The sequence below is a fragment of the Winogradskyella immobilis genome (genome assembly GCF_021887715.1).
GTDB lineage: Bacteria > Bacteroidota > Bacteroidia > Flavobacteriales > Flavobacteriaceae > Winogradskyella > Winogradskyella immobilis.
This window is the reverse complement of the sequence record NZ_JAIQXX010000003.1, coordinates 1-229,161: the sequence shown is the minus strand read 5'-3', so window position 1 is coordinate 229,161 and position 229,161 is coordinate 1. Positions and strand designations below refer to the sequence as shown.

General features: G+C 31.6%; 229 protein-coding genes, 2 other RNA genes, 3 pseudogenes and 1 riboswitch. Of the genes and pseudogenes, 97 read left to right on the top strand and 137 right to left on the bottom strand.

Going from position 1 to position 229,161, the window contains the following annotated elements; all coding sequences use genetic code 11:
* Positions 1–248, top strand: a 248-nt coding sequence (locus tag K8Z87_RS04045; RefSeq protein WP_227476199.1) for an OmpA family protein, incomplete at its 5' end; no start/stop codon positions are given.
* Between the two features lie 535 nt (positions 249–783).
* On the opposite strand, the gene K8Z87_RS04040 is transcribed toward K8Z87_RS04045, so the two are convergent.
* A complete protein-coding gene (locus K8Z87_RS04040) occupies positions 784–1,278 on the bottom strand; it encodes a CAP domain-containing protein (protein ID WP_227476198.1) in 495 nt (164 codons plus the stop codon).
* 207 nt (positions 1,279–1,485) lie between these two features.
* Positions 1,486–2,133, bottom strand: a complete 648-nt coding sequence (pdxH, locus tag K8Z87_RS04035) for a pyridoxamine 5'-phosphate oxidase (RefSeq protein ID WP_227476197.1) — start codon at positions 2,131–2,133, stop codon at positions 1,486–1,488.
* A 67-nt stretch (positions 2,134–2,200) separates the two neighbouring features.
* Here pdxH and K8Z87_RS04030 point away from each other — a divergent pair, with 67 nt between their 5' ends.
* Complete coding sequence (locus tag K8Z87_RS04030; RefSeq protein WP_227476196.1) at positions 2,201–2,617, top strand: hypothetical protein; 417 nt, start codon at positions 2,201–2,203, stop codon at positions 2,615–2,617.
* Here the strand turns inward: K8Z87_RS04030 and K8Z87_RS04025 are convergent.
* The 5 genes from K8Z87_RS04025 to rpsA form a co-directional block, all read right to left on the bottom strand.
* Positions 2,614–3,519, bottom strand: coding sequence for a ribonuclease Z (locus tag K8Z87_RS04025; RefSeq protein ID WP_227476195.1), 906 nt, complete (start codon positions 3,517–3,519; stop codon positions 2,614–2,616). The genes K8Z87_RS04030 and K8Z87_RS04025 overlap by 4 nt on opposite strands.
* Before the next feature lie 3 nt (positions 3,520–3,522).
* A complete protein-coding gene (locus tag K8Z87_RS04020; protein ID WP_227476194.1) occupies positions 3,523–3,855 on the bottom strand; it encodes a ribonuclease Z in 333 nt (110 codons plus the stop codon).
* 4 nt (positions 3,856–3,859) lie between these two features.
* On the bottom strand, positions 3,860–4,789 hold the full coding sequence (locus tag K8Z87_RS04015) for an aspartate carbamoyltransferase catalytic subunit (protein ID WP_227476193.1): 930 nt from the start codon (positions 4,787–4,789) through the stop codon (positions 3,860–3,862).
* Positions 4,790–4,793: 4 nt separating this feature from the next.
* Positions 4,794–5,333, bottom strand: a complete 540-nt coding sequence (gene pyrR / locus K8Z87_RS04010) for a bifunctional pyr operon transcriptional regulator/uracil phosphoribosyltransferase PyrR (protein ID WP_227476192.1) — start codon at positions 5,331–5,333, stop codon at positions 4,794–4,796.
* 144 nt (positions 5,334–5,477) lie between these two features.
* Positions 5,478–7,313 (bottom strand): 30S ribosomal protein S1, encoded by a 1,836-nt coding sequence (gene rpsA, locus K8Z87_RS04005; RefSeq protein ID WP_227476191.1) that lies wholly within the window; start codon positions 7,311–7,313, stop codon positions 5,478–5,480.
* 238 nt (positions 7,314–7,551) lie between these two features.
* Here rpsA and K8Z87_RS04000 point away from each other — a divergent pair, with 238 nt between their 5' ends.
* On the top strand, positions 7,552–7,926 hold the full coding sequence (locus K8Z87_RS04000) for a LysM peptidoglycan-binding domain-containing protein (protein WP_227476190.1): 375 nt from the start codon (positions 7,552–7,554) through the stop codon (positions 7,924–7,926).
* Between the two features lie 75 nt (positions 7,927–8,001).
* Here the strand turns inward: K8Z87_RS04000 and cmk are convergent, their stop codons facing one another.
* The 3 genes from cmk to lon all read right to left on the bottom strand — a co-directional run bounded on the left by cmk (position 8,002) and on the right by lon (position 12,499).
* A complete protein-coding gene (gene cmk, locus K8Z87_RS03995) occupies positions 8,002–8,691 on the bottom strand; it encodes a (d)CMP kinase (protein ID WP_227476189.1) in 690 nt (229 codons plus the stop codon).
* Positions 8,692–8,693: 2 nt separating this feature from the next.
* Entirely contained in the window at positions 8,694–9,713 is a 1,020-nt protein-coding gene (gene porQ, locus K8Z87_RS03990) for a type IX secretion system protein PorQ (RefSeq protein WP_227476207.1), read from the bottom strand.
* A gap of 329 nt (positions 9,714–10,042) precedes the next feature.
* The gene (lon, locus tag K8Z87_RS03985; RefSeq protein ID WP_227476188.1) at positions 10,043–12,499 is read right to left on the bottom strand and encodes an endopeptidase La; all 2,457 of its coding nucleotides are present in this window, start codon (positions 12,497–12,499) and stop codon (positions 10,043–10,045) included.
* Positions 12,500–12,727: 228 nt separating this feature from the next.
* Between lon and K8Z87_RS03980 the strand changes: the two genes are divergently transcribed.
* From K8Z87_RS03980 to K8Z87_RS03965, 4 genes are read left to right on the top strand one after another with little or no spacing between them, the layout of a single operon-like run.
* On the top strand, positions 12,728–13,279 hold the full coding sequence (locus tag K8Z87_RS03980; RefSeq protein WP_227476187.1) for an RNA polymerase sigma factor: 552 nt from the start codon (positions 12,728–12,730) through the stop codon (positions 13,277–13,279).
* 10 nt (positions 13,280–13,289) lie between these two features.
* Positions 13,290–13,853 (top strand): hypothetical protein, encoded by a 564-nt coding sequence (locus tag K8Z87_RS03975; RefSeq protein ID WP_227476186.1) that lies wholly within the window; start codon positions 13,290–13,292, stop codon positions 13,851–13,853.
* Positions 13,831–14,919 (top strand): hypothetical protein, encoded by a 1,089-nt coding sequence (locus K8Z87_RS03970; RefSeq protein ID WP_227476185.1) that lies wholly within the window; start codon positions 13,831–13,833, stop codon positions 14,917–14,919. The genes K8Z87_RS03975 and K8Z87_RS03970 overlap by 23 nt, the downstream gene beginning before the upstream one ends.
* Positions 14,920–14,963: 44 nt before the next feature.
* Positions 14,964–15,698: a head GIN domain-containing protein gene (locus tag K8Z87_RS03965; RefSeq protein ID WP_227476184.1), complete on the top strand. Its 735-nt coding sequence runs from the start codon at positions 14,964–14,966 to the stop codon at positions 15,696–15,698.
* A gap of 239 nt (positions 15,699–15,937) precedes the next feature.
* Here K8Z87_RS03965 and K8Z87_RS03960 read toward each other — a convergent pair whose 3' ends face one another.
* Together K8Z87_RS03960 and K8Z87_RS03955 are read right to left on the bottom strand one after the other, a co-directional pair.
* The gene (locus K8Z87_RS03960; RefSeq protein ID WP_227476183.1) at positions 15,938–17,284 is read right to left on the bottom strand and encodes an MFS transporter; all 1,347 of its coding nucleotides are present in this window, start codon (positions 17,282–17,284) and stop codon (positions 15,938–15,940) included.
* 71 nt (positions 17,285–17,355) lie between these two features.
* The gene (locus K8Z87_RS03955) at positions 17,356–18,183 is read right to left on the bottom strand and encodes a M48 family metallopeptidase (RefSeq protein ID WP_227476182.1); all 828 of its coding nucleotides are present in this window, start codon (positions 18,181–18,183) and stop codon (positions 17,356–17,358) included.
* 193 nt (positions 18,184–18,376) lie between these two features.
* Between K8Z87_RS03955 and msrB the strand changes: the two genes are divergently transcribed.
* Both msrB and K8Z87_RS03945 read left to right on the top strand, forming a co-directional pair.
* Positions 18,377–18,865 carry a peptide-methionine (R)-S-oxide reductase MsrB gene (gene msrB, locus K8Z87_RS03950; RefSeq protein WP_227476181.1) on the top strand — a complete coding sequence of 163 codons (489 nt, stop codon included), beginning with the start codon at positions 18,377–18,379 and terminating at the stop codon, positions 18,863–18,865.
* Between the two features lie 5 nt (positions 18,866–18,870).
* Positions 18,871–19,422: a DUF1572 family protein gene (locus K8Z87_RS03945; protein WP_227476180.1), complete on the top strand. Its 552-nt coding sequence runs from the start codon at positions 18,871–18,873 to the stop codon at positions 19,420–19,422.
* Here the strand turns inward: K8Z87_RS03945 and K8Z87_RS03940 are convergent.
* On the bottom strand, positions 19,417–20,715 hold the full coding sequence (locus tag K8Z87_RS03940) for a TlpA family protein disulfide reductase (protein WP_227476179.1): 1,299 nt from the start codon (positions 20,713–20,715) through the stop codon (positions 19,417–19,419). The two genes, K8Z87_RS03945 and K8Z87_RS03940, sit on opposite strands and share 6 nt — an antisense overlap.
* Before the next feature lie 137 nt (positions 20,716–20,852).
* Here K8Z87_RS03940 and lpdA (K8Z87_RS03935) point away from each other — a divergent pair, with 137 nt between their 5' ends.
* Positions 20,853–22,229, top strand: coding sequence for a dihydrolipoyl dehydrogenase (gene lpdA, locus K8Z87_RS03935; RefSeq protein WP_227476178.1), 1,377 nt, complete (start codon positions 20,853–20,855; stop codon positions 22,227–22,229).
* A 339-nt stretch (positions 22,230–22,568) separates the two neighbouring features.
* Here lpdA (K8Z87_RS03935) and aroQ read toward each other — a convergent pair whose 3' ends face one another.
* On the bottom strand, positions 22,569–22,985 hold the full coding sequence (gene aroQ / locus K8Z87_RS03930) for a type II 3-dehydroquinate dehydratase (RefSeq protein WP_227476177.1): 417 nt from the start codon (positions 22,983–22,985) through the stop codon (positions 22,569–22,571).
* A gap of 37 nt (positions 22,986–23,022) precedes the next feature.
* Here aroQ and xerA point away from each other — a divergent pair, with 37 nt between their 5' ends.
* Positions 23,023–23,946, top strand: a complete 924-nt coding sequence (gene xerA, locus K8Z87_RS03925; protein ID WP_227476176.1) for a site-specific tyrosine recombinase/integron integrase — start codon at positions 23,023–23,025, stop codon at positions 23,944–23,946.
* Between the two features lie 18 nt (positions 23,947–23,964).
* Here xerA and K8Z87_RS03920 read toward each other — a convergent pair whose 3' ends face one another.
* The 5 genes from K8Z87_RS03920 to K8Z87_RS03900 all read right to left on the bottom strand — a co-directional run bounded on the left by K8Z87_RS03920 (position 23,965) and on the right by K8Z87_RS03900 (position 27,177).
* Complete coding sequence (locus K8Z87_RS03920) at positions 23,965–24,627, bottom strand: hypothetical protein (RefSeq protein WP_227476175.1); 663 nt, start codon at positions 24,625–24,627, stop codon at positions 23,965–23,967.
* A gap of 134 nt (positions 24,628–24,761) precedes the next feature.
* Positions 24,762–26,339, bottom strand: a complete 1,578-nt coding sequence (rny, locus tag K8Z87_RS03915) for a ribonuclease Y (RefSeq protein WP_227476174.1) — start codon at positions 26,337–26,339, stop codon at positions 24,762–24,764.
* A gap of 56 nt (positions 26,340–26,395) precedes the next feature.
* Positions 26,396–26,524, bottom strand: a non-coding RNA gene (gene ssrS / locus K8Z87_RS03910) — 6S RNA.
* 59 nt (positions 26,525–26,583) lie between these two features.
* Positions 26,584–26,871 (bottom strand): cell division protein ZapA, encoded by a 288-nt coding sequence (locus K8Z87_RS03905; protein WP_227476173.1) that lies wholly within the window; start codon positions 26,869–26,871, stop codon positions 26,584–26,586.
* Between the two features lie 15 nt (positions 26,872–26,886).
* Complete coding sequence (locus tag K8Z87_RS03900) at positions 26,887–27,177, bottom strand: hypothetical protein (RefSeq protein WP_227476172.1); 291 nt, start codon at positions 27,175–27,177, stop codon at positions 26,887–26,889.
* Positions 27,178–27,355: 178 nt separating this feature from the next.
* On the opposite strand from K8Z87_RS03900, the gene K8Z87_RS03895 reads away from it, so the two are divergent.
* Complete coding sequence (locus K8Z87_RS03895; protein WP_227476171.1) at positions 27,356–29,044, top strand: M23 family metallopeptidase; 1,689 nt, start codon at positions 27,356–27,358, stop codon at positions 29,042–29,044.
* Between the two features lie 62 nt (positions 29,045–29,106).
* Positions 29,107–31,527, top strand: coding sequence for a TonB-dependent receptor (locus K8Z87_RS03890; protein ID WP_227476206.1), 2,421 nt, complete (start codon positions 29,107–29,109; stop codon positions 31,525–31,527).
* A gap of 134 nt (positions 31,528–31,661) precedes the next feature.
* Here K8Z87_RS03890 and K8Z87_RS03885 read toward each other — a convergent pair whose 3' ends face one another.
* The gene (locus tag K8Z87_RS03885) at positions 31,662–32,807 is read right to left on the bottom strand and encodes a cysteine desulfurase family protein (protein WP_227476170.1); all 1,146 of its coding nucleotides are present in this window, start codon (positions 32,805–32,807) and stop codon (positions 31,662–31,664) included.
* 90 nt (positions 32,808–32,897) lie between these two features.
* Between K8Z87_RS03885 and K8Z87_RS03880 the strand changes: the two genes are divergently transcribed.
* Complete coding sequence (locus K8Z87_RS03880; RefSeq protein WP_227476169.1) at positions 32,898–33,824, top strand: hypothetical protein; 927 nt, start codon at positions 32,898–32,900, stop codon at positions 33,822–33,824.
* On the opposite strand, the gene K8Z87_RS03875 is transcribed toward K8Z87_RS03880, so the two are convergent.
* A complete protein-coding gene (locus K8Z87_RS03875; protein WP_227476168.1) occupies positions 33,821–34,381 on the bottom strand; it encodes a Smr/MutS family protein in 561 nt (186 codons plus the stop codon). The two genes, K8Z87_RS03880 and K8Z87_RS03875, sit on opposite strands and share 4 nt — an antisense overlap.
* Positions 34,371–34,592 (bottom strand): hypothetical protein, encoded by a 222-nt coding sequence (locus K8Z87_RS03870; RefSeq protein ID WP_227476167.1) that lies wholly within the window; start codon positions 34,590–34,592, stop codon positions 34,371–34,373. The genes K8Z87_RS03875 and K8Z87_RS03870 overlap by 11 nt, the downstream gene beginning before the upstream one ends.
* A gap of 46 nt (positions 34,593–34,638) precedes the next feature.
* Here K8Z87_RS03870 and K8Z87_RS03865 point away from each other — a divergent pair, with 46 nt between their 5' ends.
* Genes K8Z87_RS03865 through K8Z87_RS14005 form a run of 4 tightly spaced genes read left to right on the top strand, consistent with a single transcriptional unit; the run spans position 34,639 to position 36,022 of the window.
* Positions 34,639–34,932 carry a DUF2752 domain-containing protein gene (locus K8Z87_RS03865; protein WP_227476166.1) on the top strand — a complete coding sequence of 98 codons (294 nt, stop codon included), beginning with the start codon at positions 34,639–34,641 and terminating at the stop codon, positions 34,930–34,932.
* Between the two features lie 18 nt (positions 34,933–34,950).
* The gene (locus tag K8Z87_RS03860) at positions 34,951–35,283 is read left to right on the top strand and encodes a CCC motif membrane protein (protein WP_227476165.1); all 333 of its coding nucleotides are present in this window, start codon (positions 34,951–34,953) and stop codon (positions 35,281–35,283) included.
* A gap of 9 nt (positions 35,284–35,292) precedes the next feature.
* Positions 35,293–35,598, top strand: coding sequence for a CD225/dispanin family protein (locus K8Z87_RS03855; protein ID WP_227476164.1), 306 nt, complete (start codon positions 35,293–35,295; stop codon positions 35,596–35,598).
* Positions 35,564–36,022, top strand: coding sequence for a DUF2752 domain-containing protein (locus K8Z87_RS14005; RefSeq protein ID WP_407704195.1), 459 nt, complete (start codon positions 35,564–35,566; stop codon positions 36,020–36,022). Before K8Z87_RS03855 ends, K8Z87_RS14005 begins: the two co-directional genes overlap by 35 nt.
* On the opposite strand, the gene rocD is transcribed toward K8Z87_RS14005, so the two are convergent.
* From rocD to K8Z87_RS03840, 3 genes are all read right to left on the bottom strand, one after another.
* The gene (gene rocD / locus K8Z87_RS03850; RefSeq protein WP_227476163.1) at positions 36,019–37,263 is read right to left on the bottom strand and encodes an ornithine--oxo-acid transaminase; all 1,245 of its coding nucleotides are present in this window, start codon (positions 37,261–37,263) and stop codon (positions 36,019–36,021) included. The two genes, K8Z87_RS14005 and rocD, sit on opposite strands and share 4 nt — an antisense overlap.
* Before the next feature lie 214 nt (positions 37,264–37,477).
* Positions 37,478–37,861, bottom strand: a complete 384-nt coding sequence (locus tag K8Z87_RS03845) for a DUF6768 family protein (protein ID WP_227476162.1) — start codon at positions 37,859–37,861, stop codon at positions 37,478–37,480.
* Between the two features lie 64 nt (positions 37,862–37,925).
* Complete coding sequence (locus tag K8Z87_RS03840; RefSeq protein ID WP_227476161.1) at positions 37,926–38,477, bottom strand: RNA polymerase sigma factor; 552 nt, start codon at positions 38,475–38,477, stop codon at positions 37,926–37,928.
* A gap of 250 nt (positions 38,478–38,727) precedes the next feature.
* Here K8Z87_RS03840 and rlmD point away from each other — a divergent pair, with 250 nt between their 5' ends.
* Genes rlmD through K8Z87_RS03825 form a run of 3 tightly spaced genes read left to right on the top strand, consistent with a single transcriptional unit; the run spans position 38,728 to position 41,424 of the window.
* Positions 38,728–40,140, top strand: a complete 1,413-nt coding sequence (rlmD, locus tag K8Z87_RS03835; protein ID WP_227476160.1) for a 23S rRNA (uracil(1939)-C(5))-methyltransferase RlmD — start codon at positions 38,728–38,730, stop codon at positions 40,138–40,140.
* A 20-nt stretch (positions 40,141–40,160) separates the two neighbouring features.
* On the top strand, positions 40,161–40,706 hold the full coding sequence (locus K8Z87_RS03830) for a DUF6452 family protein (protein WP_227476159.1): 546 nt from the start codon (positions 40,161–40,163) through the stop codon (positions 40,704–40,706).
* The gene (locus tag K8Z87_RS03825; protein WP_227476158.1) at positions 40,672–41,424 is read left to right on the top strand and encodes a DUF6048 family protein; all 753 of its coding nucleotides are present in this window, start codon (positions 40,672–40,674) and stop codon (positions 41,422–41,424) included. The genes K8Z87_RS03830 and K8Z87_RS03825 overlap by 35 nt, the downstream gene beginning before the upstream one ends.
* Here the strand turns inward: K8Z87_RS03825 and holA are convergent.
* Positions 41,421–42,425 (bottom strand): DNA polymerase III subunit delta, encoded by a 1,005-nt coding sequence (gene holA / locus K8Z87_RS03820; RefSeq protein ID WP_227476157.1) that lies wholly within the window; start codon positions 42,423–42,425, stop codon positions 41,421–41,423. The two genes, K8Z87_RS03825 and holA, sit on opposite strands and share 4 nt — an antisense overlap.
* Before the next feature lie 81 nt (positions 42,426–42,506).
* Here holA and K8Z87_RS03815 point away from each other — a divergent pair, with 81 nt between their 5' ends.
* The 3 genes from K8Z87_RS03815 (at position 42,507) to K8Z87_RS03805 (ending at position 44,911) form a co-directional block, all read left to right on the top strand.
* The gene (locus K8Z87_RS03815) at positions 42,507–42,956 is read left to right on the top strand and encodes a type I restriction enzyme HsdR N-terminal domain-containing protein (protein WP_227476156.1); all 450 of its coding nucleotides are present in this window, start codon (positions 42,507–42,509) and stop codon (positions 42,954–42,956) included.
* Positions 42,957–43,949: a glycosyltransferase family 2 protein gene (locus K8Z87_RS03810; RefSeq protein ID WP_227476155.1), complete on the top strand. Its 993-nt coding sequence runs from the start codon at positions 42,957–42,959 to the stop codon at positions 43,947–43,949. It begins immediately after the preceding gene.
* A 107-nt stretch (positions 43,950–44,056) separates the two neighbouring features.
* Complete coding sequence (locus K8Z87_RS03805) at positions 44,057–44,911, top strand: OmpA/MotB family protein (RefSeq protein ID WP_227476154.1); 855 nt, start codon at positions 44,057–44,059, stop codon at positions 44,909–44,911.
* A gap of 64 nt (positions 44,912–44,975) precedes the next feature.
* Here K8Z87_RS03805 and K8Z87_RS03800 read toward each other — a convergent pair whose 3' ends face one another.
* The 13 genes from K8Z87_RS03800 to K8Z87_RS03740 all read right to left on the bottom strand — a co-directional run bounded on the left by K8Z87_RS03800 (position 44,976) and on the right by K8Z87_RS03740 (position 57,507).
* Positions 44,976–45,572 carry a vWA domain-containing protein gene (locus K8Z87_RS03800; protein ID WP_227476153.1) on the bottom strand — a complete coding sequence of 199 codons (597 nt, stop codon included), beginning with the start codon at positions 45,570–45,572 and terminating at the stop codon, positions 44,976–44,978.
* A gap of 91 nt (positions 45,573–45,663) precedes the next feature.
* Positions 45,664–46,746 (bottom strand): AMP-binding protein, encoded by a 1,083-nt coding sequence (locus K8Z87_RS03795; RefSeq protein ID WP_227476152.1) that lies wholly within the window; start codon positions 46,744–46,746, stop codon positions 45,664–45,666.
* Positions 46,746–47,708, bottom strand: coding sequence for a CPBP family intramembrane glutamic endopeptidase (locus K8Z87_RS03790; protein WP_227476151.1), 963 nt, complete (start codon positions 47,706–47,708; stop codon positions 46,746–46,748). The genes K8Z87_RS03795 and K8Z87_RS03790 overlap by 1 nt, the downstream gene beginning before the upstream one ends.
* Positions 47,705–48,739, bottom strand: a complete 1,035-nt coding sequence (locus K8Z87_RS03785; protein WP_227476150.1) for an o-succinylbenzoate synthase — start codon at positions 48,737–48,739, stop codon at positions 47,705–47,707. The genes K8Z87_RS03790 and K8Z87_RS03785 overlap by 4 nt, the downstream gene beginning before the upstream one ends.
* Positions 48,740–48,758: 19 nt before the next feature.
* The gene (locus K8Z87_RS03780; protein ID WP_227476149.1) at positions 48,759–49,496 is read right to left on the bottom strand and encodes a class I SAM-dependent methyltransferase; all 738 of its coding nucleotides are present in this window, start codon (positions 49,494–49,496) and stop codon (positions 48,759–48,761) included.
* An 18-nt stretch (positions 49,497–49,514) separates the two neighbouring features.
* Positions 49,515–50,996, bottom strand: coding sequence for an NHL repeat-containing protein (locus K8Z87_RS03775; RefSeq protein ID WP_227476148.1), 1,482 nt, complete (start codon positions 50,994–50,996; stop codon positions 49,515–49,517).
* A gap of 14 nt (positions 50,997–51,010) precedes the next feature.
* Positions 51,011–51,916, bottom strand: coding sequence for a 1,4-dihydroxy-2-naphthoate octaprenyltransferase (menA, locus tag K8Z87_RS03770; protein WP_227476147.1), 906 nt, complete (start codon positions 51,914–51,916; stop codon positions 51,011–51,013).
* A 16-nt stretch (positions 51,917–51,932) separates the two neighbouring features.
* Positions 51,933–52,772, bottom strand: a complete 840-nt coding sequence (locus K8Z87_RS03765; protein WP_227476146.1) for a 1,4-dihydroxy-2-naphthoyl-CoA synthase — start codon at positions 52,770–52,772, stop codon at positions 51,933–51,935.
* Between the two features lie 80 nt (positions 52,773–52,852).
* Positions 52,853–53,683 carry a CvfB family protein gene (locus K8Z87_RS03760; RefSeq protein ID WP_227476145.1) on the bottom strand — a complete coding sequence of 277 codons (831 nt, stop codon included), beginning with the start codon at positions 53,681–53,683 and terminating at the stop codon, positions 52,853–52,855.
* Positions 53,684–53,795: 112 nt separating this feature from the next.
* A complete protein-coding gene (locus tag K8Z87_RS03755) occupies positions 53,796–54,137 on the bottom strand; it encodes a DUF2853 family protein (RefSeq protein WP_227476144.1) in 342 nt (113 codons plus the stop codon).
* 87 nt (positions 54,138–54,224) lie between these two features.
* Positions 54,225–55,934, bottom strand: coding sequence for a 2-succinyl-5-enolpyruvyl-6-hydroxy-3-cyclohexene-1-carboxylic-acid synthase (menD, locus tag K8Z87_RS03750; RefSeq protein WP_227476143.1), 1,710 nt, complete (start codon positions 55,932–55,934; stop codon positions 54,225–54,227).
* Between the two features lie 36 nt (positions 55,935–55,970).
* Complete coding sequence (locus K8Z87_RS03745) at positions 55,971–57,080, bottom strand: chorismate-binding protein (protein WP_227476142.1); 1,110 nt, start codon at positions 57,078–57,080, stop codon at positions 55,971–55,973.
* Between the two features lies 1 nt (position 57,081).
* A complete protein-coding gene (locus K8Z87_RS03740) occupies positions 57,082–57,507 on the bottom strand; it encodes a PaaI family thioesterase (RefSeq protein ID WP_227476141.1) in 426 nt (141 codons plus the stop codon).
* 54 nt (positions 57,508–57,561) lie between these two features.
* Between K8Z87_RS03740 and K8Z87_RS03735 the strand changes: the two genes are divergently transcribed.
* The gene (locus K8Z87_RS03735) at positions 57,562–58,200 is read left to right on the top strand and encodes an alpha/beta hydrolase (RefSeq protein ID WP_227476140.1); all 639 of its coding nucleotides are present in this window, start codon (positions 57,562–57,564) and stop codon (positions 58,198–58,200) included.
* 35 nt (positions 58,201–58,235) lie between these two features.
* On the opposite strand, the gene K8Z87_RS03730 is transcribed toward K8Z87_RS03735, so the two are convergent.
* The 9 genes from K8Z87_RS03730 to dnaK form a co-directional block, all read right to left on the bottom strand.
* Positions 58,236–58,613, bottom strand: coding sequence for a hypothetical protein (locus K8Z87_RS03730; RefSeq protein ID WP_227476139.1), 378 nt, complete (start codon positions 58,611–58,613; stop codon positions 58,236–58,238).
* 189 nt (positions 58,614–58,802) lie between these two features.
* Positions 58,803–59,672, bottom strand: coding sequence for a DUF6503 family protein (locus K8Z87_RS03725; RefSeq protein WP_227476138.1), 870 nt, complete (start codon positions 59,670–59,672; stop codon positions 58,803–58,805).
* Positions 59,673–59,724: 52 nt separating this feature from the next.
* Positions 59,725–60,975, bottom strand: a complete 1,251-nt coding sequence (locus K8Z87_RS03720) for an RNA polymerase sigma factor (protein WP_227476137.1) — start codon at positions 60,973–60,975, stop codon at positions 59,725–59,727.
* On the bottom strand, positions 60,975–61,322 hold the full coding sequence (locus K8Z87_RS03715) for a YciI family protein (protein ID WP_227476136.1): 348 nt from the start codon (positions 61,320–61,322) through the stop codon (positions 60,975–60,977). The genes K8Z87_RS03720 and K8Z87_RS03715 overlap by 1 nt, the downstream gene beginning before the upstream one ends.
* A gap of 79 nt (positions 61,323–61,401) precedes the next feature.
* The gene (locus tag K8Z87_RS03710) at positions 61,402–61,821 is read right to left on the bottom strand and encodes a hypothetical protein (protein ID WP_227476135.1); all 420 of its coding nucleotides are present in this window, start codon (positions 61,819–61,821) and stop codon (positions 61,402–61,404) included.
* Positions 61,822–61,823: 2 nt separating this feature from the next.
* Complete coding sequence (locus tag K8Z87_RS03705; protein ID WP_227476134.1) at positions 61,824–62,789, bottom strand: alpha/beta hydrolase; 966 nt, start codon at positions 62,787–62,789, stop codon at positions 61,824–61,826.
* 62 nt (positions 62,790–62,851) lie between these two features.
* Positions 62,852–63,799, bottom strand: coding sequence for an NAD(P)H-dependent flavin oxidoreductase (locus K8Z87_RS03700; RefSeq protein WP_227476133.1), 948 nt, complete (start codon positions 63,797–63,799; stop codon positions 62,852–62,854).
* A gap of 66 nt (positions 63,800–63,865) precedes the next feature.
* Positions 63,866–65,095, bottom strand: coding sequence for a class I SAM-dependent rRNA methyltransferase (locus tag K8Z87_RS03695; protein ID WP_227476132.1), 1,230 nt, complete (start codon positions 65,093–65,095; stop codon positions 63,866–63,868).
* Between the two features lie 253 nt (positions 65,096–65,348).
* A complete protein-coding gene (gene dnaK / locus K8Z87_RS03690; RefSeq protein WP_227476131.1) occupies positions 65,349–67,253 on the bottom strand; it encodes a molecular chaperone DnaK in 1,905 nt (634 codons plus the stop codon).
* Between the two features lie 202 nt (positions 67,254–67,455).
* On the opposite strand from dnaK, the gene K8Z87_RS03685 reads away from it, so the two are divergent.
* Positions 67,456–67,956 (top strand): dihydrolipoamide dehydrogenase, encoded by a 501-nt coding sequence (locus K8Z87_RS03685; protein ID WP_227476130.1) that lies wholly within the window; start codon positions 67,456–67,458, stop codon positions 67,954–67,956.
* A 141-nt stretch (positions 67,957–68,097) separates the two neighbouring features.
* Complete coding sequence (locus K8Z87_RS03680) at positions 68,098–69,522, top strand: L-serine ammonia-lyase (RefSeq protein ID WP_227476129.1); 1,425 nt, start codon at positions 68,098–68,100, stop codon at positions 69,520–69,522.
* A 74-nt stretch (positions 69,523–69,596) separates the two neighbouring features.
* On the opposite strand, the gene K8Z87_RS03675 is transcribed toward K8Z87_RS03680, so the two are convergent.
* Entirely contained in the window at positions 69,597–71,000 is a 1,404-nt protein-coding gene (locus K8Z87_RS03675) for a lactonase family protein (protein WP_227476128.1), read from the bottom strand.
* A 496-nt stretch (positions 71,001–71,496) separates the two neighbouring features.
* Positions 71,497–71,964, bottom strand: a complete 468-nt coding sequence (locus K8Z87_RS03670; protein WP_227476127.1) for a nuclear transport factor 2 family protein — start codon at positions 71,962–71,964, stop codon at positions 71,497–71,499.
* Positions 71,965–72,071: 107 nt separating this feature from the next.
* On the opposite strand from K8Z87_RS03670, the gene panB reads away from it, so the two are divergent.
* The 3 genes from panB (at position 72,072) to K8Z87_RS03655 (ending at position 74,042) form a co-directional block, all read left to right on the top strand.
* Entirely contained in the window at positions 72,072–72,890 is an 819-nt protein-coding gene (panB, locus tag K8Z87_RS03665; protein ID WP_227476126.1) for a 3-methyl-2-oxobutanoate hydroxymethyltransferase, read from the top strand.
* Positions 72,891–72,978: 88 nt separating this feature from the next.
* Positions 72,979–73,329: a four helix bundle protein gene (locus K8Z87_RS03660; protein ID WP_227476125.1), complete on the top strand. Its 351-nt coding sequence runs from the start codon at positions 72,979–72,981 to the stop codon at positions 73,327–73,329.
* Positions 73,330–73,334: 5 nt separating this feature from the next.
* The gene (locus tag K8Z87_RS03655; protein WP_407704194.1) at positions 73,335–74,042 is read left to right on the top strand and encodes an RluA family pseudouridine synthase; all 708 of its coding nucleotides are present in this window, start codon (positions 73,335–73,337) and stop codon (positions 74,040–74,042) included.
* Here K8Z87_RS03655 and K8Z87_RS03650 read toward each other — a convergent pair.
* The 10 genes from K8Z87_RS03650 to K8Z87_RS03605 form a co-directional block, all read right to left on the bottom strand.
* Complete coding sequence (locus K8Z87_RS03650) at positions 74,039–74,857, bottom strand: sensor histidine kinase (RefSeq protein WP_227476124.1); 819 nt, start codon at positions 74,855–74,857, stop codon at positions 74,039–74,041. The genes K8Z87_RS03655 and K8Z87_RS03650 overlap by 4 nt on opposite strands.
* Positions 74,850–75,563 carry a hypothetical protein gene (locus K8Z87_RS03645; protein WP_227476123.1) on the bottom strand — a complete coding sequence of 238 codons (714 nt, stop codon included), beginning with the start codon at positions 75,561–75,563 and terminating at the stop codon, positions 74,850–74,852. Before K8Z87_RS03645 ends, K8Z87_RS03650 begins: the two co-directional genes overlap by 8 nt.
* A gap of 20 nt (positions 75,564–75,583) precedes the next feature.
* Entirely contained in the window at positions 75,584–76,297 is a 714-nt protein-coding gene (locus tag K8Z87_RS03640; protein WP_227476122.1) for a hypothetical protein, read from the bottom strand.
* A 20-nt stretch (positions 76,298–76,317) separates the two neighbouring features.
* Positions 76,318–77,040: a hypothetical protein gene (locus K8Z87_RS03635; RefSeq protein ID WP_227476121.1), complete on the bottom strand. Its 723-nt coding sequence runs from the start codon at positions 77,038–77,040 to the stop codon at positions 76,318–76,320.
* Positions 77,041–77,070: 30 nt separating this feature from the next.
* Positions 77,071–77,796, bottom strand: a complete 726-nt coding sequence (locus K8Z87_RS03630; RefSeq protein WP_227476120.1) for a hypothetical protein — start codon at positions 77,794–77,796, stop codon at positions 77,071–77,073.
* Between the two features lie 7 nt (positions 77,797–77,803).
* Positions 77,804–78,208: a hypothetical protein gene (locus K8Z87_RS03625; protein WP_227476119.1), complete on the bottom strand. Its 405-nt coding sequence runs from the start codon at positions 78,206–78,208 to the stop codon at positions 77,804–77,806.
* An 89-nt stretch (positions 78,209–78,297) separates the two neighbouring features.
* Positions 78,298–79,146, bottom strand: coding sequence for a 5-oxoprolinase subunit C family protein (locus K8Z87_RS03620; RefSeq protein ID WP_227476118.1), 849 nt, complete (start codon positions 79,144–79,146; stop codon positions 78,298–78,300).
* Entirely contained in the window at positions 79,139–79,873 is a 735-nt protein-coding gene (gene pxpB, locus K8Z87_RS03615) for a 5-oxoprolinase subunit PxpB (RefSeq protein WP_227476117.1), read from the bottom strand. The genes K8Z87_RS03620 and pxpB overlap by 8 nt, the downstream gene beginning before the upstream one ends.
* Positions 79,874–79,878: 5 nt before the next feature.
* Positions 79,879–80,613 carry a 5-oxoprolinase subunit PxpA gene (pxpA, locus tag K8Z87_RS03610; protein ID WP_227476116.1) on the bottom strand — a complete coding sequence of 245 codons (735 nt, stop codon included), beginning with the start codon at positions 80,611–80,613 and terminating at the stop codon, positions 79,879–79,881.
* Positions 80,613–81,845: an Nramp family divalent metal transporter gene (locus K8Z87_RS03605; RefSeq protein ID WP_227476115.1), complete on the bottom strand. Its 1,233-nt coding sequence runs from the start codon at positions 81,843–81,845 to the stop codon at positions 80,613–80,615. Before K8Z87_RS03605 ends, pxpA begins: the two co-directional genes overlap by 1 nt.
* Positions 81,846–82,024: 179 nt before the next feature.
* Between K8Z87_RS03605 and K8Z87_RS03600 the strand changes: the two genes are divergently transcribed.
* On the top strand, positions 82,025–84,178 hold the full coding sequence (locus tag K8Z87_RS03600) for a hypothetical protein (protein ID WP_227476114.1): 2,154 nt from the start codon (positions 82,025–82,027) through the stop codon (positions 84,176–84,178).
* 88 nt (positions 84,179–84,266) lie between these two features.
* On the opposite strand, the gene K8Z87_RS03595 is transcribed toward K8Z87_RS03600, so the two are convergent.
* The 6 genes from K8Z87_RS03595 to K8Z87_RS03570 form a co-directional block, all read right to left on the bottom strand.
* Entirely contained in the window at positions 84,267–85,805 is a 1,539-nt protein-coding gene (locus K8Z87_RS03595; protein ID WP_227476113.1) for a YifB family Mg chelatase-like AAA ATPase, read from the bottom strand.
* A gap of 28 nt (positions 85,806–85,833) precedes the next feature.
* Positions 85,834–86,793, bottom strand: coding sequence for a YheT family hydrolase (locus tag K8Z87_RS03590; protein WP_227476112.1), 960 nt, complete (start codon positions 86,791–86,793; stop codon positions 85,834–85,836).
* Entirely contained in the window at positions 86,794–88,455 is a 1,662-nt protein-coding gene (ade, locus tag K8Z87_RS03585; protein ID WP_227476111.1) for an adenine deaminase, read from the bottom strand.
* Positions 88,456–88,483: 28 nt separating this feature from the next.
* On the bottom strand, positions 88,484–89,800 hold the full coding sequence (gene tilS, locus K8Z87_RS03580) for a tRNA lysidine(34) synthetase TilS (RefSeq protein ID WP_227476110.1): 1,317 nt from the start codon (positions 89,798–89,800) through the stop codon (positions 88,484–88,486).
* A gap of 43 nt (positions 89,801–89,843) precedes the next feature.
* Positions 89,844–90,197 (bottom strand): four helix bundle protein, encoded by a 354-nt coding sequence (locus tag K8Z87_RS03575; protein ID WP_227476109.1) that lies wholly within the window; start codon positions 90,195–90,197, stop codon positions 89,844–89,846.
* Between the two features lie 65 nt (positions 90,198–90,262).
* Positions 90,263–91,561, bottom strand: coding sequence for an anthranilate synthase component I family protein (locus K8Z87_RS03570; protein ID WP_227476108.1), 1,299 nt, complete (start codon positions 91,559–91,561; stop codon positions 90,263–90,265).
* Positions 91,562–91,701: 140 nt separating this feature from the next.
* Between K8Z87_RS03570 and K8Z87_RS03565 the strand changes: the two genes are divergently transcribed.
* Positions 91,702–93,051, top strand: a complete 1,350-nt coding sequence (locus tag K8Z87_RS03565; RefSeq protein ID WP_227476203.1) for a DEAD/DEAH box helicase — start codon at positions 91,702–91,704, stop codon at positions 93,049–93,051.
* Positions 93,052–93,103: 52 nt separating this feature from the next.
* Here K8Z87_RS03565 and K8Z87_RS03560 read toward each other — a convergent pair whose 3' ends face one another.
* The 6 genes from K8Z87_RS03560 to K8Z87_RS03535 all read right to left on the bottom strand — a co-directional run bounded on the left by K8Z87_RS03560 (position 93,104) and on the right by K8Z87_RS03535 (position 96,457).
* Entirely contained in the window at positions 93,104–93,610 is a 507-nt protein-coding gene (locus K8Z87_RS03560; RefSeq protein WP_227476107.1) for a nuclear transport factor 2 family protein, read from the bottom strand.
* A gap of 31 nt (positions 93,611–93,641) precedes the next feature.
* The gene (locus K8Z87_RS03555) at positions 93,642–94,466 is read right to left on the bottom strand and encodes a mechanosensitive ion channel family protein (RefSeq protein ID WP_227476106.1); all 825 of its coding nucleotides are present in this window, start codon (positions 94,464–94,466) and stop codon (positions 93,642–93,644) included.
* A 31-nt stretch (positions 94,467–94,497) separates the two neighbouring features.
* Positions 94,498–94,698 (bottom strand): hypothetical protein, encoded by a 201-nt coding sequence (locus tag K8Z87_RS03550; RefSeq protein ID WP_227476105.1) that lies wholly within the window; start codon positions 94,696–94,698, stop codon positions 94,498–94,500.
* Positions 94,667–95,245 carry an RNA polymerase sigma factor gene (locus K8Z87_RS03545; RefSeq protein ID WP_227476104.1) on the bottom strand — a complete coding sequence of 193 codons (579 nt, stop codon included), beginning with the start codon at positions 95,243–95,245 and terminating at the stop codon, positions 94,667–94,669. Before K8Z87_RS03545 ends, K8Z87_RS03550 begins: the two co-directional genes overlap by 32 nt.
* A 163-nt stretch (positions 95,246–95,408) precedes the next feature.
* Positions 95,409–96,074, bottom strand: coding sequence for a hypothetical protein (locus K8Z87_RS03540; protein WP_227476103.1), 666 nt, complete (start codon positions 96,072–96,074; stop codon positions 95,409–95,411).
* Between the two features lie 11 nt (positions 96,075–96,085).
* A complete protein-coding gene (locus K8Z87_RS03535; protein ID WP_227476102.1) occupies positions 96,086–96,457 on the bottom strand; it encodes a hypothetical protein in 372 nt (123 codons plus the stop codon).
* A gap of 192 nt (positions 96,458–96,649) precedes the next feature.
* On the opposite strand from K8Z87_RS03535, the gene K8Z87_RS03530 reads away from it, so the two are divergent.
* Positions 96,650–97,699, top strand: a complete 1,050-nt coding sequence (locus tag K8Z87_RS03530; RefSeq protein ID WP_227476101.1) for a sensor histidine kinase — start codon at positions 96,650–96,652, stop codon at positions 97,697–97,699.
* Positions 97,692–98,450: a LytR/AlgR family response regulator transcription factor gene (locus tag K8Z87_RS03525; protein ID WP_227476100.1), complete on the top strand. Its 759-nt coding sequence runs from the start codon at positions 97,692–97,694 to the stop codon at positions 98,448–98,450. The genes K8Z87_RS03530 and K8Z87_RS03525 overlap by 8 nt, the downstream gene beginning before the upstream one ends.
* Before the next feature lie 3 nt (positions 98,451–98,453).
* Here K8Z87_RS03525 and K8Z87_RS03520 read toward each other — a convergent pair whose 3' ends face one another.
* From K8Z87_RS03520 to K8Z87_RS03505, 4 genes are all read right to left on the bottom strand, one after another.
* A complete protein-coding gene (locus K8Z87_RS03520; protein WP_227476099.1) occupies positions 98,454–99,083 on the bottom strand; it encodes a DUF2306 domain-containing protein in 630 nt (209 codons plus the stop codon).
* Between the two features lie 110 nt (positions 99,084–99,193).
* Positions 99,194–100,027, bottom strand: a complete 834-nt coding sequence (locus tag K8Z87_RS03515; RefSeq protein WP_227476098.1) for a DUF922 domain-containing protein — start codon at positions 100,025–100,027, stop codon at positions 99,194–99,196.
* Positions 100,028–100,031: 4 nt separating this feature from the next.
* Entirely contained in the window at positions 100,032–100,382 is a 351-nt protein-coding gene (locus tag K8Z87_RS03510; protein ID WP_227476097.1) for a bleomycin resistance protein, read from the bottom strand.
* A gap of 12 nt (positions 100,383–100,394) precedes the next feature.
* Entirely contained in the window at positions 100,395–100,883 is a 489-nt protein-coding gene (locus tag K8Z87_RS03505) for a DUF7000 family protein (protein ID WP_227476096.1), read from the bottom strand.
* A 189-nt stretch (positions 100,884–101,072) separates the two neighbouring features.
* On the opposite strand from K8Z87_RS03505, the gene K8Z87_RS03500 reads away from it, so the two are divergent.
* Both K8Z87_RS03500 and K8Z87_RS03495 read left to right on the top strand, forming a co-directional pair.
* Positions 101,073–101,399 (top strand): hypothetical protein, encoded by a 327-nt coding sequence (locus tag K8Z87_RS03500; RefSeq protein WP_227476095.1) that lies wholly within the window; start codon positions 101,073–101,075, stop codon positions 101,397–101,399.
* A 596-nt stretch (positions 101,400–101,995) separates the two neighbouring features.
* A complete protein-coding gene (locus K8Z87_RS03495; RefSeq protein ID WP_227476094.1) occupies positions 101,996–102,916 on the top strand; it encodes a hypothetical protein in 921 nt (306 codons plus the stop codon).
* A 250-nt stretch (positions 102,917–103,166) separates the two neighbouring features.
* Here K8Z87_RS03495 and lpdA (K8Z87_RS03490) read toward each other — a convergent pair whose 3' ends face one another.
* The 6 genes from lpdA (K8Z87_RS03490) to K8Z87_RS03465 form a co-directional block, all read right to left on the bottom strand.
* Positions 103,167–104,567, bottom strand: coding sequence for a dihydrolipoyl dehydrogenase (lpdA, locus tag K8Z87_RS03490; RefSeq protein WP_227476093.1), 1,401 nt, complete (start codon positions 104,565–104,567; stop codon positions 103,167–103,169).
* A gap of 89 nt (positions 104,568–104,656) precedes the next feature.
* Entirely contained in the window at positions 104,657–106,258 is a 1,602-nt protein-coding gene (locus tag K8Z87_RS03485) for a S41 family peptidase (RefSeq protein WP_227476092.1), read from the bottom strand.
* A 151-nt stretch (positions 106,259–106,409) separates the two neighbouring features.
* Complete coding sequence (locus tag K8Z87_RS03480) at positions 106,410–108,368, bottom strand: thiol-activated cytolysin family protein (RefSeq protein ID WP_227476091.1); 1,959 nt, start codon at positions 108,366–108,368, stop codon at positions 106,410–106,412.
* A 260-nt stretch (positions 108,369–108,628) separates the two neighbouring features.
* Positions 108,629–110,527 (bottom strand): tetratricopeptide repeat protein, encoded by a 1,899-nt coding sequence (locus K8Z87_RS03475; RefSeq protein WP_227476090.1) that lies wholly within the window; start codon positions 110,525–110,527, stop codon positions 108,629–108,631.
* 80 nt (positions 110,528–110,607) lie between these two features.
* Positions 110,608–111,237, bottom strand: a complete 630-nt coding sequence (locus K8Z87_RS03470; RefSeq protein WP_227476089.1) for a CPBP family intramembrane glutamic endopeptidase — start codon at positions 111,235–111,237, stop codon at positions 110,608–110,610.
* A gap of 1 nt (position 111,238) precedes the next feature.
* Complete coding sequence (locus tag K8Z87_RS03465) at positions 111,239–111,697, bottom strand: Lrp/AsnC family transcriptional regulator (RefSeq protein WP_227476088.1); 459 nt, start codon at positions 111,695–111,697, stop codon at positions 111,239–111,241.
* Positions 111,698–111,857: 160 nt separating this feature from the next.
* On the opposite strand from K8Z87_RS03465, the gene K8Z87_RS03460 reads away from it, so the two are divergent.
* The gene (locus K8Z87_RS03460; protein ID WP_227476087.1) at positions 111,858–113,084 is read left to right on the top strand and encodes an aminotransferase class I/II-fold pyridoxal phosphate-dependent enzyme; all 1,227 of its coding nucleotides are present in this window, start codon (positions 111,858–111,860) and stop codon (positions 113,082–113,084) included.
* A gap of 10 nt (positions 113,085–113,094) precedes the next feature.
* Here the strand turns inward: K8Z87_RS03460 and K8Z87_RS03455 are convergent, their stop codons facing one another.
* The gene (locus K8Z87_RS03455) at positions 113,095–114,132 is read right to left on the bottom strand and encodes a metal-dependent hydrolase (protein WP_227476086.1); all 1,038 of its coding nucleotides are present in this window, start codon (positions 114,130–114,132) and stop codon (positions 113,095–113,097) included.
* Positions 114,133–114,218: 86 nt separating this feature from the next.
* Here K8Z87_RS03455 and nhaC point away from each other — a divergent pair, with 86 nt between their 5' ends.
* Together nhaC and K8Z87_RS03445 are read left to right on the top strand one after the other, a co-directional pair.
* A complete protein-coding gene (gene nhaC / locus K8Z87_RS03450; protein WP_227476085.1) occupies positions 114,219–115,688 on the top strand; it encodes a Na+/H+ antiporter NhaC in 1,470 nt (489 codons plus the stop codon).
* 340 nt (positions 115,689–116,028) lie between these two features.
* Positions 116,029–116,304 carry a hypothetical protein gene (locus tag K8Z87_RS03445; protein ID WP_227476084.1) on the top strand — a complete coding sequence of 92 codons (276 nt, stop codon included), beginning with the start codon at positions 116,029–116,031 and terminating at the stop codon, positions 116,302–116,304.
* Between the two features lie 5 nt (positions 116,305–116,309).
* Here K8Z87_RS03445 and K8Z87_RS03440 read toward each other — a convergent pair whose 3' ends face one another.
* Positions 116,310–116,780, bottom strand: coding sequence for an ankyrin repeat domain-containing protein (locus K8Z87_RS03440; RefSeq protein WP_227476083.1), 471 nt, complete (start codon positions 116,778–116,780; stop codon positions 116,310–116,312).
* A gap of 73 nt (positions 116,781–116,853) precedes the next feature.
* A complete protein-coding gene (gene katG, locus K8Z87_RS03435) occupies positions 116,854–119,049 on the bottom strand; it encodes a catalase/peroxidase HPI (protein ID WP_227476082.1) in 2,196 nt (731 codons plus the stop codon).
* A 220-nt stretch (positions 119,050–119,269) separates the two neighbouring features.
* On the opposite strand from katG, the gene K8Z87_RS03430 reads away from it, so the two are divergent.
* On the top strand, positions 119,270–119,512 hold the full coding sequence (locus tag K8Z87_RS03430) for a putative signal transducing protein (protein WP_227476081.1): 243 nt from the start codon (positions 119,270–119,272) through the stop codon (positions 119,510–119,512).
* 25 nt (positions 119,513–119,537) lie between these two features.
* Here the strand turns inward: K8Z87_RS03430 and K8Z87_RS03425 are convergent, their stop codons facing one another.
* Positions 119,538–121,163 (bottom strand): ABC-F family ATP-binding cassette domain-containing protein, encoded by a 1,626-nt coding sequence (locus K8Z87_RS03425; protein ID WP_227476080.1) that lies wholly within the window; start codon positions 121,161–121,163, stop codon positions 119,538–119,540.
* A gap of 188 nt (positions 121,164–121,351) precedes the next feature.
* Between K8Z87_RS03425 and K8Z87_RS03420 the strand changes: the two genes are divergently transcribed.
* Entirely contained in the window at positions 121,352–122,794 is a 1,443-nt protein-coding gene (locus K8Z87_RS03420; RefSeq protein WP_227476079.1) for a TlpA family protein disulfide reductase, read from the top strand.
* A gap of 36 nt (positions 122,795–122,830) precedes the next feature.
* Here K8Z87_RS03420 and fsa read toward each other — a convergent pair whose 3' ends face one another.
* From fsa to ffs, 4 genes are all read right to left on the bottom strand, one after another.
* On the bottom strand, positions 122,831–123,484 hold the full coding sequence (gene fsa / locus K8Z87_RS03415) for a fructose-6-phosphate aldolase (RefSeq protein ID WP_227476078.1): 654 nt from the start codon (positions 123,482–123,484) through the stop codon (positions 122,831–122,833).
* A 159-nt stretch (positions 123,485–123,643) separates the two neighbouring features.
* Positions 123,644–124,054, bottom strand: a complete 411-nt coding sequence (locus K8Z87_RS03410; RefSeq protein WP_227476077.1) for a hypothetical protein — start codon at positions 124,052–124,054, stop codon at positions 123,644–123,646.
* A 48-nt stretch (positions 124,055–124,102) separates the two neighbouring features.
* A complete protein-coding gene (locus K8Z87_RS03405) occupies positions 124,103–124,909 on the bottom strand; it encodes an SDR family oxidoreductase (RefSeq protein WP_227476076.1) in 807 nt (268 codons plus the stop codon).
* A 56-nt stretch (positions 124,910–124,965) separates the two neighbouring features.
* An RNA gene (gene ffs, locus K8Z87_RS03400) (signal recognition particle sRNA small type) lies at positions 124,966–125,064 on the bottom strand.
* 88 nt (positions 125,065–125,152) lie between these two features.
* Between ffs and K8Z87_RS03395 the strand changes: the two genes are divergently transcribed.
* The 6 genes and pseudogenes from K8Z87_RS03395 to K8Z87_RS13990 form a co-directional block, all read left to right on the top strand.
* Positions 125,153–126,184 carry a glutaminyl-peptide cyclotransferase gene (locus K8Z87_RS03395; RefSeq protein ID WP_227476075.1) on the top strand — a complete coding sequence of 344 codons (1,032 nt, stop codon included), beginning with the start codon at positions 125,153–125,155 and terminating at the stop codon, positions 126,182–126,184.
* 89 nt (positions 126,185–126,273) lie between these two features.
* Positions 126,274–127,143, top strand: coding sequence for a carboxypeptidase-like regulatory domain-containing protein (locus K8Z87_RS03390; RefSeq protein ID WP_227476074.1), 870 nt, complete (start codon positions 126,274–126,276; stop codon positions 127,141–127,143).
* A 28-nt stretch (positions 127,144–127,171) separates the two neighbouring features.
* Positions 127,172–127,564 (top strand): acyl-CoA thioesterase, encoded by a 393-nt coding sequence (locus K8Z87_RS03385; protein ID WP_317207418.1) that lies wholly within the window; start codon positions 127,172–127,174, stop codon positions 127,562–127,564.
* Positions 127,565–127,652: 88 nt separating this feature from the next.
* Entirely contained in the window at positions 127,653–128,396 is a 744-nt protein-coding gene (locus tag K8Z87_RS03380) for a hypothetical protein (protein ID WP_227476073.1), read from the top strand.
* A gap of 84 nt (positions 128,397–128,480) precedes the next feature.
* Entirely contained in the window at positions 128,481–130,061 is a 1,581-nt protein-coding gene (locus tag K8Z87_RS03375; protein ID WP_227476072.1) for a hypothetical protein, read from the top strand.
* 619 nt (positions 130,062–130,680) lie between these two features.
* Positions 130,681–130,827 (top strand): annotated as a pseudogene (locus K8Z87_RS13990) (LytTR family transcriptional regulator DNA-binding domain-containing protein); the annotation flags it as partial.
* 2 nt (positions 130,828–130,829) lie between these two features.
* On the opposite strand, the gene K8Z87_RS03370 reads toward K8Z87_RS13990, so the two are convergent.
* Positions 130,830–132,101 carry a serine hydroxymethyltransferase gene (locus K8Z87_RS03370; protein ID WP_227476071.1) on the bottom strand — a complete coding sequence of 424 codons (1,272 nt, stop codon included), beginning with the start codon at positions 132,099–132,101 and terminating at the stop codon, positions 130,830–130,832.
* A gap of 115 nt (positions 132,102–132,216) precedes the next feature.
* On the opposite strand from K8Z87_RS03370, the gene fahA reads away from it, so the two are divergent.
* The 8 genes from fahA (at position 132,217) to K8Z87_RS03330 (ending at position 139,813) form a co-directional block, all read left to right on the top strand.
* Positions 132,217–133,509: a fumarylacetoacetase gene (gene fahA / locus K8Z87_RS03365; RefSeq protein ID WP_227476070.1), complete on the top strand. Its 1,293-nt coding sequence runs from the start codon at positions 132,217–132,219 to the stop codon at positions 133,507–133,509.
* Between the two features lie 251 nt (positions 133,510–133,760).
* The gene (locus tag K8Z87_RS03360; protein ID WP_227476200.1) at positions 133,761–134,039 is read left to right on the top strand and encodes a GIY-YIG nuclease family protein; all 279 of its coding nucleotides are present in this window, start codon (positions 133,761–133,763) and stop codon (positions 134,037–134,039) included.
* Positions 134,040–134,169: 130 nt separating this feature from the next.
* Positions 134,170–135,345, top strand: coding sequence for a hypothetical protein (locus K8Z87_RS03355; RefSeq protein WP_227476069.1), 1,176 nt, complete (start codon positions 134,170–134,172; stop codon positions 135,343–135,345).
* A gap of 180 nt (positions 135,346–135,525) precedes the next feature.
* On the top strand, positions 135,526–136,101 hold the full coding sequence (locus tag K8Z87_RS03350; protein WP_227476068.1) for a non-canonical purine NTP diphosphatase: 576 nt from the start codon (positions 135,526–135,528) through the stop codon (positions 136,099–136,101).
* Between the two features lie 157 nt (positions 136,102–136,258).
* On the top strand, positions 136,259–137,878 hold the full coding sequence (locus K8Z87_RS03345) for an arylsulfatase (RefSeq protein WP_227476067.1): 1,620 nt from the start codon (positions 136,259–136,261) through the stop codon (positions 137,876–137,878).
* Between the two features lie 101 nt (positions 137,879–137,979).
* Positions 137,980–138,543 carry a TetR/AcrR family transcriptional regulator gene (locus K8Z87_RS03340; protein WP_227476066.1) on the top strand — a complete coding sequence of 188 codons (564 nt, stop codon included), beginning with the start codon at positions 137,980–137,982 and terminating at the stop codon, positions 138,541–138,543.
* Positions 138,544–138,593: 50 nt separating this feature from the next.
* The gene (locus K8Z87_RS03335; RefSeq protein ID WP_227476065.1) at positions 138,594–139,040 is read left to right on the top strand and encodes a cupin domain-containing protein; all 447 of its coding nucleotides are present in this window, start codon (positions 138,594–138,596) and stop codon (positions 139,038–139,040) included.
* A gap of 26 nt (positions 139,041–139,066) precedes the next feature.
* The gene (locus K8Z87_RS03330) at positions 139,067–139,813 is read left to right on the top strand and encodes an SDR family NAD(P)-dependent oxidoreductase (protein WP_227476064.1); all 747 of its coding nucleotides are present in this window, start codon (positions 139,067–139,069) and stop codon (positions 139,811–139,813) included.
* A gap of 446 nt (positions 139,814–140,259) precedes the next feature.
* Here the strand turns inward: K8Z87_RS03330 and K8Z87_RS03325 are convergent, their stop codons facing one another.
* The 6 genes from K8Z87_RS03325 to K8Z87_RS03300 all read right to left on the bottom strand — a co-directional run bounded on the left by K8Z87_RS03325 (position 140,260) and on the right by K8Z87_RS03300 (position 144,642).
* Entirely contained in the window at positions 140,260–140,964 is a 705-nt protein-coding gene (locus K8Z87_RS03325; RefSeq protein ID WP_227476063.1) for a M15 family metallopeptidase, read from the bottom strand.
* Positions 140,933–142,027, bottom strand: coding sequence for an alanine/ornithine racemase family PLP-dependent enzyme (locus tag K8Z87_RS03320; RefSeq protein ID WP_227476062.1), 1,095 nt, complete (start codon positions 142,025–142,027; stop codon positions 140,933–140,935). The genes K8Z87_RS03325 and K8Z87_RS03320 overlap by 32 nt, the downstream gene beginning before the upstream one ends.
* Entirely contained in the window at positions 142,024–143,103 is a 1,080-nt protein-coding gene (locus K8Z87_RS03315; protein WP_227476061.1) for a DUF1611 domain-containing protein, read from the bottom strand. Before K8Z87_RS03315 ends, K8Z87_RS03320 begins: the two co-directional genes overlap by 4 nt.
* Positions 143,093–143,308, bottom strand: coding sequence for a hypothetical protein (locus K8Z87_RS03310; RefSeq protein WP_227476060.1), 216 nt, complete (start codon positions 143,306–143,308; stop codon positions 143,093–143,095). Before K8Z87_RS03310 ends, K8Z87_RS03315 begins: the two co-directional genes overlap by 11 nt.
* A gap of 42 nt (positions 143,309–143,350) precedes the next feature.
* Positions 143,351–143,683 (bottom strand): cupin domain-containing protein, encoded by a 333-nt coding sequence (locus K8Z87_RS03305; RefSeq protein WP_227476059.1) that lies wholly within the window; start codon positions 143,681–143,683, stop codon positions 143,351–143,353.
* Positions 143,684–144,081: 398 nt separating this feature from the next.
* Positions 144,082–144,642, bottom strand: coding sequence for a helix-turn-helix domain-containing protein (locus tag K8Z87_RS03300; RefSeq protein WP_227476058.1), 561 nt, complete (start codon positions 144,640–144,642; stop codon positions 144,082–144,084).
* 483 nt (positions 144,643–145,125) lie between these two features.
* Between K8Z87_RS03300 and K8Z87_RS03295 the strand changes: the two genes are divergently transcribed.
* Both K8Z87_RS03295 and K8Z87_RS03290 read left to right on the top strand, forming a co-directional pair.
* Entirely contained in the window at positions 145,126–147,051 is a 1,926-nt protein-coding gene (locus K8Z87_RS03295) for a DEAD/DEAH box helicase (protein ID WP_227476057.1), read from the top strand.
* A 122-nt stretch (positions 147,052–147,173) separates the two neighbouring features.
* Positions 147,174–147,980, top strand: a complete 807-nt coding sequence (locus tag K8Z87_RS03290) for a carboxypeptidase-like regulatory domain-containing protein (protein ID WP_227476056.1) — start codon at positions 147,174–147,176, stop codon at positions 147,978–147,980.
* Between the two features lie 3 nt (positions 147,981–147,983).
* Here K8Z87_RS03290 and K8Z87_RS03285 read toward each other — a convergent pair whose 3' ends face one another.
* Together K8Z87_RS03285 and K8Z87_RS03280 are read right to left on the bottom strand one after the other, a co-directional pair.
* On the bottom strand, positions 147,984–148,346 hold the full coding sequence (locus tag K8Z87_RS03285; RefSeq protein ID WP_227476055.1) for a VOC family protein: 363 nt from the start codon (positions 148,344–148,346) through the stop codon (positions 147,984–147,986).
* Positions 148,347–148,383: 37 nt separating this feature from the next.
* Positions 148,384–149,040: a TrmH family RNA methyltransferase gene (locus K8Z87_RS03280; protein ID WP_227476054.1), complete on the bottom strand. Its 657-nt coding sequence runs from the start codon at positions 149,038–149,040 to the stop codon at positions 148,384–148,386.
* 150 nt (positions 149,041–149,190) lie between these two features.
* On the opposite strand from K8Z87_RS03280, the gene K8Z87_RS03275 reads away from it, so the two are divergent.
* Entirely contained in the window at positions 149,191–149,877 is a 687-nt protein-coding gene (locus K8Z87_RS03275; protein WP_227476053.1) for an SIR2 family NAD-dependent protein deacylase, read from the top strand.
* 5 nt (positions 149,878–149,882) lie between these two features.
* The gene (locus tag K8Z87_RS03270; RefSeq protein ID WP_227476052.1) at positions 149,883–151,229 is read left to right on the top strand and encodes a TlpA family protein disulfide reductase; all 1,347 of its coding nucleotides are present in this window, start codon (positions 149,883–149,885) and stop codon (positions 151,227–151,229) included.
* A 70-nt stretch (positions 151,230–151,299) separates the two neighbouring features.
* Here the strand turns inward: K8Z87_RS03270 and K8Z87_RS03265 are convergent, their stop codons facing one another.
* Positions 151,300–151,500: a helix-turn-helix transcriptional regulator gene (locus K8Z87_RS03265; RefSeq protein WP_227476051.1), complete on the bottom strand. Its 201-nt coding sequence runs from the start codon at positions 151,498–151,500 to the stop codon at positions 151,300–151,302.
* Positions 151,500–151,949: a hypothetical protein gene (locus K8Z87_RS03260; RefSeq protein WP_227476050.1), complete on the bottom strand. Its 450-nt coding sequence runs from the start codon at positions 151,947–151,949 to the stop codon at positions 151,500–151,502. Before K8Z87_RS03260 ends, K8Z87_RS03265 begins: the two co-directional genes overlap by 1 nt.
* A 220-nt stretch (positions 151,950–152,169) precedes the next feature.
* On the opposite strand from K8Z87_RS03260, the gene K8Z87_RS03255 reads away from it, so the two are divergent.
* Complete coding sequence (locus K8Z87_RS03255; RefSeq protein WP_227476049.1) at positions 152,170–152,892, top strand: alpha/beta hydrolase; 723 nt, start codon at positions 152,170–152,172, stop codon at positions 152,890–152,892.
* 7 nt (positions 152,893–152,899) lie between these two features.
* Here the strand turns inward: K8Z87_RS03255 and K8Z87_RS03250 are convergent, their stop codons facing one another.
* Both K8Z87_RS03250 and K8Z87_RS03245 read right to left on the bottom strand, forming a co-directional pair.
* A complete protein-coding gene (locus tag K8Z87_RS03250; RefSeq protein ID WP_227476048.1) occupies positions 152,900–154,144 on the bottom strand; it encodes a glycosyltransferase in 1,245 nt (414 codons plus the stop codon).
* A 17-nt stretch (positions 154,145–154,161) separates the two neighbouring features.
* Entirely contained in the window at positions 154,162–154,638 is a 477-nt protein-coding gene (locus K8Z87_RS03245; RefSeq protein WP_227476047.1) for a heme-binding domain-containing protein, read from the bottom strand.
* A 40-nt stretch (positions 154,639–154,678) separates the two neighbouring features.
* On the opposite strand from K8Z87_RS03245, the gene K8Z87_RS03240 reads away from it, so the two are divergent.
* The gene (locus K8Z87_RS03240) at positions 154,679–155,254 is read left to right on the top strand and encodes an adenylosuccinate lyase (protein ID WP_227476046.1); all 576 of its coding nucleotides are present in this window, start codon (positions 154,679–154,681) and stop codon (positions 155,252–155,254) included.
* 45 nt (positions 155,255–155,299) lie between these two features.
* Here the strand turns inward: K8Z87_RS03240 and K8Z87_RS03235 are convergent, their stop codons facing one another.
* Complete coding sequence (locus tag K8Z87_RS03235; RefSeq protein WP_227476045.1) at positions 155,300–156,283, bottom strand: DUF1028 domain-containing protein; 984 nt, start codon at positions 156,281–156,283, stop codon at positions 155,300–155,302.
* Between the two features lie 154 nt (positions 156,284–156,437).
* On the opposite strand from K8Z87_RS03235, the gene purB reads away from it, so the two are divergent.
* Both purB and K8Z87_RS03225 read left to right on the top strand, forming a co-directional pair.
* Positions 156,438–157,781, top strand: coding sequence for an adenylosuccinate lyase (gene purB, locus K8Z87_RS03230; RefSeq protein WP_227476044.1), 1,344 nt, complete (start codon positions 156,438–156,440; stop codon positions 157,779–157,781).
* A gap of 3 nt (positions 157,782–157,784) precedes the next feature.
* On the top strand, positions 157,785–157,979 hold the full coding sequence (locus tag K8Z87_RS03225; protein ID WP_227476043.1) for a hypothetical protein: 195 nt from the start codon (positions 157,785–157,787) through the stop codon (positions 157,977–157,979).
* A gap of 74 nt (positions 157,980–158,053) precedes the next feature.
* Here K8Z87_RS03225 and K8Z87_RS03220 read toward each other — a convergent pair whose 3' ends face one another.
* Genes K8Z87_RS03220 through K8Z87_RS03205 form a run of 4 tightly spaced genes read right to left on the bottom strand, consistent with a single transcriptional unit; the run spans position 158,054 to position 160,261 of the window.
* Positions 158,054–158,584 carry a DUF4252 domain-containing protein gene (locus tag K8Z87_RS03220; RefSeq protein ID WP_227476042.1) on the bottom strand — a complete coding sequence of 177 codons (531 nt, stop codon included), beginning with the start codon at positions 158,582–158,584 and terminating at the stop codon, positions 158,054–158,056.
* Positions 158,585–158,627: 43 nt separating this feature from the next.
* On the bottom strand, positions 158,628–159,248 hold the full coding sequence (locus tag K8Z87_RS03215; protein ID WP_227476041.1) for a DUF4252 domain-containing protein: 621 nt from the start codon (positions 159,246–159,248) through the stop codon (positions 158,628–158,630).
* A gap of 25 nt (positions 159,249–159,273) precedes the next feature.
* Complete coding sequence (locus K8Z87_RS03210) at positions 159,274–159,765, bottom strand: hypothetical protein (RefSeq protein WP_227476040.1); 492 nt, start codon at positions 159,763–159,765, stop codon at positions 159,274–159,276.
* Positions 159,752–160,261, bottom strand: coding sequence for an RNA polymerase sigma factor (locus K8Z87_RS03205; RefSeq protein WP_227476039.1), 510 nt, complete (start codon positions 160,259–160,261; stop codon positions 159,752–159,754). The genes K8Z87_RS03210 and K8Z87_RS03205 overlap by 14 nt, the downstream gene beginning before the upstream one ends.
* A 270-nt stretch (positions 160,262–160,531) precedes the next feature.
* Between K8Z87_RS03205 and K8Z87_RS03200 the strand changes: the two genes are divergently transcribed.
* On the top strand, positions 160,532–161,989 hold the full coding sequence (locus tag K8Z87_RS03200) for a S41 family peptidase (RefSeq protein WP_227476038.1): 1,458 nt from the start codon (positions 160,532–160,534) through the stop codon (positions 161,987–161,989).
* Between the two features lie 14 nt (positions 161,990–162,003).
* Here K8Z87_RS03200 and K8Z87_RS03195 read toward each other — a convergent pair.
* Positions 162,004–162,882: pseudogene (locus K8Z87_RS03195) on the bottom strand (IS982 family transposase).
* Between the two features lie 277 nt (positions 162,883–163,159).
* Here K8Z87_RS03195 and K8Z87_RS03190 point away from each other — a divergent pair.
* The 3 genes and pseudogenes from K8Z87_RS03190 to K8Z87_RS13985 form a co-directional block, all read left to right on the top strand.
* Positions 163,160–164,683: a thrombospondin type 3 repeat-containing protein gene (locus K8Z87_RS03190; RefSeq protein WP_227476037.1), complete on the top strand. Its 1,524-nt coding sequence runs from the start codon at positions 163,160–163,162 to the stop codon at positions 164,681–164,683.
* 175 nt (positions 164,684–164,858) lie between these two features.
* On the top strand, positions 164,859–165,317 hold the full coding sequence (locus tag K8Z87_RS13975; RefSeq protein ID WP_317207417.1) for a Dph6-related ATP pyrophosphatase: 459 nt from the start codon (positions 164,859–164,861) through the stop codon (positions 165,315–165,317).
* A gap of 41 nt (positions 165,318–165,358) precedes the next feature.
* Positions 165,359–165,496: pseudogene (locus K8Z87_RS13985) on the top strand (ATP-binding protein); the annotation flags it as partial.
* 65 nt (positions 165,497–165,561) lie between these two features.
* Here the strand turns inward: K8Z87_RS13985 and K8Z87_RS03180 are convergent.
* Positions 165,562–167,436 (bottom strand): TonB-dependent receptor plug domain-containing protein, encoded by a 1,875-nt coding sequence (locus K8Z87_RS03180; protein WP_227476036.1) that lies wholly within the window; start codon positions 167,434–167,436, stop codon positions 165,562–165,564.
* Positions 167,437–167,501: 65 nt separating this feature from the next.
* Positions 167,502–167,758, bottom strand: a riboswitch (cobalamin riboswitch).
* A 133-nt stretch (positions 167,759–167,891) separates the two neighbouring features.
* Between K8Z87_RS03180 and K8Z87_RS03175 the strand changes: the two genes are divergently transcribed.
* The 5 genes from K8Z87_RS03175 (at position 167,892) to K8Z87_RS03155 (ending at position 172,885) form a co-directional block, all read left to right on the top strand.
* Positions 167,892–169,028, top strand: coding sequence for an ABC transporter substrate-binding protein (locus tag K8Z87_RS03175; RefSeq protein WP_227476035.1), 1,137 nt, complete (start codon positions 167,892–167,894; stop codon positions 169,026–169,028).
* Position 169,029: 1 nt separating this feature from the next.
* Positions 169,030–170,061: a FecCD family ABC transporter permease gene (locus tag K8Z87_RS03170; RefSeq protein WP_227476034.1), complete on the top strand. Its 1,032-nt coding sequence runs from the start codon at positions 169,030–169,032 to the stop codon at positions 170,059–170,061.
* Positions 170,061–170,855, top strand: coding sequence for an ABC transporter ATP-binding protein (locus K8Z87_RS03165; protein WP_227476033.1), 795 nt, complete (start codon positions 170,061–170,063; stop codon positions 170,853–170,855). The genes K8Z87_RS03170 and K8Z87_RS03165 overlap by 1 nt, the downstream gene beginning before the upstream one ends.
* A 74-nt stretch (positions 170,856–170,929) precedes the next feature.
* A complete protein-coding gene (locus tag K8Z87_RS03160; protein WP_227476032.1) occupies positions 170,930–172,252 on the top strand; it encodes a DNA recombination protein RmuC in 1,323 nt (440 codons plus the stop codon).
* Between the two features lie 93 nt (positions 172,253–172,345).
* Positions 172,346–172,885 (top strand): acyl-CoA thioesterase, encoded by a 540-nt coding sequence (locus K8Z87_RS03155; RefSeq protein ID WP_227476031.1) that lies wholly within the window; start codon positions 172,346–172,348, stop codon positions 172,883–172,885.
* A 64-nt stretch (positions 172,886–172,949) separates the two neighbouring features.
* On the opposite strand, the gene K8Z87_RS03150 is transcribed toward K8Z87_RS03155, so the two are convergent.
* From K8Z87_RS03150 to rpmH, 9 genes are all read right to left on the bottom strand, one after another.
* Positions 172,950–173,294: a T9SS type A sorting domain-containing protein gene (locus K8Z87_RS03150; RefSeq protein WP_227476030.1), complete on the bottom strand. Its 345-nt coding sequence runs from the start codon at positions 173,292–173,294 to the stop codon at positions 172,950–172,952.
* A gap of 116 nt (positions 173,295–173,410) precedes the next feature.
* Positions 173,411–174,271, bottom strand: coding sequence for a DUF5777 family beta-barrel protein (locus K8Z87_RS03145; RefSeq protein WP_227476029.1), 861 nt, complete (start codon positions 174,269–174,271; stop codon positions 173,411–173,413).
* Between the two features lie 13 nt (positions 174,272–174,284).
* Positions 174,285–174,683, bottom strand: a complete 399-nt coding sequence (locus K8Z87_RS03140) for an OB-fold putative lipoprotein (RefSeq protein WP_227476028.1) — start codon at positions 174,681–174,683, stop codon at positions 174,285–174,287.
* A 3-nt stretch (positions 174,684–174,686) separates the two neighbouring features.
* Positions 174,687–175,229 carry a YceI family protein gene (locus K8Z87_RS03135; protein WP_227476027.1) on the bottom strand — a complete coding sequence of 181 codons (543 nt, stop codon included), beginning with the start codon at positions 175,227–175,229 and terminating at the stop codon, positions 174,687–174,689.
* Positions 175,230–175,256: 27 nt separating this feature from the next.
* Positions 175,257–175,655: a c-type cytochrome domain-containing protein gene (locus K8Z87_RS03130; protein WP_227476026.1), complete on the bottom strand. Its 399-nt coding sequence runs from the start codon at positions 175,653–175,655 to the stop codon at positions 175,257–175,259.
* 254 nt (positions 175,656–175,909) lie between these two features.
* The gene (locus tag K8Z87_RS03125) at positions 175,910–176,665 is read right to left on the bottom strand and encodes a T9SS type A sorting domain-containing protein (protein ID WP_227476025.1); all 756 of its coding nucleotides are present in this window, start codon (positions 176,663–176,665) and stop codon (positions 175,910–175,912) included.
* A complete protein-coding gene (locus tag K8Z87_RS03120) occupies positions 176,662–177,201 on the bottom strand; it encodes an ankyrin repeat domain-containing protein (RefSeq protein WP_227476024.1) in 540 nt (179 codons plus the stop codon). Before K8Z87_RS03120 ends, K8Z87_RS03125 begins: the two co-directional genes overlap by 4 nt.
* A 134-nt stretch (positions 177,202–177,335) precedes the next feature.
* Positions 177,336–180,191, bottom strand: a complete 2,856-nt coding sequence (gene carB, locus K8Z87_RS03115) for a carbamoyl-phosphate synthase large subunit (RefSeq protein ID WP_227476023.1) — start codon at positions 180,189–180,191, stop codon at positions 177,336–177,338.
* A gap of 100 nt (positions 180,192–180,291) precedes the next feature.
* Positions 180,292–180,453, bottom strand: a complete 162-nt coding sequence (gene rpmH, locus K8Z87_RS03110; protein WP_227476022.1) for a 50S ribosomal protein L34 — start codon at positions 180,451–180,453, stop codon at positions 180,292–180,294.
* A gap of 160 nt (positions 180,454–180,613) precedes the next feature.
* Between rpmH and K8Z87_RS03105 the strand changes: the two genes are divergently transcribed.
* Positions 180,614–181,192 (top strand): tetratricopeptide repeat protein, encoded by a 579-nt coding sequence (locus K8Z87_RS03105; protein WP_227476021.1) that lies wholly within the window; start codon positions 180,614–180,616, stop codon positions 181,190–181,192.
* A gap of 85 nt (positions 181,193–181,277) precedes the next feature.
* Here the strand turns inward: K8Z87_RS03105 and K8Z87_RS03100 are convergent, their stop codons facing one another.
* Together K8Z87_RS03100 and K8Z87_RS03095 are read right to left on the bottom strand one after the other, a co-directional pair.
* On the bottom strand, positions 181,278–182,204 hold the full coding sequence (locus K8Z87_RS03100) for a lytic transglycosylase domain-containing protein (RefSeq protein WP_227476020.1): 927 nt from the start codon (positions 182,202–182,204) through the stop codon (positions 181,278–181,280).
* A 49-nt stretch (positions 182,205–182,253) separates the two neighbouring features.
* Positions 182,254–182,916 (bottom strand): alpha/beta hydrolase, encoded by a 663-nt coding sequence (locus K8Z87_RS03095; RefSeq protein ID WP_227476019.1) that lies wholly within the window; start codon positions 182,914–182,916, stop codon positions 182,254–182,256.
* Positions 182,917–183,116: 200 nt separating this feature from the next.
* Between K8Z87_RS03095 and K8Z87_RS03090 the strand changes: the two genes are divergently transcribed.
* Positions 183,117–183,413 carry an N-acetyltransferase gene (locus K8Z87_RS03090; RefSeq protein ID WP_227476018.1) on the top strand — a complete coding sequence of 99 codons (297 nt, stop codon included), beginning with the start codon at positions 183,117–183,119 and terminating at the stop codon, positions 183,411–183,413.
* A gap of 76 nt (positions 183,414–183,489) precedes the next feature.
* On the opposite strand, the gene K8Z87_RS03085 is transcribed toward K8Z87_RS03090, so the two are convergent.
* Both K8Z87_RS03085 and mtaB read right to left on the bottom strand, forming a co-directional pair.
* Positions 183,490–183,996 (bottom strand): hypothetical protein, encoded by a 507-nt coding sequence (locus K8Z87_RS03085; RefSeq protein WP_227476017.1) that lies wholly within the window; start codon positions 183,994–183,996, stop codon positions 183,490–183,492.
* A 114-nt stretch (positions 183,997–184,110) separates the two neighbouring features.
* Complete coding sequence (mtaB, locus tag K8Z87_RS03080; protein ID WP_227476016.1) at positions 184,111–185,439, bottom strand: tRNA (N(6)-L-threonylcarbamoyladenosine(37)-C(2))-methylthiotransferase MtaB; 1,329 nt, start codon at positions 185,437–185,439, stop codon at positions 184,111–184,113.
* Positions 185,440–185,537: 98 nt separating this feature from the next.
* On the opposite strand from mtaB, the gene K8Z87_RS03075 reads away from it, so the two are divergent.
* Positions 185,538–187,190, top strand: coding sequence for an ABC transporter substrate-binding protein (locus tag K8Z87_RS03075; RefSeq protein ID WP_227476015.1), 1,653 nt, complete (start codon positions 185,538–185,540; stop codon positions 187,188–187,190).
* A 1-nt stretch (position 187,191) separates the two neighbouring features.
* On the opposite strand, the gene K8Z87_RS03070 is transcribed toward K8Z87_RS03075, so the two are convergent.
* The 3 genes from K8Z87_RS03070 to K8Z87_RS03060 form a co-directional block, all read right to left on the bottom strand.
* Positions 187,192–188,112 (bottom strand): TolB family protein, encoded by a 921-nt coding sequence (locus K8Z87_RS03070; protein WP_227476014.1) that lies wholly within the window; start codon positions 188,110–188,112, stop codon positions 187,192–187,194.
* Between the two features lies 1 nt (position 188,113).
* The gene (locus tag K8Z87_RS03065) at positions 188,114–189,289 is read right to left on the bottom strand and encodes a GlmU family protein (protein ID WP_227476013.1); all 1,176 of its coding nucleotides are present in this window, start codon (positions 189,287–189,289) and stop codon (positions 188,114–188,116) included.
* 136 nt (positions 189,290–189,425) lie between these two features.
* On the bottom strand, positions 189,426–189,677 hold the full coding sequence (locus K8Z87_RS03060; protein WP_227476012.1) for a type B 50S ribosomal protein L31: 252 nt from the start codon (positions 189,675–189,677) through the stop codon (positions 189,426–189,428).
* A 159-nt stretch (positions 189,678–189,836) separates the two neighbouring features.
* On the opposite strand from K8Z87_RS03060, the gene K8Z87_RS03055 reads away from it, so the two are divergent.
* The 7 genes from K8Z87_RS03055 (at position 189,837) to K8Z87_RS03025 (ending at position 196,972) form a co-directional block, all read left to right on the top strand.
* Positions 189,837–190,370, top strand: coding sequence for a DUF4199 domain-containing protein (locus K8Z87_RS03055; RefSeq protein ID WP_227476011.1), 534 nt, complete (start codon positions 189,837–189,839; stop codon positions 190,368–190,370).
* Between the two features lie 43 nt (positions 190,371–190,413).
* Complete coding sequence (locus tag K8Z87_RS03050) at positions 190,414–191,364, top strand: glycosyltransferase family 2 protein (protein WP_227476010.1); 951 nt, start codon at positions 190,414–190,416, stop codon at positions 191,362–191,364.
* Positions 191,365–191,442: 78 nt separating this feature from the next.
* Entirely contained in the window at positions 191,443–193,170 is a 1,728-nt protein-coding gene (locus K8Z87_RS03045) for a phospho-sugar mutase (protein WP_227476009.1), read from the top strand.
* Between the two features lie 95 nt (positions 193,171–193,265).
* Positions 193,266–195,092 carry an ABC transporter ATP-binding protein gene (locus K8Z87_RS03040; RefSeq protein WP_227476008.1) on the top strand — a complete coding sequence of 609 codons (1,827 nt, stop codon included), beginning with the start codon at positions 193,266–193,268 and terminating at the stop codon, positions 195,090–195,092.
* A gap of 295 nt (positions 195,093–195,387) precedes the next feature.
* Positions 195,388–195,930, top strand: coding sequence for an RNA polymerase sigma factor (locus K8Z87_RS03035; RefSeq protein ID WP_227476007.1), 543 nt, complete (start codon positions 195,388–195,390; stop codon positions 195,928–195,930).
* A 72-nt stretch (positions 195,931–196,002) separates the two neighbouring features.
* Positions 196,003–196,509 (top strand): hypothetical protein, encoded by a 507-nt coding sequence (locus K8Z87_RS03030; protein ID WP_227476006.1) that lies wholly within the window; start codon positions 196,003–196,005, stop codon positions 196,507–196,509.
* 7 nt (positions 196,510–196,516) lie between these two features.
* Entirely contained in the window at positions 196,517–196,972 is a 456-nt protein-coding gene (locus tag K8Z87_RS03025) for a sensor of ECF-type sigma factor (RefSeq protein ID WP_227476005.1), read from the top strand.
* Positions 196,973–197,007: 35 nt separating this feature from the next.
* On the opposite strand, the gene K8Z87_RS03020 is transcribed toward K8Z87_RS03025, so the two are convergent.
* Together K8Z87_RS03020 and K8Z87_RS03015 are read right to left on the bottom strand one after the other, a co-directional pair.
* Positions 197,008–198,093, bottom strand: coding sequence for a WD40/YVTN/BNR-like repeat-containing protein (locus K8Z87_RS03020; RefSeq protein ID WP_227476004.1), 1,086 nt, complete (start codon positions 198,091–198,093; stop codon positions 197,008–197,010).
* Between the two features lie 15 nt (positions 198,094–198,108).
* A complete protein-coding gene (locus tag K8Z87_RS03015; protein WP_227476003.1) occupies positions 198,109–198,765 on the bottom strand; it encodes an acyloxyacyl hydrolase in 657 nt (218 codons plus the stop codon).
* 96 nt (positions 198,766–198,861) lie between these two features.
* Between K8Z87_RS03015 and K8Z87_RS03010 the strand changes: the two genes are divergently transcribed.
* The 3 genes from K8Z87_RS03010 (at position 198,862) to purL (ending at position 205,036) form a co-directional block, all read left to right on the top strand.
* Entirely contained in the window at positions 198,862–200,076 is a 1,215-nt protein-coding gene (locus K8Z87_RS03010) for an RsmB/NOP family class I SAM-dependent RNA methyltransferase (RefSeq protein WP_227476002.1), read from the top strand.
* Between the two features lie 8 nt (positions 200,077–200,084).
* Positions 200,085–201,158, top strand: coding sequence for an endonuclease (locus K8Z87_RS03005; RefSeq protein ID WP_227476001.1), 1,074 nt, complete (start codon positions 200,085–200,087; stop codon positions 201,156–201,158).
* A 161-nt stretch (positions 201,159–201,319) separates the two neighbouring features.
* The gene (gene purL / locus K8Z87_RS03000) at positions 201,320–205,036 is read left to right on the top strand and encodes a phosphoribosylformylglycinamidine synthase (protein ID WP_227476000.1); all 3,717 of its coding nucleotides are present in this window, start codon (positions 201,320–201,322) and stop codon (positions 205,034–205,036) included.
* Here purL and K8Z87_RS02995 read toward each other — a convergent pair.
* Positions 205,033–205,587 (bottom strand): hypothetical protein, encoded by a 555-nt coding sequence (locus K8Z87_RS02995; RefSeq protein WP_227475999.1) that lies wholly within the window; start codon positions 205,585–205,587, stop codon positions 205,033–205,035. The genes purL and K8Z87_RS02995 overlap by 4 nt on opposite strands.
* A gap of 211 nt (positions 205,588–205,798) precedes the next feature.
* Here K8Z87_RS02995 and K8Z87_RS02990 point away from each other — a divergent pair, with 211 nt between their 5' ends.
* From K8Z87_RS02990 to K8Z87_RS02970, 5 genes are all read left to right on the top strand, one after another.
* On the top strand, positions 205,799–207,571 hold the full coding sequence (locus K8Z87_RS02990) for an AMP-dependent synthetase/ligase (RefSeq protein WP_227475998.1): 1,773 nt from the start codon (positions 205,799–205,801) through the stop codon (positions 207,569–207,571).
* Positions 207,572–207,743: 172 nt separating this feature from the next.
* Complete coding sequence (locus K8Z87_RS02985) at positions 207,744–208,199, top strand: MarR family winged helix-turn-helix transcriptional regulator (protein WP_227475997.1); 456 nt, start codon at positions 207,744–207,746, stop codon at positions 208,197–208,199.
* Between the two features lies 1 nt (position 208,200).
* Entirely contained in the window at positions 208,201–210,609 is a 2,409-nt protein-coding gene (locus K8Z87_RS02980; RefSeq protein ID WP_227475996.1) for a 3-hydroxyacyl-CoA dehydrogenase/enoyl-CoA hydratase family protein, read from the top strand.
* An 84-nt stretch (positions 210,610–210,693) separates the two neighbouring features.
* Positions 210,694–211,887: an acetyl-CoA C-acyltransferase gene (locus tag K8Z87_RS02975; protein WP_227475995.1), complete on the top strand. Its 1,194-nt coding sequence runs from the start codon at positions 210,694–210,696 to the stop codon at positions 211,885–211,887.
* A gap of 117 nt (positions 211,888–212,004) precedes the next feature.
* A complete protein-coding gene (locus K8Z87_RS02970; RefSeq protein WP_227475994.1) occupies positions 212,005–213,813 on the top strand; it encodes an acyl-CoA dehydrogenase family protein in 1,809 nt (602 codons plus the stop codon).
* An 82-nt stretch (positions 213,814–213,895) separates the two neighbouring features.
* Here the strand turns inward: K8Z87_RS02970 and K8Z87_RS02965 are convergent, their stop codons facing one another.
* Together K8Z87_RS02965 and K8Z87_RS02960 are read right to left on the bottom strand one after the other, a co-directional pair.
* Positions 213,896–214,750 carry an alpha/beta hydrolase gene (locus tag K8Z87_RS02965; RefSeq protein WP_227475993.1) on the bottom strand — a complete coding sequence of 285 codons (855 nt, stop codon included), beginning with the start codon at positions 214,748–214,750 and terminating at the stop codon, positions 213,896–213,898.
* Positions 214,740–216,317 (bottom strand): serine hydrolase domain-containing protein, encoded by a 1,578-nt coding sequence (locus tag K8Z87_RS02960; RefSeq protein ID WP_227475992.1) that lies wholly within the window; start codon positions 216,315–216,317, stop codon positions 214,740–214,742. Before K8Z87_RS02960 ends, K8Z87_RS02965 begins: the two co-directional genes overlap by 11 nt.
* 206 nt (positions 216,318–216,523) lie before the next feature.
* Between K8Z87_RS02960 and K8Z87_RS02955 the strand changes: the two genes are divergently transcribed.
* The 3 genes from K8Z87_RS02955 (at position 216,524) to K8Z87_RS02945 (ending at position 218,784) form a co-directional block, all read left to right on the top strand.
* Entirely contained in the window at positions 216,524–217,285 is a 762-nt protein-coding gene (locus K8Z87_RS02955) for a sensor histidine kinase (RefSeq protein WP_227475991.1), read from the top strand.
* 3 nt (positions 217,286–217,288) lie between these two features.
* Positions 217,289–217,984: a LytR/AlgR family response regulator transcription factor gene (locus K8Z87_RS02950; RefSeq protein ID WP_227475990.1), complete on the top strand. Its 696-nt coding sequence runs from the start codon at positions 217,289–217,291 to the stop codon at positions 217,982–217,984.
* Between the two features lie 125 nt (positions 217,985–218,109).
* On the top strand, positions 218,110–218,784 hold the full coding sequence (locus K8Z87_RS02945; RefSeq protein WP_227475989.1) for a DUF4386 domain-containing protein: 675 nt from the start codon (positions 218,110–218,112) through the stop codon (positions 218,782–218,784).
* Positions 218,785–218,788: 4 nt separating this feature from the next.
* Here the strand turns inward: K8Z87_RS02945 and K8Z87_RS02940 are convergent, their stop codons facing one another.
* The 6 genes from K8Z87_RS02940 to K8Z87_RS02915 are packed head-to-tail and all read right to left on the bottom strand — an operon-like array spanning position 218,789 to position 223,714.
* Entirely contained in the window at positions 218,789–219,367 is a 579-nt protein-coding gene (locus tag K8Z87_RS02940) for a Crp/Fnr family transcriptional regulator (protein WP_227475988.1), read from the bottom strand.
* Between the two features lie 22 nt (positions 219,368–219,389).
* On the bottom strand, positions 219,390–220,046 hold the full coding sequence (locus tag K8Z87_RS02935; RefSeq protein WP_227475987.1) for a DUF4386 domain-containing protein: 657 nt from the start codon (positions 220,044–220,046) through the stop codon (positions 219,390–219,392).
* 53 nt (positions 220,047–220,099) lie between these two features.
* Positions 220,100–220,498, bottom strand: coding sequence for a hypothetical protein (locus K8Z87_RS02930; protein ID WP_227475986.1), 399 nt, complete (start codon positions 220,496–220,498; stop codon positions 220,100–220,102).
* Positions 220,495–221,406, bottom strand: a complete 912-nt coding sequence (locus tag K8Z87_RS02925; protein WP_227475985.1) for a M28 family metallopeptidase — start codon at positions 221,404–221,406, stop codon at positions 220,495–220,497. Before K8Z87_RS02925 ends, K8Z87_RS02930 begins: the two co-directional genes overlap by 4 nt.
* 1 nt (position 221,407) lies before the next feature.
* Positions 221,408–222,532 carry a serine hydrolase domain-containing protein gene (locus K8Z87_RS02920; RefSeq protein ID WP_227475984.1) on the bottom strand — a complete coding sequence of 375 codons (1,125 nt, stop codon included), beginning with the start codon at positions 222,530–222,532 and terminating at the stop codon, positions 221,408–221,410.
* Positions 222,533–222,568: 36 nt separating this feature from the next.
* Positions 222,569–223,714, bottom strand: a complete 1,146-nt coding sequence (locus K8Z87_RS02915; protein WP_227475983.1) for an alpha/beta hydrolase-fold protein — start codon at positions 223,712–223,714, stop codon at positions 222,569–222,571.
* A 502-nt stretch (positions 223,715–224,216) separates the two neighbouring features.
* On the opposite strand from K8Z87_RS02915, the gene K8Z87_RS02910 reads away from it, so the two are divergent.
* The 4 genes from K8Z87_RS02910 to K8Z87_RS02895 all read left to right on the top strand — a co-directional run bounded on the left by K8Z87_RS02910 (position 224,217) and on the right by K8Z87_RS02895 (position 228,772).
* Entirely contained in the window at positions 224,217–224,954 is a 738-nt protein-coding gene (locus K8Z87_RS02910; protein ID WP_227475982.1) for a sensor histidine kinase, read from the top strand.
* Complete coding sequence (locus K8Z87_RS02905) at positions 224,951–225,640, top strand: LytR/AlgR family response regulator transcription factor (protein ID WP_227475981.1); 690 nt, start codon at positions 224,951–224,953, stop codon at positions 225,638–225,640. The genes K8Z87_RS02910 and K8Z87_RS02905 overlap by 4 nt, the downstream gene beginning before the upstream one ends.
* Positions 225,641–225,713: 73 nt before the next feature.
* Positions 225,714–227,126, top strand: a complete 1,413-nt coding sequence (locus K8Z87_RS02900) for a pyridoxal phosphate-dependent decarboxylase family protein (RefSeq protein ID WP_227475980.1) — start codon at positions 225,714–225,716, stop codon at positions 227,124–227,126.
* A 134-nt stretch (positions 227,127–227,260) separates the two neighbouring features.
* Positions 227,261–228,772, top strand: a complete 1,512-nt coding sequence (locus K8Z87_RS02895) for a nuclear transport factor 2 family protein (protein WP_227475979.1) — start codon at positions 227,261–227,263, stop codon at positions 228,770–228,772.
* The last annotated feature ends 389 nt before the right edge of the window (positions 228,773–229,161 follow it).

Below are 229,161 nucleotides of genomic sequence, written 5' to 3'. Positions count from 1 at the left end.
TGGTTATTAAAATTGAATCGCATACCGATAGCCGTGGTCGTGATAAATACAATATGAAATTATCTGATAGACGTGCTAAATCTACTAGAGATTATTTACTCTCTAGAGGTATTGCTGAAAATAGAATTGAGTCTGCCATTGGATATGGCGAATCACAATTGCTTAACAAATGTTCTAATGGGGTAAAATGTACCAAAGATGAACACCAAAAGAATAGAAGATCTTACTTCTATATTGTGAAACAGTAAAAAAACACATACTCGTTATATAAAAAAGCCTTCTAATTTGAAGGCTTTTTTTAATGGGTATCATAAAGTAAGTTGGCTTTTTAGTTATAACACCTTTAAAATGTTGTCTTAGCTATATTAATCCCTTTTTCTCTTTTCAATAAAACTTATCTTTACTTATAAAAAGGAAACAGGCTATGTTGCGAGATTATATAAATACTGCTGAGTTTTAAGTAATCTTATTTCATTAGCATAAGTGTACTTATTATTAGTTATAATAGTACATTGACATTGAATTCTTCATTATATCATAGAGTGTGTATAGAAAGCAATACATGTTAAATTATACTAATACGTTCGTATATTTCTAGTCATGTAAATTTATATATCTTATTTTATGATTTAGATGTTGGAGTCGATAAATAAATTCAAAAAGGTTTTAAATAGAGTGTTGAACTGTATTCTGAAGATTAGTAACCCATTTAAGTTTTAGACAAAGAAAAAGCCATATTAAAAATATAATATGGCTTTTCAACTAACTAAAAAAACTTTAAAACTATCTTTTTATAAATATATTGGTAAAATACCATCTTCCATTTTCGTCTTGTTCAGCCGATACATCAAAATCGGTAAAATCTCCTTCTAAATTTGCTTTATGTGCCGGGCTATTTAACCAAGCATTAACTACAGAATGTGCTGTAGAAAATCCGTAGCCTACATTTTCTGATACTACTCGTGCACCAGCATTTGCTTCTAAGCTCACTTTTCTCTGGTAAAAATTATCATGAGATACATCACTAACTTCAATCATATAATCTGTATGCGTAAAAGCTACTGCTTTGACTGTATCATGATTACCTAATGCACTAAGACCATTTGTTAATCTATGGTTATTAATCAATTCTAGAATCTCTATTTCTATTTCTTTTGCTTGAGGAGCAGTAGTTAATTCTATGGCCTCTATATCGTCTTCAAAATTTTCTGTTGAGCAAGATGTAAAGCTCAAGAGGGTTACAATTGCCAAAAAAGGCATTAGTGTAGAAACTTTCATAAGTAGGTATTTTAATGTTTGGGACTACTAAAGTAAGTTTCATTTACACTTAAAATGTTAACAAAATGTTAAAATCGATTAAAAGCATGTGTTTTATCGAAAATATATGCAAATAATCGATGAAATGCATGCTTAAGGAATAAAAACGTGCGTTTAATCGTCATTAAAACACATTTAATCGTCTAAATAAAGATTTGAAATTACAAATTAAGGCGATAATCTATCAATCTTCCAATTGCTATCTTCTTGTAGTTGATAACGAAGTCTATCATGAAGTCTATTAGGTCTACCTTGCCAAAACTCTATTTCAACAGGTTTAACAATATATCCACCCCAAGTCTTAGGGCGAGCTATTGATTTATCTTTATATTGTTCTTCAAGTCTTTTTAAATTACTATCTAAATGGTCTCTACTATCTATGACTTCACTTTGCTTAGATGCTATAGCTCCAAGTTGACTGCCTCTAGGGCGAGACTCAAAATAACTGTCACTTAAATTATCAGCTACTTTTTCTACCATTCCTTTAATAATAATTTGACGCTCAGCTCCATGCCAAAAAAAAGATAAACATACATTAGGGTTTGCAGATATAGCCTTGCCTTTTTCACTAGCATAGTTGGTATAAAAAATAAAACCTTTGTGTGTGTATTTTTTTAATAGCACTACTCTACTCTTAGGGTAGCCATCTAAACCAATAGTAGATATGGTCATAGCATTTGTCTCATCTTGTGGAAAATGCTTGTCTACTTCTAAAAACCAATCTCTAAACAGTTCTATGGGATTTTCTGGCACATTCTCAATTAAAAGTTGTCCTTTATCGTATGATCTTCGGTAGTTACTTAAGTCTTTTTCCATGATAGAACGAAATTACTTGAAAATTTTGTTTCCTTCAAAAAATATGTAGATTTATAAAAAAAATGAAATGAAATTTGAAGATTCTGAAATTTCTAAATCTACTAATTACCAAAAAGTTATTTTAAATTTTTGTACTTATTACGCTTGTGATAAATACTTTATACTTGAAGTTAACGAAGGAGAACATTTTGATCAACAGAAATTAGAAACTTTAATTCGCTCATTATTAGATATGTATTCTGGATTTAATAATTTAGCTTATGTTGCGAATAGAGTAAATAGTTATTCTATAGACCCTATATTATGGTCTTATTTTAATAGTGAAGACGCTATTATTATTGCTAGTGCCATAGTCATTTATAGAGAATCTACATTTTTTAATGCAAATTTAGAAAAGCAACTCTCTAATATTAGTATAAAAAGAGCTTCATCACTTAAAGAAGCTATTGAATGGATTCATCAACTTGATGAATTACAGTATTAAAATTCAAATACTTTTCCGTCTTCCGCCAACTCTACATTTTCAAAAATGGTTTGCGCTTCGTCTTTAAATTGATTAATATCATCATAACGTGTTGAATAATGTCCTAATATCAATTGTCCTACATTTGCTTTGCTTGCTATAGTTGCTGCTTGCTTAGCAGAACTATGTTTTGTAGGCTGACAAAGGTTTTTATTTTTTTCTAAAAATGTAGATTCATGGTATAGTACATCTACATCTTTAATAATAGGAATGATCGTTTCATTATAGGCTGTATCACTACAAAATGCATAGCTTTTAGGCTTAGCTGGGTCTTTTGTAACGGATTCATTTTTAATTACCACTCCAGATTCATTAATAACATCTGCGCCTTGTTTTAATTTACGGTAGTAAGCTTGGCTTATATCTGCGTTGAGAACTGCATTAATGTCCAACTTTCTATCTCCTGCCTTTTCTTTAAACAAAAATCCATTGGTATATATACGATGATCCAAAGGTATTGTATAAACCTCTACTTTATCGTCTTCAAAAATGAGCTGAGATTCTTTAGAGGTTAACTCATGAAAAATCAATTTGTAATTGGTCCAAGAATCTGATAATTTCAGTTGAAGTGTTATCACTTCTTTTAGTCCTTTTGGTCCATAAATGTGAAGATCTGTTTCTCTAGTTAATAGCCTAAATGTTGATATTAAACCTACCAATCCAAAATAATGATCTCCATGTAAGTGCGAAATAAAAACATGCTTTATCCTTGAAAATTTTATTTTATTCCGACGTAATTCTACTTGCGTGCCTTCTCCGCAATCAATTAAAAATAAGTGATTATTTATATCTAAAACCTGAGATGTAGGATTGGTATTGGTTCGTGGTGTAGCACTATAACAGCCAAGGATATTTAATTTCATCGATTAAAATCCTAAATCGCGTTCTATATCTTCCATTTCAATAATATCATAAGCTTCTTGCAAAGTTGGCACAAGGCATATTTCATCTGGTACACTATCTAAATCTATCTTATTTGAAACTATAACAAATGATTTTTTATCACCTCGATGTGTATTACTAATTCTAAGGAATTTTACAATATCATCTAAGGTTAGTTCATCTAAACTCGATATATTAACTATAATATGATCTGCTTTATATTTATCATATCCTTGTTCTATATTATGAGCTAATGTTTTTATTGAAGCACTTTCTTGAGTAATAATAGTAATGTTACCATCTTTATCAAAAATCATAATTCTAATGTTTTATTTTTGATGCTAATAAATAAATGACAGCCATACGAACAGCTACACCATTTTCTACTTGATTTAAAATAATAGATTGTTTAGAATCTGCAACATCACTAGTAATCTCCACTCCTCTATTTATTGGCCCTGGATGCATAATTGTTATTTCTTTATCTAAATCATCTAAAAGATCTTTAGTTACCCCAAATTGCTGAGCATATTCTCTAGTTGATGGAAAATAACTAATATCCATACGTTCGTTTTGCACGCGTAACATATTAGCTACATCACACCAATTTAATGCTTTACGCAAATTAGTTTCTACTTTAACTCCTAAATCTTTAATATACTTTGGCAATAAGGTTTTAGGGCCGCATACCATTACATTAGCTCCTTGTAATTGTAGAGCATATATATTAGACAAAGCAACTCTACTATGCAATATATCTCCTACTATAACAACGTTTTTCCCTTTAACTGAGCCTAATGCTTCTCTAATAGAATATGTATCTAGTAAAGCTTGTGTTGGGTGCTCATGGGCGCCATCACCTGCATTAATAATACTTGCATTAATATGCTTAGATAGAAATACACCTGCGCCTGGATTTGGATGTCTCATAACCACCATATCTACTTTCATAGATAAAATGTTATTTACCGTATCTATTAATGTTTCTCCTTTTTTAACTGAAGATTGCGATGCTGAAAAATTAATAACATCTGCAGACAAACGTTTTTCTGCTAATTCAAAAGATAATTTTGTACGTGTTGAGTTTTCAAAAAATAAATTAGCAATTGTAATATCTCTTAATGATGGTACTTTTTTAATAGGTCTATTAATAACTTCTTTAAACTGATCTGCAGTTTCAAAAATAAGATCAATATCTGCAGAAGTCAGATATTTAATTCCTAATAAGTGATTGACACTTAACTCGCTCATGCTTTTAATTATTTATCAGATATACTGAATCTTCTCCTTCGTTCTCTTTCCAATTAACTTTAACGCGTTCTTCATTAATAGCATCTACTTGTCTTCCTCTATAATTAGGTTGAATCGGCAGATGTCTACTAAAACGTCTGTCTATTAAAGTTAATAGTTCTATATGCTTTGGTCTGCCAAATGATTGTATTGCTGTTAAAGCAGCTCTTATGCTACGTCCAGTATATAAAACATCATCTATAAATACTACATTTTTATCTTCTACAATAAACTCTATATCTGTTGTATTGGCTTCTAGTGGTTTATTACTTCTTCTAAAATCATCTCTAAAAAAAGTAATATCTAACTGACCTAATTTAACATTTTTAATCTTATAATCATCCGTTAGCATTTTAGCTAATCGTTCTGCTAAAAATTTGCCTCTAGGTTGTAAGCCTATTAAAACGGTATCGGTAAAGTCGTTGTGGTTTTCAATAAGTTGACAAGCCAATCTGTGAAGGATAATGTTTACTTCTTTAGAATTCAGTAATACTTTTTGACTCATATAACTTCCAAACGTATTTGGAGGACAAAGTTAAACTAATTTATTTGAGTTACAAACTCATTGTTGTATAACAAAAAAGCCTTCTATTTCTAGAAGGCTTTTGATTATAAATTTAGGATAAGATTCCTGTTTTGCAGGAATTCATTATTTTTTTCCGTCCATTTTATCTTTAAGCGCTTGTAATGCATCATTAGCGTCACCTAAAGTAGGTTTTGCTTCTGCTGCTTGAGCTTCTGCTTTACGTACAGCTTGCTTTACAATTTTTGCTTCCTCTGCTCTAAATACTGCAGTATGAGATGCTACAACTCTCTTGAACTCTTTATTGAACTCAATAATTTTAAATTGTGTTTCTTCACCTTTCTTTAATTTAGATCCGTCTTCTTTCTCTAAATGACGAGAAGGAATAAATGCAACGATATCTTCATTAAATTCTACTGTAGCTCCTTTATCTACGATTTCAGTTATAGATGCTGTATGTACAGTTTCTAAAGCGAAATCAGTTTCATATTTGTCCCAAGGGTTTTCTGTAGTTTGTTTATGACCTAAAGATAACTTACGTCCTTCAACATCTAATTCTAATACAACTACATCTAACTTATCTCCTACGTTACAGAACTCAGATGGGTGCTTAATTTTCTTAGTCCAAGATAAATCTGAGATATAAATTAATCCGTCAATACCTTCTTCTAATTCAACAAAAACACCAAAATTAGTAAAGTTACGTACAATACCTGAATGCTTAGAACCTACAGGATATTTACTTGTAATATCAGTCCATGGATCTGGAGCTAATTGCTTAATACCAAGAGACATTTTACGATCTTCTCTATCTAGAGTTAAGATTTGAGCTTCAACTTCATCACCTACAGAAACAAAATCTTGAGCAGAACGTAAATGTGTAGACCAAGACATTTCACTAACGTGAACTAATCCTTCAACACCATCAGCAACTTCGATAAATGCACCATAATCAGCGATTACAACAACTTTACCTTTTACTTTGTCTCCAACTTTAACTTCTTCACCTAAAGCTTCCCAAGGATGCTTAGATAATTGTTTAAGTCCTAATTGAATTCTTGATTTATTCTCATCAAAATCAAGGATTACAACATTTAATTTTTGATCTAATTCAACAATCTCATTTGGATGGTTGATACGTGACCAAGATAAATCTGTAATATGAACTAAACCATCTACACCACCTAAATCGATAAACACACCATAAGAAGTAATATTTTTAACAATACCTTCTAATACTTGTCCTTTTTCTAATTGGCCAATGATTTCTTTCTTTTGTTCTTCGATATCAGCTTCAATAAGTGCTTTATGCGAAACAACAATATTTTTGAATTCGTGATTAATTTTAACCACCTTGAATTCCATAGTTTTATTAACGTACTGATCGTAATCTCTAATTGGCTTAACATCGATTTGAGATCCTGGTAAGAATGCTTCTATACCAAATACATCTACGATCATACCTCCTTTTGTTCTGCATTTTACAAAACCGTTTACAATCTCACCTGTATCGTGTGCATTATTTACACGATCCCAAGCTTTAATTACACGTGCTTTTCTGTGTGATAATACTAATTGACCTGTAGCATCTTCGCGTACATCAATTAATACTTCTACTTTATCACCTACTGCTAAGTTAGGGTTGTAACGAAACTCATTAAGAGAGATTACACCTTCAGACTTTGCATTAATATCAATAATTGCATCACGATCTGTAAGTGTAATTACAGTTCCTTCTACAACTTGATCATCTAAAGTATCAACAAAATTCTCAGAAACTAATTTTTCAAACTCTTCTAATTGTTTGTCTTCAACTTGCTCAATACCTTCTTCGTAATTGTGCCAATCGAACTCTTTTAAAAATTTTTCTGGATTTGCTTGCGCTTCAGATACTACTGGCGCTTCTGTTTTTACAACTTCAGTTGCTTCAACTTCAGCTTGTTTTGTTTTGTTTTCAGCCATTGCTGATTAAAAATTTGTATTCTATATATTGAGGAAAATTTATACGATCAACACATAGAAGTGTTAAAATAAATGTTTATCTTGTTCCTTCTGATTTTCCTGAATCGTCAAAAGGAGTGCAAAAATACATATATTAGACCTAATTACCTAAAAATGAATCGTTAAATTAATAGGTGACTTTTTTTAGTAATTTGTGTCTAAAAATTATAGAATTATTAATCTTAAAAACAAACGAATTATGAAAGCAAAATATCAAAGTGTACTAGACTTAGGAGAATCTCTAAACATCCAAAATGGAAATATAACTGAAGAAAACGGTGTTTTAAGAGTAGAAGGTACTGCAAATACACAATACGAAAAGAATCTTATTTGGGATAAAATTAAAGCTGTTGGCGGTGAAAATCCATCGGACATTGTAGCAAATATTAATGTTGCTGACACTTCTGTTTATGCTAGACATACAGTTGCATCAGGAGAAACTTTAGGAAAAATTGCTAAGCATTACTATGGAGATGCTATGAAATATAAAGACATTTTTGCTGCAAATACAGATGTCTTAAAAAATCCTGATTTAATTCATCCTAATCAAGAATTAGTGATTCCAAATTTATAATTGTATTTTTGGTAAGACTTCTTACATATTAAAGACTTCTTAACTGAGCGATTAACCTTATGGTTAATCGCTTTTTTATTTAGATAATCTTTGTTGTACTAAATTTCTAATAGCAACTAATTGCTCTTCTATAGTTAACGAAGAGTTATCAAATTCTACAGCGTCTTTAGCTTTTACTAACGGGGAGTCTTCTCTTGTAGAATCTATATAATCTCTAGACATTACATTTTCTAAAACATCATTGTAGTTTAAATTATGTCCTCTTTCTATGAGTTCTTTATAGCGCCTTTGCGCTCTAGTATCTGCTGAAGCTGTCATAAATATCTTAAGCTCTGCTTCTGGAAATACTACAGTGCCAATATCTCTTCCATCCATAACAATACCTTTATTCTTACCCATTAACTGTTGTTGCTCTACGAGTTTTCGTCTTACTTCAGAGATTTCAGCTATTCTACTTACAAAACGAGACACTTCTAACGTTCTAATATCTTCTTCAATATTATTACCATTAAGGCATACTTCTGCGAAGCCTAATGCTGTATTGTATTTAAAATTAATAGCTAAAGTTTTTAAATCTTTAATTAAATCCGCTTTATTTAAATTAGTTTCTGTGATATAATTTTGTTGCAAGGCATAATAAGTAATTGCTCTATACATTGCGCCTGTATCTACATAGATATAGCCTAGCTCTTTTGCTAATAACTTAGCAATGGTACTTTTACCTGTTGAAGAAAATCCGTCTATAGCAATAACAATCTTATTCATCTTTATTGCAAATCTATTTGAAGCCCAACAAAACTTGTGTTGGCGGCACCTGTGTACCTAGCATGTGTGTAACTAAACCTCAACTTGTTTATTTTCATTCCTAAACCAAAAGATAAGCCAGAAAAGTTACGTTGATCTACAATACGTAATTCTTCAGCACGTCTAAAATTATATCCAAATCTAAGATTAAAACCTTTATCTGGCCATAATTCTGCGCCTAAAATTAGATGTCGAAGCGCATTATTAAAAAAACCAACGTTCTCTTTTGTTTGATTACCACTTAAATCTGTAGTTACTCTGGCCGGATTTGGTCTGCCAATTGGCCATTTTTGTAGGTTATCTAAGGTTAAATGCCAACGCAATGGTATGTATTCTAATGTTTGAGATAATCCAAAATTAACCTCAAAAGGTATAGGTTCATTTTCGCCTGCATAGGTTGTAAATTGTGTTCCTAAATTACGAACTGTTATTGCTGCATTAAAGTCTATATCTTCATTAACATACATAAACCCAAAATCTAAAGCTCCACCTACTGAATTAAATTGTTCTAGTTGAGATGTTATAATCTTTAATCTCCCACCAATATAAAAATCTGTAAAAGGAATATTATAATTATATGCTGCAGATATAGCGACTTCATTTCCACTAAATGACCCTGTAGAAACCCCATTAAGGTCAAAACCGTCAAAATCTCCATAATTAATATAGGTTATCCCAAAGTGAAACGTTTGCACATGTCTATCCCATGTATATGCGTAAGACGCCGTTCCGTAACCAATACCACCTAAGTAACTTGAGTAATTTAGAGCCAATTGATTATGTTGATCACTATTAATAGAAGCCGGATTGTAAAGAGATTCTGAAACATCATAATCAAAATTAGTAATGATCTTGCCACCTAAAGCCGCTTGACGTGGCGATGAAACTAGATTAAGAAATTGATATGTGGATTCTCCACCTAATTGTGCAAAACTAGGAAATGCTATTAATAGAAAGAAAAGAGTCGTAGTCCTCTTAATCATAGATGATGCAATATTATACAATTTTTCCTTTAAAATGATCATTATAAAACGCCCTTTTTTCTCTTATACTTCAATAAAAAAATAAAACGTAACTATGGTTATGCTTAATTTTTGTATTTCGTATAAAACAAAAAATCATCATTTTCATTTTAATAACAATTTCAAAAGAAAAATTGTATGCCTAAATCTATCTTAGAACGGAGATAAGATTTTTTTATTTTTTCAAATTTAAGACTATAGTGTTAAAAGTCTGTTTTAAACCAATTAACGCATAATAAAAGACAAAACCATTCTTTTATTATGCGTTAATTTTTTTATTTAGTATAATCTTAAGCTAAGACTTTAGCTTTAGTCACTTTTTGCTTTGTTAAAGCAATATCTAGAACTTCATTCATGTCTTTTACATAATGGAATTTTAAGCCTTTAAGGTACTCTTGCTTTATCTCTTCTATATCTCTTCTATTGTCTTCACACAATAAAATCTCTTTGATTTTTGCGCGTTTAGCCGCCAAGATTTTTTCTTTAATTCCACCTACTGGTAATACTTTGCCTCTCAATGTAATCTCGCCTGTCATTGCTATACTCTTTTTAACCTTACGCTGAGTAAATAAAGACACTAAAGATGTTAACATTGTTACACCTGCACTTGGCCCATCTTTAGGCGTCGCGCCTTCCGGAACATGGATATGTACGTTATAATTATTAAATATCTCTGTTTTTATACCAAATTCATCTGCATTTGCTTTAATATACTCCATAGCTATAGTTGCAGATTCTTTCATTACTTTCCCTAAATTACCTGTGATAGAAAGACTTCCTTTTCCTTTTGATAAAATAGATTCAATAAACAATATATCTCCGCCTACTCTAGTCCAAGCTAAGCCTGTAACGACGCCAGCGACATTATTGTTTTCATATTTATCGCGTTCTAATCTTGGGCTTCCTAAAACTTCAATTACATCTTCTGTTGAGATTTTTACGTTATAGTCTTCTTCCATTGCAATATTTTTAGCCGCATAGCGTACCATTTTTGCAATTTGTTTTTCTAAGCCTCTTACACCAGATTCTCTAGTATAACCTTCTACTATTTTCTCTAACTGTGGCTTAGCTATTTTTAAAGCCTTATCATCTAAACCATGTTCTTTTAATTGTTTTGGTAATAAATGACGTTTAGCTATTTCTACTTTTTCTTCAATAGTATAACCGCTAACATTAATAATCTCCATACGATCTCTTAATGCAGGTTGAATAGTGTTTAAACTATTAGAAGTTGCTATAAACATAACTTTAGAAAGGTCGTAACCCATTTCTAGGAAATTATCGTAAAACTCACTGTTTTGCTCTGGATCTAAAACTTCTAACATTGCAGAAGAAGGATCTCCTTGATGTCCGGATGATAATTTATCTATTTCATCTAAAACAAAAACAGGATTAGACGTGCCTGCTTTCTTTAAACTTTGAATGATACGTCCTGGCATAGCACCTATATATGTTTTACGGTGTCCTCGTATCTCTGCTTCATCTCTTAAACCTCCTAAAGAAATACGCACATATTCTCTACCTAAGGCTTCTGCTATAGATTTTCCTAATGAAGTTTTTCCAACACCAGGAGGTCCATATAAGCAAAGGATTGGCGATTTCATATCGTTACGGAGTTTTAAAACCGCTAGATATTCTATAATCCGTTTTTTAACATCATCTAAGCCAAAATGATCACGGTCTAAAACTTTTTTAGCATGCTTTAAATTAAATTTATCATTACTAAACTCATTCCATGGTAAATCTAAAAACAAGTCTAAATAATTGCGCTGAATAGAATATTCTGCAACTTGAGGATTCATACGTTGCATTTTAGCCAATTCTTTTTCAAAATGCTCTTTTACTTTGCCTTCCCATTTTTTAGACTTAGCACGCTCTCGCATTTCTTCAATTTCTTCACCATAAGAAACACCGCCACCCAACTCTTCTTGAATGGTTTTCATTTGCTGATGCAAGAAATACTCTCGTTGTTGCTGGTTCATATCACTTTGAACCTTGTTTTGAATATCGTTTTTAAGTTCTAATTTCTGATATTCAAGATTCATGAATTTTAACGTAGCTAACGCGCGTTCTTTAAGATCATTTATAGTTAATAATTCTTGTTTTTCTTCAACTTTAAGATTCATGTTTGAAGACACAAAATTGACAAGAAATGAATTACTTTCAATGTTTTTAATCGCAAAACTAGCTTCACTAGGAATGTTAGGGCTTTCTTTTATAATCTCAAGCGATAAATCTTTTATAGACTCAATAATAGCCTTAAACTCTTTATTATCGTTAGCTGGTTTTGCTTCTGGTATATCAGATATTGTTGCTGTTATATAAGGTGTTTCAGAAATAACACTATTAATTTCAAAACGTTTTTTTCCTTGTATCACAACAGTAGTGTTACCATCGGGCATTTTTAAAACCTTCAAGATTCTAGCTACTGTTCCTGTTTTATAAATATCTTCTTCTTTAGGATTCTCTATTGATTCATCAATCTGAGAAACGACTCCAATGACTTTTCCTCCTTTATTGGCATCATTAATTAACTTAATAGATGCATCACGACCAGCTGTAATCGGAATTACAACTCCAGGAAATAAAACAGTATTTCGTAATGGTAAAATTGGAAGCGAATTTGGCAAGGTCTCATTATTAATCTGCTCTTCATCTTCTGGTGTCATCAAAGGAATTAATTCTGAATTTTCATCAAAATCCTGAAATGACAAACTGTCAAGCCCTAAAAATTTTTGTTTTCCCATAGTATATTTAAGCCATTCTGTCATTTAAAATTTCAGAACTGCATTTCTTTAAAAGTATTAATAATTAACTTTATATTGAATATCAGATAGTTATAAGATATTCAAAGTTATTCACACTAGTATATTTTCAATTGTTATGCCATTACCTTTATAAAAATTAAAACTTTTTTCGCTCAAACTGTAACAGTTTATGAAAGTGTCCATCTATATACTAAAGCAATTGTTTTTTTGACATCAACCAATCAAGATATCGAACAGTTACTATTGCATTGTCAATCTGGAGACCAACGTGCACAACTAGAGGTTTATAACAGATATAACAAAGCAATGTATAACACAGCAATTAGAATTGTAAAAGATTCTTTTAAAGCTGAAGACATTATGCAAGAGTCATTTTTAACGGCTTTTACAAAGCTAAATACACTACAAGACACTAAAGTATTTGGTGCTTGGTTAAAACGCATTGTAGTTAATAATAGTATTGCATACTATAACAAAACGTCTAAGCAAAATGAAGTGCCTTTAGACACAGTATTATATAAAGTTGAAGATGACAATGGCATTGAAGAAAGTAATCATAACTCTGATAAAGTGAAGCAAATTATGAGCGCAATGAAAACATTAAAACCAAACTACAATTTGGGTTTGTCATTACATCTTATTGAAGGTTATGATTATGAAGAAATCTCTGATATTATGGATATCTCTTATGCTAATTGCAGAACACTGATTTCTAGAGCTAAAGAGAGTTTAAGAAATAAATTAATGCAAACTGTTTAATTAAGGAACTATGGAAAAAGATACTATAGACGATTTGTTTGATAATTTAAAAGGTGAGTTTGATATAAACGAGCCCAATAAAGATCATGAGCTTCGGTTTTTAGATAAACTAAAAAGCAATGATGTAGCATCAAATAATTATAATAAAACATCTCGTTTTAATTGGAAGCCTTTTATAGCCATCGCTGCTTCTTTAGTGATTTGCTTTAGTGTGCTTATAACCATGCAAAACCAACCAGAGGTATTAGACTTAGCGAGTGTTTCACCAGAGATGTCTGAAACACAAGATTTTTTTACAGCAACAATTGAAAATGAATTAAAAAAACTTAATAATGAACGTTCTCCATTAACCGAACAAATAATTACTGATGCTATAGAACAGGTTCAATTATTAGAAAACGATTATCAAAATTTAAAAACAGATTTAACAGAAAGCGGAAGCGATCAACGTGTTATCTATGCAATGATTACCAACTTTCAGAGTAGAATAGATATTTTAAATACTGTTCTAGAGCAAATAGAAACTATTAAAGAATTAAAAATCAACACTGATGAACCTAAAAATACAATTTAGATTAGCTCTATTGCTTTTGTTAATGCCTTTTATTGCATTAGCAAATACAGAGATAGAGACTGCAAAAACAACCAAAGATAGAACCATTAAAAAATCATTTAATGTCTCGGAAAACGCAACTTTAAAAGTGTCTAATAGTTTTGGTAACTTAAATATAATTACTTGGGATCAAAACCGAATAGAATTTGATATTACCATAAAAGTAAGTGGAAATAATGATGAAAAAGTACAAGAACGTCTTGATGGCATAGATATAGATTTTTCGGCTTCTAATAACTTAGTTTCCGCAATTACCAAAATAGAAAAAAGCAAAAATAATTGGTGGAATTGGGGAAAAAAGATGAATTTAAATATGGAGATTGACTATGTTATAAAAATGCCAATGACTAATAATGTAGATCTTTACAATAAATTTGGATCAATTAATCTAGATCAATTAAAAGGTTCAAGCAAAATAAGATGTGATCATGGTAAAATTACTACTAAAGAATTAATGTCTAATGACAACGTGATTGATTTTAATCATACAAGAAATAGCTATTTTGAATATATTAATGAAGGTGAAATTTCAGCTAACCATAGCGGTTATACTATATCAAAAACAGAAAATATAACTATTAAAGCTAATCATACAAAATCTACAGTAGAGTTTGCAGAAAATATTGAATACGATTGTAATCATGGTTCCCTAAAAGTTGATAATGTTAATAGTTTAAAAGGAGATGGTAATCACCTCACTACTAGAATTGGCGATGTTTTTAAAAATCTAAAATTAAGAGGTAGTCATGGTTCTTTAAAAATAGAACGTGTTGCTCCTATAGTAAATACTATCGATATAGATACCAGATTTACAAGCATGACCATAGGTTATGATGCTGGTTTTAATTTTAATTTCGATTTATACTTTCAACATGGCTCATTGAGAGATTCTGATGGTTTTAATTATACAAACAAAGAAACAACTCATACAAGCAAAAAATACCAAGGCTACTATGGTGCAAAAGATTCTGGAAATCTTGTAAAGATTAATTCTCAACACGGAAGTGTAAGTTTTAAAAAACAATAACAATCAAAAAACAAATAAAACACATCAATTAAAAACAACAAATCATGAAAAATTTAAAAACAATTTTAGTTATTCCTTTCTTATTTACAATCACGTTATCATACGGGCAATGGAATTGGGGAAACAAAAAAGTAAAAGGAAATGGTGATGTAGTCACTGAAACCAGAAGCACTAGCGACTATGATGGTATTGGATGCTCAGGATCTATGGATTTTATACTAGTTGCTGGTAAAGAAGGAGAAATAACGTTAGAAGGAGAATCTAATTTATTAAAACATATTGTTACCGAAGTTAAAAAAGGTAAGCTTATTATTAAAGTAGAAAAGAAAATTAATCTTCAAAGTAGCAGAGGCAAAACTATAAAAGTAACGATTCCTTTTGAAGATATTAACTCTGTTTCCTTAGCGGGTTCTGGAGATGTTATTAGTGAAGACAAAATCTCTTCTAATAATCTAAAAGTATCTTTAGCTGGGTCTGGTGATATGATTTTAAATGTTGACTCTCAAGACTTAAAAGGTAATTTAGCTGGATCTGGTGACATCACTTTAAAAGGTAATGCCTCTAAAGCAAAATTAAGTGTTGCGGGTTCTGGAGATATCTATGCATTTAATTTAAATACTGATAATGCTACAGCTTCTATTGCGGGTTCTGGAGATATTGAAGTTAAATGTAATGGTAATTTGAAAGCTTCTATTGCGGGTTCTGGAGACGTAGAATATAAAGGAAATGCAGAAGTTTCTAAAAAAATTGCTGGCTCTGGCAGCGTTTCTAGAAATTAGAAATAACACCTTGTTTATATTGTAAAAAACCCGCTCAATGAGCGGGTTTTTTATTTAACGTGAGTCCTATTTTAATTTAAAAAAAATAAGGTCAGGTTGAGCGCAGTCGAAACCTATTTGAAATACTATATTTTAAAAACCTTTAATGCCGATAGTTATCGAGAGTACTCAAGGTGAAAAATCACATTTTATTGAGTTCTTTCTTTAAACCCATCTTATTTACACAAAAATAGAATCTTTTATTCTAATATCTCATCATGCCTAGGAACTCTAAAAAGTAAAATGATACCAATTAAAAAGAATACAAACAAAAATAGTATGGCATAACGCATAGAGCTAATTTGGTCAACAACTGCAAAAATCAGCATTCCTATAACAATACCTATCTTTTCAGCAACATCATAAAAACTAAAATACGATGTAGAATCTTTTGTGTTTTCAGGAATGTATTTTGAATACGTTGACCTTCCTAATGATTGTACACCACCCATAACAAGACCAACAACACTAGCGGCAATGTAAAACTGAATTGGTGTTTGCATAAAATACGCATAGATACATACTAACATCCAAATGGCATTAACAACAATTAATATAGGGATATTCCCATATTTATCAGAAGCTTTAGATGTTAAAACCGCACCTAGTATTGCTACAATTTGTATTACTAAAATACTTACAATAAGGCCTACTGTTTTTTCGCCATCAGATCCCCATGCTATCTCTTTTTCACCAAAATATACAGCCATTAACATAATAGTTTGTACGGCCATGCTAAATACAAAAAAGGCATTTAAATAACGTTTTAGTCTTAAGTTTTGTCTGAGTTCTACCCAAACTCCTTTTAATTCTTTAAACCCATTAAATAATACTGCTTTAGTTACTTTATGCCCAGAAGACACTCCTTTGGGCAACACATAAAATGTATATTGACTAAATAAAATCCACCATAAACCTACGGTTATAAATGATATTTTCATTGCAGAAATCTTGGCTAGATTTAAACTTTCCTCGGTTTCCCCTATATCAAATCCAAACCATTCAGGTTTCATTACCATTCCTAGATTGATTAATAAAAGTATAACACTTCCAATATAACCCATTGAAAACCCTTTAGCACTAATTGAGTCTTGTTGTTCTTCAAAAGCAATGTCTGGCAAATAACTATTATAAAACACTAAACTACCCCAATAGCCTAATAAGCCCATAAAATAAAACAGAAGACTAACATGTATAAAATCTCTATCAATACTAAACCAGTACAAACCTATACAACCCAATCCACCCATGTAACAGAAAAATTTCATGAATGTTTTTTTATTTCCAACATAATCTGCAATACCAGATAAAATAGGTGAAGAAAGTGCTACTACCATAAATGTAAATGCTGTAATAATAGAGATTAAAACAGTTTGTTTCATTTCAAACCCAAATGCATATACTGGTTGCTCATCTGATGCAAATAATGACGAATAAAATATAGGAAATATTGACGATGCAATGGTTAATGTATATACCGAGTTTGCCCAATCATAAAACGCCCAAGCATTCAATAATTTTTTACTTCCTTTTTTAAATTTCTCCATAATGTATTTTAATAAAAAAAGCTGTTCTTAATGAACAGCTTCTAAAGTAATCAAATATTATGAACTCAATATTAATTTATAGGTCTAAAAGACGTTACGCCATATTTTTTAGCTTCATTCTTAGCTTCTTGAGATAAATTCTTTAAATTCTGAATACGACTATCATTACTTGGATGTGTACTTAAAAATATCGGTGGAGCTTGTCCGCCACTCTTAGCTTTCATACGCTTCCATAACTCTGAAGCTTCATCAGGGTTATATCCGGCAATAGCCATTAATTTAATGCCAATGGCATCCGATTCTGTTTCGTGTTTTCTACTGTAAGCTAATATGCCTAAAGTAGAACCAACACCATAAGCCTGCATCCATGCTTGTTGTGCTTCAGCGGATTGTCCACTAGTACCAACGGCAACACCTAGACCAATATATTTTTGTAATTCACCTTTACTTATACGCTGCTGTCCATGATTGGCTAAAGCATGTGCAACTTCATGCCCCATAATAGCCGCAACACCTGTTTCGTTTTCAGCAATAGGTAATATACCTGTATAAAATGCAATTTTTCCGCCTGGCATTGCCCAAGCATTTACTTGATCTGAATCTATAAGACTATACTCCCATTTATAATTATTTAAATAACCTTGATATCCGTTAGCATCTAACCAACGTTCAGCTGCAGTTGCTATACGCTGTCCTACTCTTCTAATCATTTCAGCATCTTTAGTCCCTGTAATAATTTTACTTTCGCTTTTTACTTGGTTATATTGTGCTATTGAAGAAGGAAATAATTGATTATTTGACACTAATGCAATAGTTTTTTTTCCTGTAAATGGGTTTGTTGCACATGAGAAAAATAATGCTACTCCAAAAATTGTGGTGATAATATGTTTAAATTTCATGGTTATGATATTTACTAATTGTAATAAAAATACAAAATTCATTCTAATTTATGAGACCCTATAAAATTACAAAAGTCACATTTTAGATTCTTTTTTATTTATTTATCGGCTTCTAAAAAACACTAACATCTTTCTGTAATTAAACTAAAGATATTACGACGAAACAAACCTAATGAAATTGTAAATTTATAGCATGAAAAAGATCTTATTAATTTTAGTTGTTAGTTTATTTTTTAATTGCAATAGTTCTGCACAGAAAAATAAATCTCAAAAAACTGTTGAATATGCAGTAACAAAAACAGATGTTGAATGGAGAAGTATCCTTACTAAGGAACAATATTATATATTAAGACAAGCAGGTACTGAGCGTCCTTTTAGTAGCCCTTTAAATAAAAACTATGCCGAAGGTGTTTATCATTGTGCTGCTTGTGATACTCCTTTATTTAAAAGTGAACATAAATTTGACTCTGGTACTGGTTGGCCAAGTTTTGATAGAGAAATAAAAGGTAATGTAGCTTTTGGTACGGATAATAAACTAGGCTATACAAGAGCCGAAGAACATTGCGGAACTTGTGGTGGTCATTTAGGGCATGTATTTAACGATGGTCCAAGAAAGACTACTGGAAAGCGTCATTGTATTAATGGTGATGCATTAAAGTTTATACCTTCGGAAAAAAAATAATTTAAATGCAAAGTTATCTACCTAGTGTTATTAAACAGTTTACCTATTATAAGACACTAGGAGATAAAACTATTGAGCAGCTTAATTTTGAACAATTACGAAATCAATTAGAAGAAGATTCAAACTCCATAGCAGTTATTGTTAAACATTTAACTGGTAATATGCTAAGTCGTTGGACTAACTTTTTAATTGAGGATGGTGAAAAATCTTGGAGGCAACGCGATGAAGAATTTGAAGCTAATTTCTCTTCAAAAAGTGATATTATTTCCTGCTGGAATAAAGGCTGGGATTGTTTATTCACAGCCTTGTCTATTTTAAATATTGAAGATTTAGAACGTGTTATTTACATCCGTAATCAAGGACACACAGTTACAGAAGCTATAAATAGACAAATGATGCATTATGCCTATCATATTGGACAAATTGTTTTAATAGGCAAACAAATTAAAGGTATTCAATGGCAATCTTTATCTATACCTAGAGGAGAATCTAGAGCTTATAACACTTCTAAATTTAATACTGAAAAAGGTCGTCGGCATTTTACTGACGATTTATAATTTAACTGTATTAGATACCAATTTTTCTTGCAAAATAGATTCTACTTCTTCAGCTGTTGGGTCGACCGCTAAAATTTCACCTGAGCCCGAAATCAGGAACATACCTCCACCACCATTCATTACATTATATTTCTCCCATATTTTATTTTGCTTATCTAATTCTATGAGGTTTAACCATGGCCATTTCTCTTTTGTCATAAAAATATTGTAACGGTCTAAGTTTTCAAATTCTCCTGCAACACCTACAATAGAGAACCCTTTCTCTTTATACTTATCATAGACAGGTCTTACCAATCTGGTTTTTGCTATACAGGGTCCGCACCATGTCGCCCATAGATCTAACAATACTATTTCGTTTTTATCTACTTCTGGTTTAAGCTCATACAGTACATTTTTAACATCAGGAGCTTTAAAATTCACATATTGCCCACCTGGTTTCATTTCTGTATAGCCAATCCATAAATTCTCAGCTAATTCGGTATATGTATGCTCTGGAAATGCTTCCTTTAAGCGATTTAAAGCTTCTATAATCTTTTCTTTTGGAGCGCCATTATATTCAATACTTTGAATATCTTCAATTATTAAAGAGTAACTTACTATACTAGGGTTATTTCTTATAAAAGTATATTTTCTGTTAAAATATTCTCTTTCAGATGTCTTAGCTTGAAAAGCTACTTTTTTTCCAAATTCATTTTTATCTAAATCAGCTTCTTGAAGCTTTTTCATCTCAGCATAAATAGGCACTTGTTCTTCTTGAGTCTCCGCTCTGTTTAATTTTTCAATAACTTTAGCATAAACATCTGAATATGTGTTTTCATAGGGAATGCTATCAAATATTTTATATACTTCTTCCTGTTTTTTTATATATGGCCAAAAAACTGTATTAAGATACTTCGTATAATTATTATTGAGCTTCCCTCCTACTACTTTGTTATTATTAAAATCTTCTTGACTATATAATGTCAAATGTATTGTATCAGTTTCAGGAAATATTCTAACAGTTCTCCAGGCTCCATCATCATGCTCTTCCTTAAAAATTAGATCATAAGCTTCTATTTCTTTAGATTCAAATTCATGATAAAATTCATTATCAACTATAGGAATATTTGCTATAATATCGAATCTAGCATCTTCATAAGATTTAACCAACAAAAGCGTGTCACTTTCTGGTCTATTGATGACTTCGCCGACTAATACTGTAGTTAATGTTTTAGGTTTTGTTTCTTCTTTTTCTGATTTGCACGATAGACATATAGAAATACAAAGTAATATAATAAAGAGGTTTGTTTTCATAATTGATGGTATTAGAAGTTAAATTAATAACTTGTTTTTTTAATATTTAGTGCTTTATAATTAAAATTTAGAATTATTTATTTTTCGATTTCGATTTCGTAAATTCGTATCTTCAAAAATTCAATAAAAAATTACCGATGAGTAAATACGATATTATAGTTTTAGGAAGTGGTCCTGGCGGTTATGTAACTGCTATTAGAGCCTCACAATTAGGATTTAAAACCGCTGTTGTAGAAAAAGAAAGTCTTGGTGGAGTTTGCTTAAATTGGGGTTGTATTCCCACAAAAGCCTTGCTAAAATCTGCTCAAGTTTTTGAATATTTAAAACATGCAGAAGATTATGGCCTTAAAGTTAAAGATGCTGAGCATGATTTTGATGCTGTTGTAAAACGTAGTCGTGGTGTTGCAGATGGCATGAGTAATGGTGTGAAATTTTTAATGAAGAAAAATAAAATTGACGTCATTGAAGGCTACGGAAAACTTAAAACTGGAAAGAAAGTTGATGTTGATGGAAAAGAATATTCTGCAGATCATATTATCGTTGCAACCGGAGCACGTTCTCGTGAGTTACCGAGTTTACCACAAGATGGCAAAAAAGTTATTGGTTACCGAGAAGCTATGACATTACCAAAGCAACCAAAAAAGATGATTGTAGTTGGCTCTGGAGCTATTGGAGTAGAATTTGCATACTTCTACAACTCAATGGGTACTGAGGTTACCATTGTAGAGTACTTAGATAAAATTGTACCTGTAGAAGATAACGAAGTTTCTAAACAATTAGAACGTAGCTTTAAGAAATCTGGAATTAAAATAATGACTTCTGCTGAAGTGACTTCAGTTGACACATCTGGAAAAGGAGTAAAAGCTACAGTGAAAACTAAAAAAGGAGAAGAAATATTAGAGGCTGACCTTGTTTTATCTGCCGTTGGTATAAAATCTAACACAGAAAATATTGGCTTAGAAGATGTTGGTATTGCTGTAGATAGAGATAAAATTTTGGTTAACGATTATTACCAAACCAACATTCCTGGTTATTATGCTATTGGAGATGTTACTCCTGGTCAGGCATTAGCACACGTTGCTTCTGCTGAAGGCATTTTATGCGTTGAAAAAATAGCAGGACAACATGTTGAAGCCTTAGATTATGGAAATATTCCGGGGTGTACTTATTGCTTACCAGAAATTGCTTCAGTTGGTTTAACAGAAGAACAAGCCAAAGCTCAAGGATTAGATGTAAAGATTGGAAAATTTCCTTTTTCAGCTTCTGGTAAAGCTAGTGCTGGCGGAAATAAAGATGGTTTTGTAAAAGTAATTTTTGATGCTAAATATGGTGAATGGCTTGGATGTCATATGATTGGTTCTGGTGTAACTGATATGATTGCCGAAGCTGTTTTAGGACGTAAATTAGAAACTACAGGACATGAAGTGTTAAAAGCAGTTCATCCTCATCCAACAATGAGTGAAGCCGTTATGGAAGCTGTTGCAGATGCTTATGATGAAGTTATTCATTTATAATAATAAAAAATAATTCTATAAATAAAAGACGATTCCTTTTAAGAATCGTCTTTTTTTAGTTCTAAAAATTATAACCAACCAAATAACATTTAGAACGTCTATTGATTAAAAACAGATATTAACATGTGCTTCTTTTTAATCGAGAAGTATTACATTGAATATATAACTAGTAGTAAAAGGCGAAAAAATAACTGTTCATTTTTTAATTGATTGATGATATATTGTTGATACCATCAAATTTATAGTTATAAATCTCCAACCAATCATAACTAAATCATAAACTATTATCAAATAATCGTTAAAAAAGATGAGGATAATCTTAATATTTTAAGATTTCTATTAAATAAAGCTTTGTACGGCTAAATCGTAACTTTGTAAGCCAAAACCAAGAATGACGCCTTTTGCACCCGCAGAAATATATGATTGATGCCTAAATGCCTCTCTTGCAAATGTATTAGAGATATGTACCTCAATCACTGGTGTCTCAATAGCTTTAACAGCATCCCCAATACCCACTGAAGTATGAGTATATGCTGCTGCATTAAGTATAATTCCATCATGAGAGAAACCAACCTCTTGTAATTTATCTATCAATTCTCCCTCAATATTAGATTGGAAATATTCTATACTAATAGTATTGTATTTAGCTTTTAATACTTCAAGACAATCTTCAAAAGTTTGATTACCATAAATCTCTGGTTCTCTTTTACCTAAGAGGTTTATATTAGGTCCATTAATAATAATGAGTTTCTTCATGTGGTAAATATATTATAAAAATAGTTACTTTTAAACTATGAATTGGTCAAACGCTATTACGGATTATAAACACTACCTAAAAATAGAACGAGGATTATCTGTAAATTCTATTGACAACTATGTTTATGATATTAAACGGTTAATTTTATTTTTAGAAAAAAACTCAAACAGTATTTCACCAATAAAGATTGATAACGAAACTGTTCAACAATTTATCTATAAAATCTCAAAAGAATTAAGTCCAAGATCCCAAGCACGTATTATTTCTGGGCTTCGTAATTTTTTTAACTATCTTATTTTTGAAAATTATAGAGCAACAAATCCTCTCGATTTAATAGAATCACCTCGTTTAGGTCGAAAATTGCCTGATACATTATCTATTGAAGACATAGATAATCTTATTGATGCTATTGACTTAAATTACCAATATAGAAACATTAATCTAGGACATAGAAATAAGGCTATTATAGAAACATTATACAGCTGTGGTCTTCGTGTTAGTGAATTAACCGATTTAAAAATTTCTGATTTATTTTTTGATGAAGGATTTATTAAAGTAAGAGGTAAAGGTAATAAAGAGCGCTTTGTACCTATTGGAGACACTACCAAAAAGTATATATTGATATGGAAAGACATTAGAAAACATATAGATATTGACGCAGATGCTAAAGATATTTTATTTCTTAACTACAAAGGTCATAAGCTTACAAGAGCTATGATATTTACTATAATAAAGCAGCTGGTTAAAAAAATAGGGTTAAAAAAAACAGTATCGCCACATACATTTAGACATTCTTTTGCAACACATTTACTAGAAAATGGTGCCGATTTAAAAGCTATACAGATGATGCTAGGACATGAAAGTATTACCACAACAGAGATTTATACACATATAGATCGCTCTCACTTAAATACTGTGCTCAATAAATTTCATCCTAGAAAATTTGTTACAAAAGAATAATCTTAATTCATTATATAACTACTTCTTTTGCAATCTTGTACTAAAATCGCCAATTACATTTTCATATTTTCTTAAAACTCTATCCCATGCTCTATATAATTCATCAGCTTTAACACTAGTTCTGGCTGACCCACTATATTCGCTATTTAGTTTAACCTTATAGGTCAATGGAGAAGAGTTTGCTAATTTTATTATCATACGAGTTCTAATAGTATTTTGCAAAAAACTCTGAACAGACCAGGCCGTTCTTAAATAACTTGTTTCTTTATCACTTACCTCAATAGCATCGAAATAATCTGTTACAATCAAGTACACTAACTTCCAGGCTTCATCTACAGATAGCTCAGGATTTACAATTATTTCAAAATCAACATTAGCTTGATCTGTTTGTATTGATGCAATTTCAGAATCATCTTTTTGCATATCAAAGAAATGTGTTTTTGGGGCTTGTGGACCTGCTTTTTTACCGCAAAGTGTGACTTCGTATTTCAAAAAACCTGGTTTACTTGCTCTAACGTTATAACAATCTTTATTACTTAATTTTAAGGTATAGGACCCATTGCCTACTTTTTCTCCATTGACTAAAATTTGTGCGTCGGGTTCAGATGTTGTAATTCTTGTTTTTTGAGCTGAAACATTTAAGATAGTAATAAATGCTAAAATGGTAAATAGTATTCTCATAATGTGTAATGTTAAAATTGGTTTATTAATAATTTAACACAAACCTAGAGAATATAAATACGCTGAAAAATACCTGCTTATGGGTATTTTTCAGCATATTTTAAAGTCTAATTATTTATTAGAAGTTATCTTTTTTATTTCGCAATATTTACTGCTCTAGTTTCTCTAATCACAGTAACTTTTACTTGCCCAGGATAGGTCATATCTGTTTGAATTTTTTGAGAAATCTCAAACGATAAACTTGCAGCTTTATCATCGCTTACTTTTTCGCTTTCTACAATAACACGTAATTCTCTACCTGCTTGTATAGCATAAGCTTTCTTTACTCCTGTAAATTCAAAAGCTACAGCTTCTAAATCTTTTAATCGTTGTATGTATGAATCTAATACTTGACGTCTTGCGCCTGGTCTTGCGCCCGAAATAGCATCACAGACTTGAATAATTGGAGATAATAATGATGTCATTTCAATCTCATCATGGTGAGCTCCAATAGCATTACAGACTTCTTTTTTCTCTCCATATTTTTCTGCCCATTTCATCCCTAAAATAGCATGTGGTGTCTCCATATCTGCTTCTGCATCTGGTACTTTACCTATATCGTGTAATAATCCGGCACGTTTCGCTAATTTAGGATTTAGCCCTAACTCTGCTGCCATTACACCACAAAGCTTAGCTACCTCACGTGAATGCTGTAATAAATTTTGCCCATATGACGAACGGTATTTCATACGTCCTACCATTTTTATCAACTCTGGGTTTAGTCCATGAATTCCTAAATCAATAACTGTTCTTTTACCAACTTCTATGATTTCTTGTTCTATTTGTTTTTGAGTCTTCTTTACAATTTCTTCGATACGAGCCGGATGAATACGACCGTCTGTAACCAACTTATGTAATGACAATCTAGCAACTTCTCTACGAACAGAATCAAAACAAGATAATATAATAGCTTCTGGAGTATCGTCTACAATAATTTCAACTCCTGTAGCCGCTTCAATAGCTCTAATATTTCGGCCTTCTCTTCCTATTATACGGCCTTTTACGTCATCAGACTCTATGTTAAATACAGAAACACAATTATCAACAGCTTCTTCAGTTCCTATACGCTGTATCGTATTAATAATAATCTTTTTTGCTTCTTGTTGTGCGGTAAGTTTGGCTTCTTCTACTTTATCTTGCACAAATGCCATCGCATCTGTTTTAGCTTCTTCTTTTAAAGATTGTACTAGTTGTTCTTTGGCATCTTCTGCAGAAAGCGAGGAAATTACTTCTAACTGTTTTATCTGGCTTTTATGTGCTTTTTCTACTTCTTCTTTCTTCTTCTCTAAAAACTCTAATCTAAAATCATAATCTTTAATTTTATCATCTAAAGATTGATTTGATTTCTTAGATTTAGATAACTCATTAGAAATTTGAGATTCTTTATCTCTAATACGTTTTTCTGCTTCAGCCATCTTTTTATCACGAGAAAAAATCACTTTTTCGTGTTCTGCCTTAAGCTCTATAAACTTTTCCTTTGCTTTTAACTCTTTCTCTTTTCTAAGATTCTCTCCATTAATTTTAGCTTCTTTTAATATAACATCTGCCTCTTTCTTAGCTTCTTTCATTAATTTAGAAGCATTATTTTTTTCTAAAGTTTTAGCGATAATATATCCAAGTATTAGTCCTAATACTACTCCTCCTACAATATATAAAATTGTGTTAGTGTCCATGTTCATTGTTTAGTTTAGTATATAAAAAAAGCCTACATCAGTTTTGGATTCTGTATAAACTCCTTAAAAACAAGTTTAGGGCTAACAAGCTGCTCAAAAATCTGCCCGAGATACTGAAATAAATCAGCACTAGCAGCACGGTTTTACAACTTCAACTCACCCTTTTTAAAGAATTAACGTTGAGTTTATCAAAAAATATAACTAATGTAGGCAGTAACCTTTTGTATTTTAAAGAACGTACGAGTTATATATGCGATTGTAAAAGTTCACTTAAAGCTTCTAACTTTTCTTGAACTTCTTCATTTACATACTCTTTATCTATTGTTTTTTGCTCTACTTGAGCTGCAAATTGCAAGGCACACATTGCCAAAACATCTTGCTTATCTCTAACAGAGTAATTTTGCTCAAACTGACTAATCATGGCTTCTATTTTCTTTGTCGCTTTACGCAAACCTTCTTCCTGACTAGGTGCAATGGTTAGCGGGTAAACTCTGTTTGCTATTGAGAGTTTTATTTTAAGCTGTTCTGCCATTAAAATCGATTAACATTATTCAGATAATTGAGCAATACAGTGATCAATATCTCTTATTAATGTGTTTATTTTGAGTTTTGTTTCTCGTTTATTTTCGTCACTACCAAGCATTGAATTTGCTATTTTAAGTGTATCGTACTTCTCAGCCCAAGTAGCTATTTCTTCTTGATACCGAAGTATTTTTTGTTGATGTTGCTCTAATTCTTCTGAGAGCTTTGCATTGGTTTGTTTTAAAACCTCTTGCTTGTGTAATATTTTAGAGATTTTATTCTCTAAACCATCAACAATATCTTCAATTTTACTCATTTCAGCATTTCAATACTCTAGTAACAAAGTTAACATACCATTTGAAAAAACACAATTGTTTTGTAATAATTTTTAAAAATGATAATTGTATTGTTCTCAAATTGTTAAGAAAAATAATACAGACTTAAGCTTGGGTTATTATTTTCAAATTAATACTTTAGCTTTAATTGTCCATTGTATGAAATATATTTTGCTCCTTATTTTACTTCCCCTACAAGTATTTTCGCAATCGGAATACCCTCAAGATTATTTTAGAAATCCTTTAGATATTACATTAGTACTTTCAGGATCTTTTGCAGAATTACGTTCAAATCATTTTCATTCTGGGCTAGATATTAAAACGCAACAAAAACAAGGCTTAAAAGTTTATACTGCCGCTGATGGCTATGTAAGTCGAATAAAAGTATCTCATTTTGGTTATGGAAAAGCACTTTACATTACACATCCAAACGGATACACAACTGTATATGCTCACTTAAAGAAATTTTCGCCAAAAATAGAGGCTTATGTAAAAAAGCGTCAATATGAGAAAGAGAGTTATGAAGTGGAATTCTTTCCTAATACTGATGAGCTTCTTATTTCTAGAGATGAAATTGTAGCATTCTCTGGAAACACAGGAGGCTCTGGCGGACCACATCTACATTTTGAAATTAGAGATAATGCCGAACGGCCTATTAATCCAATGCTTTTTGGAATTAATATTAAGGACACTAAAAAACCTTTTATAACTGGTGTTTATGCGTATCCTAAAAACAAAACTTCTTTTATAAACGGAGAAAATAAACGCACTCCATTACGATTAATCCCAAACGCTAATGGAGATTATTCTGCCGAAAAAATTTCTGCATATGGAGATATTGGTTTTGGAGTTGTAACAAACGATAGGCAAGATTTGGCTCCTAATAAAAATGGAGTCAGTAACATAAAATCATTTTTTAATGGAAATAAGGTGTTAGAAGTTAATTTTAAACGTTTTAGTTTTGACGAAACTAAACATCTTAATCGTTATGTCGATTTTGAGCTATTTAAAACTAAAAAAACACGAGTCCAAAAACTATTCATAGAAGCCAATAATCCTTTAAGTTTATTTAAAGGCGTTGTTGATAATGGGTATATAAAAATAGAAGATAGTACTGCTTCTATATATAAAGTAGAGATTAGCGATTATAAAAACAATACAACTACTTTAGATATACCAATAAAAGGAGAGTTTAGCATTTCTAAAAATGAAAATTTAGAGAGTCACCCAAACTTATCGTTAATTAAAAATGCGGCAACCACAGTATTAGAAGGAAATAAGTCGAGTGTAATATTCTATAATAATACGGTATACGATGATTTATTGATTGATTTCAAAGTCAATTCAGATACTATAAGTTTACATAAAGATATTGTACCATTACAAAAAAACTTTATAGTTAACTATGATATTAGTAATTATAAAGATATCGATAAAGACAAATTGTTTATTGCTAGATTATTTGGCTACTATAAAAAACCAAGTTATGTGTCTACTACTCGCAAAGGAGATACTTTGTCTGCACGCAGTAAAATTTTTGGGCAATATGTTTTAGCGACAGACACTATAACCCCAAAAATAAGACCTGTAAATTTTACTCCAAAAAAATGGTTGAGCAAATACAGATATTTAAAAGTTAAAATAAGTGATGACTTATCTGGCATTTCTAATTACAGAGCTACAGTTAATGGAAAATGGATTTTAATGGAATATGATTATAAAACCGGACTTCTAACACACGATTTTAATGATAATGTCGTTACAGATACAGAAAACAATTTAAAAATTATAGTAACCGATAATGTCGGAAATAGTTCTACATTTGAAGCAACCTTTTTTAGAAAATAAAATACATCTATTTGAAACCATTACATTTTTTACTTTCGGTTAGTTTATTATTCATCATTTCAATGGGTTATTCTCAATCTGCAACCATAAGAGGTGTTATTTTAGATGAAAACAATTCCCCGTTAGATGCCGTAAACATAAAAACCAATACCAATCAAGGAACAACCTCAAATATTAATGGTTTTTACGAATTAAAGATTACTGCCAATACCGAAGTTATAATCACCTTTACTCATTTATCTCATAAAAAAGTTGAAGTTAAATTCAATCTAAAAAATGGGCAAGAAATAGAGTTTAATCCGGTTTTAAAAACAGATGTAGAACAAATAGCAACTGTTGTTATTAATACAAATACGCGTCAAAGTGTTGAAGGTGTTACTAGTATATCACCAGAATTGGTTAGAACTATTAAAGGTGCGCAACCTGGTGTAGAAAACATATTAAAAACTTTACCAGGAGTTAATATCTGGAATGAGTTAAGTACGCAATACTCTGTACGAGGTGGTAATTTTGATGAGAATTTAGTTTATGTTAATGAAATTGAAGTATATCGTCCTTTTTTAATTCGATCAGGAAATCAAGAAGGTTTAAGTTTTGTAAATACCGATTTGGTACAAAATGTTGATTTTTCTGCTGGAGGTTTTCAAGCCAAACATGGAGATAAACTCTCTTCCGTTTTAGATATTACTTATAAAAACCCTGTTAAATTTGGTATAAGAACAGATTTAAATTTATTAGGCGGTAGCCTTGCTGGAGAAGTTATATCTAAAGATGGAAAGTTCTCCGCCATAACAGGTTTACGCTATAGAAACAATGGCCTTATATTAAATTCTTTAGAAACTAATGGTGATGTAGAACCTATTTTTGCTGATGCGCAAACCTATTTAACGTATCGCTTTTCAGATAAATTTCATCTTAATTTTTTAGGTAATATTTCATTCAATCAATATAATTTTAGACCAAGAGATCGACAGACTAATTTTGGGACTATTGATGAACCTATAGCTTTGTTAATTAATTATGAAGGTCAAGAGCAATACGAATACCAAACCAATTTTGGTGCGTTTAAAGCCAATTACTTTTATAATGATAAGCTTACACTAAAGCTTATCGCTTCTACTTACCAAACAACGGAGCAAGAGTACTTTGATATTTTAGCACAATACCGACTAGGTGAAGTTAATACCAACATTGGTGATGAAGACTTAGGAGATGTAGAATTCAGTGAAGGCATTGGATCTCAACTTACACGTGCACGTAACGATTTAGATGCTTTAATTGTTAATGTAGAACATCGAGGAGATTATAAAGTCGACAACGAAAGCACAATTGAATGGTCTGCGAAATACACACACGAAGATATAAGAGATCGATTGGTAGAATCAGAATTTATTGATTCTGCTGGGTTTTCTATTCGACCTCCAAATATAAGTCAACCTAACTTTCAACCCGATGTTCCGTTCAGAGGTCCATTAGTGGCTTTTGAAAATATTAGAGCATTTAATGAAGTTACTATAAATCGTTTTCAATTTTCTGCTCAGTTTACTAAAAAAACGACGACTGATAAGGGACACGAAGTCTTTTACAACCTAGGTTTAAGAACTCACACCTGGAATGTTAATGGAGATGATTTTGAAACTGTATCACAAACCGTTATTAGTCCACGAGGACAATTTGCTATAAAACCAAATTGGGAGAAGGATATGCTCTTTAGAGTAGCAGGAGGTATTTACAATCAGCCTCCGTTTTATAGAGAACTTAGAGATTCTACCGGAACTGTTCAACCAAACGTGAAAGCTCAAAAGTCTTTTCATATTGTTTTAGGTAATGAATATAGTTTTGAAATGTGGGGTCGCCCTTTTAAATTGGTTTCCGAAGCTTATTATAAAGGTTTATCGGATGTCAATACCTACACTTTAGAAAATGTACGTATTAGATATAGAGCTAATAATAATGCAGACGCATTTGCTTATGGATTAGATTTAAGACTTAATGGAGAATTTGTGCCAGGTACAGAATCGTGGTTTAGTTTTGGATATTTAAAAACCGAAGAACGTACTGATGGGCAATCGTATGTAGCTAGACCAACAGATCAACGTTTAAAATTTGGTATTCTATTTCAAGATTATGTACCTAATATTCCTGATTTAAAAATGTATCTCAACTTAGCCTATAATACTGGTTTACCTGGAGGATCACCTAGTTTTGCAAACCCTGAAGAGTTTCAGTTTCGCTTACGTGATTATAGACGTGCTGATTTAGGAATTTCTTATGTTTTAGTTAACCCAGAACGTATCTACAACTCGAGATGGAAGCGCGCTTTTAAAGAATTATCTCTCGGTTTCGAGATTTATAATCTCTTTGACAATCAAAATGCTATTACTAATACATTTGTTAGAGATGTTAATTCGCAAACTCAATTTGCTGTTCCCAATTTTTTAACGCCTCGTGTTTTTAATTTAAGATTAGCTGCTAAGTTTTAAAATTGATGACTAAAAAAAAGAAAAAGATCTTTATAATATGTCTCATTCTAATTTTGTTATTTTTAATATGGGCTGAGTTAGGAGTTGGTATATTTGGATCTCCGTTTGCCGGAAATTAGTCGTAAATTGATTCATTATGCTTTTGCAAAAGCACATAGTGTATCAACAACATAATCTATATCTGCTTTTGTATTATAAATACTCATAGAAAAACGTACTGAAGGCTTATTCAATAAATTAATAGGTAACACTTCTGTTAATACATGAGATTGCATAGTACTTCCACTTTGACAAGCACTTCCTTTAGAACACGCAATCCCTTTTAGATCGAGTTGAAATTGCAGCATAGCAGCTTTCTCAGTTGCAAATGGCAAAGATACGTTTAGCAATGTATAGGTGCTTAAATCTAAATCGCCAGAGGCGCCGCTAAAATGGCAACCAGGCAATTTATCATTAAGCTGAGTTATAAAGTAGTGTTTTAGTTCTTTTATATATTGTTTTTCAGTATCAAGATTTGTGTAAGCTAATTTTAAAGCTTCGTCCATACCTACTATATTATGTATAGACTCTGTACCAGCTCTATAGCCACGTTCTTGTTCTCCTCCAAAAATTAAAGGCTTTAAACCTGATTCTTTTCTAATAAAACAAAACCCAACACCTTTTGGCCCATGAAATTTATGCGCACTAGCGGCAAGAAAATCTAATTTTACAGTACTCAAATCAATCAGGTAATGTCCTACAGATTGAACCGTATCACTATGAAATAATGCATTGTTTGCTACACATAAATCGGAGACGCGTTGTAAATCTAATATATTTCCAACCTCATTATTAATATGCATTAAGGATACTAATTTTTTAGAATCATTCTGTAATAAGGTTTCTAAATGGGTGTAATCTACAATACCATTAGGCTGTAAATTGACATAATTTATTCTAATATCGTATTCCTTTCGTAACTGTTCTGCTGTATGCAATATGGCATGATGTTCTATACGAGAAGTAATAATTTCGACAACACCTAAATCGCGCACAGCACTACGCAACGCTAAATTATCGGCTTCTGTACCACCAGATGTAAAAATAATTTCGGCCGCAGATACATTAAAATAAGATGCAATCGTTTTGCGGCATTGTTCTATTAATGATTTTGACGAACGTCCAAAACTATGCGTAGATGACGCGTTACCAAAATTATCTCTTAATGCAGCTGTCATTTTATCAATAACTTCTGGACGCAACGCTGTCGTTGCTGCATTATCTAAATATACGTTTTGCATGTTACAAAAATAGTACAATAAAATTATTTGTAATATGCGACGTTATAATTTTACAAATCCATTATTTTTGTCCTAAATCTATATAAAGATATGCGTAACCTTTTAATACTTTTTTGTATTTCTTTTTTAATAACAGCTTGTGATGATGGAGATATTATTACCGTTTCTCTAGATTTTGATCAAGAACTTGAACGTTGTGAAAATGACACACAGTCTTATCTTTTTTTTGATACGCGAGTTGATCCTAGCGAATCTTTATCGCTTATCATTCCTAGAAATGATGCTAATGAGTTACTTTTTAGTGAACCAACACCTATAGATCAACCTGTAACAATGGACATTAATGGAAACACTGTCCGTTTTAACTATAGAACCTATAACAGAGATATAATTGGAGATGAATTATGTAATATTATACCTTCATCGGATTTAATTATCAATGAAGATTTTGAATCACCAGCTGGGACTGTAGAAATCACATCGACTATCTTTGATGATGATAATGACGGAGTGCCTACTGCATTTGAAGGAGCTGATCCAAATGGCGACGGAGATTTTTCAGACTCTTTAGATACTGATGGTGATGGTCTTTTTGATTATATAGATTCTGACGATGATAATGACAATGTGCCTACAATTAATGAAATTGATAATAGTGACGGTGATGATGACCCAAATACAAATCCCATGGATACAGATGGAAACGGAACTCCTGACTATTTAGATGATGATGATGATGGAGACATGGTATTAACGCGTTTTGAAGATGAAAACACTAACGATAATCCGCGTGATGACACTGCTAATAATGCTGAAGGAGTTTTAGTACCACATTATCTTAATGACCAAGAAACTGGTGAATTTACCAATGTTAATACTATAACTACAACTTATACTAGAATTGTATTTACCAATTTTATTGTTAGAGATGTTGATATAGAAATATTAAGAACAGATATTATAAACCTCGGTACTTTAGAAAGCACAATAACACTGCCAGAAGAAGATGACAACTAAGGTTTTATATTCTGAAATATTTTAACTTCTGTTGCCCCTAATCCATAAGTTTTATAATCGGCATCATAAAATGCAACATTGTTATATCGACTTAAAAGTGTATGTAGTTCTAATTTAAGTACTCCTTCGCCTACTCCATGTATAAACACTATATTTTGCATACGTTGTCGTATAGCAAATTCTAATTGTGCTCTTGCTGTATCTAACTGTTTATTAAGCATATCAAAATTGGTAAGGCCTTTTGTAGAATCTGTTAATTGGTGAATATGTAAATCGACCACAAACATAGGTCTGTTTCGGTCCTTAGGTTTTACCGTAGGTACTTTTCTTTTTTTTGATCCTTCTTTTTCTTTTGTAATTTCTGATATAGATCGATTAGAAAACGAAGCTAAATTTACATCGTCTTTAGTGTTTAGCTTTATCAATTCATTAGGTGAAAATTCAAATTCAAAACCATCTTCAGATTCTATAGAAATAGTATTGTCTACAATACATATAACCGTTCCTATTACAGCATCGTCAATTGTTTCAACTCTATCTCCAACTTTAATCTTCATCTTCAATAGGTTCTGTTTTTACAAAACTTTCTTCCTGTGGATTGTCAAATTTACTTGGTACGTTTCTAGAGGTTCTATAAATACCTATCATTAATAAAGCTGCTCCTCCAATTAACAAGTATACATTTTGTTGCTCGCCTGCTTGGGCATATATAGCAACTGCTCCGCCAAGAATAATGCATACTGTATTTATAATTCGAGATATATTCATACTACAAAAGTACAATATTATTAAACGGCTTACTTATATTTGAATTATGAAATTAGTACTACTTCAGATCGAAGATTACATGCTACCATGCTTATGGAAAAAAACATTTAATGTCGATTGTATGGGTTGTGGTATGCAGCGTTCTATAAATCTTATTTTAAAAGGGCAATTTATAGATGCATTTTACATGTATCCTGCTATATATACTTTAATTTTAATGATTGTATTTCTTATTTTACACATTAAATTTCAATTTAAGATTGGTCATAAAATTTTATTAGGGTTATTTATCATAAATATTAGTATTATTGTAATCAGTTATATTTTAAAAACATTTTAAACTTAAAAATCAACTTCGATGGAAAATCAACAATTACCTAATGCAACGCTAGTCTTAGTCATGGGAATATTATCAATAGTAGGTTGCTGTTGTTATGGAATACCAGGATTAATTTTTGGTATTGTTGCTATTATACTAGGAACAAAAGCTACTAAAATATACAAACAAGATCCGCAATTATACACTGGTTATGGTAATGTACAAGCTGGTAAAATAATGGGTATTATAGGTGTAGTATTAAGTGTTTTAGCTATAATATATATGTTATGGGTAATTTCTTATTTTGGATGGGAAACATTACAAAATCAAGAATTAATGCAAGAACGCATACAAGAAATGATGGGGCAATAAACTATAACTATGGAAAACCAATCAATATCTTCTGGACAAATCCCTAAAAGACCTAATAATTATCTTATTCTAGGAATTATCACAACGTTTTTATGTTGTAATGTTACTGGAGTAGTTAGTATTATATATGCTGCTCAGGTAAATGCAAAATGGGAAGGTGGAAATTATGAAGGTGCTATAAGCGACTCTAAAAATGCAAAATTATGGGGACTAATAGGTCTTATAGGCGGTTTTGTTCTTATAGGGTTTGTAATGCTTATTTATGGTGCCGCTTTAATAGCTGCATTTAGTTCTGCAGGCAGTTATAATTATTAATATTACTAAGACATATAAATATTTAAAATACGGATATCCCTTACTAGGGATACTCGTATTTTTTTTAATCAAATATTATTATAATAACGATCCAGAAGTCGCTAATGGAGAAGGTTTTTTTCCAAAATGTTATTTCTATCTCGCAACTAAATTACATTGCCCTGGCTGTGGAAGTCAACGTGCAACTCATGATTTATTACATCTGCGCATAGGACAAGCATTAAAGCATAACATTGTTATTATCATTATCGCTATTGCCTTATTTTCAAAAGCATATGCAATTCTATCAAAAAAATACTTTCCAAAGTATTATTACAATTTAGGACACAAATCCTACTTTACATATGCAATTGTTGTTGTTACATTTGCTTATTGGATTCTTCGTAACTTACCTTTTTTCCCTTTTACAGAACTAGCCCCTTAATTTTCAAAAGCCTTTAAAGTCTTAATTATAATAGACACACAGTCTAATAATTGTTCTTTATTCATTACCAAAGGTGGTGCAAAACGAATAATATTACCATGTGTTGGTTTTGCTAATAAACCATTATCTCTGAGTGCTAAACATATATTCCAAGCAGTATCGCTTTCTTCGGTATCGTTAATTAAAATAGCATTTAGTAACCCTTTTCCTCTAACGCTATTTACAATAGTAGACTTTTCTATATATTTTGACAATTCTGCTCTAAATAGTTCTCCTAATTCTTGAGCATTATCAGCTAAATCTTCATCTTTAATCACTTCTAAAGCGGCTATTCCAACAGCAGCAGCAATAGGGTTGCCTCCATAAGTACTACCATGGTTTCCAGGTTTAATCACATTCATTATCTCATCATTTGCTAAAACCGCAGAAACAGGATATGCGCCACCAGATAATGCTTTTCCTAAAATAAGAATATCTGCAGTTACATTTTCGTGATCTATGGCAAGCATACGACCAGTACGTGCTATACCTGTCTGTACCTCATCTGCAATAAATAATACATTATGCTTTTTGCATAATACCTTAGCAGCGGTTAAATAACCTTCACTTGGCACATAAACACCTGCTTCTCCTTGAATAGGCTCAACCAAAAAACCAGCCACATTAGCATTGGATGTTAAAGCATCTTCTAAGGCATTGAGGTTATCGTATTCAATTTTAATAAATCCATCGGTATAAGGTCCAAAGTTTTTACGAGCAACAGGATCATTAGAGAATGAAATAATTGTTGTGGTACGCCCATGAAAGTTATTTTCGCACACAATAATTTGTGCTCTATTTTCAGGAATTCCTTTTACTTCATAAGCCCATTTTCTACAGAGTTTTAAAGCAGTTTCTACGGCTTCAGCACCTGTATTCATTGGCAACAACTTATCAAAATTAAAGGTCTCAGCTGCCAATTTTTCAAAACGCCCTAACATATCATTATAAAACGCTCGAGAAGTTAACGTTAATGTTTGCGCTTGTTGCGCCATAGCATTAACAATCTTTGGGTGACAATGCCCTTGGTTTACTGCTGAATACGCAGATAAAAAATCGTAATATTTTTTTCCTTCTACATCCCAAACATATACACCTTCTCCCCTACTTAATACAACTGGTAACGGATGGTAATTATGTGCTCCATACTTGTTCTCTAAATCTATCGCTTCTTGCGATGTTAATTGGTCTAAAACAGCCATTTTTTAATAATTTTAAGGTTTATGTCTTAATTAAAAGACACTGTTTGACACTTTTAATAAAATGCAAACATTAATAATCAAATCTCGCTTAGCGAGTTCCTTATCTACCTTTATCCTTTCAGAATCCCAATATTATCGGGGCGAAAATTCAGCGTGGGAAAGAAATCATCCCTAGAGCTTGCAAATTACTAAATATTAGTTAACACAAAAAATGTTATTCTGAGATTTTATGAGACAATGATGAGATTAAAATTTCAATGCGTTTTATTTCATTCAATACTCTATTCTTATCCACTTGCATCCACATATACAATTTAATCATTGATGACATGCTAATAAAAATAAATCCTCCTGCTACCCATTTTATAAGTTCATTAATATCATCTGTATTAAAAAATTGTACAACACAATACACAAATAGCCCAAAAGCACCTAAGCTTACAATATTCATAAGTATAACGATCCACGAGTTTTTGCCGTTGAAAATTTCTACTAATGAACCAAGTATATTTTTCTCATCTAAATCATCATAAAATTTAGCTTCCTCTTGCGTTAATGTCTCTTTAATTAATTGATCTATGTTTTCATCAGTTTTCATAATAAAATGTGTTTATCGTTTTCACTCACATTTCGACTGCGCTCAATGTGAAAATAAAAACTTATTAATATTCTTTTTTTATGTGTTTTAATTGTTTTTTTAAATGTTCTCGAGCATGAAACAATCTTGACTTTACAGTACCTACAGAAATATTGAGTCGTTTACTGATTTGACGTAACGAATACGATTCTGTATAAAACAATTGTATTACCACTTGTTGATTTAGGGGTAATTCTTTAATTGCCTTTGATAATTCTTGTTTCAGTTTTAGGTTTTCTTCATAAGGTGTTTCTGCTACTATGTCTTGCTTATAATCCTGAAAATGCTCTCGCTCTTTAACTTTATTTCGTAAATGATCTAAAGACTTATTAGTTACAATACGCAATGCCCAACTTTTAAACTGTTGTGGCTCTTTAAGCTGTTCTATTTTATTCATAATAATCTGCCAACTCTCCTGTGCTATATCTTTTGCTACCGCTTTATCTTTAACCAACCAATAAGCCTTATTACAAAATTGTTTATGCCAGCGTTTTACCAATTTTGCAAATGCTATTTTATCACCAGATATAATCTGAGTCACTAGCAGTTCATCTATTTGTTGATGCGGTTTTTGCATTATTTGGTTAGGTTTCTATTTCTAAGACGTAGAACTTCAAAAAAGGTTCAATCTATTCCCACGATTTATGCTGAACTTGCTTCACTAAAGTGGGAATCTTATCACTAAAGTGGGAATCTCAGCGCAAATTCCAATAACTATCGGGAGGAATTTCATTATACGTTAAGAATACAAATTCACTAATATCTATCACTTTAAAGATAATTGAAATATTACATATATATTTTATTGGTATTGCTATTTTTGTGGCATGTCTAGAAGAAAAAACAAAAAGCAAGTTTTTACACATGTCGAAGTGATTGATGCTGGTGCAAAAGGAAAGTCTATAGCAAAAGCAGAAGATGGACGTGTTATATTTTTAAGTAATGCTATTCCTGGTGATATTGTAGATGTACAAACTTTTAAAAAGCGTAAATCGTATTTTGAAGGTAAAGCCACTACTTTTCATAAACTATCTGAAAAACGTACAGAACCTAAATGCGAACATTTTGGCACTTGCGGTGGTTGTAAATGGCAATCCATGGACTACAAGTATCAATTGGAATATAAAGAAAAAGAAGTTGTAAATAATCTTAAACGGTTAGGACATCTAGACTTACCTGAAATTACACCAATATTGGGTTCTGCTGAGCAGTATTTTTATAGAAATAAAATGGAATTCTCCTTTAGTGATAGTCGTTGGTTAACTGTTGATGAAATTGAATCTGATAAAGATCTTGGAGATAGAAACGCTTTAGGGTTTCATATTCCTGGTATGTGGGACAAAATATTAAATATTAATGCCTGTTGGTTACAAGCTGCCCCATCTAACTCGATTAGAAATGGTATTAGAGATTTTGCTATAGATAATGGTTTAGATTTCTTTAATACACGCCAACAAAAAGGATTGTTACGCACATTAATGATCCGTACTACAAGTATTGGAGAACTTATGGTAATGCTTCAATTTTATGATAATGACCAGGCAAAACGTGAATTGGTATTAGATTATATTGCAGATACGTTTCCTGAGGTAACATCACTACAATATGTAGTGAACCAAAAGGCTAATGATACTATTTACGATCAAGAAGTGATATGCTACAAAGGACGCGATCATATTTTTGAAGAAATGGAAGGGCTTAAATTTAAAATTAATGCTAAATCTTTTTATCAAACCAATTCTAAGCAAGCCTATGAATTATATAAAATAACACGTGATTTTGCAGAATTAACAGGTAATGAGCTTGTTTATGATTTATATACAGGTACAGGAACCATAGCACAGTTTGTTGCTAAAAGTGCAAAACATGTAGTTGGTGTAGAAGCTGTACCAGATGCAATTACTGCTGCTAAAGAAAATGCACAATTTAATGGCATAGAAAACGTTGACTTTTTTGTAGGTGATATGAAAAACGTATTTAATGACACTTTTATAGCAAAACATGGTCAGCCAGATATTATTATTACAGATCCGCCAAGAGATGGCATGCATAAAGACGTTGTTGCACAGATTTTAAAAATAGCTCCAAAACGTGTGGTTTACGTAAGTTGTAATAGTGCTACACAAGCTAGAGATTTAGCCTTAATGAAAGATCATTATACTATTATTAAAACACAGGCTGTAGATATGTTTCCGCAAACACATCATGTAGAAAATGTTGTACTTTTAGAACATAAATAATGACATCACTAAATAAATTAATGAAACCATATAAACCTATTTTCCTCTTATTTATAATCATTGTATTTAATCAAAGCTGTGAACGTGATGATATTTGCACAGATGATACTACACCACGCTTGCTTATTGAGTTTTTTGATATTACAGAACAAGATGTTTTAAAAAATGTACCTCGTCTATCGGTATACGATGTAGATGCAGACCCTGATGATGTAAATACAAACTTTATAGTTAATAATTCTAATGTTAATGCTATTGCATTACCGCTTCGTTTTGAAAATGAAGGAGAATTAACCACTACAGAATATATTTTAGAGCGCGATTCTAATTTAAGATTAGATGATGACCCTAATACAACTTCTAATATGGATACTATAAGAATTACATATACGCCAGAATTTCAGTTTGTATCTAGGGCTTGCGGATTTAAAAGTGTCTTCAATAATATATCTATAGAAGTACTTACAGATGATGATAATTGGATTTTACTCACTAATTTTTCTAATAACTTAACAGAACTAAATGTTGAAGATGAAACAACAACGCACATTAATATATTCCATTAAGTTCATTATTATAGTGCTGTTTTCATTAAATCTAACAGCACAGAATAACACTCAAACTAAAGACACACTTGTTTTTAAACAACGTTATGGGCTTAGGTTTGGTGTTGATTTAGGGAAAATTGGGCGTACCGTTATTGATAATGATTATACAGGTTTTGAAATTAATGCCGATTACAGACTTACAAAACGTCTTTTTATTGCCGGTGAACTTGGTAATGAAGAACGTACAGTAGATGATGATGCATTAAATTTTACAAGTACAGGAACTTATTTTAAAGCTGGTGTTGACTATAATCTATATCAAAATTGGTTAGATATGGAAAATCTTATTTTTTCGGGGTTTAGACTTGGTGTAAGCTCATTTAGTCATACTCTAAATAGTTTTGATGTCACTGACGTTAATAATCAATTTTTTGATCAACAAATTAATATTGAAGATGGTAGAGAGTTTGATGGACTTTCTTCCATTTGGGGAGAACTTATTCTTGGTATAAAAGCAGAACTGCTTAAAAATCTTTTTATGGGTCTTAATGTGCAGCTAAAATTTTTAGTTAGTGATGATCAGCCTAATAATTTTGAAAACTTATTTATTCCTGGTTTTAATAGAACTTTTGACAGTGGTAGTTTTGGATTTGGGTTTGGCTATAACATCCAATATTTAATTCCTTTTTATAAAAAAGATAAAATTGTAGTTGAAGAATCCGCTGAAGGCAATTAGTTAAAAATCTTCACTAAAAGTTCTTTAAGTAAATCCCCTTGTGGTATTGCATTTGCGCCAACACCTTTACTTTTAACATCAAATTCACGCAATGTACTTACCACTCCACTCACTTTTTTCATAGGATAGTTTCGTGCAGCTGTGATGTATTCATTTACAAAATAAGGATTAATCTTTAGTGCTGAAGCTACACTACGCGGTGATTTATCATTTAGTCCATGAAAATGTAATAGTTGAGAGAAGAAGTTAAAGAGTAATGATACTGTTACTACCATTGGGTTATCCTTAGGATTATCCGCAAAATATTTTGCAATTTGGTAGGCTTTAACCACATTGTATTCACCTACGGCTTTTCGTAATTCAAAATTGTTAAAATCTTTACTTATACCTATATTTTCTTCAATATGTTCTGGAGTAATTTGAGTGTCTTTAGGCAATACAATTTTAAGTTTACTTAATTCATTGTCTATTTTTAATAAATCAGTACCTAAGAATTCCACAAGCATTTGTGCTGCTTTTGGAGCTATAGAATATCCTTGACCCGCAAGTACACGTCTAATCCAATCTCCTACTTGGTTCTCGTATAACTTCTTACTTTCATAGACTACTCCAACTTTTTGTATGGCTTTATATAGTGCTTTACGCTTATCAATTTTTTTGTATTTGTAATTAACAACTAATACTGTTGTTGGCTGTAAATTATTTGCATAGTCTGAGAGTTTCTCAATCGTTCTGCTTAAATCTTGTGCTTCTTTAATAATTACAACTTGACGTTCTGCCATCATAGGATAACGCTTAGCATTACTAACAATATCCTCTATACTAATATCTCTACCGTAAAGAACAACTTGGTTAAATCCTTTCTCGGCTTCATCTAAAACATTTTTTTCGATATAGTCTGAAATCTTATCTATATAATAGGCTTCTTCACCCATTAAAAAATAGATAGGCTTTATCTGTCCTTTTTGTATATCTGTAACTATTTGTTTAGCCTCGTTCAAAGTCTATTTACTAAATAAAGATTGTTTATTGGAAGTTCCATGTTTGTAGTTTAACTTTGAAGAAATTAAGCAACTTAATTAGTGCAAGAACTCAACTTTCCAAAGTTTGAATACCGTTTCAAAAGTACAGAAAATAAAGTTTCTATTTTTGATGTTATTCGTAAAAAGTTTGTCAGTCTTCAACCTGAAGAATGGGTACGCCAACATTGTGTGCATTATCTAATTACTGAAAAGAAATACCCAAAAAGCCTTATTAATGTAGAAAAGGCTTTAACCATCAATGGTTTAAAAAAACGCTACGACATTGTTGTCTTTAACACAAATGGTTCTATACATTTAATTGTAGAATGTAAAGCTCCTAAAATTAAAATTGACCAAACCACTTTTGATCAGGTGGCGCGCTATAATTTAGCTTTAAATGCATCTTATATCATGGTAACCAACGGAATTAATCATTATTATTGTCAAATGGATACAGATGCTGAACGCTATGCATTTTTAAAAGATATCCCAGAATATATAAAAACTTAGATGTTTCATTTAAAAGATATCGCTGTAGTTATTTTAAACTGGAATGGTAAAGGCTTACTCAACACCTTTTTACCATCAGTTATAAAACATTCTAAAGATGCTAAAATCTACGTGGTAGACAATGCTTCTACCGATGATTCTGTTGCGTTTCTTGAAACACATTTTCAACAAGTAAAAGTTATTAAAAATACTGTGAATGGAGGTTATGCCAAAGGTTATAACGATGCTATTACGCATATTAAAGAACCGCTTTTATGTCTTTTAAATAGCGATATTGAAGTAACCGAGCATTGGTTAAACCCGATACTTGATCAATTCAATTCAGATTCAGAAACTGTAATTATTCAGCCTAAAATTTTAGATTATAAAAAGAAAACTCATTTTGAATATGCTGGTGCTGCTGGTGGCTTTATAGATAAGTATGCATTTCCGTATTGTCGAGGTCGCATATTCAATACTATAGAAGAAGATACTAATCAGTATAACGACACTTCTACTATTTTCTGGGCTTCTGGCGCTTGCTTTTTTATTCGTAAATCTACTTTTCAAGAATTGAATGGTTTTGATGCTTCTTTTTTTGCACATATGGAAGAAATCGACTTATGCTGGCGTGCATATAATTTAGGTTATAAAGCCAAATATATTGGCAATTCAACAGTCTACCATGTTGGTGGCGCGACTCTAAATACCACAAATCCTAAAAAAACCTATTTAAATTTTAGAAATAGTCTTTATACTCTGACAAAGAATACAGACAAAAATCTATTTGCTAGAGTGTTTTTAAGAATGGTATTAGATGGCATCGCAGGAATTCGTTTTATATTTCAATTACAGTTATTACATTGTTTCTCTATACTAAAAGCACATTTTAGCTTTTACAATGCTCTACCCCGATTATTGAAACAAAGAAAACAATTAAAAAAGCGCTCTAACTATTACAACTGCAACTCTATTGTTTGGTCTTATTTTATAAAGAAAAATAAAACCTTTTAATTGTTTATAAAACTGTTAAAAAAATTGTTAATCCCTGTGATACCCATTGTTCTTTTCAATAATTTTGAAGTACAATTATTTAACCTAGAAAATTATACAATTCAATTATGAAAAAACTAATGTTATTAAGTGTTTGCGCAATGGTGTTGTTGGCATCATGCGTGTCGAAGAAAGAGTACGCTGCACTTGAGGCAAAACAAAAAGAAACTCAAGATTTACTCAATACTGCAACTGTAAAACTAAATGTTTGTTTATCAGAAAAAGCCGCTGCATCTGCACGTTTAGAAGGTTTAAAAGAACAATTAGCAGATTTACGTAAAAGTAATAATGCTTTAATTAAAAGTTCTCAAGATTTAACCGAATTAACGACTAAAGGTGCTACTAACTTAGAAAAATCTTTAGAAAGTTTACAAGAGCGTGATTTAAAAATATCACGTTTGCAAGATGCTATCTCTAGAAAAGATAGTGTAACACTTGCTATTGTTACTAGTTTAAAGAAAGAAGTTGGTATTAACGATCCAGACATTGAAGTTAATGTAGAAAAAGGTGTTGTATTTATTTCTATTGCTGATAAATTATTATTTAAAAGTGGTAGCTATAATGTAACGTCTCGTGCTAAAGATGTTTTAGCTAAAGTTGCAAAAGTAATTAACAGCAAACCTAATTTTGAAGCTATGGTAGAATCGCATACAGATAATGTATCGTATAGTAAACCACCATTATTAGATAACTGGGATTTAAGTGTTAAACGTGCAACTTCTGTAGTTAGAGTTTTAGAAAGTTTAAATGTTAACTCGCAACAATTAATTGCAGCTGGTCGTAGTTCTCATGTACCATTAGTAGATAATGATACTGCAGAAAATAGATCTAAAAACAGACGTACACGTATTGTTGTACTTCCTAAAATTGATCAATTCTATGAAATGATTGAAACAGAAATGAAAAACTTATCTGAAGGTTAATAGATCTTAGATTATAAAACAAAAAAGCCCAATGTTTACATAAAACATTGGGCTTTTTTTATGTTTAATTTTTAATGACTGATATAATTTCTGGAAGAATTGCTAATGCAGATAAAACAACCGCAGCTCCATTTCCTTTATTTTTTGATTTTGCGTCAATAACTAAATTATTATCTACTCTCTTAGCACGTTTTGGCATTCGTATCATTACGACTTTGTTTTCATAGTCTTCCACATAATTCTCTTTTGTATAATCATATGCCAATTCAATACCATCATCACCAAATGTTTTAATACTTGTTTTAGGATGCTCTAGAGCATAAAGTATATTTTTTAAATCTTTAGATTCCGTTTGTTTTAAAACTATTCCATTATAGTTAGAATATGATACGATACTTAAAAAATCATCTTCCTGCATGCGTCTAGACAATAATATAAAAGCTTGTTTAAGTATAATTTTATCTTCTTGTGTAAAATCATCGTTATACGTTTTAACTAAAAACGTTACATTTTGATTATTCTCACTATCTGCATTAAAATGCTCAACAATAAATGTTATAAGACTATCTAAGGTTACAGATTCTGTTTCTACATTTTTTTCTTGGCTGTTTAACTGAACTGCAATTAACAGCGCAGCAACTAGTTGTAATACATTTTTCATCGGTCTGTGTTTTAAAAGTTTCTATAAAACTAAATACAGACTGTTTGTTAAAAAACTGAGAATGCGTGAAGTATACGTTTCGGTGAGTAAACTATGCTAAAGCTTTAGATATAGTTTTAGCACGCTGAATTTTAGAGTTTTGCGTTTCTACAAATGCTTCTAATGCATATATTTTTCTAGGGATTTCTAATTTTTTAAGGTTAGAAAAATCACGGATACACCTATCAATGCTAGCGATGTCATTGCTTGGGTTTTCTATAATAAGAATCAATTTCTCTCCTAAATCGTCATCGGGTTCTGAAGCAATAATAAAACGTTCTTTGATAATTGATTGTAGTTGTTGTTCAATCTGTTCTGGAAATAATTTAAGCCCACCAGAATTGATAACAGAATCGTAACGTCCTAACCATTTAAAAGTAGTTTTGGACTTTAAATCAACAACATCATTCGTTATTATAGATTCCTTTGATAGTTTTAAAGCATTAATAACTAAGCATTGCTTGTCATCAATACTAAATAGAACATTTGGCAACGCTGAAAAGCAATCTTCACCTTTCTGTGATTTAGACGTTATAGGTTTGATAGCAACATGGGTTACTGTTTCTGTCATTCCATAGGTTTCATAAAAGTGATTAGGGCAAGATTCTATTTTTTTCAATACGTTTTGACCAATTGAAGCTCCTCCTATAATAATGGTTTTAATATTTGACAAATACGCTAATGTATTTGCAACTTGAAGCGGAATCATAGCACAAAAATGATAGTGCTTTTTATAATCAAATACAAGATTAGTTGTTGGTGCTATACAATCTATTTCTAAACCTAAAATTAATGCACGAACCAACATCATTTTACCAGCTATAAACTGAGTTGGCAAACAATGTAGAGCAGAATCGCCTGGTTTTAATTTAAAAAAAGAACCCGTAGCAAGTGCAGAGTTCACCATTGCTTGTTTATCTATGGTGATACGCTTTGGCGTACCAGTTGAACCAGATGTTTCTACTTCTATTGTAGCATTGTCATCTAACCAATCTAACAAAAAACGCCCTATAACGATTTTATAATCTTTCTCTTCTTTAACTAAATTATAAGCAAGTTCTTTTAATTGAGATGAATTAAAATGCTGTCCATTATACTTAAAACGATTATGGATATTCGTGTAATTAGGTGTCATTACTCTATGACTTTGTAATCGTCTTTAAGTGGCTCTACTACTGGACCAAATAATTTTTCTTTCCAGTTTTTCCATCCGTATTTTTTTGATAGAATAAATAATATTAAGGGATATATTACAAGCACTGGTGCCGCTATTTCTACAAAACTCACTCTACTAGGGTCTGATATATCTTTTAAAATAGAATCTGTTTGTAATGCTGTCCAATCTGCTGTTACCAATAATGCTGTAAATAAATTATTGGCTGCATGGAACCCTAATGCTAACTCTAAACCTTCATCCATAAGTGTCATTATACCTAATATAAAGCCTGTACCTATGTAAAATATCATTATTACAGGACCAAGTGTGTCTACTTCTGGATTAAAAATGTGTAACATTCCAAAGCCTACAGATGTCAAAACTAAAGGTGCCCATCTGTTTTTAAATATTACTCCTAGTCCTTGCATTAAATAGCCTCTAAAAAAGTACTCTTCAAAACTTGTTTGTAACGGTAATAATAGAATGCCTATAACTGCTAAAATTATAAAAGCTTTAGCGTTAAAATTAAACACATAATCTTCTGGAGTTAAGTAATAATCTAATAATACTAAGCCAGAAGAGATAGTTCCCCATAAAATAAAGATAAACCAAAATCGTTTCCAATCGATCTTATTTCTAGCAGTAGTTAAGCTCTTAAAGGACTGTTTATGTAATAATTTTGCAGATAATATTACACCGACTAAACCTACTGCGAATGAAACAAGCATTAAAAACAGAAATAAATTACTTCCTAACATATCTACCATTCCAGGTATATCAGTTGCCATAGTAGCTCCATTAAAAACTTTAGCAATTAGAAATATCCCTAAAGGTATCGCTCCTATAAATTGCCATGCAATAAATATTATTATAGTTCCTATAATATATCTCCAAGAATCATATAATCCGTTATATGCTTGTTGTATGTAATCTAATTTCATAATTTAAAATTCCAATTAGTGTTTATATTATAATGCAAAGTACCATTTTTTACTAGCAATGGCGAATCAAAGTTATTAGTAAATAAACTTCCTGTTCCGAGCCCTTGAGGCTTGTTGTTCTTTAAAGTATAAGTCCATTGTGCTATGGCATTAAGACCAACATTACTTTCTAAAGCGCTTGTTATCCACCAACCTATATCATACTCTTTTGCAAGGCTTATCCATTTATCACTTCCTTTAAATCCACCTATTAAACTCGGTTTTAAAATAATATATTGTGGATTTATAGTCTGTAGTAGTTCTTTCTTTTTTGTTACAGAAAATACTCCTATTAATTCTTCATCTAAAGCAATTGGTAAAGGAGTCTGATCACAAAGTCTTGCCATATCTTCAAATTGATTGGGTTGAATGGGTTGCTCTATAGAATGTAACTGGTATTCTGATAGGCGTTTGAGTTGCTCTAAAGCTTCAGAAGGTTTAAAAGCACCATTAGCATCTACTCGTAATTCTATATCAGAAATAGAAAATTCTTTTCTAATCGTTTTTAAAATATTCAACTCCGTTTGAAAGTCTATTGCTCCGATCTTTAATTTTATACATGTAAATCCAGCTTTGATTTTATCCTTAATTTGTGTTCGCATAAATGCTTCATCTCCCATCCAAACCAAGCCGTTAATGGCTATATTATCTTCACCTGAGGTAAACCAAGATGGAAACAACTGAAACGGAGTATTGCTCTCTAAAGATTTAAATGCCATTTCTAAACCAAATTGAATACTCGGAAATTCAACAAGTGCATCAATTAATTCATCTAATCCTAAATCTATGTTTTTACAAACCCAATTTAATTTGCTTTCGTAATCTGGACGATCATCAATAGATAAGCCTCTTAAAATACCACACTCACCAATACCCGTTTTTTCTTTATGATTAATAATAATAAACCAAGTCTCTTTGGTTGTCATTATTCCCCGAGATGTACCGCTAGGTCTTTTAAAATTTAAAATATAACGTTGATAAGTAGCCTCCATAATTATATAGCAAAAATACTCACTTTTTAGGTTTTGTTACAACGCAGAATGTACTTACACCAAAAGGAAAGCTAATTTTAGACAATAGCTTGTTTTCAAGTTTAAGTATGCTATAAAATAAAGTATTACCAACTGGAGTTTTTAGTGTAGACGTATTTGTTTTTGCTTTTGATAAAAACAGTTTGTTGAATAATCGGACTAAAGCTATAGGAAGAAATAATAATGTATTCCAATAACTTGCTTTTTCAATAATAAAGTTTGAAGCGATTAATTTTCTTTTCAAACCTAATTTAGTATAACGTCTATAATGGTTATTTGCTTCATCATGTCTACTCCATAAAAACTGATACGCAGGAACAAAAACGATCAGCTTACCTCCTGGATTTAACAAGTTATACCAATTATGAAGGGCTTGATTGTCATTCTTTAAATGTTCTAAACAATCTGATGCAATAAGTAAATCAAAAGTATGTGAGAATTTAATATTCTGAGCATCCATAATTTGGGTTTGTTTTATCCCCAAAACTTTGCTTCGCTCTATAGCTCGTTCACTAATATCAATACCATGAATATTATTAGCATTAAAACCACAATCAATTAAATCTTGTATTAGTACTCCTGAAGAACATCCAATATCAAGAATTTTACTATCCTTAGATGTTTCATATAGTAACTGTTTTACAAAAGATCTTCGAGCCTTAAACCAAAAATGATGCTTTTCATTAATATGATAAGACGTCTCGAAATTGGTGTTCATGATAAAATTAAAAGTCTTTTATTGCAAAGACATAAATTGTTTTTTCTTTCTTCCTGAACTTACCATAATATATCGGTCTCCTTGATATGCTCCGTAAAACGGAAGATAAAATGTTTTTCCTTTATTATCTTGAATTTTATTATAGGATACTTCTCCTAAAACATCATAGGCAAAATCATATAAAGCTGAAGACTCAAACCAACCTTTAGACACTTTAGTTCTACCGTCTTTTTTCTCTGTTAAGTTTTTACCTGAATTTAGTATTACATGTAACTCATCATTCTTTAAAAACACATTATATGATGGACTAGTAGATCGTTTAAAGATACTTCTTCCCCATTCTAAATTACCTTTAGAAGTAAATTTTAAAATAAGAATATCATTATAGTGATACACAGTAGTCCAATATCCACCACCAGCTCCATTAGACACATATTGTGTAGTGATATAAAACTCTTCCGCTATTAAGTACGAATTACCTTGGTTATCTTCTAAAATATGATCTAAATAAAAACTACTTAATTCTTTACCTTCTTTTTTATTAGCCTTACGATAACCATACAAATCATCATAAACGGACTTTGGCAACACATTTTTATTTTTATTAATAACATTTAATGTGTTTTCATCTATAACAAAACTACATCCGCCTTTAATGCGTCCATCTCTTTTATCTGAATAAAACCCGTACAACTTAAGTTGATCAGATCTATTAATATTCAATGAAGATATAAATTCTGTCTCTAGCTTAATTTCTAAATTATCAACTTTAGATTCTGAAATTTTATTTAGAATAAACTTATAATTTGCTTTATCTTTCTTCTTTTTAGCTTTTCCTTCTAAAAACAATTTACCTACAACATAAACATTCTTAGAATTGTCTATAGCTATATCATTAGGCTCAAAGAATTTTTCTGTACTTTCTTGATAGGATTTTTTATATTCCAATTCTAATGTATTCGCATTAAAGACTCTAACAGTATATGAATTTGAATTCTTTTTAATATTATCTGTTGCTATAACTAACGAACCACCATCTGGTGAAAGTGCAAAACCTGTTTCACGTTTAGAACTTCCTGAAAATAAAGCTTGGTTTTTATCTACTGTTGCAGAAAACAATTCAATTTTTTTATGTGTTTTATCTTTTAAATTAAAAACATGACATGCTATTTTACGATCAAATTTATTTTCTTTAAATAGTGTAAATAACTTTAATTCATCACCATAAAATAAATCTCCTAAATAACTTTCTTTTTTACTTATTTCAATAAGTTTAGAATATGTTTTATTTAAATCTTTATCGAATAAATCAAAAAGTAAATTCTTTTTTGAATCTCTAACTACAGCTGTAACGCCTATCTCTGTTGTATGTAATGCTAAAATTTTATTCGACTTCACATCATCCTTAAACTCTTTGCTCTCCATAACAGACAAACTAGTCGTTTGAGAAAAACTAATTAAAGCTATTAAGCATATGGTAATGGTTAGAAGTTGTTTCATAAATATAATTTGAATTAATAAAGATAATACCCAATACCCAACAATAAGGAAAATAAAAATGTAGACAATGCTAAAACCTTTAATTGACTATCATAGTCACTCGGAACTTTAGCATTTTTAACATGCATTAAATGCCTTATTAAAGGAATAAAACTCAGTAAGAATAATAGATTATAAGGTTCTACATAATAAAGCAAACCAAATGCAAGTGCAGTAACCATAGCTCCAACAATTAAAACATAATGGTATTGTTTGGCTAATTTATGACCTAATTTAACTGCTAGCGTTATTTTACCTGCTTTTTCATCAGACTCAATATCTCGCATGTTATTTAAGTTTAATACACCAACACTTAACAACCCTAAAGCTGTAGCAGGAAGAAAAACTAAGTGATCTATTGTTTTTACATTAAGTATATAAGTACCTATGACACTTATAAACCCAAAAAATATAAATACAAAAACATCTCCCAAAGCTCTATAGCCATATGGAGAATCACCCATTGTGTAATTTAAAGCCGCATACATAGAAAGGCCACCTAAAAAGACAAAAAGTATAACATACAAAAGATTAGTATGCCCAAAAGACACATAAATTAAACCTAAGGTAGAGAATATAACTACTAGAATATTCTTTTTAATAGCCTCTAACATTTGATCTGGCGTAATAGCTCCACTTTGTATGGCGCGTTTAGGCCCAACACGATCTTCATTATCTGTTCCTCGTACTCCATCTCCATAATCATTAGCTAGATTAGACAGTACTTGTAAACTTATTGTTGTTAGTATGGCTAGTAGCAATATCCATATATTGAATCTGCCATTGTATGCTGCCAAACAGGTTCCTATAACGATGCCCGAAACAGATAAAGGCAACGTTCTTAGACGCATAGCAGAAAGCCAAGGTTTTAGATTTTTCATCACCAGATGTTAAAAATTAAGGAATCCATTTTTTATCAAAGTTTGGTTTGCGTTTTTCTAAAAACGCATCTCTTCCTTCTTTAGCTTCATCAGTCATGTATGCTAAACGTGTGGCTTCACCTGCAAAAACTTGTTGTCCTACCATACCATCATCCGTAAGGTTCATTGCAAATTTTAGCATTTTAATAGAAGTTGGAGATTTAGCTAATATTTCTTGTGCCCATTGATAGGCTGTAGTTTCTAATTCTGCATGTGGAATTACGGCATTTACCATTCCCATTTCATATGCTTCTTGAGCAGAGTAATTTCTACCTAAGAAAAAGATCTCTCTTGCTTTTTTTTGCCCTACCATTTTTGCCAAATACGCAGATCCATAACCGCCATCAAAACTGGTTACATCAGCATCTGTTTGTTTAAAAATAGCATGTTCCTTACTTGCTAGAGTTAAATCGCAAACAACATGTAAACTATGTCCTCCACCAACAGCCCAACCCGGAACAACAGCAATAACTGCTTTTGGCATAAAACGAATTAACCGTTGCACTTCTAAAATATTTAAGCGGTGATAGCCATCATCTCCAACATAGCCTTGATGTCCTCTGGCTTTTTGATCACCTCCAGAACAAAAACTCCAAACTCCATCTTTAGTAGATGGACCTTCTGCACTTAATAAAACCACGCCTATATTTACGTCTTCATTAGCATCATAAAAAGCATCGTAAAGCTCTGAAGTAGTTTTTGGACGAAATGCATTTCTTACGTTAGGCCTATTAAATGCTATTCTGGCAACTCCATTACTTTTTTGGTACGTTATATCTTCATAAGATTTAACCGTTACCCAATCTATCTGACTCATTCTACTTGAAATTTGTAGTGTAAAAATAAGGAAATAATAGCAATGCTATTATTCTAATTATAGTAAAAGATTAACTGTTTTTATTTGAGATAAATACCATCTGATTTAATCTCTATCTGACGTTCTTTATATAGTGTGCCAATAGCTTTTTTGAAGCTTTTTTTACTCATTTCAAGCTGTTCTTTTATAGCTTCAGGGCTGGATTTGTCGTGCAAAGGGATAAAACCACTATTATCATGTAGCTCATTTAAAATAAACTCGGCATTGGGCTCAATATTTCTATAGCCAATTTGGTTTAATGAAATATCTAATTTATTATCTGGTCTTACTTTTTTGACAATGCCTTTTAATCGATCTCCTACACTTATATCTTTATAAATGTCATCTTTAAAAATTAGTCCTAAATGCACCTTGTTAATAATAACATTCATCCCTAAATCCGAAGGATGAGATACAATAATATCTACTTCATCAAACTGAGCGACAGTAAGTTCTTTATTATTTAAAAAGCTATTGGTTTTACTAGAAGCGACCAAACGGTTAGATTCAGTATCTAAGTAACAATGCACTAAATACCAGCCGCCTTTCTTCATTTTAAACGCTTGTTCTCTAAATGGACAAAACAATTCTTTTACCAATCCCCAATCTAAAAAAGCACCATAATCATTAACTTGATTACATCTTAAAAGTGCAAAGTCATTTACTATAATAAACGGATGATCTGTTGTTGCTACAGGTCGTTCTTCGTTATCTAAATACACAAAAACTTCTATTTCATCATCAATTTCAAAAGTTTCTGGCACATAACGGTTAGGTAACAATACTTCGTTTTCTTCATTATCACCCAAAAAGAGACCTGGTTCAGTATCTCTAAGTATTCGTAAGGTATTGTATTCTCCTAAGTGTATCATGCGGCAAAGGTATTGATATTTTTTTCAGATACTGATATAAATTTAAGGATAAAGAAAAAGCGTTACCGCTCTATAAAGAACAATAACGCTTAATCGATCTGAGAACAATTTCTTATTTATAAACAGACTCCTTTTTAAAATGTTTTGCTAACATATAATAAATCACAGCTCTGTACTTATTTCTATTAGAGCGTCCATAAGTTTCTATTACTGAATCTATAGCGCCATCTAAATCTCCACTATCACTAAGCCCTAATTTTTTGATTAGAAAATTATTTTTAACCGTTGCTAATTCTTTCTCGTCAGAACCTGAAACTGTTGAAGAATCTGCATTGTATATTGAAGGTCCTAAACCTACTGTAACTTTGGTTAATAAATCCATATCTGGATTAACTCCGCATTTATCTTTTAAATCTGCAGCGTATTTTACTATTAAGTCGTCTCTTTTACTCATTTTTAAATAATTTTGATTGTTAAGATTTTAAAGGTAACTATTTTTAAGACACATTGAATAGTAAAAAGTCACATGTTAACTTAAATTTTACTTTATAAACTTAAAATAGTTTAAGAGTACCTCATCATTGATCTCTGATGGTGTGAAAATTTCTAAAAGTTTAGGTTGATTTTCATCATTATAAAATTTAGATAATTCTGTTTTTAATTCAGAATCATTACTTGCCTTACTATAATAAAACCCATACATATCGCATAGATGGCTTGCAGTAAGTTGGTGTTTGGTTTCAAAATAAGTATCGAAATTTTCTGTGTTTTTATGACCTGGAAGTATTCTAAATATACCACCGCCACTATTGTTTATGACAATAATTCTAAACGAATTTGGTATATAATTGTTCCACAACGCATTGCTATCGTAAAAGAAACTCAAGTCTCCTGTTATAAAGGTTGTTCTTTTACCAGAAGCTAATGCTGCTCCAATAGCTGTACTTGTGCTCCCGTCAATACCACTTGTACCTCTATTACAAAATACCGTAACATCATTAGGCATTTGAAACAGCTGTGTGTACCTAATCGCAGAACTATTACCTACCTGTAATTGACTATCATTAGGTAATGATTGCAAAAGTCGATTAAATACTTTAAAATCTGAAAACGGAATCGTTTCTAGATAGTTTTCATGCTTTTTTCTTCGTTTAGATTTTACAGTTGACCAATACGGGTTATAATTACTCTCTACTACCTTAGAAAGTTTAGGGATAAACTGAGAAAAAAACTGATTTGGCGTCACCTTAAAATGATGTTTTAAACAAAAAAACGTGTCATTTGCTGAATACGGATCAATATGCCAATGCTGTTTAGGTTGGTATTTACGCAAAAATGCTTTTATCTTTTTTGAAACCACTAATCCTCCAAAAGTTAATAAGATTTCTGGTTGAAGTTTTAAAAAATCTTCGTCTTCTAAAGGTGCTATTATTTTATCTATTCCAGGAAAAAAGGATTCATGATGTATATTGGAAGTTGTTTCTGTAAACACAATAACACTATTATCATTAGCAAAAGCATCTATCCATTGTTGCTCTATAGTATTGGGCGAATTTACCCCGACTAAAATGAGTTTTCGTGTTGCTTTATCCCATTGGTTAATATAATTAGTTAAATCTTCATCAAAACCATTAATATTCAATTTTTCTTCAATATTAGGTGCAATATTTACAGATAACTCATTTATTATTTCGTATAAAGGTTCGTTAAAAGGACAATTAATATGTACTGGACCCGATTCTAATCTTGCTTTATTAAAAGCTAAATTAATTTCAGAGGTATTGTATTTATTTATTTCATTTTGAAGATTTAAAGTATCTACCTTATCGCTACTTTGTAGATCTAGTTTAAGATTAGCATTATAAAACACATGATCTCCATATACATTTTTTTGTTTCACCGTTTGTCCATCTCCAATATCTAATAAATATTCTGGTCGATCTGCAGAAATCACAACTAAAGGAATTCTGCTATAAAATGCTTCGGATACAGCTGGATAGTAATTTAACAATGCACTGCCAGAAGTACAAACTACGGCAACTGGTTGTAGTAATTGTTGAGCCATACCTAAAGCAAAAAAAGCGGCACAACGTTCATCGACAATACTATAGCATTTAAAATCATTGTTATGAGTAAAACCAATAGTTAAAGGTGCATTTCTACTTCCAGGAGAAATAACAATATGAGTAATATTATGTGCTTTACATAATGCAACTATAGTTTGAGATAAAGGGATTTTTGAATGCTTCATTTATAATACAAACATACAAAAAAGCATGTGGCTTTGCTATAAGACTTTTAGCATTGTTTTCGTTTTCTCAACGGTCTCATTCCATTCGTTTTGGGGCTCGGAAGCTTTTGTAATTCCGCCTCCGACATAAATTAATGCTTTATTAGATTGTATTTGCATACAACGCAAGTTGACATAAAAATTAGATTGCGTCTTAACAACACCATAAGCATTATTCTCAACATTTCTTCGGTTGATATTTCTTGTATTTGTACTTTTTAAATTGAGTTCTCCCAAAAATCCTGTATAGAATTCGCGATTGTAATCTTCATTATTTAAGATAAATGCTTTAGCTATAGTTTTAGGAAAACCACACACTGCTGGTGTTGGATGTAATGCCAAAATGATATCTTCTAAACGTGAGTCTTTATGATCTAAACGTGCAGTAATCCTAGTTTTTAGATGTAATAATTGACCTGCTCTTACAGTTTCTATATTGGAAGTTTTTATGCTTTGAACATAAGGTTTTATTTGTTCTGTAATATAATCAGTAACTATTTGCTGTTCTTCTAATTCTTTAGCTGACCATTGTACTTCATTGTTTTTGTTATAAGGTTTTGTCCCAGCTAAAGAAATGGTAGTTAACTGCTTCCCTTCTACTTTTAACAATAACTCTGGAGTAGCACCTAACCAAAGTCCAACCTTAGGATGATACCAACAATATACCATAGCATTTTTGTAAGTATTGAATAAACGTTTAAAAACAGTTATTGGATCATCCTGTATAGTTTCAGTTTTGCATCTCGATAATACCACTTTAGACAAATCGGAGTCCTCAATAGTTTTAATTGCTTCTGTAACTAATTTTATATGTGATTGGCTATCTGGTTCGGTAGTCGTTTTATTAGCAGGCATTTCTACATCTAACATCTCAACCTTGATACTTAAATGAGTACTGTTGTCACTAGGTATAAGTATCGATTTTTCATCTAAATTAAACGGAGAAAAAACAAATCCACTTTCAGTAAATGTATTTGTCGTATAGTATGCATCATCATTCTGAAGCCAACACTTTATTTTAGAATCTACAGGTCTACTGTAAACTACAAAAGGTAGATCTTCTGAATAGTGTTTTGTTAACGCGTCAAAAAATGTTTGAGCGTCCATTTTACTTTTGTTTTGGTAATGTAATTGTAGATAATCTACAAATAGATATTAAATTATCTTCATCATCTGTAACTCTAATATCTAAAAGTTGAGTTGTACGTCCTTTGTGCAAAAATGTAGCTTTTGCATAAACGAAACCACTTTTAACGGCTTTTAGGTGATTTGCAGTAATCTCTAAACCTCTTACAAAAAACTGATCTCTATCTGTAAATATATGAGCTGCATAACTACCTACACTTTCTGCTAATGCAGCTGTAGCTCCTCCGTGTAGCACACCATCTGGCTGATGAACTTTTGGTGTCACTGGCATACGAGCTGTTAGTGTATTATCTGTATAATCTACAACTTCAATACCTAAAGTTTCCATTAGCGTATTTTTATTTACAGCATTGATTTGATTCAATAATTCTTCTTTAGATATTTGCATAGTAATGCCTACTTTTAATGGCAGAAAACAAAAGTACTGAAACTACAAATAAAAATGAATCAGGAAGAAAAAGAAATCACATATACCACTAGCAACTCATATTCTACATTAAACCAATTGACAGCACAAACTAAAAATGTATGGTTGGTTTGTCATGGCATGGGCTATCTAAGTCGCTATTTTTTAAAGTATTTTAAAGATTTAAATTCTGAAGAAAATTACATTATTGCACCACAAGCGCCCAGTAAATATTATATACAACCTAAAATGCATGTCGGCGCTAATTGGTTAACTCGAGATAATACTAGTGATGGCATGGACAATATTTTAAATTATATAGATGCTGTTTTAGATAAAGAAGTTATTCCAAAAAATGTAAATCTCATAATTCTAGGTTATTCTCAAGGAGTTAGTATTGCTACGCGTTATATGGTTAAACGCCAATTGCAATGTTCGCAATTGGTATTGCATTCTGGCGGAATTCCTATAGAATTAATCGCCGATGATTTTAAATATTTATCGAAAGATTGCAATGTTAAACTGATCTATGGTACTGAGGATGAATATATAGATGCAAATCGTATTAAAAAAGAGATTATAAAAGCAAATGATTTATTTGGAGAACGCTTGTCTATTATGCCGTTTAATGGCAAGCACGTTGTTAATGTTGATTATATAAATAACCTTGTTTAAATGTTATTAATTATTCTGTAATACTAATTCTATTTTCAATTTTCTAGGAGTGTACTTGCCCACTTAATAGCGGTTTCTAGTTCATCAAATTCTTTCGATTTCTTTTTTAAGAAATGACTTTCCATAGTATAGGTACTTACATTAGTCTTTAAATAATTGACTACAGCTATAGCCAAAAGATTTTTAACTTTTATCACTTCGTAATACACCATAACATCTATAGAATAAGAATGTTTTCTATTAGCGATATATATAAATTTCTTATCACCGAAGTAGTCAATAATTGTGCTCATTATTTTATTATGCTCATTAATTCCAATATGAACTCCTTCATTTTGAGTAGAGATGACATAATTTTCATAGAATTGTAAAGTTCCAAAATTAAATTTTGTTATTTGAAATGGTTGATTCATTGTAATAATATAGGGTTAATTACAGTGTCCTAAATTATAAAATTATTGCTGTTATTCTAATTAATGATTTATAAAATCTAGTGTGAATTCTTAAAGTCATTAACTATCAATATTATAGCAAGCAAAAGTTTTTACAAACAAAAAAGGAAGCATTAAATGCTTCCTTTTATATATTTATATCAATTAGTTTTATTCAACACTCATTATGTTTTCTGGTGTAAATCCATTATTAAATGAAATATTAGTTAAGGTTTGGTTGATACTAGGTATCTCGCCATACTCACCATTCTCATTTGGCATAAAATACGTGCGTTTTGTTGCTATCTTTTGTCCTTCTACATCTTCATATTCGTAATTTGCAATAATCGCTGGTACATTAACTCCTAATGCTGGCAAAGAGAAAAAGAAACGATCAATCATCTTTGTTTCTGGATTAACATACAAAATATAAATATCGTTTTGTTCTTTTCCAGTGATTTCAGAATCGTAAGTGATTCCTACTTTATCATACATAGTACCGTTATAATCTTCTTGCCCCATATATTTAGCAATAGTACCTGCGTCGTTTAGCTTATATGGCATTACAAACCAAAAATAATTTGCACGTCTTAAAAACTCACTAGTACCAACTGCTTGTGGGTCTTCTACTTTTTTGTCACCTAACATAGCTATAGTTGTTTCTCCATCAAAATATTGCATCATATCGCCTTCTGCACCAGGCATAGCGTTAACATCATGCTGTGTATAATGTGCAAAGGACGCTTCGGTATCGAAAATATAACGCTCCATAGATACATCTGCCTTGTCATCTGGAAGACGATAATCATAAGTATATTGTACATCTTTTTTACTCCAAAGATCATTCCATCCACCATGTGCATATTCTATAGATGCCAAAATTGAACTTGGATCTTCAGTATTATATATTGGTGCTTTAGCTACTTCTTCTGTTTCTTTAGATTGTTGAGTTGTCTCTGTTTCTTTCTTAGTTTCTCCGCAAGCGCTTATAATTAAGGCTAAACTAAGAACTAATAATCGGAATTGTTTTTTTGTATTCATAATCATTTTGGTTTTAATGTAATTCGTTTAGATTTATAAAATTACGCCTTTTTTAATTACTCGTATTATTTAACCATTTCGTTTTCTTTTTTAAAAGATAGTCTCGCTCTAAATTATTTGTAACATTTTCTATAGCTATATCTATATTCGTTAATGCTTTTTCTAACATTTTTATATTAAAATAATAATCTGCTTTAGTTGCATAGTATAAATACTTTCGCTGTTCAAAATCTTCTGGATTTATTTTCTTTAAATGATCTTTTGCACCGTCATAATCTTCTTTTTGTAGACATATTACTGCCATAGTTAACTGATGAGATGACATTGGTTGTAGTTGGTCTAATGCCTCATACCACTTTAAAATTTTGTTCCAATTGGTGTCTTCAAAAGTTTTAGCACGCAAATGCTCTGCAGCTATAGCTGCTTCGTAATGATAACATGAAAAACTTTCTGTTTCTACTGCTTTATGCATGGTGTTATTTCCAAGCTCTATTAATGGAAAATGCCATAAAGATCTATCTTGTTGTTTTAAGCCTAGTATTTCATTATTGACACCTACTTTAGTTTCTAATCTTGCAGAATGAAAACACATCAATGCAAAAAGCGCATAAGTCTCTGGAGATCTTGTGTCTTTACGCTTTAGTAATAATTGGCATAAACGCATAGCTTCTCCACACAAATCTTCTCTAATTAATTGTTCTTTATTATTAGAGTGAAATCCTTCATTGAAAATGAGATACAATACCTCCATAACACTCTCTAAACGCTCTGGTAATGCTTTTCCTTTAGGAATATTGAATTGTATATCAGATTTTTTAATAGCCTTTCTGGCGCGCATTAAACGCTTTTTGACAGTATCTTCTTTTGCGAGTAATGCTGAAGCAATTTCTTTAGTACTAAAACCCGAAACCGTTTTTAAAGCAAAGGATATGCGATCTCTAGGATCTAGCTGAAGATGACAAGCAGTAAATATCATTCTTAGCTGTGCATCTTCAATTTCGGTATCTAAAAACAACTCGTTGATAGCGATGGCATCTGTACCTGTAGTAATAGTTGAATAATGCTTTTTTTGAGTTTTGAGCGTTCTAAAAATATCTAACACTCTGTTTTTTGCGGCTTTGGTTAGCCAAGCTTCAGGATATTCTGGTTGTTGTTTACGCCATGATAAGCTGGCCTTTATAAATGTATCTTGTACAGCATCTTCTATAATGTCTAGATGTTGTAGCCCAAAAATACGTATTAAAACAGAGACCATCTTTCCACTATGATGACGAAATAGATGGTCTACTAGTTTATGTTCCATTATCTATCAAATACCATGATTTCACGAATCTCTACAGTATTTCCTAAATCATAATCTGGAAAATCTTGAGCAATCTCTTGCACTGTATCAAAATCTTCGGCTTCTACTAAATAAAATCCACCAACAATTTCTTTTACTTCAGCAGAAGTTAAATCTGTAACTGTTCTGTTTTTACCAACAACACGTCTTATCTGTGGAGTTAAAGCTTCACCACCTCTTAAAATACCTGCATTTTCCATTTTACTTCCCCAAGCAAACCATTTCTCCATTCTACCCTGCATTTCTTCTGGAGATAAACCAAGGTCTGTGTATTCTTTTCCAACGAAAATCATCATGAAATTTTTCATAAGTTTTAAAATTTAATTGTTTATATACTTAAGACGCTTATTAAACTATAAACGAGGACATATTTAATTTTTTTATTTCTTAAATTGTATCAAAAGGTAATACATCTGGCTGTAAATATGCTGCTTTCGCCGTTTCTAAATTAAATACATCAAAACTATAATGGCTTTCTATTAAAGCTTTAAAACTAGTTTTTAGCCTAGGGAATTCAATTATAAAATCTTTAAAATTACTAGATTTAGATTTTTGCATAAAATGATGTGTTATATATACGGCAGCTACTGTTAAGGTTGCATTATATTTATCTCTAGCTCCAACAAAAACGACAAATTTTTTTAATTGTTCTTGGATTTGTTTTGAAGCTTTATCTTTTCCATAATTACTAATCATTAACCAAGCTAATCTTAAATGTGCCTCGTGAGAAAACAACTTAGGATCTAACTTACAATCTTTAAATTGTTGTAAAAAATCAATATCTGAAATGTAAAAATGCTCCTCCACTTTTATGGATTAAAACGGTTGATAAACCCAGTAAACGAATTGATAAAATGTGGCCTAGGTGTTTCCATAAATGCTGCATGATCTCCTCCAGAAATAACAATCCAACTTTTATCTCCAGTTTTTAAACGCGTAAATAATTTGGCTTGTCTATCGGTTGGAGCAATAGGATCAAACTCACCTTGTAATATTAAAACTGGTATTTCAATTTGTTCTGGACTCAATGTATTATATATAACTTCGTCTTTCCAATCTACTTTAATTGGATCACTTTCTAGTGCCATTTTTACATAAGTATCAATCGCATTTTGACTAATACTTCCTGATATAATAAAATCGCTAGCAGCACTCTCTGCTGTTGTTTTTAATTTTTTTAACTGAATGTCTTTTGGACTTTCTTGAAATGTATAATCTAAATCTAACCAAAACCCAAATAACGTTAAACTTGCCATGTGTTCTGAGTTTTTCTGTGCCGCTAATAACGACAATGTAGACCCATTAGACCAACCAAACAAATGTACTTTTTGATTACCGTTTTGTGCAGAAATCCATTTCATTACATTTAAAATATCATTAGAGGCTTTTTCTGGCGTATTCCATTCTGTACTATCTCTAGGTGTACCGCCATAACCTCTTAAATCTAAAGCATATGTGGTATATCCTTGTTCTATAACTCCATCCATTAAAGATAAATCTTCTCCTTCTACTTGCAAATCGAAATCTGGCACTCCACTCCAAGTACGTCCATGAATGAACAACACAATTCCTTTTGGATTATTAGCTTTCTTTTCCCATAATGCCATAGGATGTCCTTCGGAATCTACTGTATGCTTAATACGTTCTGGTTTGGTTAAATTAGAAACAACCTCTACGGTTTCAATAGTTTTGTTTTCTGGTTTACATGAAAAAGATAGTAACGTTGTAATAAACACTACAGAGAATAAAATACGAATGGATTTTATATAAGACATTATTCTAGATTTAGAATTTGGTTAAAAATGCCTATAAATTTAGAGTTTTCTTTTATTTAAAACTAATTAATCAGTTTATCTACAATCGCTTTAACAGGAAGAATAGCTTTGGTATGCTCAATACTAGGTCCTGCAACCCAAACCGTTTTATATGTGGCCTTTTTTGCGGCCTTTTCGGTAGCTTTCATACCTATTGAAAAACGAATCATTTTTACCCATTTCTTTAATTTCCTGTTTTTATTGAGTAAGTTCTCTATCCAAGTGGCTTTGGTTCCTATTTTTTGAACATATGGAGTATTTATAACTGTGCATGGAGTTCCTGAAATACGTTCAGTCATTATAATATCTTTAGCTCCATAATCTACACAAGCCTGTTTATAATCATCAGTAACTCCAGCTTCTACGGAAGCAATAAAAGGACTTCCAACCGATACACCTTCTGCTCCATAACTCAACATACTATCTATATCTGCTTTACAACCAACTCCTCCAGCAGAAATTACAGGAATAGATAATTCATTACTTAATTGACCTATCAAAGCTTTTGGCGTAAGATTTCCGCGATGTCCACCTGCTTCATTATTTACAGCAATAGCTGCATCAGCTTCAAGGCCTTCTACTTTTTTAGCAAATTTTAAGTCCACAACATCACAAAACACTTTTATTCCTACTTTATGCGCTTGTCTAATAGTTTCTTCAGGACTTCCTAATGAAGTAATTATAAAATCACAGCCTTCTTCGCAGATCACTTCGAGCTGTCCTTTATATTTTAAATTCGATTTATTGACAATTAAATTAAAACCAAATGCTCCTCCTTCTACCTTATTAGCTTTAAGCTCTTTTAAAGCTATTCTTAATTCATCTAGTGTTCTATAATTTAATGCCGGAATACAACCTGCTATACCAGCATTCATCGCCTCAGTTACCATAGCAACATTAGATACCAAGAACATTGGTGCTTGAATGATTGGATATTTAATATTGAGTAATTGCGTGAGTTTGGTTTGCATAATTATCTCCTGGTTAAATCTGTTTTTACAAATATACTAATATTTTACTATGCATGCATAATAGTTTCATTCTAAGAATCGATAATAACCGCATTTTAAATATGCTCCTTCTGTAAATGTAACAGGATGATCTATATCGTGTTTAGTTTTTAATATCGTTTCAAAAAGTCTTGATTGTGCATTTAAAACACGTTGATTTAAATCGAAAAAAGACTGTGCTAATACTCTAGATGAACAAGACGCCAATACTAATAACCCGTTTTTAGTTGTGAGCTGAACTCCTAATTCTGCTAATTGTGTATATTTTTTCTTAGCCAATTCAATATCTGATTGTTGTTTTGCAAAACTTGGTGGATCAATTACCACAACATCAAATTTCTTTTTTCTTTTTATAAGATTTTTCATTTCTACAAAAGCATCTCCTGAAATGGTTTTATGTATTCCTGAATAATTATTTAATTTTCCATTTTCTCTTGCTATATCTAAAGCTTGTTTACTTATATCTAAACTTATAACCTCATCAGCTCCATTTGCTAATGCATGTACTGAAAATCCTCCTGCATAAGAAAACACATCGAGCACAGTTTTTCCTTTACTTAATTCTCCTACACGTCGTCTATTGTCTCTATGATCTAAAAAGTAACCTGTTTTATGACCTTTAATGACATTTGCCGAAAAGTGAACTCCATGTTCTACAAATTCTACAACCTCATTATCTAAAGTCCCATAGATAACTTCCCCATCTTTTAAACTATGATTGGTACTATTTTGAAGACTTCTGCTTAAACGCATGACTATCGTTTTAGCTTTTGAAGTTTCTTGAAGATTTTCTAAAATAGGTTTTAAATATGGTAACCATATTTCAGAATATAGTTTAACTACTAAAACATTAGCATATACATCTGCAATTAAACCAGGAAAACCGTCATTCTCCCCAAATAACAATCGATAACTATTAGTATTAGTTTCTAATAACTCAGAGCGTAAGGAGAACGCTTTTTTTATTTTAGCATGAAAGAATTCAGTATTAACTTCGGCCTTAGTTTCTGCATTATGAATTATCTTTATTCGTATAGGTGATTTTGCATCGTATAAACCTAAGCCAATAACTTTATTCTTATTCTTACTAAAAACTATTGCTAAATCCCCAGTTTTTGCATCGTCATTAATTTTTACGATACTGTTTGAAAACACCCAGGGATGTCCTTTTACAACAAATTGTTCTCCTTTTGCATTTAACTTTACAGCTAAACGTTTTGGATTATAGCTTGATTTAATTTTATCTGAAAAAGGCATTATTTGTTATTATATGTTCAAAAATAAAGTTTTTATCTCTTCATTTTGTCTTGAAACAAAACGAACCAAAAGTTCAAAACGATTTATTAGAAAAAAGTAAAGCCCAATGCTGTATTGGGCTTTACTTTTACTTATGTCTTTTGTCTTATGACTTTAGACCTATTTCACTTCTTCGAAGTCTATACTTCGACTTCGCTCAGCACAGGCTACTTGACTTCTTCGAAGTCTATACTTCGACTTCGCTCAGCACAGGCTACTTGACTTCTTCGAAGTCTACGTCTTCAACGTTGTCTCCTTCTGCTTCTGGTTGACCTTGTGCTCCTGCATCTGGTCCTGCCGCTCCACCTTGAGCTTCTGCTTGCGCTTTGTACATTTCTTCACTAGCAACTTTCCAAGCTTCGTTGATTTTCTCTAAAGCAGGATCTATAATAGCGATATCTTTAGTTTCGTAAGCTTTCTTCAACTCTTCAAGTGCTTCTTCAATTGGTTGCTTCTTATCATCTGATAATTTATCTCCAAATTCTTTAAGTTGACTTTCTGTTTGAAAAATCATAGCATCAGCACTATTCAATTTATCTGCTGTTTCTTTTGCTTTTGCATCTGCATCTGCATTAGCTTCAGCTTCAGCTTTCATCTTTTGAATTTCTTCTTCTGTTAATCCTGAAGAGGCTTCAATACGGATGTCTTGAGTTTTATTTGTCGCTTTATCTGTTGCAGATACTTTAATAATACCATTAGCATCAATATCAAAAGTAACTTCAATCTGTGGTGTTCCACGTCTTGCTGGTGGAATGCCATCTAAATGGAAACGTCCAATTGTTTTATTATCTGGTGCCATTGGGCGCTCACCTTGTAAAACATGAATTTCAACCGATGGTTGATTATCTGCTGCTGTTGAAAATACTTGTGATTTTTTAGTAGGAATCGTTGTATTAGCTTCTATCAGCTTCGTCATTACATTACCCATAGTTTCAATACCAAGAGATAATGGAGTAACATCTAATAATAATACATCTTTAACATCACCAGTTAATACACCACCTTGAATACCAGCTCCAAGAGATACAACCTCATCTGGGTTAACTCCTTTACTTGGTGATTTTCCAAAGAATTTTTCTACAGCTTCTTGAACCGCAGGAATACGTGTTGAACCTCCAACTAAAATAACCTCATCAATATCACTCTTAGATAAACCTGCCGCTTTTAATGCAGATTCACATGGCTCTATTGTACGCTTAATTAAATCGTCTATTAACTGCTCAAATTTAGAGCGTGTTAATGTACGTACTAAGTGTTTTGGTCCACTAGCAGTTGCTGTAACATATGGTAAATTTACTTCTGTTTGCGCAGATGATGATAATTCAATCTTAGCTTTTTCTGCGGCTTCTTTAAGACGTTGTAAAGCCATTGGATCTTCACGTAGATCCATGTTTTCGTCTGCTTTAAATTCTTCAGCTAACCAATCGATAATACGTTGATCAACATCATCACCTCCTAAATGTGTATCTCCATCTGTAGATAATACTTCAAAAACGCCATCACCTAATTCTAGTATAGAAACATCATGCGTTCCTCCTCCAAAATCAAATACTACGATTTTTTGGTCAACTCCTTTTTTGTCCATTCCATAAGCTAATGCTGCTGCAGTTGGCTCATTAATAATACGTCTCACTTTTAAACCTGCTATTTCCCCAGCTTCTTTAGTGGCTTGACGCTGTGCATCGTTAAAATACGCTGGCACTGTAATTACAGCTTCAGATACATCTTGACCTAAATAATCTTCAGCGGTTTTCTTCATTTTTTGAAGAATCATTGCAGATAATTCTTGTGGTGTATATAAACGACCATCAATATCTACACGCGGTGTGTCATTGTCACCTTTAACTACTGTATATGGTACGCGTTCTGCTTCTTTTTTAGATTCAGAATATTTGTTACCCATAAAACGTTTTATAGAATAAACTGTTTTTGTAGGGTTTGTTACTGCTTGTCTTTTTGCTGGATCACCAACTTTAATTTCTCCGCCTTCAACAAAAGCGATAACTGAAGGTGTTGTACGTTTACCTTCAGCGTTTGGGATTACAACAGGCTCGTTACCTTCCATTACGGAAACGCAAGAGTTTGTTGTTCCTAAATCAATTCCAATAATCTTACTCATAATATATGTGTTGTTTAAATCATTTTTCCGTTTTCACGGAAATTATAATACTATTCATTTTTTTAACTCGTTATACCATAGTCAATCTCTATGCCATTGAAACAAATATGACATGATGTCAGATGTTACTTTTTTCTAAATATCATTGAAAAAAATAGTTTTGGTATAGCGTTTGATAGATATTAAGAAAACTATATATTTTATGAAACGAATACTTACACTTATTGCCGCATTTAGCATATTATTAACTGCATGTGAAGGAGACACTGGACCTCCTGGTCCTCAAGGTCCAGATGGAGTTAGTTTAGTTGGACAATCTTTTGAGCGCACTTTTGATATAGAAGCTCCTGACTATATAGAGACTATAGGTATCCCAGAAAATATTGATCTAATTGAAAGTGATATGGTTCTTGTTTATCATTTAGTTGGCGTAGATGATGATGGTTTTGATATATGGAGATTACTACCGGATACTGTTTTTACTAACGATGGACAACAATTTCAATATAATTTCCAACATCGATTTGATCTAGTTGATATATTTATTGAAGCCCCATCTACATTTGACTTTAATTCATTGCTCCCTGGTGATATCTTAGATCAAACATTTAGAATAGTTATTCTTCCTATAGATTTCATTAATAGTATTGATTTGAATCTTAATGATTTTAATGCAGTAATGGAACATGTAAGTCTCAATTAGAAATATAAGTAAAATTTGAGAATCACATTTTGAATATCACAATAGACATATCAATTTTGTTTACAAAAAACCTGAAATTAATTTCAGGTTTTTATATTTAGTAAATAGTATCTTTACACCTTAACTAAATCGATTTAGTCAATGGAAAGTATTTCTGTTTTTGATATGCTAAGTATTGGTGTAGGACCATCGAGTTCTCATACTCTTGGCCCATGGCGCGCTGCTAAGACATGGATTGAAAAATTACAGCATCAAGAGCAGTTTACCATGGTTTCTACAATTTCTGTAGAACTCTATGGGTCTTTAGCATTAACTGGTAAAGGTCATGCTACGGATATTGCAGTACTTATGGGATTATTAGGTAGTGATCCTGTTAGCTTTCCTATAGATGAGATTCCGAAGCAAATTGAAAACATAAAAGCTTCAAAAATTCTTGATTTAAATTCAGAAAAACCAATTCCGTTTGTTTTTAATGAAGCTATTTTATTTAATAGAACATTTCTAGACTTTCACCCTAACGGTATTGCATTTAATGCTACATTAAGAAATGGAAAACAAATTACCGATACTTATTATTCTATTGGTGGTGGTTTTGTTGTCCAAGAAGAAATGCAACGTGCAAAACGCCAAAAAGAAAAATTTAGTGCTTTTCCTTTTCCTATAGAAAAAGCAACTCAAATATTAGAGTATTGCAACTCTGAAGGTATTACTATAAGTGAACTTGTATTAAAAAATGAGTTATCCTTAAGATCTCCTGATAGAATTGATGACAAGTTAAAAGCGATATGGCGTGTAATGTTAGATAGTATGTACACGGGTTGCCATACCGAAGGTATACTTCCTGGCGGTCTTAATGTTATAAGGCGTGCTTATGAAACGCATGAGAAACTAAAAGGAGACAGTACTTATACTAATCCAAATGAATGGATTTCCGCTATTAGAGATACGGAAGTTAAATTTAGACAAATCTTAAAATGGGTATCGTGTTTTGCACTTGCTGTAAACGAAGTTAATGCTTCGCTCGGACGTGTAGTCACCGCACCCACAAATGGAAGTGCTGGTGTTATTCCTTCGGTTTTAATGTATTATCTAGTAATTGAAAATCATGATGGAAATTTTGATGATATCAAAAAATTCTTATTAGTCGCTGGTGAAATTGGTAGCTTATTTAAAAAAGGTGCCACTATATCTGCCGCTATGGGAGGCTGCCAAGCTGAAATTGGCGTCTCTTCTGCGATGGCTGCTGGAGCTTTAACTGAATTAATGGGAGGTTCACCAGAACAAGTGCTAATAGCTGCAGAAATTGCTATGGAACATCACTTAGGTTTAACATGCGACCCTATTGGAGGTTTAGTACAGATTCCATGTATAGAACGTAATGCCATGGGAGCAATAAAAGCTATTAATGCCTGCGAAATGGCTTTAGATAGAGATCCTAAAGATGCTAAAATACCCTTAGATAAAGTTATTGCTACCATGTGGGAAACTGCAAAAGATATGGCTTCTAAATATAAAGAAACTAGTGAAGGTGGTTTAGCAGTACAAGTGAATATGGCAGATTGTTAAATCTATTTTCTAAAAAAGGAAAAAGCCAAGAGATATCTACCTCCTGACTTTTTCACCAAACCAAACGAATAAAATTATATTGCTACAATTCCCTGAGTGTTAGTGTCTGGTAAATTGTTTGATTCTTCTCCTACTAATTCTAAACTAGTTCCGTTAATTCTATAAATTCCGATAGTTCCTTCTAAACCATATAATTGATATAAAAACTGCCCATCATCAGAAATCCACATATCAATCCAACCTTCTGTAGTACCAAATGCTGCTGCTGGATCTGTAGTATTACCTGTTGCTCCTGTTCCTTGAGCTGCAACTTGATCTATTAAAGCTACTGATCCATTATTAAAACTATATGAAGCTAAACCAGCTTCTATGGCATTAGATACAAAGAAGGTGTTACCATCTGCAGTAAAATCTAACCAACAAGCTGTTCTACCTGTATTACCTTCACCAGATCTTACATCTAAAGTAATTGGTGTTAATGTACCGTTTGCTTCAATTTGCCATGTCGATACAGATCCATCTTGTAATGCTGGGAAAGCTGGCGGAGCTCCATCGTATTGAAATTCTCTTGCTTCAGTAACTACTACGTAGTTATTTCCTACAATTTGAAAACCAATAGCAGAAGGTAAATTTCTTCCTATAACGCCATCAGCTTGCACTTCTGTATTTCCTCTTAATGTTGATGTTGCAGTTCCCCATGGTGTTTCACTTAATAATCCATTAGGACTAATATTGAATACTGTTAGCTCATCTTCACTTCCTGATCCTAATGCAGATGCACCTGAGTTAATTGCTGTAACGACTAACCATTGGCCATCCGGAGATATTTGCACAGCAGATGGTCGTATTCCTAAATCTCTTGTAGAATTAGCTATAGGCTGTAAACTTCCGTCTTCTAATAACCAATACCCTGTTACTGTTCCTTGATGCATTGGCTCACCACCAGCTAAAAATTCTGGTCTTGTAATGTTAGAAACATAAACTAATCCTCTGGTTCCATCTACTGTTACTGCCGCAGTTGTAGCAATACTATTTGGACCTATTGCGCCAGTTGGTTGTGGTGTACCTGCTACTGTTAGAGAATAATCTTCATTGATATTAAAAGCTGTAATGGTATTACTGCCAGCATTTACTGCCAGTAAGTTTGCATTATCATCTGTTTTGGTTAACGCATAAGCAGAAATTAATGGATCTAAACCTTCTCCTCCATCAAAATCTCCTCCACTACCTCCTGTAGCAAAACCACCAATAGGTGTTAGACCACCATTAACATCTCTACTATAGGCTATAATTGTATTTGCTCCTTGAACATTCCCTGCAATTTGACCATTTCCGTTAGTCATAGCATAAACAGCGCCAACAGCAACATTGGGTGAGTCATCAATAGTAACACTAGTATTATCGTCATCATTATTACATGAAACGATTGTTAAAGTTAAAACGAACAGTAATAATAAATTGAATTTGTAATTTTTCATTTTGATTTTTTTGAGTTTAAATTATTTTGTTTCTGAGATCATTCTTTCTTTATTAGAAAATCATAGCTGTCTTTCATTTACATGTATGAAATCAAATCTATCTCAGGTAATATTTAATCACTTTGTTTTGGCCAAAACTCAGTCTATGGTAATTAAGTTGATAAAGTATATTATACTAAAACTTAACATTGAATTAGTGTCTCTCATTTTTTCTTACTTACAAGAAAGAAATTGTTTAAAACGCTCTTATTAGTGTTAAAAAAATGTAAGTTTCACTATAGCAGAATTATAGAGAGAAGAAAATGACACGTTACTATTTTTGTTTTAACAATAGATTAACAATTTTTAACATTATAACAACCACACCGTTATTGAGTAAACGTTAGCTACCTAACATTAAAATATAAGAAGCATACGTTTTACAATTTGAAAATACAGCATAAAAAAGAAGACTATTTCTAGTCTTCTAAAGATGCTTTTAATATGTTATTTAAATTTAATTTTTTTTAGGTACGCAATGATCTCTTCGTCTAGTATCAACAAGGTAAATTATTTTCCATTCGCTATTGATTCTTATCAATTGGAATGAATTTACTCCGCAATGGCTAAATTTATTATCTATCCAAAATTCATAGGGAGTCCATGCATTGGCCATATCACCATCAACTTGTATACTAAAATCGGTGAGTTTTTCTTGAAAATTTCTTTCTTTAGGTATAGACGCTATTGAAGTAACAAATCTATTAAACTCACTTTTATTTAAAACTGTTTTCCCTTCATTATTCTTTGATATCGATTGTAAAATAATATCATCAGTAACCATACTTTTTAAAGCAATACTGTCTTGTTTATGAAAGGCTTCAAAGAATTTTATAATAGTTTCTTTTACTGCAGATTCTTGTGATGTTTGCGCATTAAGATTAAAGGATAATGCAATTACTAAAAACGTTAGTATTTGTTTCATGGTCTAGAAATTTCTTATAAAATACCAAAGTATTCTGTATTTATAATTGATATTAAAGAAAAATTTAACAAAACTGAGTATTTTTACAAACATAAATTTTTGAAACGATGTCAGTAGCAAAAAAAGAATACAAAAGAATTACAGTTAAATCTTTAGTAGATATGAAAGCGCGAGGAGAAAAAATCTCAATGCTTACCGCTTACGATTATACTATGGCTAAAATTGTTGATGGCTCTGGTGTAGACGTTATTTTAGTTGGTGATTCTGCTAGTAATGTTATGGCTGGCCATGAAACAACACTTCCTATTACATTAGATCAAATGATATATCATGCGTCTTCTGTTGTTAGAGCTATTGAGCGTTCGTTAGTTGTTGTCGATTTACCTTTTGGTACTTATCAGAGTGATCCTAAAGAAGCTTTACGTTCTGCAATTAGAATTATGAAAGAAAGTGGTGGTCATGCTGTGAAAATGGAAGGAGGCAAAGAAATTAAAGAATCTATAAAACGTATTCTTAATGCTGGTATTCCTGTAATGGGACATTTAGGGTTAACTCCACAATCTATCTATAAATTTGGAACTTATACCGTAAGAGCAAAAGAGGAGCAAGAAGCCTTACAACTCAAAGAAGATGCTTTAATGTTGGAGCGCGCCGGATGTTTTGCTATTGTATTAGAAAAAATACCTGCTAAGTTGGCTGAAGAAGTTGCTAAAAGTGTTAGCATACCTATTATTGGTATTGGTGCTGGTAATGGTGTAGATGGACAAGTTTTAGTAACTCATGATATGATAGGTATGACACATGAATTTAACCCTCGATTTTTACGTCGCTACATGAATTTGTATGAAGATATGACCAAAGCCTGTTCTCAATATAAAGATGATGTAAAGAGTGGAGATTTTCCTAGTGATAATGAGCAGTATTAAACTTAGATTGTTAGATTGTTGGATTGTTGGATTGTTGGATTGTTGGATTGTTGGATTGTTGGAAAATTAAAATATATAAAAGTAAACAATGCACAGGTTTAAAGATTTAGAAATATGGAAAAAGGGTAGACTCTTCTGCTCTAACATTTACACTATTACTTCTAATTTTCCTGATTATGAAAAATTTGGACTTACAAATCAACTCAGAAGAGCATCTGTTTCTATTCCTTCAAATATTGCTGAAGGATCTTCAAGACATTCTAATAAAGATTTTTCTAGGTTCCTTCAAATAACCTTAGGTTCTGCTTATGAAGTAGAGACACAGTTATTAATAGCCTTCGATTTGAATTTTATTAATAAAGAAGAACTTGATGATTTATTAAAGCAATTAGAATCAATTATAAAAATGACCTCAAAGTTTAAATCTACTTTAAAGTAATCTAAGTGATCCAAAAATCTAAAGCTCTATCAAATTCATATAATCTTCAAGTTATTTATGAAGACAATCATATTATTGTCGTCAATAAACGTGCTGGCGATATTGTACAAGGTGATAAAACTGGTGACCAACCTTTAAGTGAAATCGTAAAGGCATATATCGCGGATAAATACAATAAATCTGGTAATGTATATTTAGGTGTTGTACATCGCTTAGATCGTCCTACAACGGGTATTGTATTGTTCTCAAAAACCAGCAAGGCTTTACCACGATTAAACAAGCTATTTGCTGAAAAGAAAGCTCAAAAAACGTATTGGGCTTTAGTTAAAAACACACCTCCTAAACAAAAAGACACCCTAACACATTGGCTAAAGAAAAATCCTAAAAACAATAAATCTACAGCTTACAAAAAAGAAATTCCTCAAAGCAAAAAAGCAATTCTTCATTATAGCGTAATTAAAAAATTAGATAATTTTTATTTATTAGAAATTCAATTAGAAACTGGGCGTCATCACCAAATACGAAGTCAATTATCTAGTATTGGCTGTCCTATAAAAGGAGATTTGAAATATGGCTTTGATCGCAGCAATAAAGATGCTAGCATTAGCTTGCATGCAAAATCCTTAGAGTTTATACATCCTGTAAAAAAAGAATTGATACGTGTTGAAGCTCCTTTACCAAATGATAGTATATGGAAAGCCTGTTTGGATTAATTAGCTACAAAAGGATAGCTTAACTGTAATTCCGTTCCTTTTCCTAATTCTGATTTTAAATTAAATGTTGTATTTATAAGTTCTGCGCGTTTTTGCATGTTAATGAGGCCCGAACCTTTTTCAACAGTATTGACATCAAAACCATTACCATCATCTTTAATACTAATACTTAAGCCTTTTAGGGTATAATTGATATTGATATGAATATGTTCTGCTTCTGCATATTTTATAGTGTTAGAGAAGAACTCTTGCATAATTCTAAACAAAATAATTTCGTCTTTTTTGTTTTCAAAATTTATTTTTTCTCCTTCTATATTTAAATACGCTTCTAAACGCCCTGCTCTATTGAGGCGCTCCACTTCATTAATAACAGTCTTATCAAAACCTAAATTATAAATAACATCACTATTCAATGATTTAGACAAAGCTCTTACTTCAGTTAAACTTTCTTTTAATACTGCAGCAGCTTCTTCAGCTTTTGGCTTTAGAGCGTCATCTACTTTACGTACTACGGCATTCATTTGCATGGTGGCTACTGTCATTAATTGCCCAACATTATCATGCAGCTCTCTACCTACATGCTTTAAAGTCTCGTCTTGTATTTCTTGCTGAGTTTTTAACAGTTCTTCATCAAACTGACGTTGTTGCTCTATATTATCGAGTAATAATTTGTTTTTACGCTTTTGAAAAACCACAAAAAATATAATAATAAGACTAGATATGGCTAGTATTACAAATAACATATACACTAACAAATAGCGCTCTGCTTCAGAGGATACTTGTTGACTTTGATATAGAAGTAAATAATTAATCATTAATAGCGTTTTCAGGTTTACCAAATATAAGAACTAATGAGAATCCTATATACATAAATAAATTAACGTAGAAGTAAATAGCACTTCTCAATTTTACATATTCTGGATCTTGCAAATTATAATATTGATTATAAAACCCTAATGGCATTGTGATTAACAACCATAAAAACACAATACATGCTATATAAAATATATTGGTTTTATAAAAAACTAATAGTTTATTTGATTGTAATATTTCAATAAAATAGAGTGATATAGAAATTACCAAAAGTAAATTCCCTGCTAATCTTAGTGACACAAGACCAGAGCTAAAGAACTGATCAAATTGCGTAACGATTGTAATAATAGTAAAAATTAAAAATAAGAAGGACAACCATTTAATTAGTTTCTTATATAATTTAGTCTTAATAAACTTAGAAAAAAACCAGCTGTAAAAAAGCATCGCTCCTATACTCCAATATAATGCGCCCAACCAATAGTTTTGCCTTAAGATTGTTGTATCTAGAAATGATAAAATCCCATCATACCTAACGGAATATGTGTAATACATTAGACATTCAAAGAAAGCTAAATAAATCAAAAAATATGTAAAATATCGAATTACAGAATATTTATACTTCTTATAACTTAATAACCCAGTAATTGCAGCAATTATAATAACTAAACTTTGCAATATTCCTGTAATATCATCAAAAATTCGTATCATATCTGCAACCTAATCAGTCATTATTCATTAATACCCTTTTCAGGTTTACCAAATATAAGAACTAACGCAAAACCTAAATACATAAATAAATTAACGTAGAAATAAATCATCTTCCTTAATTTTATATATGCAGGATCCTTTAAATTATAATAGTGGTCATAGAACCCTAATGGCATAGTAATTAGCAGCCATAAAATCACAATACATGCTATATAAAAGATATAGGTTTTATAAAAAACTAGTAGTTTATCTAATTGTAATATCTCAACAAAATATAATGATATAGAAATTATCAGCAGTAAATTTCCTGCTATAGTTATTTCCATAAGATTAGATTTAAAAAACTTCTCAAATTGTATAACAATTGAAAAAGTTGCAAAAACTAAAAACGAAAAAGACAACAGTCTTATTATTTTTTTATAACGCCTATTCTTAATGAATTTAGAAAAAAACCAGCTATAAAAGAGCATTGCGCCTATATCCCAATGCAAAGTTCCTAACCAATAGTTTTGCCTAAAAATTGTTGTATCTAGAAATGATAATACCCCATTATATCGTACAGAATAAGTATATTTCATTAAAAATGTAAATAAAGCAATATAGAATAATAAATATATAAAATATCGCATCATAGAATGCTTATATTTCCTATAATAAAACCATGCTGCTATTCCTGCTATTATGATTACTAAATTGTATAAAACTGTATAAATATTATCAAAAATATGTATCATATCTGCAACCTAATCAGTCATTATTCATTAATACTCTTTTCAGGTTTACCAAATATAAGCACTAATGTGAATCCTATGTACATAAAGACATTTGCGAAAAACCGTATGAACCATTGTAAATTAGTATACTGTTCATCTAAGGCATTAAAATAATCGTTAAAGAACATCAACGGTGTAATAATTAACCACCAAATTAATAATATAAAAGCTATGTGAAAATCAATTTGTTTATATAATTTAATATGAACACTACTAGTTAAAATATCTAGAAAGAAAAGAACTATTATAACCAATAAATTTATTAAAGAATATACATTAATGAAATAAGATGAAGAATTTCGAAGATTATCCCAATAAAAACTTAGATAGAAAATAGAAACTATTACAAAACTTGTTGTAATCCATTTTATTAAATCTCTAAACAATTTTACTTTTATGCTATTGTGAAAATAAAAAGCATAAAAAACAGAACTCCCTATGACCCAAAATATAGTATACCACCAATAGTTACGTTGAAATACTGTACCAGAAACCAATGATTTTAACCATTTAAAAGTTTCTGTATTAAGGTAACCAGGATAGCGCGCAATAATCTCACCTAAAAGTACAAATAATGAAAAATATATAAAATAAATAACCCTAGTAGATTTATACTTATTAAAAAACATAAAACCAACTATTACTGGGATAGCTTCTATTACTCTTGTTAAAAGACTGTAATTTTTTAATATAAAGTCACTCAATATTTGGTTATAATTAAAAGAAATTCAAAGTTAATTATTAATACTCTTTTCAGGTTTACCAAATATAAGTATTGATGCAAACCCTATATACATAAATAAATTAGCTAATAAATAAACTTGCCATTGAAGTAAAATGAAATTCCAATCTGATGTATTAAAATATATATTGAAAAATGAGATTGGTGTGACAATTAATAACCATAAAAATAAGATAACGCTAATCCAAAAATTAATAGTTTTGTAAAAGTTATTAATCTTATCACTATTCAAAAGTTCTATAAAATAGAACACAATTGAAATTATTATAGCTATAGCTGAAAAGCATTCAATAAATACCAGTCCAGAATAAGATAATTCTTTCCAAAAGATAAACAGGTATATAATTGAACTAATTAAAAATAATTGACGTATAAATTTTAAAAATTTAATAAATCTTTCATTGTGTAATATCTTTTGGTAAAAAAATGTAAAGAAAACCGTTTTGCCAATTTCCCAGAAAAGTGTAAACCACCAATGATTTTTTTCAAATACTGTTCCTTCAACATAATTTTTCAAAGGCTCAAAAAAATCATAATTTTCAAAATATCTGGGATAACTTCCTAAAAAATTGTAACAATTAACATATATAAGAAACCATATAAAATATTTAACAGTAGTATTTTTAAATTTCTTATATAAAATTATCCCAACAATAGCTGGGATAATTACAATAATTCTATCTAATAATATATAATACTCTTTAATAAACTCTAACATCTATCCATTATTGCGGATAACCTGATCCTGGTGGGTCTCCCTCTGGCCCTTTATTTAAACCATCGCCACCTGGAATATCCCCATTATCTCCATCTCCATCATCTTTACCAAGGCCGCCTGCGTATGTTGGTACTATAAATGATGTTGCATAGCAATCGTCTTCACTATGCGCTCCACAATAAACACGTATGCCATTCATCTCATAACCTAATTTTTTAGCTTGCTTTTTAGCATGTTTTATATACGCTTTTAAATCTTCTAATGACCACCAAGATGAGCGGTTGTCTTCAGTAACTTTACCTCCCGTAACATCGCTAATGCACTGATTCATAGCCTCCGCACGTGTTTCCCCCCATTCATCATTCAGCTTTTTAGCTTCAGTTGATGTAATTAATCCTTTAATTTTTGCCATGTTAATGTATGTCTTTAAGTTAATAGTATGCTAAATTTATAAAAGAATTGTAAAAATGAATATGTAATAAAAATAACTTATTAACAAGGTTATTCGCTCATATTAAAGGTGAATGTATCTCCTGTCTTTTTTTGCGCTAAACTATATCTTGCCGAATCAGATAATTGCAAAACCCTAGGGTAGCCACCTGCTGTTTGTCCGTCGCTCATTAAAACAATTAATTTCCCCGAAGGTGGTAATTGTACTGTTCCTGGTTGCACTAATGAGGTAATTATGGGTTTTAAATTGTTTTCAATAGCATCCTCTAATTGATAAGCCATACGGTTATTATCTTTAGACACTGTAAATGTTTTATTTAATAATTGCTTTTGCTGAGTTTTAGACAAATTATCAAATTCAGGACCTTTGTATACCGGTAGTGATTTCGTGTTAAAATGTGTTTTATCAATTTTTATTGAAGCATTTGAAGTAGCTGCATTTGTATTTAAATCTTTAATAGGCAACAACTCTCCTTTTTGTGTTATAAACTGCTCCGTTACATTTTTATACATACTACGGCTTCCCATAACCTTTTCTGTTTGAAAGCCTCCACAAACGCCTAAATATGCTCTAAAGCCATAATTAAGTTTACCGAATGATAATATATCATCAGGCTTTATAGTGTATCTTTTATTTAAACTTACAGCGTTACCATTGAGTTTTGGGGACAAATCAGCGCCAGTAATGCAAATAGCAGTTGTTTTTATAAATTTTAGAGTAGGACCCGTCATAGTAATTTCGAGTACGGCATTATTCTCATTATTACCTAACAATGCATTAGCAATTTTGGCAGATTGCTCGTCCATTGCACCAGAATATGGCACGCCATAATCGTGATACGCTATTCTGCCCAAATCTTGAATTGTGGAATAAAACCCTGGTTTAACAACTTCAATCATTTATGGGCTCTTGTTTTATATGATAAACTCCTGCTTCTACCAATGTTTTAATATCATTATATTCCTTTAATGAGACTGATTCAAATTTTATTTTATCTCCTTGTTTAGCAAAACAAGGTTCTTGTAGATTGACATCAAAAAAATGGATTGGAGAATTGCCAATAATATTCCAACCTCCTGGGCTTACATTTGGGTATACACCAGTTTGATTTCCTCCTATACCAACAGCACCTTTTTTAATCTGTAAACGTGGTGAAGATCTGCGCGGATGATGTAGTTTTTTATCTAAGCCACCTAGGTAATAAAACCCAGGTAAAAACCCTATAAAATAAATGGTATAAATGTCATTAGAATGCCATTGAATAATATCATCTATTGAGCATTTTTTTGATAGAGCCAAGTCTTCTAAATCAATTGCAAATTTGGTATCATAACACACAGGTATTCTCCAAAGTACAGCTTCTTTTTGTTTACTTGATTTTGAAGGTTTATATAAGGCTTTTAATATTAAAAAAGCATCATTGATATTATCAATAGCGTTTATGTAATTTATTAATATTGAGTTATATGCAGATTTTACTTCAATTATTGATTTAATACTACTCTTAACTATGCTTTCTTTATAATTAAGAACATCATAAAGCACATTTTCATTAATTTCTGGTGGCCATTCTATTAAAATTGAGCGTTCCCCAAAACGTTTATATGTAAGTTTATAACCACTCAAAACACCTACTCTATTTCAATACCAGATTGTATTAAATTTGCCCTAAGCGCACTAATTAATTCTATAGCTTTTGGGTTATCACCATGCACGCAAAATGTCTTTGCTTCAATGGCGATATCTTCGCCATTAGGCAACCTTACTTTTTTATCTATGACCATTCGATGTACGTGCGAAAACATTTCATCCGGATCTGTAATTATAGCATTAGATAATGCTCTAGAGACAAGCGTTAAATCTTTGTTGTAGTTTCTATCTGCAAAGCCTTCATAAATAATAGAAAGTCCTGCTTCAATAGCTAAACGTTCTGTTACAGAATTATAAGGCACATACAGGTGTTTATCTTTATAGCCCTGCATAGCTTCAACAATCGCTTTTGCTGTAGCTTCGTCTTTAGATGCCATATCATAAAGCGCTCCATGAGGTTTAATATGATACAATTCTACTCCATTATTATCTAAAACCTGTTTTAGCGCTTCTATTTGCTCTATAATGCAATTCACTAATTCATTATGCGGCATGTGCATTGGTTGGCGACCAAAATTTTCTTTATCAGGAAAAGATGGATGCGCCCCGGCTTTAACATTATACTGCTTGCACAATTTTACTACCGTATCCATTGTGTCTTGGTCACCTGCATGACCACCACAAGCGATATTGCATGATGATATATTAGGAATTAAAAAAGCTTCGTTGCCTACACCTTCTCCAACATCGCAATTAAGGTCTACTTTATAAATCATTAAAATATATTTAAATGAAACACTTTATTTAATGTCGCTACTGATAATAGTATACTAATAGCAAGGATCGCAAAGCCAAAAACATTTTGAGTAGTAGTGTTTTTGTTATCTCCTAGTAGAGAAGACTTATTCATAATCCATATTAAAAAGCCTGCGATGACAGGCAACAGTATACCGTTAGCCACTTGAGCAAATTTTATAATTTCAATAGATTTTATCCCTAATGAAGAGAAGAGAATTCCTAGAATTAAAATCACCATCCAAACTGCACGAAATTTTTTAGATTTTAAATTAGATTTCCATCCTAAACATCCATTAGCTACAAATGCAGCCGCTAAAGGCGCTGTAATAGCGCTTGTAATGCCTGCTGCAAAAAGACCTATACTTAAAAAGTATTTTGCGTAGCTTCCAAATAGTGGCTCTAAACCTTTAGCCAAATCAGATGCATTAGATACTTCTGTTGCTTGTATAGACACGCCTGCCATCATAATACACATAGACACAATACCACCAAAAATAACAGCGATAAAGGTATCTTTTCGCACATGTTTTAAATCTTTTTTATCATGCCATTTTTCTTTTACTAATGATGCATGCAAAAACAAGTTATAAGGTGGCACTGTTGTACCCACTAAAGCTATAATAGTAAGTAAACTTTCTTCTGGAAACTTAGGAATAAAAGCACCTTTAAACACCGCTACTAAATTAGGCTTGGTCATAATAGCAGTAATTATAAATGCTAAACTCATTAAAATAACCAACGTAATAAGCACGCGTTCTAACACTTTATAATTACCTAGGTAAAGCAACACAAAAGCTATGATTCCTATAAGTATACTCAATCCGTTTACAGAAACACTTCCTATGTCAAAACTAGGGTTACCTATAATAGTTTCTAATCCTAATACTCCACCGCTAATATTACCAGCCTCATAAGCTGCATTACCCACAACTATTGCTGATAAAATAAGAACTACAGCAAATACTTTAGCTACTGGATGTTTAATCTCTGAACGGATAGTTTCTGAAAGTCCTTTCTGCGATATTAATCCCAATCGTGCTGACATTTCTTGTAGCACTACTGTAAAAATTATAGCTAACGTCATTGCCCAAAGCAAGCTATACCCAAAGCCAACGCCTGCTAATGTACATACAGTAACTGTACCTGGGCCAATGAATGCTGCTGCAACTAAAGGTCCTGGACCTATATTTTTAAAGATGTTTTTGAACATTATAGAATAGTTTTCAAAACTTAAGCTAAGTTTTAATACATCCAAAAATACAATATTTGTAGTATACGATTATTCTAATTTAGAATATTAAATTTTAAAAAACATACCATTTCAACAGAATTAATTATCTTTCCTTTTTAATTGAAAAATCACAGCATAAATATTTGATTAAGTGGTAAATGGAAAAACAGAACCGCAAAAAGAAATGGATTAACACCTTAAAATTCTTTGCAGCTTACTTGGTTGCTGCATGGACGTTTCTACAATTTGTAGATTGGGCGCTCAACCGCTATCATATATCTCCTTATTGGGTAGATATTTTACTGTGGTTTTTTATTGGCATTATTCCATCTTTACTCATTTATCTTTATCACCAAGACCGCTTAAATAAACGAGTATTTAAACGGCACGAAAAAATTATATTTCCTTTAAATATTCTTTTAATATTAATTGTAACCTATTTTGGTTTTGGTAATAGCGACCTTGGTGCTACTACAAAAACTATAGCATACGAGGATGAACAAGGTAAGCAACAAAGTGCTTTAATAACCAAAGAAGAATTTAGAGAAGGGTTTTATGTGTTTCCTTTTAAGCCTAAAAAAGTAGATAGCACAAAAGCATGGCTACAGTATGGTATTAACTATTTAACGCACCAAGATTTGTTGCAAAATAAAAATTTAACCCCAGTACTTTCTTATGTGCAAAACACAGCAGACAAAGCAAGAATAACCAGTTATTTTTATGATTATTATGTAGATGGTGAATTTGAAATTATAGATAGTACTTATACCATTAATACATTTATTAGAGATAGTAAAAGTGCCGAGGTTATTAAGCAAGAAACCTTTACTGGCAACGATGTTTTAGAGCTTATAGATGACATTACAGTTTTTGTAACTAACCATTTTACCTCTAACGAGTTTAATACCCCAAAACATTTAGATTTAGAGGTTAAGGAATTTACCAGCAGCTCACTTAAAGCTATTGAATATTTTATGCAAAGTGACTATACTAAAGCTGTAAAAGAAGACAACACCTTTGCCTTAGCGTATCTACTAGATGCAAAAAGAAAATTAACATATAGTCAGAGTAAATTTGAAGAACGACAGCTTGCAGATAAAGCCTACCAATATCGCTCTAAACTACCTTTGCAAAAACGTGGAGAAACACTAATACTAAAAAATTTAGCCTACGATGAGTTTGAGAATGCAGAAAAATTAATAAAACTGCAATTAGAGGTAAATCCTAGTGACGACAGCTATAACAGTACGCTCTATAGTATTTATGGCAGAACTAAAAATTTAAAAGCCTATACACAACGTGCCTATGATGCCTATGCTAGCAATAAAAATGAAGTCAACGCTTATAATGTAATAGAAGCTGGTTTAATACGAGAAGATTACGATTATCTATTAGAAGAAATAGATATAAGTGACAAAAAACAAGTTAATGATGAATATATTTTTCATTTAAAATTAAGACCACTATTACATGAGGGTAACATTGATGAAGCTCAAAAAATACAGAACAAATTTAAACTCCTTGAGCCAGATTTTAAAAACCTCACCAAGGTTTATGATACTGCTATTGCTTATTTAAAGAATAACAAATCTACAATAGAAAAATTAAAACCCTTTGAAGGTACTTATCGCTCAAATATTGGTGAACAAACTTTTGATTTTTGGATTGAAAACAACACCTTATTACAATATGTCTCTAACCAAATTATTTTTGTTTATCTACTAGCAGGAGATACAAAAATTGTGAGTGGTACACCTATAAGAGGAAGAACGTGGTTAAAAGAATTTTTTACTGATGAAAATGGTGAGTTTTTTAAAATAAAAACGGAGCAAAATAATTTTAATAGTACTGATATATTTTGGTATTGGAAAATAGATGAAACTATAGAAAAAGCAGAACAGTTATTTGAAGCCAAAGAATTAGACAGCGCTAAAATTGCTTACCAAAAAGCGATTAAAGCCAACCCTAAACACTACTTTTTAAAAGACGTATTAGCACATATTAATTATGTACAAAACACAGATTCTTTAACACTAGATAAACAACTTAAAAGTGTTGTTGGTACTTATGGTCCACGGACTTTTTGGATAGAAAATGATAGGTTGTTTTATAAAAGAGGAAATGATGTAAAAATAGAGTTATTACCTATTAGTGAAAATCGTTATATGAATATGACCAAACTAAGAGATCATTTAGCGTTCACTTACGAAGGAAATAATGTAATTAATTCTTTTGGTTACCAATACGATATAGAAAATGAAATATGGATTAAATTAGATATAGCTAGAAATACTTTTAAAAAGGATGATTAAATACTCGCCTTGAAAACTCAAAAAATTTAGTGTTGATAAAATAAGATTCCTGCCTTATTTCGACAAGCTCAACACAAGTCCAGGAATTTCAGCCCAACCAACCTTCTCTATCTAAGCTTCTGTATTGAATGGCTTCACTAATGTGATTCCCTGTAACATCATTAGAGTTTTCTAGATCGGCAATGGTTCTTGATACTTTGAGAATTCTATCATACGCTCTTGCAGATAAGTTTAAACGCTCCATAGCAGATTTTAGCAGTTGAAGAGATACCTCATCTAATTTACAATATGCTCGTATTTGTTTGGTATTCATTTGTGCATTATAATGCACATTTTCTAATGCTGAAAAACGTTCTGTTTGTAATTCCCTAGCTTTTGTAACACGTTTTCGTATGTCTACAGATGATTCACCTTTACGCTCATCTGAGAGTTTCTCAAATGGTACAGGTGTCACTTCAATATGTATATCAATTCTATCTAGTAAAGGTCCAGAAATTTTACCCATATAACGTTGCATCTCTGCTGGCGATGATGTAATCGGTGCATCAGGGTCGTTAAAATAACCACTAGGACTCGGGTTCATACTTGCTACTAACATAAAAGATGATGGATACGTCACTGTAAATTTTGCTCTAGAAATGGTCACTTCTCTATCTTCTAATGGCTGACGCATAACTTCTAAAACTTCACGTTTAAACTCTGGAAGCTCGTCTAAAAACAATACGCCATTATGTGATAATGATATTTCTCCGGGTTGCGGATAACTTCCACCTCCAACTAATGCAACGTTGCTAATAGTATGATGCGGGGATCTAAACGGGCGTTGTGACATTAATCCTGCATGCGCCTTTACTCTACCCACTACCGAATGTATTTTGGTCGTTTCTAAAGCTTCATGGAGTGTCATTGGCGGTAAAATACTCGGCAGGCGCTTTGCCAACATGGTTTTACCAGAACCTGGTGGTCCTATTAAAATAATATTATGACCACCGGCTGCGGCGATTTCCATACAGCGTTTTATACTCTCCTGCCCTTTAACATCCGCAAAATCAAATTCAGGAAAATCGAGGTTTTTATAAAATTCTTCTCGCGTATTAATTATGGTTTGCTCTAAAGCTTCCTCTTTATCAAAATGGTTAATCACCTGTGTGATATTATCAACTCCATACACTTTTAAATCATCAACAATAGCAGCTTCTTTTGCATTCTGACTCGGTAAAATAAATCCTTTAAAGCCTTCTGCTCTTGCTTTTACAGCTATAGGCAAAGCTCCTTTTATGGGTTGCAAACTTCCATCTAGAGATAGCTCACCCATAATCAAATAATCTTCTAAATGTTCTGCCTGTATTTGTTTGGATGCTGCTAAAATTCCGATCGCTAACGTTAAATCATAAGCAGAGCCCTCTTTCCGTAAATCGGCAGGCGCCATATTAATGGTAATCTTCTTTCCTGGAATTTTATAACTGTTATTTTGAAGTGCCGCAGCAATACGGTAATTACTCTCTTTAATAGCGTTATCTGGTAGACCTACCAAATGATATCCTATACCTTTATCTACATTAACCTCAACAGTTATCGTGGATGCTTCAACACCAAAGACAGCACTTGCAAAAACTTTTTTAAGCATAAGTCATTAATTTGTTTAAATCTACAAATTAAAGCGCATTAATAAAATCTAATGCTCTCTTTTCATTGTAATACACATTACCTTTAGCTATAAACCCAACATGGCCACCATGTTTTGGCATTTCAAGATATAAATTAGTATTTTCCTTAGCTTCTTTTACTGGAAAACATGAAGCCGATAAAAAAGAATCGTTAAGCGCATTTATAATTAATGACGGCACTTTAATATTAGGCAAAAATTGCAAACAACTTGCCTTAGCATAATAGTCTTCAGCATCTAAAAAACCATGTGCTTTAGAGGTGTAAATATCATCAAAATCTTTTAATGTTTTTATAGCATTATAATCTGCTGTAGAAATCTGATTGGGATATTTTTCAATCTTAGCAATCAATTTTTTCTTTAGATGCGCTAAAAATCGAATGGCATAAACTTTGTTTTTAAGTTTAAGTAGCTCTGTGCAAGAAGCACTTAAATCACATGGAGCAGAGATGGCAATTACAGCTTTTACTTCATGAGGCACCACTTTGTCTTCGCCAACATATTTTAATACCATATTTGCTCCCAAACTAATGCCTTTGATATAAATTTGAGAATATGATTTTGTTTTGATAACATGATTTACCACATCATGCAAATCTTCTGTGGCGCCAGAATGATACGATCTATATTTTAAATTATCTTCTCCACTACAACTCCTAAAATTAACAGCAACAGCATCAATACCATTAGTATTAAAATGTTTAGCTGTACCGGTTATATATGGACGTTGCCCATTACCTTCTAAACCATGCAGTAAAATAATAAGCTGATTACTTTTTTGATTTGCATAACTCCAATCTAAATCTAAAAAATCATCATCACTAAGTGTTATACGTTCTCTGGTTTGATTTAAACCCTTGATTTTTCGTATTAGTCCTGAATATACTGTGGATACAAAACCACTTTTACTCCAAAATCTCGGTTGATAGGTCGATTCTATTATCGGCATTTAACTAACTTCTAAAGATGTAAATTGAAATGTACTGCCATTAAACAAACCTTTATCACTTAATTTTAAGGCAGGTATCACCAACAAGGCCATAAACGATAGACTCATATAAGGTGCATGAAGTTGGCTTCCTAGTTGTTTTGCTATTTTATCTAATTCGGCATATTGTTGCCCAATCGTCTCTGCATCTTTATCACTCATAATTCCTGCTACTGGCAAAGGCACAACTTTTGTTTCTGTATCACTCACTGCACAAATGCCTCCTTTATGCTCAATCAATACATTTACGGCTTTGCAAATGGCTTCGTCAGAAACTCCAACTGCAATAATATTATGCGAATCGTGACCTACTGAACTTGCAATAGCTCCTTCTTTTAATCCAAAATTTTTAATAAACGCCATTGCTGGTTTATCATCTAGATTACTATCGGGGTTGTAGCGATTAACTACAGTCATTTTTAGGATATCCGTTTCCGTATTAGAAATTAAATTTCCGTTATCTATTAAAGCATCTGCTATAATCTCATTGGTTATCAATTCGCCATCCAAACATTCAATAACTCTAATTTTAGCTTGTCCTGAGCGTAGTCGAAGAGTAGTATTAGATTCAAACTTAAAATCTGCTACTACTTTTTTATTTGTATTGAAATTATTGAGAATTTCAAAATCTACAGATTTGATATTTGACACGCCATTATCGAACACCAATTTCCCATCAATATAAGTTTGAAGTGTTTTAAATTGTTTTAAATCTTCTATAACTATGAAATCTGCTGCGTCTCCTTCATTTAACAATCCTACTTCAAGATTATAGTGCTTCACAGGATTAATACAAGCTGCTTGTAACACCTTAAAAACATCTATTCCATTAGCGACAGCTCGTGCACATAATTGATTGATATGACCTAAAAGTAAATCATCTGGATGTTTATCATCGCTACAAAACATCATGTTTTTATAATGCTCAGGCAGTAAATCTATTAGAGCTTCAAAATTTTTAGCTGCACTACCTTCTCGTATAATCACCTTCATACCCTTTTGAAGTTTCTCTAAGGCTTCTTCATAAGTGAAACATTCGTGATCTGTTGAAATTCCTGCTGCTATGTATTTAGAAATATCATTACCTCGTAATCCTGGCGCATGTCCGTCTATAGGTTTATTAAAATGTTTTGCCCATTCTATCTTTTTTAAAACTTCAGCGTCATCAAAAAGCACTCCTGGGTAATTCATCATTTCTGCTAGATATTTAATCTCTGGATTTGCCATCAATGCTTTTATATCATCAGAATTAATAATAGCACCTGAAGATTCAAAACTAGTTGCTGGCACACAAGATGGCGCCCCAAAATTAAATTTAAACGGAGTTTGTTTTCCGTTCTCAATCATAAACTCAACTCCCCTAACTCCTAATACATTAGCAATTTCATGAGGATCAGAAACCGTAGCTACAGTGCCATGCTTTACTGCAATTTTAGCAAACTCAGATGGTACTAACATAGAGCTTTCTATATGTATATGTGCATCTACAAAAGCAGGTAATATATAATGATTCGCTTCACAGTCTTTTTCTATAATACCGGTAATCTTGCCATCTACAAAGGTAATTTCACCTTTAAAAATGCGTTTGTTTTCTACATCGACTATGTTTCCTTCTAGTTTCATATTGACTTCGACTGCGCTCAGACTGACATTATTTTTTCATTATTATTTTTAGAATTTGAGTTGTGGTGTCGCTTACTTTAAAACGCTCATCCATTCGCTTACCAACAACCCAAACAATCTTATCTTTTGAAGTTAAAACCCATGTGTTTTCCTTTTCTAAAAGTGACGCTTTTTCGTCTTTAAGATATTTACTTATTTTCTTCTTGCCTTGCATTCCTGAAGGCTGAAAAACGTCTCCTTCTTTCCAAATACGTAATGTCAATGGAAATTTTAATTGTGTTTTGTCTAGATATACTTCTAAATCTAAATTTCCTGTAATTGCGCTAACTGTTTCAAAATGCAATTCTCCAAAAGGAGCCTCAACACATGTTTCACTTTTGGTAATTGAGATTGGTAAATGCGTATCAATATTTAGCTCTGCTAATAAGATGACATCTCTATGTTTTATTAAACGATGCGTGTTAGACTGTACATACTTTCCTGATTGCGCTTCTAGTAAGTCTAAAACATCATTCCATTCCGTAAAACCATAAGTTTTAAACAGTTCAAACAAGTACGGTTTTGGACTATCTAAGGCTTTAAATTCTGAAATTTTATACGCTGTTATTGCATAATTAGATGTAACCTCAGCACGCTTTTTAAATGCATCTATATGATGATTAGCAATAGCTTCCGTTCCTTTAAGGTTATCTATGGTTTGCTTAAAACTATCTAACAACTGCGGATTAATTTCTTTTAATATTGGTACTACCTCGTGCCGTAATTTATTTCTGAGGTATTTGCGCGAGTTATTACTAAGATCTTCTCTCCATTGTATTTCATTAGCTCTAGCATAGGTTTCAATAGCCTCTCTAGAAAACATTAATAAAGGTCGTACTATATTATTATTTATAGCAGGAATTCCTGTTAGTCCATTAATACCTGTACCTCGTGTGAAATTAATAAGAAAAGTTTCTAGATTGTCATCGGCATGATGCGCAGTTAATATATAATCAAAATTTAATTGCTCTACTAAATCTTGAAACCAATCATAACGTAACTCACGTGCTGCCATTTGAATTGATACTTTATGCAATTCGGCATAAGCATTAGTATCAAAATTTTGAACAAAGCATTCTACATCTAATTCCTCTGCCAAATTCAATACAAACGCTTCGTCTTTATCACTTTCTTCCCCTCGTAAATTAAAATTACAATGTGCTAGAACAAAACTTAAATCAAGTGCCTTACATAAATGCGATAGTACCACAGAATCTAAACCTCCAGAAATGGCAATGATGATTTTACTTTCTTTTAAGAAAGGGAAGTTTTGGTTAATGTGATTTTTGAAATTGGTTAAAGGCATTAATTAATAGCAATAAGGCATTAGTTAAAAGGGATAAGTATAATTAGCTTTTTAATTTCTTGATTAAGCTGTTTAACATTTTTTCAACTTCTATAGAAAGGTTTATTATTTCTTTCAAGTCTTCTTTTTTAATAAATTTTAAATTCAGTGCAATTTCAAATTGCGTTTGCATTTCATATAAAGATCCTCGTGAAATTTGAAGGAACCTAGAATAATCTTTTGTATAATTCCGTCCGTAACCTTCTGCAATATTTGAAGGTACAGAAACAGCGCTTCTCTTAATTTGAGATATTAGTCCAAACCTTTCTTCTTCTGGAAATTTTGATACAATCTCATAAACAATCGTAACTAAACGAACTGATTTTTGCCAGACGATTAGGTCTCTATAACTCTTCATAATTCAAATTTAGTTGATTGTAGCTCTAAACACAACTTATTACTTTATACTTATGCCTATTAAAACTAATTTTCTAAAACCTCACGCATTGCTTTTGCTTTAATTAGGCATTCTTCGTATTCTTTTAACGGATCACTTTTTGCTGTTATGGCACTACCGACTGAATATGAAATATATTGTTTTGTTTCATTATATAAAATACTTCTTATAATAACATTAAAATCAAAATCCCCATTTGGTTTAAAGTAACCTACAGAACCCGAATACAAACCGCGTTTAGTCATTTCTAGTTTTTCAATAATTTTCATGGCAGAAATTTTTGGAGCTCCCGTCATACTTCCCATTGGAAACGTTGTTTTAATAATATCTACAGGATGTGTATCTGCTGTTACTTTTGATGACACCGTTGAAATCATTTGATGCACTTGTAAAAAAGAATATACTTTACACAACTCTTCTACTCTAACACTTCCTTTCATTGCTGTATGTGACAGATCATTACGCACCAAATCGACGATCATTATATTTTCGCTCCGTTCTTTAGGGTCATTCTCTAAGTCTTCGGCGAGTCTCTCATCTTCTATTTTATTTTTAGAGCGTTTTGCTGTACCTTTTATAGGCTGAGAAATTACAGTAGCATCTTCTTTTTTAATATAACGTTCTGGTGAAGCAGATAATAAATACTTATCCTCAGTTTTTAAAAACGTAGCAAAAGGAGGTTGAGATATTTGATTGAGTTTATTAAATGTATCAATAGGGTTGATATTACTATTCTCTGCATAAAACTCTTGACAAAAATTGGCTTCATAAATATCACCTCTACTAATATGTGATAGCATCTTGTTTACGTTTTCAAAATACATATCCTTAGTCATGCGAAGTTTAATCTTTACATTTTGTAACTCATGAGTCATTTCTTTTTCATCTAAAATCATCTCAGATATAGATTTAAAATCTTCTTCAATCTCATCATCTACCATTTTTAAGTATTGCATTTCTAGTGCATTCCCTTTTAGTAAAAACAATTTTTTAGGCTGAAAAAAATACAAGTCCGGAAATTCTAATTCATCTATATTTTGAGAATTTAAAGCTTCTGTGGTATTCTTTAAATCGTAAGTTAAGTATCCAAAAATCCAATCTTCAACTGAAGATTGATATTCTTTTAAGGCTTCAAAAGCATCAAAATAATCCGTTTTAATCGCTGTAAACGCATCTACTGCAATAATAGCATCATAACTACTGTATGTGTCTGTATGATTATTAGCATCCATAAAAACAACATCATCATACTGTTGTGCCCAATCTAAGAGCTTACTCTTAAATGCTTTTTCGTTTACAGTTTTATGGTATAAAGTTCTTTTCAATACAGGTATAATAAATGCAAATTACTGAAAATTAATAGGCATAAAAAACAAAGTTTTTATCAATCTAACCTGAGCTTAAAATGAAAAGCTATCTTTGCCCTAAAATCTAAAATAAATTCTTGTTGTTACAAGAAATAGATATGACGTTTCAGGATTTAAATTTAAACACGCCGCTATATAATGCTATTGATGATTTAGGGTTTACTACTCCTACTCCAATACAAGCAGAAGCCTTTAATGTAGTTGCTTCAGGAAAAGATGTTGTTGGTATTGCCCAAACAGGTACTGGTAAAACCTATGCGTATATGTTACCTATTTTACGCAATCTTAAATTCTCTAAACAAGAAAATCCTAGAGTTTTAATCTTAGTACCAACACGAGAATTGGTTGTGCAAGTCGTTAATGATATTGAAAAACTTTCTAAATATATTAACAATCGTGTTTTGGGAGTTTATGGTGGCACAAACATTAACACCCAAAAACAAGCTGTTGCACAAGGGGTTGACATTATTGTAGCTACGCCAGGACGTCTTTATGATTTAGCGGTAAGTCGAGTTTTACAATTAAAATCGATTCAAAAATTAGTGATTGATGAAGTTGATGTTATGCTCGATTTAGGGTTTAGACATCAACTCTTAAATATTTTTGATATTCTACCAGAGCGACGTCAAAACATTATGTTTTCTGCAACAATGACCGAAGATGTAGATCATTTAATTACAGATTTTTTTATCAACCCTACAAAAATAGCGATCGCTGTATCTGGTACACCACTAGAAAACATTAAACAAATACGTTACAACGTTCCTAACTTTTATACCAAAGTTAACCTATTAGAGTATCTCCTTGGTGACGAATCTCATTATACTAAAGTGATCATTTTTGTGGCTTTTAAAAAGATGGCTGATCGTTTGTTTGATAAGGTTGAAGAATTATTTCCTGGACAATCTTGTGTCATTCACTCTAATAAAACACAGAATTACCGTTTGCGTAGTATAGAGCAGTTTAGAAGTGGTGAGAATCGTCTATTAATTGCGACTGATGTTATGGCTCGTGGATTAGATATAGATGGTGTGTCTCATGTCATTAATTTTGATACTCCTACTTATCCTGAAAATTACATGCACCGCATTGGTAGAACAGGAAGAGCAGAGAAACAAGGTCATGCGCTTTTATTATCTACTGAAAAAGAACAAGACGGTAGAGAAAAGATTGAAGCCTTAATGCAAATGGAAATTGAAACTCTTGAAATCCCTGAATACATAGAAATTTCAAAAGAACTCATTGAAGAAGAACGCACTGTTATTAAGGAACGTTACAACCCAACAAAACGAAGAGATGAAGATGCTCCAGGACCGGCTTTTCATGAGAAAAAAGAAAAAAACCAAAAAGAAAATTTAGGCGGATCTTACCGTCGTGAAATTGCTAAAAAATACAAGAAGCCTAAAACTCGCGGCGACAAAAATTATAATAGACGAAATAAAAAATAAATCCCTTATATATACTTAGAAATAGAATAACCACTATTTACTTTAACCGTATTTAAAACTTCAATGGTGCGTGTGTTTCAAAATCGTCTTTGTTAAGTGCATGCCCATTAATGGTTGTGGTATCCCAATCTTGTGTGATTTTCCATTGTCCATTTATTTTTTTTAGAACAATATGAAATTGCCCATAACTATCATTAACGCTACCGTTAACTGTAGCTCTAATTCTATAAAAACCAACTTCGTAAGATGTTGTTTTATTAGTAAATCTACTATCGAACCAAAAATCTAGTTTTATAGAAACTTTATTTGTTTTAGAAGCTTTAAAACGCTCTATATTCCCTAATTTATAAGCTTCTTCTGTATCAATACCTTGTGGTGTAACACGTAATGTTTTATCTGCATAAATAGCATTTAAAGCTGATGCGTCTAAAGTTTCAAAAGCATTTTGAAAGGGTTTCCAAACAGTTTTATCTATTTCGTTTTGAATAGATTTAGCGTTAGATTGTGCATTAATAGTTGCACCAAAAATCAGCATTAAAAATAAGTATAGTGCCTTCATAATATTATATTTATAATTAAAAGATTATTGATTATAAGATTTTTATTTGAGTACTAGTTAAATCATCAATAGGTACAATTAGTTTTTCATTATCGTTTTTAAGGACAATAAATATATTTTCTATGCTATCTACTTCAAAAATAGAATTATTAAATTCTATTTTTTGTCCAACTTCATAAGTTTTTCTAGCATAAAATGTTTTTAATAATTTTGTAATCACCTCTTTTGCTCCTAAACCAAATGCTATTGCAAAAGCCAATAAAAAAGCACCTATAATCATTACTACGTTATTAGTAATAATTTCGGTATCTACACCTGCTTGATTTAATGCTGTAATGGATATAAAGGTTAATAACAGGAAAAATATGACTTGACTAATCATTTTTCCTCCGGATAAATCCATAGATTCAAACAATGATTTTAATCCATTCTTTACAAAATTTGCAAAGAGTAAACCTATCATAAAAACAATAAGAGCAGTAAATAATTTAGGTAAATACGCCAATAAGTTTCCTATCTGTTCTGAGATAATTTTAAGGTTCATTATATCTGATGCCATAATAATTAGCATGATATACATAATCCACTTTACAAAACTTGACATGACCTTAACGGTGTCAAAATTTAAGTTTTTGCCTTCTACAATTTCTATCTCATTTATTTTTTCGTCTAACTTGCTAACTTTAGCTAGTTTCAAGACTTTTTTAATAATTTTTACAACGAGTTTTGTCATGAAAAAACCAATAACTAAAACAAATAGTGTTCCTATAATATTAGGAAATATCTTAGAGATCTCTAACCACATTGTTGTTAGTGATTCCATTGCTATATCTTTAAACCCTGAAATTTTCCCCATATTAGTTTTATTTTAGTTGATGTTATTAAAATTAATCTTTTTTACGTTTTGATGAAACTGTTTCTATAATATGTGCAAAATTATACGAAAATAGTTCAGCGATTTCCATAATTAATTTAGCCATAGCAATATCACTCATTACTTTAGCCTTTAGTTCTGGTGGAACTTGTTTTATAGGCTTATTTATGTACTCAAAAGGATTATCCATGACTCCTATAATTTGTGTACGCATGTACAAGTTTCGCTTTCGCTCTTTTAATACGCATTTTTACTGCGCTTTCTCCTATATCTAATGCACTAGAAATTTCTTTTATACTTAAACCATCTTCATATTTAAGTAGCAAGATCATTTTTTCATCTGGTGCTATTAGTTCTATTACTCTTTTAAGCTTTTCTATTTTCATATCAGAAAACCCTATTTCTGGCTCAGTATCACTAACATTTACCATTACATCTGGGCTTACCGATTGTTTCTCTATTTTTTTTGCTGTGTTTCGGGTTACATAATTAACACAATGGTTATATGTAAAGGCATACAACCACGTAGAAAACTTTGACTTGTGCTTAAAACTAGCCAGCTTTACAAATAAATTTAAAAACACATCTTGCGTTAAATCTTTTGCCTCGTCTCCATCTCTAGCAAAACCATAACATTTATTATATACCAAGTTTGCATACCTATCATATAAGACTTCAAACAGCAATGTGTTTTTGTCTTTTACAATGGCAACCACTAAGTCTTCATCACTTAATTTTTGAATGGCGCTAGGCTGTTTCAAAAGATCTCCTTGGTTAGTTGTTTTTATATATCGTTAAAGTTAAGACACTCCATTGAGATTGAAGTCACTTTTTTTTTAATAAAAAAAAAAAAAAACGAACTTAAAAAGTTCGTTTTAGAAAATATCATAATTAATGTAATATTTAAAGTTTCTTAAAATAATTCTACTTCCAATTATTAGGCCTTTCAGGAATATAAACAACATCAATTTCGATATTATCTCCATACTTAATTAGTATTGAACACAATACAGAAACATTTTTTCCATTGTGAATGGCTGGTTTCATCACTGGCATTTTTCTAAGCACTCTCAAAATTTCTGCCTGAATGGTTACTTCTGAGTCTCTGACTTTCATACCAGTTCGATTTCCGTTTTCATCAATTACAAAGAAAGCATCTACCTGCTTTGGCTCAGAAAGGTTTAAATCTTTAGATACGCCTACGTTAAACTCTCTTTTAATAAATGCCACTATTTTATTCTTAAAACATTCTCTAGTTTCTTCTTTAGAAAGGTCTTCGCAACCTTCATAAATAGGCACTATATCTACATCTTTTAATATCATTCTATTATCTGGGCTGAAATTTGCTAAACCATCATCATGTGTCATTATACTACATAAACTTAATATGGCCTGCTCCTCTTGTTTAGTTATATTTCCTTGCACCATTATTTGCTGTTGAACGGCATTAATTCTATTTATAAGTTCGCTTTCGGATTGATTTGATGAAGATTTACCACACGAAACATTAAATAACAGTATCGCAATAATTGATAATTTTACTAATAAATTAAATGTCCTATTATTTATTGCTTCTTGTATCTGTATCATATTTGTTTATTTTATTCTTGTGTTTCTGTTTTATGCGTCCATTTGTAGGCTAATATTCCAATCCTACCAATAGTAAAAGCAAATAATCCAAAAATTACTGTTAGCATAGATACTTTTAATCCGGCAGAAAAAAGATCTGGCCTTACATTACCGATAGCTTCTACCATATCAAATAAGTCTATTAAACTGTATACAGAGGCAAAACAACCGATTACTAAACTTAGTATACTAGACTCATTGACCAAGCCAATCATTTTTTTGGATTGCGTTATATTTTTATTCATTGTAATAAAAGCTCTTACTATAAAAAATAGAGATAGTAATAGCGTTATTAATATGATATACATAAATGGTCCACCTTGAGTTAATAGTCTTGAAATCATATTTGTTTATTTTATAGTTAATACACTGCGAACTTATAATTTTACTTCGCTACTTATTTAATAATGCGACAAGCAACCAATTTTGTAAGGGATTAAACATTTTTGTTAAAACCAGTATTAAATCTGTTATTCATCTACAAAATCACATCTGCACCTAAAAATGAACTATTATTGTAGTATTATTAGATTAAGTTGAAATCAAAAAAACACTATATAAAACAAACGCTTCTACATCTTTTTTTTTGGTGTGCAGTGCTTTTCATTTTTACACTTGTTTTTAGTACAGGCAATACCTTAGATGTTAATACATTTTATTTCTCTGTGTTTTTAATGCCTATCACTATTGGTACTACTTACATTTCTATTTACAAACTCATTCCTGATTACCTCATCACTAAAAGATATGCATTGTTTAGTCTTTATACATTTTACACCGTAATTATTTCTATTTTTTGCATTATGTTTTCTGTGTTTTTTGGTCTGGCTTTTCTCACGGATTTTAAGTTTACTGAAGTCGTATCACTTTCTCGTAATACAATATTTATCATATCCTGTATTTACTTAGTGGTTATTATTGTAAGTGCTTTTAAACTCTTAAAACTAAACCTAAAACAGTCTAAGCATAACGCCGAACTCGAAGCCAAAATATTAGAAGCACAATTAAAATTAAAGCAACAAGAGTTAAGTTATTTAAAAATGCAGATTCATCCGCATTTTCTATTTAATACGTTAAATACACTATATGGTTTTGCACTTAAAAAATCTGAAACAACTCCTGATTTAATTTTAAAACTTTCTAATTTATTAGATTATGTATTATACCAAGTTAATAAGCCTTTAGTAGAATTAAAAGATGAAATCAACCACATTAAAGACTATATTAGTTTAGAGCAAATGCGATTTAATGACACTTTAAACATTGATTTTAAATCTGACAACTGTATTAATAATCTTGAAATTGCACCAATGCTATTTTTACCTTTTGTTGAAAATAGTTTTAAGCATGGAAAAATAGTAAACGGAACACTTAAAATTTCAATAGCTTTTAAATGCGATAATGAACATATTGATTTTTCGATTACAAATTCGCACCAAAACAATCAATCAACCAAAAATGGCATTGGGTTAGAAAACATTAAAAAACGCTTAGAATTGCTATATAAAAATGATTATGATTTAGATATCTCTGAAACCAAAAACAATTACAGCGTGCAACTAAAATTACACCTAAACAATGGCTAAAACCGTATCTTGTATTATAGTCGATGATGAAGCAATTGCAAGAGACATTATAGCTTCTCATTTATCTAAGATTGAAAACATTGAGGTTGTCAAGCAATGTAAAAATGCCATAGAAGCTTTTAATTTTATTAGTAATAATACAGTTGACTTAGTTTTCTTAGATATTAATATGCCAGAGATATCTGGTATTGCCTTTGCTAAATCCATTAACAAAAACATAAAGATTATTTTTACCACAGCCTATAGAGATTATGCTGTTGAAGGTTTTGACTTGCAAGCTGTAGATTATGTAATGAAACCGATCTCTTTTGAGCGATTATTACAAGCCGTAAACCGTTATTTTGAGGTTAGTTCTGCTTCTCAATTAGATCTACCTATTAAAAGAGAGCTACAAGATTTTATTTTTGTACGTGCTGATCGGGAAATGCAAAAAATAGACTTCGGTAGTATTATCTATATTGAAAGTTATAGCGATTATATTAAAATTTATACTAGAGATACTTCGACTGTGCTTCGACACGCTCAGCATGACACGCTCAGCACAAACAGAATCATTGTTACTCGAGAAACGATTAGTAGTATTGAAGCCAAGCTTCCAAAATCTCAATTCTTAAGGATTCATCGCTCTTATATTATTGCCATTTCTCAAATAGAAGCGTTTACAAACGAACATATTACAATAAATAACAAAGCTTTATCTATTAGTAGAAGTTATAAAAAAGAAGTACTCAAGGTATTAGACACCTTTTAAAAGCTAACGCTTTTTATTGAGCTGAAACACCACCTGAGCAATTAAAAGTGGTATTGCCCAAGTCGACCAAATTACAGTAGGTGCAATCTCTGGAAAACTTCCTAATTCCTGAATTAAAGGTAAATCCATAATCCATCGAAACGATATAAAACCAAACGTTACAATATAACTTCTAACCATCCATTGTCTATGACTTTCAATTTGTTTTTTACGAATGGTATAGTATGCCATAAAAGCTGTTGTCACCCAAACAACTCCTAACATTTGAAGTGAAAATGCCCATGCAAAATTTAATTGTATGGCTAAAGTCCAAGCCATTACTGTTGAACATATCGAAGAAATTAAAATGGCAATTAAATAGACTTTACCTAAAGTTCGGTGCAACTTTATATATTTATTTCTGAAGTTTTTCCAAAATTGAAATGGGCCAATCAGTAAGGCTAATATACCGCCAGATAAGTGACCTATAAGCCACCATTTTATAACAAACAATCTACCTAAGATAGATTCTTCTAGAGTATAAAATTTAAAATCGTCTACAACATAAGTCAATGAGAATAAGAATAAAAATGCTAAAATTAATAAGCCGAATATAGATTTTGCATTAAGGGGTCTTAACAATGATTCGCGCATAACTAATTGATGTATTGGTTGATATAGATAAGCAATTTACACTATTTTTAATAAACTCAATTTTAGAAACCATTAACCAGCTCATTATAAAACCTTAATAAATAAAAAAGTTAATTGCTTTTATATAAATCGTACTTAATCAATTCTATTTCAACTACAGACTCCCAATACTCTTGTGTTGCATTTTTTTCGCCATATTTTGTTTCACTATCATACTTTTTTTGGCGTTTATTTAATTCTTCAAAAATAGAGTCAAAGATTTTTTTGGCTCTGGCTCCTTCATGAGGTTTAATCTTAGCTTCATCAAATGCTTTTCTTAATTTTCTGGAATAGATCTCCGTCAGGTCAAAATGAATCTGCTCGTGACGTAATACATAATCTGTTCTACCTTTAGGTATTACCCAACTTCCGTAGTTATTAAATGTGGCTTGTACAAACAAATTTCCTGTCTTAAACGCATTAAAACCTGTTTCAAAACCAAAACCAGAATTGGTCACTGCGAGTGTATTAGGAAAAGCTTTCCGATCTGGGACACCTTTAAAATCGTCCCATGTTAATTTCCTGTCTGCTGTCCAAACAATCTCTGTTTCATAGGTTTTAGGTTTGTCTACTTTATAAATTTTAGCCCGTAAACGGTGGCAAGAACTCCATTTATCTGGTGTTTTATGCTGAGTCACCTTAATAACATTAGCTCCATTTTGTCTTGCCAATTGCTTTAAATTAATAATGTTTTCATAATAGGTGCAATTGGACGAGAAACCTCCATCAGTAGCTTTAACCTCACCAACTAAAACTCCTTCTATGTTTTGATCATCATTTATACGCAATACTACCACAAGTTCATCGTTTTGTAGCGCTGGTTGTGGATTTAATATTGTGCTTTTAAGTTTAGGAGAACAACTTACTAAAATTAAAAGTGTAATACAGGCAAGGTGTCGTTTCATAGATTTAAAGGCTTTGCCCAAATGTCAATAAGTTACTATCTGGATCTAGTATAGAAAACTCTCTTTGTCCCCAAGGTTTCATTTCTAATGATCCATTAGGGTGAATTTTTATTTTGTTATCTAATAGCTCTTGGTATAAATCATCAATATTTTCTACTCTAATATACACTTGTCCATAATTCTCTTTTGGGTTTAGCGTATTAAATTCAAAGAAATGAATTTCGATATTGTCTTTATAAACCATTAAGTAACCTTCATAGTCGCCAATATTTTGAAATCTTAATTGATTAACATAAAAGGCTTTTGTAATAGTTTTACTACGCATTGGCAATTTTGGATGAATCCCTGTTAACATGTTTTATTCTTTTTAATTCAACGTTTTAATTGCTTTAATAATTTCGTCTGATGATTTTATCAACGCCTTTTCAATATTTTGAGATAATAAAGGCAAGTTATCAAAATCTGGTTCATTCATAAGTATTGCTTCTAAAACAGAATATTTAGGCATTTCTTTTTTGTCTTTATTCCATTTAGAGGTTTTTAATAAATTCCAATATTTCTTTTGATTAGTTATTGTATTTCCTAAGAGCCAAATTTCAAATCGCATTTCAGAGTGATTCAGTACTAATCCTAATTTTAGCTTTTTACTTTTTAAAAATGCATTAGAGTAATAAAAATACGTATAATCCATATATCCGTGAAGTATACCAGTAAATGAATATTGGTCAGATAAACTTTTAATAAAGTTTACTCTTAGCTTCATCACAAAATTCACCAATTGATTATAAGCAATTAATATGTCTCCTTTGTCAAGTTGTTCTTTATAAACCGCAACATAATAGTTTAAGTTTTTCATAATAGCTTGTTATTTTATGTATAGCCGCTAACAGGATTTATAGGTGTATCCTATATAAATGTAAGAAAAAATTAATCCTATCTTATGACATACTATCAAATTAATGAAAAAGAATAATTTATAATTAAACTTTAAAATCAATACCATTTTTAAAGAGATTTAATTTAGCTTCGCTAAAAAACAGAAATCATGGTACAACGTATATGGCATGGCTACACTACACTAGAAAATGCTGATGCTTATGAAAATCTACTAATAAATGAGATTATGCCTGGTATTGCAGATAAACAAATCCCAGGCTATTTAGGCATGCAAATATTAAGACGTATCTCTGAAGAATGTAATGATGAAGTTGAATTTATATCCATCATGAATTTTTCTAAGTTAGAGGATATTACAGGCTTTATGGGTAAAGATTATGCCGTAGCTAACTTACCAGAAAAAGCTGTTAAACTCATGAAACGTTATGACACACGTTCTCAGCATTATGATATAAGAGACCAGAAAGAATATTGATGATTTGAGGTGTTCGCTTATCGTTATTGTATATGGTTAGTTGCTTTGAGCACTAAGTTAGTAAAAAAGAACTGCGCATAGGAAATTCGGCAGAATTTCCGTGATACTCTTTATCCACTCTCAAGCAATTAATTATACACTTTGTTAGCTTTTAGTTGCATTGTATGACAAGATATTTTGGAGGTGCCAATATCATAAAATGTCATGCTCTTTAACTTAAAAACCTAGATTTTGTACATAAAAAAAGCCAAAATGACAAATTAGTCATTTCGGCATGATTTTTGTAGCTTTTTAGGCTATTGAATTTTGCAATTAAGACTTAAATCTTAACTATTATATCGAGACTTACGATCTTTATATAATAACGATAATAGGCCTTAATTATTTTGTATTAAATGAGATATTTTGCGGATATCTGCATGCAAATATATAAAAACATTTGTTAATTGAATGTTAATAATGTTAAAAACTTAAATTATTTAGTCGTAGAAATTTTGCTTAACCACCGGAAATAGTCAATACTTGAGCTCAATTATTTTTGAATTCAAGCTTAAAGTTGACGAACAAAAATTTTATTAATAGCAAAAAATAATACGATGTATAATATATCTACATTTTTTAAAATCGATGGGCAACAACCTAAACTTGAATTTGTTGACATCAAACTAAGTACGGACAATTTATTATTTATTGATCCAAGATTAATTGAAATCTCTGATTCAGCTGTTGCTAAAGAAATGCAACTTAGAATAGAAGCTTTTTGGGGAGAATTAATTAAAGCCGTAAGGGCAAAGAATCAATTTAGAGTTAATCAATTACTTTCTGGACTAAGCGAGCCTCATGAAACAAGATTGGGTTATTCTTTTAGTAAACATTCAGGTAATTCAGTCGGAGAAAAATTAAAACCAAAAATCATTGATGCAATTCAGAGAAATAAGGCTGTTAGAACTGGAGTTTTGAGCCATTTTTCTGATGTTGAGCTGTTCATTGAAGATATTGGTTGTGATAGAATTTCTGACATAACAACTAAAATCATTAAAGAGGTTTTGGTTGAATATACTCAGAAACAGTGTGAGCTCTTAGAAATCCCAATGACTGAAGTTTGGCAAAATGATATGTTTGATTACAGAACCTATAAATGGGCAACGAAGAAGGTATTTCTTCCTGTTTTTGCCGATAAGCCAATAATTTTTGTGCCTAAGAATTTAGTTAGGCTCGAAAATTCAGCCAATAGTAATCTAAATAGTTTTTATAGATTCGCTATTAGGAATTTCATTAGTAATGATACAGAAATGCTTGAGGATATTAGTCCGACAGGTAAAAATGGTGAAATTAAGCTTAGAGATGTAAAAGGTAAGCATCCTCTTAATAAAGAATCACTTACTAATTGGTCAATTAAATTTGGTAAACTTTTGGTTGATTATAAATCCGAATATTTGAACGATAGGTTAAATCCTTTATCCGATTCAGAGATTATGGAAATTGTTTATGGTCAAGGCTATTCACAAGCTAGTTAATTTAAAATTGATGAATATTATAAGAGCAGGCAATTTGCCTGCTTTTTTTTGCGAACAGTTTTGAGCAATTAAAGCTAACGTAAAAATAAAAAGAGTTTTGATTCAATTTACTCTTTGATAAGCGAAGTTAAAATTTTAAAGTCTTAAAATCAATAGTTTATACTCACAAACTATTAGTAGTTTTAAACAAAAAAAGCATCTACGTTATAGTAAATGCTTTTTAGATTCTTCGTTACACTCAGAATGACAATTAAATATGTAATGCTCTATCTGCAGTTGCAGCTAAAGCCGCTTCTTTAATAGCTTCTGTATAGGTTGGATGTGCATGAGACATACGCGAGATGTCTTCGGCAGAGGCTCTGTACTCCATAGCTACAACACCTTCTGCGATCATATCTGCTGCACGTGCACCAATCATATGAACGCCTAATACTTCATCTGTAGTTTTATCTGCTAATATTTTTACAAAACCATCAATATCCATACTTGCTCTACTTCTTCCTAAAGCACGCATAGGGAATGATCCTGCTTTATAAGCAATACCATCTGCTTTTAACTGTTCTTCCGTTTTTCCTACAGAAGCAACTTCTGGCCATGTATAGACTACGCCAGGAATTAAGTTATAGTTAATGTGTGGTTTTTGTCCTGCTAAAGTTTCAGCAACAAACACACCTTCTTCTTCTGCTTTATGTGCTAACATCGCGCCTTTAACGACATCTCCAATAGCATAAATATTAGATGCAGAGGTTTGCAAATGTTCATTAATTTCTACTCTACCGCGTTCATCTAATTTAACACCAGCGGCTTCGGCATTTAAACCATCTGTATAGGGACGACGACCAACTGATACTAAACAATAATCACCTTTAAACTCTACTTCTTCGCCTTTTTTATTATTCGCTTTTACAATCACTTCATCTCCTACTCTTTCAACAGAAGTCACTTGATGTGATGCGTTAATTTTAAATTTTGCTTTCTTAAAAACTTTATTGAGTTCTTTAGACAAGCCTGCATCCATTGTTGGAATAATACGATCTGCATACTCTACAATAGTCACTTCGGCACCCAAACGGCGATACACTTGTCCTAACTCCAAACCAATAACACCACCACCAATAACAATTAAATGTTTTGGTATCTCTTTAAGCTTTAAAGCTTCTGTAGATGTTATAATACGTTCTTTATCTAAGTTTATAAACGGTAAGTTAGAAGGTTTACTTCCTGTAGCGATAATAGTATGTTTTGCTTCTATTTCTGTAGCGTTTTCACCAGCAATAGAAATATGTGTAGCGTCTTTAAAACTTCCTAAGCCTTGGTAAACGTCTATGTTGTTCTTTTTCATTAAAAAATTGATACCACCCGTTGTTTGGTCTACAACTGCTTGTTTACGTGTTATCATTTTTTCGAGATTCACCTTAACTTCACCAGGGATATCTATACCATGTTCTTCAAAATGTTTTACGGCATCATCATAATGATGGGATGAATCTAAAAGCGCTTTACTTGGTATGCAGCCTACATTTAAACAGGTACCTCCAAGTGTGTTGTATTTTTCTATTATTGCTGTTTTCATCCCTAGTTGTGCGCAACGAATGGCTGCTACATAACCTCCAGGTCCAGAACCGATAACGGCTACATCGTATGTATTCATGATGAGTTTTTAAATTTTGAAGTACAAAAGTACAATTTTGATTGTATTTTTTCGGTTTTTAAAACGAGTTACTTCAATAGACGAAAAACTTATTTTTTACTTTCAATATTTTTTAACACCCATTGCAATTCTGGATCTCTATTTTCTAGCCGGTCTTTAAGGGTTGGTGTAATTTCTACATCTGGTTTTACACCATATCCATCTGGTTGTTTTTTAAACGGTGCATCGATATGCATTAACCCTATGCGTAAACGCACTTTACTATTTGGTAATTTATAGGTTTTATAAATTCCGGCTACAGTTCCATTATAAGCTCCTCCGGTCTCTTCTCCTACAAATGTTGCCCGATTATTACCGTCTAATTGTGTAGATAAAATAGAAGATGCTGAGAATGAATTTCCATTAATTAACACATAAATAGGGCCTTTGTAATTATGCGGTTTTGGTTCTTGTGATTTAGCGCTTTTAAACTTGTAATACAGTTTACCATCTTTTTTAGACGTCCTAAACACATTTAATGGAACTATGATTGGTGAGAACAATCCTGCTATAATTTTGGTTGTTACTGAGGTTGAGTTACTCATTAATTGTTTTAGGTATGGAATTCTACTATTGACCTCACTTGGGTTTATCATCACATAATCTTTATCTGTGAGATAACCGTATAAATATGAAATTTCATTTAATCGACCACCAAAGTTGTCTCTTAAATCGATAACTAAAGCTTTAGATTGACGCTTATCGATCTCTGCAAAACTTTCTTCGTAAAACTCCTTGTATTTTCCGTTAGTAAAGCCTCTAATCTTCATTACAGCTACAGAGCTATCTTTGCCTACAAAATTTAAGTTTCTAGTATATTCTTTTCTAGCTGCATTGTAACCATATTTTTGGTTATGCTTCCTTTTAGCTTTATATTTTATCTTTTTAGCTTTTTTCTCTGCTTTTGTGAGTTTCTTTTTTGGAGTCTTTAGTTTTATAGAGTCTACTTTAGTGGTATCTTTTTTTAATTTTTCTAATTCAGATCGTAGCAATCGTTTATAGGTTTTTGTAAATACAGAATCTTTAGTCTTAAGCCTAAAAGCAATGCTGTCAAAACGTCCAAATTCCCGAGCATAATGCGTTAAAAATCGTTTCCCTATTACTCTATTATAATAAGTAGTATTATAACCATCTGACACTAATCGTTTCTTGTATAATGCTACAAGTTCTGGTATTGTTTTTTGATCTATACTTAAAACTTCACTACCTACTAATACTGAATCTTTACCACGCGTATTGACTATCCAAAGTTTATCATCTAAATAATCAAAATCTAGATTATTAACGTCAAATTTAGATCCAATTAATGCTTTACGTTCTTGTTTTGTTCGTCGCAAATTTAAAAGCCCTAAGGTCATATGTCCTTGACCTACAGATTTTGTGACCACTGCTAATTTCTTATAAAATGTACGGCTGTCCATTGGCTGAGTGATGGCTGTTTTTAAACTATCAAACTTTGTATCCATTACTTCTTTTGATGTAAATTGATACAGATGCGGATGATGTCGTTTAAGCTGTTTATACGCTTTATCTACATCGTCATGTAAATCAGCTACAGCATGTAACTTTGTAATTTGAAGATTATGTTTCTCTACAGATGCGCAAGACGTCAATAACAATAAAATGCTAAAAAAGAGTAATTGTTTTTTCATTGATGGTATATTATTTAAGTGTTATATACTAATAGACGTATATTTTGATTATAGGGTTGCTTATACTTTTATAATTTTTCGATAAATATGCAATTTAAATAAAAAAGCACCTCTATAGAGGTGCTTTTATTAACAAATTCAAAATAATTATTTAATTAATAATCCATGGTCCTTCTAAAGCTCTTGTAGGTGTAGAACGGTATTCAAAAATCTCATTTCCGCTCTCATTTACTATTAACCATCTTCCATTACTACCTCCAAGATTTATAAAACTTATTGCTCCAACTTCATCAAATATCATTCTACCACCTTCATTTGGTCTATCATCAAACCAAGTCGATGAAGCTAAAGGGTTTTCCCATCTTATTCCACTAGATTCTGAATTGATAAATAATGCATATTCATTACCTGTGCTTTCAAAAAATGCAAATGTTTCTGCTCCTACTCTAGCTCCCGCACCAAAACCTCTACCAGCAAATTGAAAGTTTGCAAAAGATCCAAATAATCTATTTGTTGTATCAATAATCGGTGTGCCATTAGTATCTAATTGGTAGTTTCCGATAGGTGTTGTAGGTGCATCACCATTAGTGGTTAAAGCTGGATCAGATATATCATATTCCATAATAGACACCAGTAAGCCCGATTCATCAAATAAAAATAGTCTAGTATCACCTAGCTGAATTGCTGCACCAACATCATCTAATGGTACTTCGCCTAAAGGTGAATTGGGGTCTTTAATTCCGAATACTCTTTTTATTTCTCCGCTATTCCCATTAAACCAAGCATATCTAGTTCCCAATTTATTAAAAACCAATACATTACTTTCAGCTACATGTAGCATTGCTCCTATACCGCCGCCATCTTCATCATTAGCAAATAAATCTACTAACGATAAATATCCTTGAGGTGGTAATATTCCTCTAAGTTCACAATTAACAATATCATATTCTGTTGAAATATTTGTACCTACAATAATGTCTGGTCGTTCAACACTTCTTACAACATACGATAATGGAAGCCCTTGTCTTATATCAACACTTTCTGCTAAATTATTTGCTATAGTTTGTATATTAGTTTCTCCTGCTAACTCAAAAGCACCTCTAGAGTCTCCTCCATAAGCAATAACTTTAATACTTAAATTATCTAAAGCTTCAGTCTGATCTACTGCTATTTCACCTTCAACAGAATTTCCAAAAGATTCATACGCTAAATTAAGTTGAGCACTCATTTCTTCTCTACTTGATGTGGACTCTATTAGCATATAAAAAATGCGACCATAAGTTACTGAAGAAATAAAAGCTGCAGGATTATCATTCTGTACAAATGTGCTTAACTGTTCTGGCGTTACACTTTCATCAAAAATTTCATCTAAACTCGTAGGCAGATCAAAACTCATTGTATAATACTGTTGCGTCAACCTAACCAAAGTACTATTAAACGAGCTTTCTTGATTTAAAGATAAATCTGCAGCCACCTGTGTTGTATATGTGTTGATATCTATACCCATTTCTAAAGCGAGTTGTTGCTCAGATTCTATTTGTATAATATCTAATTGAAAGTTTGCTGGTGTGGCTCCTGTGGCATTTGCTATAATACTGTTAATTCCATTTTGTATTGAACTACGTGAAACTTCATCTACTCTAAAACTTGAGTTGGGGTTACCATCATTAATATTATAAGATATAGTACCTCCTGCGCGTCTTACAGGTATTGGTCTTGGTGTAGCATCATTTAATGTAGCTCCTTGTAATAAATTTCCTGGATAGACTATTTCTGCATTAGGGTTGAATAATGGAAATGTACCATTACCTGCAGTGACACTTACAGTTTGAGTTGTACAAATAAAACGCTCAGTAATGGTGTTATCATTTTCATCTTCTCTATCAAAATCTTGATTTTCAACTGATACTTCATCGTTTGTTATTTCTTCACTTCTTCCTTGTGGAAAATCTTCAAATTCACCACCGTTATTAATAACATCCTGAAATGTATTTAAGTCTGGAATATCAGGGTCAGTTGCTTCATCTGAATCACTACATGAATAATTTAAGATTAGCATAATACATAAAGTGATTACTAATCGAAATTGAGTTTTGGATTGTGGTTTCATAATTTTAATTGTTTTGTGGTTTAAATCATTTATTAGTTTTTGTGACTTATTCGGAAAAAAGTCTGCAGCCTTTAACCGAACAAGTCCACAAAACTGCTTTGTCAATTCAATGACACCGCAAACCTAAATCTTGAAGGATATATATTAAAAAAACAGAAGTGGACAAAGGGTGGACAATTGAAATTTAAATTTTAAAAAATTAATAATCAATTGATTAAGTCAATATGCTAATAATAAGAATTGTTATAGCGATGCGTTTTTTAAAGGTCAAAAACAAGGTTCTGTAATGAATTTTCCGAAGTTAAATTCATTTTTTTACGAAGTCTATAACGTGCTTTTTTAACTCCTTCTGAAGAAATATTTAAAATGTTAGCAATTTCTTTTGAAGATAAATTCATCTTTAAAAGTGATAATAACCGAAGTTCATTTGGTGTTATTTGCGGATATTTATGTACTACTTTAGTATTAAAACCTTTGTGTACACTTTCAAAATAACGTGCAAAATTATTCCAGTTTTTATCATCTTTAAGATCAAAATTAATGGTGCGTATGAGTTGTTGATAGCCCGTTGAACTGCTTTCTAAATCTTTAAACTCTTCAGCTTTTTGTTTTAAACTTTCTAATATTTCATTCTTTTTTGCTAGATGCAACGCATGTGTGGTTAATTCTTTCTTTTTAAAATCGAGTTCTGTATCTAACTTTTGTTTTTCTAATTTAGCTCTTTTTATTTTTTGTCTAAACCCATAGAAACCAAAACTTATGGCTAATAATGATAAAATTAAGCCACCACCCAAAAGCACCTTTTGTAAGGTACTTACTTTAGCCTTTTGCTCTAATAAATCGATTTCATTTTTTTGAAATACAATTTGATCTTCTTTTTTTTCTGTTTCGTAAATTGTTTTAAGTTCTTCTATCTGCTGAGATTTTGTTGTATTATAAATAGAATCATTTATGGTTTTATATTGCTTAAAATCTTGAAATGCTGCGTTTGTATTATTTAGATCTTCGTATATTAATGATCTTAAATAATAACCTCTAGAAAGTGTATTTTTTGTATTTAATTCTTTTGAAATATTGATTGATTCGTTAGTATACTGCAACGCTTTAAAGGTATTACCTAATTTAATTTCAACATTTGCCAAGTCCATCAAATTACTAGACACACTGCTTTTAAATCCTAAACCTTGATCAATAGTATTACCTTTTATTAATAAGTCTTGAGCTGTTTTATACTTTTTAAGTTTAGCATTTAAATTTCCTAAACTTATTAAAGATGTCCCTTCCTCAGACTTAGCATTATTGGCAATAGACAATTTCAAAGCTTCATTAAAAAACTTCTCAGCCAATTTCAATTTATTCTGATCTAAATATACATTTCCAATGCTTAAGGCTACAAATGTCTTATAAGTGATATCGTTATAATCATCATAAATGCTATAAGCTTCGTTATAATAGTCATTAGCTTTATTTAGATTATTAAGATTAACCTCTATATCACCTAGTTGTTTTAATGCATCAGCACTTCTAATAATGTCATTTTTTTCTTTAAAAAACTTTAACGCTTTTAACGTTTCATTCAGTGCTATTCTATAATTTCCTAACTCAATATGTATCTCTCCAATTAATTCATATTCTGAACCTATTAAGTTGAACGTTCTCCTTAAATCTGTTGCACTAGTATCTCTTTGTTTATAGATGTCAATATTTCTATACGCATAAGACAAAGCTTCTTTATAATTGCCTAAATCTTTTTCTAAACCTGCTCTAGAATGATTTACAAACAATTCGCCTATTAAACTATTTGCACTTTTAAATAATTTTTCTGCTGTATTGTAATAATACTTTGCAGAATCTATATTTCCTCTAAATTTATGAAAGTCTGCGAAATGAAAATTAGCACCAGCAATGCCTCTTTTATAATCTATTTTTTCTGATAATTTTAGCTCTTTCTTTGTATATGAATATGCTAAATCTGGTTCTCCAAACTGTAACTGCTCAAAAAGCCTCCCATAAGTTTGTATCCTTTGAATTGTATCGGTTGAAGTCTCTGCTATATTTATAAGGCTATCTATATATTTCTGCCTTTGTTGATTTTGAGACCAAGTAAGATTAGTATTAACACATATTATTACGATAATTAATTTGATGTAATTTCTCATAATTAACTAAATTAATTACTAGCTAAGATACATATTCTTGCTTAAAGTAAGTATACATAAAAGTATTAGGTGTCATCAACTCAAGAAGGAAAACCAAGCATTGCTCCCATTCCTACTGTAAATAACCAACACCCGTAAATAGCATGCTCTATAGATACTAAAAGTGTTGATTTTGTTTTTTTGTAGGACAATGCAAATAATATGCCACCAATAAAGGTTAAAATCATAACTAATGTATTTCTAAAAAATAAATGTGCTAATGAAAACAAAATAGCATTGATAATAATAAATATGTTTTCATTTTTAAAAAGTGGTTGATAACGCTGAAAATAAAAAGTTCTGTAAATTAATTCTTGTGGATATACTGAAAAGGCCGAATAAAAAAACAATATAAATAACCAGAGTTTAGGTTTATTTATAACTACTATGTAAAGATTTTCTTTATCTACAAACCAAACATATAATGTGGTTAAAAATGCAATAATTAGAAGTTGTATAAATGTGCGTTTCCAAAAAACTTTCCAATTGAGGTTTTTAGCAATTCTGAATTTATTTTTCTCTACTATCAATAAAAGCACAATTATATAGATAAACCCTAAGAGCCCAAACCCTAGTTTAAACCAAATCGGAATATCTAATACCAAACTTATTGGTGCTAAAACAAAGAGAATAAATAATTCGGCAAGTTTATAATTGGTTTTCTGTAGCATTTTAAATGGTAATAGCTGTAGTGTGTTTTACTTCATTAATCATAAACATACTATGCGTACTGCCTATATGATCAATATTTGTGAGTTTTTTAACCATAAACTCTCTAAAAGCTTCCATATCTTCTACAAGTACTTTTAACAAATAATCGTAATCTCCACTGATATGGTAGCACTCTAAGATTTCATCAATTTTTGCAACTTCACGTTCAAAACGCATCACATAGTCTTGTGCATGTTTTACTAGTTTTATATGACAAAAGGCTACAAAAGCTTTTTGTACCGTTTCTTTATTTACTAAAGCGACATACCGTTTTATAACTCCTTGATTTTCTAACTTTCTTATACGCTCATATACAGCAGTAACCGACAAGTTAAGCTGGTTTGCTAATGCTTTATTGGTTTGCTTACTATCGGTTTGCAATAATTGCAATAAGTGTTTATCTGTTGCATCAAATACCATAAGTGAATATTTTTCGGAATACAATTAATTACAAACAAATTTAATGAAAATAAAACTATATAATTATATTATTTTAGATTTTAAATCTACACCATTATAAAAGTATTGATTTATAATCTATTTATTATGAATTTTGACATAATTAAATAAAACAACTATTATGGCTTTTAAACCTGCAAACAACATACAAGATTTACAATACTTTGGAGAATTTGGTGGCGTAAATCCTTCTATTTCAGATTCATCAACATATACCTTTTTATCTGCAAAAACAATGTTTGACACTTTTGAAGGTAATGCCGATGGTTGTTATTTATATTCAAGACACTCTACACCTTCTAATTTGTATTTAGGCGAAGCTCTAGCTGCTATGGAAGGTACAGAAACTGCTAATGTCACTGCTTCTGGAATGGGTGCTATTACACCTGTATTATTACAACTTTGTGAAGCTGGAGAACATGTAGTAAGTAGCAGAACTATTTATGGAGGTACTTATGCGTTTTTAAAGAACTTTGCACCACGTTTAGGCATAAACACAACATTTGTAGATATTACAAAATTAGATACTGTTGAAGCTGCAATTACGCCAAAAACTAAAATACTGTATTGCGAATCTGTGAGTAATCCACTTCTTGAAGTCGCTGATATTAAAGGTTTAGCTGAATTAGCAGAAAAATATAATCTAAAACTTGTTGTCGATAATACCTTTTCACCATTGTCGATCTCTCCTGTAGAATTAGGTGCTGATGTTGTAATTCATAGCTTAACCAAATTTATAAACGGTTCTTCAGATACTGTTGGAGGTGTTGTTTGTGGCACACAAGAATTTATTGATCAATTACGTAATGTTAACGATGGTGCTGCTATGCTTTTAGGATCTACAATGGATAGTTTAAGAGCAGCTTCTGTATTAAAAAATTTAAGAACACTTCATATAAGAATGCAACAGCATAGCACTAATGCTATGTATTTAGCAAAACAATTTGAAAATGATGGACTTAAAACCGTGTATCCTGGTTTAGCATCTCATCCATCTCATCAATTGTTTAAGTCTATGATGAATGAGAAATATGGTTTTGGTGGCATGCTAACCATAGATGTAGCCTCTTTAGATAAAGCAAATGCACTTATGGAGCTCATGCAAGAACGTAACCTTGGGTATTTAGCTGTAAGTTTAGGATTCTACAAAACATTATTTAGTGCTCCTGGAAGCTCTACATCATCTGAAATTCCAGAAAATGAACAAGAAGAAATGGGACTTACCGATGGATTAATTCGTTTTTCTATTGGTTTAGATGCCGATATAGAACGTACTTATACTATGATGCGAGATTGTATGGAAACATTAAATATACTTAAAACTAAAGGTAAAACTGTATTAGTATAAAAAACTATAATTATTTTCCTTTTAATCGTTTTAGCATCGGTCCAAATACATCAGAGATTGTAGTACCTTCTTCAAAGTCTGGCCCACTATTTTTCATATCCCAACGCTCATTCTTTTTAAAAATCTTAAAGGTAAAAAGAGAACTTTCAGAATCTTCAGGGTCTAATAATGGATAGCGCAAATCGCTATAGGTATATTCTCCTTTAATATCTGTTAGTCTTACTTTGTAATAATCATTACTAAACCATGCTAAAGTGGCTAAATCTTTATCCTTTATTGGTACTAAATCAATCGTATCTTTTTTAATAATTTTCCAATCCGTAATTCTATTGCTCTTATCTAAAAGCGAATAAAAGCCTAAATAATATTCGGTTTCTGTTTCTGCCACTCCATACCAAAGAATGTTATTTAAAATTGTAGGCTGACTTCGATAGCGCAAATAGGTTATATCATTGACTTTTAAAGAAGCTTTAAAAATATGATTGATATAAATCTTATTTGCTATTGTAAATAGCATATAAGCAGAACTTATACCTATTCCTATTTTTAGCCATAATCGACGTTTAGAATTCTGACGTTTATAAAATAGTATTACAATTAAACCAATTAAAAATGGAATTGTATATAAAGGATCTGCTACCGAAATGGTATTAAATGCAACCCGGTAATCTGTAAACGGATAAAACAATTGTGTCCCATAAGGTGTAAAACAATCTAAAATAGGATGTGTAAGCAACGACCAGAAAAATAGTAACCTCCAATCTTTTAATGTTGTCGTGCCAAAGCGCTTCCCTTTATCATACAGTTTATGGGTTAACCAACCAAAGAGGAAAGCTCCTAATATTGAAAACAGAATAGAGTGTATAAAACCCCTATGAAAAGCCATAGCTTGTATTTCGTTACTGTACAACCATGGACCAATAAAGACATCTAAATCTGGTAATGTACCACCAACAGCACCAAAGAGCAAAGCTTTGTTTCCTATTTTCTTTCCTAATACTGCTTCTCCACAAGCAGCACCTAAAACGATTTGAGTAAGTGAATCCATAAATTTAGAATAACAAAAGTAAGCAACTGAAACGATTTGCAAATGGTGATTCAAAATCGTAACATTACAACACTAAAATAGCTAAGATGCAAGACGATAATAACATCTCAAAAATTGATATTGATGATCAAAAGATTATTAACAATAAAGAATTAAGTTTAATTGAAGCACTAATTCCTGTTGTATTACTAATGGGTTTATTGGCCTATAATATTTTTTTTACTGAAGATCAAGAATGGTTTGGTGGTTATACCAATCAAATTATTTTATTAATGGGAGGTGGTTTTGCAGCGCTTGTTGGCTTTTATAACAAAGTAACGCTAGGCATTATGATTTCTGAAGTATGGGAAAACCTTAAAAGTGTTTTTATTCCGATAATGATTTTGTTTTTAGTCGGTGCTTTGGCTGGCACTTGGTTAATTAGCGGTGTTATTCCTGCCATGGTTTATTATGGTTTACAGGTATTAAGTCCTGAAATATTTTTGCCTGCGTCAGTAATTATTGCCGCTGTTATTTCTATTGCTACAGGAAGCTCTTGGACCACATCTGCTACTGTAGGTATTGCTTTAGTTGGTATTGGTACTGCTTTAGGTATTTCGCCAGGTATGATTGCTGGAGCTGTAATTTCTGGAGCGTATTTTGGAGATAAAATGTCGCCATTAAGTGACACTACAAATTTAGCACCTGCAATGGCTGGCACCGATTTGTTTACACACATTAAATATATGGCATTGACTACAGTACCTACTATTATTATAACTTTAATTGTTTTCGGAATTATTAGTGCTAGCATAGAACCAACAGGCTCTACTGATATCAGTAATTTATTAGCATCTATAGATAATACATTTAATATATCGCCTTGGTTGTTTCTTGTTCCTGTAACTGTTATTGTATTAATTCTATTAAAAACAAAACCCCTAATAGCTTTAACCTCTGGAGTTATTCTAGCCGCTATTTTTGCTGTTATTTTTCAAGCAGACGTTATTGCTACTATATCTGATTCTAGTGTTTCAGCTATTACTAATGCTATATTCACTGACACAAGTGTCGCTACAGATAATGAAGCGCTAAATGAGTTGTTTTCTGCTGGCGGAATGCAAGGTATGCTTTGGACGATATACCTCATCACATGCGCTATGGTTTTTGGAGGTGTTATGGATGGTATTGGTGCATTAGCACGAATCACAAAAGCATTACTGTCTTTTGCCTCAACTGTTTTTGGGTTATTTGCAAGTACAGTTATTAGTTGTTTAGGATTAAATACTATTGCTTCAGATCAATATTTAGCCATCGTTATTCCTGGGAAAATGTTTAAAAAAGCGTATGAAGATAAAGGACTTGCACCTGAAAACTTAAGTCGTACACTTGAAGATTCTGGCACAGTAACCTCTGTACTTATTCCATGGAACACTTGTGGAGCTTACCAAAGTAGTGTACTCGGTGTTGGAGTTGGCGAATATTTCTTATATGCTATTTTTAATTGGCTAAGTCCTTTCACAACACTATTATTCGCTGCTCTAAATATTAAGATTAGGCAGTTGATTAAGAGATAAAACTCACTAATTGATTATATGGTATATGGTACGTTTCTTTCTAAAGGCTAAACATTGGTCTCTGTTTCTTCTTTTTCTAGGAATACCAGTTATCTTTCAATTGGTTATGATAATTTTACTTGTTATAGAAACTAATATACACTCTAGTTCCGCTTCTATCAGTACAATCTTCCTTTTTAGTTTCTTTCCTCTAATAATTATTTTTTCAATTTTAGTTCTATTCGGTTGGTTTTGGTCAATTGTCATCGGCTTAAATCAAATGATTCCATCTGAAATAAAAGTGAACATAAAAAGGTTTAAATTCTTTTTCTTTATTCCTCTAGTATATATTCTATTTTCAATGATTTACTTGTTAGGTTTGTTTAGCAACATTTTGAATGGATCTGGCGTATGGATAGTAACCATAATTATTCCTTTACATTTATTTTCAATGTTCTGTATATTTCATACCATATATTATGTAGCTAAAACAATAAAAACAGTTGAATTAAAAAGGAGAGTAAGCTTTATCGATTTTGCTGGAGATTTCTTTTTAGTATGGTTTTATTTCATTGGAGTATGGATTCTTCAACCTAAAATAAATAAGGTAACTATTAGTAATAAACCTGGTGATTAATGTTATTATTTCAATAACTCAATAACCTCATTTAACTCTTTTGCTTCAGCATAATCTATAGCCATTTTGCCATCATTATCTATAATAGTGGCATCTGCATTATGTTCTAGTAATAGCTTAACGCTATTTACTTTATTATACATTGCTGCAAAAATCAATGGAGTAACTCCATTATTATTTTTAGCATTAATATCTGCATCGTTTTCTAACAAATACTGCATTATGGCTTCATTACCTTTAAAAGACACTCCTATAAGTGCGGTATTACCTGATGCGTCTTTTGCATCTATAGGTGCATTGTGTTCTATCAATATTTTAGCTATAGCTTCATTATCAAAATACGTTGCAAAAATTAATGGAGTAAAACCTCTTGCATCTTTTGCATTTACCAAATCTGGATTGTGCTGTAGTTGTGCTTTTACATTAGCGACATTACCAGTTTGAATGGCATTAAAAAAGAGTTCTGTTGCATTCATAATATGTGTTTAAAATAAAAAAGGAACACGTTACATATTGAACGTATTCCTCTTTTTCATAATTTATTTATCATTAATTTAAATCAAAACGATCTAAATTCATCACTTTATTCCAAGCAGCAATAAAGTCATTTACAAAACGTTCTTGGCCGTCGTTTGCACCATAAACTTCAGCTACAGCTCTTAATTCTGTATTAGAGCCAAAAATTAAATCTGCTCTTGTTCCTGTAAATTTAACAGCACCTGTTCTACGATCTCTACCTTCAAATAAAGTATCATCGTCTGAAGTTGCACTCCATGTATATGTGAAATCTAAAATATTTGCAAAGAAATCATTAGAAAGCGCTCCTACATTGTCTGTAAAGACTCCGTGATTAGAACCATCAAAATTAGTTCCTAATACTCTTAATCCACCTACTAATACTGTCATTTCTGGGATAGAAAGTGTCAATAAATTAGCACGATCAATTAGTAACTCTTCAGCTGATAATTTTATACCCGCTTTTAAATAGTTTCTAAACCCATCAGCTAAAGGTTGTAAGTGATTAAAAGATTCTAAATCTGTTTGTTCTTGAGATGCATCGCCTCTTCCTTGCGTAAAAGGTACTGATACACTATGTCCTGCATTTCTAGCAGCTTCTTCTATACCAGCAACACCAGCTAATACAATTAAATCTGCCATAGAAATTGTACCGCTAAATGTATTTTGAATGCCTTCATATACATTTAAGATACGTTCTAATTCCTTAGGGTTATTCGCTTCCCAGCTACGTTGTGGTTCTAATCTTAAACGACCACCGTTTGCTCCACCACGCTTGTCTGATCCTCTAAATGTAGATGCTGAAGCCCAAGCTGTTCTTACTAAATCAGATATTGATAATCCAGATGCTAAAATCAATTTCTTTAACGTGTCAATATCGTTATCACTTAGTGCATAATCTACTGTTGGGATTGGATCTTGCCAAATTAATTCTTCACTAGGAACTTCTGGACCTAAATAACGTTGAATAGGTCCCATGTCTCTATGCGTTAACTTGTACCAAGCTCTTGCAAAAGCATCTTCAAAAGCCTTATGATTCTCATGGAAACGCTTAGAAATTTCTAAAAATCCTGGATCTACCTTTAATGCCATATCAGCCGTAGTCATCATCAAAGCTTGCTCTCCTGTTCCTCCAGCAGTAGGAGCCATTGGCGCATTAGAAGCTGCTGTTGGTGTCCATTGGTGTGCACCAGCAGGACTCTTAGTCAATTCCCATTCGTTGTTTAATAATACATCGAAAAAAGAATCATCCCATTGTGTCGGGTTTGGTGTCCAAGGACCTTCAATACCACTTGTAATTGCATCATCTAAAACTCCTGATTTATATGTGTTTTTCCAACCTGTACTCATTTCTTCTATTGAAGCGCCGTGTGGTTCTGCTCCAACATATTTATCTGGATCAGCAGCACCATGTGCTTTACCGAATGTATGTCCTCCAGCTACTAAAGCAACCGTTTCTTCATCATTCATTGCCATACGTCCAAAAGTCATTCTAATATCATGTGCAGATTTTAATGGATCTGGATTTCCATTTGGTCCTTCAGGATTGACATAGATTAATCCCATATGTACTGCTCCTAAATGTCCTTCTAAATCACCATCGCTAGTATCATAACGATCATCATTATCTAACCAACCTGTTTCAGAACCCCAATAAATATCTTGTTCTGGTTCCCAAACGTCTTCACGACCACCTGCGAAACCAAATGTTGGGAAGCCCATAGATTCTAATACACAGTTACCAGCAAGAATCATTAAATCTGCCCAAGAAATTTTATTCCCGTATTTCTTTTTAACTGGCCACAGTAGTAAACGTGCTTTATCTAAGTTACCATTATCTGGCCAACTATTTAAAGGAGCAAAACGGTGTGTCCCAGATCCTGCACCACCACGTCCATCTCCTACTCTATATGTACCTGCACTATGCCAAGCCATACGAATCATAAATCCACCATAATGTCCGTAATCTGCTGGCCACCAATCTTGAGAATCTGTCATTAATGCGATAACATCCTTTTTAAGTTCTGTAAAATCAACACTATTAAATGCTTTCGCATAATCAAAATCATCACCCATTGGGTTATTTTTTGATGCATTTTGACGAAGAATATTTAATTTTAATTCGTTAGGCCACCAATCTCGGTTACTCGTACCTCCACCAGCAGACTTCTTTTGCGTCCCATTAAAATATGGGCATTGGCTTATATCGCCTCCATTACTATGATCCATGATATTATATTATTTATTGATTTATAATTTTTGAATGCATAAAATTAAGTATTTAGTAAGCCATCCCTAAAGCATTAATATTTTTTTAATTAATCTTTTAATAGTTAAAATTTATAGACTTATTTATTTTGATAGTTATGTTGAATAAATATTATTACATATATAGCAATAATCTCAATAAAATTTTGTAACTTATTATGGAATTTTAACACCTATAGTTATGAGCACAACAGAATATGTAAAAGTATACGATGGTAATTTCATTTTAGTTACACGAATTAAAAATGGGCTAGAAGCTATTGGTATTATCCCTATTATTAAGGATGAAGGAGAATCTCAGCGTTTGGGTGGCCAAGACACCTTAAATAGTGGCTACCAAGAAGTATACGTAAATAACGAAGAATTAAACAAAGCCATAGATGTTGTAGAACGTGTTAGAGCTGAAATGGAAATTTCTGAATAAAGCTTCAAATTTTTATCACTATAAACTAAGCTGTAACCGCATACATTTTTTCGCGCTGGTCTTTAATTTTCTTGTCACTCATATACTCGTCAAATGTCATATAGCGATCTATAATACCGTTTGGTGTTAACTCTATTATACGATTACCAACAGTCTGTGCAAACTCATGATCGTGTGTGGTAAAAAGGATAGTTCCTTTAAAATTCTTTAACGAATTATTAAACGCTGTAATACTCTCTAAATCTAAATGGTTTGTTGGCTCGTCTAACATTAAAATATTAGCTCTCATCATCATCATACGACTTAACATACAACGTACTTTCTCGCCTCCAGATAATACATCTGATGTTTTTAAGGCTTCTTCACCACTAAAAATCATTTTTCCTAAGAAACCACGTATATAAACTTCTTCACGTTCTTCTTCAGTTGTTGCCCACTGACGCAACCAATCAACAAGCGTTAATTTATTATTGAAGTATTCGCTATTATCTAATGGTAAATACGATTGTGTTGTGGTCACTCCCCAAGCATATTCGCCAGCATCTGCTTTTGCTTTTCCATTAACTATTTGATAAAATGCTGTAGTTGCTCTAGAATCTTTAGAGTAAATAACCACTTTATCTCCTTTAGCTAAATTAATATCAATGTTTTTAAATAAAGTTTCTCCATCAATACTAGCAGCTAAACCTTTTACGTTTAATATTTGATCTCCAGCTTCACGGTCTCGTTCAAAAATTAATGCAGGATAACGACGACTAGAGCGTTTGATATCTTCAATATTTAATTTTTCAATCATTTTTTTACGACTCGTAGCTTGCTTAGATTTTGCAACGTTTGCAGAAAAACGACGAATAAACTCTTCCAACTCTTTCTTCTTTTCTTCAGCTTTTTTGTTTTGCTGTGCATGTTGGCGTGCAGCTAATTGAGATGACTCGTACCAGAATGTATAATTCCCCGAAAAATGATTAATTTTTCCGAAATCTATATCTGAAATATGAGTACAAACTGCATCTAAAAAGTGCCTGTCGTGAGATACTACTATAACGCAATTATCGTAATTGGCTAAGAAGTTTTCTAGCCATGAAATTGTTTCGTAATCAAGATCATTCGTTGGTTCATCCATAATCAACACATCTGGATTTCCAAATAATGCTTGTGCTAAAAGTACTCGTACTTTTTGTTTGCCATCGAGATCTTTCATCATCATATAATGTAAATCTTCCTTAATACCTAAGTTAGATAACATTGCCGCAGCATCACTCTCTGCATTCCATCCATTCATTTCTTCAAATTGCACTTGAAGCTCACCTATTTTTTCAGCATTTTCATCCGTATAATCTGCATATAAAGCATCGATTTCAGTTTTTAACTCAAATAAAGGTTTGTTACCCATTATAATGGTTTCTAAAACTGTATGCTCATCATACAGGTTATGATTCTGTTCTAAAACAGACATACGTTTCCCAGCTTCTAAATGCACATGGCCTGATGTTGCATCTTGTTTTCCTGCAATAATCTTTAAAAATGTAGATTTTCCAGCGCCATTAGCACCAATAATACCGTAACAATTTCCATTATTGAACGTCGTATTTACTTCATCGAAAAGCACTCGTTTTCCAAATTGAACAGATAGATTAGAAACTGATAACATGATTTATTATTTTAGTTATATCTCAACAGCTATACATGCTGATTTTTTGAGATTGCAAAAGTAGAAAATTCTAATGATTACAAGAAATAAATACCAATGATAGTAATATTTAACTTGGTATTAACAAGACATTAAGACTTCAAAACATATTTTTGTTTTTAACGCCATAAAAAATAATCATCAAAGAGGTGAAATCTTTATTAATATATCTATTAATTTTTATAAGTTTTATAGGTTGTAAAAACAATCCTTTAAGCAAAAGTAATGACGACGCTTATTTTGGTGGTGAAATTATTAACCCTAAAGAGAATAAAGTCATTCTTTTTAATCGTGAGCTAGGGATTAGTGATACATTAATGCTAGATGATAATCGTCGGTTTATATATAAACTATCGGACCTAAAAACTGGTGTATATTCTTTTAGACATGGTGGTGAATTTCAATTGGTTATTTTAGAACCAGGAGATAGTATTATGCTTCGTCTAAATACTTATGATTTTGATGAATCCTTAGTATTTACAGGAAATGGTGCTAGAAAAAATAATTATTTAATAAAGACTTTCTTAAGTAATGAAAAAGAAAGTAGACGTCTTGTAAAGCATAGTAAAAAAGAACCTGAATTTTTTGAAACTTTCATAAATAAAAGGCATGAAAAAGAGTTACAACACTTTAGTCGTTTTCTTGAAAAAAAGCCAATTTCTGAATATGCTAAATCTATTATAGAAGGCAATATCAATTACCATAATTATGCTGATAAAGAAATCTATCCGTTTATCTATTTCGGAGCTAATAAAATGGTACATGTAAAAGATTTACCTAAAAGTTTTTACAGCTTCAGAAACGATGTAGATTATGATGCTGCCCATTTAAGAAACTTCCTTTCTTATAATCGCTTTTTATCCTCACACTTTGATAATATTGCGCTTATTCCATATTACCATAATAAAAATTATCATAGTGCATTTAACAGGCATGAAATCTACTATAATAAGGCGAAATTAAATTTAATAGATAGCCTAGTCTCTAATAAATTTATTAAGAATAATCTCTTAAGGAATAAAACTAGAGAGTTTATAAATAATTCTAATAGCGAAGAAGACATTAATGATATTATGGCTTATTATTTATCTAGAACTACAAACGAAAATCATATAAAATCTATGAATAGTCTTGTGGCTTCTATGGATAACCTTAAACCAGGAAAAGGTTTACCTGATTTAAGTATTATCAATGTAAATAATGAAGAATACGCCATTGCTGATGTTGTCAATAAACCCACATTGATTTATTTTTGGTCTTCAAATGCAAAAAGGCATTATAGAAATAGTCATTATCGAGTAAATAAATTAAAAGATAAGTTTCCGCAAATTGCATTTATGTCTATTAATATCAATGATAATTCTGCAAGTTATTGGAAAGAAACTTTAAACCAGTACAAGTTTGATTTAGATAACGAATATCGCTTTAAAAGTCCAACAGAAGCAAGAGAAACTTTAGCTGTTGATTATCTCTATAAAGTAATTATTGTTGATAGAAATGCTAACATTATTCACCCTAATGTTAATATTTTTAGTGATGACTTTGAAATAACACTAAAAGATGTGATACAAAAAAAAGGATCTATTAAATAAATCCTTTTTAAGTTTATTATTTTTCTTCTAATACTTTTAGTTCCCTTTTTTATAATCTGCTAAAAACTTTTCTAAGCCTATATCTGTAAGTGGATGTTTTAGTAATCCCGAAATAGAACTTAAAGGTCCTGTCATTACATCTGCTCCTAGTTTAGCACAATCTATAACATGCATGGTATGACGCACAGATGCTGCTAAAATTTCAGTATCAAACGCATAATTATCGTAGATGTGACGGATCTCTGCGATAAGGTTTAATCCATCTGTAGAAATATCATCTAAACGTCCAATAAAAGGAGATACATACGTTGCGCCAGCTTTAGCTGCTAAGAGAGCTTGACCTGGAGAAAACACCAGAGTAACATTCGTTTTTATTCCTCTATCACTAAAATATTTACAGGCTTTTACTCCATCTTTAATCATTGGTAATTTTACAACAATTTGGTCATGTAATTCTGCTAGAGCTTCGCCTTCTCGTACCATACCGTCAAAATCGGTAGCGATCACTTCAGCTGAAACATCTCCATCCACAATATTACAGATGTCTACATAATGTTTCATTATATTATCTGTACCTGTAATACCTTCTTTAGCCATTAAAGATGGATTAGTAGTTACCCCATCTAAAATACCCATATCTTGAGCTTCTTTAATCTGATCGAGGTTTGCTGTATCAATAAAAAATTTCATAGAAAATTTGTTTTTGTTTCCCCTTGAATAAGGGAATTTATAGTTTAAATTGTTGTGTTATTTCACTGCGAATTTACAACAATAAGCTCCTATAAATTTCATCTTGTTTAAAAAAGAAATTAACTTTTAGTCAACATATATTCAATAGACACTCAAGACTTATTCGTCAGTAACAAATAATGTAAAATCAGTTCTTGCGGTATCTTCACATGTTGGACTAGAGTCTAATCGACCATTCTTTATTTTTTCAACAGCTAAAAATACTGTAAAGTCAAAAGATCCTGTTTCTTCAGGCACGCCTATAAACTCAATACTTCTAGGAAAAAAGATGACATCGATACCTTCTGGTATATCTCCTGTTATCGTAAAAAAGTAATCAAATGAGTCGTCATTAACTGCATTATCAACTTCGGCTGTAATTCTATCGAAGTATTGTTGATTAACTACAGCGCTAGAGATCGATTTCTCATTAATCTCTGGTTCTAAACCAAAGAGGCATTCTAATTCTTCATCACAAGATAAAAGTATAAAGGCAATAAGAGGTAATAAAAATGTGAATTTTGATTTCATGATTGATGATTTTTTTGATTATCAATCACAAAAAACGTACCACTTTTTTTACAGGTTGTAATGATTCATCAAAAGTTTCTCATAAACTTTGTCTGGCAAAATTCGTTTTAAAACAATAGAGAATTTTTGCATAAAAGCGCCTGTTTTATAATGAATTTTAGGCTTTTGAGTTGTTATAATCTTTAAAATATCTTCTGCTACTTTATTAGGATCACCACCAGAATCTACATGTGTATCCATGGTTTTTAATGTTGCTCCATAAGATGTTTTATAAGGAGAATCTTCTAATACTGGAGCATGATATCGACCAGAAGCGATGTTAGTTGCAAAATCACCTGGAGCTAGGTTACACATTTCTATATTAAATGCTTTAAGCTCCATTCTAAACGCTTCAGTAATTAACTCTAGTGCGCCTTTACTAGCACTATAAATACCTCGATAAGGTAAACCCATATAACCAGCTATAGAGGTGATATTGATGACTAAACCCGATTTTTGTTGACGCATCGTTGGCAAAACAGCTTTGATTACATTTATAGGGCCAAAAAGATTGGTTTCAAAATTGCGTTTAATTTCTGTTTCAGGTATTTCTTCAATAGGTCCTGTTATACCAGCACCAGCATTATTTATTAATACATCTATAGTAGACACTTTGCTTAAAACCTCTTTAATACATGTATCAATAGTCTCAGGTAGAGTTACATCTAAAGCTATAATCGGAAATTTACTATCTGGATAATTATCAGGATTTCTACTTGTTCCAAAAACCGTATATCCTTTAGTTTGAAGAAACTCTCCTATGGATTTACCAATCCCAGAAGAGCCACCAGTAATTAAAACAACTCTTGATGCCATAGTATTAAATTTTCAGAAAGCAAAATACAAATTTATAGGAGAATTTAGAGCACAAAAAAAGGCAAGCTACCTACATCACACCGCTACGACCACTTACCTTTGCTGCGTTCCCGCCCTGGAGGATTCAGCAGGAGCTGGTTGTGTAGGACTTGCCGGCTGCAAAGATACAACCTTTTAATACTTTCACAATATTTTTTTAATCCTATTTTTTATAAATATCTTGCCAAAAAATAAATGCATTTTATGTCGACATTTAAATATTTCAGCATCATTTTATTAAGTATTTTTTTAGTGAATTGTGGAGGCAATCCTTCCGTAAATTCATCTGGTCTTACTGTAAAAACTTCTGCAAAGAATAATAAAGCAACCATAGGAGAAACTGTAAAGTTATCTTTAAATAACCCTAATGGTGTAAGTGTATCTTCTTTGCAATATTTGTTAGACGGAAAACCTGTTACAGCAAATTTAACTTTGAACAGCAAACTAGGAAAACAAAATCTTGTAGCGCAAGTTATTAGTGATGGTGATACTTTGCAAGCTACCAGTAATTTAGTGGTTGTAAATAACAAAACACCAGATTTGTATACCTACGAAATAGTAAATACTTATCCGCACGATATTACATCTTACACTCAAGGTTTAGAGTTTTACAAAAGTGAGCTTTACGAAAGTACAGGCCAGTTTGGTGAATCTAAACTGCGTAAAGTTGATTATAAAACCGGAGAAGTTTTAAAAAATCTAGATTTAAAAAACGGTTATTTTGGTGAAGGCCTTACGGTACTTAATGACAAGATCTATCAGTTAACCTGGAAAGCAGATACAGGTATTATCTATGATGTTAATACGTTTGAGAAGTTAGGCACATTTAGATACGATCATAGCATTGAAGGCTGGGGTTTATGTAATGATGGCACATCGCTTTATAAATCTGATGGGACGGAAAAAATATGGACACTTAATAGTTCTACATTAACTGAAGATGATAAAATAGAAGTTTACACTAATAAAGGTAAAATTAAGAGTTTAAATGAATTGGAATGGATTAATGGAAAAATCTATGCTAATATATATCAACAAAATGGTGTCGCTATTATCAACCCTAAAAATGGTGTCGTAGAAGGAGTTATTGATTTTTCGCCTTTAAGTAAATTAGTAACGCAACATGATAAATTAGATGTTTTAAATGGTATTGCTTACAATCCTGAAACTGAAACTGTTTTTGTTACTGGCAAACTTTGGGATAAACTTTTTGAAGTGAAGATTACTAAGAAATAGGGTTCACTCACTGAAACCTATTGTTTACTCATTACTATTTTTAAATACTAAGATACTTTTGGTTATTTGATCTATAAATCAAAACAACCATGAGAACATCTATTACTGTAAATATCCCGGAACCTTGCCACGAAGATTGGAATAAAATGACACCTCGAGATAAAGGTCGTCATTGCGCTGCTTGTAATAAAACGGTTATCGATTTCACCAATCAAACCGATGAAGAAATTGTTAAAACGTTTAAAACTAAAGGCAATTTATGTGGGCGTTTTAAAAACCAACAACTTAATAGAGAACTTGTTTTAAGCCGTAAAGAAAAAAATAATTATCGTAGTTGGGCTGCTTCAGGTTTATTTGCATTCTTAGCCATAGGTGTTCAAAAATCTTTTGCACAAATAGAGCCCATAAAAACAGAACAAATCGATAGCTTAAAAATTCCTCAAGTAAAAGGTAAACCTGCTCAATCTATTTTAAATGAAAAAATAATCTCCGGAACCGTTACCGCAGCTTCAGACGGATTACCATTACCTGGCGTTACAGTATTAGTTAAAGGAACTGCAAAAGGGACTTCTACCGATATTGATGGTAAATACACTTTAAAAGTAAAAAATGATGATACTCTAGTTTTTAATTTTGTAAGCATGAAGTCTACAGAAAAAATTGTTGGCACTAATTCTATCATTAATATTGCTATGGCAGATGACCTATCTGTTCTAGAACAAGTAGTTCTTGGTGGGTTTTCAGCAGGAATGATAGAAACGTCATATTTTAATTATCCCAAATACAGAGAAGAAATTTATGAGACTATTGAAAATAAAAAACGTGATTATGAAAGAAGATTAGAAAAACAAAATATGTGGAACGCAAAAAACATCAAAAATCGCTTAAAATGGAAAGCAGAACGCTTAGCTAGAAAATTAGCAAGACAAGACGCTAGAAAGGCTAAAAAAGACAATTAGAAATTCTACCTTTGAGCATCAATACAATATGATGCAAATCTATCAAAAACAGATTACGGTTACTAAAGACGACCTAGATCAACTTCTGCATGTCAACAATGTGCGCTATGTACAATGGGTACAAGATATAGCTGAAGAACATTGGCTTAAAAATGCTTCTCAAGAAATTTTAGATTCTTGCTTTTGGGTATTAATCAATCATAATATTAGTTATAAAGCTCCTGCGCTACTTGGCGATTCTATTTTAATTAAAACTTTTATTTTAAAATCGGAAGGAGTGAGTTCCGTCCGTAAAGTAGAAATGTACAATCAAACTTCTAAAAAACAAATCATAGATTCTGAAACCACTTGGTGCCTTGTAAGTAGTAAAAGTAAGCGACCTACACGCATAACATCAGAGATAGTAAATCTTTTTAATTAACATTTTCTTAGGTTAAAGTTTATTTAAGAAGTTTCGTTATACAAATTTTTGACGTTAATTAGTATAACAAACCATCAATCAACCGCTTATGTTTAAAAAGCTTTTTGTATTATTTCTTACTGTATCGCCTTATATAGTAGCCTCACAAACTGTAAATGGTATTGTGTATGATGCAGAATCTACAGTTAAAGGGATAAAGGTTTTAAATATTACTCAGAAGATTTTAACCTCTACAAATGACAAAGGAGAGTTTCAACTTAAAGCTAAAATAAAGGATACCATCTTTTTTGAATCTTTATTTCACGAACCAAAATATGTCATCGTTAATAAAGATTATTTTGAGAGCACCTATGTTTTTGAAGTAAAGAAAGCGGTTAATGAGCTTGGAGAAGTTGTAGTAAAAAATCAACCTAAAACAAAAGAATTTGAAGAAGAATCTTTCAACAGAACACTTAAAGATGTTATAGAATTAGATAAAAAGAAAGAACCTCAAAAGTATACTGCAGCTCCTAAATATGGCGCAGATTTAGTACAACTTATAGGGTTGGTTGGTAAACTTTTTAAAAAGAAAAAAGTTCCAGAACCTAAAAAGATTAGTTACAATCAATTGGTAAAACTTTTTGAAACCAATACGTTTTTTAATCAAAACTTATTAGTTAATGACTTAAAAATAGAAAAAGAATTACAACCTCTGTACTTTGAATTCTGTGAAGCTAAAGAGATTGAAGAACGATTACTTAACTACAATAGTAGAGTTCAACTTTTAGATTTATTTATTAAATATAGTGATGAATTTTTACTAGTTATTGAAATGGCAAAAGACAAAAATTAATTTTTTATCTTCATAATTACAAGCTTTCATAATAAATCCTAACTTCAAAAGTTATATTTTTAGCCTATTATTTTAACTGTACTTATGAAAAGACTATTACCTTTTTTTCTTTGCTTTGGAATTCTTGTTTTTTGGAGCTCTTGTCGAGAGGATTTTGAATTCAGACCAAGCACAGGGAATTTAGTATTTGAACGAGATACTGTGTTCTTAGATACTGTATTTAACAATATCGGCTCAAGTACGTTTAATTTAAAAATTTTTAACCGTAGTGATGAAGATATCGTTATCCCAACCATACAACTAGAGCGTGGAGTAAGTTCTTTTTATAGAATGAATGTTGATGGAAGCACAGGTTTAGAAGGTGATCAAGAAGGTAAGTTTTTTGAAGATGTAGAACTTTTAGCTAATGATAGCCTTTTTATTTTTATAGAAACCACAATAGATATTTCTACCTTACCTACTTTAGAAAACGAATTTTTATATACCGATCGTATTTTATTTGATAGTGGCTCTGAGCAACAAGATGTCGATTTAGTCACTTTAGTAAGAGATGCTATATTTATTTTCTCGCAACGCGATAATACTACTGGTTTGCGTGAAACCTTAACTTTTGATGTTGACGGAGATGGCAACCCTGATGAAACAACACTAGAAGGGCGTTTTCTTGAAGATAATGAATTAACATTTACTAACGAAAAACCTTATGTCATCTATGGTTATGCTGGCGTTGGATCCGGGCAAACACTTACTATAGAAGCTGGTGCGCGAGTCCATTTTCATGCCGATTCCGGGATTATAGTAACAGATAATGCATCGCTGCAAATTAATGGAGAAATTAGTAATGATCCAGAAGCACTAGAGAATGAAGTGATTTTTGAAGGAGATCGCTTAGAACCTCTATTTTCAGATATTCCAGGGCAATGGGGAACCATATGGTTGTTTAATGGTAGTATTAATAACACCATTAATTACGCCACTATAAAAAACGGAACCATTGGTATATTAGCTGAAGGAAATGATTCAGGGCCAACTGATAAACTTACCATTACAAATTCTCAAATTTATAATTTTAGCGCCTTTGGTATTTTAGGAAGAGCTACATCGATTAGAGGAGAAAATGTAGTGATTAATAATATAGGGCAATCCTCTTTTGCAGGTACTTTAGGCGGTCGTTACAATTTTACGCATAGTACTATTGCCAATTATTGGGATACTAGTTTTAGAGAATTTCCTGCTTTGTTATTAAACGATTTTGTACAGATTGATGCAACAACTATTGCAACAAATCCATTACTCGAAGCTAATTTTATCAATTGTATTGTTTATGGCAATGATAACCCTGAATTTATTTTAGATCAACAAGGAGATGTGTTTAATTTTAAGTTTACCAATTGTTTACTTCGTTTTGACAATAATAATTTAGAAGGTACGCAAAACTTTATGTTTGATGATATTACATTCTATGAAGGTAATATTTTTAATGAAGATCCTGAGTTTAGAGATCCTTTTGAAAATGGGTTACAGATAGATGAAACTTCAGCAGCTAATGGATTAGCAAACCCTTTATTCTCGTTACAAGTTCCTTTTGATATTTTAGGCATTTCAAGAACCACTTCGCCAGATAGTGGAGCTTATGAAAGTATTATATTTTCTGATGATGATTAAAACTGCATGTATACTCTACTAACTTATACTCAAAACATTTAAAACAGTTTTATTTTTAGAGTTCAATATTATTTTTGTTATTGTTATTATAACTGAAATAATATATATAGCTAATATGAAATCAAAACTGAAGAAATAATCAATCCAGAAGTTGACAACACCAAACTTTACGAAGATGAATTTATAAATCAAAAAGTTGATGATTAACCGTTTTACGACTCTAGATAAACGCAATTTTGAATTGTTATCAATTTTAAAACCATTGAGTTTTAAGATGCTTACAACGATAATATAAGCAATAGCCGAATTGGCTATACTGTTTAAGAAATGATTAAATTTTGCGTCCATAGTTGTTGTTTTATAAAGCAAACTTAGTAGCTATTGATTCCACTAATAAAAAAAACTAACCGAGTTGTATAATTTTAAGGACGAATTGTTAGATAATAAAAAACCTTTCAAAAATTACTTATTTGTAAAAACTGAATATCGTCATCAAAAACTATTTTTTTCTGATATCCTATATTTAAAAGGTTTGAGTGATTATGTGGCTATACAAACAAAAGAAGAGAAGATACTTACGCTTCAAAACATGAAAGATTTTTAACAGAGTTTACCTAAAAATAAATTTATTCGTGTTCACAAATCTTATATTGTAGCCTTAGAGCATATTGCATTTATAGAACGAAATCGTATCGTTATAGAAGGTGAATACATTCCTATTGGAGCCACCTACAAAGATGCCTTTTGGAATAAAATCAATAGTTAAATTTACATAAACAATGGACGATCGCTCATTAACGCATTAACTTTTGAGGCAACAGCTTCTAGAACCGTTTCGTTTTCGTAATTATTAATAACCTCATCAATTAAATCAACAACACCAGCCATATCGTCTTCTTTTAATCCTCTAGTAGTAATTGCAGGAGTTCCAATTCTTATACCAGAAGTTACAAAAGGAGATTGCGTATCAAACGGTACCATATTTTTATTTACAGTAATATCTGCTTTTACTAAAGCTTGTTCAGCATCTTTACCTGTAATATCTTTATTTCGCAAATCTATAAGCATCATATGATTATCTGTTCCTCCAGAAATAATATGATAGTCTTTAGCCACAAATGCTTTAGCCATAGCTTTAGCGTTTTTCTGTACTTGTAGTGTATAATGCATAAAATCATCCGTCAAAGCTTCACCAAAAGCAATGGCTTTAGCTGCAATAATATGCTCTAATGGACCGCCTTGATTTCCAGGAAAAACTCCAGAATCTAACAGACCAGACATTTTGCGCAAATTGCCATTTTTAAGACGAATACCAAATGGATTTTCAAAATTCTCTCCCATCATAATCATACCACCACGAGGTCCACGTAAAGTTTTATGCGTTGTTGTTGTTACAATATGGCAATGTGGTAAAGGATCGTTTAAAATACCTTTGGCAATTAAACCTGCTGGATGAGAAATATCTGCAACTAATAACGCGCCTACATTATCTGCAACTTCTCTAAATTTTGCAAAATCCATATCACGAGAATAAGCCGAAGCACCAGCAATAATAAGCTTAGGTTGTTCTTTTTCTGCAACATCAGCCAACATATTATAATCAATTAACCCAGTTTCCTTTTTAACACCATAAAACGTTGGGTTATATAATTTTCCTGAGAAATTAACTGGTGATCCATGTGTTAAATGTCCTCCATGCGACAAATCGAAACCTAAAATAGTATCTCCAGGTTTTAAACACGCTGCAAACACAGCTGTATTTGCCTGGCTTCCAGAATGTGGTTGTACATTTGCATAAGATGCACCAAATAAAGCTTTTGCGCGATCTATAGCAATCTGTTCTACTTCATCAACAACTTCACAACCTCCGTAATAACGTTTTCCTGGATAACCTTCTGCATATTTATTAGTTAATACAGAACCAGCAGCTTCCATCACTTGATTGCTAACAAAATTTTCAGAAGCAATTAATTCTATCCCATCGACCTGACGTTCTTTTTCTGCTTGGATTAATTCAAATATTTGTTCGTCGCGTTGCATATGTTTATTTCTAATATTACAATGAATGTCAAAAATACGAATTACATTAGTTTTAATTTCAAAAAATATGTAGGTTTGAATAGAAATTAACAAACATTTAATCAACAATTGCCTTATGCCTTTATCAGCTAATAATCCAGATCGCATCTCATGGCTACATGTCAATAAAGATTCAGATTTTCCAATTCAAAATATTCCATTTGGTGTATTTTTAACTAGAGATGATATTATAACTATCGGAACACGTATTGGTGATACAGCTATAGACCTTGGGGCATTACACCAATTGGGTTATTTTGAAGGCATTCCGTTGACAGATGATATTTTTCTTCAAGATACCTTAAATGATTTTATTGCAGACGGACGTAAAACATGGCGCTTAGTACGTAATCGTATTGCCGAAATTTTTGACGCCGAAAATTCCACATTAAAACACCATACAAAGCATAAAGAAACGATCCTTTTTCGTTTAGATGAAATAGAAATGCAATTACCTGTTCAGATTGGCGATTATACTGATTTTTATGCCAGTAAAGAGCATGCCACTAATGTTGGCACAATGTTTAGAGGTGCTGAAAATGCATTGATGCCTAATTGGTTGCATTTACCTGTAGGTTATCACGGCCGTAGTTCTTCTATTATTCCTTCTGGTATTCCTGTACATCGTCCTCAAGGACAAACAATGCCTGATGGTGCAACGGCTCCCGTTTTTGGTCCTTCAAAATTGGTGGATTTTGAATTAGAAATGGCTTTTATTACTACAGATGCTAATGATATTGGAGAACCTATTCCTATTGAAGAAGCTGAAGAATATATTTTTGGCTTAGTGTTATTTAATGATTGGTCTGCACGCGATATTCAGAAATGGGAATACGTACCTCTAGGGCCATTTTTAGGTAAAAACTTTGCCTCTTCTATGTCACCTTGGATTGTAACCTTAGATGCACTTGAACCTTTTAGAGTAGAAAGCCCTGAGCAAAATCCTAAGCCCTTATCTTATTTACAAAGTAACGGAAAAAAGAGTTTTGACATTAATTTAGAAGCTTCTATTCAACCTAAAGGTGCTAAAGAAGCTACGGTTTGTAAATCTAACTTTAAATATATGTACTGGAATATGGCACAACAATTAGCACATCATACGGTTAATGGTTGTCCTGTAAATTCTGGAGATATGATGGGAAGCGGAACTATTTCTGGCCCAACAGAAGATTCTTATGGCTCTATGTTAGAGCTATCATGGAAAGGCACTAAATCACTTAAAATGAAAGATGGCACAGAACGTAAATTCATTAATGATTATGATACTGTGATTATGAGAGGTTATTGTGAAAATGATGGTACGCGTATCGGTTTTGGCTCTGTAAAAACACAATTACTACCTGTATTTAACTCAAAGAAAAACAACTAGCTTCGACAGGCTCAGCTACCAGTTTTAGTTAGACTCAACTACCAGTTTTAGTTAAGTTCAGCTACCAGTTTTAGTTAGACTCAGCTACAAGTTTTAGTTAAGCTCAGCTAAAGGTTTTAGTTAGACTCAGTTATTAGTTTTAGTTAGGTTCAGCTAGCAGTTTAATTCGGTTCAGATAATAGTTTTATAATAAACCCAGCTATTAATTTTTAATACGTATAATCTTAAAAAAAATAATCTATTATGCCTAAATTTTAGAATGTGCTAACGGTAGTTATTATACAGGTAGCACTATTAATTTAGAAAAACGAATACTAGAGCATCAAAATGGAGAAGGCGCAAATCATACTAAAAAATATTTACCTATTAAATTGGTTTATCATGAAGTTTTTGATAGAATAGACCATGCATTTTATAGAGAAAAACAAATTCAAGGTTGGAGTAGAAAAAAGAAAGAGGCATTAATTAATAACAAACATAATATATTACCTCAACTCTCTAAAAATCATACAGACTTTAAGAAAAATTGAAGTTAATAACTTTATATATATCAAACATTAATTTTTAAGTTTGTAGTGTTTAAAAATACCTGAAAACTGAGCTTGTCGAAGTTTGGCATCATAATTGAAATTTAACTACCAAACCATAAAATCTACGATTATGAAAAAAACTACTTTACTATTCGTATTAGTTCTATTCATTGTGTCTTGCGGAAGCAAGAAAAATGTAGAACGCGCATTAACCTCTGGCAATTATAATAAAGCTATGTATGATGCTATTAAAAAGTTACGTACTAATAAAAGTGCTAAGCGTAAACAAGACTATATTTTATTGCTTAAAGATGCTTACGATAAAGCTAATGAACGTGATCTTAGTGCTATTGAAGGTTTAAAAACATCTAATAACCCTGAGTATTATCAGCGTATCTATGAAACTTATGTTGCATTAGATAAGCGACAAGAGGCTTTAAAACCATTATTGCCATTAGCAATTAATGGCAGAACAGTCGCTTTCAATTTTAATAATTACAACAATGATATTGCTGTATCTAGAGAAAATGTATCAGATTATTTCTATGAAAGAGGTATTGCATTGTTAGAATCTGATGACAAGTATACCATTAGAGAAGCTTATGATGTGCTGGATTATATAGAGCGTATTAATCCAAATTACGAAAAAACACGAGAGCTATTACAAGAAGCGCATGAGCGTGGCATTGCCCATGTCATTGTTTCTATAGAAAACCAGACCAATCAAATTATTCCACGTCGATTAGAAGACGCCTTACTCGATTTTGACACCTATGGTTTAGATCAATTTTGGTCAGAATATCATGCCTATGCAAATGACAGTTTAGAATACGATTATGCCATGCAATTGCAATTGGCTCGTATTAATATTTCACCAGAACAGGTTAAAGAGCGTGAAGTAGTAAGACAGAGACGCATTAAAGATGGTTGGCAATATAAACTAGATGATAACGGCAACGTATTAAAAGACAGTTTAGGTAATGATATTAAAGAAGATAAGTTTATCAATGTAAGAGCTCGACTTTTTGAGGTTGAGCAAATAAAATCTGCACAAATTATTGCTAATGTTGTATTTAGCGATATTGTAAATAATGAAATCATAGAAAATTTTGATATAGACAGTGGTTTTATTTTCGAAAACTTTTATGCTAGATTTAGAGGAGACAGACGCGCTTTAAACCGTGATGATCGTAATTTAATAAACAGCAGAGCCGTTCCATTTCCTACAAGTGAGCAAATGATTTTTGATACAGGTGAAGATTTAAAAGCAAAACTTAAACGGATTATTTCAGACTATAAGTTATAGCTATTTATTTACGATATTAAAAGTTAGAAATTCTGCCTATTCGAGCGCAGTCGAGATCTATTTATAATCTAGTGCTATAAGAACCTCTCGACTGCGCTCGAGGAGGCATTTATCTATTCTTATACAACTTTAAGTTCAATAAGAATAGTATTATTTTTACAACTCTAAACGTATTAACACATGACCTTAGTATTTGCCACCAACAACCTAAATAAGCTTAAAGAAGTACAATCTATAGTACCCAAACATATAAATCTGTTAAGTTTATCTGATATTGGTTGTACTGAGGACATACCAGAAACACAACCGACAATTGAAGGCAATGCCATACAAAAAGCAGAGTATTTAAAAAATAATTATGGTTATGATTGTTTTGCAGATGATACAGGCTTAGAAGTAGAAGCTTTAAATAATGAACCAGGAGTGTTCTCGGCGCGTTATGCTGGTCCACAACGCAATGATGCCGACAATATGAATAAGCTTTTAAATAATCTTAAAGATAAATCCAATAGAAGCGCACATTTTAAAACGGTTATTGCTTTGCATCTTAATGGAGAACTAAAAACGTTTACTGGCATTTGTAAAGGAGAAATCACCCAAGAAAAATCTGGGAATAAAGGTTTTGGCTATGATCCTATTTTTAAAGCTGAAGGTTATACTAAAACTTTCGCTGAAATCTCTTTAAATGAAAAGAATAAGATAGGACATAGAGGAAAAGCAGTAAAACAGTTGATAAGTCACTTATCTAATTTATAAGATTCCTGCCTTCGCAGGAATGAATTGAGCATCGTGGAAAAGCAGTAGAACAGTTAATAACCTATTTAAATTCTATATAATAAACGTCTAGCAATTTTCATAGGCTTAGTTAGAGTTTCAATTTAAAATAATATCTTGTAAGCTAAGTCATCAATACATGAGAACTTTTAGTCTAATACTACTATTAATACTTTGCTGGTCTTGTAAAGACTCTAACCCTATTGAAACTGCCGTAAAACCTCCCAATATTCTACTTATTGTGGCCGATGATATGGGTTATGCCGATTTAGGTTGCTTTGGTAGTGACATTCTCACTCCAAATATAGATGCTTTAGCCGCAGAAGGTGTTCGGTATACTAACTTCTACTCTGCCCCAAGTTGCGCACCAACGCGTGCGTCTTTATTAACAGGTACAGATAACCATATGGCTGGTGTAGGTTCGCAATTTCATAGAACAGGAGACCAATGGGGTTACGAAGGTTTTTTAAGTGATCGTGTAGTAACAATTCCTCAAGTACTAACTGAAAACAACTACCAAAATTATATGGTTGGTAAATGGCATTTAGGAAGCAAAGCCGATCAATTGCCTCATCAAAAAGGTTTTCAAAAATCATTTATATTACATCAAGGTGGTGGAAATCATTATAATGCTTTAGGGTTTGAAGCTTTAGACTTACCTTCTACATATTCTTATAACGGAAATACTGTAAAATGGCCTGAAAATGGATATTCCACCAATGTATATACCGATTACCTTATTGATTTCATTAAAGAAGGAAAAAAACAAAACAAACCATTCTTTGCTTATGCCGCTTATACGTCTCCACATTGGCCATTGCAAGTCGATAGCAGCTATTGGAAAAAATACGAAGCCAAATACGCAGATGGATACGAAGCTTTGCGTGAACGCAGATTAGAAGCCTTAAAAGAAAAAGGTATTATTGCAAAAGACCATCCATTACCAGAATTGCACCCAAATATTACTCCTTGGGATTCTTTAAGCACTGAACAGCAAAAAATAGAAACCCGTAAAATGGCACTCTATGCAGGCATGCTAGAAAACTTAGATGATAATGTAGGTCGGTTAGTTACTACTCTAAAAGAGAATGATATGTACGATAATACCATCATTGTATTTATGAGTGACAATGGTGCTGCATACCGCGATTTTTATAACTCAGGACCTTTTACAGAGTTTCTTCAAACCAATTACGATAACAGTTATGATAATATGGGCAAAGCGTCTTCTTTTGTCTCCTATGGAGGGTCATGGGCAGAAGCTGGTTCAGCACCGTTTAAGTATTATAAACAATATACTTTTGAAGGAGGTATTCGTGTACCGTTAATTATTAGAGCGCCAAATGAAATTAATAAAGGAAGCTTAAATCGTAGTTTTATAACACTTACAGATCTTGCTCCTACCTTTTACGATGCCACAAATTCTGAGTATCCCGAAACTTACAATGATACTACCATCTATCCATTACGTGGTAAATCTGTACTACCACTATTAAAAGGAGAAACTACAGAAGTACATACTGATGATGAAGCATGGACTATGGAACACCATCACCATGCTTTGGTACGCAAAGGCCAATGGAAATTAGTCAACCCTGGCATGATGTGGGACGAATCTAAATTTGCACTCTACAACATTATTGAAGATCCTAATGAGAAAACTGATATTAAAACTACGCATCCAGAAATTTATAAAGAGCTATTAGACATCTGGAAAACTTTTAAAAAAGATTACAAGATAAAGCGTTACGACCAGTAAATTCTAATAAAATTACAGTCGGTTTATCTTAATTTTACACTCTATTTCACAAAAGTAGACAGACTTGTCTATTTTTAAAAATATTGTTTTATATTTGTACCATGAAACATTCTGAGGCAAAAAGCAGAATTATTGAAACGGCTTCATCTTTATTTTATAAAAATGGCTATAATTCTACTGGAATAAATGAAATTATTTCGGAAGCAGGAATTGCTAAAGCAACGCTTTACAATCATTTTAAGTCTAAAGAAGACATTTGCCTTGCCTATTTACGCTTTAAGGATACCCGTTTTATTAAAGATATTGAAACATTTGCCACCACTAAACCAAAAGGAAAAAAGCAAATACTTGCCATTTTCGATTTTCTTCAATTGTTTTTTCAGGCTAAAGATTTTAATGGTTGTTGGTGCATTAAAACAGTTTCAGAAATTCCAAAGGACAATGAAGTTATAAGAAACGAAATACAAAAGCAAAAAAACAGTTTCATTCAGCTTATAGAAAAACTTGTCACAAACAATTTAGAAAAAATTAAAACAGAAGACATAAGTTCACTCTCTCGAAAAATATATTTGCTTTACGAAAGTGCTGTAAGTGAAAGCCATTTACACCAGGTTGATTGGCCAATAAAAGAGGCAAAACATTTATGTTCTAAAATCATAAGATAAAAAATTTACACAAACTTAGACAGACTTGTCTGTCTTTTAATTAAAAAAGAATGAATAACAACGAACAAACAGCAAACGACTACTCTAAAATAGAATTAGGAGAATTCTCAAACTTAACTGAAAATGTATTTCAACCCAGTCCAGATTTTAAATTAGATGGTAAAAAGTTTGTAAAAGACGATTTAGGATTAACAAGTTCTGAGATCTCGTTTAATTGCATGCAACCAAATACAGCAATTCCTTTTTTACACAAACACAAAGAAAACGAAGAAATATACCTATGCGTAAAAGGACAAGGACAACTGTTGCTTAATGATAAGTATGTAGATCTTAAAGAAGGTACATTGGTAAGAGTAGCTAAAGATACCGAAAGAGCTATTAGAAATAACACTGACGAGACCTTTACATTTATCGTTATACAAGCAAAAGAAAACTCTTTAGAAGGGAGTACAATATCTGATGGCTATGCCATTGAGAAAAAACCAAATTGGAATTAATTAATAATTATAAATAATAAAAACAAATGGAAAATTTACAAAACAAAGTGGCTTTAGTCATTGGAGGTACAAGCGGAATTGGTAATGCGACAACGAATGCCTTATTAGAAAGTGGAGCTACAGTACATGTCGTAGGAAGAAATGTCGATAAAATAGCAGATGCACCTAACCTTGTTAAGCATACAGCAAACATCTCTAATGCATCTGAAGTTGACGCTTTAACTTCAAAAATTGAGTCTTTAGACAATCTAGACTACCTTGTAAATGCATCAGGGATTTTTGGCCCAAAACCATTTCTAGACCATACTATGGAAGATTACAACTCTTACCTAGATTTAAACAGAGGTTTCTTTTTTATTACGCAAAGTGCTGCTAAAAAAATGAAAGCAACTAGTGGAGGTTCTATTGTAAATGTAGGTTCTATGTGGGCAAAACAAGCGGTTAAAGCAACACCATCTTCTGCATACTCTATGCAAAAAGCAGGTTTACACTCTTTAACACAACATTTAGCTATGGAATTAGCAGATGATAACATTAGAGTTAATGCGGTATCACCAGCAGTAGTAAATACGCCTGTATATCATGGTGTTTTTGGTGGTAAACAAGAAGCTGAAGAAGCATTAACTGGTTTTAACGCATTTCACCCAATCGGGAGAATTGGTGAGCCAAATGATATTGCAAATAGCATCCTTTTCTTACTATCAGAAAAAGCATCTTGGGTAACTGGTGCCATTTGGGATACTGACGGAGGTATAATGGCTGGTAGAAACTAAAAACACCTAAACATTATAACATTAAGCCATAGCAGAATTTAATTTCTGTCTATGGTTTTTTTATGCCTCATTATTTCTACAAATGCAATAAAACAATTCTACACTCTACAATAGCATCTATGTTTTTGCTAAGCAAAACACCAAAAATCTTTAAAAACTGATGTAAAACGCTCATTTTCTTTAAAATATACATAGAACTACGTATTGACTTGCTGCTTTATAACAACTAACTTCGCTTATCAACCGATAAAAAGAATTAAAACTCATTTTATCTAAACGTTGTGGCTAATAAAAAAATGATAGAAAACAAAGCGACTTTTTGAGACTTTTAATGTTTTGTAGAACTTACTTCAACTTTTAAATGTGGTTATTTCAATAAACATTTTTTTCAATTCAAATCTATATAATTGTGTTTTAGCAATCTAGTTTTCATTAGTAAGGACTACTTAATTTTTTGTATTAATTGATATATCTAATTTAGAGATTGACCTATAAATAGCAAATCCCTTTTCTTTTACGATTGCCCAAATAGCATTTCCATAATCAAAATGCCAATATTCTTTTAGATCACATACAAAATCTTCACTTTCAAACAAGCCTATTAATAGTGCTCTATTTTCTTTAGCTTCTTCACTAATTTTGGGATAGTAAGGATAACACTTTTTTGAAAGATTTATATCATATCCTTTATTCGTGCCAAAATCCATCACACATTTTTTAGCATTATCATAAATTAATGCATCTACTGCACCTCCAGTAGCATGCATTGACTTTGTAGGAAAAGCAATAAAATAATTAACAATTTTTTTAACTTCGGAGAAGGATTTTTCTGGATGCTCTTTTTGAAAGAATTCAAATTTAGTATCCCATAAAAGTTGTTGATGCTCTGAAGATCTCCATGCTGATCGAATAATCAACATCTTATTTTGGGCATTTAACTTTTTACTAATCCTCCCTATTTTTGCAAGAATATCTTCTCTAACGAGGTACATATAATCTACAGAAATAGAAGGCTCAAAAATTAAATTAAAATCTGTATTCATTAAACTCATTAATGGCGAGTTATTTTCTAAAATTCTGATCGAAGGAGTTAAAAGTTTGTTTCTACTATCTTTTGCTTCAACTGCTTTGCAGTACGCTTTTACATTCATTAAAATTGATTGTATTTTTAGTTATATATGATGAATTTAACACTCTTAATAAAGCACTATAGTTCAAGTCAAACTCTACAGTATCTCCTACTTTTAAATTTAACTTGGTGTTATCTATCACAATGTGGTCACTACTTCCGCCCAAAATATCAATGTTTTGCCTTGGTGTAATTCCTGAAACATCAACATCTTGTCCTCCTATAGCTAGGATAGCTCTATTCATTAAACCTTTTTTTTTAAATTTTTTAATTTTTCCATTGGCATTTTGAAATACTTTGCCATAAGGTTTGGAAGGTTTTATTTTTGATTCAATAACTTCAACCACTAATGTAAAAATGTCTGTAAAGAGTTTAGGTATTGGCTTTCTGCAAAGTGCCTCCCTTCCTAAAAAGATAGACTCTCCTAATCGTAAATTATTTATTCTACCCACATTTTTTGAAGATTTGAACCAATGATAGTTTGCAGAATTTCCGCCAGAAATAATTGTTAATTTAATTTTAAATTTTTTCTCTAAATGTATCGCTATTGATGATAGCTTACTCATTTTGCTAGCATCAGGACCTATTCCTCCAAAACAAGCAAGATTTGAACCTATCCCTATTAAGGAAAGCCCTTTTAATAGTAGCACCTCTTTTACAGTGTTATTTATTTCTAAAGGCATAATTCCTTCTCGTAAATCTCCCAGCTCTACCATAAGAACCACTTTATGTATAATTTGATTCCTTATGGCATATTTTGATAGCTCTTTTAGGACAATGAGTTCAGAATTTAAGCTTATATCTGTGTAAATAACAACTTCTTCTACTTGGCTTAAAGCAGGTGTTCTCAATAGCAAATATTTTGCTTGAACACCAGCTTTTCGCATTTTCACAATATTTTCAATTCTAGAATCTGCAAGAATCTTTATGTCTTTTTTTACTAAAATTGAAGCGATTAGTGGATTGCCACCAATGACCTTTGTAACACCAGTAATTTGAATTCCTTTGGATCCATATAGCTTTTTTAATTGTTGAATGTTATGGGCGATTTTTCCAATATCAATATCTATCCTAGGGAGTTTCAAAGTAATACGGGCTCTCTCTTTAATTTCGGAAATGTTTTTAATAGTTCCTTTATCAGTTTATCACATCCATGCTTCAAGACATCTGTAGTAGGTAGGTTATAATCTATTTGATAATCTATAATAGTATTAGCAATTTCTCGATCAGTCATATCTTCATGATTAATAGTAATAGCAATTACCTTTGATTTAGAAAATATTTCTATCATCTCTATCTCATCCTCTAGTGACAACATTGGGATATTAGGATAATCGCAATAATTTTCTCTCCTTGGTGGATGTTGAAGAATAATTGCATCTGGCATTGCACCACGTAGAATTGCGCTTGAAGAAGTAAAAGCAGGATGGCTTAAAGCACCTTGACCTTCAACAACTATAATATCTGGCTGTTCTTTCTTACAAGCATTTAAGATAGCATTTTCAACTTCCCCTGAAGCAAAACCAGAAGTTAAAACATCTATAGCAACACCATATTTTGACCCTTGGAGTATACCAGTTTGCCCTGTGGTTACAAACACAGTATTAAAACCCCTTTCTCTCAAAGCGTTTACCAAAAGTAAAGCAGTCGTTCGTTTTCCTACTGCACAGTCAGTTCCCATTACTGCAATTATAGGAATCTTTACATCCTTTATACCCCCTGTAAAATTATGTAGGTCTTCTCGCTTTGGAGGTTTTCTCACATCCTGAATAGTAACTCCATATTTGATGGCAATATCTCTGAATTGAACATTATCATTTAAAAATTCTGGCATACCATTAACAATATTCATTCCGTACTTGATAGCAGTGAAAATTATTTCTTTTTGTTGGTTACTCAAAAAAGAAGTGAGAGGTGCTATACCATAAATAAAATATTGAGGAATATTTTTCAATTCTTTTAAAGCACTTTCCATGTTATTGAAAACAGGAATCCCATTTTTTATACCGTCGAGATATTCGCCTGCATCTAAACCAACTTTTGTACTATCAATAATTCCAACAATTGTATAGGTTTCCGACTGACGAACTAAACCATTTGCAACTTTTCCATCTGTATTTCCAAATTCATTTTCACAATAAACTAATGCATTACTTTTCATAGTTATTAATTTTTAAATTATTAGTTTTTAATTGATCCTCTATATAGGGCATTAGTTCTCTCTCAAAATAGACAAGTTCTTTTGCAGTAGGGTCAGCCTGAACATTACAATAATATATTTTCCTAGCATATACTCTAACAATGAGTGGCACTGAAGGCCTAACTTTGGCGAACACAAAATCGCCAGCTTTAAATCTATTTTCCATGATATTTTTTGTTATTATTTCTTTAAGAGTAAAGTAAATTCTTTAATCATTTTTTATTGTAGTACAGATCATCTTGAATGGTTGATTAGCTTCAATTGAACTGCTAACAGCCTTAGGAATAAGAATTGAATCTCCAGTTTGCATAAAGGTGGAATAGTTATTGATAACCACTTCAGCTTTTCCTTCAATAATATAAATGAATCGAGAAAAAGGGGACTCCTCATATAACTGGACTTTTCCAAAATCAAAAGCGAAGACTTGTATGACACATGTGTTTTCAACAACTATATTTTTTACTCCAATAGTATTCGTACTATAATTTAGTAAGTCCAGTAAATTAAATTTAATAGATTCTTCAAACTCACTATTTTTCATCCTTCAAATGTTCTAATGTTTTCCTTTTCTCTATTCTAAATGCTTTTTTGCATTTCGTTTTAAAATTTTAGCAGCTTTTTTTTCTTTAGCTGTTTTGGCAGCAGGAGTTTTACTATTTTTTTTCTTACCTTCTTTTTGTTTTGACATTGTTTAAGTATTAATTGATTGTGATTTAAGTTTATGTAAATGTCATTTATAGTATTGTAAAAAACTAAATGAGTTACATATATCACAGGTACAGTTTTTTTATAAAAAATAAAAAAGCAGACTTACTAGTCTGCTTTCAAATGCCAAATGAGATATTTCATTTGGACCTACCTTAATTGATTAATAGCAATGCAAATTTGATTATTTTATTATAGTTTCAGTTACATAGCATTAACTTTAACTTACATAAATCACAGATTCTCTAAATTATACTTTCTTTTTTTGCCTATTTTTTTATAAAATGAAGGGGATTGTCCTGTTACTTTTTTGAATTGATTAGATAAATGGGCTACACTACTATAATTAAGCCTATAGGCTATTTCTGTAAGGTTTAACTCGTCATAGAGTATGAGTTCTTTGGCTTTTTCAATTTTATGCTTAATAATAAAATGCTGTATTGTAATGCCTTTGACCTCAGAAAAAATATTAGACAAATAAGTATAATCATAATTCAATTTTTCACTAATAATGTCTGAATAATTAGTCTTTGGAACTTCATCAGAATAGTGTATCATTTCAATTATAACGTTTTTAATCTTATCTATGAGTATACTCTTTTTATTGTCTAATAGTTCCAGACCAGATAGAGCTAAATTTGATTTCAGTTCTTGCTTTAGTCCATTAGTAATATTCTCTTTTATTTCAATCATACCAAGTTCAATACTTGTATAATGCAACCCTAGTTTTTCTAGCTCATATTTTACCATGAGTTTACATCTTAAGCTTACCATGTATTTTATATATAATTTCATAACGTTTCAACCTGCTTAACAATAATTTTAAAATTAAGCTTAATTTTTTGAAGATTAACTATCTATCTAACTAATAAACTAAATAGAATATTTTTGAAATAGAAATGAGATAGGATTTGCATTTCAAAATAAAAAAAGTAAGATATTACTAGCCACAACAACATGTATAGCTCATTGCAGTTGAAATTCCTTTGGAATTTCAGCTGGGGCGTTTTCTTTTGCTAACTCAGTTCTAGCCAACGCAACGAAATCATACACAAACACGATGCGTACCTTAAAATTTCATGCTTATTCTATATTCTTTAACATGAAGATATGTAGTTTCTAACAGAATCCAATTAAAAGTGTATCTTTGCACGCTGAAAGCCAAAAGATTGGTTTTAGACTCCTCAGAGTGAGGATGTGTTACTCAGAAGTATAGGTTTAAGTATGTCGATTCACTTCTTTATGTAACACACATAACATAATCGAATGCGTATACAAATGAGTACATTTAAAGAATTAGGTCTTAATGAAGATCTTATCCATGCTATTGATGATTTAGGTTTTGTAAAACCTAGTGATGTTCAATTAAAAGCAATTCCAATTTTATTAGAAGAAGACAAAGACTTAGTTGCTTTGGCACAAACGGGTACAGGTAAAACTGCTGCATTTGGTTTCCCTATGCTACAAAAAATTGATGTGAATAGCAGAACCACACAAGGTTTAATTTTATCTCCTACACGTGAGCTTTGTTTACAAATTACTAACGAGATTAAGCAATACGGTAAATACTGTAAAGGACTTAATGTGGTTGCTATCTATGGTGGTGCTAGTATTAGTGAACAAGCTAGAGACGTAAAACGCGGAGCGCAGATTGTTGTTGCTACCCCAGGACGTATGAAAGATATGATTAGCCGTAAAATGGTAGACATCTCTAAAATACAATACAGCGTCCTTGATGAAGCTGACGAGATGTTAAATATGGGTTTCTATGAAGATATTACAGATATCTTATCGCACACTCCAGAAGACAAAAGCACGTGGTTATTCTCTGCAACAATGCCTAGAGAAGTAGCAACGATTGCCAAAAAATTTATGTACGATCCTATTGAAATTACAGTAGGTAATAAAAATGAAAGTACAAGCAACGTCTCTCACGAGTATTATTTAGTAAATGCTAGAGACCGTTATGCAGCACTAAAACGTTTATCGGATGCTAATCCAGATATATTTTCTGTCATTTTCTGTAGAACAAAACGTGATACACAAAAAGTAGCTGAAAACTTAATTGAAGATGGTTATAGTGCTGGGGCCTTACATGGTGATTTAAGTCAAAACCAACGTGATTTGGTAATGAAGTCTTTTAGAAACAAGCAAATACAGATGCTTGTTGCTACGGATGTAGCCGCACGTGGTATTGACGTAGATGATATTACACACGTTATTAATTACCAATTACCAGACGAGATAGAAACTTACACACACCGTTCTGGACGTACAGGTAGAGCTGGTAAAACAGGTGTTTCTATGGTGATTGTTTCTAAAAGCGAATTACGAAAGATAAAAAGTATAGAGCGCATTATAAAAAAGCAATTTGAAAAGAAAGATATTCCTTCTGGTACTGAAATTACCGAAGTGCAATTAATGTCTCTAGCAAACAAAATACACAATACAGAAACTAACGACGAAATTGATAAATACATTACCAGTATTAATGAATTATTTGTCGATACAGAAAAAGATGAGTTAATTAAAAAATTCTTTTCTGTGGAGTTTAATCGTTTCTTTAATTACTATCAAAAATCTAGAGATTTAGGCGTTGTAGAATCTCGTGATGGAGGTCGTGGTGAAGGTAGAGATTACGAAAAACAATCTAATGATTCGCGTTACTTTATCAATGTGGGGCGTAAAGATGATTTTGATTGGATGAAATTGAAAGATTTCTTAAAAGAAAAACTAGAGCTTGGTAGAGATGATGTTTTTAAGGTGGATGTTAAAGAGAGTTTTTCGTTCTTTAATACTGAAAAAGGGTTACAAGAAAAAGTACTGGCTTTCTTTACTGATTTTAAACACGAAGGCCGTTTTGTAAATGTTGAAGTGAGCGAAAACCGAGGCCGTAGTGGCGGCGGAGGTCGTAGACGCGATGGTGGTGGAAGACGAAGTGGCGGCGGAGATCGAAGACGAAATGATGATCGTAGAAGTGGACGACGTAGTGAAGATGGGCGAAGTGAAAGACGCTCTAACGACCGAGGTGACCGAAGAGATAGACGTTCTGAAGATTCAGGTAACAGAAGCGATAGAAGACGATCTAACGATGATAATGACAGATCAAGACGATCTAGCAGGTCTGAGTTTGGTGGACCAAGACGTTCTGCAGAAGGAAGTGGCTCTTCTGACAGACCAAGGAGATCTCGTAGACGTGATTAAATAAATGTACTTATTTAAATACAACTCTTAGTAAGTGTGATGTTAATATTACGTCAAAGTACTAAGAGTTGAATATTAAACTCCGTTTTGTTTATTATCTTTACACTATAAGTCATTTCAAAATGAAGAACTACTTACTTGTTTTATTATGTTCAGTTTCTGTATATACATTCGGACAAGATAGTACTAACGTAGCTCAAGAACCTACTAAGGTTATTGCTACGATAATAAGTTCTACAACAAAACAACCACTATCTAATGCCAATATTGTAAACCTTAATCAGGTGATTGGTACCGCAACAGATGATGATGGTATTTTTGAAATAAGAGCAAAAACCAATGACACGTTACTTTTATCTTATATTGGTTATAAAACCATAAAAGTTAGGGTAACTAACGACTGGATTAAATTTGGTAATACCGAAATAGAAATGACGGATCTTGCCTTGGCTTTAGAAGAAGTTGTGGTTAATCAATTAAAATTAACGGGTTATCTAGAGGTTGATATTAAACAGATTCCTGTTACGACAAATAACCGTTTTAGAATTTCTGGCATCCCTAACCAAGCCTATGAAGGTGGACAAACCAATGTGGTGAATAAAGTATTAGGCGCTATTTTTAATCCTGCAGATTTTTTGTATAAAATGTTTGGTCGTAAGCCCAATGAAATGCGAAAGCTAAAGCAAATTAAAAAAGACGACGAAATACGAAACCAATTAGCAAAACGTTTTGACCGCGAAATGCTTACCGCTTTACTACAGGTTAATAAATATGATTTGGATGAAATTGTAAATCAATGCAACTACTCTAGAGACTTTATCCGTACTGCAAATGACTTACAAGTACTTGATGCAATTAGTGAGTGCTACGAAGAATACAAAGTATTAAATCGTAATGCGGAACGTAAAAAAGGTAAGAAAAAAGTTTAAATCTTACTGATTAGAATGCAACGCAATTCTGTTGCCTTCTGAGTCTATAAAAACTCCCATATAACCGTATTCATCAGAGATTTTAGTTTTCTCCTGAAAAATTTTTCCTCCGGCTGCTTCTACTCTATCCAATTCTATTTGCACATCATTAGACATAAAATATACCAAAGACCCTTCTTGGCTAGGCACATAATTGCTATTCTGAACTAAACTTCCTGTTGCACCAATAGTATCTTCAATATTAGGAAACCATCCCATTAATGTGCCACCAAAATCCATAACATTAATCGTGATATCAAAAACAGTTTCGTAAAATGTTTTTGCTCTGTCCATATCGCTTACTGCGACTTCAAACCAACTAATCATAAGTATTTATTTAGAAATGATTTCAATTTACAAAAATTTAAACGGTTTCGTAAAAACGTTCTACAATAGCATCGTAATCTTTTATGGTTTTTTGTATCCAATCAAAACGTTTTTCAATTATTTCGGTTTCAGAAAGTTGCCAATTGACATTGCTCTTTTTTAATTTTGAAGTGACCTGCTGCAAGATAATTGCTGCAGATACAGAAATATTTAAGCTCTCAGTAAAACCAACCATAGGTATTTTTAAAAAGCAATCTGCATTATCTATAACATATTGAGATAGGCCTTCGGTTTCTCTACCGAAGAAAAAGCACGATTTTTTAGAGATATCAAAATCAGATAAATCACAATCTTCTGCATGTGGAGTTGTCGCTACAATTTGATAGTCTTCTTTTTTAATAGAATCTATGCAGCTTTTTGTAGAATTATAACGTTTTAAATCCACCCACTTTTGGGCACCCATAGCAATTTCTCTATCTATTTGTTTTGAGTTTACCTCTTCAATAACATGTAACTCTTGCAGCCCAAACACATCACAAGAACGCATTACTGCACTTGTATTATGCAGTTGATAAACATCTTCGGTAGCTACTGTAAAATGTTTTGTACGCTGTGCTAAAACTTCATTAAAGCGCTGGAGACGATGCGCAGTTAAGAAAGTTTCGAGATATTGTAGAAGTTTATAGTTGATCATAACTTGACTAATGTAATAAAAAAGATTCCTGTCTTCGCGAGAATAGCAAATATTATTACATTTAACCCATAATGGCATTTAGTATACGATGTTATTACCCACCAAAATAATTAAATGACGACGAAACAGATTATTATATAAATTTAATAAATGAAAAAACACATTGTTGTATTAACTGGTGCTGGTATAAGTGCCGAAAGTGGTATTAAAACCTTTAGAGATGCTGATGGCCTTTGGGAAGGCCATGATGTTATGGAAGTTGCTTCTCCACAAGGCTTTAAAGCAAATCCGGAATTGGTTTTAGACTTTTACAACCAGCGTCGTCGTCAACTCAATGACGTAAAACCCAACCAAGCACATAAGGATTTAGCTGATTTAGAAGCAGATTGTAAAGTTTCCATTATCACACAGAATGTAGATGATTTACATGAGCGTGCTGGTAGTAGCAATGTATTACACTTGCATGGTGAATTACGAAAAATTAGGAGTACTGAAAACGAAAATGATATTAAAGTTTGGCATGATGATATTCATCTTGGAGACATGTGTAAAAAAGGCTATCAATTACGACCACATATTGTTTGGTTTGGAGAAGCTGTACCCATGATTGATAACGCTGTAGAAATCTGTGAAACAGCAGATATACTTTTAATTATTGGTACATCAATGCAAGTGTATCCGGCTGCAAGTTTAATGCATTACGCGCCAGAACAAGTTCCTGTCTTTTATATAGACCCAAAACCTGCAATGGATTCAAACCAACAAATTACAGTCATTTCAGAAAAAGCAACTGATGGCATGGAACAATTTTTGATGCATCTTGATGAACTCTATTAACCATCATGAAACATTTCTATATTATAATTAGCGCTTTATTACTTTTTAGTGCATGTCATACCGAAGTTAAACCTACAATTTCGGTAAAATCTAAGACCGATACTGTAGATAGTTTATTTATTACCAACATTATTACCAATGAATTAATCTATGAATTTCCTGTAACAGAAAATCTTAATATTGAGACCACCAATGACTCAATATTTTTAGCATCTATACATACCAGAGGCAATTCTATAAGCTATCTAACCATAGTTCATCCTGAGAAAAACATAGAGGTTACTATACAATCAGACTCCACACTTATTACAAATAGTGTTGGAGATTCTTTAGTAAATTATTTATGGCTCAGTAACGTTCAATTTGCTAGTAATAATATATCAACACATACAGATTCTATTCTCAATAAATTTGACTCCTTCAGGTTAACCAGAGCTCAAAAAATTAATGCTTTTAATTCTGAATTATTACCTGAAGAGCATGAGCTATTACTATATCAAAACGATGCTATAATATATTCGTTTCTATTTATATTAGGGCGTTCATTTAGAGGTTTACCTCCTAATCATAATTATTTTCAATTTGCAAATCAACTAGACAATAACAGTAAGTGGGCAAAAACTTTACCCAATAATTTACTTTATAAACATGAAATTAATTTTGTAAGAAAAAATGATTCTTTAACGAGTTTAAGTGATTTTACAGACTATATCGAAGAACAAACCACTAATAAAGATCTATCTGAATTCTTAAAATATTCTTATATAAATAATATCATAGAATCTCCTTCATATTGGGAAAAACATCAGAAGTTATTTAATTCTAAGATTTTAAAAAAAGAAATTAAAAAGGAGAAAGAGAATGCTTATTACGAATTATTAAATGCCTCATCCCATAGGTTTTTTGAAGTACAGAAAGGAAGCAAAGCTTTTAATTTCACTGCTAAAAACAAAGGTGGAGAATTAATTAAATTATCTAACTTTAAAGGAAAGTTAGTTTATATTGATAATTGGGCAAGTTGGTGTGGGCCTTGTATTGGAGAACGTCCAAATGTATTACAATTAGTAGAAAAATATAAAAATCATCCTAAAGTTGAAATTTTAATGGTTTCAGTTGATGCTCAAAAACAAGAATGGTTAAATATATTAAAAGAAAGGAATGAATTACATTATAACAATGATGTACTGATACAAAATGGAATGCGAACAAGATATGGTGATGAATATCGTATTAAATTTATCCCTAAATACATCCTCATAGGAGCTGATGGCTTAATCATTAATTCGGATATTGGACCACCTTCTATAGCAGTTGAACAAATCATTGATAAAGAGTTAGAAAAACTATATTAACAATGATTCTTCTAAAGTGTTTTAATTAAAAATTAAATTAATAATTACAAGTATCAAAATCATTATTAATTTAATCATCTTCACTAAGTTTAAAAAAATCATTAACTGGCTTACTAAATACCTCAGAGAGTTTTAAAGCCAATACTGTAGAAGGCACATAACGGTTGGCTTCAATAGAGTTTATAGTTTGCCGAGAGACACCAATTTTTTTTGCTAAATCATCTTGTGTTAAACTTAAAATGGCACGCTCTACCTTGATTGTATTCTCCATTATCTAATACGTTTTAAAGTATTAAAACAAAGCACTTGAACCATCAACATAAATAACAATACTTGAAAATCTCCAAGATTGTGAAATGCTTCACCTTCTGGCTTTAACACATTAGATACACCAAACTCTACATAAGGCATAACCAATGCATATATTACGCCAGTCATAAACGCATAAGTGTAAGATTGTGCTCTTAACTTTATAATAAGTTCATCTTCAATAGGGTCTTTGGCTATAGAGATTAATAATAGACCTACTAAAAGTGTTTTTTGTAATAATAGCTTTAACCATTCTGTATCTCCCTCTAAAGCAAAAGCTCTTACAAACATAGCGAGAATTGATAATCCGGTAATAGTTAATCCTAATGTAAAACAATAGCGTGGTAATCTAAAATTGATAAGCTTATGTAATCCTCTAGCTTCGCATTCTGCAAATTTACTTTTTTCCATAATTGACAAATTTATTTTATATTAAGTAAAATTAATTTTACTATATGACAAATATATTTTACATTATTGAAATATAAAAATGATTTAACATATAATTTTTCATCATCATTATTTACCCATTTATTTTGATTGCACACGTTTATCAAAAACGTTAAATAATCTTAAATTAGAGATATAGAAATTAGGCTATGCTATATCTTTGGTTAAAAATTAAATAGAAATGAAATATTTAGCCATCTTATTTACAATAACATTTAGTATTTCTAGTTTTAGCCAAACTACAATTCAATACCCTTCTACAGATAATTTACAAATTACTGCCGACCTTTATACGGCTAAAACTAATGATACTTTTATTTTATTATTCCACCAGGCAGGTTCTAGTCGTGGAGAATATAAAGAGATTGCTCCTAAGTTAAATGCTATGGGTTATAGTTGTTTAGCTGTTGACCAACGTTCTGGTAATGCTTCAAATGGTGTTGCAAACCAAACTAAAGCACTTGCTGAAAAAGAAGGTAAAAAAACAAGCTTTCTTGATGCTTACCAAGATATTGAAGCGAGTATCGCTTATGTAAAAAAGACCTATTCTCCTAAAAAGATTGTTATTTGGGGAAGCTCGTATTCATCATCTTTAGTATTAAAATATGCTGGTGAAAATGCAAATGCTATACAAGCCGTAATGTCTTTTTCTCCTGGTGAGTATTTTGGTTCTAAAAACTTTATTTCGCAAAGTGCTAAAAATATTCAAATACCAACATTTATAACTTCTGCTAAAAATGAGAAAAAAGGTTGGGCTGACATATATGATGCTATTCCTTCAAAGAAAAAGCAAGAGTTTATTCCTAATGGTTCAGGAAATCACGGATCTAGTACATTGTGGAGTTCTAAAAAAGATCACAAAGAATATTGGACAGCTGTTGAAGCCTTTTTAAAGACCATATAAAGCCTATTTATTCTTTTAGTTGTTGTTTGGTTTCAATCCATCGACTCATATACTTAGTACTTTGCATGGAATGATGCATCAATAATTGCCCTGTAAAATTATCTTGACGATGTATTATTAAGTTGCTAATTAGTGTTTCTATTATAGATTTAAAATCAGTTTCGAAATCAGCTACGTTAAATCTAGAATTTATAGCATTAAAACCATTGATTTGTTTGGTTTTCCAGAGTATTTCATCAGTATAAAGTGCTATCGCTTTTTCTGCAAAAGCTTCAGGGTTATCTTCAATACAACCATTTTCTTCTAAATCTCCGAACATACCTTCGGAAGCAATAGTAGACATTATACATGGTGTGCCATTTTTCATAGCATCAACAAGTTTTCCTTTTAAGCCTGCGCCAAAACGTAATGAAGCTAAACAGATTTTAGCACTTTGCATAACGTTATTTACATTTTCAGCAAAACCTTTGATATAAAATCCTTCTTTAGGTTGGTGCAATTGTAATGTCTTTTGCTGAGCATAAGATCCATAAACATGTAATTCAGCATGCGGTAATCTTTTGCGTATTAATGGCCATATGGTTTGCTTTAAATAGAGAACGGCATCGTAATTTGGTGCATGTAAAAAATTGCCAATAGTTACAAAATGTTCTCGGTCTTTAAAACTAAGTAATTTTGAAATGGATGTTTCGCCTATTGGCTCTAATAGAAATGGTAAATAATAAAGTAAATGGCTATCTATTTTAAACTGGTGCGTTAAGATTTTCATCTCAGCTTCAGAAATTATTAAACTTAAATCACAGCGGTAAATACTTGCTATTTCCCGCTTTGTAATATCACTTTGCAAGTCTTCAATAAGTAATGCCCTATCCGCTTTTAAGGCTTCTCCTCTCGCCTTACGCAAACCATGAAAATCTTCGGTATCTAATATCCGTAATGCATTGGGACACTGTTCTGCTACACGCCAACCAAATTGCTCTTCGGTCATAAACCGATCAAACATAACTATTGTTGGGTTTAACAGCTTTATAAACGCATCAAAAGACGAATTATTTAACTCTATGTTTTGTATAGAAACCTCAATAGATTCAAGATTAAACGCTCTATTAGAAACATTAGCAGTTGTAGCAAACGTAATGCTATAACCTTGTTTTTGGAATTGCTTGATAAGTTGCAACATTCGGCTACCAGCAGCAGAACTTTTAGGTTCTGGCCATACAAATCCAATAATTAAAAGGTTGTTATTTACCACTGACTATAAATTAAAGTCTATTGTGGTTCTACCATTTGCGCTGCATATTTAGTACGAACTTGCTTTGCCCAAGTAATAACAGAAGTAATTTGTGCATCTGATAATTTAGCATCTCCATGCGTCCAAGTATAACTCGGTAAAGGCATTTCTTTTTCTTCAACCATTTCTATCAACTCATCTAGTTTATGATCTTTTCGTTTTATAGAATAATCATTCCATTTAGAGACATTAAAATGTTTAGATCCATCTTCAACATGTTCGGCCATCCAATAATTTACAGGAGTAATATTATTATACCACGGATAGCGTGTATACGAGCTATGGCAATCAAAACAAGTATTGGTTAATATTGTTTTTACGTCTTTAGGTGGATTAGTATCTGCAATAAATGCATCTACTGAACTAAGTTCACCTTCGTTTTTATCTGGACCAAAAAATTGAGCAATGACAAACACCACTAAAAGAGCTAAACCTATTTTTTTAAGAATCTTCATTTTTTAATTAATTTTAGAGCATTAAAATTACAAAAATAACTTGACCAAAGATCAACTTTACAAAGAATTAGATTATGTAAACCATTCTCGTGAAAAGCGCATACATTATGCCAACCTTGTTATTAACAATCCTGAATTAATAGCACCACTTCTTGAAATTCTTTTTACTGTAGACGATAAAATATCTTGTAGAGCAGCTTGGGTATTTGAGTTTATGTGTAGTAAGCAAATCGAAGAAGTCTTACCATATCTCGATACGTTTACTGAAAATATGGGACGCGTATATTTAGATTCTGCGGTTAGACCAATTGCAAAGGTTTCTGAATTGATTAGTAAAAGCTATAGTAGTAAAACCGATAACCAAATAAAACAACTTTTAACTTCTGTACATATAGAACGTATTGTAGAAGCATGTTTTGATTGGATGATTAGCAACCAGAAAGTCGCTGTGAAAGCATATAGTATGCAAACACTTTACTTACTTGGTAAATCTATTGATTGGATACATCCTGAACTACTGATTATTTTAGAGCGTGATTTTTCGTCACAAAGTGCTGCTTTTAGAGCTAGAGCTCGGCATATTATTGGATTGCTTAAAAAAGAAAAGAGCAAATAGAATATAGACGTTTTATAGTAAAGTATAGCTTCTTCTCTCTTCTCTCTATAGTTTCATCACGCTTTGCATTTCAGCTTCAGAAATCGTTAATAACTTACTTTTTATTAATCTAGGAATTAAGATTCTCCAGTTATTATCTTTTTCAAAGATAGATTTTAAGATAGAATTTGCCTTTTCAAAATCTTTATTATTTAATAAATTAATAGCATACCAATATTGCATTTCTAAATTGTCTGGAAATAATTTTTGAGCACTCAAATAATTTTTCTCGGCAAGTTTAGTATTGCCTTCTTCCATGGCCACATCACCTGCATTCATAAAATTATAAGCATTACTCACTTTCATTAAACGCTCTAATTCTTGTAATGGGTTTTCATGATCATCAACTCGCAAATCTAAAAGTGTATCCTCCCAACTGTTTCCGGTTGCTGTACCGCTAACAATTAAAATTGCTGCAGATTGTTTTCCTCTTAAATCTCCTTTTTCTGCTTGTGCTGCTTTTAATGTTATTAATAAACGTTCGCTTAAAGGTTTGCCTTTACTATTTTCAAAAGCTTCTGCCATAGCATCCCAAACCGTATTGTTCAGCATTAAATTAGCTTGTACGGAATAATTTTTACCTTGACGATGACCTGCTTCTGCTATACATAAACTTCCCGTATGTGTAGCAACCTCTCCTTTAGCATTTAGCATTCCTACTTGTCTATACACTTCTCCTTCGTCATTTTCTATTAAAGCATTTAAAGCTTGTTGCGGTGTTAAGCCTTGCTTCATTAGTACTAATCCTTTTGGCCCATACGCAGGATTCGTTAATGATTGGGTTGCCACCACACCTACTCCAGCCTCTCCATATACAACACTTGTACCTACACTAAACCAATGCGATTGCACAGCAACACCCATTTCTCCTGTAACTTCATCTTTCGCTACGATAGAATAGGTATGTGTTAATGGTTCGGATTTTTTATAGACTTGAGCAATGCTGGTTTGCGAAACCATAAGAAGTGCTAGAATTAGTAGTTTTTTCATGAGTTGTATTTTTTTTATGGTCTAAGATAATAAACTAAGCTAGAACTATGAAGAGCATAATGAATTCAATAAAAACTAACAAAACTTATAATGTTTAACCTACAATTTATAACGAACTTCCTTATCTTTGCTGCTTCAAAAAATCTAAGATTAGATGACACTTTCACCACTCAGCGCAATCTCACCAATCGATGGTAGATACAGAAATAAAGTCGATGCATTAGGGAACTATTTTTCTGAAGAATCTCTTATAAAATATAGAGTTTTAGTAGAAATTGAATATTTTATTGCACTATGCGAATTGCCTTTACCGCAATTAGAATCTGTGCCTGCTTCCGTTTTTGGGGATCTAAGAGCTATCTATGAAAATTTCACAGTCATTGACGCATCCGCGATAAAAGAGATAGAAAGTGTTACCAATCATGATGTAAAAGCTGTTGAGTATTTTATTAAAGAAAAATTTGATGCTTTAGGTCTATCTGACTATAAAGAATTTATACATTTTGGATTAACATCTCAAGACATCAATAACACAGCAATTCCTTTAAGTATTAAGGACGCAATGAACGCTGTATATGTGCCAGGATATTTTAGTCTTTTAGAAAAGATTGAAGGTTTAGCTGAGAATTGGGCAGATATACCAATGTTAGCGCGTACACATGGGCAACCTGCTTCTCCAACACGTTTAGGCAAAGAAATAGACGTTTTTGTAGTTCGTTTAAAAGAACAATTTAATTTATTAAATGATGTTCCTAGTGCTGCTAAATTTGGTGGTGCAACTGGGAATTTTAATGCACATAAAGTCGCTTACCCAAATATAGATTGGAAAGCTTTTGGAACTAAATTTGTGCAAGAAAAATTAGGGTTGCAACACTCGTTTCCTACCACACAGATTGAGCATTACGATCATATGGCGGCCTTGTTTGATGCCTTAAAACGTATCAATACTATTATCATAGATTTAGATCGAGATTTTTGGACTTATGTATCTATGGATTACTTTAAACAAAAGATTAAAAAAGGTGAAGTTGGCAGTTCTGCAATGCCACATAAAGTAAACCCTATAGATTTTGAAAATAGTGAAGGTAACCTTGGTATTGCTAATGCTATTTTTGAACATTTGTCTGCCAAGTTACCTATATCTCGCTTACAACGCGATTTAACAGATAGTACTGTTTTACGTAATGTTGGTGTGCCTTTTGCGCATACGCTTATAGCATTTCAATCTACAATAAAAGGTTTAGGAAAACTATTATTGAATGAAACCAAATTTGCTCAAGATTTAGAAAATAATTGGGCTGTTGTTGCTGAAGCTATACAAACCATTTTACGTCGTGAAAATTACCCTAATCCTTATGAAGCTTTAAAAGGATTAACACGTACCAATGAAGCGATAACACAAACTTCAATATCAAATTTTATTGATACCTTAGACGTGTCTGATGCTATAAAAGCAGAGTTAAAAGTAATCACCCCGAGTAATTACACAGGTATCTAAACTATGTTTCCTTTAAATAAAAATCTCTTAGCTATAATTGTTGTTGCTATTATTGTATTGACATTTTTTATTGCAGGGCTTTTTGAAGTATTGGAAGATGTTACTATAAAATGGACATTAATAGGCGCTACAGGTATAATTGTACTTTGTACATTTATCTTTCTTATAAAAAATAGCTCAAACAAAAAATCGCCTTGATGATTCTCAAGACGATTTCTATTAACATATTGATTGATAAAGTTGATTGATTAATTTTGATTGATAAAAAAATATTATTTAAAGAAGTCTAGAAAGCCACCCAATTCAGAGCTATTTACTGAGCTACTTATATCTGCATTTTGTAAAGACATTCCTAATTGTACTAAATGATTCGCATTCATATCATCACCGAGTATTCTAACTATTGCAAAACCTTTATCGTTAGCATTACCAAAAAGGATTAATTCGTCTAAACGATCTGAATCACCAACAATTTTAACAACAAATTTTCCGTCAGTGGTATTTCCACCTCGCATTAATTCGTCATATTTAGGATCTTTAAAAATAGTTTTAACCTTAGCTAACTCTACTTCGTACTCATCTTTATTATTTTCTGAAACTATAAAAGCTAACATATTTAGCTTATCTACCGATTTATAAGCTTCTTTTTGTTCTTCAGTAAGTGATGTTTGTTCTATTTTTAAAAAACTGGTTGGTATGTCTAAAGATGTAAACCCTGGTTTTAACTCATTGTCTACATAATAAGTTTGCAATGTTAATCCATTATTGCAACTGAATACAGTTGCAATAATGAATAAAAACATAGCTGATTTTTTGATTGATTGTAGTGACATGCTATATTATATTTTAATTTCTCTTTCTATTGGCTTTCTTTAATTGATCACCTCCAGGTAAATTCATACTACTTGTTAATTTAGAAATCTCTCTTAAATCGATATCTCCAGTAATAGTAATTAATACAGTTTCTATTTCTCTCTTTTTACCATTAATTTCAATATTCTGACCTTCAGTTAATTCTTTAAGACCGTTAACAAACATTAAAAGTTCTTTTACATGGTTTTCATCTTTACCTTCTTTTACGTAGAATTTAACCGTTTGGTTACCATCTTTAATACGCATTAATTCTTCTAGGCTTGAACTTTTTAGATATTTATTTACTGTGCCGTTCATATCTGCAGAGACTTTTTCGTTCCCTGTCGTAAATACTTTTACCCCAGTAATTTTCTTTACCATTTCTAAATAGTTTTGTGATTCTGCATCATCCAAATCAATATCAAAGCTAGCTAACATGCTAAACATTTTTTGATTTAAAATTACAGTACCAACATCATCCATATCTTCGTATTTATCAAAAATACTTTGTCCGAAAGAGGCTATCGGTGCTACTATAAGTGCAATTATTACTATTACTTTTTTACTCATCATTTTTATTTTATTTAATTTATTTACGTGAATCTTGGATTTCATAATTCTTTGTTTTAAATGTGTGTTATTAGTTTTTAAAAATTTTGTTTGTTGCTTTATTAAATTCGTTCAATCTACTAGCACTAGCTCTACCATCTTCAATACTTTCTGATACTAAAGCAAGCGTTTTTAATTGATCTTTGCCTTTATTCATACCTAAAGAAACTAAGTTAAAAGCTTCCATGGTTTTATTGTATGTTGCTAAGGCTAATTCTTGGTCTTTTATGTCTTGTTCTGTTGGACCAAAAACTTTTGGTATCATAATACCGAGCATTAGAATAGTTACTGCTGCGACAGAAATCCATTGGTACATTGATCTGCGATTCGTTTTTAATGGAACGTCTTTGGTATACGATTCGTTTTGCGTATTAGCAAAATATTGGAATAATGATCTGTAATGCTCTAAGTGTGGTGCAACATTATCACTTGCAAAATAAGCTTTTAGTTGCGCTTCTTCTTGTAGCGTAGTCTCAGCATTCTCATACTTTACTAATAGGTTTTCAATATTATTTAATACCATAACTATGTGTATTAGTTAATTTTTCTCTTAATGTTTTACGTGCTCTAGATAAAGCGACTCGTATTGCGGTTTCGTTCATATCTAGCATTTTTGAAATCTCCGCAAACTCATACTGCTCAACATCTCTAAGCTGTATTATAATTTTTTGTTGTTCTGGTAAATCTTCAATAATTCTAGAGACCCAGTCCACACTATCTCTAGCTTCTAATTGTGTTTGTAATGACGACCCTTTTTCTTGATAGTTACTGTGAACAATCTTTAAATTTTGCGCTTGTTTAGATTTTAAACGGTCTAAACAAAAATTCTTAGTCATGGTCATTGAAAACGCTTCTACATTTTTATAGTCGCTAATTTTCTGTTTGTTGTTCCATAATTTCAAAAGTATTTCTTGCGTTGCATCTTCAGCTTCTTCTCTAGAAACTAATAAGCGTTTTGCTAAACGAAACACTTTGTCCTTAAATGGCATCACTAAACTTACAAAATCTGCCTGTGTCATTACTTTTTGATTGGTTGACCCTTCGACTAGCTCAGGGATTAAAAACAATTTAAGTTGCTTTCATAATTACGACGATACATCTTTTATTTTGTTACAATAGTATTCAAAAATAATTTCAAACACTTAAAAATCAATGATATAAATTAAATATAAATACAATATACAACACCTCTCATTCATTTATTAATAATCCGATTCTCATTTTGTTTTTTATTCTACAATATTGTAAGTAAATTTAGAGTTATAAAATTGCTATAACATTTAAGAAAAATGAAAAATATTAAACTTTACCTACTAGGGTTAACTCTTGCTTTATCTGCAACTAGTTGTTTTGACGATGATGATATTGATGATAACCTTATTGCCGTTGATTCTATAAACGATTTTGTATGGAAAGGCATGAACGCCTTTTATTTGTATGGTGAAGACGTGCCTAATCTCACTAATGATCGATTTGGTATTAACGGTTTTGATAACCGATTTGATTTTACTGAAGAATATTCTGAGTTTTTAAATGGTTTTTCAACGCCAGAAGCATTGTTTGAATCCCTATTGTTTCAACCAGGAGTTGTAGATCGTTTTAGTGCTATTTTTCCAGATCTTTTTGAAATTATACAAGCATTAGATGGTACTACCGAAACCAATGGTCTTGAATTCAGTGTTTTTCTTGCACCCGGTAGTGATACAGAGGTTTTTGCTGTAATCCGGCTAGTATTAAATGGTAGTCCTGCTGATTTAGCTGGCTTACAACGTGGTATGATTATCTCTGGAGTTGATGGTACTCCATTAAACAGAGATAATTTTGGCTTATTACTATCACAAGAAACAACTACATTTAATTTTGCAGATTATAATACTAATAATACCGATGAAGTTGATGATGATACTATTATTTCTAATGGGGAAAGTGTGGCAGTAAATAGTGAAGTATTTACAGAAAACCCTGTACATAGAACCGAAGTGATAAACGTAGGTGGAGAAACTATCGGTTATATTGCCTATAACAGTTTTAATAATAATTTTGAAACAGAACTTAATCAAGCTTTTGGCGAATTACAAGCCGCTAATGTACAACACCTCGTTTTAGATTTACGCTATAATGGTGGTGGCGTAGTAAATACTGCAACACGTTTAGGAAGCATGATTACTGGACAATTTAATAATGAAATATTTTCTAGAGCATTTTTTAGTCCTAACCGACAAGAAGAAAATGGAACATTTAATTTCCCTAATACTATAGGGGATGGTACAGCAATAAATAGTTTAAATCTTCAGAAAGTATATGTTATCACTACAGATCGATCAGCATCTGCAAGTGAATTAATTATAAACAGTTTAAGACCATATATAGACGTTGTACAAGTAGGTACAACCACTACAGGTAAGACAACTATTAATCGCTTAGTGTTTGATTCATCCAATTTTGAGCCTTCAGAAATAAATCCATTACATACATATGTTATGTTCCCTTTAATCGGAGATTCTACGAATAAAGATAATGAGTTAGTTCCATCTACTGGCTTAGTCCCTAATATTGAATTGGCAGAGTTTCCTGGGAACTTTGGACGTTTAGGAAATCCAAACGAACCGCTTTTAGCTGCTGCAATCGAAGATATTACTGGTGCGGGAAGAGCTCTACTTAATACCAACTTTAATATAGAAAACACAAAACTTACATCACCTAAATTATCATCACCATTAGAGGGTTATATGTATATTGATCAATAAACCCGTTGTGCATTTTAAATAATACTAATTTTAATATTGTTAATATTTCTACCAAAGATAAATTTATTGATATACTGAATAGTTGTTAATGTTGTTATCTTGGATAATATTCTGGTTTTAAACCCTTGAAAAGACATGGCGTAATTACGTTTAATCATAAACTGGTCGCAAAGCTGTGAGAACAAGGTTTCTATAAGCTTTCTGGATTTTCTAAACACATAAGGTTGCTTTTTATAATTGTATTGATTGCGTCTCATTGGTGTATTTAGTTTTATGTTTAGTATTTCAAAAAGGTTGAGTTGAATTTCTGCTGACAAATAGCCTCTGTCTCCAATCAAAGTACAATCCTTTATTTGATTTCTTATGTCTTTAAGATAGTTGATGTCGTGTATAGAAGCTGGACTCAAGTCTATGCTTTGAAAAACACCATTCACGGAGCATACAGCATGTAACTTATAGCCGTAATAATTAGTACCTTGCGATGCTCAATAGCCTTTGTCAGGAAAGGCATAGGCTGTGTCCTTGTAGATTTTTGAACGTGAACTTCTGGAGAGTTTACAGACTTCCAAAGACATGCTATCTATGATAAAATAACCTTTAAATTCATTAAAATAAGACGCTAATTTAATACGGATAGTGTTAAGATGGTTTGCTAATCTACGTCGTCTCCTATTGTAAACACTACGTTCAATTCGTGATGAAATATTTACAGGTAGTTTTCTGAATAAATCATTTTCGCTGTCAATACCAAGATATTCAGCAGTTAAGCTTAAACTAAACAACTCTAAGTCGCTCAACATAGGCTGACGTCGCTGACAGGCTATAAGTTGCTCTTTTGATATTTTTCTTAATACTTCCAATATTCTTTCGTAATTTATATTTAAACTGTTCATTATTAGCGTTTTAAGGTTAAAACAATTTATTGATTATCAGTAAGATGGACAACTTTTTCTTTTAAATCATAATGCACAACGGGTATCAATAAGTTTATTCTTAATAATAATTCGCAAAAGAAATTTAAAAAATAATATCTAATTTCAATTATTGTTTTTTTTACGGAAAAACCGTAATTATAATTCTACATATGAATAAATTTTGGCACATGCTTTAACATATATAACAATGCGAAATTATTAACTTGAATTAATATTAATTCAAATTCAATAAAAAATGAAAAAACTTTACACATTAATCTTTTTTTTAATCAGTACATCTTTATTCTCTCAAAGTAGTTCAATCCCCGATTTCTATTGCACAAATTCTTCTAGTGCAACTAATTCTGTTACTTTTAGGATAAGAGATCAAAGTCCATCTAGTTCAACCTCCCCTGGCACAACACTTATAACATTTTCTCAAAGATTAAGTAACCCAGATGATATATTGATTTCTAAAGATGACCCTCTTGGTATTTTTGAATATTATCAATACAAAATTGAGTTATTTGATTTAACTAATGGTGGTCAACTTATACAAACATTTTTAATAGACCCTAACGATTATAATAGTGTACAAGAACCTGGACCACTTCGGCCTAGTTATTTTTACAATTATAATTTTTTCTATAGCAATTGTAGTAATGGACAAAATATATATGATTTTGATTCTGATTTTATTGAATTACAAGGCAAACTTTCTATAGTTAGATATACTAATCATTTTTCAAATAATCTAATAGCATTTACCGAAGAAGAAATTTTCAGTTGTGACGAATCCGATGGCAGGCCTAGATTACTAAATTGCAATTTTGAATCTAATACAGATATTGATAATGATGGTGTAACCGATTCTGAGGATAATTGCAGGAATACTAGCAATAGTTCACAAACTGATACTGATGGAGATGGTGTAGGTGATGCTTGTGATAATTGCTCTAATAATGCTAACCCTAATCAAGAAGATCTTGATGGAGATGGCATAGGAGATGCTTGTGATGATACAGATAATACTAATGATAAACCTAATTTAACTATTGACAAAGTAACAGTTGAAGTTGATGGTACTACTTTTGATACTAGTGCTACTAATGAAAGTACAAATACACCTGTACTAAAATTTGGGGAATTTCATGAGTTTAAGATAACCATTAAAAATGATGATGATGGCAACGCTTCTTCTAGTCCTTATGAGATTTTAGTAACAAAAAATGGTAATTTCCCTGATTTTGGTGACCCAGTATTTACATGGAGAAATGAAAACGGTGGCAGCATCTCTGGCAATAGTGAAGTGGTAGACGAGTTTTCTGCTACTATTTTTTCAAATATAGGAAATTTGCAATTAGAAGAAAATACAGATTTTTTCATGTTTATAGATATAGATCCAAATGATGACATTGATGAATCTAATGAGACTGATGAAGACAATCTTATTAAGATAAGATTTAGATATGACGATGGGGCATCTGGAAGGTTTTTCTTAAATTTAGGAACTTCTACTATTATCATAAATACTCCTACAGAAACCGGTTCTTTCTTTAATCTTAAAATATATGGGCTTAATACAATATCCCCTGTACTTACACCTTCTTTATCAATAGGTGAAAGCATAGAAATTATAGATGATGGTGGCTCTTCTAATCCATTATATATAAATCAAAATATTAGTAAAGGACAAACTGTTAATATCTCAAATTTACCTTCTGGTACATATGTCATTCATATAAATGATCAATATCTTCAAAAAATTATAAAGAAATAAATTTAATAACATGTTTCTTTTATACTAAAAAAAAAGCATCTATGATAGGTATTATAGATGCTTTTATTTTATAATTATTTTTCTATTGAATGAATTGAAAGGTTATCAAAAATTTAAAACTTACTTTAATTGGGTTCTGGCAAGGATTCTGCTTTAGCTTTGTACTACTTACTAAATGATAAATTATACTGTAGAAGCGTTAGTTACTACTGTAAATATGTATTATAACAGGGTAAGTATGCATGGTTTAAGGAAAGAATTACTCTTCGAACAAATGAAAGCTTTAAACATAGATTCTACAATTATTGAGTTACCAGAACAACCTACCATGGAAGCATATGCTCAAAAAATGTTTGAGAGTATAAATACATTAAAGGAAAAAGGATTTACACATAGTGCTTTTGGCGATATTTTTCTAGAAGATTTAAGATCTTACAGAGATAGTGAATTATCTAAACAAGATATCAATACAGTCTATCTCTTATGGAAAAAAGACACCAAAGATTTAATTCTAGACTTTTTAGATTTAGGGTTTAAATGTATTGTTGTTTGTGCTAATGCTAAATATTTTAATAAAGATTTTGTTGGTGCTATAATAAACAAAACTATTATAAACAATTTACCCAAAGAGTAGATCCTTGCGGTGAAAATGGTGAGTTTCATACATTCTGCTTTGATGGTCCTATTTTTAAAAACCCAATTAACTTTAAAATTGGCAAAAAAGTCTATAGAGAATATAACACACCAAAAACGGAAGATAATACAGTTTGTACTTCAGAAAAAACCGGGTTTTGGTATTGCGATTTAATCTAAACATCATTTAATTAAAAAGCCACCTGTTAAATACAGATGGCTTTTTAATATGCAGTCAATTAGTTTTACAATATGTTTAATCTAATTCCAATATTTGTATTAAAGCCTCTTGTAGTAAACCCTAATAATTCTTCATAATCTTCGTTAAATAAATTTTCTATGCCTGCAAATATAGTCACCGTATCATTTTTTAATGTATGGTTAAATGATAAATTAAAAATGCTAAAACTATCTAAAGTTAATTCTGTAGGATTAAAGAAATCACTTCTGTCTAAAGTAAGACGATCTCCAGTGAATTGATATGAAATAGATGCAAAAGTTTTAGGCGTAAAGCTATATCCTATAGTTACATTAGCTTTATCTTCTGGCGTCAACTCTAAACCGTCATCTAAAATTCGTGTGTAATTTAATGCTACTGATAAGTTATCTGTTGGGTTATAATTAACTTCAGCCTCAATACCATCAACAGTTTGATCTACCCCATTAAAATACACAAAAGTATTATTATCAAAATTTAGAGGGTTTTCTTCTTCTCTATTAAAATACAATGCACTTGCTCTAAATTTAGAACCTAGTTTTACTTCTGCTCCACCTTCTATTGTTAAATTCTCTTCAGGATCTAAATTAGGATCTCCACTAAATTGGTCAAATAACTGAAATAATGATGGAGTAATATAAGACGTACTATAAGAACTAAAAAGCTTTACATAATCATTTTCGTTTAACTTAAACACAAACGATGGGTTAATGTTATACACTAAATTTGAATCATAAACACTATGATTATTTAATCTTGCTCCCGCATTAACATTTAATCCAAAATCTGATACATATACCGCATTAATGTATGGATCTACAATATTAAAATCTACATCTTCTGCTAAAGATGTTTCATTATTAATAATATTTAAACCTACTATAGTATAAAACTTGTTATTAAAATTATACTTGTTGTAAACATCTAAAATGAAATTTTCTCCTTCAGAAATAAACGGATCAAAAGGTGGCGATAAAAATTCTCTTTCAAAACTACTATAAGACGCACTTAAATTAATACTGCCTTTAGTGTAACTGTATTTAGACATCAATCCAAAACGATGCTGGTCGCTATTAAATTCATTTTCTCCATCAAAGAAAGCTCCTGCATCAAAATCTGAATCTATGTCTGTTATGTTTCCAAATATATTTACAGAAAAGTTATCTGTAATCTGGTATCCTAAATTTAAATCTAGTCCGTATTGAGAATATGCATCTTTTTCACCATCTTCTACTAAAGCTGCTGAAATACCATCAGAGAATGTTTGATTGAAAACTAAACGATAAGTAAATTTATCTGCTGTACCATTTATATTCACTGTATTTGTAAAATCTGCAATATCAAACCCTTGGTCACTTTCAGATTGATTGGTCCCTATTGTAGAATTTACGGATGCATTAATCGTTTTTTTACCTGCTTTAGTTGTTGTAATATTTATAACTGCAGTTGCAGCTCCACTACCATATAGCGTACTTGCTGCACCCTTAATAATTTCGATCGATTCAATATTTTCTAAAGATAGTAAGCGTAAATCATATTCTCCATTAATTTGAGAAGGATCAGATACTTGTACTCCATCTATAATCACTAAAACTTGCCCGTTGTTTCCGCCACGTACGCGCACTCCTAAATTTTGACCTGCATTACTTCTACTCCCAGTAATTTCTATACCAGATTTAGTGTTGATTAATTCTGAAATTGTTCTTCCTTGATTTCGTTCAATTTCTTCTTTTGAGATTTTAATAACTGTTTTTCCTGAATTCTCTCTTTTAAGTTCAAAACGAGAATCTGAAATAACAACTTCTTCTAATTCTTCAATCTTTTGCACATCTTCATTTTGTGCGATCGCATAGCCAGATAATAGCATAGCTAATGCTAATAAAACATTTGTTTTTTTGTTCATTTTAATTTTAATTGCTCGAGAACATACAGCGAACCATACGTAAACTTTTATCCCGAAAGTTTGACTTATTTGTTTTGAATATGGCAGGTCTCCTGACTTGCGTCTTGCTATTTGCCTTCCCATTTCTATATTGAAACAGTGACTTTGAAGTTTAATAGCAAGCGTTATAGCTTACAGTTGCGGGAACAGCTCAGGAATGGAGATTTTAGAGTCAATATTTTAGATTTTTTGAGTTATAAACTCGCTAACCATCAATCGTAAATCTGAAATCACTTCACCTGATTCCCTTTTAATTGGCAACGCCGTCTCAAATTTATTTTGAGACCTTATAAAATCAATCTCTATCTAAATTATATGTAGCGTATTCAAACCAAAATTCGGTGCAAAACTAAACATTTTTAGTATTACTCAATTAAAAAACAAATAATTCTTAGTTTTGAAGCAAATTAAAACGTTTGAAACCACTTGTACTCTTTCTAGGATGTCTTCTTGTCTTTTCATGTAAAAATGAATCTAAACCTATTGAGTCTAATAATTCTGAAGGTAAAGAAATGGTTTTAAAATATGCCACAGGTTTTTCTGTAACTACATATGACAACTATAAAATTATAGAAATACTAAAACCATGGCCAGAAGCAGAAAAGAGTTACAAATACGGAATATCTAATAAAGAAACAATAGTTGACTGGAAAACTAACGTTTTCAATGCTACAATAGATAATGAAATAAATAAAATTGTAGTCACATCTACAACACATATCCCAGCTTTAGAATTATTAGGTGTAGAAGAAACATTAGTTGGTTTTCCTGGCACAAACTATGTATCATCAACAAAAACGCGTCAACGTATTGATGATGGTAAAGTTCGTGAGTTAGGTAAAAACGAAGGTATAAATACTGAAGTTTTATTAGCTATTAAACCTGATGTTGTTATCGGTTTTGGTGTTGAAGGCGTAAACAAAACTTTTGAGGTTATAAAAAAAGCTGGTATTCCTGTAATTTATAATGGAGATTGGGTAGAATCTTCGGCTTTAGCAAAAGCGGAATGGATTAAATTTTTTGGTGCGCTTTACAATAAAGAAAAAGAAGCTGACTCTATTTTTAGTCATATCGAAACTAATTATTTAGAGGCTAAAAATAATGCTAAGCAAGCAAAATCTCAACCTACAGTTTTAAGTGGAGCCATGCATAAAGATGTTTGGTATCTTCCTAATGGAGCAAGTGCAGAAGCTCAGTTTTTTAGAGATGCTAATGTCAATTATTTATGGCAAGACACTTCAGGGAATGGCAGCTTAGCCTTAAGTTTTGAAGCTGTTTTCTATAAAGCTAAGTCAGCAGATTTATGGCTAAGTCCTTCGTATTATAAAAGTTTAGAACAGCTAAAGAATGCCAATAACTTATATTCTAATTTTGATGCCTTTAAGACTAATAACATTTATAGTTTTTCTAATACTACTGGTAAAACTGGTGGTGTTCTTTATTACGAGCTTGGTATTGCAAGACCAGATTTGGTTTTAAAGGATCTTATTAAAATATGCCATCCTGAATTGCTGACGGATTATCAACCTTTTTTCTTTAAACCTTTACAATAATTTGAGCGCTGAAACACCAAAATATCGCCGCTCGTTTATTGTATTAATCATACTGCTAGTTGTTTGTTTTATTACAAACATCAATTTAGGTTCTATTAAAATACCGATTAAAGATGTATTTGGAAGCTTTTTCGGTACAGTTGAAAATACAACGTCTCAATTTTTAATCTTAGATTACAGACTACCTAAAGCGATTACTGCAATTTTGATAGGTTCTGGCTTAGGAATTTCGGGCTTATTAATGCAAACTTTATTTAAAAACCCATTGGCTGGACCTTTTGTTCTAGGTATAAGCTCTGGAGCTAGCCTTGGTGTTGCTTTTGTTATACTTGGATCTGGTATTTTTGGAGGTGTTTTTGCTTCTGCATTAGTCTCTAAATGGGGAATTATTATCGCTGCAAGTCTAGGAAGTTTTTTAGTATTATTAGCAGTGTTAACAGTATCTAGTAAAATAAGAGATACTATGGCCATCCTTATCATTGGTTTAATGTTTGGAAGTATCACCGCTGCTGTTGTTAGTGTCTTATCTTACTTTGGTTCTGCAGAGCAATTACAACAATATATTTTTTGGGGTTTTGGTAGTTTAAGTAATTTATCTTGGTCTGAACTGTTAATCTTCTCTATTATATATTTACTAGGTGTTTTATTAAGTATTATATCTATAAAAAATTTAAACAGTCTATTGCTTGGTGATAATTATGCAAAGAGTCTTGGAATTAACTTAAAACAGAGTCGACTTATAATTATCATTGCTACAAGTCTATTGGCAGGTACGATAACTGCTTTTGCTGGACCAATAGCTTTTATCGGTTTAGCAATTCCGCATTTAACACGTCAATTATTTAAAACCTCAAATCATAAAATTTTATTACCTGCTGTTTTTTTATATGGAGCTATAGTGATGCTAATATGCGATAGTATCGCACAAGTACCAACAACAGATTACACCTTACCTATTAACGCAATTACAGCTATTGTTGGTGCACCTGTAGTGATTTGGTTATTGGTGCGTCAACGAAAAATGGTGTTTTAATGTCTAATATTAAAGAGCATATCGTCCTTAAAGTTAAAGAGCTTTCTATTGGTTATAAAACCAAAAAGGTTGAAACCGTAGTCGCTTCAAATCTAAATTTCGACTTACAACAGGGACAACTCATAGGCTTGGTTGGTGCTAATGGTATTGGAAAGTCGACTTTATTAAGAACTTTAACCAAAGTACAAAACCCGTTAAATGGTAATATTACTATCAATGGAAAAGAAATACAAAAATTAAGTACTATTGATTTAGCTAAACAATTAAGTCTTGTTTTAACCGAACCATTGGTCGCTAAGAATTTATCGGTTTATGAACTTGTTGCATTAGGCAGACAACCATACACCAATTGGATTGGTAATTTAAGTCCAAAAGATCAATCAATTATTAATGTAGCATTAGAGCAAACTAATATCTTAGATTTAAAAGATAAAAAATGTTACGAACTCAGTGATGGACAATTACAAAAGGTAATGATAGCACGCGCCTTAGCACAAGATACAGATCTTATTATTTTAGATGAACCGACAACGCATCTAGATATGTATCATAAAGCTTATGTTCTAAAACTACTTAAACAATTAACTAAAACGACTAACAAAACTATTCTATTCTCTTCTCACGAAATTGATTTAGCCATTCAGTTATGTGATACAATGATTGTAATGTCTAAAGACAATGTTCAATGTAATACTCCGAAACAGCTTATCTCCAATGGTACTTTTGAAAAACTATTCCCTCAAGATTTAATAACTTTTAATGATAAAACAGGTAGTTTTAGAGTCTCTAAATAAGTTTTAATTTCTATTCTATTTTCAACATTAATTTAAACATTAAAAATTATATTTGATAAATTTCTATTTCTAATATGAACGATACGCTTATTCTTTTCATCGCTATTGTAATTTCTGCAGGGATTGGCGCCTTTATTGGTCTAAAATTTGCGCAACTTAAAAACAAAGGTGAACAAAGTACTTTAGAAGAACGTGAGCATCAGTTAACAACAACTATAAACGAATTAAAATCGAAAATAACAGAGGTTGAAACAGTGCGTGATCGTTTTAGAGATGAACGCGAAGGTTTAAATATTGAATTAGCTCAGAAAAATATTGAATTTGAAAATCTACATCAACAAAATTTAAAACGTGACGAAGATCTTGCTAAACAGCAAGAGCAACTGCGAAAAGATTTTGAATTGATGGCATCTAAGATTCTTGATGAAAAATCAGAGAAATTTACACTTCAAAATAAAGAAAACATAACACGTATTCTTAATCCATTAGAAGAAAAAATTAAAACGTTTGAAAAGAAAGTAGAAGACACACAAAAAGAGAGTATTAGCATGCATTCGGCTTTAAAAGAACAATTATTAGGTTTAAAAGATCTTAACCAACAAATGGCTAAAGAAGCCACCAACCTTACAAAAGCCTTAAAAGGAGATAGTAAAACTCAAGGTAATTGGGGCGAATTAGTTTTAGAACGCGTTTTAGAAAAATCGGGCCTAGAAAAAGACAGAGAATATTTTGTACAGCAAAATTTTCAACGTGAAGATGGTTCTCGTGTAATGCCAGATGTGGTTTTGCACTTACCAGATTCTAAAAAAATGATTATAGATTCTAAAGTGTCTTTAACCGATTACGAACGTTTAGTTAATGCGGATACCGATGAGCGTGACGCATACTTAAAAGCACATTTAAACTCTATAAAGAAACATGTCGATCAACTTTCTGCAAAGAATTATCAAGATTTGTACGATATAGAATCTCCAGATTTTGTGCTAATGTTTATTCCTATAGAACCTGCTTTTGCAGTTGCAATAAACGAAGACAACTCATTATACAACAAGGCTTTTGAGCAAAATATTGTTATTGTTACACCATCAACGCTTTTGGCAACATTGCGCACTATTGATACCATGTGGAATAACGAAAAGCAACAACAAAACGCCATTGAAATTGCACGACAAGCTGGTGCACTTTATGATAAATTTGAAGGTTTAGTTGCTGATTTAACTGGTGTTGGAAAAAAAATAGACGCTGCTAAAACTGATTATTCTGCTGCTATGAATAAACTTGTGGAAGGAAAAGGAAATTTAGTGTCTCGTGTTGAAAGTATCAAAAAAATGGGTGCAAAAGCAAAAAAAGCACTCCCAGAAAATATTATAAAACGAGCTTCTGAAGATTTAGAATAGCAGGTTCAATATTAGTTAAAAGTTATTCTAAAATTATTAGTCTAAGCTGATATTAAAGTAGAGTCTAAGCGACCAAGATTTAAAATCATTATTATGTTTAAAAAAGCTGAACATTCTCAAGTTACTATATCTGAACTCATGTTGCCTTCACATTCTAATTTTAGTGGTAAAATCCATGGCGGTTATATATTAAATTTAATGGATCAGATTGCTTTTGCCTGTGCTTCTAAACATTCTAGACACTATTGTGTTACAGCATCGGTAAATAAAGTCAATTTTTTAAATCCTATTGAAGTCGGCGAAATTGTAACATTAAAAGCTTCTGTAAACTATACAGGTAGATCCTCTATGGTGGTTGGAGTACGCGTAGAGTCTGAAAACATACAACGCGGAAGCGTAAAGCATTGTAATTCTTCATACTTTACAATGGTTGCTATTGGTGAAGATCGAAAACCTACAAAAGTGCCTGGCTTAATATTAGAAGACAAAGAAAGTATTAGACGCTTTGTTAGAAGTATTAAACGCCAAGAACAATCGCTAAAACGATCGGATCAGTTTAAAAAATCAGAATTTAAAATTGAAGAATATCTTCATCTTTTAGAAAATCATAATCTAAAAATAGAGCTAGATTAATTTATTTATAACTAAAAAAACCATTCTAAAAGAATGGTTTTTTTATATAATATATCGTTTATTTCTATTGCTTTATAAACCGTTTGGTTAGCGACGTTTTATCATTAGATAATCTTACCAAATACACACCGCTTTTCCAATTAGTAACATTTATTGTTGTTTTTAATTGATTTAAAACAGCTTTATGCACACGTTTTCCTAAAACATCATAGACTTCTAATCGTAAATCATTATCGATTTTCGAGAATTCTATATTTAAAACTCTTTTTGATGGATTAGGTGATATGCTAAATTCATTCAACTTATCATTTTGGGAGTTGATAATATCAATATTATCTCTAGTTGTACTCTGAGCAAAACTAGAAAATCCTCCTATAAATAATAGTAAAACGAGTAATTTTGTTTTCATTGATTTGGGTTAATCTACATCTAAAGTATAAAAAAAAATGATATTAGGCATAATTTAGCTAGATTTTAACAAATCCGTTATATAAAACAACTTACTGATTAACAACTATTTTAGCCCTATAAACTAAATGCTCTTGAGAGATTAAATCCGAAGAAAATATCTCCATCTCCAAAATCTCCTCGTGCCTGACCAAGGAAACCATTTGCAAAAATCGCTTGAGAATTTGAAAAATGAAGTTGAAAAACATGACCACCTGTTTCAATTTCAACTCCTACAGCAAGTGGGTTATTAAACACTGAATTATCTACACGATTTAAATGCAAACCATAATCAGCTATAAGTGCAAAACGTTTAGATAGTTTAAATCGTCCTCCAAAACCTAAAGCAAATTGAGAATTGTCTTGCCCATCTTCAAAAACTGTATTGTCATGAAAATATGTTGGAATTAATTCTAGAGATAACCAATCATTAAATTTACGCGAAATTAGTAATTGACTCGCATATCCTAATCTATCATTAAATTCAAGGTTAGGTAATAAATCGCTATCTAACTCAGTATTAACATTAATAATATTAAATCCTGCTAATGTAAATGGAGATCCGCCTTCCGTTTGTTGAACAAAACGGTATTTTGCAGAAAGATCGTATGTTTTACCAAAACCAGACCTAGATGCGCTAATATTTAACCAATCTGTTGGCCCATAGATAAATTGTATTCTCGCAGAAGCTTGATCTAGTCCGAAGAAATTATCTACTCCATCTCTTAATGTACCAAATCTATGCGAAATGATAAAGTTTAATTGATTTTTACCTACAAGCTTTGTAGATTCAAAATTAACAATTTTCACTCCTTTAAAAACAGCTGTAGCAACTTGTTTTTCATCTTTTACTTCAGACTCTAATTCATCTAATAAATCATCTTGAGCTATTAATCCTAGTGGAATAAATAATAAGGCAATTAGTACTATTTTCTTCATTATATTTAGTTGTTTAATCTACTATTATAGCTTGATCTAATTTTACTTCCCCAAGTAAATTATCGTAACCTATACAGCGACCTTTTATAGTTATTTTAGTATTTAACTTCGTTTGATTAGGGGTTGTTTCGTTTTCACTTAGAACTAAAAAAACAACATTATCAAGGACTAGCGTTTTTTCATCAATACTTGTCAGTAATCCTGAAAGTTGAATTGTATTGTTTAAATAAAGTGTTGTAGCTTCGGCTTCATCAGCTTCAAATTGTTGTGTCAGTTCTTCAGCTGAAATTGTATATGCAGGTTTTTCTGATGCAATATCTCTATGATCTTGATAGATATAGTTATAACCTACAACAGCTATAATAACTAAGATAAAAACTACGACTAAACCTACTCGACTGTATTTTTTCATCACCTAGCGTTTAACCAATTCAAAACTTCCTGTAATATTAATCTTATCTGAAATCTTTTCTTTAACTACACCAGGAATATCTATATTAAAATCTCCAGGCGCAGTAGAAAACTGTGTTTCTAGAAGAAAATTATCTCCATCTTTTTTAAGCGTAATGACTGCTTCAATTTGCTTTGTTTTTCCATGAATTGTTAAATCTCCTGTTACTGAGAATTCTTTTTTATATGATAGATTATCTAAAGAGAAATGATTGATTTCTCCATTAAAAGTTGCTTTTGAATACGTATCACTTTCCATATAGTTTTCATTAAAATGCTCTTCCATTAAGGCATTTTTAAAACGAAACCCTTTAACAAGAGCTAATACTGCAATCTTACCCGTATTAGTATCTAGTATTGCTGTGGTACTTTTATTTTCTGCTTTAACTGGCTCAAAAGCTGGTACAGAAGCTTCAAAATTTAATGTTCCTGTTTTTGTAAAATACTTTTGCCCAAAACCTTGATAAAATATACTCAAGCATAGAAAAATAAATATTGTTTTTTTCATAATTATATTTTTATTAAAAGTTGATTTTTAATTTTCTAATAGACCATCATCAATCCAATCCATTATATCTTCAATAATAGAATTTGGCAAGTTTCCACTAGGTGGCATTGGATTGTTAGTGCTTGTCATACGAGCTATCATACGTCCACTCTCAGCTACAGCTCTAGCAGTCTCAAAAGAATCTAGTATAATGCCTGCTGTTGGAATAACTGTATTATGGCATTCTATACAAGCATTATCTAAAATTGCTTTTGCCGTATTATCATAAGTAACCAGCGCAATTGGATCTGGATCTGGCTCTTCTTCACTTTCTGCTAACTCAGATAATGTTGATGTTTCACAACCTACCAAAACCATTGTTGACATTAAAAGATATAATAGTCCTATATAAAATGACTTCTTCTTTATAGTAGCTTTATAATTCATCTTCGAGTGTTTTTGTTTTATATTATTAATGATTATGATTAGTATGTGTTATTCTATGACGCAAATAACAGAGATCGCTTACACTATCTGAAATAAAATAAGCTCAACAGGAAAAATTGAGCTTAAAACGGAAAAAAAATTGATTTTGAGCTTTTTTAAGACCTGCTTTTATTTAAAAATATCTTGTCCATATTATAAAAAAGCCCAACTATAATAAATAGTAGGGCTGAAAAATATATAAATACTATAATTAACTATTCTTTAATAAAACGTCTCGTTACTGAAGAATCGCCTGAAGTTATTCTAATTAAATATACTCCAGGTTGTAATGAAGATGTATCTAATCTAGTACTCTTATCTATTAAATTTACTTCATTAACTAATTGACCAACGGTAGAGTATATTGTAGCCTTGCTTGATTCTAAATTAAGATCTCCTAAATCTATAGTAATATCAGTTGCAGACGGGTTTGGATATAAACTTACTTTACGTGCAAGTTCTTGATCGAATGTGCTTAATGTAAAACCTACGTTAGTTGGTCCTCTATTAGCTCCACCATGATTACCAAAATTTAATGTACCATTACCACGTGCCCATACGAGTAATATACTTGTTGCGCTAGGAATGAATGTAAAATCATTGGAATCGTTACCTGTCAAACCTCTAGTAGCTACGATCGTTCTAACACTTCCATTTATTGTATTTGAAACTAAAGTCCAATCTTGGTTTGAGTCAATAATAGGCATCACTCCTATCCCTCGGAACTCTCGATCTTGTAACCCTGAACTATCAAAAGTTAAAACATCCTCACCAGAAGTCATTGATTGTACTCCGAAACCAATACCTAGCCATAGATTACTTGGTCCAGTTAATGTCACCGTAACTCCATTATTATCAACGTCAATTTGCCCTGTATAGTTACTAGCAAAATTAATAACCCCAGTTGACATTTGAGCATTTATAGAATATACTGTTAATACAGTAATAAGTAAAAAAGTAATTTTTTTCATAAGTATTGCTTTAAGATGTTAATAAGTGTTTCGTTTTTAGTTTGTTTAGCATAATCCATTGCAGAAAAGCCTCTACTATCTTTATGTACTATATCAGCATTAAATTTTAAGAGCAAAGTTGCTATATCATTTGCCTTAAATATAGTTGCATATAAAAGTGCTGTACTCCCATTACTATCTGCAATATTAGGATTTGCTTTATGCTTTAGTAATAACTCAACAATATCTTTATCTTGTTTTACTGTTGCAGCCATTAATGCTGTACCTGCACTACTTGTTTCATTTATATTAGAAACGCGGCTAACAAGCATTTTAACAACAGAAGTATTTCCGTGGTATGCAGCTAATATAAGTGGTGTAAAGCCAGCATCATTGATGGCGTTGATCTTATCAGGTGAAGTCTTATAAATTTGTTGTAACTCTTCAGCAGTTCCTTTTCGAGCGACATCAAAAACATCTTGTGCAAATAGCCTATTACTAAAAGGCATTACAACAAAAGTGATTATAATAAATTTAATCGTGTAATTTATTGTCATAGACGGCATTAGTAGTTGATTTTACTAGTGTCGCAATATTTTAAAAACCCTTACAAGATATGTCAAAATTTTATCAATAAACCGCCAAAAAAGTCTATTTTAGGTACGCTAAAAGCTCATAGAAATTTCAACTTTTATTTACTCAAATACATTTTACGCCTAGAGTATAAATCGTAAAACTCATCATCCTTAAGACTGTCAATAAACAAGATACTTTCTCCGGTACTTTTCATTTCTGGTCCTAATTGTTTATTTACATTAGGGAATTTGTTAAATGAAAATACAGGCTGTTTAATTGCATAACCATCTAATCTAGGTTTAAAATCGAAGTCTGTTACTTTTTTCTCACCTAACATTACTTTAGTTGCATAGTTAACATACGGTTCTTTATATGCTTTTGCTATAAATGGCACTGTACGAGATGCTCTAGGATTTGCTTCTATGATATATACAACATCATCTTTAATAGCAAACTGAATATTGATTAAACCAACAGTATTTAATGCTCTAGCAATTGTATGTGTATGGTCTATAATTTGCTGCATTACCAGATCTCCTAAATTAAAAGCAGGTAAAGTAGCATTACTGTCTCCAGAATGTATACCACAAGGTTCTATATGCTCCATTATACCAATGATATAGACGTTACCATCTGCATCACAAATAGCATCTGCTTCAGCTTCTATTGCTCCATCTAAATAATGATCTAAAAGCAATTTATTACCAGGAATTGATTTTAATAAGTCTATTACATGCTCCTCTAACTCTTTCTTGTTGATTACAATCTTCATGCCTTGACCACCTAATACATATGAAGGTCTTACTAATATTGGAAAATCTAACACATCTGCAATAGCAAGTGCTTCATCTGCAGTTTCAGCGACATCAAATTGTGGATATGGAATATTATTGTCTTTTAAAATGTTTGAAAAACTTCCTCTATCTTCAGCTAAATCTAAAGATTTAAAGCTAGTTCCCATAATCTTAACTCCCCATTTTTCTAATTTCTCTGCAAGTTTTAAAGCCGTTTGACCTCCAAGTTGCACAATAACACCTTCTGGTTTTTCATGCTGAATGATATCATATATATGCTCCCAAAATACAGGTTCAAAATAAAGTTTGTCTGCAATATCAAAATCTGTAGATACGGTTTCTGGATTACAGTTTATCATTATTGTCTCGTAACCACATTCGGCAGCCGCTAAAACACCATGAACACAACAGTAATCAAACTCTATACCTTGCCCAATACGGTTTGGGCCAGAACCTAATACAATAATCTTCTTTTTGTCTGTAACAACACTTTCATTATGAACAAATATACTTCCGTCTGCAGATTCTACTTCACTTTCAAATGTTGAATAATAGTATGGAGTCTGCGCTTTAAACTCAGCAGCACAAGTATCTACTAACTTGTATACTCGATTAATGCTTAATTCTCTTCTCTTATTATATACTTGACTTTCTAAACATTTAAGCATATGTGCAATTTGTCTATCTCCATATCCTTTTTGCTTTGCTTCAAGTAATAATTCTCTATCAATAGAATCTATTGTGTAAGTAGAGATTTCTTTATGTAATTGAAAAAGCTCTTCGTACTGCTTTAAGAACCACATGTCAATCTTAGTAATCTCAAATATTCTGCTTAAAGGAATACCTATCTCAATTGCATCATAGATCGCAAAAACACGATCCCAACTTGCATATTTTAGTTTGCTTATAATCTGATCATAATCTTTATATCCTTTTCCATCAGCTCCTAAACCATTTCGTTTAATCTCTAATGATTGTGTTGCTTTGTGTAAGGCTTCTTGAAAAGAACGGCCAATACCCATAACCTCACCAACAGCCTTCATTTGTAATCCTAATGTACGATCAGATCCTTCAAACTTATCAAAATTCCAACGCGGAATTTTCACAATCACATAATCTAATGTAGGTTCAAATAATGCTGATGTAGATTTTGTAATTTGATTACTTAATTCATCTAATGTATATCCTAATGCTAACTTAGCTGCAATTTTAGCAATTGGATAACCCGTTGCTTTACTCGCCAATGCCGATGAACGCGATACACGTGGATTAATTTCAATAGCTATAATTTCTTCTGCATCATCTGGGCTAACCGCAAACTGTACATTACAACCGCCAGCAAAATCACCAATACTTCGCATCATATGTATAGCCATATCACGCATTTTCTGAAAAGTCTTATCTGACAGAGTCATTGCAGGTGCAACCGTAATGGAATCTCCTGTATGGATACCCATTGGATCCATATTCTCTATCGTACAAATGATTACAACATTATCATTTCTATCCCTTAACAACTCTAATTCATATTCTTTCCAACCTAATAATGCCTTATCAATCATTACTTCGTGGATTGGAGAAATCTCTAATCCTCTAGTTAAAGATTCATCAAATTCTTTTTCATCGTACACTATAGATGCTCCTGCTCCACCCAAAGTAAAAGATGCTCTAATACACAGAGGAAACCCAAATTCTTGTGCTATTTCTTTTCCTTTTAAAAATGAGGTTGCTGTTTCTTGAGGTGCCATGCCAACACCAATCTTCGTCATTAAATCTCTAAACTTCTCTCTATCTTCTGTAATATTAATAGCATCAATATCAACACCAATAATTTCAACATTAAAATCTTCCCAGATGCCTTTTTCATCTGCTTCAATACATAAGTTTAAAGCCGTTTGTCCTCCCATTGTTGGTAAAACAGCATCAATATGTGGATGCTCTTTTAAGATCTTAACAATAGACTTTGTGGTTAATGGCAATAAATAAACATGATCCGCCATTGTTGGATCCGTCATTATTGTTGCAGGATTAGAATTAATTAAAATCGTTTCGATACCGTCTTCACGTAAAGAGCGTAAGGCTTGAGAACCTGAATAATCGAATTCACAGGCTTGTCCTATAACTATAGGTCCTGAACCGATAAGTAAAATAGATTTAATGTTTGTGTTTTTTGGCATTTGTATATATTATTAGAGTTGCAAAAATAAGTTTCGCTAGGATATAAAAAAAGGCGTTACACCTAAGTAACGCCTTTAAAATATTAACAATTGTTAATCATTATTTTTTATGTCTTAATTCTGAAGATACAGATAATTTCTTTCTCCCTTTAGCTCTTCTACGAGCTAAAACTTTTCTACCATTAGCAGAAGCCATTCTCTCTCTGAAACCATGTTTGTTTCTTCTCTTTCTTTTTGACGGTTGAAACGTTCTTTTTGGCATGTCTTATATCTTTAAAATCTTGTTTGTTAATTTAATGATTGGGAGCTATCCCAAAACTGCGTGCAAATATACAACAAGTTTTTACTTTAACAAGATACATTTTAAAATTATTTTTAATTGTTTTTACTACCTTTGCGCACTGCAAAAAACTACAACAATTATGTTTAATAAAAATATAAAACTCGTTATAACTGTTTTAATTCTAGCTTTTGCTGTATACCAATTTACAGAAGGAGAGATCGGTAATGGCATTATGTATATTTTACTATCGACAGTATTCATTTTTCTATATTTTAAAAATGAAATGATTCTCTTAGCCTTTTTAAGGTTAAGAAAACAAGATTTTGAAGGAGCAAAAAAATGGTTAGATAAAATTAAACATCCTGAAGGAGCATTGGTAAAAAAACAACAAGGCTACCTTAACTATCTTAACGGTGTTATGGTATCGCAAACCAATATGAATGATGCTGAGAAATACTTTAAAAAAGCACTAAGTTTAGGTTTGTCAATGGACCATGATATTGCTATGGCTAAATTAAATCTTGCTGGTATTGCTTTTAGTAAACGCCGTAAAATGGAAGCTCAAAAATTATTAACTGAAGCTCAGAAATTAGATAAACGTGGTATGTTGACTGATCAGATAAAAATGATGAAGCAACAAATGAAAAAAGCTGCTATACCTAATCAGCATTACGGACAACCAACTTCATCACGTCAAAACAAGAAAAGTAGACGTTAAACACTAAGACAAGATCTAGATGGAATGTTTAGGTGTTTCGGTTGATGAAAACTAAAAAGCAGTTATACTTTTAAACTTATCCATTTTATTTATAATAACCTTCTTCAGGAATAGCTATTTTATATAGTTTTCGTGATTTATTATTTAAATGTGCTTCACGCAACCACGGATTATGGATTTTTAAAATCTTATAATTAATTCCAAATTTTTCAGAAAAGTTTGCAAAATTAGTAACAGCTGTATCTACTTCTACTTTAAATGTTGGTATAGGTTTATATAAATCTTCAGACCTAAAATTAAAACCATATTTACTTGCGTTAGACAATATTTCTTTAAGTGCTACAATTCTAAATACATATCTACCTGTTTCTTCTCCCAGAAGTAAATCGTAATAATCGTTTACATTTTGTGCTTTTAGGCGTCTAGCTATACCTGCATTACCTCCGTTATAAGCTGCTGCTGCTAAAGTCCATGATCCTAATCGTTTTTTTGCCGCTATTAAATATTTACATGCAACTTCTGTAGCTAATTCTAAATTATAACGTTCGTCTACATTTTTATTGACCTCTAAACCATTTTCTCTACCAGTAGCTGGCATTATCTGCCAAACTCCTCTAGCTCCGGCTGGCGAAACCGCATTTGTTAATCCACTTTCTATAACTGCTAAATATTTAAAATCATCTGGAATACCATTTTTAGCTAAAATAGGTTCTATAATTGGAAAGTATTTCTGTGCCCGTTTAAACATCAATAACCCATTTGATTGCCAATAGGTATTAACGAGTAGCTCTCTATCCATACGCTCATAGATATCTGGGTTTTCTAATGGTAAGTCTTCACCTGCAAAATCTAATTCATCAGGTATTTCTAAAGCATAAACTTTATAATCATTAACTAAAGGTTTTTCTTTGTTTACCTCATCATCAGATGGTGCTTCTTGAACAGCAAAAATAAATAGCCCTGAAACGGATATTAATCCTATAATTGATAAAATATTTTTTATGATTTGCATAGCTTTCTTTTTTTTATAAAAGTATATAATAATCTTAAGTCTTTCAAGTTCAATTCAATATAAGTTTTGGTAAATTTTCGTTAAACCACTTATATTTATTAATAATCATAATATGTGTTCCGCCTTTAATAATAATGCAATCTCCTTCAGTAGAATGCGGAAATACCGCATCTTTATCTCCATGAATATATAGTGCATTTGCATTAGGCACTTCTTGATCCCAACAAACCATTTCTTTAATCGCCCAATCTAAGTAATGCTTGTCATTAACAGAAAGGTATTTTTTATATAAATCTATACGTTTTTTAATGGTTTCTCCAAACGCATATTTTGCTAAGAGATCTATATTACTTACCAATTGAGTCGGTAAAATCTTATAAGCCTTAGTATGTTTTAAAAGTTTTAATCGTTTTGGTAATTCGTGATACGATTTTACACTAGAGACAACAATAAGCTTTCTAACTTTTATTAGTTTACTCATTTCTTGTACTAAAACTCCACCAAAAGATACTCCTAATAATACAATATCATTATGCTTAATATCTTCTATCATACGTTTAGAATAACTTTTTAGTGTTTCATTCTTAGTTGGTATTTTCCACGACAACCAATGCATTTCAAAATTTTCTTCAGGCAATTTTATGTGTTCAAAAATAATAGGGTTAGCCGCCATACCAGGCATTAAATAAACATGTATGATTTGATTTTCCATTTTTTGATTCTGATGTAAATATTTTCGTACCGTTTAATCTAGAGATGATGCAAATTATCGATTTAAACAACTATTACAAAGGGTTTTGATACTATCTGCCTTTTATTTTGTTAGATTTTATGTATCTTTGCACAGCAAAACTATATAAAATATAGTATCCGCACTATCCAACCACTAAAATTTAATTAAATACTTGAAGTATGACTGAAGCTGCTGAATTGATTGATAATGATTTTTTACGTCAATTTGAATTAAAGGTTGATAACGAGATGGCCATCATTGAATATTCTTTACAAGAACGTAAAATATTCTTAACTAAAATGATTATCCCTGATACTATAAGAACTAGAGAATTTGAATTAGAATTCGTTGATTTAGTTTTTAGTAACATTAAAGAACGTAATATATGCGTTGTACCTACAAGCCCAGAAATTGCAAGGTTTGTAAGAAGCAATAGAAAATACAAGCGTATGTTACCTGTTGGTATTAGAATATAAAAAAACAACAATTAATAATAGAAAAGCCGAAACTAATATGTTTCGGCTTTTCTATGTTTGATATATTCTATTCTAATTAACGCTTCGTATACACTAAAATTAAATCTCTTGTTTCTATAACTTGTGATAAGTCTTCATTATAGATTTTAATTTCGTCTTGAAACGTTCTTATAATTTGGTTTCCTATCAACTCTGAAACACTTCCATTAAATTCAATAGTATTACCAGCTTCTATATAACTACTTGCAAATCCTATAGAACCTTCTGTACTACAGTCTATACTTCCACTATGCTGTTGGTCTGCTTGCAAAAAGAATTGCGCTTTTGGATTAAACGTATTATTAGATGTTACAACTCCGTTAGCTTCAAAAGTTAAGATTTCATTGTTGATACAAGCTACTTCCTCTAAAAGATTGAAACTAGCTATAGCATCATTATTTAAGTCTAACATTATATTAGCATTCCACTCGGTAAGTTCCCATTCTCCAACAACAGAAAATAAAGTATCATCGTTATCATTAGAACACGAGGTTACGAAAAAGGATAGGAATACAATTAAAAGAAATGAATGTAGGTTTTTCATAAGATTTTCATTGGGATGGTAAATGTATACTGGATTCTTGCTAAACAGCTAAAAACTAGACAAAAGGACATTTTGCTGGTTGAACGACCTAAATACACTAAGAAATTGATGGTTTTAAACGCTAAATGATTCTACAAAATCAAATCTAACCAAGCCATCATCATCAATTTTATTGAGGTTTACCTGATGTAAGGTGTTCACCAATTCTGGATTCCACGGGGTTTTTACTTTAATATAATTTTCAGTAAATCCATGAATATAACCTTCTTTGTTTTCGCTCTCAAACAAAACTGTTCTATCACTTCCTATCTGTGATTCGTAATAAGCACGTCTCTTTTTAGCAGATAATCCACGAAGCATTTTACTACGCTTAGCTCTAATATTTTTAGGTACAACACCATCAAAATCTGCTGCTTCAGTATTATCACGCTCAGAATAGGTAAATACATGTAAGTATGAAATATCTAATTCATTTAAGAAATTATAGGTTTCTAAAAACAATTCATCTGTCTCCCCAGGAAAACCAACAATAACATCCACTCCAATACAAGCATGTGGCATTGTTGCTTTAATTTTTGTTACTCTATCTACGTACAATTCACGCATATAGCGGCGTTTCATTTTCTTTAACAACGTATTACTTCCACTTTGTAATGGTATATGAAAATGTGGTACAAATGCTCTAGATTTTGCGACTAAATCTATGGTTTCGTTCTTTAAAAGATTTGGCTCTATTGAAGATATTCTTAAACGTTCAATACCATTTACTTTATCTAATTCTGAAACTAAATCTAAAAACGTATGCTCATGCTTTTTGTTTCCAAACTCTCCTTTACCGTAATCACCAATATTAACACCAGTAAGAACAATTTCTTTAATGCCTTTTTCTGAAATCTCTTTAGCATTTTTTAGCACATTTTTCATAGTATCACTACGTGAAATACCACGAGCTAAAGGAATTGTACAATAAGTGCATTTATAATCACAACCATCTTGTACTTTTAAAAATGCTCGTGTTCGGTCTCCTATAGAATAACTACCAACATAGAAATCTGCATCTTCAATCTCACAAGAATGTACTTCGCCATAGTCGTTCTTTGACAAATCATTTAGGTAATCTGTAATCTTAAACTTTTCGGTAGCACCTAATACTAAATCTACACCATCTACAGCAGCTAACTCTTCTGGTTTTAACTGTGCATAACAGCCTACTGCAGCTACAAAAGCGTCAGGGTTTACCTTCTGTGCTTGTTTTACAATAGTTTTAAAACGTTTATCTGCATTTTCAGTCACTGAGCATGTATTTATAACATAAATATCTGCTGAGTCTTTAAAGTCTACACGATCAAAACCTTCATCTGTAAAACTCCGAGCTATTGTAGAAGTTTCAGAAAAATTAAGTTTACAACCTAAAGTGTAAAATGCAACTTTTTTACGTTCCATATTTTGTCATTCTGTCCCGATAGCTATCGGGATTGTTTTTGAACCTATAAAAATTTACCTTTATCCAAGAATTTGCAAATTTACAACTAATAACTAAAATGCTAAAAGAAATACAAGGCTTTACAACTTCATTAAAACGCATTGTCATTTATAGTTTTGTTATCTTTCTATTTACAAATTGTACTGGTACAACTAAAACAAATAGAGATCATCTCGTTTTTAGATATAATGAACATAAAAACATTAGCTCTTTAGATCCTGCTTTTTCTAAAGATTTAGCAGATATATGGGCTACTAATCAACTATTTAATGGTTTAGTACAAATGGACAATCAATTGGTTGTTAAACCCAGTATTGCAGAATCTTGGACAATTACCGATAGTGCTAAAACTTATACCTTTTCATTAAAAAATAACATCTATTTTCATAAACATCAATTATTTACCACTTCGACTTCGCATAGTTACCAAGATTCTACAAGAACAGTGACTGCTAAAGATTTTGAATACAGTTTTAATCGGTTATTAGATAAATCATTGGCATCACCAGGAAGTTGGGTACTCAATAAAGTTGAACGATTCTATGCCGAGAATGATTCTACATTTGTGATACAATTAAAGCAACCATTCCCTGCGTTTATGGGATTATTAACCATGAAATATTGTTCTGTTGTTCCCAAGGAAATTGTAGAACATTATGGTAGTGATTTTAGATCAAACCCAATAGGAACTGGTCCTTTTAAATTTAAACGTTGGGAAGAAAATATTAAATTGGTTTTAAGGCGAAATAACAATTATTTTGAAACCAATACATCTGGTGAGAAGTTACCATATCTCGAAGCTATAGCTGTAACATTTTTACCAGATAAGCAGAGTGAATTTCTTCAGTTTGCACAAGGCAATATAGATTTTGTATCGGGTTTAGATGCTTCTTACAAAGATGAAATTTTATCTTCTGAAGGAAAACTAAAAGCATTATATGTACCAGACGTTAATATGATTAGAGGTCCTTATTTAAACACAGAATACTTAGGCTTTTATATGGATTCTGAAATCACTGAATTGCAATCTAGTCTTATAAGAAAAGCTATTAATATTGGTTTTGATCGTCAAAAAATGATTACCTATTTACGCAATGGTATTGGCATCCCTGCTAATGGCGGATTTATCCCTAAAGGATTACCTGGTTATGATGATGTTATTGGGTTTACTTATCAACCTGAAGAAGCTAAAAATTTAGTTGCTCAGTTTAAATCTGAAACAGGAATTAATAACCCAAAAATCACATTAACAACAACAAGTAATTATTTGAGTTTTTGCGAATATATTCAACGTGAAATACAAAAAACAGGATTAGAAGTTGTTGTAGATGTGATACCAGCTTCTAGTTTACGTGATTTAAAAGCAAATGGGCAGCTCGATTTTTTTAGAGCAAGCTGGGTTGCCGATTATCCTGATGCCGAAAATTACCTATCGCTCTATTACAGTGAAAATTTTGTGCCAAATGGCCCAAATTATACACATTTTAAAAATGATACTTTTGATGCTTTATACGAACAAGCGTATTTAGAAACCGATTCTAATTTAAGAGCTAAACTCTATACGCAAATGGATAGTTTAGTGATGCAATCTGCACCTATTGTGCCTTTATTTTATGATGAAGTTGTAAGGTTTACAAGAAAAAACGTATCGGGATTAGGCATTAATGCCACAAATTTATTAGATGTAAAACGCGTTAAGAAGATAAAATAAATTATTCTTTTACAAAGTAATAAATATCATCATCACCTTTTCCTTTTTTTCGTTTTGAAGTTACATAACCTGTATTAGAGCTTGTTAACACAAAACATATATCACTAGCAATACTATTTATAGGTTTGGGGAGTACTTCTGCTTTTTTAAATTTCCCATTGGCATCCATTTCAGATTTATAAATATCATAATTCCCAATTCCATTTGGTCTATTAGATGCAAAATAAAGTACATTATCTTTACTTATATATGGAAACATTTCTTTAGCATAGGTATTGACATTAGTGCCTACATTTTCAGGTTCTCCATAATTACCAGAAGCATCAATCTCTACTTTATAAATATCAGATTGTCCTCTAGTAAATTGTTTGCCTTGTCCTTTTATACTGGCTATAAAATACAATTGTTTACCATCGGCACTAATTGTAGGATGTGCATAAGAGTATTTAGGCAGACAGAAATCTAATACTTTAAAATTAGACCAACCTTTTCCATCAATATATTCTGCAACTTCGAGATGGAGATTGGTTTCTTTAAATTTTCCTTTAGGTTTATTTTTTCGTTTTTCGTAACGTGTAGATACATATAACTTTTTACCATCTGGCGAATATGTAGCACTAACAATTTGGTTGATATCTTCGGTATTTGCTATTTGCAATGGTTTTACATTTGTAATTTCTCCAGAACCTGAAATGTCTCCTTCATACAAACTTAATATTGGTTCTCCTTTATCTATAATTACACGTCCACTTTTATTCGTCTTGTAAGATGTGATTAAAACTTTTCCATTAGGACTAATAGCCAAGCCAAAATGTGGTCTTTTATCATTAACCTCAAGATTAGTTATTGTATAATCTGTTTGAGAAGACAACACAAAACTGACCAATAAAAATAGTGCAAAAATAAACTTGTTGGTTTTCATATTATTCGCGTCTGTATTTTTTTGTCTCTTCAAATATATAATCTAAAATAGCTTTATCAGTTTCCGTAAAAGGAACTTTACGTCTTGCCATTACAACCTCAGCGACCTCGAACACTTTATTTGTTTTATACGTTACAAAACCCTTACTTCCGCCCCAAGAAAAACTCGGCACGAAGTTACGCGGAAAACCACTTCCAAATATATTTGAACTCACTCCGACAACTGTTCCTGTATTAAACATAGTATTGATTCCACATTTACTATGATCACCCATCATTAAGCCACAAAATTGTAATCCTGTTTTAGCAAAACTTTCCGTATTATAATCCCATAAACGTACTTCTGCATAATTGTTTTTTAAATTAGAGTTATTAGTATCTGCACCAAGATTACACCATTCACCCAAAACTGAATTTCCTAAAAACCCATCATGCCCTTTATTAGAATAACCAAATAATACCGAGTTATTTACTTCTCCTCCAACTTTACTAAATGGCCCAATGGTTGTAGGTCCATATATTTTAGCGCCTAATTTAACACCTGCATTATGACATAAAGCAAAAGGACCTCTAATTAAAGATCCTTCCATAATCTCTGTATCTTTGCCTATATATATAGGACCTGAACTTGCATTAAGGGTTACAAAATTTAATGTTGCTCCTTCTTCAATAAAAATGCGTTCTGGGTTTATGGTATTTACGGTTTCGGGGATAGGTTCTGAAGCTCTGCCCTTTGTCATTAAAGTATAATCTGCTTCAATAGCTTCTCCATTTTTAGAGAAAATATCCCAAGTGTTTTCAATTTTTAAAATGTCATTTTCAAATTCAATAGCTTCAAATTTCGAAAAATCTTCATGCTCCTCACCTTCCTTAATTCTAAATGCAATAATATCTTCTCCTTTAAATATTGCCTGGTTATCTTCTAATGTTTTTATTATTGATATAATATCTTTATTAGGCAAAAAAGAAGCATTGATCATAACGTTATGCTCCATTTCTACCATAGGAAACTTTTCTGAAAGATAATCTTCAGTTACTGTTGTCGTTGTATAATCTAGGTAAGATTCCCATTTTTCTCTAATGGTTAATATGCCAACTCTAATATCAGCAACAGGACGTGTGTATGTAAAAGGTAAAAGATTGTTCCGATGAGGTCCGTCAAATAATATATAATTCATATAGGTATTTAGAATTTAATAATTAGAAGTCATAATGCTTCAAACTATTCTATAAATCCAAAAGTAATTGAATTACATATAATAAAAAAGCCTTTCTAAATTTAGAAAGGCTTTGAAAATTATCTTTTTACTATGTTTATTTCTTAAACTTAGCGTATTTGTTTTTAAATTTATCGATACGACCAGCAGTATCTACTAACTTAGATTTACCGGTATAGAAAGGATGTGATGTTCTAGAAATTTCCAGTTTAATTAATGGATACTCAACACCATCAACATCAATCGTTTCTTTTGTATCTGCAGTAGATTTAGTTAAAAACACATCATCATTAGACATGTCTTTAAAAGCTACTATTCTATAATTTTCTGGATGTATACCTTTTTTCATCACTAAATGCTTTAATATTCTTTCGATTTTTCGAGCTGCAAATTTAGGTAATTTTTATAAATCTACAATATTTTTATAATTTTTTATTTTTAATGATTTTGTAACGTTTTGTTATCTTTGGATACTAACTAGTCAATTAACTCATAAATCAACTAAATTATGGAAAAAACATTAAAATCTCCGGCTATAAACTATGGCTTATACTTAGGCTTAATACTTATTGCTTTTACTGTTATAGGCTATTCTATGTCATTAAATATGTTTGTAACTGTTTGGTTTCCTTTTTTACTACTTATAATTATAGCTACACTAGGAATACTTTCTTCTATAAAAACAAAAAAAGCTTTAGGAGGTTTCATCTCATTTAAAGAAACTTTTAAAGCATATTTTATAGTCATAGTAATAGGTTTACTTATGGCAAATCTATTTAACTATATTTTATTCAACTTTATTGATACTGAGTCAAATTCAATTTTAAGAGAGCTTATTATTGAAGCTCAATTAGAAGGTATGGAAAAATGGGGAACTCCACAAGAAACTATAGATACTCAACGTGTAAATTTAGAAAAAGAAGGCAATTTTTATGCGATCAAAAATGTTGGATTGAATATAGGTTTTAAAATAATAGGTTATTCAATCCTTGGTCTAATATCTTCTTTAATCATAAGAAGAAAAGATCCTAACGCTGCTTAATTATTTTCTTTATTTTTGAAGTCTAGATCATAGACCATAAATTATGAATATATCAGTAGTTATTCCACTACTTAATGAAGCAGAGTCTTTAAACGAATTATACGATTGGATTGTATCAGTGATGCAGTCCAATCGTTTTTCTTACGAAATTCTGTTTATTGATGATGGATCTACCGATAATTCTTGGAACGTTATCACTACACTTTCTAAAAAAGATGAACATGTAAAAGGGATTCAATTTCTAAAAAACTTTGGGAAATCGCAAGCACTCCATGCAGGTTTTAAACAAGTGACAGGTGATGTCATTATTACTATGGATGCCGATTTACAAGATAATCCGGAAGAAATTCCTGAACTTTATAAAATGATTACTGAATCTCATTTTGATTTAGTGTCTGGCTGGAAAAAGAAACGTTACGATTCCGTTATTGCTAAAAATTTGCCTTCAAAATTATTTAATTGGGCTGCAAGACGCACTTCTGGCGTTAAACTTCACGATTTTAATTGCGGACTAAAAGCCTATAAAAATGATGTGGTGAAACATATCGATGTTAATGGTGAGATGCATCGTTATATTCCTGTTTTGGCAAAAAATGCCGGATTTACCAATATTGGCGAAAAAGTGGTACAACACCAAGCTCGTAAATACGGTACTACCAAATTTGGAATGAATCGTTTTATTAATGGTTTTTTAGACCTTATTACCATTTGGTTTCTTTCACGTTTTGGCAAACGACCTATGCACTTATTTGGTGCTTTAGGTGTTATTATGTTTAGTATTGGCTTTGCATTTGCTTTTTATTTGGGTTTAGATAAATTGTTTTTTAATCCAGCAGGAAGATTAATTACACAACGACCACAATTTTATATTTCGCTTGTTACCATGATAATTGGCACTCAATTTTTTGTGGCTGGTTTTTTAGGAGAGCTGGTTTTACGCTCTAAACGCGACCAACAACGTTACTTGATAAAAGAAAATCTCAATTTATCATAACTCATATTAAAATTCGTCAATTAATATTAAAGTGCAAATTACGAATTACGTAATTTTGTTAAATAGATAAGCTTATAAATGATATACATAGAACCCGAGCTATTAAAGAAAATAAATGTATGGCTAACACCTACATTTGATGAGGATACGCAAGATGTAGTAAGAGAAAAAATATCTGGATCGCCAGATGAGCTTAAAGAAAGTTTTTATAAAAACTTAGAGTTTGGCACTGGAGGTATGCGTGGTATTATGGGAGTCGGTAACAATCGTATTAATAAATATACGCTAGGTAAAAACACACAAGGTTTAAGTAACTATTTAAAATCTGTATTTCCTGGAGAACAAATAAAAACAGCTATTGCTTTTGATTGTAGACACAATAGTAAATCTTTAGCTAAAGTTGTTGCTGATGTATTTTCTGCCAATGGTATTGAAGTCTTTTTGTTTGAAGATTTAAGAGCAACGCCAGAATTATCTTTTGCGCTAAAACATTTAAATTGTCATTGCGGTATTGTATTAACGGCATCTCATAATCCACCTGAATATAATGGTTACAAAGTGTATTGGCAAGATGGTGGTCAACTAGTTCCGCCACAAGATGCTGAAATTATTTCGGAGATAAATAACCTAGATTATGCATCTATTAACTTTAAAAGCAACACTAGTTTAATTACATATATAGGAAAGGACGTTGACGATGTTTTTATAAATGCTTCTGTAAAAAATGGAAGCTTTAATACTCCGCAACATGCAAAAGATGATTTAAAAATTGTATTTACAGCATTACATGGCACGTCCATTACTGCTGTACCAGAAACTTTAAAACGCGCAGGATATAATAATGTGCATCTTGTTGAAGCACAATCAGAACCCAATGGAGATTTCCCTACGGTAAAATCGCCAAACCCTGAAGAACCTGATGCTCTTAAAATGGCAATTGAATTGGCTGAATCCATTAATGGAGATATTGTAATAGGCACAGATCCAGATTGTGATCGTTTAGGTATAGCTGTCAGAGATTTAAATGGTAATCTAAAACTTTTAAATGGCAATCAAACGATGATTGTTATGACTCAGTTTTTATTAAACCAATGGAAAGACCAAGGCAAACTAAATGGCAAAGCATTTATTGGATCTACCATTGTTTCTACACCTATGATGCAAGCTTTAGCAGATGGTTATAATACTGAACTCAAAATTGGTTTAACTGGTTTTAAATGGATTGCTAAAATGATTAAAGACTTTCCTGAGCTCGATTTTATTGGAGGTGGCGAAGAAAGTTTTGGCTTTATGGTTGGTGAATTTGTTAGAGATAAAGATGCGGTAACCTCTACATTACTCGCTTGCGAAATTGCAGCACAAGCAAAAGCTAATGGCAAATCTTTATATAAAAGTCTTATTGAACTTTACATAAAATATGGTTTCTATAAAGAACGTTTAGTGTCTATAACTAAAAAAGGCATTGAAGGTGCTCAAGCGATTAAACAAATTATGATTGACGCTAGAAATCAACCACTAAAAGAAATTAACGGTTCTAAAGTCATCCGTATTGAAGATTACCAAGAGTCTATAATTAAAGATGTAGTTAATACTACTGAAACTGTTATAAACATTCCTAAATCTAACGTTTTAATATATTTTACAGAAGATGGAAGCAAAATAGCATTACGACCAAGTGGCACAGAACCAAAAATTAAATTCTATATTAGTATCAACACTAATTTAGACAATATGTCTGATTTTGATAAAACGGAGCAATTGTTGGAGAACAGAATTGATGCTATCCTTAAGGATATGGATTTATAATAACTATTTTGTATTAAAACGCACGAGGTAATTAATCAAATAACTTAGAGTTTAGACATTACTTTTAAGACATTTAAATCTCAATAATTGAGTATATGAACTATTTTAAACAAATACTTCGCTTTGCAAAACCCTATAAAAGCTATGCTATATTAAATATTATTTCTAATATTTTTTATGCGTTGTTTTCTGGTTTATCGTTCATGGTATTAATGCCTCTATTAAAAGTTTTATTTGATAAAGACACTGAAAAAGTATTAATAGAACCAACTTTTAAAAGCTTTACTAAAGCTGCCACTTATTTTAATGACTATTTAAATTATCATATAAGTCTGTTAGCAGATAACGACGCTGCAAAGGCTCTAACTTTTGTTATTATTTTAATTCTTACCGTTTTTTTTCTTAAAAATATATTCAATTACCTAGCAATGTATTTTATTACTTTCTTAAGAAACGGGACATTAAAAGATATTAGGAATGAACTTTATGACAAAACAATAGAGTTACCTCTTTCTTATTTTTCTGAAAAGAGAAAAGGAGATATCATGGCCAGATTAGGAACAGATGTACTAGAAATTCAGCATTCATTTTTATCAATTTTAGAATTACTTTTTAGAGAACCTCTAACGATCATTTTTACAATATTATTTATGCTCACTATTAGCGTAAAACTCACGATCTTTGTTTTTATATTTATTCCAATTTCTGGAATCATTATTTCTTTAATAGGTAAAAGTTTAAAGAGAAAATCAGATAAAGTACAAAAAGAGCAAGGTTATTTTTTATCCTTATTAGAAGAATCTTTAGGCGGATTGAAAGTGATTAAAGGGTTTAATATGGAAGGTATTTTTAATAAGAAATTCCAAGATTCAACAAAACGATTTTTTCATTATTCTAACTCACTTCTTAATAGAACCAATCTCGCAAAGCCAACAAGTGAGTTTTTAGGCATTGGAGTGATTGGTGTTTTATTGTGGTTTGGTGGACGCATGGTGTTGGTTGTAGGCAGCCTTGAAAGTGAACAATTCCTAACATTCATGGGTCTTGCCTATAATATTTTAACACCAGCAAAAGCGATTAGTAAAGCCAGTTATAGTGTAAAAAAAGGAAATGCAGCAGCTGAACGTGTTTTAGAAATACTAAATATCGAATCCCCATTAAAAGACAAACCTGATGCTAAAGATAAAAGTGATTTTACTTCAGAAATAGCAATAGATAATATTTCTTTTAAATATGAAGATGATTTAGTTCTTAAAAACTTTTCTGTAAAAGTCTCTAAAGGAAAGAGTGTTGCCTTAGTAGGACAATCTGGTAGTGGTAAAAGTACCATTGCAAATTTAGTAACACGCTTTTACGATGTCAATGAAGGTAACATAACCATAGATGGAGATAATATAAAAGAACTTACCAAAAGTTCACTACGTAACTTAATGGGATTAGTAACTCAAGATTCTATATTATTTAATGATACTGTAAAAAATAATATTCTTTTAGGCAAAGAAAGCGCTACTGAAGAAGATGTTATTAAAGCACTAAAAATTGCAAATGCGTGGGAATTTGTAAAAGATTTACCCGAAGGCATTAATACAAATGTTGGTGACTCTGGAGGGAAACTTTCTGGTGGACAAAAACAACGTCTCAGTATTGCGAGAGCTGTTTTAAAGAATCCACCTATAATGATTTTAGATGAAGCAACTTCTGCATTAGATACGGAAAGTGAACGTTTGGTTCAAGTTGCTTTAGAAAATATGATGAAAAACAGAACATCTATTGTTATTGCACACCGACTTTCAACAATTCAAAATGTAGATGAAATTATTGTAATGCAAAAAGGTGAAATTGCAGAACAAGGCACACATATAGAATTAATTAATAAAAATGGTGTATATAAAAAGCTTGTAGATATGCAGAGTTTTGAGTGAATTTATGCAATATAGTATTAAAACAAAACGGAAGCATCATAAAGATGCTTCCGTTTTTTGTTATTACCAGCTTTGGGGAAACTGATAATAATTTAATAGGTTAAGCTGATGTAAACTTATGTATAAATACTTACATAAACAAATAAAAAATGTATTTTATCGATAAAAATTAACATTTAAACGATATTTATTAATTTATATTACTGATTTTCAACACTTTAAATTAAATTCATTTTTAAATACATTTATTAAACTATTAGTCTTTATCTTAGTCTAAAAAGCAAACACAGTTTTTGTGACAAACGAAACAGAACTTATAACACGCTTACAAGAAAAGCCTACAAAAGAAAGTGCCTTTAGAGATCTCTTAAAACTCTATAAAGAGCGTCTGTATTGGCATATCAGAAAAATGGTTATAAGTCATGATGATGCAGATGATGTACTTCAAAATACATTTATTAAAGTTTACAAAAACATCGATAATTTTAAAGGAGATAGTCAATTGTACTCTTGGTTATACCGTATAGCAACAAATGAAGCTATAACGTTTATAAATAAAAATGCCAAGCGGAAACAGGTATCATCTGAAGAGTATCAAAACACTATAATTAATCAGTTAGAAGCTGATGTTTATTTTGAAGGAGATGCTATTCAGCTTAAGCTTCAAAAAGCCATAGCTACATTGCCTCAAAAACAACAGCTTGTTTTTAATATGAAATATTTTGACGATCTAAAATATAAAGATATGGCTGATATTTTAGAGACTAGCGAAGGAGCACTTAAGGCTTCATATCATATTGCTGTTAAGAAAATTGAACACTTTTTAACTTCAAATTAAACCATTTAATAAATTTGAAGTCAAAGAAATAGATCTAATTAAATAGATTTTAGATAATTTGGAAACTAAAGAATGAAAAAAGAAGATTTAAATAACATAAAAAAACCAGGATTTAAAATTCCTGAAGGTTATTTTAGAACTTTTGAAGAGCAACTCAATGAACGTATAAAGCTCGAAGATGCTGTATTTAATACTAAGCAAACAGGGTTTTCTGTTCCAGAAAATTATTTTAATTCGGTTGAAGACAACATTATAAGTCATCTTCCTAAAACAAAAAATAATGTTTCTGTTATCTCTATTAATTCTAGACGTTCTTTGTATTACATTTCTGGTATTGCTGCTTCATTACTCTTATTATTTGCCATTTTTACAAATAAAGAGGAGCCTTTAGAACTATCTGTCGATATGGTAGAAAGTTATTTTGAATCTCAAGATATTAATAGTTATGAACTTGCTGAGTTATTAGTTGATATAGAATTAATAGATGACGATTTTACAATTACAAAGAATACTTACGACGAAGTAAATTTAGAAACCTACTTATTAGACAATGCGGATTTAGATGCTTTTTTAGAATAAATATATTATGAAAAATTTATTATTAACACTACTACTTTTTACTAGCTTTTTAGCATCTTCTCAAGGAGGAAGTAGACAAGATCTGCGAGAACGAATTAAAGCAGAGAAAATAGCTTTTATTACTGATAAGTTAGAACTTACAGAGAATGAAGCGAAAGGGTTTTGGCCTATCTACAATAAATTTGAGACTACTAATAATAATTATAGAAGTAATGAATTAAGATCTATTAAACGTAAAATGCGTGATAACCCAAACATGCCTGATGACGAAGCCAATAATTTATTAAGTCAGTTAGTAGTTATTGAAAATAAAATACATGAAGCAAGAGTGACTTTGGTCAACGATTTAAAGAGAGTTATCCCGTCCAAAAAAATAATTCGTCTAAAATATGTTGAAGATGATTTTAACAGAAACATTCTTCAGCGCCTTAGAGATTTTAGAGAAAAAAGAAATAAAAAATAAAGATTGATAAAAAAGAAGCCTTAAAGCTTCTTTTTTTATTGAAACATTAATTTAGATATTCTACCTCTACCAGCCGCATAAGCTTCTGTATCATTAATAAAACGGATGGTGTAAAAGCCTTCATCACTTAAATGTGTCCATGTTTCACCATAATCGTTACTATAATCAATACCTTTAAAACCAACTGCTACTAATTCTTTACCATTTCTATTTGGTATGTATTGTACACAACTTCTATAGCCAGGATTTTGTCCATCTGCGACAACTGTCCATGTTTTACCTCCATCAGTAGTTTTAATTTTATTAGCTGTATTTGCCTCAGGATTGGTGTAATCACCTCCTATAGCATAACCATTAAGTTCATCATAAAAATCTATAGAGTAAATGCCTGTCGTTTCTAATCCTTGTACAATAGGGACTTCAAAAGCTTCCCATCTTTTTCCTTTATCTGGTGAATATAAAACTCTACTGTTTTTTCCGCCTGTAGCAACCCAAGTCTTATCACCTACAATCGCAATATTACTATCACTTGCAGCAAATGCAGCTTCTCCATCTTTTATTTTAGGTAAATTATCACACGGTATTTTTGTCCATGTATTACCACCATCTCTAGTAATTATAATGCTTAAGCAATCATCCGTTGGGTCACCAATAACAATACCTTCTTTATCATTCCAAAACTCCATGGCATCATAAAACACATTATCATTAATTTCTTCATAAACAAGTTTAGCACCTTCAGCCTTTCGTGTTAATTTAAACAATCGTGCTGGGTTAGCTATGGATATTGCAAACATTGTTTCGTTAATTTCCTTTACCGCTCTAAAATGTAGAGGTTCATTATTATATGTATGGACGTATCTAAAATGGTTTTTACCATTATTTATTTCAAGATCTGTAAGATTTATTTTTAATTCTTTATTTAAGGCTAGTTTTCCAAAATGATCAGCAGAACCATAGTAAATATAATCTTCATTAAAATCTATGGCACGTACACTGTATGTAGAGTCTTCTTCTATATTTTCAATTTCAACCTTAGAAATCGTTCTCGGCTCTAATGTTTTTTCATTTTTACAATTTAAAAAAACAAAACATAAACAAATAAGTAATATATATCTCATAACTCTACTTTAAAATTATTTAATCACCCAAGAAAAAGACAGACTAACGCCATTAGCATCAAACCCTGGATTACTCCTTCCTATATTAGCATTAGAGTGGTGTATAAAATTATAATCAGCTCTAATTTTATTTTGGTTTGCTAAGGTAAACTCTAATCCAACAGCATAAGTTAAATTGAATGTAAAGCGACTCCCATCAAATGGAAATTGTTTTAATGCCGTAAAAAGCCCTGCGCCGTATTCAAAGAATGGACTTATATTTTTATTACCAAATAAAGTATAACGCGAGTATAATTTAAAACCTACTCCAAAAGTATCATCACTACTATTAGCCTCTCTTATAAACTCTTGTATATTACCTTCGGCACGCAAAGAAAACCAATGAGAGTATTCGCGTTCTATTCCAAAATTCTGCATATATACATTATAACCATCACCTTCAAAAAAGGCAAAATGCAACTGATAAAATTTCGCTTTATTTTCTTCAGGTACATTTTTCGTTAAAAAATAAGCTCCAACCCCTAAAGCTGTCATTATTATAGCACCATTCTGTCGATCTAAGCCAATTACTGTATTATCACGTCCTAATGGGTTAAATTGTGCATTCGCCTTAGTACTTGGCAATAATAGCGCACATAAAATTAGAGATAAAAAAAAGAGGTTTCTTTGCATAAATTTTTATAAAAATAGAAAACTTCACAAATAAGTTGCCAAACTTATTAACAAATAAACAGTTTGTGTAACTTTGCACGTTAATTATTTTCTAAAATGCGATTACACAGAAATTTATGCTTTGCAGTTATTGATGGATTACACAAAATCTTCAATGAAGGTGAATATGCCGATAAGGTTATACAACAATTACTTAAAAGAGATAAACGCTGGGGAAGTCGAGATCGCGGTTTTGTTGCAGAAACAGTATACAGTATTGTACGTTACCAAAGACTTTATGCTGAAATAGCAGATGTAAAAGCCCCTTATCACAGAGACAATCTTTGGAGGCTATTTGCGGTATGGGCGACTTTAAAAGGAATAAAACTTCCAGACTGGAAATACTTTACAGACACTCCTACTCGGAAAATTAAAGGCCGATTTGATGAATTGTCTAAAACCAGAAAAATAAGAGAATCTATTCCAGATTGGATGGATCAACTTGGAGTTAGTGAATTAGGTGAAGTTGAATGGTCTAAAGAATTAGAAAAACAAAATGAACAAGCTGATGTTGTTCTAAGAGTCAACACACTAAAAACAAACAAGAAAGATCTTCAACTCAAGCTACAATCCGAAGGCATTGAAACTGAGTTTCTTCCAGATCATCCTTCTGCTTTAAAACTAAAAGAACGTGCTAACGTCTTTAAGACAGAAGCATTCAAAAATGGCTGGTTCGAAGTACAAGATGCTTCATCTCAACTTGTTGCAGATTATTTAGAGGTAAAACCAGGCATGAAAGTTGTAGATGTCTGTGCAGGTGCTGGTGGTAAAACATTACATTTAGCTTCTTTAATGGAAAATAAAGGGCAATTAATTGCTATGGATATTTACGAGAGTAAATTGAAAAAACTAAAAATTAGAGCAAGACGTAATGGGGTTCATAATATAGAGATGAAAGTTATAGAATCTACAAAACCTATTAAAAAATTACATGGTAAAGCCGATCGATTACTCATTGATGCTCCATGTTCTGGTTTAGGTGTTTTACGCAGAAATCCCGATGCAAAATGGAAATTACAACCTGAATTTATAGAAAATATTAAAAAAACTCAAGAAGAAGTATTACAACAATATTCTAAAATGGTAAAAGATGGAGGTAAAATGGTTTATGCCACGTGTTCTGTTTTACCATCTGAAAATGAGAAACAAGTTGAAAAATTCTTAACTTCGGAAACTGGTAAAGATTTTAAACTCATAAAAGACAAAAAAATACTAGCCTATAAATCTGGTTACGACGGGTTTTATATGGCTTTATTAGAAAAGAAAAGCTAATTGCAAGTATGAAGCATTACTACACTTACTTTTTACTACTTATCACTTCAGTTGTTTTTGCCCAGCAACCGTATTACTCTAATGGGCAAAATAATGTCGATTTTTCATTAACAGGTCAAGCTTTATATGACGCCTTACAGTTAAAAATTGACAATAATATAATCACTACATATACCTACGGAGATATTAGAGATGACTTTAAGATTATGGAACTCGATCCTGCGGATGTAACTGATACTAACGTGTTATTAACCTATGGCTTTGTAAATAACACTAGCTGTTCTGGTAGTAGTATTACCGATAGAAGAATAAGAGATAAAGACAATTTTGGAGGTGATAATTGCGATTATAATAGAGAACATGTATTTGCAAGATCTAATGCAAATCCGGGTATGGGAGATGTCAATAATTCTTCAACTGGTATAGCTGCTGACCCACAAAACTTACGTGCTACTGATGTTAGGCGTAATGGTGATAGAGGTAATAAACTCTTTGCTGCGGGTTCTGGAAATTCTGGAGATGTAGGCAGTGGCAATTGGTATCCTGGTGATGAATGGAGAGGAGACGTTGCACGTATAATGATGTATATGTATGTAAGATATGGAGATCGTTGTTTGCCTAGCCTTAATGCTGTTGGCAATACACAAGGCTCAACAGATATGCTGCAAATTTTATTGCAATGGAATGCTGACGATCCTGTATCTGAAGTAGAAGACAATCGTAATAACCGTTTAGAAATTGTCTATGGCAATCGCAACCCTTTTATAGATAACCCTTTTTTAGCAACAGCAATTTGGGGAGGAGTTCCTGCTGAAGATCGTTTTGGTACGCTATCAACAGATTTAGATAGCTTAACTGAATTTGGTATTTACCCAAACCCAACAACATCTAATATAACACTAAGGTTAAATAAACCTCAGTCTACTAAAGTAGAAGTATATGATATTTTAGGTAAAAAAGTACTTCAAGAAAATATAGATAGAACTAAAATTATTAATACATCTCAATTAAGATCTGGCGTTTACATTTTAAGATTAACACAAGGTAATAATACAACTAGCAGAAAATTAGTAAAGCAATAACATCTAAAAAAAATATAGAATTAAAGTGTTTCTGTAAAGAAGCACTTTTTTGTTTAAAACCTGTTGAATAACTTATATAATTCCATGCTATTTTAGCTTTACATTTCCTAAAATGAATTAACTTTGTGCTTTCATTTTTTATAACATAACACAACGACTAAATGATCCACTTCTTTGGAAACCAAAACAGCAAAGTATTTGCTGTTCAAGCAGCAAAAGAATTATCTTCAGAAACCATATCAAAACTAACATGGCTATTTGGAGACCAACCTAAAATAGAACGAGCATCATTGGATGCTTTTTTTATTGGACCACGTGCTGCAATGATTACTCCATGGAGTACTAATGCCGTAGAAATCACCCAGAATATGGGTGTTAAAAATATTATTAGAATTGAAGAGTTTGAAAATGTTTTAGAAGATTTCAAAGGTTACGACCCTATGATTTCTGAAAAATTCAATGGCTTAGATCAAGATATTTTTAATATAGATGTTCAACCTGAAGATATATTATCTATAGAAGATATTTCTGCATTTAATCAACAAGAAGGCTTAGCCTTAAATGATGAAGAAGTCGATTATTTAAATGGTGTTTCAGAAAAAATTGGAAGACCTTTAACCGATTCTGAAGTTTTTGGGTTTTCGCAAGTCAACTCAGAACATTGCCGTCATAAAATATTCAATGGTACGTTTGTTATCGATGGTAAAGAACAACCAACGTCACTATTTAAACTTATTAAAGAAACCTCAAAACAAAACCCTAACGATATTGTTTCGGCTTATAAAGATAATGTTGCTTTTATTAAAGGGCCAATTGTAGAACAGTTTGCTCCTCAACGTTCAGATATTCCAGATTTTTATACAACTAAAGATTTTGAATCTGTAATTTCTTTAAAAGCGGAAACGCATAATTTCCCTACTACGGTAGAACCTTTTAATGGTGCTGCTACAGGTTCTGGAGGAGAAATTAGAGACCGATTGGCTGGTGGAAAAGGCTCTATTCCTTTAGCTGGCACAGCCGTTTACATGACATCTTACTCCCGTTTAGAAAATGAGCGTCCTTGGGAACAGGCTTTTAATGCACGCCAATGGTTGTACCAAACCCCAATGGATATCTTAATAAAAGCATCAAACGGTGCATCAGATTTTGGAAATAAATTTGGACAACCACTCATTTGTGGTTCTGTACTAACTTTTGAACACCAAGAATCAGATCAAAAATTAGGTTTCGATAAAGTAATAATGCAAGCCGGTGGTATTGGCTACGGAAAAGCTGAACAAGCCATAAAAGACATACCAAAAGATGGTGATAAAATTGTTATTCTAGGAGGAGATAATTACCGCATTGGTATGGGAGGTGCTGCTGTATCTTCAGCAGATACTGGAGAGTTTTCTACAGGCATTGAACTTAATGCTGTACAACGTTCTAATCCTGAGATGCAAAAACGTGCTGCTAATGCTGTACGTGGCATGGTTGAAAATGAAGAAAACTTTATAGTTTCTATACACGACCATGGTGCTGGTGGACATTTAAATTGCTTAAGCGAACTGGTAGAAGATACCGGCGGACATATTAATTTAGATGCTTTACCTGTTGGTGATCCTACGCTTTCTGCTAAAGAAATTATAGGCAATGAATCTCAAGAACGTATGGGATTGGTTATTGCAGAAAAACATATAGATACCCTAAATAAAATTGCTGAGCGAGAACGTTCGCCAATATATACTGTTGGAGATGTTACCGAAAATCATCGTTTTACCTTTGAGTCTAAAACCAAAGGAGATAAACCTATGGATTTGGCTTTAAGTGATATGTTTGGTAGTTCTCCAAAAACAGTACTTACAGATAAAACAGTTGTTAGAGACTATGAGAATTTATCTTATAAATCTGCAGATTTTTACGATTATCTAGATAAAGTTTTACAGTTAGAAGCCGTAGCTTGTAAAGATTGGTTAACGAATAAAGTAGATCGTTGTGTTGGTGGAAAAGTAGCTAAGCAACAATGTGTTGGTCCATTACAATTACCACTTAATAATGTTGGTGTAATGGCATTAGATTATAAAGGTACAGAAGGTATTGCTACATCGATTGGGCATGCGCCTATATCCGCTTTAATTGACCCTGAAGCTGGGAGTAAAAATGCCATTACCGAAGCTTTAACCAATATTATTTGGGCTCCATTAAAAGACAATTTAAAAAGCATCTCATTATCTGCAAATTGGATGTGGCCTTGCAAAAACGAAGGTGAAGATGCACGTTTGTATAAAGCAGTAAAAGCGGTTTCAGAATTTTCAATTGGCTTAGGGATAAATGTGCCTACAGGAAAGGATTCGCTTTCAATGAAACAAAAATATCCAGATGGTGATGTCATTTCTCCTGGTACAGTAGTTATTTCTGCTGCTGCCAATTGTAATGCCATTTCTAAAGTGGTAGAGCCTGTTTTTCAATATGGCGAAGGTGATATTTATTACATCAACATCTCACAAGACCAATTTAAGCTTGGCGGAAGTTCTTTTGCACAGATCAACAATAAAATAGGAAACGAGACACCAACTGTAAAAAGTGCTTCTTATGTAAAAACGGTATTTAACACCATTCAAAATTTAATAAAAAACGAACAGATTGTTGCTGGACATGATGTCGCTTCTGGTGGATTAATTACAACATTATTAGAATTATGTTTTGCAGATAATAATCTAGGTGCAGAATTAGATCTTTCTGGTTTAAATGAAAAAGATTCTATTAAACTATTATTTGCTGAAAACTCAGGAATTGTTTTTCAGGCTAAAGATGCTTCTATAGAAAAAACACTTTCTGAAGCCAATATAGAGTATTATAACATTGGTAAAGTCACGAAAAGTGATGTTTTAGGAGTTGTTAATAACAATGAAGTGTTTACTATGTCGGTATCACGATTACGTGATATGTGGTATAAAACCTCTTACCTACTCGATCAAAAACAAACGGCTAACGACTTAGCTACTAAGCGTTATAATAACTATAAAACACAACCACTTCAATATATATTTCCAAAGCAGTTTACTGGTAAGCTGAATGATGTATTGTCTGGTCGAGCGCAGTCGAGACCTCTTGACAACCTTTCGACTACGCTCAAGGAGACAAGAGTAAAACCCAAAGCAGCCATACTGCGTGAAAAAGGAAGTAATAGTGAACGTGAAATGGCAAACGCCATGTATTTAGCCGGTTTTGATGTTAAGGATGTACATATGACCGATTTAATTTCTGGTCGTGAAACCTTAGAAGACATTCAGTTTTTAGGAGCTGTTGGCGGCTTTAGCAACTCAGATGTTTTAGGGTCTGCCAAAGGTTGGGCTGGTGCTATTAAATACAATGAAAAAGCCAATAAAGCACTAAAGAATTTCTTCACTAGAGAAGACACTTTATCGGTAGGAATCTGCAATGGATGTCAGTTGTTTTTAGAATTAGACCTCATTAATCCAGACCATAAACAGTTATCAAAAATGACGTATAACGATTCTGGGAAACACGAAAGTAATTTTACATCCGTAAAAATCCAAGAGAATAATTCTGTGATGCTATCCTCTTTAGAAGGAAGTACTTTAGGAGTATGGATTTCTCATGGCGAAGGTAAGTTTAGTTTACCAATGTCTGAAAGCGATTATAATATTGTTGCCAAATATGGTTACGATACTTACCCTTCTAATCCAAACGGATCAGATTATAATGTAGCCATGTTATGTGATGCTACAGGTCGTCATTTAGCCACTATGCCACATATTGAGCGTTCAACATTTCAATGGAACTGGGCCAATTACCCTAAAGGTAGAAAAGACGATGTATCGCCTTGGCTAGAGGCTTTTGTAAATGCTAGACAATGGATAGAGGAAAGAGATTAATTATCTCTTGTAAAAACTAAACTTATACCTCCTTCATAAGGAACAATTTCTCCTTGTTCATTAATTATGGTGTCTAGCCCAAAATAAAAGGTAATCAAATCAGCATTGAAAAAAATCTGATTGCCATCTATTATTCCTCTAGCTGCTGTATTGCGATCAAATTCTGTGTTTTCTTCAAAAATATAAATGTTATTTTCCTCAACAACATACTCAAATCCAATAAAAAAATCTAGTATTCCACATCCAAAGTTTTCATTGTAGGTATTAGTGTTTTCATCTATAGACACATTTATAATATACTCAATAATCGGACTTGAACTATTAGCACCAAAACTTAGTCTATTCATAGACAAGCAACCTGTATTCTCTTCGCTTATTATGTTTGTAGAAAAAACACCGTCATTGTTCAAGTCTATAGAAACTTCAAGTTCTATACTTGTCAATGAATAGCGCTGACCCGCTAAAGGTTGTGCTTCACGTTCTATATCATCAGAATTACAACCGTAAAATGTAAAAATTGATAGTAAAACTATTATTACTGATTTTTTCATTTTTTTAAATTATATACTAAAAGTAATTAAAATAATTTAATTCAGAAGACCTCTTTATTTAAACCACTATGTTATTAAACTTGATATTTAGTTCTTTATTTTACGAGAATATCTCTTCTCCATTATCTTTTCCCTTTCTTTTCTTACATACTATTTTAAATCCACATTTAATTTCCTATTTTCACAACTTATAATAATTATGAAATAGATAATGACAGAGATTACTAGACTTTTTGACTTTCCGTATTACCAACACGATAAATATAATTTAGACAAAGCTTTTACTACAAAATATAACGGTGAATGGCAATCGATTTCATCGCAAGAGTATATAGACAAAGCAAATGCTATTAGTCGTGCATTATTAAGATTAGGAGTTAAAAAGGGAGATAAAATTGCTGTTATTTCTACAAATAACCGTACCGAATGGAATATTATGGATATTGGTGTACTACAAATAGGTGCACAAAATATTCCTATCTATCCAACTATTTGCGCCGAAGATTATGAGTATGTAATTAATCATTCAGAATCTATTTACTGTTTTGTATCAGACACTGAAGTTTTAAAAAAAGTAAATACCATAAAAGCCAATACACAACTGAAAGATGTTTACTCTTTTGATACTATTGAAGGTTGTAAACATTATTCAGAATTATTTGAACTTGGAAAAGATGATAGTAATCAACCAGAAGTTGAAGCTTTAAAAAATTCGGTAAAACCAGAAGACTTAGCGACTATTATCTATACTTCTGGAACTACAGGTACGCCAAAAGGTGTGATGTTATCTCATAATAATTTAGTTTCAAATGTATTAGATAGTGAAAAACGTGTGCCTTTTGATTATGGTAAATCTAAAGCACTGAGCTTTTTACCTGTATGTCATGTTTTTGAACGTATGATTCTTTATCTCTATCAATACTGTGGTGTTGAAGTGTATTTTGCTGAGTCTATTGAAAAGATGAGCGATAATCTTAAAGAGATTAAACCAAATGTAATGACCGCCGTACCGCGTTTATATGAAAAAGTGTACGATAAAATAGTTGCTAAAGGCTCTGAATTGTCTGGCATAAAAAAAGCATTGTTCTTTTGGGCTATTAAATTAGGATTGAAGTATGAGCCATATGGTAAAAACGGTTGGTGGTACGAGAAACAATTAAAATTAGCACGTAAACTCATTTTTAGCAAATGGCAAGAAGGCCTTGGTGGCGAGTTAGAATTAATGGTTTCTGGTAGTGCTCCGTTACAATCTAGGTTAACCCGTACTTTTGCTGCTGCTGGCATGCCCATTATGGAAGGTTACGGACTAACAGAAACTTCGCCTGTAATATCTGTAAATGATGAGCGCAATGGTGGATTTAGAATTGGTACTGTTGGTCGCGTCATTGATAATGTCACCGTTAAAATTGCTGAAGATGGAGAGATTTTAGTCAAAGGACCCAATGTAATGTTAGGGTATTATAAAGATCCTGGTAAAACTGCCGAAGTAATGACGGATGGTTATTTTCATACTGGAGATAAAGGAGATTTTGATTCAGATGGCTTTTTAAAAATTACAGGACGTAAAAAAGAAATGTTTAAAACCTCTGGTGGCAAATATGTAATCCCTACACTATTAGAAAATATTTTAAAACAATCGCCATTTATTGAGCAAGTCATGGTTATTGGTGAAGGCGAAAAAATGCCTGCAGCCATTATACAACCCAATTTTGAATTTATTAGAGATTGGATTGAGCGCAAGCAAAAAGATATTGGTACGTCTGAAACTGAAATAGCTACTTCGCAAATTATTATAGACAGAATTCAGAGAGAAGTTAATAACTGTAATTTAAATTTTGGCAATTGGGAGCAAATTAAACGTTTTGAACTCACACCTGAAGTTTGGTCTATAGATGCTGGTCATCTTACACCAACCATGAAAATGAAGCGTGCTGTAGTTAAACAACTTTACACACCACTTATAGAGAAGATTTATCGTCCTTAAAAAGCTCATTTAAAATTGAGGAAAGAGTTTATTAACTATTAAATATTTCCAATTCAATAAAATTAAACATCTCATTTTAGAGATGTTTTTTATTTACAGTAATTCTTAAAAAAATCAAATTTACTATGCGTGCATAGTATTTTTTATTATCTTTGAATTTCAATCATACTTCATGAAAGACAAAACAATAGATTATGTGCTAAGAACCACATGGTTGGCAGTCAATAAAATGTATAACGAAGAAGCGTCTAAGTTTGGTTCTACAATGGCAACAGGTTTTGCTTTATTAAGCGTAGACCCTGAGAATGGTACACCATCTACATCTTTAGGTCCAAAAATGGGAATGGAAGCAACTAGCCTATCTAGGACATTAAAAACCATGGAAGATAAAGGTCTTATTATAAGAAAACCAAATCCAGAAGATGGCCGCGGAGTTATTATTCATCTTACAGATTTTGGAAAAGAGAAACGCGAATATTCTAGAGATCGAGTTTTAACATTTAATCAGGCCATAAAAGACACTATTTCTGAAGATAAATTGAATCATTTTTATGAGGTTGCTGAAATCATTAATAATATGATTTCTAACAAACAGATATACAATCAAAAAGAACACACTTTAAAATAAGATGAGTAAGCGCAGAATTAAAAAAATAGCCATTATTGGTTCGGGTATTATGGGAAGTGGAATTGCTTGCCATTTTGCTAATATTGGTGTTGATGTATTATTATTAGACATCGTACCAAGAGAACTCAACGATAAAGAAAAAGCTAAAGGGTTAACTTTAGAAGATAAAGCAGTAAGAAATAGATTAGTTAACGATGCACTTACAGCATCCATTAAATCTAAGCCTGCACCACTCTATCATTCATCATTTAAAAATAGAATTACTATTGGTAACCTTGAAGATGATATAGCCAAAGTAAAAGACGTAGATTGGATTATGGAAGTTGTTGTTGAACGTTTAGACATCAAACAACAAGTTTTTGAAAAGCTAGAACAACACAGAACACCTGGTACATTAATTACATCTAATACGTCTGGTATTCCTATCAAGTTTATGAATGAAGGACGTTCTGAAGATTTTCAGAAACATTTCTGCGGAACACACTTCTTCAACCCAGCACGTTACCTAAAGTTGTTTGAAATTATACCAGGACCAAACACCTCTTCAGAAGTATTAGACTTCTTAAATGGATATGGTGAGCAATTCTTAGGAAAAACTTCAGTCATAGCTAAAGACACACCGGCTTTTATTGGTAATAGAATCGGTATTTTTAGTATTCAAAGTTTATTTCATGCGGTTAAGGATTTAGATTTAACAATTGAAGAAGTTGATAAATTATCTGGACCAGTAATTGGTCGTCCTAAATCAGCAACCTTCAGAACAGTTGATGTTGTTGGTTTAGATACGCTTGTTCATGTAGCAAACGGTATTCGTGAGAATTGCCCCAATGATGAACGTCACGAGTTATTTCAATTACCAGATTTCATCAATACGATGATGGAAAACAAATGGTTAGGTAGTAAATCTGGACAAGGATTTTATAAAAAAACAGTTAATGCTGAAGGTAAAAAAGAAATTTTAAGTTTAGACTTAAACACTTTAGAATACCGTTCGGCTAAAAAAGCAAAATTTGCTACGTTAGAACTTACAAAGACTATCGATAAAGTAGCTGACCGTTTTAAAGTATTAGTAAAAGGAAAAGATAAAGCAGGTGAATTCTACAGAAAAAGTTTTGCCGCCTTATTTGCTTATGTTTCAAATAGAATACCTGAAATAACTGATGATTTATATAAAATTGATGATGCAATGAAGGCAGGATTTGGTTGGGAACACGGGCCTTTCCAAATTTGGGATGCAATTGGTGTTGAAGCCGGAATAGAAATGATGAAAGTTGAAGGTTTAACACCTGCAGATTGGGTTCATGATATGATTGCTTCTGGAAGTTCATCTTTCTATTCAGTTAAAGATGGTGCAACGTATGCTTATGACATTCCTAAAAAATCTCAAGAAAAGATTCCTGGACAAGACAGTTTTATCATCTTAGATAATATTAGAAAAACATCAGAAGTATTTAAAAATTCAGGTGTTGTTATTGAAGATTTAGGAGATGGCATTCTTAATGTAGAATTTCAATCTAAAATGAATACCATTGGAGGTGATGTATTGGCAGGATTAAATAAAGCTATTGATTTAGCTGAAAAAGATTTCGCTGGATTAGTTGTTGGTAACCAAGCTGCTAATTTCTCTGTAGGTGCCAATATTGGTATGATATTTATGATGGCAGCCGAACAAGAATATGACGAGCTTAATATGGCTATCAAATATTTCCAAGATAGTATGATGCGTATGCGCTACTCTTCTATTCCAACTGTTGCTGCACCTCATGGTATGGCACTTGGTGGTGGATGTGAGTTATCTATGCATGCCGATAAAGTGGTTGCAGCAGCCGAAACTTATATTGGACTTGTAGAGTTTGGTGTTGGTGTTATTCCTGGTGGTGGAGGTTCTAAAGAAATGGCTTTAAGAGCGTCTGATACATTTAAGAAAGGTGATGTTGAATTAAATACGCTTCAAGAATATTTCTTAACGATTGGTATGGCAAAAGTAGCTACGTCTGCTTATGAAGCTTTCGATTTAGGGATCCTTCAAAAAGGAAAAGATATCGTAGTCGTTAATAAAGACCGACAAATTGCAACAGCAAAAGCACATGCTAAATTAATGGCAGATGCTGGATATACGCAACCTGTAAAACGTAAGGATGTAAAAGTACTTGGTAAGCAAGCTCTAAGTATGTTTTTAGTAGGAACAGATTCTATGCAAGCAAGCCATTATATAAGTGAACACGATAAGAAGATTGCCAATAAACTAGCCTATGTTATGGCAGGAGGTGATTTATCTGAACCAACTCTAGTAAGTGAACAATATTTATTAGATCTAGAACGAGAAGCATTTTTATCGCTTTGTACAGAGCGCAAAACTCTAGAAAGAATTCAGCATATGTTAACCAAAGGAAAACCACTTCGCAACTAGTTGCGAAAAGTAAAAAGGGAATAGTAATTAGGGATTAGTGAGTCACTAAATACTAATTACTAACAACTAAATACTAAAAGAGAAATGAAAACAGCATATATAGTAAAAGCATATAGAACCGCAGTTGGTAAAGCACCAAAAGGCGTGTTTCGTTTTAAAAGAACAGACGAGTTAGCTGCTGAAACAATTCAGCATATGATGAAGGAATTACCAAATTTAGACCCAAAACGTATTGATGATGTTATTGTCGGTAACGCAATGCCTGAAGGTTCGCAAGGATTAAATATGGCACGTTTAATCTCTTTAATGGGGTTAGAAGTTATTGATGTTCCTGGTGTAACCGTAAATCGTTTTTGTTCTTCTGGTGTAGAAACTATAGGAATGGCAACAGCAAAAATTCAAGCTGGAATGGCCGATTGTATCATTGCTGGTGGTGCAGAAAGTATGAGTAGTGTACCAATGACTGGTTTTAAACCTGAATTAAATTACGATGCCATTGTAAAAGCAGGTCATGAAGATTATTATTGGGGCATGGGAAATACAGCTGAAGCTGTAGCACAACAATTCAATGTGTCTCGAGAAGATCAAGATGAATTTGCTTATAATTCTCATATGAAAGCTTTAAAAGCGCAAGCAGAAGATCGTTTTCAAGATCAAATCGTTCCTATTGAAGTTCAGCAAACCTATATTGGTTCCAACGGAAAAAAAGCAACAAAATCATATACAGTAACTAAAGATGAAGGTCCACGTAAAGGCACCAATAAAGAAGCTTTAGCAAAATTACGTGCTGTATTTGCAGCTGGTGGTAGCGTTACTGCTGGTAATTCATCTCAAATGAGCGATGGCGCTGCATTTGTCATGGTGATGAGTGAAGAGATGGTTAAAGAGTTAAACCTTCAACCCGTAGCACGTATGGTAAACTATGCAGCAGCAGGAGTTGAGCCTCGAATTATGGGGATTGGTCCTGTAAAAGCTATTCCAAAAGCATTAAAACAAGCTGGTTTAAAACAAGATGATTTATCACTTATTGAATTAAACGAAGCTTTCGCTTCTCAATCTTTAGCGGTTATTCGCGAATTAGATTTAAATCCAGATATCATTAATGTAAATGGTGGTGCTATTGCTTTAGGTCACCCATTAGGATGTACTGGAGCAAAACTATCAGTACAGCTGTTTGATGAAATGCGTAAACAAAACATGCAAGGTAAATATGGAGCAGTAACCATGTGTGTTGGTACTGGTCAAGGCGCATGTGGCGTATTTGAATTTTTAAATTAAAATAAATAATTTCTGTCCGGTCGAGCGCAGTCGAGACCTTTTTGATCGGATAATAATAAAAGTAGTTCTCGACTGCGCTCGAACAGACGTATTAGTAATATTTATGATTATATAATTATGGCAACAGAAGAAAAAGACTTATTAAGAGGTGGACAATTCCTGGTTAAGGAAACAAAATGTGAAGATATATTTACACCTGAAGATTTTTCAGAAGAACAGCAAATGATGAAAGATGCTGTAATGGAATTTAACGACCGTGAGATCATTGCACATAAACCAAGATTTGAAGCTAAAGATTATGCATTTACTGAAGAGGTGATGCGTAAAGCTGGAGAATTAGGGTTTTTAGGAGTTGCTGTCCCTGAAGCTTATGGCGGATTAGGAATGGGATTTGTTTCTACATGTTTAACATGTGACTACATATCCTCTGGAACAGGTTCTTTTAGTACGGCTTTTGGTGCACATACAGGTATTGGTACTATGCCAATTACACTATATGGTACAGAAGCACAAAAACAAAAATACGTACCAAAATTAGCAACTGGAGAGTGGTTTGGTGCCTATTGCTTAACTGAACCTGGAGCAGGATCTGATGCAAATTCTGGTAAAACTACTGCAGAATTATCTGCTGATGGTAAATCATATAAAATCAATGGGCAAAAAATGTGGATCTCAAACGCTGGATTTTGTAGCGTAATGATCGTTTTTGCTCGCATTGAAAACGATAAAAACATTACAGGGTTTATTGTGGAATATGACCCTAAAAATCCAAACGGCGTAACATTAGGAGAAGAAGAGCACAAATTAGGCATTAGAGCAAGTTCTACGCGACAAGTATTTTTTAATGATACGGTTGTACCAATTGAAAATATGCTGGCAGGTCGTGGTGAAGGTTTTAAAATCGCCATGAATGCACTTAATGTTGGTCGTATAAAACTAGCAGCAGCATGTTTAGATTCGCAAAGACGTATCATAACTACCGCTGTAAACTATGCCAATGAACGTAAGCAGTTTAAAACACCTATTGCAGATTTTGGTGCTATAAAAATGAAACTAGCTAAAATGGCTGCTGATGCCTATGCTGGTGAATCTGCAACGTACAGAGCTGCGAAAAATATCGAAGATCGTATTGCTATTCGTGAAGCATCAGGTAACACACATCAAGAAGCTGAGTTAAAAGGTGTAGAAGAATATGCTATTGAGTGCTCAATTCTTAAGGTAGCAGTATCTGAAGACGTACAGAATTGTGCTGATGAAGGCATTCAAATTTTTGGAGGTATGGGATTCTCTGAAGAAACACCAATGGAAGCCGCATGGAGAGATGCGCGTATTGCTCGTATCTATGAAGGAACAAACGAAATTAACAGAATGTTATCTGTTGGTATGTTAGTTAAAAAAGCTATGAAAGGTCATGTTGATTTATTAGGTCCTGCACAAGCAGTTCAGGAAGAGCTAATGGGAATTCCTTCATTTGAAACACCAGATTATTCTGAATTATTTTCTGAAGAAAAAGAAATGATAAAGAAACTTAAAAAGACCTTCTTAATGGTTGCTGGTGGTGCAGTCCAAAAATACGGACAAGACTTAGAAGCGCATCAACAATTATTAGTAGCAGCTGCAGATATATTAATTGAAATATACATGGCAGAATCTTCAATATTAAGAACAGAAAAGAATGCTAAACGTTATGGAGAAGAAACTCAGTCTGTACAAATAGCGATGTCTAAACTCTACTTATACAATGCTGTAAATACAATTGAAGACAAAGGAAAAGAGAGTATTATTTCTTTTGCCGAAGGTGATGAGCAACGCATGATGCTAATGGGATTAAAACGTTATACAAAATATCAGAATTACCCAGATATCGTTGATTTACGAAATGAAATTGCTGAAAAAGTAAAAGCCGATAATCGTTACAATTTTTAAGGTTAATACCTTAATTAATAGCTGGAAAAGTCGCTTTCTTAATTGAAAGTGGCTTTTTTTATTTTTTACATAAGTTAGTTTTTCAGTTTTGTAAAACATTCCCTAACCACTCTAGAGCATAAACAGTTGATTTATAAGAATTACTTTGATGGTTCGCATTCTTAGTAATTTGATGTTTAAAATCTAGGTCGTCATAGTTGAAACCATTTATTAATGATACCATGGCATTATAACCCTTCTTCATTTTATCATTTTCCAAATCTCCTAAACTCATAAAAAGATGTGTTTTAATATTATGCTCACTATTAAAAAAAGCTTTTGTTTTATTAACTATTAAATAATCTTCTCTCCAAAATGCTGGACTATAACACATATATGCATCAAATAATTCTGGTCTTTCCAGTAAAGCATATAATGTAAATAATCCTCCTCTAGAATTTCCACTTATGCTAGAGAAGCCATTTTGTCGATAATTTGAATTAATATATGGTATAAGCTCCGTTTCTATAAATTTCAAAAAATTATCTCCATTCCCTAAATCACTATTAGCTTCTTCAACGTCAATTTTCATGTAATGTGGTGTAAAATCTCTACTTCTATTACCGCTCGTATTTGGTATACCAACAACTATTGCTTCTGGAAACAACTTGACTTTCGATAGTATATCAATCTTAAAAGCTGTGTGTATATCTTGAGACGTACCATCTAAAACATACATAACTGGATACTTTTTAGTTGTATTTACTTCATAATTTTCCGGCAAATGAATAATGACATCTCGTTCTTCTCCCATTATCTTAGAATTAATACTGGTTTGTATAACGCTTTCATCGTATTTATTAGATTGCAAATAAAATTCTAATAAAAATGCACCAATGATTGCACTAATAATGAGTGTGCTAATTATTGAAATGATGATTTTTTTATTACAACTCATTATTTATTCTTTTTAAGTTTTTGATAAACAGTTTTTGATTTTCTAATTGATACTTTTTAGAAAGTTTTACAGCGTTTTGATATGCAGCTTTTGCTTTTTTGGGTTGATTTGTTTTTTCATAAAACTCACCTAGACTATCCCAAGCATTAGCTGATTTAGGAAACAGTTCTGTGGTCTTCTTAAAATATTTTTCTGCTTTTTCTTTATCTATTTTAAACAACAAATAACCTAATTGATTCAAAGTGTCTTCCGCATACGGATTCTCTTTAATAGTTATGGTATTGATAAGATTATCAATGGCTTCAACATTTGTTTTATTTCTATGAATCTTTACCATTTTTACTACATAACTAGCTGATGGATATATAGGATAACCAGCATTTTTTGTCATTTCTTGTTGATATTTAATAACACCATCTACACCATTTTCTCTTTCAAAATTTGACACATCTTTTAAACTAGGTAATATGACTCTATTAGAGGTTGATAAATCTTCGCCTTTGTATGCTCTGTAGATATTAACTATTAATTTTGGTAAGTTTAATGGTCTTGTGCTAGCCAATATAATTATTGTTATACCATCATCATTTAGCATAACATAGCTTGAGAATTCATTTACACTTCCACCATGAGAAAAGTACCTTGCTGAAGGTATATATCTTAATAATACAGGGTCGTTTCTATATAGTCCTAGAGCATAACCATTATTGTTTTCTTTGAACATTTCCTTTGTTAGATCAGTATCTAATATGTCACGCTTTCTTAACTTGTTAAAAAAGTGGAATAAATCTATACTGTTGCTGTATACTCCTCCAGTACTCAATGTATTACTTTGATGTCTGTTAGGAAATTCTTTGTAATCATCACCCTCCATTTTATAATCTTTAACAATATCTATTGAATTATCCGTAACAAAGCCTAGATTCTTCAAGTCCATATCTTCATTTATTTCTTTTTTAACTATATCTGAAAATGATTGCTCAGTAACTTTTTCAAGAATTGCCCCTAAGAGTACATAGCCTAAACTACTATATTGATATTTTTGCCCAGGTATATTTATTAAACCAACTTTGTTAATTAAACTAACATAGTCAACTGTACTAATTGCCGATTCAAAAAACACTTCTCTACTTTCTATATAAGGTAGTAAACCACTATAGTGTGGTAGACCAGATGTATGATTCAATAGCATTTTAATAGTAATCTCTTTCCCTTTGTCATGATCAAAGTTGGGTAAGAAATCTGAAATGTTTTGCTCTAACTTAATATTTCCTCTTTCTACTTGCTTTAAGGTTAGATAAGCTACTACTGGTTTTGTAACAGATCCTATTAAAAATTTATCATTAACAGTAAGAGTTTTTTTAGTTTCAAAATCTGAATACCCATATGCTTTGTTAAATACTATATCATTTCCTTTAGCAATTAACACGACTCCGTTAAAGTTTGAGTTGATTTCATTTTCTTTACCATTTTGGCTATAAACGGTTAATAATGAATCTAAATTTTGCGCTTGTAGATTTGCTATACTTAATAATAGGCAAACAAATACTTTAATTAGAACTTTCATAAAATTTATTTTAAGTTTTGAGTAAAACTATATACCAATTTGAAAGAGATAAAAAAAAATTTATAAACTCCTCTATAACAGAATTAGATTATAGCTTTTTTAGATTGAATGACGTTTAACTAAAAAAAGAGTACGTCTAATGCTAATTAAAAAGTGTTTATCAAATACATCATTAACTTATAACAGATTTTGATACTTTTACATAAATGAAGACATTTATCAAATCATATTGGTCGCTTGTTGTAATGATGACACTATTAATCATCGTTCTGATTATCAACATACAAGCTGATTTTAGAATTAACTTATTTCTATTTATTTTTTTGTTTTTCGGCTTCGTTTTTCTTTTTCAATGGTTATATTTAAAAAAGAAAACGAGTCAGCTTCAAGCCATGCAAATACAATCTGAATTAGATTTACTAAAAAGTCAAATAGACCCACATTTTTATTTTAATACACTTAATAATTTATACGGCCTTGCAAAACGAAAATCGGATCAAACTCCAGAAGCTATATTGAAATTGTCTCAAGTGATGCGTTATGTAATCTACAAGGGAAAAGAGTCAAAAGTAAGCCTCGAAGAAGAAATTGATTATCTAGAAAATTATATTGAACTACAGCAACTAAGAACAAACAAAGACATTAAAATAGATTTTAAAAAGAATATATTTATAAATCATGTAGAGATAGCTCCTTTATTATTGATTATACCACTAGAAAATGCTTTTAAACATGGCGTAGACACCGTTTTAAATGATGCATATATAGATATTATTTTAATAGCTGATGAATCTAAAATTCAATTAGAAATAACTAATAATTTTGAAATTGATTCTGCTAACGAATTTACAGGAATTGGTCTTGAAAATTTAAAAAAACGGTTACAGTTAATTTATAAAGACCAACACGAATTAAAAGTTACAAAAAACAATGGGATTTATAAATTTGATCTTTTAATTCATCAATAGACTATGACTTGTATTATCATTGATGATGAGCCTATAGCACATCATATTATAGAAGATTATGCTAAAGAATTAAAAGATTTAACGATTCTAAAAAGCTTTTATAATGCTGTTGAAGCTATTTCATTTTTAAATACCAATAAAGTAGATTTTATTTTTTTAGACATAAAGATGCCTAAACTAAAAGGGTTAGATTTTATAAAAATGTTGACACATCCACCTGCTATTATCATTACTTCTGCTTATGAAGAATACGCATTAGAAGGTTTTGAATTATCAGTAACCGATTACTTATTAAAACCTTTTAGCTTCGAACGTTTCTTAAAAGCTTATCAAAAAGTTGCACAACTTAAAACAAATATTTCTAATACAAATGTAAAAGTAGATGCCGAAGACCAATCTATATTTATTAAAGGTGATAAAGAAATTCATCAAGTGAATCTTAATAATATTATCTATTTAGAAAGCTATGGTGGTTATGTAAAAGTGCATTTAAACACACAAAAACCTATTGTAGTTCATCAATCTCTAAAATTTTTTGAGACCAATCTTAATACTAATTTTATACGAACTCATAGATCTTACATCATAAACAAAACCTATATAAAAAGTATAAAAGGCAATCTAATTAAACTACAAGATAACGACTTACCAATTGGTAAACTATATAAAATCCATATTAATAAATTATTAGAAAATTAGCTTTATCAAAAAGCAAAAAAAGTTAGCTCATTGATTTGAGTTAATTTTTATTTCTTAACTAAAGTCAATAGAATTAGAACTAGAGTATATTAATTTTAAGTCTCAATATTTAAATTTTATTTACGATGAAATCTACTAAGCAAACTGCGAGACAAGCTGGTTTTTTATATTTACTTGTAGCTATTTTTGGTGGTTTTGCTCATTTTGGGGTTAGAATGAAACTTATAGTTTATAATGACGCCGAAGTAACATCTAACAATATATTATCTAACGAGTTTTTATTTCGTTTTGGTTTTGTAGCAGATATTATACAATTAACGTGCTTTATATTTCTCTTATTGATTTTATATAGATTACTAAAATCGATTAGTAAAATTTATGCAAAAGTGATGTTTTTGTTGGCTATAGTAGGTATATCTATTGCTTGTCTTAATATGCTAAACCAATATGCTGTATTAACGATTTTGAAAGGTCAATACCTAGAGACATTCAATACATCTCAAATACATTCACTATCAATGCTATTTCTAGAGTTACATAATGTAGGATATGCTATTGCACATATATTCTTTGGTCTGTGGTTATTTCCTCTAGGGTATTTGGTTTATAAATCTGGTTTTATTCCAAAAATTATCGGCATTTTATTAATGATTGCAACTTTTGGATATCTAATTAATATGCTAACAGGGTTTTTATTTCCGGGTTTTGAAACCATTACATCTTATGGCGCTTTGTTTTCTGGATTAGCTGAACTTATATTTATTATTTGGTTATTAATTAAGGGTGTGAGAGTGAATTAATATATTAATGACAACCGTTACTTTTAAATAAAATTCGTTTACGAATACGACTTAACGATTCTGCTGTAATACCCAAATAGCTTGCTAGTTGATATTGAGGCACGCGCGCTATTAAATCTGGACGTTCTTTTAGCAAATTTAAATAGCGATCTTCTGGTGATTGAATAATGTAAGCAGCTAATAAATCCTCATAAGATTCAAAATATTCACTTGATAAGACACGACATAAGGATTCAAACTTTGGGAATCGTTTAAAAAAATCTTCTTCTGCATCATAGGCCCCAATGGTTAATGTGCAATCTTCTTCACATACCAAATAATATTTAGAAGGTTTCATTGGTGTGCCACTAATAGCATATTCTTCTGTATAGAAAAACGTTGTTTTTTCTTCACCATCTACTACATAATATTGTCTTACCAATCCCTTTATATTAAAATAGCATTCTGTTGCTATTTGTCCTTCTTTCAATAAAATAGTTCCTTTTTTAAAGGTGCGAATAGGGATTTCTTCTTTAACAGCTTTGATTTCTTCTTCTGTTAAAGTTGTATATCTAGAAATATATTTTACAAGTTCGTTTTCCATATTATGATGCATCAAATACACCTTATGCCAATTTAGTTTTAAATGCTGATGTATTAAATCCTTTAAATATAAGCCAAAATCCTAAAAATAGTTCATTTAATCCCATAGGAATGTATAAAAGTAATTGAGGTGAATAACCTAACATATCTAATACCAACCCTATTACCATCAGTATAACAGCTATAATACCCCAAACGGATATAAGTCGAGGAACTAACTTCGATTTGAATAACAGATAATAAAATGCAAAAGCTCCAAAACCAAGTACTAAAGATAACATTAAAAATGTAGCATGATATTCCCTTAAAAAGGGTAAAGCTGCATCTTCTGATATGACTAAATGATCTCTACTTAATGAAAGCAAAGACAATAAACTAATACCACTTATAGCAATAATAATGCATTCCATAATTCGATTACCTACATATAGAATAGCAATTCTTTCATTATACAATTTAAAAATAGGATACATAATAACTGCTATACCTACAACACCCAACCCGCAAATTAATTGAAGTAAAACAGCTAAAACCACTTTAGATGAATTATCTGATATAACTGGCAAAAGGTTTGAATGGCTAAAGAGTTCTTGTAAAATACCATCACCTATCATAAATGTTAGTGTGGTTATAATAAATAGCATCCCTACTGCAATTGCAGATGTCTTGTATGAATTCATTGTTGTTGATTTTTTGATTAATCTTCTAAAGCTATTCTATTCAACATATAATTTCATTGACTTAAGTTAAGAAATATGTGTTTGCGTTTTCTGAATAGAGTAACACCTATTACCACATATAATATGCTTATAATTGAATATTTTAATGTGAATTGATAATAAGCTTCAGATGGAATTCCTCTTGAATCGATATAAATGATGGTGTTTAACAGAATTCGTACTACACCATAACATAAAATTAATAGACTCCAGTATTTTATAGTCTTTGAAATAGTACATCGCTTTTTAAAATAACAATATACAAATGGACTTAATAAGATTGCACTTATGACTAATGGATATAGTATACCGATAAATACATATTCAAGACCTTTAATTAGAATAAGCATAAAACTTAAAATAAGTAGCAAATCGTAGGGATTACAACCTTTTAATTTCTGAATTATATTCATTGTGCTAGTGTTTTAAATATGTGAAATATAAACTGTGTAGACGATGCTAAAAAATCAAAATTTACGGTTTCATAGGTGTCTGTTGGTCTATGCAAATGTGGTGTAGTATCACCCTTTACATATTCTTCAGAAATACCAACGGTATTAAAGCCTCTATCTATAAACGATTTATGATCTGATGAGCTTACTTTAGTTGTGTATAACGGGATATTAAATTTTTCAGCTTCAGATTTGTAAAACCTTTCTAAATCAAGTGATGGTAATTCTATTTCAAAACCGCGATTATTATCTTCATCCCAACCCATCATATCTATGGTGTGTACCGAGTATACATTCTTTTTACTTTTTTGTAGCATTTTTGCATAGGCTTTACTTCCTACTTCACCATCTTCTTCTTGATCAAAAAGTACAATTATAAAATTTACGTTGCGTTCTTTAAGTTGTGCCAATTGAGAAGCTACTGCTAAACTTAATGTAACGCCTGTAGCATTGTCTATGGCGCCTGGACAATCGCGTTCAGAATCATAATGCGAACCGAAAATCACATACTCATCACTAGATCTAGTTGCTGGCAATACTGCCGATATATTCACACCACTTGCAGGGCTTAATATTAAATCTAAAAACGGATTTCCGTTTGTTGTTTTGTAATGGTGATTATCCAATTGCCAACCTATTTCTGTGAGTTGTTGTGATAAAAACTCGACAGTTAACTCACGCTCACGAGGTGATGCCCTTTGTCCTATGTAAATGGAATCTTTTATGGGTTTCTTTCCTGTTAACCTAGACATGATTTCCTTTTGAAGAGGCATTATTTCTGATACTAATAGTGTGTCTTTTTGAGCCTGAACTTCAAAACACAATAGCGTTACCCATAAATATCCTATGACTTTTAATAGAGATTTCATATTAGTTTTTAGATTGCATTGTATTCATTTTCCATCTAGCCCATTCGCGTAATGTAGCAATAGCCACATCTTTTCCATTATCTCCATTAGTAAGCATAATAATCCCATTATTGGTGGTGAAATCAAACATAAAACCAGATTCCCAACCTGTATTAGAGCCTGCGTGCCCTTTAACAGTTAACGGTCCTAAAATAATGGCATTGTAGCCTAAACCTTGTCCTCTGCCTTTAGTTTTAGTTATTGGAACTATTTTTGTCATTTCGTTAATGGTTTGTTTTGTAAGAACAGAATTCCCCTCTATAGTAGCTTTAGCAAAGAGTAGCATGTCTTCTAAAGTGGTATGTAAACCAGCAGCAGCTTTTGCAGTAAATACTTCAATATAAACTTCTTTACCATTTGCATCATAAGGTGTTGCCGAGTTTTTTAATAGTTTTTTAGTTATACTAAAACTGGTATGCTTCATCTTTAAGGGTTTAAAGACTTCCTTTTGCATGTATGCCTCAAAAGATTTACCAGATACCTCCTCAATTAGTAATTGCAAAATAGTATAACCACCTCCTGAATATTGAAACTTTGTGTTTGGTTCAATGACTATTTCTACTTTTTCATTTTCTCTAACAGGTCCATTTTTGCCATTTAGAGAGGCTTCTAATGTGGGTAATTTGGCATCTGGATGAAATCCTGGGTAACCGTGAACTGATATCCCAGCCGTATGACTTAATAAACTCCTTACGGTAACTTTTTTACTATCAAATTCAGATTTAGGAAGTTTCCAGCGTGTTAAATAATTTTCAACAGGAACATCTAAATTTATTTTATTATTCTCAACAAGTTTCATAATACCCCAAGCCGTAAACAGTTTAGAAATAGAACCAATATTAAAGCCTGTTTCTGAGGTAATCTTTGTTTGTTTTTGAGTGTTTGAAAAGCCAATTCCTTTTTTATAAATAATGTGTCCATCTTCAATAATGGCAATAGCCATTCCAGGTACATTTTTTTCTTTTAACTGTAGTGGAATTTTTTCATCTAGAGTGGCTGTGAATTTTGAAACTGTTGTACTTTGATTGTTTTGAGTAAATGCTAGATAACTGACTGTAATAAACAGAAAAGTGATGTAATTCTTCATAAATGTTGTTTTAAGATTGAATAATGAATAAGCGTATTAATTCTCTTTTAAGAGCCTTTGTAAATGTTCTTGATATAGCTTTAAATTTGGGTCACTGTCTTTAACTACTTCTAATGCTTTATGCATATTTTTAATAGCTTCTGGAAATTTACCTAAAGCTTCAAGTCCTTCTGCAAGACTATCATATGCATTTGCTGATTCTGGATATAATTTTACATTCAGTTCAAACAAACCTAGCATCACATCATATTCTTTACGGCGAAGAAAAGTATAACCATAACTATTATTGGAATCTTCGGGCGGCTTAACTGTATAACCGTATCGTTGTGAAAGTTTTTCAAAATGAGAAACAACACCTTTAGCACCTTGATTTTGTACTATTTCAAAAGGAGTTCGCCAGTTAGAAAACAGCTCGCTATAAGCATGGTGTTGTCCCGATATAGATGTTAGTCCATGATAATCATAGGGCAAGACTTCAATATTGAGTTGTAATCCTTCAACCGGATATTCTTTAAAAGTTTCCCAAGCGCTATCAAATGCAACTTTAAAAATATCGCCTTCATTACCTATATTCATATATAAAAAACATTTTAAATCAGAAGCTGATCTTAAAAAATTTTGTAGGCGATGAATGATTTCTTGATCATTATGATATAGTGCTGGACTGAAGATAAAATAAGCACTAAAAAGTTCCGCTTTTTGAATAAAACTATGCAATGCAAATAATCCACCTCTACTTTCACCTGATAATATTCGAAAAGATTCTGTTCGATAATTCTTGTCTATATAAGGAATCAATTCTTTTTCTAAATAATTCAAAAACTGATTAGCTCCTCCAGACGTAACTCCATCATCTCCTTTTCCTTTAGGAGTATAGTCTCTACCTCTATTTCCTAGAGATGGTAATGTTACTATTATAATTTCTGGAGCACGATCTCGGTCAGCAAAAATTCTGGTTACAGCAGGAACATAAGATTCTGCAACTTGTCCATCAAGTACATACATAACTGGATAACTCTTATATGTATTACTCTTATAAGATTCTGGCAAATGAACAGTAAACTGTCTTTTTTCTTTCGGATATTGAGATTGAATTTCTAAGTTATGTCTCTCTTGAGAGATAATGTTATTTGATGATAAAAAAAATAACAGTGCACATAAATTCAATAAGGCTCGATTCATAATCATTTTTTTAATTAATATTCAAACCTATGCACTCATTATTGTAACTACTAAATTTTATGATAAGCCATTGTATTTTATATGCAGATTATTAGAAACTCTAGACAAACTATGGTTTATCCTTAAAATGGATATTTTCATAAGCTCTTAAGCAATGTTTGTCAATTTAATTGTTATGAAGTCCTCAAAACAATACATTTGGGATGTGAAACCATTTTTTAAAAAACATCTTCGAACTCTAATTTTAGGGATTTTAATCTTCAGTTCTTTGTTGGGAATGCTAATTTACACAAGGAAAGAGGAGCTTTCTAGGTCAGAGATTCAAGGTAATCTGTTTGGAGAATTTCGACTACTTTTCTTTCTTACTTTATGGTATATCATACTTTCTTGGATTTTTAATTTGTGGAAACAAAAAATTCAATTAAAAAGTGTGATTCCCTCTCTAAAAATAAGTTTCCGCTCAATTATCTCTATCATCATTGGCGTTATATGCATTATTGGAATGCTAATATTCAAGAACTTAGGTGAAATGGCTTCGCTAGAGTATCTCTATAAATATGATATGTATTTTGCGATTTTTCAGCTAACCTTTATTGCGCTTTTAGGATATATAATTCTTTCGTGGTTGTTTAGAATGTGGAAACAATACAAGCAATTAAAAAATGATAAAGCCTCTGCAGAATTGGCTTTACTGAAAAGTAAAATAGACCCTCATTTCTTTTTTAACACGCTTAATAACTTATACGGATTAGCCATTAAAAAATCGGATGAAGCGCCACAGGTGATATTAAAATTATCAGAAATAATGCGTTATACCATTTATGAAGGTGAAAACGAAACGGTTTTATTAAAAGATGAAATTAATTATTTAGAGCAATATATTGAAGTACATAAAATTCGCTATAAAAAAACCGTTAATATTACATTTACTAAAGTAATAGAAGAAGAGAATATCTCAGTTGCACCACTTTTATTTATAATGTTATTAGAAAATGCTTTTAAACACGGTGTAGAAAGTTTGACTAATAATGCTTACATAAACCTAGAATTGATTGTTAAAAAGAAGACACTTATCTTTAGTGTTGAAAATAATTTTGAAGTTAAAGAGAATGCGCAAACTGGTATAGGTATTGAAAATCTAAAACGTAGATTGCAACTTATTTACCCTAAAAAACACGAACTATTGATACACAAAGACACGTCTGTTTATAAAACGCAATTAACTATTCAATTAAAATGATACGATATGTAATTATAGATGATGAGCCTATAGCCCACGGCATTATTGAAGGATTTGCAGACTCAATGCATCACCTTCAAAAAACAGGAAATTGTTATGATGCCTTTGAAGCTATAAAACTATTGCAAGAACAGCAGGTTGATTTGTTGTTTTTAGATATCAATATGCCAAAACTCTCGGGGTTTGAGTTTTTAAAAACGCTATCAAATCCACCAAAAGTAATCATCACCTCAGCTTATAAAGAGTTTGCGCTAGATGGTTACGAGTTTGATGTCGTTGATTATTTATTAAAACCATTTAGTATAGAACGCTTTATAAAAGCAGTAAATAAAATTAAGCCTTTAAACTTTAATTCTACAAATACTCAAGAAACCCATTTCCAGCAACAACAGTTATTTATTAAAAGTGATAAAAGATTACATCAAATCTATGTAAACGACATTTTATATATTGAGGCCTACGGCAATTATTGCAAAGTTCATTTAGAAGATGAGTTAATTGTAACACTACAGAAAATCTCAGATTTTGAAACGCAACTATCTTCAAATTTTATTAGAGTTCATAAATCTTTTATTGTATCAAAGCAGAAGATAAAATCAGTAGAAGGAAATAGTATTCATTTAAAAGATAAACAGATTCCTATAGGGCAAACCTATAAAAGTGTTATTAAAACAATTTTTAAATAAAGTAAACGCATTTATAAGTCGTTTTCTTAATTGAAAGCGGCTTTTTTTTATTTAATTTTGTTGTACTTGTATTATGACAAAACTAGAACGCTTACAAAATGCTTATAACCCTGAATCGTTTAGAAAAGACGGGCATTTATTAATTGATAAACTTGCCAACCACCTCAACGATAGTTTTAACAATACAAATAAAAAAACGCTTTTTTGGGCACCACCAGAAGATGAATTAACGTATTGGAAAGACTACCTAGAAAACGAAACTTCTGAATCGTTCTTCGATAACCTTATTCAACATTCTATTAATTTACACAATCCTAAATATATTGGTCACCAAATAAGTCCTACGCTACCTTTAATGGGGTTAACAGGGTTAGCCATGAGTATCTTAAACAACGGTATGGGCATCTATGAAATGGGAGTTGCTGGTACAGCCATAGAGCGTGTCGTTACCGATTTACTTTGTAAACATATTGGGTATTCAAACGAAAGTACAGGTTTCTTAACTGCGGGTGGTACCTTAGCAAATCTTACAGCTTTATTAAGTGCAAAAAAAGCTTTTGGCAATGAAAACCACTCTAATTTAGGAGTTATGGTTTCTGATCAATCCCATTATAGTATTGACAGAGCTATTACTATTATGGGATTAAGTACTGCCAATGTTATAAAGATCCCAACTAATAAAAACTTTTCAGTAAATGTTTCTGCTTTAGAAACTTCATATGCAGAAGCAAAAAGTAAAGGCATTGATATTTTTGCTTTAATTGGTAATGCACCTTCTACTGCAACAGGAGCTTATGATGATTTAGAAGCCTTAGCGTCTTTTGCTAAAGAAAAACAAATATGGTATCATGTTGATGGGGCTCATGGCGGAAGTGCTATTTTTTCTTCAACTTACAAACCACTTCTAAAAGGTATAGAGCATGCAGATTCTGTAATTATTGATGGTCATAAAATGTTGATGATGCCTGCATTAACAACCGCATTGCTTTTTAAAAATGAAAACCATTCTTATAATACTTTTAGTGAAAAAGCAGACTATTTATTAGAGCTTTCAGAACATAAAGAATGGTATAATCTCGCTAAGCGTACTTTTGAATGTACAAAACATATGATGTCTATTCATTGGTATGCCATTATTAAACATTATGGCGTTTCTATTTTTGATGATTTTGTAACAACGTTATACGATTCTGGTAAAACCTTTGCTAAATTAATAGGAGCTAATCCTAAGTTTGAATTGGCCGTTAAACCTATGTCTAATATTGTATGTTTTAGATATTTTGATTCTGATTTAAACGATATATCACTTAATACAGTTAATGAAACTGTGCGACAGCACTTAATTAAAGAAGGTGATTATTACATTCTTCAAACAAAAATTAAGAATAATACATATCTAAGATGTACTATAATGAATCCTTTTACTAAGGAGATACACTTTAAAACGCTACTCAATAAAATAGAAACCATAGCAAAAACGTATTAAATAATTTTGCTCTAATTATTTCATCTTAATTAATAACAATTCGCGTGTAATAATATATCTCAAAGCTTCTGTTTGATTTGTGTGTTTTCTAAAAGCTTAACTAAAATTTTTATCTTTAAAAAAAATATAAATCCATGCGTAATTTTCAGCTCTTATTTTTCTGCTTTCCGTTTTTATTAATGGCTCAGCCTGATACCGATGTACACCTTTTTAAATTATCAACTGTTAACGGAAGTTATTCCGTTTCAGAAGGCCTTAATGTCTCTAATAACAAAGGGTACGATAATCAGCCTAGTTTTTATAACGATAATATTTTGCTTTTTGCATCTACAAGAAATGGACAAACCGATATTGCCAAATACAATATAAGAGATAAAAAAATCAATTATATAAATAGCACGCCTAATGGTAGCGAATATTCACCATTAAAAATTACTGGACAAAAAGCTGTTTCGTCTATTCGCTTAGATAAAGATGGTAAGCAACTACTCTACCGTTACGATTTTAATACAGGAAAAGATAATATTCTGGTTGAAGATTTGGTGATTGGGTACTATGTGTGGTTGTCTAAAGAAGAATTAGCATCTTTTGTATTGGGAGACCAATCGTCATTAGTGATATCTAATATTAAGAATAAAACCAATAAAACGTTAGCAAAAAACATTGGTCGTTCATTACATAAAATACCTAATTCTAATCTATTCAGTTATATCAATAAAAATGAAGATGTATGGAGTATCAACTCTATGAATCCTAAAACTGGGGAATCTAAAAAAATCATCAACACATTACCTCAAACTGAAGATATGTGCTGGTTAATAGATGGTACTATCTTAATGCCCAAAGGCAATACCATCTATAAATTCAACCCAAAAACAGATACAAATTGGAATGTTTTTAAAGTATTTGAGCGTGGAGATTTACAGAATATTACCAGAATTACTACAAATGCTATAGGTACTTTAATGGCATTGGTTTCTGATGTGTCACCAGAACAAATTGTACAAGAACAAGTAGAAGCCTATAATAATAGAGATTTAGATGCTTTTATGGCTACCTATAGTGACAATGTGGTGATTAATTATTTCCCAGAAAAAATACGTTACGAGAACAAAGCTAAAATGCGAGAACGTTTTGTTAACTATTTTAAAACTACGCCAGACTTAAACTGTACTATAAAAAACAGAATGGTGTTAGGCAATAAAGTAATTGATGAAGAATATATTTTAGCAAATGGAGAATACCGTAGCGCGGTTGCCATTTATGAAGTTAATGGAGGAAAAATAACTAAAGTTACTTTTATTAAGCCCGAAAACAAGGAAGACCCATTACCTATTGTAAATAAGCAGTTAACTGCCTATAATGAAAGAAAGATTGACGCTTTTTTACAAACCTATACTAAAGATGTAACGCTAAATACATTTCCTAATACACAAACATCAAAAGGTTTAGACCCTATGCGTAACACCTATGGTGGTATGTTTGATAGAATCCCAGATCTTAATGCAGAAATTGTAAAGCGTATTGCTATTGGTAATACTGTAATTGACAAAGAAAAAGTAACGGTCAACGGAAATACGTTTTATGCCATTGCCATTTATGAAGTTAATAATGGTTTAATTGATAGAGTCACCTTTATCCAGTAAAACTGTCATTCAGAGCGAAGCGAAGAATCTCATGATGAGATTTCTCATTTCATTCGAAATGACAAAAAACACTAACTTGTCATTCCTGCGCATGCAGGAATCCACAAGCAATGATGAAATAAATAGATTCCTGCATGCGCAGGAATGACAGATTATGATAAAGTTCTTCAGAAAAATACGATACAACCTAATGGAGCAGAACAAACGTTTAATTGCATTTTTAATTAAAGAATATGAGCTTGAAATTCAAACAGATTAAAAGCTTTTAAATTGACACCCCTAAAGTCCCCTAAAGGGGACATTATAAATAAACGTGTTAAGAACCTGTCCCCTTGAGGGGACTTTAGGGGTGTTTTAATAATTTTATCTTTAAAGAAACATAAATAGAA

Excerpts from the sequence above, each read along its gene's own strand:
- K8Z87_RS03130 (WP_227476026.1), bottom strand. The coding sequence starts at position 175,655 with ATGAATTATAAAGCTACTATAAAGAAGAAGTCATTTTATATAGGACTA.
- K8Z87_RS03310 (WP_227476060.1), bottom strand. The coding sequence starts at position 143,308 with ATGGAAAATAGATTTAAAGCTGGCGATTTTGTGTTCGCCAAAGTTAGG.
- K8Z87_RS03695 (WP_227476132.1), bottom strand. The coding sequence starts at position 65,095 with ATGCCTTTTTCAGATAAAATTAAATCAAGCTATAATCCAAAACGTTTA.
- K8Z87_RS03205 (WP_227476039.1), bottom strand. The coding sequence starts at position 160,261 with ATGACACAGGCAGATTTTGTAAGTTTAGTGATGCCATTTAAGGACAAA.
- K8Z87_RS03895 (WP_227476171.1), top strand. The coding sequence starts at position 27,356 with ATGAAATATATTTTGCTCCTTATTTTACTTCCCCTACAAGTATTTTCG.
- K8Z87_RS03255 (WP_227476049.1), top strand. The coding sequence starts at position 152,170 with ATGAAATATTTAGCCATCTTATTTACAATAACATTTAGTATTTCTAGT.
- K8Z87_RS03725 (WP_227476138.1), bottom strand. The coding sequence starts at position 59,672 with ATGAATACAAAAAAACAATTCCGATTATTAGTTCTTAGTTTAGCCTTA.
- K8Z87_RS03595 (WP_227476113.1), bottom strand. The coding sequence starts at position 85,805 with ATGCTTAAAAAAGTTTTTGCAAGTGCTGTCTTTGGTGTTGAAGCATCC.
- K8Z87_RS03790 (WP_227476151.1), bottom strand. The coding sequence starts at position 47,708 with ATGAAATTAGATTACATACAACAAGCATATAACGGATTATATGATTCT.
- K8Z87_RS03880 (WP_227476169.1), top strand. The coding sequence starts at position 32,898 with ATGCGTAACCTTTTAATACTTTTTTGTATTTCTTTTTTAATAACAGCT.
- K8Z87_RS02970 (WP_227475994.1), top strand. The coding sequence starts at position 212,005 with ATGGCAACAGAAGAAAAAGACTTATTAAGAGGTGGACAATTCCTGGTT.
- K8Z87_RS03975 (WP_227476186.1), top strand. The coding sequence starts at position 13,290 with ATGGAAAAAGATACTATAGACGATTTGTTTGATAATTTAAAAGGTGAG.
- K8Z87_RS03760 (WP_227476145.1), bottom strand. The coding sequence starts at position 53,683 with ATGATACACTTAGGAGAATACAATACCTTACGAATACTTAGAGATACT.
- K8Z87_RS03025 (WP_227476005.1), top strand. The coding sequence starts at position 196,517 with ATGAAAAATTTATTATTAACACTACTACTTTTTACTAGCTTTTTAGCA.
- K8Z87_RS03095 (WP_227476019.1), bottom strand. The coding sequence starts at position 182,916 with ATGGAAAATCAAATCATACATGTTTATTTAATGCCTGGTATGGCGGCT.
- K8Z87_RS02995 (WP_227475999.1), bottom strand. The coding sequence starts at position 205,587 with ATGAAAAAATCAGTAATAATAGTTTTACTATCAATTTTTACATTTTAC.
- K8Z87_RS02940 (WP_227475988.1), bottom strand. The coding sequence starts at position 219,367 with ATGGAAAACGAACTTGTAAAATATATTTCTAGATATACAACTTTAACA.
- K8Z87_RS03460 (WP_227476087.1), top strand. The coding sequence starts at position 111,858 with ATGGCTTTTAAACCTGCAAACAACATACAAGATTTACAATACTTTGGA.
- aroQ (WP_227476177.1), bottom strand. The coding sequence starts at position 22,985 with ATGAAGAAACTCATTATTATTAATGGACCTAATATAAACCTCTTAGGT.
- K8Z87_RS03105 (WP_227476021.1), top strand. The coding sequence starts at position 180,614 with ATGTTTAATAAAAATATAAAACTCGTTATAACTGTTTTAATTCTAGCT.
- K8Z87_RS03455 (WP_227476086.1), bottom strand. The coding sequence starts at position 114,132 with ATGGATTCACTTACTCAAATCGTTTTAGGTGCTGCTTGTGGAGAAGCA.
- carB (WP_227476023.1), bottom strand. The coding sequence starts at position 180,191 with ATGCCAAAAAACACAAACATTAAATCTATTTTACTTATCGGTTCAGGA.
- K8Z87_RS03555 (WP_227476106.1), bottom strand. The coding sequence starts at position 94,466 with ATGGGGAAAATTTCAGGGTTTAAAGATATAGCAATGGAATCACTAACA.
- fsa (WP_227476078.1), bottom strand. The coding sequence starts at position 123,484 with ATGAAATTTTTTATTGATACAGCAAACCTCGATCAGATTAAAGAAGCT.
- K8Z87_RS03940 (WP_227476179.1), bottom strand. The coding sequence starts at position 20,715 with ATGAAAACAAACCTCTTTATTATATTACTTTGTATTTCTATATGTCTA.
- K8Z87_RS03070 (WP_227476014.1), bottom strand. The coding sequence starts at position 188,112 with ATGAAAACCAACAAGTTTATTTTTGCACTATTTTTATTGGTCAGTTTT.
- lon (WP_227476188.1), bottom strand. The coding sequence starts at position 12,499 with ATGGGAAAACAAAAATTTTTAGGGCTTGACAGTTTGTCATTTCAGGAT.
- K8Z87_RS02915 (WP_227475983.1), bottom strand. The coding sequence starts at position 223,714 with ATGAATCGAGCCTTATTGAATTTATGTGCACTGTTATTTTTTTTATCA.
- K8Z87_RS03685 (WP_227476130.1), top strand. The coding sequence starts at position 67,456 with ATGAAACGAATACTTACACTTATTGCCGCATTTAGCATATTATTAACT.
- K8Z87_RS03375 (WP_227476072.1), top strand. The coding sequence starts at position 128,481 with ATGAAAAGACTATTACCTTTTTTTCTTTGCTTTGGAATTCTTGTTTTT.
- K8Z87_RS03510 (WP_227476097.1), bottom strand. The coding sequence starts at position 100,382 with ATGTTAACAGGGATTCATCCAAAATTGCCAATGCGTAGTAAAACTATT.
- K8Z87_RS02960 (WP_227475992.1), bottom strand. The coding sequence starts at position 216,317 with ATGAAAGTTCTAATTAAAGTATTTGTTTGCCTATTATTAAGTATAGCA.
- K8Z87_RS03515 (WP_227476098.1), bottom strand. The coding sequence starts at position 100,027 with ATGAAACGACACCTTGCCTGTATTACACTTTTAATTTTAGTAAGTTGT.
- K8Z87_RS03135 (WP_227476027.1), bottom strand. The coding sequence starts at position 175,229 with ATGAAAAAAACAATATTTATTTTTCTATGCTTGAGTATATTTTATCAA.
- K8Z87_RS03630 (WP_227476120.1), bottom strand. The coding sequence starts at position 77,796 with ATGTTAGAGTTTATTAAAGAGTATTATATATTATTAGATAGAATTATT.
- K8Z87_RS03210 (WP_227476040.1), bottom strand. The coding sequence starts at position 159,765 with ATGGTATTAAATAATATTGAAAACCTATTAGTAAAGTATGAGAATGCT.
- K8Z87_RS03300 (WP_227476058.1), bottom strand. The coding sequence starts at position 144,642 with ATGAAATTATATATAAAATACATGGTAAGCTTAAGATGTAAACTCATG.
- K8Z87_RS03045 (WP_227476009.1), top strand. The coding sequence starts at position 191,443 with ATGATATACATAGAACCCGAGCTATTAAAGAAAATAAATGTATGGCTA.
- K8Z87_RS03440 (WP_227476083.1), bottom strand. The coding sequence starts at position 116,780 with ATGAATGCAACAGAACTCTTTTTTAATGCCATTCAAACTGGTAATGTC.
- K8Z87_RS03180 (WP_227476036.1), bottom strand. The coding sequence starts at position 167,436 with ATGAACAAAAAAACAAATGTTTTATTAGCATTAGCTATGCTATTATCT.
- K8Z87_RS03520 (WP_227476099.1), bottom strand. The coding sequence starts at position 99,083 with ATGCGCGAATCATTGTTAAGACCCCTTAATGCAAAATCTATATTCGGC.
- lpdA (WP_227476093.1), bottom strand. The coding sequence starts at position 104,567 with ATGAATACATACGATGTAGCCGTTATCGGTTCTGGACCTGGAGGTTAT.
- K8Z87_RS03565 (WP_227476203.1), top strand. The coding sequence starts at position 91,702 with ATGACGTTTCAGGATTTAAATTTAAACACGCCGCTATATAATGCTATT.
- K8Z87_RS03340 (WP_227476066.1), top strand. The coding sequence starts at position 137,980 with ATGAAACATTCTGAGGCAAAAAGCAGAATTATTGAAACGGCTTCATCT.
- nhaC (WP_227476085.1), top strand. The coding sequence starts at position 114,219 with ATGCAAGACGATAATAACATCTCAAAAATTGATATTGATGATCAAAAG.
- K8Z87_RS04020 (WP_227476194.1), bottom strand. The coding sequence starts at position 3,855 with ATGATTTTTGATAAAGATGGTAACATTACTATTATTACTCAAGAAAGT.
- K8Z87_RS02935 (WP_227475987.1), bottom strand. The coding sequence starts at position 220,046 with ATGAATTCATACAAGACATCTGCAATTGCAGTAGGGATGCTATTTATT.
- purL (WP_227476000.1), top strand. The coding sequence starts at position 201,320 with ATGATCCACTTCTTTGGAAACCAAAACAGCAAAGTATTTGCTGTTCAA.
- rpsA (WP_227476191.1), bottom strand. The coding sequence starts at position 7,313 with ATGGCTGAAAACAAAACAAAACAAGCTGAAGTTGAAGCAACTGAAGTT.
- K8Z87_RS03075 (WP_227476015.1), top strand. The coding sequence starts at position 185,538 with ATGCTAAAAGAAATACAAGGCTTTACAACTTCATTAAAACGCATTGTC.
- K8Z87_RS03475 (WP_227476090.1), bottom strand. The coding sequence starts at position 110,527 with ATGAGAAATTACATCAAATTAATTATCGTAATAATATGTGTTAATACT.
- K8Z87_RS03670 (WP_227476127.1), bottom strand. The coding sequence starts at position 71,964 with ATGAAACAAATACTAACGTTTTTAGTAATTGCATTATCCTTTAATCTT.
- menD (WP_227476143.1), bottom strand. The coding sequence starts at position 55,934 with ATGAAGCATTCAAAAATCCCTTTATCTCAAACTATAGTTGCATTATGT.
- K8Z87_RS03970 (WP_227476185.1), top strand. The coding sequence starts at position 13,831 with ATGAACCTAAAAATACAATTTAGATTAGCTCTATTGCTTTTGTTAATG.
- K8Z87_RS03065 (WP_227476013.1), bottom strand. The coding sequence starts at position 189,289 with ATGAATTATATATTATTTGACGGACCTCATCGGAACAATCTTTTACCT.
- K8Z87_RS02985 (WP_227475997.1), top strand. The coding sequence starts at position 207,744 with ATGAAAGACAAAACAATAGATTATGTGCTAAGAACCACATGGTTGGCA.
- K8Z87_RS03395 (WP_227476075.1), top strand. The coding sequence starts at position 125,153 with ATGTCGACATTTAAATATTTCAGCATCATTTTATTAAGTATTTTTTTA.
- K8Z87_RS03060 (WP_227476012.1), bottom strand. The coding sequence starts at position 189,677 with ATGAAAAAAGGTATACATCCAGAAAATTATAGAATAGTAGCTTTTAAA.
- K8Z87_RS04030 (WP_227476196.1), top strand. The coding sequence starts at position 2,201 with ATGAAATTTGAAGATTCTGAAATTTCTAAATCTACTAATTACCAAAAA.
- K8Z87_RS03345 (WP_227476067.1), top strand. The coding sequence starts at position 136,259 with ATGAGAACTTTTAGTCTAATACTACTATTAATACTTTGCTGGTCTTGT.
- K8Z87_RS03295 (WP_227476057.1), top strand. The coding sequence starts at position 145,126 with ATGAGTACATTTAAAGAATTAGGTCTTAATGAAGATCTTATCCATGCT.
- K8Z87_RS02990 (WP_227475998.1), top strand. The coding sequence starts at position 205,799 with ATGACAGAGATTACTAGACTTTTTGACTTTCCGTATTACCAACACGAT.
- K8Z87_RS03140 (WP_227476028.1), bottom strand. The coding sequence starts at position 174,683 with ATGAAAAAATACAGTCGAGTAGGTTTAGTCGTAGTTTTTATCTTAGTT.
- K8Z87_RS03650 (WP_227476124.1), bottom strand. The coding sequence starts at position 74,857 with ATGATTAATTATTTACTTCTATATCAAAGTCAACAAGTATCCTCTGAA.
- K8Z87_RS03640 (WP_227476122.1), bottom strand. The coding sequence starts at position 76,297 with ATGATACATATTTTTGATAATATTTATACAGTTTTATACAATTTAGTA.
- K8Z87_RS03785 (WP_227476150.1), bottom strand. The coding sequence starts at position 48,739 with ATGGAGGCTACTTATCAACGTTATATTTTAAATTTTAAAAGACCTAGC.
- K8Z87_RS03260 (WP_227476050.1), bottom strand. The coding sequence starts at position 151,949 with ATGGAAAAAAGTAAATTTGCAGAATGCGAAGCTAGAGGATTACATAAG.
- K8Z87_RS03465 (WP_227476088.1), bottom strand. The coding sequence starts at position 111,697 with ATGGTATTTGATGCAACAGATAAACACTTATTGCAATTATTGCAAACC.
- K8Z87_RS03225 (WP_227476043.1), top strand. The coding sequence starts at position 157,785 with ATGTTTCCTTTAAATAAAAATCTCTTAGCTATAATTGTTGTTGCTATT.
- K8Z87_RS03780 (WP_227476149.1), bottom strand. The coding sequence starts at position 49,496 with ATGAACACCAATTTCGAGACGTCTTATCATATTAATGAAAAGCATCAT.
- K8Z87_RS03030 (WP_227476006.1), top strand. The coding sequence starts at position 196,003 with ATGAAAAAAGAAGATTTAAATAACATAAAAAAACCAGGATTTAAAATT.
- K8Z87_RS03245 (WP_227476047.1), bottom strand. The coding sequence starts at position 154,638 with ATGAAGATTCTTAAAAAAATAGGTTTAGCTCTTTTAGTGGTGTTTGTC.
- K8Z87_RS03600 (WP_227476114.1), top strand. The coding sequence starts at position 82,025 with ATGGAAAAACAGAACCGCAAAAAGAAATGGATTAACACCTTAAAATTC.
- K8Z87_RS03495 (WP_227476094.1), top strand. The coding sequence starts at position 101,996 with ATGTATAATATATCTACATTTTTTAAAATCGATGGGCAACAACCTAAA.
- menA (WP_227476147.1), bottom strand. The coding sequence starts at position 51,916 with ATGAAAAATCTAAAACCTTGGCTTTCTGCTATGCGTCTAAGAACGTTG.
- porQ (WP_227476207.1), bottom strand. The coding sequence starts at position 9,713 with ATGATTAAGAGGACTACGACTCTTTTCTTTCTATTAATAGCATTTCCT.
- K8Z87_RS03290 (WP_227476056.1), top strand. The coding sequence starts at position 147,174 with ATGAAGAACTACTTACTTGTTTTATTATGTTCAGTTTCTGTATATACA.
- K8Z87_RS03875 (WP_227476168.1), bottom strand. The coding sequence starts at position 34,381 with ATGAAGATTAAAGTTGGAGATAGAGTTGAAACAATTGACGATGCTGTA.
- K8Z87_RS03430 (WP_227476081.1), top strand. The coding sequence starts at position 119,270 with ATGAGCACAACAGAATATGTAAAAGTATACGATGGTAATTTCATTTTA.
- K8Z87_RS03085 (WP_227476017.1), bottom strand. The coding sequence starts at position 183,996 with ATGAAAAACCTACATTCATTTCTTTTAATTGTATTCCTATCCTTTTTC.
- K8Z87_RS03705 (WP_227476134.1), bottom strand. The coding sequence starts at position 62,789 with ATGTCTTATATAAAATCCATTCGTATTTTATTCTCTGTAGTGTTTATT.
- K8Z87_RS02965 (WP_227475993.1), bottom strand. The coding sequence starts at position 214,750 with ATGAGTTGTAATAAAAAAATCATCATTTCAATAATTAGCACACTCATT.
- K8Z87_RS03160 (WP_227476032.1), top strand. The coding sequence starts at position 170,930 with ATGAACGATACGCTTATTCTTTTCATCGCTATTGTAATTTCTGCAGGG.
- K8Z87_RS03445 (WP_227476084.1), top strand. The coding sequence starts at position 116,029 with ATGATTTACTTGTTAGGTTTGTTTAGCAACATTTTGAATGGATCTGGC.
- K8Z87_RS03335 (WP_227476065.1), top strand. The coding sequence starts at position 138,594 with ATGAATAACAACGAACAAACAGCAAACGACTACTCTAAAATAGAATTA.
- K8Z87_RS03605 (WP_227476115.1), bottom strand. The coding sequence starts at position 81,845 with ATGTTCAAAAACATCTTTAAAAATATAGGTCCAGGACCTTTAGTTGCA.
- K8Z87_RS13975 (WP_317207417.1), top strand. The coding sequence starts at position 164,859 with ATGATAAATTATACTGTAGAAGCGTTAGTTACTACTGTAAATATGTAT.
- K8Z87_RS03675 (WP_227476128.1), bottom strand. The coding sequence starts at position 71,000 with ATGAAAAATTACAAATTCAATTTATTATTACTGTTCGTTTTAACTTTA.
- K8Z87_RS03550 (WP_227476105.1), bottom strand. The coding sequence starts at position 94,698 with ATGCGTACACAAATTATAGGAGTCATGGATAATCCTTTTGAGTACATA.
- K8Z87_RS03385 (WP_317207418.1), top strand. The coding sequence starts at position 127,172 with ATGATGCAAATCTATCAAAAACAGATTACGGTTACTAAAGACGACCTA.
- msrB (WP_227476181.1), top strand. The coding sequence starts at position 18,377 with ATGAAAAAGATCTTATTAATTTTAGTTGTTAGTTTATTTTTTAATTGC.
- K8Z87_RS02895 (WP_227475979.1), top strand. The coding sequence starts at position 227,261 with ATGCGTAATTTTCAGCTCTTATTTTTCTGCTTTCCGTTTTTATTAATG.
- K8Z87_RS03040 (WP_227476008.1), top strand. The coding sequence starts at position 193,266 with ATGAACTATTTTAAACAAATACTTCGCTTTGCAAAACCCTATAAAAGC.
- purB (WP_227476044.1), top strand. The coding sequence starts at position 156,438 with ATGACACTTTCACCACTCAGCGCAATCTCACCAATCGATGGTAGATAC.
- K8Z87_RS03120 (WP_227476024.1), bottom strand. The coding sequence starts at position 177,201 with ATGACAATAAATTACACGATTAAATTTATTATAATCACTTTTGTTGTA.
- K8Z87_RS03660 (WP_227476125.1), top strand. The coding sequence starts at position 72,979 with ATGCACAGGTTTAAAGATTTAGAAATATGGAAAAAGGGTAGACTCTTC.
- K8Z87_RS03540 (WP_227476103.1), bottom strand. The coding sequence starts at position 96,074 with ATGATACAGATACAAGAAGCAATAAATAATAGGACATTTAATTTATTA.
- K8Z87_RS03410 (WP_227476077.1), bottom strand. The coding sequence starts at position 124,054 with ATGAAATCAAAATTCACATTTTTATTACCTCTTATTGCCTTTATACTT.
- K8Z87_RS03700 (WP_227476133.1), bottom strand. The coding sequence starts at position 63,799 with ATGCAAACCAAACTCACGCAATTACTCAATATTAAATATCCAATCATT.
- K8Z87_RS03470 (WP_227476089.1), bottom strand. The coding sequence starts at position 111,237 with ATGCTACAGAAAACCAATTATAAACTTGCCGAATTATTTATTCTCTTT.
- panB (WP_227476126.1), top strand. The coding sequence starts at position 72,072 with ATGTCAGTAGCAAAAAAAGAATACAAAAGAATTACAGTTAAATCTTTA.
- K8Z87_RS03890 (WP_227476206.1), top strand. The coding sequence starts at position 29,107 with ATGGGTTATTCTCAATCTGCAACCATAAGAGGTGTTATTTTAGATGAA.
- K8Z87_RS04025 (WP_227476195.1), bottom strand. The coding sequence starts at position 3,519 with ATGAAATTAAATATCCTTGGCTGTTATAGTGCTACACCACGAACCAAT.
- K8Z87_RS03905 (WP_227476173.1), bottom strand. The coding sequence starts at position 26,871 with ATGGCAGAACAGCTTAAAATAAAACTCTCAATAGCAAACAGAGTTTAC.
- pdxH (WP_227476197.1), bottom strand. The coding sequence starts at position 2,133 with ATGGAAAAAGACTTAAGTAACTACCGAAGATCATACGATAAAGGACAA.
- lpdA (WP_227476178.1), top strand. The coding sequence starts at position 20,853 with ATGAGTAAATACGATATTATAGTTTTAGGAAGTGGTCCTGGCGGTTAT.
- K8Z87_RS03625 (WP_227476119.1), bottom strand. The coding sequence starts at position 78,208 with ATGGCAAAAATTAAAGGATTAATTACATCAACTGAAGCTAAAAAGCTG.
- K8Z87_RS03800 (WP_227476153.1), bottom strand. The coding sequence starts at position 45,572 with ATGAAAAATGTATTACAACTAGTTGCTGCGCTGTTAATTGCAGTTCAG.
- K8Z87_RS03720 (WP_227476137.1), bottom strand. The coding sequence starts at position 60,975 with ATGGAACATAAACTAGTAGACCATCTATTTCGTCATCATAGTGGAAAG.
- K8Z87_RS03150 (WP_227476030.1), bottom strand. The coding sequence starts at position 173,294 with ATGAAAACAAAATTACTCGTTTTACTATTATTTATAGGAGGATTTTCT.
- K8Z87_RS03020 (WP_227476004.1), bottom strand. The coding sequence starts at position 198,093 with ATGAGATATATATTACTTATTTGTTTATGTTTTGTTTTTTTAAATTGT.
- K8Z87_RS03125 (WP_227476025.1), bottom strand. The coding sequence starts at position 176,665 with ATGAAAAAAATTACTTTTTTACTTATTACTGTATTAACAGTATATTCT.
- K8Z87_RS03305 (WP_227476059.1), bottom strand. The coding sequence starts at position 143,683 with ATGAAAAATAGTGAGTTTGAAGAATCTATTAAATTTAATTTACTGGAC.
- K8Z87_RS03765 (WP_227476146.1), bottom strand. The coding sequence starts at position 52,772 with ATGAGTCAGATAGATTGGGTAACGGTTAAATCTTATGAAGATATAACG.
- katG (WP_227476082.1), bottom strand. The coding sequence starts at position 119,049 with ATGGATCATAGTAATGGAGGCGATATAAGCCAATGCCCATATTTTAAT.
- K8Z87_RS02930 (WP_227475986.1), bottom strand. The coding sequence starts at position 220,498 with ATGAATATAATTCAGAAATTAAAAGGTTGTAATCCCTACGATTTGCTA.
- K8Z87_RS04000 (WP_227476190.1), top strand. The coding sequence starts at position 7,552 with ATGAAAGCAAAATATCAAAGTGTACTAGACTTAGGAGAATCTCTAAAC.
- K8Z87_RS03390 (WP_227476074.1), top strand. The coding sequence starts at position 126,274 with ATGAGAACATCTATTACTGTAAATATCCCGGAACCTTGCCACGAAGAT.
- K8Z87_RS03325 (WP_227476063.1), bottom strand. The coding sequence starts at position 140,964 with ATGAATGTAAAAGCGTACTGCAAAGCAGTTGAAGCAAAAGATAGTAGA.
- K8Z87_RS04040 (WP_227476198.1), bottom strand. The coding sequence starts at position 1,278 with ATGAAAGTTTCTACACTAATGCCTTTTTTGGCAATTGTAACCCTCTTG.
- mtaB (WP_227476016.1), bottom strand. The coding sequence starts at position 185,439 with ATGGAACGTAAAAAAGTTGCATTTTACACTTTAGGTTGTAAACTTAAT.
- rny (WP_227476174.1), bottom strand. The coding sequence starts at position 26,339 with ATGGACACTAACACAATTTTATATATTGTAGGAGGAGTAGTATTAGGA.
- rpmH (WP_227476022.1), bottom strand. The coding sequence starts at position 180,453 with ATGCCAAAAAGAACGTTTCAACCGTCAAAAAGAAAGAGAAGAAACAAA.
- K8Z87_RS03005 (WP_227476001.1), top strand. The coding sequence starts at position 200,085 with ATGAAGCATTACTACACTTACTTTTTACTACTTATCACTTCAGTTGTT.
- K8Z87_RS02955 (WP_227475991.1), top strand. The coding sequence starts at position 216,524 with ATGAAGACATTTATCAAATCATATTGGTCGCTTGTTGTAATGATGACA.
- K8Z87_RS03275 (WP_227476053.1), top strand. The coding sequence starts at position 149,191 with ATGAAAAAACACATTGTTGTATTAACTGGTGCTGGTATAAGTGCCGAA.
- K8Z87_RS03330 (WP_227476064.1), top strand. The coding sequence starts at position 139,067 with ATGGAAAATTTACAAAACAAAGTGGCTTTAGTCATTGGAGGTACAAGC.
- K8Z87_RS03775 (WP_227476148.1), bottom strand. The coding sequence starts at position 50,996 with ATGAAACAACTTCTAACCATTACCATATGCTTAATAGCTTTAATTAGT.
- K8Z87_RS03795 (WP_227476152.1), bottom strand. The coding sequence starts at position 46,746 with ATGACACCTAATTACACGAATATCCATAATCGTTTTAAGTATAATGGA.
- K8Z87_RS03380 (WP_227476073.1), top strand. The coding sequence starts at position 127,653 with ATGTTTAAAAAGCTTTTTGTATTATTTCTTACTGTATCGCCTTATATA.
- K8Z87_RS03840 (WP_227476161.1), bottom strand. The coding sequence starts at position 38,477 with ATGCAAAAACCGCATCAACAAATAGATGAACTGCTAGTGACTCAGATT.
- K8Z87_RS03215 (WP_227476041.1), bottom strand. The coding sequence starts at position 159,248 with ATGAAATCCAAGATTCACGTAAATAAATTAAATAAAATAAAAATGATG.
- K8Z87_RS03220 (WP_227476042.1), bottom strand. The coding sequence starts at position 158,584 with ATGTTTTTATTCATTATTGCAACTGTATTCAGTTGCAATAATGGATTA.
- K8Z87_RS02900 (WP_227475980.1), top strand. The coding sequence starts at position 225,714 with ATGACAAAACTAGAACGCTTACAAAATGCTTATAACCCTGAATCGTTT.
- K8Z87_RS04015 (WP_227476193.1), bottom strand. The coding sequence starts at position 4,789 with ATGAGCGAGTTAAGTGTCAATCACTTATTAGGAATTAAATATCTGACT.
- K8Z87_RS03285 (WP_227476055.1), bottom strand. The coding sequence starts at position 148,346 with ATGATTAGTTGGTTTGAAGTCGCAGTAAGCGATATGGACAGAGCAAAA.
- K8Z87_RS03870 (WP_227476167.1), bottom strand. The coding sequence starts at position 34,592 with ATGAATATATCTCGAATTATAAATACAGTATGCATTATTCTTGGCGGA.
- K8Z87_RS03145 (WP_227476029.1), bottom strand. The coding sequence starts at position 174,271 with ATGAAGAAAATAGTACTAATTGCCTTATTATTTATTCCACTAGGATTA.
- K8Z87_RS03535 (WP_227476102.1), bottom strand. The coding sequence starts at position 96,457 with ATGATTTCAAGACTATTAACTCAAGGTGGACCATTTATGTATATCATA.
- K8Z87_RS03235 (WP_227476045.1), bottom strand. The coding sequence starts at position 156,283 with ATGAAAAAACTACTAATTCTAGCACTTCTTATGGTTTCGCAAACCAGC.
- K8Z87_RS03200 (WP_227476038.1), top strand. The coding sequence starts at position 160,532 with ATGAAAAATATTAAACTTTACCTACTAGGGTTAACTCTTGCTTTATCT.
- K8Z87_RS03485 (WP_227476092.1), bottom strand. The coding sequence starts at position 106,258 with ATGAAAAAACAATTACTCTTTTTTAGCATTTTATTGTTATTGACGTCT.
- K8Z87_RS03825 (WP_227476158.1), top strand. The coding sequence starts at position 40,672 with ATGAAACAACAACGCACATTAATATATTCCATTAAGTTCATTATTATA.
- K8Z87_RS03680 (WP_227476129.1), top strand. The coding sequence starts at position 68,098 with ATGGAAAGTATTTCTGTTTTTGATATGCTAAGTATTGGTGTAGGACCA.
- rocD (WP_227476163.1), bottom strand. The coding sequence starts at position 37,263 with ATGGCTGTTTTAGACCAATTAACATCGCAAGAAGCGATAGATTTAGAG.
- K8Z87_RS03745 (WP_227476142.1), bottom strand. The coding sequence starts at position 57,080 with ATGGACGCTCAAACATTTTTTGACGCGTTAACAAAACACTATTCAGAA.
- K8Z87_RS03370 (WP_227476071.1), bottom strand. The coding sequence starts at position 132,101 with ATGCAACGCGACGAACAAATATTTGAATTAATCCAAGCAGAAAAAGAA.
- K8Z87_RS03945 (WP_227476180.1), top strand. The coding sequence starts at position 18,871 with ATGCAAAGTTATCTACCTAGTGTTATTAAACAGTTTACCTATTATAAG.
- K8Z87_RS03715 (WP_227476136.1), bottom strand. The coding sequence starts at position 61,322 with ATGAAAAATTTCATGATGATTTTCGTTGGAAAAGAATACACAGACCTT.
- K8Z87_RS03280 (WP_227476054.1), bottom strand. The coding sequence starts at position 149,040 with ATGATCAACTATAAACTTCTACAATATCTCGAAACTTTCTTAACTGCG.
- K8Z87_RS02945 (WP_227475989.1), top strand. The coding sequence starts at position 218,110 with ATGAAATCTACTAAGCAAACTGCGAGACAAGCTGGTTTTTTATATTTA.
- K8Z87_RS03740 (WP_227476141.1), bottom strand. The coding sequence starts at position 57,507 with ATGCAAATATCTAAAGAAGAATTATTGAATCAAATCAATGCTGTAAAT.
- K8Z87_RS03845 (WP_227476162.1), bottom strand. The coding sequence starts at position 37,861 with ATGAAAACTGATGAAAACATAGATCAATTAATTAAAGAGACATTAACG.
- cmk (WP_227476189.1), bottom strand. The coding sequence starts at position 8,691 with ATGAATAAGATTGTTATTGCTATAGACGGATTTTCTTCAACAGGTAAA.
- K8Z87_RS02905 (WP_227475981.1), top strand. The coding sequence starts at position 224,951 with ATGATACGATATGTAATTATAGATGATGAGCCTATAGCCCACGGCATT.
- K8Z87_RS03350 (WP_227476068.1), top strand. The coding sequence starts at position 135,526 with ATGACCTTAGTATTTGCCACCAACAACCTAAATAAGCTTAAAGAAGTA.
- K8Z87_RS02920 (WP_227475984.1), bottom strand. The coding sequence starts at position 222,532 with ATGAAGAATTACATCACTTTTCTGTTTATTACAGTCAGTTATCTAGCA.
- K8Z87_RS03015 (WP_227476003.1), bottom strand. The coding sequence starts at position 198,765 with ATGCAAAGAAACCTCTTTTTTTTATCTCTAATTTTATGTGCGCTATTA.
- K8Z87_RS03590 (WP_227476112.1), bottom strand. The coding sequence starts at position 86,793 with ATGCCGATAATAGAATCGACCTATCAACCGAGATTTTGGAGTAAAAGT.
- K8Z87_RS02950 (WP_227475990.1), top strand. The coding sequence starts at position 217,289 with ATGACTTGTATTATCATTGATGATGAGCCTATAGCACATCATATTATA.
- K8Z87_RS03920 (WP_227476175.1), bottom strand. The coding sequence starts at position 24,627 with ATGAGAATACTATTTACCATTTTAGCATTTATTACTATCTTAAATGTT.
- K8Z87_RS03620 (WP_227476118.1), bottom strand. The coding sequence starts at position 79,146 with ATGATTGAAGTTGTTAAACCAGGGTTTTATTCCACAATTCAAGATTTG.
- K8Z87_RS03315 (WP_227476061.1), bottom strand. The coding sequence starts at position 143,103 with ATGAAAAGTAATGCATTAGTTTATTGTGAAAATGAATTTGGAAATACA.
- K8Z87_RS03860 (WP_227476165.1), top strand. The coding sequence starts at position 34,951 with ATGGAAAATCAACAATTACCTAATGCAACGCTAGTCTTAGTCATGGGA.
- K8Z87_RS03865 (WP_227476166.1), top strand. The coding sequence starts at position 34,639 with ATGAAATTAGTACTACTTCAGATCGAAGATTACATGCTACCATGCTTA.
- K8Z87_RS03010 (WP_227476002.1), top strand. The coding sequence starts at position 198,862 with ATGCGATTACACAGAAATTTATGCTTTGCAGTTATTGATGGATTACAC.
- K8Z87_RS02910 (WP_227475982.1), top strand. The coding sequence starts at position 224,217 with ATGCTAATATTCAAGAACTTAGGTGAAATGGCTTCGCTAGAGTATCTC.
- K8Z87_RS03575 (WP_227476109.1), bottom strand. The coding sequence starts at position 90,197 with ATGAAGAGTTATAGAGACCTAATCGTCTGGCAAAAATCAGTTCGTTTA.
- K8Z87_RS03050 (WP_227476010.1), top strand. The coding sequence starts at position 190,414 with ATGAATATATCAGTAGTTATTCCACTACTTAATGAAGCAGAGTCTTTA.
- K8Z87_RS03965 (WP_227476184.1), top strand. The coding sequence starts at position 14,964 with ATGAAAAATTTAAAAACAATTTTAGTTATTCCTTTCTTATTTACAATC.
- K8Z87_RS02975 (WP_227475995.1), top strand. The coding sequence starts at position 210,694 with ATGAAAACAGCATATATAGTAAAAGCATATAGAACCGCAGTTGGTAAA.
- K8Z87_RS02925 (WP_227475985.1), bottom strand. The coding sequence starts at position 221,406 with ATGAAATCTCTATTAAAAGTCATAGGATATTTATGGGTAACGCTATTG.
- K8Z87_RS03355 (WP_227476069.1), top strand. The coding sequence starts at position 134,170 with ATGAAAAAAACTACTTTACTATTCGTATTAGTTCTATTCATTGTGTCT.
- K8Z87_RS03560 (WP_227476107.1), bottom strand. The coding sequence starts at position 93,610 with ATGAAGGCACTATACTTATTTTTAATGCTGATTTTTGGTGCAACTATT.
- K8Z87_RS03960 (WP_227476183.1), bottom strand. The coding sequence starts at position 17,284 with ATGGAGAAATTTAAAAAAGGAAGTAAAAAATTATTGAATGCTTGGGCG.
- K8Z87_RS02980 (WP_227475996.1), top strand. The coding sequence starts at position 208,201 with ATGAGTAAGCGCAGAATTAAAAAAATAGCCATTATTGGTTCGGGTATT.
- K8Z87_RS03155 (WP_227476031.1), top strand. The coding sequence starts at position 172,346 with ATGTTTAAAAAAGCTGAACATTCTCAAGTTACTATATCTGAACTCATG.
- K8Z87_RS03270 (WP_227476052.1), top strand. The coding sequence starts at position 149,883 with ATGAAACATTTCTATATTATAATTAGCGCTTTATTACTTTTTAGTGCA.
- K8Z87_RS03165 (WP_227476033.1), top strand. The coding sequence starts at position 170,061 with ATGTCTAATATTAAAGAGCATATCGTCCTTAAAGTTAAAGAGCTTTCT.
- K8Z87_RS03500 (WP_227476095.1), top strand. The coding sequence starts at position 101,073 with ATGGTACAACGTATATGGCATGGCTACACTACACTAGAAAATGCTGAT.
- K8Z87_RS03805 (WP_227476154.1), top strand. The coding sequence starts at position 44,057 with ATGAAAAAACTAATGTTATTAAGTGTTTGCGCAATGGTGTTGTTGGCA.
- K8Z87_RS03755 (WP_227476144.1), bottom strand. The coding sequence starts at position 54,137 with ATGAGTAAAAGAGACGACTTAATAGTAAAATACGCTGCAGATTTAAAA.
- K8Z87_RS03900 (WP_227476172.1), bottom strand. The coding sequence starts at position 27,177 with ATGAGTAAAATTGAAGATATTGTTGATGGTTTAGAGAATAAAATCTCT.
- K8Z87_RS03055 (WP_227476011.1), top strand. The coding sequence starts at position 189,837 with ATGGAAAAAACATTAAAATCTCCGGCTATAAACTATGGCTTATACTTA.
- K8Z87_RS03855 (WP_227476164.1), top strand. The coding sequence starts at position 35,293 with ATGGAAAACCAATCAATATCTTCTGGACAAATCCCTAAAAGACCTAAT.
- pyrR (WP_227476192.1), bottom strand. The coding sequence starts at position 5,333 with ATGAGTCAAAAAGTATTACTGAATTCTAAAGAAGTAAACATTATCCTT.
- K8Z87_RS03505 (WP_227476096.1), bottom strand. The coding sequence starts at position 100,883 with ATGAAAAACTTAAACTATTATGTTGCGGTTTATAAAGAACAACTTGAC.
- K8Z87_RS03265 (WP_227476051.1), bottom strand. The coding sequence starts at position 151,500 with ATGGAGAATACAATCAAGGTAGAGCGTGCCATTTTAAGTTTAACACAA.
- K8Z87_RS03830 (WP_227476159.1), top strand. The coding sequence starts at position 40,161 with ATGAAACCATATAAACCTATTTTCCTCTTATTTATAATCATTGTATTT.
- K8Z87_RS03480 (WP_227476091.1), bottom strand. The coding sequence starts at position 108,368 with ATGAAACCACAATCCAAAACTCAATTTCGATTAGTAATCACTTTATGT.
- rlmD (WP_227476160.1), top strand. The coding sequence starts at position 38,728 with ATGTCTAGAAGAAAAAACAAAAAGCAAGTTTTTACACATGTCGAAGTG.
- K8Z87_RS03885 (WP_227476170.1), bottom strand. The coding sequence starts at position 32,807 with ATGCAAAACGTATATTTAGATAATGCAGCAACGACAGCGTTGCGTCCA.
- K8Z87_RS03525 (WP_227476100.1), top strand. The coding sequence starts at position 97,692 with ATGGCTAAAACCGTATCTTGTATTATAGTCGATGATGAAGCAATTGCA.
- fahA (WP_227476070.1), top strand. The coding sequence starts at position 132,217 with ATGCCTTTATCAGCTAATAATCCAGATCGCATCTCATGGCTACATGTC.
- K8Z87_RS03190 (WP_227476037.1), top strand. The coding sequence starts at position 163,160 with ATGAAAAAACTTTACACATTAATCTTTTTTTTAATCAGTACATCTTTA.
- K8Z87_RS03425 (WP_227476080.1), bottom strand. The coding sequence starts at position 121,163 with ATGTTATCAGTTTCTAATCTATCTGTTCAATTTGGAAAACGAGTGCTT.
- xerA (WP_227476176.1), top strand. The coding sequence starts at position 23,023 with ATGAATTGGTCAAACGCTATTACGGATTATAAACACTACCTAAAAATA.
- dnaK (WP_227476131.1), bottom strand. The coding sequence starts at position 67,253 with ATGAGTAAGATTATTGGAATTGATTTAGGAACAACAAACTCTTGCGTT.
- K8Z87_RS03405 (WP_227476076.1), bottom strand. The coding sequence starts at position 124,909 with ATGGCATCAAGAGTTGTTTTAATTACTGGTGGCTCTTCTGGGATTGGT.
- K8Z87_RS03730 (WP_227476139.1), bottom strand. The coding sequence starts at position 58,613 with ATGAATCAACCATTTCAAATAACAAAATTTAATTTTGGAACTTTACAA.
- K8Z87_RS03735 (WP_227476140.1), top strand. The coding sequence starts at position 57,562 with ATGAATCAGGAAGAAAAAGAAATCACATATACCACTAGCAACTCATAT.
- K8Z87_RS03090 (WP_227476018.1), top strand. The coding sequence starts at position 183,117 with ATGACTGAAGCTGCTGAATTGATTGATAATGATTTTTTACGTCAATTT.
- pxpA (WP_227476116.1), bottom strand. The coding sequence starts at position 80,613 with ATGATTTATAAAGTAGACCTTAATTGCGATGTTGGAGAAGGTGTAGGC.
- ade (WP_227476111.1), bottom strand. The coding sequence starts at position 88,455 with ATGAAACTAGAAGGAAACATAGTCGATGTAGAAAACAAACGCATTTTT.
- K8Z87_RS03100 (WP_227476020.1), bottom strand. The coding sequence starts at position 182,204 with ATGCAAATCATAAAAAATATTTTATCAATTATAGGATTAATATCCGTT.
- tilS (WP_227476110.1), bottom strand. The coding sequence starts at position 89,800 with ATGCCTTTAACCAATTTCAAAAATCACATTAACCAAAACTTCCCTTTC.
- K8Z87_RS03645 (WP_227476123.1), bottom strand. The coding sequence starts at position 75,563 with ATGATACGAATTTTTGATGATATTACAGGAATATTGCAAAGTTTAGTT.
- K8Z87_RS03955 (WP_227476182.1), bottom strand. The coding sequence starts at position 18,183 with ATGAAATTTAAACATATTATCACCACAATTTTTGGAGTAGCATTATTT.
- K8Z87_RS03810 (WP_227476155.1), top strand. The coding sequence starts at position 42,957 with ATGTTTCATTTAAAAGATATCGCTGTAGTTATTTTAAACTGGAATGGT.